General features: G+C 71.1%; 187 protein-coding genes, 2 tRNA genes, 3 pseudogenes and 1 riboswitch (2 of these 193 cut by a window edge). Of the genes and pseudogenes, 100 read left to right on the top strand and 92 right to left on the bottom strand.

Going from position 1 to position 230686, the window contains the following annotated elements; genetic code table 11:
- From ABIA32_RS10875 to ABIA32_RS10865, 3 genes are all read right to left on the bottom strand, one after another.
- Positions 1-1909: the 5' portion of a fumarate reductase/succinate dehydrogenase flavoprotein subunit gene (locus tag ABIA32_RS10875; protein WP_370093793.1), read on the bottom strand. It extends 50 nt beyond the left edge of the window; 1909 of the gene's 1959 nt are visible here — the first part of the coding sequence; it begins with the start codon at positions 1907-1909; its stop codon lies off the left edge, out of view.
- A gap of 19 nt (positions 1910-1928) precedes the next feature.
- A complete protein-coding gene (locus ABIA32_RS10870; RefSeq protein ID WP_370093792.1) occupies positions 1929-2765 on the bottom strand; it encodes a hypothetical protein in 837 nt (278 codons plus the stop codon).
- Positions 2766-2833: 68 nt separating this feature from the next.
- Positions 2834-3082 (bottom strand): hypothetical protein, encoded by a 249-nt coding sequence (locus tag ABIA32_RS10865; protein ID WP_370093791.1) that lies wholly within the window; start codon positions 3080-3082, stop codon positions 2834-2836.
- A gap of 252 nt (positions 3083-3334) precedes the next feature.
- Here ABIA32_RS10865 and ABIA32_RS10860 point away from each other — a divergent pair, with 252 nt between their 5' ends.
- From ABIA32_RS10860 to ABIA32_RS10825, 8 genes are all read left to right on the top strand, one after another.
- A complete protein-coding gene (locus tag ABIA32_RS10860; RefSeq protein WP_370093790.1) occupies positions 3335-5080 on the top strand; it encodes an ABC transporter family substrate-binding protein in 1746 nt (581 codons plus the stop codon).
- Positions 5081-5181: 101 nt separating this feature from the next.
- Positions 5182-5772, top strand: coding sequence for a Uma2 family endonuclease (locus ABIA32_RS10855; RefSeq protein WP_370093789.1), 591 nt, complete (start codon positions 5182-5184; stop codon positions 5770-5772).
- 276 nt (positions 5773-6048) lie between these two features.
- Positions 6049-7917, top strand: a complete 1869-nt coding sequence (gene typA / locus ABIA32_RS10850; protein ID WP_370093788.1) for a translational GTPase TypA — start codon at positions 6049-6051, stop codon at positions 7915-7917.
- Positions 7918-8355: 438 nt separating this feature from the next.
- Positions 8356-9999, top strand: coding sequence for an ABC transporter substrate-binding protein (locus tag ABIA32_RS10845; protein ID WP_370093787.1), 1644 nt, complete (start codon positions 8356-8358; stop codon positions 9997-9999).
- 99 nt (positions 10000-10098) lie between these two features.
- Positions 10099-11022: an ABC transporter permease gene (locus ABIA32_RS10840; protein ID WP_370093786.1), complete on the top strand. Its 924-nt coding sequence runs from the start codon at positions 10099-10101 to the stop codon at positions 11020-11022.
- Positions 11015-12043 carry an ABC transporter permease gene (locus tag ABIA32_RS10835; RefSeq protein WP_370093785.1) on the top strand — a complete coding sequence of 343 codons (1029 nt, stop codon included), beginning with the start codon at positions 11015-11017 and terminating at the stop codon, positions 12041-12043. The genes ABIA32_RS10840 and ABIA32_RS10835 overlap by 8 nt, the downstream gene beginning before the upstream one ends.
- A gap of 19 nt (positions 12044-12062) precedes the next feature.
- Complete coding sequence (locus tag ABIA32_RS10830; protein ID WP_370093813.1) at positions 12063-13121, top strand: ABC transporter ATP-binding protein; 1059 nt, start codon at positions 12063-12065, stop codon at positions 13119-13121.
- A complete protein-coding gene (locus tag ABIA32_RS10825) occupies positions 13114-14208 on the top strand; it encodes an ABC transporter ATP-binding protein (RefSeq protein ID WP_370093784.1) in 1095 nt (364 codons plus the stop codon). The genes ABIA32_RS10830 and ABIA32_RS10825 overlap by 8 nt, the downstream gene beginning before the upstream one ends.
- Positions 14209-14343: 135 nt before the next feature.
- Here the strand turns inward: ABIA32_RS10825 and ABIA32_RS10820 are convergent, their stop codons facing one another.
- The 9 genes from ABIA32_RS10820 to ABIA32_RS10780 all read right to left on the bottom strand — a co-directional run bounded on the left by ABIA32_RS10820 (position 14344) and on the right by ABIA32_RS10780 (position 24968).
- Positions 14344-15447, bottom strand: coding sequence for an ABC transporter ATP-binding protein (locus ABIA32_RS10820; RefSeq protein WP_370093783.1), 1104 nt, complete (start codon positions 15445-15447; stop codon positions 14344-14346).
- A 21-nt stretch (positions 15448-15468) separates the two neighbouring features.
- Entirely contained in the window at positions 15469-16536 is a 1068-nt protein-coding gene (locus ABIA32_RS10815; protein WP_370093782.1) for an ABC transporter ATP-binding protein, read from the bottom strand.
- Positions 16537-16600: 64 nt separating this feature from the next.
- Positions 16601-17581: an ABC transporter permease gene (locus ABIA32_RS10810; RefSeq protein WP_370093781.1), complete on the bottom strand. Its 981-nt coding sequence runs from the start codon at positions 17579-17581 to the stop codon at positions 16601-16603.
- A 106-nt stretch (positions 17582-17687) separates the two neighbouring features.
- Positions 17688-19454 (bottom strand): ABC transporter substrate-binding protein, encoded by a 1767-nt coding sequence (locus ABIA32_RS10805; RefSeq protein ID WP_370093780.1) that lies wholly within the window; start codon positions 19452-19454, stop codon positions 17688-17690.
- An 82-nt stretch (positions 19455-19536) separates the two neighbouring features.
- Positions 19537-20553 carry an ABC transporter permease gene (locus ABIA32_RS10800; RefSeq protein ID WP_370093779.1) on the bottom strand — a complete coding sequence of 339 codons (1017 nt, stop codon included), beginning with the start codon at positions 20551-20553 and terminating at the stop codon, positions 19537-19539.
- Between the two features lie 466 nt (positions 20554-21019).
- The gene (locus tag ABIA32_RS10795; RefSeq protein WP_370093778.1) at positions 21020-23032 is read right to left on the bottom strand and encodes a hypothetical protein; all 2013 of its coding nucleotides are present in this window, start codon (positions 23030-23032) and stop codon (positions 21020-21022) included.
- Positions 23033-23179: 147 nt separating this feature from the next.
- Positions 23180-23683 carry a DUF6113 family protein gene (locus ABIA32_RS10790; protein WP_370093777.1) on the bottom strand — a complete coding sequence of 168 codons (504 nt, stop codon included), beginning with the start codon at positions 23681-23683 and terminating at the stop codon, positions 23180-23182.
- Complete coding sequence (gene mshB / locus ABIA32_RS10785; RefSeq protein ID WP_370093776.1) at positions 23680-24684, bottom strand: N-acetyl-1-D-myo-inositol-2-amino-2-deoxy-alpha-D-glucopyranoside deacetylase; 1005 nt, start codon at positions 24682-24684, stop codon at positions 23680-23682. The genes ABIA32_RS10790 and mshB overlap by 4 nt, the downstream gene beginning before the upstream one ends.
- Before the next feature lie 89 nt (positions 24685-24773).
- Positions 24774-24968 carry a hypothetical protein gene (locus ABIA32_RS10780; RefSeq protein WP_037607948.1) on the bottom strand — a complete coding sequence of 65 codons (195 nt, stop codon included), beginning with the start codon at positions 24966-24968 and terminating at the stop codon, positions 24774-24776.
- A 265-nt stretch (positions 24969-25233) separates the two neighbouring features.
- Here ABIA32_RS10780 and ABIA32_RS10775 point away from each other — a divergent pair, with 265 nt between their 5' ends.
- From ABIA32_RS10775 to ABIA32_RS10755, 5 genes are all read left to right on the top strand, one after another.
- Positions 25234-27390: a prolyl oligopeptidase family serine peptidase gene (locus tag ABIA32_RS10775; RefSeq protein WP_370093775.1), complete on the top strand. Its 2157-nt coding sequence runs from the start codon at positions 25234-25236 to the stop codon at positions 27388-27390.
- 69 nt (positions 27391-27459) lie between these two features.
- A complete protein-coding gene (locus ABIA32_RS10770; RefSeq protein WP_370093774.1) occupies positions 27460-28461 on the top strand; it encodes an ABC transporter ATP-binding protein in 1002 nt (333 codons plus the stop codon).
- Positions 28462-28463: 2 nt separating this feature from the next.
- The gene (locus tag ABIA32_RS10765) at positions 28464-29180 is read left to right on the top strand and encodes an ABC transporter permease (RefSeq protein WP_370093773.1); all 717 of its coding nucleotides are present in this window, start codon (positions 28464-28466) and stop codon (positions 29178-29180) included.
- A gap of 31 nt (positions 29181-29211) precedes the next feature.
- Positions 29212-30450, top strand: coding sequence for a sensor histidine kinase (locus tag ABIA32_RS10760; protein ID WP_370093772.1), 1239 nt, complete (start codon positions 29212-29214; stop codon positions 30448-30450).
- Positions 30447-31052 (top strand): response regulator, encoded by a 606-nt coding sequence (locus tag ABIA32_RS10755; RefSeq protein WP_370093771.1) that lies wholly within the window; start codon positions 30447-30449, stop codon positions 31050-31052. The genes ABIA32_RS10760 and ABIA32_RS10755 overlap by 4 nt, the downstream gene beginning before the upstream one ends.
- A 158-nt stretch (positions 31053-31210) precedes the next feature.
- On the opposite strand, the gene ABIA32_RS10750 is transcribed toward ABIA32_RS10755, so the two are convergent.
- The gene (locus ABIA32_RS10750) at positions 31211-32101 is read right to left on the bottom strand and encodes a transglutaminase family protein (protein ID WP_370093770.1); all 891 of its coding nucleotides are present in this window, start codon (positions 32099-32101) and stop codon (positions 31211-31213) included.
- On the bottom strand, positions 32101-33069 hold the full coding sequence (locus ABIA32_RS10745) for a GNAT family N-acetyltransferase (protein WP_370093769.1): 969 nt from the start codon (positions 33067-33069) through the stop codon (positions 32101-32103). Before ABIA32_RS10745 ends, ABIA32_RS10750 begins: the two co-directional genes overlap by 1 nt.
- A 184-nt stretch (positions 33070-33253) precedes the next feature.
- Between ABIA32_RS10745 and fdxA the strand changes: the two genes are divergently transcribed.
- Positions 33254-33574, top strand: a complete 321-nt coding sequence (gene fdxA / locus ABIA32_RS10740; protein WP_370093768.1) for a ferredoxin — start codon at positions 33254-33256, stop codon at positions 33572-33574.
- A 5-nt stretch (positions 33575-33579) separates the two neighbouring features.
- Positions 33580-34728: a succinyldiaminopimelate transaminase gene (dapC, locus tag ABIA32_RS10735; protein ID WP_370093767.1), complete on the top strand. Its 1149-nt coding sequence runs from the start codon at positions 33580-33582 to the stop codon at positions 34726-34728.
- Between the two features lie 151 nt (positions 34729-34879).
- On the opposite strand, the gene ABIA32_RS10730 is transcribed toward dapC, so the two are convergent.
- Together ABIA32_RS10730 and ABIA32_RS10725 are read right to left on the bottom strand one after the other, a co-directional pair.
- Positions 34880-35611 carry a hypothetical protein gene (locus ABIA32_RS10730; protein WP_370093766.1) on the bottom strand — a complete coding sequence of 244 codons (732 nt, stop codon included), beginning with the start codon at positions 35609-35611 and terminating at the stop codon, positions 34880-34882.
- Between the two features lie 315 nt (positions 35612-35926).
- Complete coding sequence (locus ABIA32_RS10725; RefSeq protein WP_370093765.1) at positions 35927-36928, bottom strand: heavy metal transporter; 1002 nt, start codon at positions 36926-36928, stop codon at positions 35927-35929.
- A gap of 208 nt (positions 36929-37136) precedes the next feature.
- Here ABIA32_RS10725 and dapE point away from each other — a divergent pair, with 208 nt between their 5' ends.
- Positions 37137-38228: a succinyl-diaminopimelate desuccinylase gene (dapE, locus tag ABIA32_RS10720; protein ID WP_370093764.1), complete on the top strand. Its 1092-nt coding sequence runs from the start codon at positions 37137-37139 to the stop codon at positions 38226-38228.
- 78 nt (positions 38229-38306) lie between these two features.
- On the top strand, positions 38307-39131 hold the full coding sequence (locus ABIA32_RS10715) for a TIGR00730 family Rossman fold protein (protein ID WP_370093763.1): 825 nt from the start codon (positions 38307-38309) through the stop codon (positions 39129-39131).
- Positions 39132-39149: 18 nt separating this feature from the next.
- On the opposite strand, the gene folP is transcribed toward ABIA32_RS10715, so the two are convergent.
- A complete protein-coding gene (gene folP, locus ABIA32_RS10710) occupies positions 39150-40025 on the bottom strand; it encodes a dihydropteroate synthase (RefSeq protein WP_370093762.1) in 876 nt (291 codons plus the stop codon).
- Between the two features lie 86 nt (positions 40026-40111).
- On the opposite strand from folP, the gene ABIA32_RS10705 reads away from it, so the two are divergent.
- Together ABIA32_RS10705 and ABIA32_RS10700 are read left to right on the top strand one after the other, a co-directional pair.
- Positions 40112-40540, top strand: a complete 429-nt coding sequence (locus ABIA32_RS10705; protein ID WP_370093761.1) for a DivIVA domain-containing protein — start codon at positions 40112-40114, stop codon at positions 40538-40540.
- Positions 40537-41115 (top strand): DNA-3-methyladenine glycosylase I, encoded by a 579-nt coding sequence (locus tag ABIA32_RS10700; RefSeq protein WP_370093760.1) that lies wholly within the window; start codon positions 40537-40539, stop codon positions 41113-41115. The genes ABIA32_RS10705 and ABIA32_RS10700 overlap by 4 nt, the downstream gene beginning before the upstream one ends.
- A gap of 144 nt (positions 41116-41259) precedes the next feature.
- Here ABIA32_RS10700 and ABIA32_RS10695 read toward each other — a convergent pair whose 3' ends face one another.
- Positions 41260-42060, bottom strand: a complete 801-nt coding sequence (locus tag ABIA32_RS10695; protein WP_370093812.1) for an enoyl-CoA hydratase-related protein — start codon at positions 42058-42060, stop codon at positions 41260-41262.
- 345 nt (positions 42061-42405) lie between these two features.
- On the opposite strand from ABIA32_RS10695, the gene ABIA32_RS10690 reads away from it, so the two are divergent.
- Positions 42406-42573, top strand: a complete 168-nt coding sequence (locus ABIA32_RS10690; protein ID WP_075003713.1) for a DUF3117 domain-containing protein — start codon at positions 42406-42408, stop codon at positions 42571-42573.
- Positions 42574-42662: 89 nt separating this feature from the next.
- Here the strand turns inward: ABIA32_RS10690 and ABIA32_RS10685 are convergent, their stop codons facing one another.
- Positions 42663-43328, bottom strand: a complete 666-nt coding sequence (locus ABIA32_RS10685; RefSeq protein WP_370093759.1) for an O-methyltransferase — start codon at positions 43326-43328, stop codon at positions 42663-42665.
- A gap of 186 nt (positions 43329-43514) precedes the next feature.
- On the opposite strand from ABIA32_RS10685, the gene sigE reads away from it, so the two are divergent.
- The 5 genes from sigE (at position 43515) to ABIA32_RS10660 (ending at position 48108) form a co-directional block, all read left to right on the top strand.
- The gene (gene sigE / locus ABIA32_RS10680) at positions 43515-44339 is read left to right on the top strand and encodes an RNA polymerase sigma factor SigE (protein ID WP_370093758.1); all 825 of its coding nucleotides are present in this window, start codon (positions 43515-43517) and stop codon (positions 44337-44339) included.
- Positions 44336-45265 carry an anti-sigma factor gene (locus ABIA32_RS10675; protein ID WP_370093757.1) on the top strand — a complete coding sequence of 310 codons (930 nt, stop codon included), beginning with the start codon at positions 44336-44338 and terminating at the stop codon, positions 45263-45265. The genes sigE and ABIA32_RS10675 overlap by 4 nt, the downstream gene beginning before the upstream one ends.
- 134 nt (positions 45266-45399) lie before the next feature.
- Positions 45400-46794 carry a S1C family serine protease gene (locus ABIA32_RS10670; protein WP_370093756.1) on the top strand — a complete coding sequence of 465 codons (1395 nt, stop codon included), beginning with the start codon at positions 45400-45402 and terminating at the stop codon, positions 46792-46794.
- 112 nt (positions 46795-46906) lie between these two features.
- Positions 46907-47362 carry a sec-independent translocase gene (locus tag ABIA32_RS10665; protein WP_370093755.1) on the top strand — a complete coding sequence of 152 codons (456 nt, stop codon included), beginning with the start codon at positions 46907-46909 and terminating at the stop codon, positions 47360-47362.
- An 86-nt stretch (positions 47363-47448) separates the two neighbouring features.
- Positions 47449-48108 (top strand): hypothetical protein, encoded by a 660-nt coding sequence (locus tag ABIA32_RS10660; protein ID WP_370093754.1) that lies wholly within the window; start codon positions 47449-47451, stop codon positions 48106-48108.
- A gap of 242 nt (positions 48109-48350) precedes the next feature.
- On the opposite strand, the gene ABIA32_RS10655 is transcribed toward ABIA32_RS10660, so the two are convergent.
- On the bottom strand, positions 48351-49505 hold the full coding sequence (locus ABIA32_RS10655) for an Mrp/NBP35 family ATP-binding protein (RefSeq protein ID WP_370093753.1): 1155 nt from the start codon (positions 49503-49505) through the stop codon (positions 48351-48353).
- Between the two features lie 101 nt (positions 49506-49606).
- Entirely contained in the window at positions 49607-50128 is a 522-nt protein-coding gene (locus ABIA32_RS10650) for a hypothetical protein (RefSeq protein ID WP_370093752.1), read from the bottom strand.
- Positions 50129-50390: 262 nt separating this feature from the next.
- On the opposite strand from ABIA32_RS10650, the gene ABIA32_RS10645 reads away from it, so the two are divergent.
- Both ABIA32_RS10645 and ABIA32_RS10640 read left to right on the top strand, forming a co-directional pair.
- Positions 50391-51338, top strand: coding sequence for a DMT family transporter (locus ABIA32_RS10645; RefSeq protein WP_370093751.1), 948 nt, complete (start codon positions 50391-50393; stop codon positions 51336-51338).
- A 10-nt stretch (positions 51339-51348) separates the two neighbouring features.
- Positions 51349-51966 carry a suppressor of fused domain protein gene (locus ABIA32_RS10640; RefSeq protein ID WP_370093750.1) on the top strand — a complete coding sequence of 206 codons (618 nt, stop codon included), beginning with the start codon at positions 51349-51351 and terminating at the stop codon, positions 51964-51966.
- A 7-nt stretch (positions 51967-51973) separates the two neighbouring features.
- Here the strand turns inward: ABIA32_RS10640 and ABIA32_RS10635 are convergent, their stop codons facing one another.
- The 6 genes from ABIA32_RS10635 to ABIA32_RS10610 all read right to left on the bottom strand — a co-directional run bounded on the left by ABIA32_RS10635 (position 51974) and on the right by ABIA32_RS10610 (position 58563).
- The gene (locus tag ABIA32_RS10635) at positions 51974-52453 is read right to left on the bottom strand and encodes a hypothetical protein (protein ID WP_370093749.1); all 480 of its coding nucleotides are present in this window, start codon (positions 52451-52453) and stop codon (positions 51974-51976) included.
- 123 nt (positions 52454-52576) lie between these two features.
- Positions 52577-53425 carry a PHP domain-containing protein gene (locus ABIA32_RS10630; RefSeq protein ID WP_370093748.1) on the bottom strand — a complete coding sequence of 283 codons (849 nt, stop codon included), beginning with the start codon at positions 53423-53425 and terminating at the stop codon, positions 52577-52579.
- A 174-nt stretch (positions 53426-53599) separates the two neighbouring features.
- Entirely contained in the window at positions 53600-54238 is a 639-nt protein-coding gene (locus ABIA32_RS10625; RefSeq protein WP_370093747.1) for a DUF6758 family protein, read from the bottom strand.
- A 73-nt stretch (positions 54239-54311) separates the two neighbouring features.
- A complete protein-coding gene (locus tag ABIA32_RS10620) occupies positions 54312-54488 on the bottom strand; it encodes a hypothetical protein (RefSeq protein ID WP_370093746.1) in 177 nt (58 codons plus the stop codon).
- 195 nt (positions 54489-54683) lie between these two features.
- Positions 54684-55565, bottom strand: coding sequence for an alpha/beta fold hydrolase (locus ABIA32_RS10615; RefSeq protein WP_370093745.1), 882 nt, complete (start codon positions 55563-55565; stop codon positions 54684-54686).
- Positions 55566-55746: 181 nt separating this feature from the next.
- Positions 55747-58563 (bottom strand): DEAD/DEAH box helicase, encoded by a 2817-nt coding sequence (locus ABIA32_RS10610; protein ID WP_370093744.1) that lies wholly within the window; start codon positions 58561-58563, stop codon positions 55747-55749.
- A gap of 542 nt (positions 58564-59105) precedes the next feature.
- On the opposite strand from ABIA32_RS10610, the gene ABIA32_RS10605 reads away from it, so the two are divergent.
- Positions 59106-59942: a ferritin-like fold-containing protein gene (locus tag ABIA32_RS10605; RefSeq protein ID WP_370093743.1), complete on the top strand. Its 837-nt coding sequence runs from the start codon at positions 59106-59108 to the stop codon at positions 59940-59942.
- Between the two features lie 24 nt (positions 59943-59966).
- Here the strand turns inward: ABIA32_RS10605 and ABIA32_RS10600 are convergent, their stop codons facing one another.
- From ABIA32_RS10600 to ABIA32_RS10585, 4 genes are all read right to left on the bottom strand, one after another.
- The gene (locus ABIA32_RS10600; protein ID WP_370093742.1) at positions 59967-60248 is read right to left on the bottom strand and encodes a hypothetical protein; all 282 of its coding nucleotides are present in this window, start codon (positions 60246-60248) and stop codon (positions 59967-59969) included.
- Positions 60249-60395: 147 nt separating this feature from the next.
- Positions 60396-60623 (bottom strand): DUF3107 domain-containing protein, encoded by a 228-nt coding sequence (locus ABIA32_RS10595; RefSeq protein ID WP_370093741.1) that lies wholly within the window; start codon positions 60621-60623, stop codon positions 60396-60398.
- A gap of 97 nt (positions 60624-60720) precedes the next feature.
- Complete coding sequence (locus ABIA32_RS10590) at positions 60721-61362, bottom strand: TetR/AcrR family transcriptional regulator (RefSeq protein ID WP_370093740.1); 642 nt, start codon at positions 61360-61362, stop codon at positions 60721-60723.
- Between the two features lie 153 nt (positions 61363-61515).
- A complete protein-coding gene (locus ABIA32_RS10585; protein WP_370093739.1) occupies positions 61516-61716 on the bottom strand; it encodes a hypothetical protein in 201 nt (66 codons plus the stop codon).
- Positions 61717-61777: 61 nt separating this feature from the next.
- On the opposite strand from ABIA32_RS10585, the gene ABIA32_RS10580 reads away from it, so the two are divergent.
- From ABIA32_RS10580 to moeZ, 6 genes and pseudogenes are all read left to right on the top strand, one after another.
- On the top strand, positions 61778-62731 hold the full coding sequence (locus ABIA32_RS10580) for an alpha/beta fold hydrolase (RefSeq protein ID WP_370093738.1): 954 nt from the start codon (positions 61778-61780) through the stop codon (positions 62729-62731).
- Positions 62732-63015: 284 nt separating this feature from the next.
- Positions 63016-64473 (top strand): glycosyltransferase, encoded by a 1458-nt coding sequence (locus ABIA32_RS10575; protein WP_370093737.1) that lies wholly within the window; start codon positions 63016-63018, stop codon positions 64471-64473.
- A 176-nt stretch (positions 64474-64649) separates the two neighbouring features.
- Positions 64650-65576: a hypothetical protein gene (locus tag ABIA32_RS10570; protein WP_370093736.1), complete on the top strand. Its 927-nt coding sequence runs from the start codon at positions 64650-64652 to the stop codon at positions 65574-65576.
- 63 nt (positions 65577-65639) lie between these two features.
- A pseudogene (locus ABIA32_RS10565) lies at positions 65640-66701 on the top strand (NAD-dependent epimerase/dehydratase family protein); the annotation flags it as partial.
- Positions 66684-66794, top strand: a pseudogene (locus ABIA32_RS10560) (reductase); the annotation flags it as partial. The pseudogenes ABIA32_RS10565 and ABIA32_RS10560, both read left to right, overlap by 18 nt.
- A gap of 175 nt (positions 66795-66969) precedes the next feature.
- Positions 66970-68148 (top strand): adenylyltransferase/sulfurtransferase MoeZ, encoded by a 1179-nt coding sequence (gene moeZ, locus ABIA32_RS10555; protein ID WP_370093735.1) that lies wholly within the window; start codon positions 66970-66972, stop codon positions 68146-68148.
- Positions 68149-68221: 73 nt separating this feature from the next.
- Here moeZ and ABIA32_RS10550 read toward each other — a convergent pair whose 3' ends face one another.
- Positions 68222-70576 (bottom strand): lysylphosphatidylglycerol synthase domain-containing protein, encoded by a 2355-nt coding sequence (locus tag ABIA32_RS10550; RefSeq protein ID WP_370093734.1) that lies wholly within the window; start codon positions 70574-70576, stop codon positions 68222-68224.
- A 514-nt stretch (positions 70577-71090) separates the two neighbouring features.
- On the opposite strand from ABIA32_RS10550, the gene ABIA32_RS10545 reads away from it, so the two are divergent.
- The 5 genes from ABIA32_RS10545 (at position 71091) to ABIA32_RS10525 (ending at position 81008) form a co-directional block, all read left to right on the top strand.
- Positions 71091-71438 (top strand): MGMT family protein, encoded by a 348-nt coding sequence (locus ABIA32_RS10545; protein WP_370093733.1) that lies wholly within the window; start codon positions 71091-71093, stop codon positions 71436-71438.
- A gap of 208 nt (positions 71439-71646) precedes the next feature.
- On the top strand, positions 71647-75534 hold the full coding sequence (locus ABIA32_RS10540; protein WP_370093732.1) for a UvrD-helicase domain-containing protein: 3888 nt from the start codon (positions 71647-71649) through the stop codon (positions 75532-75534).
- A 78-nt stretch (positions 75535-75612) separates the two neighbouring features.
- The gene (locus tag ABIA32_RS10535) at positions 75613-76353 is read left to right on the top strand and encodes a hypothetical protein (RefSeq protein ID WP_370093731.1); all 741 of its coding nucleotides are present in this window, start codon (positions 75613-75615) and stop codon (positions 76351-76353) included.
- Positions 76354-76379: 26 nt separating this feature from the next.
- Positions 76380-79649, top strand: a complete 3270-nt coding sequence (locus ABIA32_RS10530; RefSeq protein ID WP_370093730.1) for a UvrD-helicase domain-containing protein — start codon at positions 76380-76382, stop codon at positions 79647-79649.
- A gap of 279 nt (positions 79650-79928) precedes the next feature.
- Complete coding sequence (locus ABIA32_RS10525; RefSeq protein WP_370093729.1) at positions 79929-81008, top strand: PP2C family protein-serine/threonine phosphatase; 1080 nt, start codon at positions 79929-79931, stop codon at positions 81006-81008.
- 383 nt (positions 81009-81391) lie between these two features.
- On the opposite strand, the gene ABIA32_RS10520 is transcribed toward ABIA32_RS10525, so the two are convergent.
- Positions 81392-82363 (bottom strand): endonuclease/exonuclease/phosphatase family protein, encoded by a 972-nt coding sequence (locus tag ABIA32_RS10520; protein ID WP_370093728.1) that lies wholly within the window; start codon positions 82361-82363, stop codon positions 81392-81394.
- A gap of 267 nt (positions 82364-82630) precedes the next feature.
- On the opposite strand from ABIA32_RS10520, the gene ABIA32_RS10515 reads away from it, so the two are divergent.
- Positions 82631-84094: a dipeptidase gene (locus tag ABIA32_RS10515; RefSeq protein WP_370093727.1), complete on the top strand. Its 1464-nt coding sequence runs from the start codon at positions 82631-82633 to the stop codon at positions 84092-84094.
- A 17-nt stretch (positions 84095-84111) separates the two neighbouring features.
- Entirely contained in the window at positions 84112-85056 is a 945-nt protein-coding gene (nudC, locus tag ABIA32_RS10510) for an NAD(+) diphosphatase (RefSeq protein WP_370093726.1), read from the top strand.
- 100 nt (positions 85057-85156) lie between these two features.
- Here the strand turns inward: nudC and ABIA32_RS10505 are convergent, their stop codons facing one another.
- Positions 85157-85609, bottom strand: coding sequence for an ATP-binding protein (locus ABIA32_RS10505; RefSeq protein WP_370093725.1), 453 nt, complete (start codon positions 85607-85609; stop codon positions 85157-85159).
- A 126-nt stretch (positions 85610-85735) separates the two neighbouring features.
- Between ABIA32_RS10505 and ABIA32_RS10500 the strand changes: the two genes are divergently transcribed.
- Positions 85736-85870, top strand: coding sequence for a hypothetical protein (locus ABIA32_RS10500; RefSeq protein WP_370093724.1), 135 nt, complete (start codon positions 85736-85738; stop codon positions 85868-85870).
- Between the two features lie 427 nt (positions 85871-86297).
- On the opposite strand, the gene ABIA32_RS10495 is transcribed toward ABIA32_RS10500, so the two are convergent.
- Positions 86298-86549, bottom strand: coding sequence for a mycoredoxin (locus tag ABIA32_RS10495; RefSeq protein ID WP_370093723.1), 252 nt, complete (start codon positions 86547-86549; stop codon positions 86298-86300).
- A 148-nt stretch (positions 86550-86697) separates the two neighbouring features.
- On the opposite strand from ABIA32_RS10495, the gene ABIA32_RS10490 reads away from it, so the two are divergent.
- The 4 genes from ABIA32_RS10490 (at position 86698) to ABIA32_RS10475 (ending at position 90388) form a co-directional block, all read left to right on the top strand.
- A complete protein-coding gene (locus ABIA32_RS10490) occupies positions 86698-88986 on the top strand; it encodes an ATP-dependent DNA helicase UvrD2 (RefSeq protein ID WP_370093722.1) in 2289 nt (762 codons plus the stop codon).
- Between the two features lie 213 nt (positions 88987-89199).
- A complete protein-coding gene (locus ABIA32_RS10485; RefSeq protein ID WP_370093721.1) occupies positions 89200-89574 on the top strand; it encodes a hypothetical protein in 375 nt (124 codons plus the stop codon).
- 209 nt (positions 89575-89783) lie between these two features.
- Positions 89784-90059: a WhiB family transcriptional regulator gene (locus tag ABIA32_RS10480; RefSeq protein WP_084715264.1), complete on the top strand. Its 276-nt coding sequence runs from the start codon at positions 89784-89786 to the stop codon at positions 90057-90059.
- Between the two features lie 35 nt (positions 90060-90094).
- Entirely contained in the window at positions 90095-90388 is a 294-nt protein-coding gene (locus tag ABIA32_RS10475) for a hypothetical protein (RefSeq protein WP_370093811.1), read from the top strand.
- A 134-nt stretch (positions 90389-90522) separates the two neighbouring features.
- On the opposite strand, the gene ABIA32_RS10470 is transcribed toward ABIA32_RS10475, so the two are convergent.
- Positions 90523-91866, bottom strand: coding sequence for an ABC1 kinase family protein (locus tag ABIA32_RS10470; protein ID WP_370093720.1), 1344 nt, complete (start codon positions 91864-91866; stop codon positions 90523-90525).
- Positions 91867-91950: 84 nt separating this feature from the next.
- Positions 91951-93051, bottom strand: coding sequence for a ThiF family adenylyltransferase (locus tag ABIA32_RS10465; RefSeq protein ID WP_370093719.1), 1101 nt, complete (start codon positions 93049-93051; stop codon positions 91951-91953).
- Between the two features lie 197 nt (positions 93052-93248).
- Between ABIA32_RS10465 and ABIA32_RS10460 the strand changes: the two genes are divergently transcribed.
- Entirely contained in the window at positions 93249-93848 is a 600-nt protein-coding gene (locus ABIA32_RS10460; protein WP_370093718.1) for a M48 family metallopeptidase, read from the top strand.
- A 7-nt stretch (positions 93849-93855) separates the two neighbouring features.
- Here ABIA32_RS10460 and ABIA32_RS10455 read toward each other — a convergent pair whose 3' ends face one another.
- Together ABIA32_RS10455 and ABIA32_RS10450 are read right to left on the bottom strand one after the other, a co-directional pair.
- Positions 93856-94410: an NUDIX hydrolase gene (locus ABIA32_RS10455; RefSeq protein ID WP_370093810.1), complete on the bottom strand. Its 555-nt coding sequence runs from the start codon at positions 94408-94410 to the stop codon at positions 93856-93858.
- A gap of 11 nt (positions 94411-94421) precedes the next feature.
- Positions 94422-95948 (bottom strand): zinc-dependent metalloprotease, encoded by a 1527-nt coding sequence (locus ABIA32_RS10450; RefSeq protein ID WP_370093717.1) that lies wholly within the window; start codon positions 95946-95948, stop codon positions 94422-94424.
- A 370-nt stretch (positions 95949-96318) separates the two neighbouring features.
- Between ABIA32_RS10450 and ABIA32_RS10445 the strand changes: the two genes are divergently transcribed.
- The 4 genes from ABIA32_RS10445 (at position 96319) to ABIA32_RS10430 (ending at position 99324) form a co-directional block, all read left to right on the top strand.
- Positions 96319-97335, top strand: a complete 1017-nt coding sequence (locus ABIA32_RS10445) for an NAD-dependent epimerase/dehydratase family protein (protein WP_370093809.1) — start codon at positions 96319-96321, stop codon at positions 97333-97335.
- An 83-nt stretch (positions 97336-97418) separates the two neighbouring features.
- On the top strand, positions 97419-97862 hold the full coding sequence (locus tag ABIA32_RS10440) for a molybdenum cofactor biosynthesis protein MoaE (protein WP_370093808.1): 444 nt from the start codon (positions 97419-97421) through the stop codon (positions 97860-97862).
- Between the two features lie 130 nt (positions 97863-97992).
- Entirely contained in the window at positions 97993-98193 is a 201-nt protein-coding gene (locus ABIA32_RS10435; protein WP_370093716.1) for a hypothetical protein, read from the top strand.
- Positions 98194-98235: 42 nt separating this feature from the next.
- Positions 98236-99324 carry a PDZ domain-containing protein gene (locus ABIA32_RS10430; RefSeq protein WP_370093715.1) on the top strand — a complete coding sequence of 363 codons (1089 nt, stop codon included), beginning with the start codon at positions 98236-98238 and terminating at the stop codon, positions 99322-99324.
- 63 nt (positions 99325-99387) lie between these two features.
- On the opposite strand, the gene ABIA32_RS10425 is transcribed toward ABIA32_RS10430, so the two are convergent.
- Positions 99388-99927 carry a PPA1309 family protein gene (locus ABIA32_RS10425; RefSeq protein ID WP_370093714.1) on the bottom strand — a complete coding sequence of 180 codons (540 nt, stop codon included), beginning with the start codon at positions 99925-99927 and terminating at the stop codon, positions 99388-99390.
- Between the two features lie 97 nt (positions 99928-100024).
- Between ABIA32_RS10425 and ABIA32_RS10420 the strand changes: the two genes are divergently transcribed.
- The 4 genes from ABIA32_RS10420 to ABIA32_RS10405 all read left to right on the top strand — a co-directional run bounded on the left by ABIA32_RS10420 (position 100025) and on the right by ABIA32_RS10405 (position 103456).
- Positions 100025-100891: a UPF0182 family protein gene (locus ABIA32_RS10420; RefSeq protein WP_370093713.1), complete on the top strand. Its 867-nt coding sequence runs from the start codon at positions 100025-100027 to the stop codon at positions 100889-100891.
- 65 nt (positions 100892-100956) lie between these two features.
- Positions 100957-101030: transfer RNA gene (locus tag ABIA32_RS10415), tRNA-Met, on the top strand.
- 122 nt (positions 101031-101152) lie between these two features.
- Positions 101153-101226, top strand: a tRNA-Met gene (locus ABIA32_RS10410).
- A 358-nt stretch (positions 101227-101584) separates the two neighbouring features.
- On the top strand, positions 101585-103456 hold the full coding sequence (locus ABIA32_RS10405) for a tetratricopeptide repeat protein (protein ID WP_370093807.1): 1872 nt from the start codon (positions 101585-101587) through the stop codon (positions 103454-103456).
- A gap of 168 nt (positions 103457-103624) precedes the next feature.
- Here the strand turns inward: ABIA32_RS10405 and ABIA32_RS10400 are convergent, their stop codons facing one another.
- The 4 genes from ABIA32_RS10400 to hisN all read right to left on the bottom strand — a co-directional run bounded on the left by ABIA32_RS10400 (position 103625) and on the right by hisN (position 106287).
- The gene (locus ABIA32_RS10400; protein WP_370093712.1) at positions 103625-104047 is read right to left on the bottom strand and encodes a Fur family transcriptional regulator; all 423 of its coding nucleotides are present in this window, start codon (positions 104045-104047) and stop codon (positions 103625-103627) included.
- 275 nt (positions 104048-104322) lie between these two features.
- On the bottom strand, positions 104323-104664 hold the full coding sequence (locus ABIA32_RS10395; protein ID WP_370093711.1) for a DoxX family protein: 342 nt from the start codon (positions 104662-104664) through the stop codon (positions 104323-104325).
- Between the two features lie 88 nt (positions 104665-104752).
- The gene (locus tag ABIA32_RS10390) at positions 104753-105406 is read right to left on the bottom strand and encodes a DedA family protein (RefSeq protein ID WP_370093710.1); all 654 of its coding nucleotides are present in this window, start codon (positions 105404-105406) and stop codon (positions 104753-104755) included.
- Positions 105407-105492: 86 nt separating this feature from the next.
- Positions 105493-106287, bottom strand: coding sequence for a histidinol-phosphatase (gene hisN, locus ABIA32_RS10385; protein ID WP_370093709.1), 795 nt, complete (start codon positions 106285-106287; stop codon positions 105493-105495).
- A 168-nt stretch (positions 106288-106455) separates the two neighbouring features.
- On the opposite strand from hisN, the gene ABIA32_RS10380 reads away from it, so the two are divergent.
- Positions 106456-108009 (top strand): hypothetical protein, encoded by a 1554-nt coding sequence (locus tag ABIA32_RS10380; protein WP_370093708.1) that lies wholly within the window; start codon positions 106456-106458, stop codon positions 108007-108009.
- Between the two features lie 48 nt (positions 108010-108057).
- On the opposite strand, the gene ABIA32_RS10375 is transcribed toward ABIA32_RS10380, so the two are convergent.
- The 4 genes from ABIA32_RS10375 to ABIA32_RS10360 form a co-directional block, all read right to left on the bottom strand.
- Positions 108058-108381: a multidrug efflux SMR transporter gene (locus tag ABIA32_RS10375; RefSeq protein ID WP_370093806.1), complete on the bottom strand. Its 324-nt coding sequence runs from the start codon at positions 108379-108381 to the stop codon at positions 108058-108060.
- A gap of 221 nt (positions 108382-108602) precedes the next feature.
- On the bottom strand, positions 108603-109634 hold the full coding sequence (gene rsgA / locus ABIA32_RS10370) for a ribosome small subunit-dependent GTPase A (protein WP_370093707.1): 1032 nt from the start codon (positions 109632-109634) through the stop codon (positions 108603-108605).
- 10 nt (positions 109635-109644) lie between these two features.
- On the bottom strand, positions 109645-110967 hold the full coding sequence (aroA, locus tag ABIA32_RS10365; RefSeq protein ID WP_370093706.1) for a 3-phosphoshikimate 1-carboxyvinyltransferase: 1323 nt from the start codon (positions 110965-110967) through the stop codon (positions 109645-109647).
- Positions 110968-111002: 35 nt separating this feature from the next.
- On the bottom strand, positions 111003-111722 hold the full coding sequence (locus ABIA32_RS10360) for a M50 family metallopeptidase (protein ID WP_370093705.1): 720 nt from the start codon (positions 111720-111722) through the stop codon (positions 111003-111005).
- 129 nt (positions 111723-111851) lie between these two features.
- On the opposite strand from ABIA32_RS10360, the gene ABIA32_RS10355 reads away from it, so the two are divergent.
- The 8 genes from ABIA32_RS10355 (at position 111852) to ABIA32_RS10320 (ending at position 119621) form a co-directional block, all read left to right on the top strand.
- Positions 111852-112616: an SOS response-associated peptidase gene (locus tag ABIA32_RS10355; RefSeq protein WP_370093704.1), complete on the top strand. Its 765-nt coding sequence runs from the start codon at positions 111852-111854 to the stop codon at positions 112614-112616.
- A 112-nt stretch (positions 112617-112728) separates the two neighbouring features.
- Positions 112729-113502, top strand: a complete 774-nt coding sequence (locus ABIA32_RS10350) for a sigma-70 family RNA polymerase sigma factor (protein WP_370093703.1) — start codon at positions 112729-112731, stop codon at positions 113500-113502.
- A complete protein-coding gene (gene rsrA / locus ABIA32_RS10345; RefSeq protein WP_370093702.1) occupies positions 113499-113804 on the top strand; it encodes a mycothiol system anti-sigma-R factor in 306 nt (101 codons plus the stop codon). The genes ABIA32_RS10350 and rsrA overlap by 4 nt, the downstream gene beginning before the upstream one ends.
- Positions 113805-114247: 443 nt before the next feature.
- The gene (locus ABIA32_RS10340; protein ID WP_370093701.1) at positions 114248-115597 is read left to right on the top strand and encodes an HD-GYP domain-containing protein; all 1350 of its coding nucleotides are present in this window, start codon (positions 114248-114250) and stop codon (positions 115595-115597) included.
- Positions 115597-117036 carry an HD-GYP domain-containing protein gene (locus ABIA32_RS10335; protein ID WP_370093700.1) on the top strand — a complete coding sequence of 480 codons (1440 nt, stop codon included), beginning with the start codon at positions 115597-115599 and terminating at the stop codon, positions 117034-117036. The genes ABIA32_RS10340 and ABIA32_RS10335 overlap by 1 nt, the downstream gene beginning before the upstream one ends.
- Positions 117037-117218: 182 nt before the next feature.
- A complete protein-coding gene (locus tag ABIA32_RS10330) occupies positions 117219-118181 on the top strand; it encodes a tetratricopeptide repeat protein (RefSeq protein ID WP_370093699.1) in 963 nt (320 codons plus the stop codon).
- A gap of 233 nt (positions 118182-118414) precedes the next feature.
- Complete coding sequence (def, locus tag ABIA32_RS10325; protein ID WP_370093698.1) at positions 118415-119023, top strand: peptide deformylase; 609 nt, start codon at positions 118415-118417, stop codon at positions 119021-119023.
- Between the two features lie 40 nt (positions 119024-119063).
- On the top strand, positions 119064-119621 hold the full coding sequence (locus ABIA32_RS10320; protein WP_370093697.1) for a vitamin K epoxide reductase family protein: 558 nt from the start codon (positions 119064-119066) through the stop codon (positions 119619-119621).
- Between the two features lie 7 nt (positions 119622-119628).
- Here the strand turns inward: ABIA32_RS10320 and ABIA32_RS10315 are convergent, their stop codons facing one another.
- From ABIA32_RS10315 to ABIA32_RS10305, 3 genes are all read right to left on the bottom strand, one after another.
- On the bottom strand, positions 119629-120657 hold the full coding sequence (locus ABIA32_RS10315; protein WP_370093696.1) for a ribonucleotide-diphosphate reductase subunit beta: 1029 nt from the start codon (positions 120655-120657) through the stop codon (positions 119629-119631).
- On the bottom strand, positions 120657-123074 hold the full coding sequence (locus ABIA32_RS10310) for a ribonucleoside-diphosphate reductase subunit alpha (RefSeq protein ID WP_370093695.1): 2418 nt from the start codon (positions 123072-123074) through the stop codon (positions 120657-120659). Before ABIA32_RS10310 ends, ABIA32_RS10315 begins: the two co-directional genes overlap by 1 nt.
- Positions 123075-123196: 122 nt before the next feature.
- A riboswitch (cobalamin riboswitch) is annotated at positions 123197-123355 on the bottom strand.
- Between the two features lie 167 nt (positions 123356-123522).
- Complete coding sequence (locus tag ABIA32_RS10305) at positions 123523-124047, bottom strand: GNAT family N-acetyltransferase (RefSeq protein WP_370093694.1); 525 nt, start codon at positions 124045-124047, stop codon at positions 123523-123525.
- A 96-nt stretch (positions 124048-124143) separates the two neighbouring features.
- Between ABIA32_RS10305 and ABIA32_RS10300 the strand changes: the two genes are divergently transcribed.
- Both ABIA32_RS10300 and ABIA32_RS10295 read left to right on the top strand, forming a co-directional pair.
- On the top strand, positions 124144-124713 hold the full coding sequence (locus ABIA32_RS10300) for a hypothetical protein (protein WP_370093693.1): 570 nt from the start codon (positions 124144-124146) through the stop codon (positions 124711-124713).
- Between the two features lie 224 nt (positions 124714-124937).
- Positions 124938-126251 carry an alkaline phosphatase family protein gene (locus ABIA32_RS10295; protein WP_370093692.1) on the top strand — a complete coding sequence of 438 codons (1314 nt, stop codon included), beginning with the start codon at positions 124938-124940 and terminating at the stop codon, positions 126249-126251.
- A 15-nt stretch (positions 126252-126266) separates the two neighbouring features.
- On the opposite strand, the gene ABIA32_RS10290 is transcribed toward ABIA32_RS10295, so the two are convergent.
- The 6 genes from ABIA32_RS10290 to ABIA32_RS10265 form a co-directional block, all read right to left on the bottom strand.
- On the bottom strand, positions 126267-127028 hold the full coding sequence (locus tag ABIA32_RS10290) for a histidine phosphatase family protein (RefSeq protein ID WP_370093691.1): 762 nt from the start codon (positions 127026-127028) through the stop codon (positions 126267-126269).
- 95 nt (positions 127029-127123) lie between these two features.
- Positions 127124-128746: a monocarboxylate uptake permease MctP gene (mctP, locus tag ABIA32_RS10285; RefSeq protein ID WP_370093690.1), complete on the bottom strand. Its 1623-nt coding sequence runs from the start codon at positions 128744-128746 to the stop codon at positions 127124-127126.
- Positions 128743-129033, bottom strand: coding sequence for a DUF3311 domain-containing protein (locus ABIA32_RS10280; RefSeq protein WP_370093689.1), 291 nt, complete (start codon positions 129031-129033; stop codon positions 128743-128745). Before ABIA32_RS10280 ends, mctP begins: the two co-directional genes overlap by 4 nt.
- 104 nt (positions 129034-129137) lie before the next feature.
- The gene (locus ABIA32_RS10275) at positions 129138-130424 is read right to left on the bottom strand and encodes a condensation domain-containing protein (protein ID WP_370093688.1); all 1287 of its coding nucleotides are present in this window, start codon (positions 130422-130424) and stop codon (positions 129138-129140) included.
- Positions 130421-130681 carry a phosphopantetheine-binding protein gene (locus ABIA32_RS10270; protein WP_370093687.1) on the bottom strand — a complete coding sequence of 87 codons (261 nt, stop codon included), beginning with the start codon at positions 130679-130681 and terminating at the stop codon, positions 130421-130423. Before ABIA32_RS10270 ends, ABIA32_RS10275 begins: the two co-directional genes overlap by 4 nt.
- Positions 130682-130736: 55 nt before the next feature.
- Positions 130737-136805 carry an amino acid adenylation domain-containing protein gene (locus ABIA32_RS10265; protein ID WP_370093686.1) on the bottom strand — a complete coding sequence of 2023 codons (6069 nt, stop codon included), beginning with the start codon at positions 136803-136805 and terminating at the stop codon, positions 130737-130739.
- A gap of 236 nt (positions 136806-137041) precedes the next feature.
- On the opposite strand from ABIA32_RS10265, the gene ABIA32_RS10260 reads away from it, so the two are divergent.
- The 5 genes from ABIA32_RS10260 to ABIA32_RS10240 are packed head-to-tail and all read left to right on the top strand — an operon-like array spanning position 137042 to position 142871.
- Complete coding sequence (locus ABIA32_RS10260) at positions 137042-138466, top strand: class I adenylate-forming enzyme family protein (protein WP_370093685.1); 1425 nt, start codon at positions 137042-137044, stop codon at positions 138464-138466.
- A complete protein-coding gene (locus ABIA32_RS10255) occupies positions 138463-139908 on the top strand; it encodes a condensation domain-containing protein (protein ID WP_370093684.1) in 1446 nt (481 codons plus the stop codon). The genes ABIA32_RS10260 and ABIA32_RS10255 overlap by 4 nt, the downstream gene beginning before the upstream one ends.
- The gene (locus ABIA32_RS10250) at positions 139905-140810 is read left to right on the top strand and encodes a thiamine pyrophosphate-dependent dehydrogenase E1 component subunit alpha (RefSeq protein WP_370093683.1); all 906 of its coding nucleotides are present in this window, start codon (positions 139905-139907) and stop codon (positions 140808-140810) included. The genes ABIA32_RS10255 and ABIA32_RS10250 overlap by 4 nt, the downstream gene beginning before the upstream one ends.
- Entirely contained in the window at positions 140807-141778 is a 972-nt protein-coding gene (locus tag ABIA32_RS10245; RefSeq protein ID WP_370093682.1) for an alpha-ketoacid dehydrogenase subunit beta, read from the top strand. Before ABIA32_RS10250 ends, ABIA32_RS10245 begins: the two co-directional genes overlap by 4 nt.
- A complete protein-coding gene (locus ABIA32_RS10240; protein WP_370093681.1) occupies positions 141771-142871 on the top strand; it encodes a 2-oxo acid dehydrogenase subunit E2 in 1101 nt (366 codons plus the stop codon). Before ABIA32_RS10245 ends, ABIA32_RS10240 begins: the two co-directional genes overlap by 8 nt.
- A 65-nt stretch (positions 142872-142936) precedes the next feature.
- On the opposite strand, the gene ABIA32_RS10235 is transcribed toward ABIA32_RS10240, so the two are convergent.
- From ABIA32_RS10235 to ABIA32_RS10225, 3 genes are all read right to left on the bottom strand, one after another.
- Positions 142937-148423: an amino acid adenylation domain-containing protein gene (locus tag ABIA32_RS10235; RefSeq protein ID WP_370093680.1), complete on the bottom strand. Its 5487-nt coding sequence runs from the start codon at positions 148421-148423 to the stop codon at positions 142937-142939.
- Between the two features lie 367 nt (positions 148424-148790).
- Complete coding sequence (locus ABIA32_RS10230) at positions 148791-150788, bottom strand: N,N-dimethylformamidase beta subunit family domain-containing protein (protein WP_370093679.1); 1998 nt, start codon at positions 150786-150788, stop codon at positions 148791-148793.
- A gap of 187 nt (positions 150789-150975) precedes the next feature.
- A complete protein-coding gene (locus ABIA32_RS10225) occupies positions 150976-151749 on the bottom strand; it encodes a GntR family transcriptional regulator (RefSeq protein WP_370093678.1) in 774 nt (257 codons plus the stop codon).
- Between the two features lie 487 nt (positions 151750-152236).
- Between ABIA32_RS10225 and ABIA32_RS10220 the strand changes: the two genes are divergently transcribed.
- The 7 genes from ABIA32_RS10220 (at position 152237) to ABIA32_RS10190 (ending at position 164489) form a co-directional block, all read left to right on the top strand.
- Positions 152237-153511 carry an extracellular solute-binding protein gene (locus tag ABIA32_RS10220; protein ID WP_370093677.1) on the top strand — a complete coding sequence of 425 codons (1275 nt, stop codon included), beginning with the start codon at positions 152237-152239 and terminating at the stop codon, positions 153509-153511.
- 87 nt (positions 153512-153598) lie between these two features.
- On the top strand, positions 153599-154594 hold the full coding sequence (locus tag ABIA32_RS10215) for a carbohydrate ABC transporter permease (protein ID WP_370093676.1): 996 nt from the start codon (positions 153599-153601) through the stop codon (positions 154592-154594).
- Complete coding sequence (locus ABIA32_RS10210; protein ID WP_370093675.1) at positions 154591-155418, top strand: carbohydrate ABC transporter permease; 828 nt, start codon at positions 154591-154593, stop codon at positions 155416-155418. Before ABIA32_RS10215 ends, ABIA32_RS10210 begins: the two co-directional genes overlap by 4 nt.
- 7 nt (positions 155419-155425) lie before the next feature.
- A complete protein-coding gene (locus ABIA32_RS10205) occupies positions 155426-157012 on the top strand; it encodes a glycoside hydrolase family 3 protein (RefSeq protein WP_370093674.1) in 1587 nt (528 codons plus the stop codon).
- Between the two features lie 137 nt (positions 157013-157149).
- Positions 157150-158439, top strand: a complete 1290-nt coding sequence (locus tag ABIA32_RS10200) for an extracellular solute-binding protein (RefSeq protein ID WP_370093673.1) — start codon at positions 157150-157152, stop codon at positions 158437-158439.
- Positions 158440-158809: 370 nt separating this feature from the next.
- Positions 158810-160270 (top strand): sensor histidine kinase, encoded by a 1461-nt coding sequence (locus ABIA32_RS10195; RefSeq protein WP_370093672.1) that lies wholly within the window; start codon positions 158810-158812, stop codon positions 160268-160270.
- 280 nt (positions 160271-160550) lie between these two features.
- Positions 160551-164489, top strand: a complete 3939-nt coding sequence (locus ABIA32_RS10190) for a Pls/PosA family non-ribosomal peptide synthetase (RefSeq protein WP_370093805.1) — start codon at positions 160551-160553, stop codon at positions 164487-164489.
- 382 nt (positions 164490-164871) lie between these two features.
- Here ABIA32_RS10190 and ABIA32_RS10185 read toward each other — a convergent pair whose 3' ends face one another.
- Together ABIA32_RS10185 and ABIA32_RS10180 are read right to left on the bottom strand one after the other, a co-directional pair.
- Positions 164872-165123, bottom strand: a complete 252-nt coding sequence (locus ABIA32_RS10185) for a WhiB family transcriptional regulator (protein WP_030257455.1) — start codon at positions 165121-165123, stop codon at positions 164872-164874.
- A 334-nt stretch (positions 165124-165457) separates the two neighbouring features.
- Positions 165458-166414 (bottom strand): diacylglycerol kinase family protein, encoded by a 957-nt coding sequence (locus ABIA32_RS10180; RefSeq protein WP_370093671.1) that lies wholly within the window; start codon positions 166412-166414, stop codon positions 165458-165460.
- Positions 166415-166705: 291 nt separating this feature from the next.
- On the opposite strand from ABIA32_RS10180, the gene ABIA32_RS10175 reads away from it, so the two are divergent.
- Entirely contained in the window at positions 166706-167131 is a 426-nt protein-coding gene (locus tag ABIA32_RS10175; RefSeq protein WP_370093670.1) for a hypothetical protein, read from the top strand.
- Between the two features lie 7 nt (positions 167132-167138).
- On the opposite strand, the gene ABIA32_RS10170 is transcribed toward ABIA32_RS10175, so the two are convergent.
- The 4 genes from ABIA32_RS10170 to ABIA32_RS10155 form a co-directional block, all read right to left on the bottom strand.
- Positions 167139-168221 carry an RNA polymerase sigma factor SigF gene (locus ABIA32_RS10170; RefSeq protein ID WP_370093669.1) on the bottom strand — a complete coding sequence of 361 codons (1083 nt, stop codon included), beginning with the start codon at positions 168219-168221 and terminating at the stop codon, positions 167139-167141.
- A 28-nt stretch (positions 168222-168249) separates the two neighbouring features.
- Positions 168250-168663 (bottom strand): anti-sigma regulatory factor, encoded by a 414-nt coding sequence (locus tag ABIA32_RS10165; protein ID WP_370093668.1) that lies wholly within the window; start codon positions 168661-168663, stop codon positions 168250-168252.
- 219 nt (positions 168664-168882) lie between these two features.
- Positions 168883-169356 carry an N-acetyltransferase family protein gene (locus ABIA32_RS10160; RefSeq protein WP_370093667.1) on the bottom strand — a complete coding sequence of 158 codons (474 nt, stop codon included), beginning with the start codon at positions 169354-169356 and terminating at the stop codon, positions 168883-168885.
- A gap of 29 nt (positions 169357-169385) precedes the next feature.
- Positions 169386-169655 carry a UBP-type zinc finger domain-containing protein gene (locus ABIA32_RS10155; protein WP_370093666.1) on the bottom strand — a complete coding sequence of 90 codons (270 nt, stop codon included), beginning with the start codon at positions 169653-169655 and terminating at the stop codon, positions 169386-169388.
- Positions 169656-169704: 49 nt separating this feature from the next.
- On the opposite strand from ABIA32_RS10155, the gene ABIA32_RS10150 reads away from it, so the two are divergent.
- From ABIA32_RS10150 to ABIA32_RS10140, 3 genes are all read left to right on the top strand, one after another.
- A complete protein-coding gene (locus ABIA32_RS10150; protein ID WP_370093665.1) occupies positions 169705-171342 on the top strand; it encodes a Na+/H+ antiporter in 1638 nt (545 codons plus the stop codon).
- A 183-nt stretch (positions 171343-171525) separates the two neighbouring features.
- Complete coding sequence (locus tag ABIA32_RS10145; protein WP_370093664.1) at positions 171526-172749, top strand: FAD-dependent monooxygenase; 1224 nt, start codon at positions 171526-171528, stop codon at positions 172747-172749.
- A gap of 320 nt (positions 172750-173069) precedes the next feature.
- Positions 173070-174983: a putative Ig domain-containing protein gene (locus ABIA32_RS10140; protein WP_370093663.1), complete on the top strand. Its 1914-nt coding sequence runs from the start codon at positions 173070-173072 to the stop codon at positions 174981-174983.
- Positions 174984-175070: 87 nt separating this feature from the next.
- On the opposite strand, the gene ABIA32_RS10135 is transcribed toward ABIA32_RS10140, so the two are convergent.
- The gene (locus ABIA32_RS10135) at positions 175071-175622 is read right to left on the bottom strand and encodes a 1,4-alpha-glucan branching protein (protein WP_370093662.1); all 552 of its coding nucleotides are present in this window, start codon (positions 175620-175622) and stop codon (positions 175071-175073) included.
- Between the two features lie 97 nt (positions 175623-175719).
- Positions 175720-176115, bottom strand: coding sequence for a superoxide dismutase, Ni (sodN, locus tag ABIA32_RS10130; RefSeq protein WP_370093661.1), 396 nt, complete (start codon positions 176113-176115; stop codon positions 175720-175722).
- 182 nt (positions 176116-176297) lie between these two features.
- Between sodN and sodX the strand changes: the two genes are divergently transcribed.
- On the top strand, positions 176298-176768 hold the full coding sequence (gene sodX, locus ABIA32_RS10125) for a nickel-type superoxide dismutase maturation protease (RefSeq protein ID WP_370093660.1): 471 nt from the start codon (positions 176298-176300) through the stop codon (positions 176766-176768).
- 41 nt (positions 176769-176809) lie between these two features.
- Here the strand turns inward: sodX and ABIA32_RS10120 are convergent, their stop codons facing one another.
- On the bottom strand, positions 176810-177379 hold the full coding sequence (locus ABIA32_RS10120) for a CGNR zinc finger domain-containing protein (RefSeq protein ID WP_370093659.1): 570 nt from the start codon (positions 177377-177379) through the stop codon (positions 176810-176812).
- Between the two features lie 534 nt (positions 177380-177913).
- On the opposite strand from ABIA32_RS10120, the gene ABIA32_RS10115 reads away from it, so the two are divergent.
- Together ABIA32_RS10115 and ABIA32_RS10110 are read left to right on the top strand one after the other, a co-directional pair.
- Complete coding sequence (locus ABIA32_RS10115; RefSeq protein ID WP_370093804.1) at positions 177914-179110, top strand: NADP-dependent malic enzyme; 1197 nt, start codon at positions 177914-177916, stop codon at positions 179108-179110.
- Between the two features lie 85 nt (positions 179111-179195).
- The gene (locus ABIA32_RS10110; protein ID WP_370093658.1) at positions 179196-180158 is read left to right on the top strand and encodes a zinc-binding dehydrogenase; all 963 of its coding nucleotides are present in this window, start codon (positions 179196-179198) and stop codon (positions 180156-180158) included.
- Between the two features lie 135 nt (positions 180159-180293).
- Here ABIA32_RS10110 and ABIA32_RS10105 read toward each other — a convergent pair whose 3' ends face one another.
- The 7 genes from ABIA32_RS10105 to ABIA32_RS10075 form a co-directional block, all read right to left on the bottom strand.
- A complete protein-coding gene (locus ABIA32_RS10105; protein WP_370093657.1) occupies positions 180294-181238 on the bottom strand; it encodes a helix-turn-helix transcriptional regulator in 945 nt (314 codons plus the stop codon).
- Positions 181235-182134 carry a DUF4097 domain-containing protein gene (locus ABIA32_RS10100; RefSeq protein ID WP_370093656.1) on the bottom strand — a complete coding sequence of 300 codons (900 nt, stop codon included), beginning with the start codon at positions 182132-182134 and terminating at the stop codon, positions 181235-181237. Before ABIA32_RS10100 ends, ABIA32_RS10105 begins: the two co-directional genes overlap by 4 nt.
- Positions 182135-182294: 160 nt before the next feature.
- Positions 182295-182474, bottom strand: coding sequence for a DUF6104 family protein (locus tag ABIA32_RS10095; RefSeq protein ID WP_370093655.1), 180 nt, complete (start codon positions 182472-182474; stop codon positions 182295-182297).
- Positions 182475-182598: 124 nt separating this feature from the next.
- Positions 182599-186435, bottom strand: a complete 3837-nt coding sequence (locus tag ABIA32_RS10090; protein ID WP_370093654.1) for a multifunctional oxoglutarate decarboxylase/oxoglutarate dehydrogenase thiamine pyrophosphate-binding subunit/dihydrolipoyllysine-residue succinyltransferase subunit — start codon at positions 186433-186435, stop codon at positions 182599-182601.
- Between the two features lie 223 nt (positions 186436-186658).
- Entirely contained in the window at positions 186659-187798 is a 1140-nt protein-coding gene (locus ABIA32_RS10085) for an ATP-binding protein (protein ID WP_370093653.1), read from the bottom strand.
- Positions 187799-187822: 24 nt separating this feature from the next.
- Positions 187823-188551: a response regulator transcription factor gene (locus ABIA32_RS10080; RefSeq protein WP_051945796.1), complete on the bottom strand. Its 729-nt coding sequence runs from the start codon at positions 188549-188551 to the stop codon at positions 187823-187825.
- 199 nt (positions 188552-188750) lie between these two features.
- Complete coding sequence (locus ABIA32_RS10075; RefSeq protein WP_370093652.1) at positions 188751-189431, bottom strand: spermidine synthase; 681 nt, start codon at positions 189429-189431, stop codon at positions 188751-188753.
- A gap of 201 nt (positions 189432-189632) precedes the next feature.
- On the opposite strand from ABIA32_RS10075, the gene lon reads away from it, so the two are divergent.
- Positions 189633-192086 (top strand): endopeptidase La, encoded by a 2454-nt coding sequence (lon, locus tag ABIA32_RS10070; protein WP_370093651.1) that lies wholly within the window; start codon positions 189633-189635, stop codon positions 192084-192086.
- 131 nt (positions 192087-192217) lie between these two features.
- On the opposite strand, the gene ABIA32_RS10065 is transcribed toward lon, so the two are convergent.
- The gene (locus ABIA32_RS10065; protein ID WP_370093650.1) at positions 192218-192940 is read right to left on the bottom strand and encodes a VOC family protein; all 723 of its coding nucleotides are present in this window, start codon (positions 192938-192940) and stop codon (positions 192218-192220) included.
- 192 nt (positions 192941-193132) lie between these two features.
- On the opposite strand from ABIA32_RS10065, the gene ABIA32_RS10060 reads away from it, so the two are divergent.
- Entirely contained in the window at positions 193133-194548 is a 1416-nt protein-coding gene (locus ABIA32_RS10060; protein WP_370093649.1) for an FtsW/RodA/SpoVE family cell cycle protein, read from the top strand.
- Between the two features lie 13 nt (positions 194549-194561).
- Here ABIA32_RS10060 and ABIA32_RS10055 read toward each other — a convergent pair whose 3' ends face one another.
- A complete protein-coding gene (locus ABIA32_RS10055) occupies positions 194562-195767 on the bottom strand; it encodes a hypothetical protein (RefSeq protein ID WP_370093648.1) in 1206 nt (401 codons plus the stop codon).
- Entirely contained in the window at positions 195767-196564 is a 798-nt protein-coding gene (locus tag ABIA32_RS10050) for a polysaccharide deacetylase family protein (RefSeq protein WP_370093647.1), read from the bottom strand. The genes ABIA32_RS10055 and ABIA32_RS10050 overlap by 1 nt, the downstream gene beginning before the upstream one ends.
- A 149-nt stretch (positions 196565-196713) precedes the next feature.
- On the opposite strand from ABIA32_RS10050, the gene ABIA32_RS10045 reads away from it, so the two are divergent.
- Complete coding sequence (locus tag ABIA32_RS10045; RefSeq protein WP_370093803.1) at positions 196714-197463, top strand: enoyl-CoA hydratase/isomerase family protein; 750 nt, start codon at positions 196714-196716, stop codon at positions 197461-197463.
- A gap of 311 nt (positions 197464-197774) precedes the next feature.
- Positions 197775-198881, top strand: a complete 1107-nt coding sequence (locus tag ABIA32_RS10040; RefSeq protein WP_370093802.1) for a DUF3533 domain-containing protein — start codon at positions 197775-197777, stop codon at positions 198879-198881.
- A 105-nt stretch (positions 198882-198986) separates the two neighbouring features.
- On the opposite strand, the gene ABIA32_RS10035 is transcribed toward ABIA32_RS10040, so the two are convergent.
- Positions 198987-199208, bottom strand: coding sequence for a hypothetical protein (locus ABIA32_RS10035; RefSeq protein ID WP_370093646.1), 222 nt, complete (start codon positions 199206-199208; stop codon positions 198987-198989).
- Between the two features lie 14 nt (positions 199209-199222).
- Complete coding sequence (locus ABIA32_RS10030; RefSeq protein WP_370093645.1) at positions 199223-200386, bottom strand: anion permease; 1164 nt, start codon at positions 200384-200386, stop codon at positions 199223-199225.
- 428 nt (positions 200387-200814) lie between these two features.
- On the opposite strand from ABIA32_RS10030, the gene ABIA32_RS10025 reads away from it, so the two are divergent.
- Positions 200815-202329, top strand: a complete 1515-nt coding sequence (locus ABIA32_RS10025) for an NlpC/P60 family protein (protein ID WP_370093644.1) — start codon at positions 200815-200817, stop codon at positions 202327-202329.
- On the opposite strand, the gene ABIA32_RS10020 is transcribed toward ABIA32_RS10025, so the two are convergent.
- Positions 202309-204615 (bottom strand): FdhF/YdeP family oxidoreductase, encoded by a 2307-nt coding sequence (locus ABIA32_RS10020; protein WP_370093643.1) that lies wholly within the window; start codon positions 204613-204615, stop codon positions 202309-202311. The genes ABIA32_RS10025 and ABIA32_RS10020 overlap by 21 nt on opposite strands.
- Positions 204616-204826: 211 nt before the next feature.
- On the opposite strand from ABIA32_RS10020, the gene ABIA32_RS10015 reads away from it, so the two are divergent.
- Positions 204827-205690: a fumarylacetoacetate hydrolase family protein gene (locus ABIA32_RS10015; RefSeq protein WP_370093642.1), complete on the top strand. Its 864-nt coding sequence runs from the start codon at positions 204827-204829 to the stop codon at positions 205688-205690.
- A gap of 216 nt (positions 205691-205906) precedes the next feature.
- Here ABIA32_RS10015 and ABIA32_RS10010 read toward each other — a convergent pair whose 3' ends face one another.
- The gene (locus ABIA32_RS10010; protein ID WP_370093641.1) at positions 205907-206656 is read right to left on the bottom strand and encodes a TetR/AcrR family transcriptional regulator; all 750 of its coding nucleotides are present in this window, start codon (positions 206654-206656) and stop codon (positions 205907-205909) included.
- A 42-nt stretch (positions 206657-206698) separates the two neighbouring features.
- Positions 206699-207619, bottom strand: a complete 921-nt coding sequence (locus ABIA32_RS10005; protein ID WP_370093640.1) for a diiron oxygenase — start codon at positions 207617-207619, stop codon at positions 206699-206701.
- Positions 207620-207720: 101 nt separating this feature from the next.
- Between ABIA32_RS10005 and ABIA32_RS10000 the strand changes: the two genes are divergently transcribed.
- The 4 genes from ABIA32_RS10000 (at position 207721) to ABIA32_RS09985 (ending at position 214937) form a co-directional block, all read left to right on the top strand.
- Positions 207721-208425 (top strand): rhomboid-like protein, encoded by a 705-nt coding sequence (locus ABIA32_RS10000; RefSeq protein WP_370093639.1) that lies wholly within the window; start codon positions 207721-207723, stop codon positions 208423-208425.
- 43 nt (positions 208426-208468) lie between these two features.
- Entirely contained in the window at positions 208469-210187 is a 1719-nt protein-coding gene (locus tag ABIA32_RS09995) for a DUF885 domain-containing protein (protein ID WP_370093638.1), read from the top strand.
- A gap of 983 nt (positions 210188-211170) precedes the next feature.
- Positions 211171-213252, top strand: coding sequence for a DUF4139 domain-containing protein (locus ABIA32_RS09990; protein ID WP_370093637.1), 2082 nt, complete (start codon positions 211171-211173; stop codon positions 213250-213252).
- Positions 213249-214937 (top strand): mucoidy inhibitor MuiA family protein, encoded by a 1689-nt coding sequence (locus ABIA32_RS09985; RefSeq protein WP_370093636.1) that lies wholly within the window; start codon positions 213249-213251, stop codon positions 214935-214937. Before ABIA32_RS09990 ends, ABIA32_RS09985 begins: the two co-directional genes overlap by 4 nt.
- An 11-nt stretch (positions 214938-214948) precedes the next feature.
- Here the strand turns inward: ABIA32_RS09985 and ABIA32_RS09980 are convergent, their stop codons facing one another.
- The gene (locus ABIA32_RS09980; protein ID WP_370093635.1) at positions 214949-215083 is read right to left on the bottom strand and encodes a hypothetical protein; all 135 of its coding nucleotides are present in this window, start codon (positions 215081-215083) and stop codon (positions 214949-214951) included.
- Positions 215084-215245: 162 nt separating this feature from the next.
- On the opposite strand from ABIA32_RS09980, the gene ABIA32_RS09975 reads away from it, so the two are divergent.
- The gene (locus ABIA32_RS09975) at positions 215246-215908 is read left to right on the top strand and encodes a prepilin peptidase (protein WP_370093634.1); all 663 of its coding nucleotides are present in this window, start codon (positions 215246-215248) and stop codon (positions 215906-215908) included.
- A gap of 121 nt (positions 215909-216029) precedes the next feature.
- Complete coding sequence (locus ABIA32_RS09970; protein WP_370093633.1) at positions 216030-217553, top strand: aromatic amino acid ammonia-lyase; 1524 nt, start codon at positions 216030-216032, stop codon at positions 217551-217553.
- A 4-nt stretch (positions 217554-217557) separates the two neighbouring features.
- Here the strand turns inward: ABIA32_RS09970 and ABIA32_RS09965 are convergent, their stop codons facing one another.
- Positions 217558-217989, bottom strand: coding sequence for a MarR family winged helix-turn-helix transcriptional regulator (locus ABIA32_RS09965; protein ID WP_370093632.1), 432 nt, complete (start codon positions 217987-217989; stop codon positions 217558-217560).
- Between the two features lie 59 nt (positions 217990-218048).
- Here ABIA32_RS09965 and ABIA32_RS09960 point away from each other — a divergent pair, with 59 nt between their 5' ends.
- From ABIA32_RS09960 to ABIA32_RS09950, 3 genes and pseudogenes are all read left to right on the top strand, one after another.
- On the top strand, positions 218049-218381 hold the full coding sequence (locus tag ABIA32_RS09960) for a YrdB family protein (RefSeq protein WP_370093631.1): 333 nt from the start codon (positions 218049-218051) through the stop codon (positions 218379-218381).
- 228 nt (positions 218382-218609) lie between these two features.
- Positions 218610-221123 (top strand): ATP-binding protein, encoded by a 2514-nt coding sequence (locus ABIA32_RS09955; RefSeq protein ID WP_370093630.1) that lies wholly within the window; start codon positions 218610-218612, stop codon positions 221121-221123.
- A 56-nt stretch (positions 221124-221179) separates the two neighbouring features.
- Positions 221180-221564, top strand: a pseudogene (locus ABIA32_RS09950) (6-pyruvoyl tetrahydropterin synthase family protein).
- A gap of 65 nt (positions 221565-221629) precedes the next feature.
- Here ABIA32_RS09950 and ABIA32_RS09945 read toward each other — a convergent pair.
- From ABIA32_RS09945 to ABIA32_RS09920, 6 genes are all read right to left on the bottom strand, one after another.
- Positions 221630-222979 carry a DNA cytosine methyltransferase gene (locus ABIA32_RS09945; RefSeq protein ID WP_370093629.1) on the bottom strand — a complete coding sequence of 450 codons (1350 nt, stop codon included), beginning with the start codon at positions 222977-222979 and terminating at the stop codon, positions 221630-221632.
- Positions 222980-222988: 9 nt separating this feature from the next.
- Positions 222989-224830 (bottom strand): DUF6339 family protein, encoded by a 1842-nt coding sequence (locus ABIA32_RS09940; protein ID WP_370093628.1) that lies wholly within the window; start codon positions 224828-224830, stop codon positions 222989-222991.
- Positions 224827-225657 (bottom strand): hypothetical protein, encoded by an 831-nt coding sequence (locus ABIA32_RS09935; protein ID WP_370093627.1) that lies wholly within the window; start codon positions 225655-225657, stop codon positions 224827-224829. The genes ABIA32_RS09940 and ABIA32_RS09935 overlap by 4 nt, the downstream gene beginning before the upstream one ends.
- Before the next feature lie 65 nt (positions 225658-225722).
- The gene (locus tag ABIA32_RS09930; protein WP_370093626.1) at positions 225723-227723 is read right to left on the bottom strand and encodes a hypothetical protein; all 2001 of its coding nucleotides are present in this window, start codon (positions 227721-227723) and stop codon (positions 225723-225725) included.
- Entirely contained in the window at positions 227720-228745 is a 1026-nt protein-coding gene (locus ABIA32_RS09925; protein ID WP_370093625.1) for a PD-(D/E)XK motif protein, read from the bottom strand. Before ABIA32_RS09925 ends, ABIA32_RS09930 begins: the two co-directional genes overlap by 4 nt.
- Positions 228742-230686 carry the 3' portion of a Z1 domain-containing protein gene (locus tag ABIA32_RS09920; RefSeq protein ID WP_370093624.1) on the bottom strand. Its footprint extends 614 nt past the window's final position, so the window shows 1945 of its 2559 coding nt (coding positions 615-2559); its start codon lies beyond the right edge, outside the window; it ends in the stop codon at positions 228742-228744. Before ABIA32_RS09920 ends, ABIA32_RS09925 begins: the two co-directional genes overlap by 4 nt.

Genomic DNA, 230686 nt, shown 5'->3' with positions numbered 1-230686 from the left:
GCTGCGGCGGCAGGTCCTTGGCCGGCAACTCGTCCTCGGTCAGGTACTTCTTCAGCTCGTCCACAGCGAACAGCGCCAGCAGGTCCTCGCGGATCGGCGGGTTCGCCTTCCGCTGCACCGTGATCGCGCCGTCGGCCGCACTCGGCTTGTCGGCGAGCGAGCAGATCAGGTTGACCCGGCGCCACTCCGCCGCCATCTCCGGGTGGTCCTCGCGGGTGTGGCCGCCGCGGCTCTCCGTGCGTTCCAGCGCGGCCCGCGCCACGCACTCGGAGACCAGCAGCATGTTGCGCAGATCCAGGGCCAGGTGCCAGCCGGGGTTGAACTGCCGGTGGCCCTCGACGACCGCCGCGTCCGCGCGCTCGCGCAGCGCGGCGAGGCGCTGCAGCGCCTCAGCCATCTCGCCCTCCCGGCGGATGATGCCGACCAGGTCGTTCATCGACTGCTGCAGCTCCTGGTGGAGCGTATAGGGGTTCTCGCCGCCGGTGCCCTCGAAGGGCGCCAGCGCCTCGGCCGCCGCCGCGTCGATCTGCTCCTGGTCCACCGCCGGCCGGTCGTCCGCCAGCGCCGCCGCGTACTCCGCCGCGTGCAGGCCGGCCCGGCGGCCGAAGACCAGCAGGTCGGAGAGGGAGTTGCCGCCCAGCCGGTTGGAGCCGTGCATGCCGCCGGCGACCTCGCCCGCCGCGTACAGGCCCGCCACGCTGGACGAGCCCGTGTCCGGGTCGACCTCGACGCCGCCCATGACGTAGTGACAGGTCGGGCCCACCTCCATCGGCTCGGCCGTGATGTCGACGTCCGCCAGCTCCTTGAACTGGTGGTGCATCGACGGCAGCCGTCGCCGGATCTCCTCCGCGGGCAGCCGCGTCGAGACGTCCAGGAAGACGCCGCCGTGCGGAGTGCCGCGACCGGCCTTGACCTCGCTGTTGATGGCCCGCGCGACCTCGTCGCGCGGCAGCAGCTCAGGGGGACGACGGTTGTTGGCCTGGTCGGCGTACCAGCGGTCGCCCTCCTCCTCCGACTGCGCGTACTTCTCGCGGAAGACGTCGGGGATGTAGTCGAACATGAAGCGCTTGCCGTCGCTGTTGCGCAGCACCCCGCCGTCGCCACGCACCGACTCGGTGACCAGGATGCCCTTCACCGAGGGCGGCCAGACCATCCCGGTGGGGTGGAACTGGACGAACTCCATGTTCAGCAGGGTGGCTCCGGCGAGCAGCGCCAGCGCGTGGCCGTCACCCGTGTACTCCCAGGAGTTGGAGGTCACCTTGAACGACTTGCCGATGCCGCCCGTCGCGAGCACGACCGCCGGGGACCCGATGACGAAGAAACGCCCGGACTCCCGCTGGTAGCCGAAAACCCCGCTCACACGATCGCCGTCTTTCAAGACGCGCGTGACTGTGTACTCCTGGAAGACCTTGATTCGCGCCTCGTAGTCGCCGTGCTCGCGGAAGTCCTCCTGCTGCAGACTGACGATCTTCTGCTGCAGGGTGCGGATCAGCTCCAGCCCGGTCCGGTCGCCGACGTGCGCGAGGCGCGGGTACTCGTGGCCGCCGAAGTTGCGCTGCGAGATCTTGCCGTCCTTGGTGCGGTCGAAGAGCGCACCCCAGGTCTCCAGCTCCCAGACCCGCTCGGGGGCCTCCTTGGCGTGCAGCTCTGCCATCCGCCAGTGGTTGAGGAACTTGCCGCCGCGCATCGTGTCGCGGAAGTGCACCTGCCAGTTGTCCTGGTCGTTGACGTTGCCCATGCTGGCGGCGATGCCGCCCTCGGCCATCACCGTGTGGGCCTTGCCGAACAACGATTTGCAGATGATCGCTGTGCGCTTGCCCTGCTCGCGGGCCTCGATCGCGGCCCGCAGTCCGGCGCCGCCGGCTCCCACCACCACCACGTCGTAGACGTGGCGCTCCACCTCGGTCATTGCGTGATTCCTTCGAAGACTAAAAGAAGCGGGGATCGCTGAACGCGCCGCTCGCCAGCAGGTAGACGTACAGATCGGCCAGGCCCACGCTGACCAGGGAGGCCCAGGCGAGCTGCATGTGACGGGCGGTGAGCTTCCCCACCCACGTCCAGAGCTTGTAGCGGACCGGGTGCCGGGAGAAGTGCCGCAGCCGACCGCCGACGATGTGCCGGCAGGAGTGGCAGGAGGCTGTGTACGCCCAGATCAGCACGATGTTGGCGAGCAGCACCAGCGTGCCGAGGCCCATGTGTCCCCAGTGGCCCTGCGCGTCACGGAAGCTGAGGACCACGTCGTAGGTGAGGATCCCGGCGACCACGATCGCGAAGTAGAAGAAGTAGCGGTGGATGTTCTGCAGCACCAGCGGGAACTTCGTCTCGCCGCTGTAGCTGGCGTGCGGCTCGGCCACCGCGCAGGCCGGCGGGGATGCCCAGAAGGACCGGTAGTAGGCCTTGCGGTAGTAGTAGCAGGTCATCCGGAAGCCCAGCGGGAAGACCAGCACGATCAGCGCGGGGGAGAGCTGCCACCAGCTGCCGAAGAGCGCCCAGTCCGCGCCGCCGTTCATCTTCGGGCAGTTGGCCGCGAGGCAGGGGGAGTAGAAGGGCGAGACGTAGGGGGCGGCGTAGGCGGTGTGCAGGCCGAAGAAGGCCCGCCAGGTCGAGTACACGATGAACGCCAGCAGCGCCGCTGCCGTCATCACCTGCGGAAGCCACCAGCGGTCCAGCCGCAGGTGCCGCTGCGGGATGGCCGCGCGCCCAGGGGAGTGGACCCCCCGCTCGGCTTTCTCTGGGGCCTCGGGGGGCCTGATCTCCGTGGTCACTGCCTTCTTCGTCCTCTCCTGGGGCGGCCCGCGATGCGCTGTTCCGTGCCTCACATCTGGGACGTGCGTTACGGGCGCCGTCTGCCGATGCCTTCGTCTTCCGCGTCCTGCCACATCGCCGGGTCGTACGGCGTGTCGGGGATCTCGATCACCGCCCTGCCCGGCTCAGCCGGGTGCTGCTCGGGGAGGCCGGGCGGCGGCAGGCAGTCCCGCAACCGCGACAGGGCGAGCCGCGTCGCATCGACGGCTCGGTCCAGCTCCTCCAGTCGGCGGTGTGCCTCCGCCAGGCCGACCGGACCGGTCATGTTCGAGGACATGCCTGTGCTCCCCTCCACGCGATGGAAGATCACGCTTGTGGTGTGCGGCCTGATATGGCGTCAGGGAACGCGCGCAAGCGAGTGTGACCCCGATCACCGTGGATTGAAAAGGCCTTGCTCACGATTGGCGGATTACATCCGTACGGCGCGCGCCCCCGGGCGGCGCAATCCGCTGCCCCGAACGAGTGGCCTCCGGTCCATGTTTCGACGTGTCGTCAGTCTTCGTGCAGCTACAGCGTCTTGAGTGGGCTCGTGGTCCATCGCAACGCGTTCCCCTCCCTTCCTCGTGAGACCTTCGCCGGCATGCTGGCCGCGGCCGTCGCCGTCACGCTCGCGGCCTGCTCCACCGGCGGCACGGCCGGCGTCCGCGTCGACGACCTCACCCGTGCCGACCGTGCCGCCGTCGCGCAGGGCGGCACACTGCGCTGGGCGGTGGACACGGTCCCGGCCACGCTCAACGCCTTCCGGGCCGACGCCGGCCCCGCCACCGCGCTGGCCGCGGGAGCGCTGCTGCCGACGCTGTTCACGCTGGACGCGCACGGCCGGGCCACGCCCGACGCGGACTACCTGGCCGGCGCCGACCAGACCTCCCGCTCGCCGCAGACGGTCGTCTACACGCTCAACCCCAAGGCCGTCTGGTCCGACGGCAAGCCCCTGGGCGTCGCGGACTTCGCCGGCCAGTGGCATGCACTCAGCGGCGCTGACCCCGCCTTCGCCGCGGCGGGCACCGCCCACGCCGACGGCTACGACAGCATCGCGTCGGTGACGCCGGGGGAGAAGCCGAATCAGGTCAAGGTCGTCTTCGCCAAGCCGTACGCGCCCTGGCGCAGCCTGTTCACACCGCTCTACCCGGCCGCGGCGACGGCCACCCCGCAGACCTTCGCGGACGGCCAGAAGAGCTCGCTGAGCGCGGACGCCGGGCCGTTCACGCTCCGCGGCGCAGCTGGCGAGGACGGGCAGGGCCAGACGCTCACGGTCGTGCGCAATCCGCGGTGGTGGAGTCAGCCTGCCAAGCTCGACGCGATCGCGTTCACGGCGCTCGCCGCGAACGACGCGGCTTCGGCGCTCTCCGCACGGAAGGTGGACGTCGCCGACCTCAGCCGGGCGGCGGACGACTCCGGCGACGCGCCCGAGGCCACCTCCGGCACCCGCGTGCAGCGCGCGGCAGCGCCCGACTACCTCGGCATCGCCTTCAACGGCGGCACCGGCCTGCTCGCCGACCCCGACCTGCGCCGCGCGGTCGCCGACGCGGTCGACCGCCAAGCCATCGCGGACGCGGTACTGAAGCCGCTGGGCCTGCCCGCCGTGCCGCTCGGCAACCACCTGCTCATGGCGGACCAGCAGGGCTACCAGGACGACGCGGCGGCGCTCGGCGCGAGCGCGGACAACGCGGCGAAGCTGCTGGACGCCGCCGGCTGGAAACTCGGCGCCCACGGCGACGCGGCCCAGATCTCCACCCGCGCGAAGGACGCCAAGCCGCTCTCCCTCACCCTGCTGACCCGCGTCGGCTCGGCGCGGGAGGCGGCGATCGCGAAGCTGCTCACCGCCCAGCTGGGCCAGGTCGGCATCGGCCTCCAGACGAAGGCGGTCCCGGCGACGGGCTTCTTCACCGAGCACGTCGCCGCGGGTGACTTCGACCTGGCTCTGGTGGACTGGCCGGCCTCCCGCTTCCCGATCGCGGACGAACGGGCGCTCTTCGCCAAACCGCAGGTCAACCAGGACGGCTCGCTCTCGGTGGGGCAGAACCTGGCCGCCACCGGCACGGACGAGATCGACCAGCTCCTCGCCAAGGCGGTGGCGACGACGGACCAGTCGGACGCGACCCGGCTGATCAACGAGGCCGACATCCGCATCTGGCAGGCGGCGCCGTCGCTGCCCCTCTTCCAGAGCCCGGAGCTGATCGGCACCCGCGACAACGTGGTCAACGCGGGCGCCTTCGGCCTGGCGACTCCGCGCTGGCAGGACATCGGCTTCGCGGCGTCGCAGGTCAAACACTGATCGGCGGGCCGAGAAGGCGAAAGCTCCGACTTCGCACACGAAAGGATGACTGCGCCGGGTAGGACTGTCGATACGCTGGCAGCAGCGCCAGACTCTCGCTCATGGGAGGAATCATGACCGCCGAGCCGCTTCCCGACTGGGTGATCCCGCCGTACGAGGGGTACACCGCCGAGGACCTCGACCGGATTCCCGACCTGCCTCCCCATACCGAGCTGATCGACGGGAGTCTGGTCATCGCGAGTCCGCAACGCCGTTTTCATGATGCTGCGATGTTTCTGTTGCAGACAGGCTTGCGGGCCTCCGCGCCCGACGGATGGCGTGCGGTGCGGGAGATGACCGTGAAGCTGAACCGGCGCAACCGGCCTGAGCCCGACGTCCTCGTCGTGCGGGAGAGTGCCGCTGCCGACCTCGAGGCGACCGCCTACCGCCCGGACGACGTCCTCCTCGCCGTCGAGGTCGTGTCTCCCGACTCTGAGGAGCGTGACCGCAAGCGGAAGCCGCAGCTCTACGCCGAGGCCGGGATCCCGCACTTCTGGCGTGTCGAGGACGAGGACGGTCGCATGATCGTCTACACGTACGCCCTCGACGCTTCGGTGGCCCAGTACGAGCCGACCGGCATCCACCACGACCGTCTTGCGCTCGCCGTGCCGTTCCCGATCGACATCGACCTCACCGAGATCACGACCTTCTGACTCAGGCCGCTGGCCGCATCGGCGGGAGCTCTTCGACCAGCCGTTCCATGGTCGTGACGCGGGCCGGGCCAGGGCCTTCGCGCACCCGTTCGGCGGCCTGTCATCCACCGTTGGCCGGGCAGCGCGCGAGGAGGCAGGCGTAACCACGTACCATAGGACAAAGCCGTGGCATGTTGTGGTGCCCGGTGGGTGGACCGGCGGCAGTTGCCGCGTGCGAGGCACGCGGGGAGCTCGGCGGGTGCCACGCCCAGTCGATTCGGGAGAACTGTACTCCGTATGCCCACGCGCAATGACATCAGGAACGTCGCCATCGTCGCGCACGTCGACCACGGCAAGACCACGCTGGTCGACGCCATGCTCAAGCAGGCCGGCGCCTTCGCGGCGCACCAGCACCTCGACGACCGGATGATGGACTCCAACGACCTGGAGCGCGAGAAGGGCATCACCATTCTCGCGAAGAACACCGCGGTCAAGTACCACCCCAAGGGTGGTGGCGAGCCCATCACGATCAACATCATCGACACCCCCGGCCACGCCGACTTCGGTGGTGAGGTCGAGCGCGGCCTCTCCATGGTCGACGCCGTCGTGCTGCTGGTGGACGCCTCCGAGGGTCCCCTGCCGCAGACCCGCTTCGTGCTCCGCAAGGCGCTCTCCGCGAAGCTTCCGGTCATCCTCTGCATCAACAAGACGGACCGCCCGGACTCCCGGATCGACGAGGTCGTCAACGAGACCTACGACCTCTTCCTGGACCTGGACGCCGACGAGGACCAGATCGAGTTCCCGATCGTCTACGCCTGCGCGCGTGACGGGATCGCCTCGCTGACCAAGCCGGAGAACGGCACGGTGCCGGCCGACAGCGACAGCCTGGAGCCCTTCTTCTCCACCATCCTGTCTGCTGTCCCGGCCCCGACGTACGACGAGGGGGCTCCCCTCCAGGCCCACGTCACCAACCTGGACGCCGACAACTTCCTCGGCCGCATCGCGCTGCTCCGGGTGGAGCAGGGCGAGCTGAAGAAGGGGCAGACCGTCGCCTGGATCAAGCGCGACGGCAGCATCTCCAACGTCCGCATCACCGAGCTGATGATGACCGAGGCGCTCACCCGCAAGCCGGCCGAGAAGGCCGGTCCGGGCGACATCTGCGCCGTCGCCGGTATCCCGGACATCATGATCGGCGAGACCCTGGCCGACACCGAGAACCCGATCGCGCTGCCGCTGATCACGGTCGACGAGCCGGCCATCTCGATGACCATCGGCACCAACACCTCGCCGCTGGTCGGCAAGGGCGGCAAGGGCCACAAGGTCACCGCGCGCCTGGTCAAGGACCGTCTGGACCGCGAGCTGATCGGTAACGTCTCGCTGCGCGTGCTGCCGACCGAGCGCCCGGACGCCTGGGAGGTGCAGGGCCGTGGTGAGCTGGCGCTGGCCATCCTGGTCGAGACCATGCGTCGGGAAGGCTTCGAGCTGACCGTCGGCAAGCCCGAGGTGGTCACCAAGGAGATCAACGGCAAGCTGCACGAGCCGATCGAGCGCATGACGATCGACTCGCCCGAGGAGCACCTGGGTGCGATCACGCAGCTGATGGCGACCCGCAAGGGCCGCATGGAGACGATGACCAACCACGGCTCCGGCTGGATCCGGATGGAGTGGATCGTCCCGGCCCGTGGCCTGATCGGCTTCCGGACCGAGTTCCTGACGCAGACCCGCGGCACCGGCATCGCGCACTCGATCTTCGAGGGCCACGAGCCGTGGTTCGGCGAGCTGCGTACCCGCAACAACGGCTCCCTGGTCGCCGACCGCGCCGGCGTGGTCACCGCCTTCGCGATGACCAACCTTCAGGAGCGCGGCGTCCTCTTCCTGGACCCGACCACCGAGGTGTACGAGGGCATGATCGTCGGCGAGAACTCTCGCTCCGACGACATGGACGTCAACATCACCAAGGAGAAGAAGCTCACCAACATGCGGTCGTCGAACGCCGACGTCGCCGAGTCGATCGTGCCGCCGCGCAAGCTCTCGCTGGAGCAGTCGCTGGAGTTCTGCCGCGACGACGAGTGCATCGAGGTGACCCCGGAGACCGTGCGCATCCGCAAGGTCGTCCTGGACGCGCAGACCCGCGCCCGTACCCGCGGCCGCGTCGCGAAGGCCTGATCTTCGCAGGTCAGACAGGTCAGACAGGTCGGACAAGGCTGACAAAAGCCGCCGGGAGCCCCGTGCTCCCGGCGGCTTTTGTACGCCGTTCGGACGTCACTCATTGTGATGACATCTCGGCCGAGTGTCAGAGCCGAGGTGTACGGATATCGGTGTCAGGATGGCTCATGGCGGTGTTTCATGTCCGATTCGGTACCCGTTGCACCCACCTGGTGACGCCCGAGTTGCGAGACATAGCTCACAGGCGTGTGATCAAACAGAAATCTCATTTGGTCATAAGCATCGCCGAGAGTGACGGATAGTAGAGAAACGACGCTCGGGTCACCGAGTCGACCGCCGAACCCGGCGGCCGGTTCGCGAGCTCAGGCGCCGCCGCCCAGGGGTGGGCGGAGGCGTCACTGCAACGACTGCAAACAGCACGTCTGAGGAGGCACGTCCATGCGTGGAGCCACGCAAGCGAAGTTCGCCGCTGGGGCCATCGCCATCGCCCTGGCCGCCACGGCCTGCAGCAGCAGTGGGAGCTCCAGCAGCTCCAGCTCGGGCAGCAACGCCAACGGCGTGGTGACCGCATGGTGGGGTGACCCGCAGAACCCGCTGATTCCGACCGACACCAACGAGGTCAACGGCGGCGCCGTCCTCAACATGATCTTCACGGGTCTGCAGACGTACGACCCCAAGACCGGCAAGGCGACGCTGGCCAACGCCGCGTCGATCACCACGAACGACCAGCAGAACTTCACCATCACGCTGAAGCCGGGCTGGAAGTTCAGCGACGGCACCACGGTGACCGCCAGCTCCTACGTGGACGCCTGGAACTACGGTGCCTACCTGCCGAACGCGCAGAACAACACCGACCCGTTCTTCACGTCGATCCAGGGCTACTCGGCCGTCCACCCGGCGAGCGGCTCGCCGACGGCCAAGACCATGTCCGGCCTCAAGGTCGTCAACACCAACACCTTCACGGTCGCGCTCACCCAGAAGTTCTCGCTCTGGCCGGACACGCTGGGCTACTCGGCCTTCTACCCGCTGCCCCAGTCCTTCTTCGCGAACCCGAAGGCGTGGGAGGCCAAGCCGGTCGGCAACGGCCCCTACGTGATCAACTCCTGGACCAAGGGCCAGGGCATGCAGCTGCGTCCGAACACGAGCTACTCGGGCACCATCAAGCCGCAGAACGGCGGCATCAACCTCAAGGTCTACACCGACGCCAACGCCGCCTACGCCGACCTGCAGGCCGGCAACCTGGACGTCGACAACGGCCTGTCGAACACCGCGCTGAAGACGGTCCAGTCCGACCTGAACGGCCGCTACCTGAACCAGCCGGCCGGCATCATTCAGACCATCTCGTTCCCGCTCTACCAGAGCGGCTGGAGCTCGGCCAACGCCAAGCTGGTCCGCCAGGGCATCTCGATGGCCATCGACCGCGCGACGGTCACCAAGGTGATCTTCAACAGCACGCGCACCCCCGCCACCGACTGGACCTCCCCCGTCCTCGGCACGGCCGGCGGCTACAGCTCCACGCTCTGCGGCGACGCGTGCACGTACAACCCGACCAAGGCCAAGCAGCTGATTCAGCAGGGCGGCGGCATCCCCGGCGGCCAGCTGACCATCAGCTACAACGCCGACGGCCCGCACAAGGAGTGGGTCGACGCGGTCTGCAACAGCATCAACAACGCGCTGGGCAACACCAGCAGCTGCGTCGGCAGGCCGGTCGGCACCTTCGCGGACTTCCGCAACCAGATCCAGAACAAGCAGATGACCTCCGCCTTCCGCAGTGGTTGGCAGATGGACTACCCGCTGATCCAGGACTTCCTGCAGCCGCTGTACTACACCAACGCGGCGTCGAACGACTCGCACTACAGCAACCCGCAGTTCGACAGCCTGGTCAACCAGGCCAACGCGGCGAGCGACAAGGCCACGGCTGTCTCCGACTTCCAGTCGGCCGAGAAGCTGCTGGTCACCGACATGCCGGCGATCCCGCTCTGGTACCAGAACGGCACCGTCGGCTGGTCCTCGAAGGTCTCCAACGTGATGTTGGACCCGTTCAGCGTGCCGGTCTACACCAGCATCACCGTCAACAAGTAAGTCGTCTGTCCGCCGGCCTCTGACCGCCGCGCGAATCGGGCGGCGGCCGGGAGCCCACGAGGCTCCCGGCCGCCGTCGCGACGAATCCCTGGAGGTTCCATGGGGCGCTACGTCATTCGACGACTGCTCCAGATGATCCCGGTTTTCATCGGGACCACGTTCATCATTTTCGCGATGGTGCACGCGCTCGGTGACCCGGTTGCCGCACTCTTCGGCGACAAGGCACCCGACCCTGCGGTCGCCGCGCAGATCCGTAATCAGCTGGGGCTGAACGATCCGCTCATCGTGCAGTACGGCAACTACATGAAGGGGATCTTCACCGGGAGCCTCGGGAACACCTTCAGCGGGCAGCCGGTGACCGAGCTGCTCAAGACGGCCTACCCGACGACGCTCAAACTCGCGCTCGTAGCCTTCACCATCGAGGTCGTGCTCGGCATCACGCTGGGCGTGATCAGCGGCATGCGTCGCGGAAGGTTCGCGGACACGGGCGTCATGGTGATGACGCTGATCGTCATCTCGATCCCGACCTTCGTCATCGGTTACGTCCTGCAGTACCTCTTCGGCGTGAAGTGGGGCATCGCCGACGCGACGGTTCCGGACGGCGCGCCCTTCTCCTCCCTGATCCTGCCGGGCTTTGTGCTTGCCTCGGTCTCGCTCGCCTACGTGGCGCGGCTCACCCGCACCACCATCGCGGAGAACAGCAAGGCCGACTACGTGCGCACCGCTGTCGCCAAGGGTCTGCCGCGCCGCCGGGTGATCACTCATCACCTGCTGCGCAACTCGCTGATCCCGGTGATCACCTTTCTCGGCACCGACCTCGGTGCCCTGATGGGTGGCGCGCTGGTGACCGAGCGCATCTTCAACATCAAGGGCGTGGGCTACTACCTCTACCAGGGCATCCTGCGTCAGAACACGCCGACCGTGGTCGGTTTCGTGACCGTCCTGGTCATCGTCTTCCTCCTCGCCAACCTGCTCGTCGACCTGCTCTACGCGGTCCTGGACCCGAGGATCCGTTATGCCTGACCAGCAGCCGAACAAGCCGGACGGCGTCCCCGACGACGCGAACACCGAGCTGTCGAGCGCCTTCGCGCAGACTCCCACCCTGGGCGCCATGGAGGTGGAGGGGATGCTCGAAAAGGAAGACCTGCACCACGCCGAAGCGCAATCCTCGGAGTCTGTGGGGATCACTGACCGTGAGGTGCCGCGCAGCCTCTGGCAGGACGCCTGGCGTGAGCTGCGCCGGAACCCGGTCTTCCTGATCTCCGGTGTCCTGATCATCTTCCTGGTGACCGTCGCCTTCTGGCCCGGCCTCTTCGACTCCACCGACCCGCTCTCCTGCAACCTCGCCAACTCGCAGCAGGGGCCGACCTCCGGTCACCCCTTCGGCTTCGACACCCAGGGCTGCGACGTCTACGCCCGCACCGTCCACGGTGCCCGTGCGTCCATCACGGTCGGTGTCTTCGCCACCCTCGGCACCGCCCTGCTGGGCACGATCATGGGCGGGCTGGCCGGCTTCTTCGGCGGCTGGATCGACGCCGTCGTCTCGCGCATCGCGGACATCTTCTTCGGCATCCCGATCCTGCTCGGTGGCCTGGTCTTCCTGTCGGTCATCCCGAGCCGGTCCGTCTGGATCGTGGTCGCCTTCATCGTGGTACTCGGCTGGCCGCAGATCGCCCGTATCGCGCGTGGCGCGGTGATCACCGCGCGTCAGCAGGACTACGTGACGGCCGCGCGCGCGCTCGGCGCGGGCAACTCGCGGCTGATGCTGCGCCACATCCTGCCGAACGCGCTCGCCCCGATCATCGTGGTGGCGACCATCGCGCTGGGCACGTACATCTCGCTGGAGGCCACGCTCTCCTATCTGGGTGTGGGGCTGAAGCCGCCGACGGTCTCGTGGGGCATCGACATCTCGAGCGCCGCGGACACCTTCCGCAACGCGCCGCACATGCTGCTCTTCCCCGCAGGCGCGCTCTGCATCACCATCCTGGCGTTCATCATGCTCGGCGACGCGGTTCGCGACGCTCTCGACCCCAAGCTGCGCTGAGAGAGGCGGAACCGTGGGTATTCAGACATCCGAAATCACCGCCGTCGTCGGACGGGACCGCACCGCGGACTCCGAGGACGCCCCGCTGCTCCAGGTGCGCGACCTGCACGTGGAGTTCCGCACCCGCGACGGACTGGCCAAGGCCGTCAACGGCGTGAACTACAGCGTGCGGGCCGGTGAGACCCTGGCCATCCTCGGCGAGTCCGGCTCGGGCAAGTCGGTCTCCTCGCAGGCCGTCATGGGCATCCTGGACAGCCCGCCCGGTTTCGTCACCGGCGGCGAGATCATCTTCAAGGGCCAGGATCTGCTGAAGCTGCACAGCGAGCAGCGCCGCAAGATCCGTGGCACCCAGATGGCCATGATCTTCCAGGACGCGCTCTCCTCGCTGAACCCGGTGCACACCGTCGGGACGCAGCTGGGCGAGATGTACCGCGTGCACGCGGGCACCTCGAAGAAGGACGCCAAGGTCAAGGCCATCGAGCTGATGGAGCGGGTCGGCATCCCGGCCGCCAAGGAGCGGGTGAACCAGTACCCGCACCAGTTCTCCGGCGGTATGCGCCAGCGCATCATGATCGCCATGGCGCTCGCCCTCGAGCCCGACCTGATCATCGCCGACGAGCCCACCACCGCCCTGGACGTCACCGTCCAGGCCCAGGTGATGGAGCTGCTGGCGGACCTTCAGGCCGAGTACAACATGGGCCTGATCCTGATCACCCACGACCTCGGCGTGGTCGCCGACGTCGCGGACAAGATCGCGGTCATGTACGCCGGGCGGATCGTCGAGACGGCCCCGGTGCACGAGCTCTACAAGCGCCCAGCCCACCCGTACACCCGCGGCCTGCTCGACTCGATCCCGCGCCTGGACCAGAAGGGCCAGGAGCTCTACGCGATCAAGGGTCTGCCGCCCAACCTGCTGCGCATCCCCTCCGGCTGTGCGTTCAACCCGCGCTGCCCGATGGCCCAGGAGATCTGCCGCTCCGAGGTTCCGCCGCTGCACGCGGTGACCGAGGCCGACGGCACGCCGCTCCCCGGCCGCGGCAGCGCCTGCCACTTCTGGAAGGAGACGATCCATGGCTGACGCGCAGGAGGTCGCCGAGGTCGCGGCCATCGAGGCCGTGCTGGACAAGAAGATCGAGCGCGGCGAGCCGATCCTGCAGGTCCGGAATCTGGAGAAGTACTTCCCGCTGACCCAGGGCATCCTGATCAAGAAGCAGATCGGCGCGGTCAAGGCCGTCGACGGCGTCTCCTTCGACCTGTACCAGGGCGAGACCCTCGGCATCGTCGGCGAGTCCGGCTGTGGCAAGTCGACGCTGGCCAAGGTGCTGATGAACCTGGAGCCGGCCACCGGCGGCCAGGTGCTGTACAAGGGCGAGGACATCTCGAAGGTCTCCGGCCGGGCGCTCAAGGCGATCCGCCGGAACATCCAGATGGTCTTCCAGGACCCCTACACCTCGCTGAACCCCCGCATGACGGTCGGCGACATCATCGGCGAGCCCTTCGAGATCCACCCCGAGGTGGCTCCCAAGGGCGACCGGCGCGCCGCCGTGCAGGACCTGCTGGACGTCGTCGGGCTGAACCCGGAGTACATCAACCGGTACCCGCACCAGTTCTCCGGCGGTCAGCGTCAGCGCATCGGCATCGCCCGCGGCCTGGCGCTCAAGCCCGAGATCATCATCTGCGACGAGCCGGTCTCGGCGCTGGACGTCTCGGTGCAGGCGCAGGTGATCAACCTGCTGGAGAAGCTGCAGGACGAGTTCAACTTGTCTTACATGTTCATCGCCCACGACCTCTCCATCGTGCGTCACATCTCCGACCGCGTCGGCGTGATGTACCTGGGCAAGCTGGTCGAGATCGGCTCGGACGAGCAGATCTACGAGCACCCGACGCACCCGTACACCCAGGCGCTGCTCTCCGCGGTGCCGGTGCCGGACCCGGAGGGTCGCGAGGGCCGCGAGCGGATCCTCCTCAGCGGTGACATCCCCTCGCCGGCGAACCCGCCGTCCGGCTGCCGCTTCCGCACCCGCTGCTTCAAGGCGCAGGAGCGCTGCTCGGTCGAGGAGCCGCTGCTGGCGATTCCCGAGGTGTTCCGCGGGCAGGACACCCCGGCGGCGCACGAGTCGGCCTGCCACTTCGCGGAGGACGTCGACATCGTCGGCGCGGGCTGAAACCCGCGCACGAAGGGCCGCTCCCAACGGGGGCGGCCCTTCGTGCTGTCCGGCCTCCCCGTAGGGCCGTCGGAGAACAGCGAGGCCCTCGACCGGATCGCAGGTCGAGGGCCTCGTGTCAGGCGCGGGTGACGGTCACTCCCCCGCGTCCTCCAGGGCGGCGAGGGCCGGGTCGAGGACGATCTCCTTGGGGACGTTCACGTCCGGGTCCTCCGGGAAGTGGCAGGCGGTCAGGTGGCCCGCGTTGTTGCCGGAGAGCTGGATCAGTGGCGGCTCCTCCGTCGCGCACTTCTCCTGAGCCTTCCAGCAGCGAGTGCGGAAGCGGCAGCCCGACGGCGGGGAGATCGGGGAGGGGACATCGCCGGCGAGGCGGATCCGCTCCTTGTCGTTGCCCGTCGTCCTGGCCTCAGGGGCGGCGGAGAGCAGCGCGTGCGTGTACGGGTGGCGCGGCCGGGAGTAGATGGCCTCGCGGTCGCCGACCTCCATGATCTTGCCGAGGTACATGACCGCGACACGCTGCGAGAAGTGCCGCACGATGGCCAGGTCGTGCGCGATGAAGAGGAAGGCGATGCCCATCTCGCGCTGCAGCTTCTGCAGCAGGTTGACGACCTGAGCCTGGATCGACACGTCGAGCGCGGAGACCGGCTCGTCGGCGACGATCAGCTTGGGGCTCAGGCCCAGAGCGCGAGCGACGCCGATACGCTGACGCTGACCGCCGGAGAACTCGTGCGGGAAGCGGTTGTAGTGCTCCGGGTTGAGGCCGACGATCTCCAACAGCTCCTTGACCCGAGCCTCGCGGCCGCCGGGAGGGTTGATGTTGTTGATCTCCATCGGGCCGGCGACGATCGTGCCGACCGTGTGCCGCGGGTTGAGCGAGGCGTAGGGGTCCTGGAAGATCATCTGGATCTCGGACCGGATCGGGGCCAGCTGCTTGCGGTTGGCGTGCGTGATGTCGACGCCCCTGTAGCTGAGCCGGCCCGCGGTCGGCTCCAGCAGCCGGGAGACCAGCCGGCCCGTGGTGGACTTGCCGCATCCGGACTCGCCCACCAGACCCAGGGCCTCGCCCTGGTGGATCTGGAAGTCCACGCCGTCGACGGCCTGGACCGCCCCGATCTGGCGCTTGATCAGGAAGCCGTCCATCACCGGGAAGTGCTTGGTCAACCCGGAGGCTTCGAGGAGGACGTCACCGGGGGCGGGAGCTCCGGCCGGAACGGCGTCCGTCAGGGTCTGCTCGGTCATGATGGGTACCTTGAATCCTGATCAGCCGAGCTGCGGCTGGATCTGCTGGGCGAAGATGTCCTGCTTCTGCTGAGGGGTCAGATGGCAGGCGGACAGGTGTCCGTTGGCGAGCTCGAGTCGCGGAAGCTCCGTCACGCAGCGGTCGCCACCCACCTTGTCCCGGAATTCGCACCGGGGGTGGAATGCGCAGCCCGACGGCGGGTTCAGCAGCGACGGCGGCGTGCCGGGGATCGGCATCAGCGGCTTGTCGACGTCCGCGTTCATGTGCGGGATGGAGCGCAGCAGGCCCCAGCCGTAGGGGTGCTGGGAGGAGTCCAGCACCTCCGCCATGGTGCCGCGCTCGACGCAGCGCCCCGCGTACATCACCAGCACGTCGTCGGCGATGTTCGCGATGACGCCGAGGTCGTGGGTGATGAAGATGATCGAGGTGCCGGTCTCCTGCTGCAGGTCCTTGAGCAGGTCGAGGATCTGGGCCTGGACCGTGACGTCGAGCGCGGTGGTCGGCTCGTCCGCGATCAGCAGCTCGGGGTCGTTGACCAGAGCCATCGCGATCATCGCACGCTGGCGCATACCGCCGGAGAACTGGTGCGGGTAGTCGTCGACGCGGGTCTGCGGCTGCGGGATGCCGACCTTGGTCAGCATCTCGATGGCGCGGTCCCTGGCTTCCTTCTTGCTGGCGCCCGTGTGCTTCATGTACGGCTCGGCGATCTGCCGGCCGACCGTGTAGTACGGCGACAGCGCCGCCAGAGCGTCCTGGAAGACCATCGACATCTTGCTGCCGCGCAGCTTCGCCAGCTCCTTGTCGGAGGCGGTGACGAGCTCCTGGCCGTCGAGGAGGATTTGTCCCTCGACCGTGGTGGTCCGCGGGTTGTGCAGACCCAGGATGGTCAGGTTGGTGACGGACTTGCCGGAGCCGGACTCGCCGACGATGCCGAGAGTCCTGCCCTTCTCCAGGTCGAAGGAGAGGCCGTTCACCGCGCGGACGATGCCGTCCTCGGTAGCGAAGCTGACCTTGAGGTCCTGGACCGAGAGGAAGCTGGAGCCCTTGGCTGCGGGCGCCGTCTCCGTGGGCTGTTCGGGGATGATCACGAGCACATCTCCTCGGGTGCGGTACGTGCGATTGCCACGCGTGCGTGGTGCTGGTCGGGGATGGTCACGCGAGCCGGATCCGCGGGTCGATGAGCGCGTAGGAGGCGTCGACGAGGATGTTGAAGAACACGATCAGCATGGAGCTGACCAGGACGACAGCCATCTCCAGCGGCAGGTCGTAGGAGTTCACGGAGTCGACGGCGAGCCGCCCGAGGCCGTGGAGGCTGAAGGTGAACTCAGTGATGACGGCGCCGGAGAAGACGGCCGCCAGGTCGATACCGAAGATCGTGATGACCGGTCCCATTGCGCCGCGCAGGGCGTAGCGAAGGAAGACGTAGCTCTTCGACATGCCCTTGGCACGGGCTGAGCGGATGTGGTCCTCGCTTAGCTGCTCGATCATCAGCGAGCGCACCTGGCGCGAGTAGTTGGACCAGAAGATGATCGACATCACGAAGCACGGCAGGATCAGGCCCCCGATCGAGCCGATCGGGTCGTGGGTCCAGTCAGGGTCGTGGCCGCGGTCGAAGATGCCCAGGTAGTACGAGAAGATAAGGATCATGATCGGGCCGACGAAGTAGATCTGCGTTGACTGACCGATCAGTGAAACGGCGCTGGACACCCGATCGGTGGTGCTGCCCTGGCGGGCGGCCGAGATCATGCCCAGCCCGACGCCGATGGTGAGGAAGATCGCCGCTCCGCCGATGGCGAGCGAGACCGTGGTCGGGATGCTGGAGGAGATCAGACCCCAGATCGACTCCTGGTTGGCGTAGGAGTATCCGAAGCACGGGAAGTTGCAGTGAGGGAAGTTGGTGACGTCACGTCCGGCGAAGATGCCCCAGACGTAGTCCTTCCACTGGACGATCCACGGCTTGTCGAAGCCGAGATTGATCGTGATCTGGTGCAGCATCTGCGGACTGCAGTTCTTGCCACAGGACAGCAGCGCCGGGTTCGGCACCAACGCGAAGAAGGACGAGTAGGTGACGAAGCTGATGGCGATCAGGATGACGATGGCGCCGAGCACCCGTCGAGTCAGGAATCGCAGCATAGGGAGGGCTCTTCCAGGAAAGACGCCGCTGGCGGCCAGAGCGTGGGACGAGGGGTTGCGTGCCGAGGCCGGGTCCCGTCCGGAGGACGGGACCCGGCGGTGCGACTTACTGCTTGACGAACACGGAGCCCGTGTCGATGGTGCCGATCACCTGGTTGTAGCGGACGCCACCCAGGCCCGGGCCGTAGATCTGGAGGAACTTGTCGAAGCCGAACGGGACCTGCGGGATGTCGTTCGCGATGACCTTGTTCGCCAGGTCGTTCCACTCCTTCGCGGCCTTGGCCACGTCGGTCTCAAGCTTGATCTGGGCGATCGCCGCGTCGGTCGCCGGGTTGTTGTAGTGCGAGTAGTTCGGCGAGCCGTCGGTGATGTTGCTGCCACCGCCGAGCAGGTTCGGAACGTCGGTGTACGGGGTCGGCCAGTCGGCGCCCCAACCCGTGCGGTAGATGTCGAACGTGTTCTTCACGGTGCCGACCTGCGTGTAGTACGAGGTCTTGTCGATCGGGTTGAGCACGACCTGGAAGCCGGCCTGCTGCAGGGCGTTCTGCACGACGACCGAGATCTTCTGCCAGCGCGGGGTGTTGGCGAAGGCGAAGACCAGCTTGTAGTTGACGGCGTTGGCCTGCGTGAGCAGGGCCTTGGCAGCCGTCGGGTCACCGTTCGGGTGGGCCGTCTTGTTGAACGGGTCGGCGTTCTCCCAGCCCGCCACGGTCGGGCTGATCAGGGTGTTGCCCGGGTCCAGCTGCGAGGGTCCGCCGTAGAGCTTCTGCAGCGACTGGTTCGGGAAGGCCAGGGCGATGGCCTTGCGGATGCGGACGTCGGTGACCCGGGTGGTGTTGATGTTCAGGTACTCGACGTACGGCTGGTAGTTGCTCACCATGCGGCTCTTGTACTGGGAGCCGTTGAGGATGGTGTCCGACTGCGAGGCGTCGGCGGCGGTCGACAGCGACAGGGCGAACTTGTCGTTGCCGGTCGCCTGCTCCAGACGAGTGGTGAGCTGCGGGTTGTCGACGCCCAGCTCGAAGGACCACTTGTCCGGGTAAGCGGCACGGATCGGGTCGGTGCTCGGGTCCCAGTTGGGGTTCCGCACGAACTGCAGGGACTTGCCCGGAACGTAGTTGGACACCTGGTACGGGCCGTCCGCGTTCGGGTTGTTGTTGTACGTGGCCGACTCCTTCGACGCCTCGAAGGCGCCGATGGGCGGCATGGCGGCGGCGTACGGGGCGTCCGCGTGGGCCTCGGTGAAGTGGAAGACGACCGTCTGCGCGTCCGGGGTGCCGATGACCGTGTCGGGCAGGGACTTGCCGCCGGTGGGGCCCGCGTAGACCTTGCGGTAGTCGGCGCCGGAGAGCCAGAGCGGGAAGTAGTTCGGGCCTTGGGTCTGGGCGGGCAGGTAGAGCCGCTCGATGTCGTACTTGACGTCGGCCGAGGTGATCGGGGTGCCGTCCTGGAACTTCAGGCCCTTCTTCAGGGTCCAGGTCCAGGTCTTGCCGCCGTCCGACAGCTTGCCGGTGTCGGTGGCGAGGTCACCGACGAGGATCGTGTTGCCCTTTGCGTCGATCTTGTAGCCGGTCAGCGTCCGGTTGTAGAGACCCGAGATGGCCAGCATGTTGCTGACGTACTGCTGGGTCGGGTCCAGGTAGTCGAAGCCGCTCGGCTCGATGTCGTAGGCGGTTCCACCCTTGGTGGCGCCGGTGACGGGAACCGCAGGACCAGTGGAATCCTGCGCGGTGCCGAGCGAGAACTGCTGCACGGACGAGGTGGCGCCCTGGTCCTGCTTGGTCGCCGTCTTGCTGCTGCTGCCGCACGCGCTGAGCGTAAGCGCTCCGGCGGACACCACCGCGATTGCGGCAATGACCTTACGCTGAGTCATGATTGCCTACCTGCCTGTTGTTTGAATCTCTGCGGGTCACACCAGCGGGCGAGCGGTTCTACCAGCCGGAGGTCTTGGGGGGTCAGCGCACGGTCTTCGGGTCGAGGGCATCCCGAGCCGAGTCGCCGAGCAGGTTGAACGCGACGGTGAAGATCATCAGGCTCACGCCGCAGACGACGAGGAAGAACGTGTCGTTCTGGAAGTACGGAGCGGCGTCCTGGAAGAGCCGGCCCCAGTCGGGTGTCGGCTCGATCATGCCGACGCCCAGGAAGGAGAGACCTGCCTCGGTGGTGACGAAGCCGGAGAAGGCGAGCGTCGTCTGCACCAGCATCGTTGTGCGGAGGTTCGGGAAGATCTCCTTCCAGATGATCCGCCACGGCGAGGCCCCGGCGACCCTGGCCGCCTCGATGAACTCCCGTTCGCGCAAGCTCAGTGTCATGCCACGCAGCAGGCGGCCCAGGCCCATCCAGCCGAGAATCACCTGCACCAGGACGAGGACCGTTCCGCGCATCAGCGGTGAGACGGCGTTGCCCGGGGCCACGAGCAGGGCGATGAACACAGGAGTGAAGGCGATCAGGAAGAGTTGCTGCGGGAAGGCCATCAGCAGGTCGGAGATCCGCCCGAAGACGTAGTCGACCCAGCCGCCCATGAATCCCTGCGCCAGGCCCAGCAGGACACCGATCACGGTGCTGAAGATGGTGGCGGCGAAGGCGATGAGCAGCGTCGTGCGCATGCCGTAGATGAGCTGCATGAACAGGTCGCGGCCGAGGCTCGGTTCGAGGCCCAGCCAGTGGGTGGCGCTGACCCCGCCGAGCGGGCCGATCGGGACTCCCGAATCGTCAAGCAGAGTGGGGTCGTTGAGGCCGTACGTGGTGGTCGCGTCTTGGCCGTACAGGTGCGCGATCAACGGCGCACAGGCGGCGACCAGGAAGTACAGCAGCACGATGCCCGTGCAGAACAGAGCTGCCTTGTCGCGCTTGAAACGGATCCAGGCGAGTTGGCCGGGCGATCGACCGACGAGCTCTGCGTCGCGCCCTTCGGATGGGGCGCCCTCTGACAACTCGTCAGAGATGAGCTCAGCATTGGCTGGCATGGTCATCGTGCGATTGCTCCCGCCGGCGATGTGATCAGGCGAAATGTTCAGGTGGAACGGCTTGATGTCTCATCCTGGTGGCCGCTGATCGTTGTGTCGACAGGCTGACGATCAATTATTGATAACGCCTTGGGAGGTCGTAATAGGTCAAATCAGGACAGTGGATTACAGTGCCACCACTCGGGGCGGTGACACAAGATCCTGATGAGCGAAAACGCCATTGCAGTACCGTCCGATTATCGGACGACGAAGTATCAGTAAGCGTCCGATACCCGCCGGAAGCTGCCAAGTGCCCATAAATGACTCTTCGGTCCCTAGCGGGCAAATCGGACAGCGCCTTTGGCGGCATTGACGACAGATGGGGAATGGCGGCTCAGGTAATCGCGGGATTGCGGTTCTATTTCAGAAATGTAGAACGCCCCCGTCCGGCCGGACGAGGGCGTCGCTGTTCGGGGGCGAGCGGTGGCGCAGGTCAGATCGTGATCGAGGTGGGCCCGCCGGGCTGGGTGAGCAGGGTGGTGAGGGCCGCGGCGACCTCCTGCGGGGTGACCGCCTTGCCGCTCTTGGTGTGGACGCTGTCGAAGGCGGTGCCGTAGGCCGCGGCCAGCTTGGCCAGGTTGAACGTCGGCACAAACTTGCCCGAGGCGTCCGGCTGCAGGGACAGGGACTGACTGAAGGTGCTCTTGCCGAAGAGCACAGGGGTGCCGCCGGCCACGACCTTGAAGTGCTGCTTCATCGCCCAGGCGCCCAGCGTGCTCGCGGCCTCGTTCGCGGCGGCGGCGGAGGCCTTCGGCTGGACCGTGGTCACGGTGAGCGGCACAACGGCGTCATGGCCTTCCAGGCCGGCCGCGCGGGCCTGGAATGCCTGCTCGATCAGCGGGATGGCCGCGTTCACGTCCAGGCCGCTGCCGGCCTTGGGAAGGGTCACCACGACCTTGCCTGCCGCGGTGAAGTGGATGCTGCCCTCCCCGGCGCCGCTCGCGCTGGAGAGCTGCTGCAGGGCGGACCGGAGCTTGTCCTCGTCGATGACCACCACGGGGGCGACGGCCTTGGCGCCACCGAAGAGGGAGCCGATCACGGTCACCGGGTTGTAGCTGTGCTGGGCGACCTTGTCGACCGTTGCGCCGGTGTCTATGGTCAGGCCGGCGACGGACGGGTTGAGCGTGGCCGTCCTGCCGCCGATGGAGACCGTCAGCGGGTGCTTGGCGATCGCGCCCAGGGTGCTGTCGAGCTTGGTCACCGCCTGGTCGTGGGTGTCGCCCCCGATGGAGTACCCGAGGACGGTCGTGCCCTTGGGGACGTCGGCCTGGTTGAGCATCAGGCCCGCTCCGTATGCCACGCCGCCGACCAGGACCAGGGTGCCGACCGCGTAACCGGCCAGCTTGCGGCTCTTGCCGCCACCGGCGCGCTTCGCGGCGGGCTTGGCGGAGCCGCCACCGCTGCCGTGGCTGCTGCTTTCGCTGGTGTTGCTGCCGTCGCCGCTGCGCTCCGGGCGGGGCGGCGCGCCCGCGCCGCCGGTGCCGCCCGCGAACCCGTCGTTGACCTGCTGGGACTGCGGGACCAGCGGCATGGCCGCGGTCTGCTCGGCGGCGGACGGCTTGGCCGACCTGGCGGGCTTCGGCGCCTTCGCGGTCTGCTGACCGCGCTTCGGACGGGCTGGGGCGCTGGGCGCGGCGGCCTGCTGGTCCATGACGGTGCGGAACTGCATGGTCGGCTGCGACCCTGGCTCGGGCGCGGAGGCGGCCAGGCCGCCCTGCAGACCGCCGGGACGCGCGCCGCCGGGCACCGGCCGCGGCGCCAGCGTCTGCGGTTGCGCGGCGGCCCGGGCGGCGGGTGACTCGGGCTGTTGCGGCTGCGGCGCCCAGGGGGAGGACTGCGTGTCGTAGCCCGCCGTCGGCTCCTGGAACGGCTGGCCCGGGAACTGCGGCTCCGGGTAGCGCTGCTCTGGGGACGGCTGGCTCGGCTGAGCCGGCTGGGTCGGGGCGGGCGCGGCCGGAGCGGAGGCGCTCGGCGCGGGCGCCTGCTTCTTGCGCGGCGCGAACCACTCGCTCGGCGGCGTGGCAGGCGACCCCGGCGACGGCGCGGCGGGTGCGCCCGTCTCCGGCATGCGCCACTCGGCGGGCAGCTCCGGGGGCGTGACCGTGCCCGTGCCGGAGTCCATGACGCCGAGCACGGGAGAGCCCGCGCTCTCGGCACGATGCCGCCGGGGAGCGGGCTGCTCGCCCGTCTCCTCGCTGTTCAGCGGGGAGCGCACGACGACCGGCGGGATCGGCCGGGAGCCGGGGATGTTGATCTTGATGCGCGTGGTGAGCGTCGTCTCAGTGCGCGGCTCGTCACCCGGCTCAGCCTGCCCCGGCTGACCCCCCTGCTGGCCAGGCTGACCCGGCTGCGGGCTCTGGCCCGCACGGGAGAACGCGTGGTCACTGGGGACGCCGTACGGAGGCGTGCCCGAAGGGTAGGAGTCCCCGCCCTGACGAGGCGACATCGGATTGTCAGATTCTCGACTCACTGCTGCTCCGGTTCGCTCCCCGCCGTCGTGACGAGGTGCGGTTGTGGATCGTCGTTCCCCGCGTCCCGTGGGGCTGCGGTTGCGGTGTGTGGAACCGCGGTCTCCAGCGTTGCGGGCACCACCTTACTGGGAGGTGTCCCTGGACGGACCGGTCGGTGGGAGAACGGGGATCCCCGACATGGCCGGGCGCGCGATGGAGAGCACGGATCCGAGCAGTCCGAGGAAGAGCAGCGCGACGCTCGTCGCGCTGCCGCCCCAGAGCAGATCGCCCTCCGGCGTGCCGATACTCGCCGCGAGCAGAGTGCCCAGCCAGGTCAGCGTCGGGACCGCGGCGCCCGTCTTGGTGCCGGTCAGCACGCTGCCGCCGTAACTGAGGGCGAGAATCCCGACGGCCCCCAGGACGAGGCCGCCGCCGCTCCACAGGTCGACGACGAGCGCGCCGGCCAGTGCGACGGCGATCCCGAGCACCGCCAGGGCGAAGTAGCTCGCCCAGCGGGCCCGGGTTCCGATCGGGTAACGGGGAGCGACGGGCTTCGGCGAACCGCTGCGTGGAGCGGGCACGTTGGCCCGGCCGCCGGCCCGACCCCGGCCGCCGTCGGCGGGCTCCGGCGTCTGACCCCGGCTCACGAGGCCGCCCCTGGCCCGCCGCTCGCGCCCGCCGAGGTCACCGAGCCTGCCGAGATCACCGCGCTCGCCGTTCCAGCCGTGCCTTCGATGCTGTCGATGCCGGCGAACAGGTCCGTCTCCCAGCCGGTGGCCGGGTCGAGCGGGCCTGGCACGCCGCGGACCAGGCGGTAGTACTCCACCGCCGGCAGCGGCTGGCCCAGGTCGTTGGAGAGCGCGAAGAAGGGACCGTCGACCGCGATCTGCGTCAGGTGCGCGCGCATCGCCGCGGCCTTGGCCTCGGCGAAGGCCGAGCCGTCGACGGCGGTGGTGACCTCCGCGTCGTCGACGACGCCGGGGACGTCGTCCGCCGAGGCGATGCCGGGGAAGGGGACCTCCTTGCCCGCCGCCTTGAGCGCCGCGAAACCCGCCTCCACCACGGAGCGGGGGATGACGTTCCAGTAGATCTTCGCCACATGGTGCGCGGCGCCGAGCTCGGGCCGGAAGGACGCGTCGCCGGCCAGCTCGCTGCCGCGCATGGCGACGCGGTGGGCCTGGATGTGGTCCGGGTGGCCGTAGCCGCCGTTGGGGTCGTAGGTCACCAGGACCTGCGGGCGGACCTCGCGGATCACGCCGACCAGCTCGGCGGCCGCCTCGTCGAGGTCGGCCTGCCAGAAAGCCTCGGCGCGGACGTTGCTGGGGACGCCCATCATGCCCGAGTCGCGCCAGCGGCCGGGCCCGCCGAGGAAGCGGTGGTCGGTGACGCCGAGCTCGCCCATCGCCGCGGCCAGCTCGGTGATGCGGTGCGCGCCGAGCGCGTCGTCACGGTGAGCGACCAGATGGGCCAGCTTGTCGCCGATCACCTCGCCCTCCTCGCCGAGGGTGCAGGTGACCAGGGTGACGCCGGCGCCCGCGGCGGCGTAGCGGGCCATCGTCGCGCCGTTGCCGATCGACTCGTCGTCGGGGTGGGCGTGGACGAGAAGCAGGCGCTGGGTGGCGCGGGCTGCCGAGGCTGATTCCGTCATGGGGTCAGCGTAGGCGGTCCCGCCGACAGCGCCCGCCAGCGCCCTGCAGCGCGCTGCGTTCCGCCGTCGATGCGGGTCGGGCCGTACAGCTAGAGCTTGATGCCGGTGATCATCCCGGCGACGCTCGTGGTCACCGTCTTGATCGACGGGGCGATCGAGCTGGAGGCCAGGTAGAAGCCCAGCAGGGTGCAGGCGAACGCGTGCCACAGCTTCAGGCCGGAGCGCTTGACCAGAATTCCCACGATGATCATCATCAGCACGGCTGCGGAGATCGGCAGAACCATCGCGTCTCACACCTCTCGGTTTTGGGCGGCGGGGACTGCCGCACCAGAAGGACGGGCGCACCCAGGTGATACCCGTGGGGTGATGGTTGGGTCACTTTCCGTCATCATGCCTAGCCTGTCGCGCGGATGCACGACCCCGGCGCACCTGTGCGTTGTGTACGCGGGCGTCCGGAGGGGCGGGCGAGGGCCGAACGGGGGAGGCGGAAGTGCTGCGGGTTTGCCGGGTCGCGCCGGCTGTGCGGGGCTCCGCCGCTAGGGTCGGAGGATGTCCCAGGAGATCACTTTCCCCCGTCAGTTCTCGCGCACCCAGCGGTTCTCGCTGGGCGCGCCCCGGTCCTTCGTCGCCTCCCCGGATGGGCAAAGGGTGGCCTTCCTTCGGAGTCGCGGGGGGACCGAACGGGCGAACCTGCTGTTCGTGCTCGACCTTTCGAACGACGCTGCTCCGTTCGAGCGAGTCGTGGCCGATCCGTCCGCCCTGCTCGGCGGCGACACGGAGGAGCTCTCCGCCGAGGAGCGGGCGCGGCGCGAGCGGGCCAGGGAGGGCTCGGCGGGCGTCGTCGGCTACGCCACCGACGCCGCCGTCTCACTGGCGGCGTTCAGCCTCTCCGGACGCCTGTTCGCCGGCTCGCTGCTGCCGGACGCCGCCCCGGCGCGAGAGCTGCCCGCCCAGGGCACCGTGATCGACCCGCGTCCCGCGCCGGACGGCCGCCACATCGCCTACGCCACGACGGGCGGCGCGCTGCACGTCATCGCCGCCGACGGAAGCGGCGACCGTGCGCTGGCGGACGAGGAGGATCCGGAGGTCAGCTGGGGCCAGGCGGAGTTCATCGCCCAGGAGGAGATGGACCGCAGCCGCGGCTTCTGGTGGTCCCCGGCCGGAGACCGGCTGCTCGCCGCCAGGGTCGACAACAGCCCGGTCCAGCGCTGGTGGATCGCCGACCCGGCCAACCCCGCGCGTGAACCGGCCGAGATCGCCTATCCGCAGGCGGGCACGGCCAACGCCGACGTCACGCTGGCCGTGCTGGGCCTGGACGGCAGCCGGGTCGAGGTGGACTGGGACCGGGCGGCCTTCCCGTACCTGGCCCGCGTCCACTGGTCGGCGGGTGGCCCGCCGCTGCTCCAGGTGCAGACCCGCGACCAGCGTCGCCAGCTCGTGCTCGCCCTCGACCCGGCGACGGGCGCCACGACGGTGCTCCACGACGAGCGTGACCCGGTCTGGGTCGAGCCCTACCCGGGCGTCCCCGCGTGGACGCCGGACGGCCGACTGGTCCGCGTGGCGGACGACTCCGAGACCGACGCGCGCGTGCTCGTCGTCGGCGACGAGGTGCTGACGGGCCGCCAGCTGCATGTTCGCGCCGTGCTCGACGTCTCGGACCAGGACGTGCTGGTCACCGCATCGGCGGGCGAGGACGCGACGACGCCGGAAATCGGCGAGCAGCATGTGTACCGAGTCAACAGCGAAGGCGTCCGACGACTCAGTTCCGAAGCCGGGTACCACTCCGCAGTCCGCGGCGGCGGACTGACCGTGCTCAGCTCCTCCTCGGTGGAGCGGTCCGGCTCGACGGTGCGGGTGCTCAGGACGAACGGCGCGCAGCCGGTCGAGCTCGCCGCGATCGTGAACCTCGCCGAGACGCCCGTGATCTCCGCCCGGCCCGTGATCACCCTCGCGGGCAAGCGCAGGATCCCGGCCGCGGTCCTGCTGCCCACCGGCTACGACCGGGAGCGGGACGGCCTGCTGCCGGTCCTGATGGCCCCTTACGGCGGCCCGCACGGCCAGCAGGTGGCGGCGGCGCAGAACATCTACCTCTCCGCCCAGTGGTTCGCCGACCAGGGCTTCGCCGTCGTCGTGGCCGACGGCCGCGGCACCCCCGGCCGCAGCCCCGCCTGGGAGAAGGCGATCGCCCTGGACATGGCGGGACCGACCCTGGACGACCAGGTCGAGGCGCTGCAGGCGCTCGCCGCCGACTTCCCGCTCGACCTCGGCCGGGTCGGCATCCGCGGCTGGTCCTACGGCGGCTACCTGGCCGCGCTCGCGGTGCTGCGCCGCCCCGACGTCTTCCACGCGGCCGTCGCCGGCGCCCCTGTCACGGACATGGAGCTGTACGACACCCACTACACCGAGCGCTACCTCGGCCACCCCGCCGAGCACCCGGAGGTCTACGCGGCGCACTCGCTGCTGGCCGACGCGCCCCGGCTGCGCCGACCGCTGCAGATCATCCATGGGCTGGCCGACGACAACGTCGTCGTCGCGCACAGCCTGCGGCTCTCCTCCGCCCTGCTGGCCGCCGGCCGCCCGCACGAGGTGCTGCCGCTCTCCGGAGTCACCCACATGACGCCGCAGGAGGAGGTCGCGGAGAATCTGCTGCTGCTCCAGGTCGAGTTCCTGCGCAGGTCACTGCCGGGGTCACTGCCGCAGCCGTGACATCTGTCACGCCGAGGTCCGGAGGCGCGGCACTGCTGCGAAGACGTGCCGGTCCGCCAGGCTTTCGGTATGACAACTTCCACCGAGCAGGCTTCCACCATTCAAGCCTTGGGGGCGGACCGGAAGGCCTCCGCGCGGGACGCGAACAGCGCCCGCGCGGAGGTCGCGGCTTTCCGCAGCGTCAGCAAGAACTTCGGCAGCGTGAAGGCGGTCAACAACAGCTCCTTCACGCTCCACCCGGGCGAGACCGTCGCCTTCCTCGGCCCCAACGGCGCCGGCAAGTCCACCAGCATCGACATGCTGCTGGGCCTCAAGGACCCGAGCGCGGGCCAGGTCAGCCTGTTCGGCGGCACCCCGCGTCAGGCCATCCTCGACGGCCGCGTCGGCGTCATGCTGCAGAGCGGCGGCCTGCTGCCCGAGGTGACCGTGCGCGAGCTGGTCACCTTCGCCTGCAAGGTGCATCCGCGCGGCTACGACGTCGACCAGGTGCTCACCACCGCCCAGATCCTGGACCTGGCCGACCGGAAGGTCGACAAGCTCTCCGGCGGCCAGGAGCAGCGGGTCCGCTTCGCCCTGGCCACCGCCGGTGACAGCGACCTGATCGTCCTCGACGAGCCGACCACCGGCATGGACGTCACCGCCCGCCAGGCGTTCTGGTCGGTGATGAAGGCCCAGGCGGACGCCGGCCGGACGATCCTCTTCGCCACGCACTACCTGGAGGAGGCGGACGCGATCGCCGACCGCGTCCTGGTGATGCACCAGGGACGGCTGATCGCCGACGGCACCGCCGCCGAGATCAAGGCCCGCGCCGGGCAGCGCCGCATCTCCTTCGACCTGCACCCGCAGGACGGCCCGGACGTCAGCCTGCTCAGCACCCTCGCCGGCATCACGGCCCTGGACGTCAGCGGTCAGACCGTCAGCGGGCAGACCGTCCGGATCAGCACCTCGGACGCGGACGCCACCATGGCGGCCGTCTACCGCGCGGGCTTCTACCCGCGCGGCCTGGAGGTCACCGGGGTCGGCCTGGAGCAGGCCTTCATCACCATCACCGCGGAAGCCGAGGGGAACTGACCATGTCGCAGCTGATCAAGCTCGAGGTCCTGCGGGTGCTGCGCAACCGCCGCTACCTCTTCTTCACCGTGCTCTTCCCGGTGATGATGTTCTACTTCTACGCCACCGGCTTCAAGAACCAGATGTTCAACGACATCTCGTACAAGACCTACTACATGGTCTCGATGGCGACCTTCGGCACCGTCGGCGCGGCTCTCAACACCGCGATGCGGATCTCGCTGGAGCGCAAGAGCGGCTGGACCCGCCAGCTGCGGCTGACCGCGCTTCCCGGCTGGGCCTACGTGCTCTCCAAGGTGGTCGCCGCGGGCGTGGTGACGCTCCCGGCCGTGCTGGCCGTCTTCGGCATGGGCGCCGTGGAGGGCGTCCGGCTCTCCGCCGGTACCTGGCTGGGCATGGGCCTGCTGGTCTGGGCGGGCGGCTTCGTCTTCTCGGCGGCGGGCGTGGCGCTCGGCTACGCGGCCGCTCCGGACGCGGTCCAGCCGATCACCATGATCGGCTACATGGGCATGGCGTTCCTGGGCGGGGTCTGGTTCCCGCTCACCGGCGGGTTGAAGTCGATCGGTCAGTACACTCCGATCTACCTCTACAACGAGCTGGCGAAGTCCCCTCTGAACGGGGTCTCGGTGGGCGCAGGGCAGGTGGCCGGACTAGTCGCCTACCTCGCGGTCTTCGCGGCCCTCGCGGCCTGGCTCTACCAGCGCGACCGCAAGACCATCTGACGAGGGCCGGTTTGACGAGGGGCATGACGCGATGAGCGAGGAACGGCCGGTCGGCCCGCGGATCGGCGTACCGCCCGAGAACCGCCGGCAGATGTTCGTCAAGCTGTGCTGGACTCTGCTGTGGCTGATCTACCTGGCCTACCCGGTCGGCGACCTGCTGAGTGGTGATCACACCACGGCAGGGACGGTCTTCGGCTGGGCGATGCTGACCGGCTTCCTCGCCTGCTACGTCTACCTGATCCTGCGGCGCCAGGTCGCGGGAACGGCGCTGCCGTGGGCTCGCTGGCAGGGCGGGGTCCTGCTGGCGATGCTGACCCTCTCGATCGTCACCACCCTCGGGCTGAACAACAACTGGCTCGCGTTGTTCAGCTACACCGCGATCTCGGCGGGGGCGGTTCTGCCGGCCCGGTATGCCTTCTACGGGGTGCTCGGCACGGCCGGTCTCCAGTTCGGGCTCGGCATCGCGACCCACACGCCGGGCAGCGAGCTCTCCGGCATCGTCATCAGCGCGATGCTGGGCGGCCTAGCGATGACCGGCCTGCAACGACTGGTCTGCACGATGCAGGAACTGCGCGAGGCGCGGCAGGCGGTGGCCGCGCTCGCAGCCTCCGACGAACGCCTGCGGCTCGCCCGCGATCTGCACGACCTGCTCGGCCACTCACTCTCGCTGATCACCCTGAAGACCGAGCTGACCTCGCGCTTCATGGACCAGGAGCGCTACCCCGAGGCCCGCGAGCAGGTCGCGGACATCGAGAAGGTCTCCCGGCAGGCCCTGGTCGACGTCCGCGAGGCGATCGGCGGCTACCGCCGCCCGAAGCTCGCGGTCGAGCTCGCCGCCGCCCGCACGGCGCTCACCGCGGCGGACGTCGCCATCGACGCGCCGCTCTCGCTCGCCGACCCGCGTCCTGGTCTGGACGCCGAGGCGGAGGGCGCCCTCGGCTGGGCGCTGCGCGAGGCGGTCACCAACGTCGTCCGTCACAGCAACGCCTCGCAGTGCCGGATCCGTCTGATCGAGGACCACGCGCCGATCGGCGGTGGCGGCGGCCGGGTGCTGACCCTCGAAATCCTCGACAACGGCGGCAGCCAGGGCAAGCACAGCTCCCCCGGCAACGGCCTCACCGGTCTCGCCGAGCGCCTCGCCCTGACGGACGGCAGGCTGGACGCGGGCCCGGCCAAGGGCGGCCACGGCTTCCTGCTGCGCGCGACGGTCCCGCTGCGTGAACCGATCACTGCCGATGCCGAGCCTGTGGCCGGTACCGTGCAGGAGTGATCAGAGTTCTACTTGCCGAGGACCAGGGGATGGTCCGGGAGGCGCTGGCGGCGCTGCTCGGGCTCGAGGGGGACATCGACGTCGTGGCGCAGGTCGCCCGCGGCGACGAGGTGGTCCCGGCAGCGCAGGCCCACGAGGTCGAGGTGGCCCTGCTGGACATCGAGATGCCGGGCCTCACCGGCATCGAGGCGGCGGCGCTGCTGCGGAAGGCGCAGCCGGGGGTGAAGATCGTCGTGCTGACCACCTTCGGCCGCCCCGGCTACCTGCGCCGGGCGATGGAGTCGGGCGCGGACGCTTTCCTGGTGAAGGACGCCCCCGCGTCCCAACTCGCCGAGGCGATCCGCAGGGTGCTGCGCGGCGAGCGGGTCATCGACCCGGTGCTCGCGGCGGCGGCCCTGGCGGATGGCGCGAACCCCCTGACGTCCCGCGAGCGCGACGTCCTCTCCGCGGCCGCCGACGGCTCGGCGAACGCGGACATCGGCGCCCGCCTCCACCTCTCCGAGGGCACCGTCCGCAACTACCTCTCCGCGGCGATCCAGAAGACCGGCGCCCGCAACCGCACCGAAGCCGTGCGGCTCGCCCTCGAAAAGGGCTGGCTCTAGACAGACGGTCAGTTGCACCTCCTCAGGGGCGCGGGGAACTGCGCGACAAGCCACCCAGGAGGTGGGCCGCCGAACGTGCAGGGCCATCCGCACAGGGTGGTTGCTCGCGCAGTTCCCCGCGCCCCTGAGGAGGTGCAACTGGTCCTCTGTGTAAGGGTTCAGTTCAGGCGGTGGCGGGAGGCTTTCGCCTCGAGGCGAACCCGCGCTGCCGAGTCAGGGTCGAAGGCGTCGAGGATGGTGGCGTAGTCCTCCATCTCAGCGGCGCCCTCCAGGAAGTGACCCGTCTTCACCAGCAGTTCCGCGCGCTCCAAGCGCAACTGCGCCGGATGCCTGGGCAGCAGCAGCGACAGCTCCGTCGCCCACAGCTGCGTGCGCGCATGCTCGGGCCGCGCCGCGGCCCAGTTGCGGATGTTGGAGAGCACCCGCAGCACGATGTCCAGTGGTTCCGCCGGCCGCAGCAGGTCGGGGGAGAGGCGGTAGCCCGCCTCCGCGACTAGCTCCGCCGCCTCGTCCATGGACAGCAGCTGCCCGCCGCGGAACGCGTCAACGAGCACGTGGTCGCCCGAAGGATCGCCCACGCCGACCACGAAGTGGCCCGGCAGGCCGATTCCGTAGACCGGCAGGTCGGCCAAATCGCCGACCGCGATCCAGACCGCGCTGACCGTGATCGGCAGCCCGCGGCCCCGGCGCAGCACCTCGTGCAGCAGGGAAGACTCCAGACGCTTGTAGACGCCGGGGCCGCCGCGCAGGTCCGCCGAGCCCGCCAGCACCCCGGCCAGGACGGCAGCCGTCTCCGCCGCGCCCTGCGGGGCTCGCTCGCGGACGGCCGCGCCGACCCGCGCGGCCAGCCGGTCCAGGGCCCGCAGCGCGGGCGCGAGCGCCTCGTCGATGCGGCCGTCCGCTGCCTCGAGATCGACCTCGAAGCCCATGAGCAGACACAACAAGGCGAGGTCCGGCCGTTCCTCGCGCGCCTCCTCGGCGAACCGCGCTCTGCTCTCCTCGCTCACGGGCGAGGATTCTATGCGCGCGGACACCACCTGAGCCCGCATCAGCCTCCCGAGCGGTTCTCGATCATGGAGAGCTGCGCGTAGCAGTAGCGGTAGGCCGTGTCGAAACCCAGCTTGTCGTAGAGCGCGCGGGCGCGCGCGTTCTCCTCCTCGACCTGGAGGTAGGCGCCCGTCGCGCCCTCCTCGGCGGCCCGCGCGGCGAGCGCGGCCATGATCGCGGTGGCCAGGCCCCGCCGCCGCGCTGCCGGGACCACCTCTATCGCTCCGAAGCCGGCCCACTGCCCGTCCACCACGCAGCGGCCGATCGCGGCCGGGCCGTCGCCGATCTCCGGCAGCGTCACCGAGGCGAACCACACCGAGGGGCCGCTGTGCAGCAGCGCGAGCGCGGCCTTCTCCTTGGCCGGATCGCCGCCGACCCGCTGGTAGCGCGAGATCCAGCCCGCGTCCGCCGCGCGGAAGAGCCGGACATCCTGCTGAACCGTCGCTGCGCCGACCAGCCGGGCCAGCGGGGCGGTCCGCACGAAGGTCCCGGCCTCCTTCGCACCGCGCTCCGCGAGCGCCGCCTCCAGGGCCTCCGGCGAGCCCGGTGTGGTGATCTCGACGAAGGCGGGCAGTCCGCGGGCCGCGTACCAGGCCTGGACCCGGTCCAGCGCGTCCGCCAGCGGCAGGCCGGGTTCGCCGAGCGTCTGCGTGGAGTTGCCCCGGCGGGTGAAGCCTGCCGAGGCGCGCAGCATCCACGCTCCTAGCGGCTCCTGCTCCAGCGCCGACCAGCCGCGTGCCGCGATCCGCTGCAGCTCGGCCGGTTCGCGCAGCTCAGGTGCCGTGGCCGAGCGCCGCACCGGCGCCGGCGGCACCGTCTTCCCCGCCACCAGCTCCGCCTCCGGCAGCTCCACCGGATCGCCCGCGCGATTCACGACGATGAGCACGCCGGCGTCCCACGATGTGAGCACGCCAAGCGTGTCGCTGAACTGCGGACGCCCGTCCAGGACCCCGACAACACGCCGGACCATGACACGTCGTCCCAGGTCAGAGGGGTCGAGCCGGAACCCCGAACGGTCGGGTCCGCTACCTTGGGACGTCATGACCGCCACCTCCGTTACATCCAGTGCCTTCGACCGGCGATACTAGGGGCGGGCATCGACGACGCCGCGCTTCCCTTGCGCGTATGCAGCCCCTACGAGGAGGAATGACAGCGTGACCTACGTCATCGCGCAGCCTTGTGTCGACGTGAAGGACAAGGCGTGCATCGAAGAGTGCCCGGTCGACTGCATCTACGAGGGCCAGCGGTCCTTGTACATCCACCCGGACGAGTGCGTCGACTGCGGCGCGTGTGAGCCGGTCTGCCCGGTCGAGGCCATCTTCTACGAGGACGACACCCCGGACGAGTGGAAGGACTACTACAAGGCGAACGTCGAGTTCTTCGACGACCTCGGCTCGCCCGGTGGTGCCTCCAAGCTCGGTGTGATCGACAAGGACCACGCGTTCATCGCGGCCCTGCCGCCGCAGAACCAGTGACCCCCGTGACCTCGTCGCACGACAGCAACGCCGCGCCGTCCCTCCTCGGAGGGGCGGCGCGCCGCGTCTCGGCGCTGCTTCCGCCGTTCCCGTGGGACCGGCTTGAGCCCTACAAAGCCACCGCCTCGGCGCATCCGGACGGCATCGTCGACCTCTCCGTCGGCACACCGGTCGACCCGGTGCCGCAGCTGATCCAGGACGCCCTCGCCGCCGCCTCGGACAGCCCCGGCTACCCGACGGTCTGGGGCACGCCCGCGCTGCGGGACGCCCTGGTCGGCTGGGTGGAGGGCCGTCTCGGCGCGCGCGGGATCGGCCACGCCAACGTCCTGCCGGTGATGGGCTCGAAGGAGCTCGTCGCGCTGCTGCCCGGGCAGCTGGGCCTCGGGCCTGGCGATCGGGTCGCGTTCCCGAGGCTGGCGTACCCGACCTACGAGGTCGGCGCGCGCCTGGCCCGCGCGGACTACGTCGTCTACGACGACCCGACCGAGCTGGACCCGGAGGGGCTGCGCCTGCTCTGGCTCAACTCGCCCTCCAACCCGACCGGCCGCGTGCTGGGCGTGGACGAGCTGCGACGGATCGTGGCCTGGGCCCGGCGGCACGGCGTGCTCGTCGTCAGCGACGAGTGCTATCTGGAGCTGGGCTGGGAGGCGGAGCCGGTCTCGGTGCTGCACCCGGACGTCTGCGGCGGGTCCGTGGACGGGCTGATCGCCGTGCACTCGCTGTCGAAGCGGTCCAACCTGGCGGGCTACCGCGCGGCGTTCGTCGCGGGTGACGCGTCGGTGCTGGGCGAGCTCCTGGAACTGCGCAAGCACAGCGGCTTCATGGTTCCTGCGCCGGTCCAGGCGGCGACGATCGCAGCGCTGGGCGACTCCGCGCATGTCGCCGTGCAGCGCGAGCGGTACGCCGCGCGTCGCGCGGCCCTGCGGGAGGCCCTGACGGGCTACGGATTCCGCATCGAGCACTCGGAGGCGAGCCTCTACCTCTGGGCGACCAGGGACGAGCCGTGCTGGGACACGATCGCGGAACTGGCCAAGCACGGCATCCTCGCCGCGCCGGGCGAGTTCTACGGCGAGGCCGGCGCAAACTTCGTCCGGGTCGCCTTCACGGCGACGGACGACCGCGTCGCCGCGGCGGTGGCCCGCCTGCGGGCGTAGAGCGCCCGCGGGGCGCTCCAAAGGGGCGCGGGGAACTGCGCGAGCAACCACCGTGTGCGGATGGCCCTGCTCGCTGCGTGACTCACCACCTGGGGTGGCTTGTCGCGCAGTTCCTCGCGCCCCTTTAGGCGCCCCACGGGCGCCTAAAGCGTTACAGCAGGCCGCCGACGGGGAGGCCGTCGATCGGGAGACCGCTGAGTCCGGGGACCGCGCCGGTCACCGAGGAGAGCGGGGACTGGCCCGCGCCGCCGAGGCTGGGGAGGCCGCCCAGACGCTGGGCCGGGGCCGCCGCGGAGCGGGGGAGCGCGCCGCCCAGGGCGCCCTGCGCAGCACCCAGCGGGAGGCTGTTGACGGGCAGTCCGCTCAGCGGCAGCGCGCTCAGCGGACTGGCCTGGGTCGGCGGGGAGGCCGGCAGCGCCGCGGGGGCAGCCGCCGGAGCGGCGGGAGCCGCCACGGCCGGGGTGTCGCCGGCGACCGTGCCGGTGGCCGCCGCGGGAATCGCCCGGGTGACGCCCGCGCCGTGGGCCACGCTGACGGCCTGCGCCACGACGCCGACCAGCTGCATGGCGGACGAGCCCATCGAGCGGTTGGCCACCGGGACGGCCTGGCCGGCCGCGCTGCCCGCCGCGTCGGCGACCACGGGGAGGCCGTTGCTGACCGCCTGGCCGGCGCCCGAGCCGGCCAGCTCGCCGGTCTGGTGCGCGGTGTTCTCGACGGTTCCGCCCAGGTCGGGTGCGGAGTCGAGCCGGCTGAGTCCACCCAGGTCCGGCACCGCCGGCAGCGCGGGGGCGGCCTGCGCCGTGCCCGCCGCGACCGCCGGGACCGCACCGGCGGCGACGACGAGCGCGGCCTGGACGATCCGGCGCGAGAGGGGGAGAGACATGGTGCTCCTTGAGAAGGGACGACAGAACCCGTCCGCCGGGCGGACGTGGTGATTACCGCCTCAGGAGCAAGAAGGTTGCGGTCGAGCCAGGTAAAGAGTTCCCCAACATCGGATAATCTCTGTCCGCAAATGTCCTGTTGTAAAGACACGCGTCAGCCTTGGGGCTGAAAGGTTTCCGCGCAGTTCCCGCACGGGTTTTCTGCCCTGTCGTGAGAGATTTCGCCGAACTCGCCCCGAATGGCCGAATTCGTCAACCGGCCGCGATCTGGTTAACCCTCTGGTGGGGCCGTCGTACGGCCGTCTGTTGTCGTCGCGTCAGGCGGAGGCGACGGTCAGCCGGAGTCCGGACGTCGACGCGTCCGCGGAGGCGGTGCCCGCCGAGGCGGAGGCCGTGCCGACCCAGCCCTTGTCGGAGTCCGCGCTGGTCCAGCGCTTGCCGGCGTATTCGACAGCGGTGATGTGCAGGACCTGGGCGTGGGCCACCGACCACTGGGCCACCGCCCAGCCGTGTTGCGTCTGGTAGGAGCCGCTGCGCAGGCTCACCGCGAGCTGCTGCTGCGTCGGCGCGGTGGCAGCATTGCCGGAGCCGCTTCCCGTCGCCGGATCCGCGCCCAGCGCGGAGGTGCTCAGCACCCTGCCGAAGTCCTTCTTGAGCGCCGCAGCCAGATCGGTCGTGCCGGTTCCGGCCGCGGCCTTGCCGACGCTGTTCACACTGCAGGTCATCGCGGCGTGCACGCGCCCGCTGAGGGCGGAGGCCAGCGTGATCGCGTCAGCCTCGTGCTGCGCGTAGGCATCAGGGAAACCGCTGTGCTGTACGTCCTGCGCGGCCTGCGTCAGCGGCAGCTGCGCGTAACCAGGGATCTCCACCAGCTTGTCGAGGAACTTGTTGGTCGCGTAGACCGGGTCGGCGATCTGCGTCGGCGTGCCCCAGCCCTGGGACGGGCGCTGCTGGAACAGGCCGATCGAGTCGCGGTCGCCGCCGGTGAGGTTGGTGAGCCGGGACTCCTGCATGGCGGTGGCCAGCGAGATGGTCACCGCGCGCTCGGGAAGGTTGCGAGCTGTGGCGACCGCCGCGATCGTGCTGGCGTTGCGCATCTGGTCGACGCTGAGCTGGACGATGCCGTCGGAGGTCTGGACCTGGCAGCCCTCGGCGATCGGGCCGGGGAGCAGGTTCCTGCCCTTGCTCACCAGCAGGGTCACCACGACGGCGGCGACGACCAGCAGCACCACCAGGGGCAGGCAGGTCAGCCAGCGGCGGCGTCGCCGCTGCTTCGGGGGGACCTCGCCACCCGTGCTCATCATCTCGCTCAGACTCACCCCGGCGTCCCTCCTCCGGTCCGTCCTGCTCCAGCGGCACTTCCGGCCGGAGCGTTCGACCGGTTCGGCCGACTCGTCACCCTACCGACTGGGACGGCCAGGTCGGGACTACGGTTCGCCTGCGTATCTGTGACCTGCGCCGCGCTCGGAGCAGTGTCGGAGCAGCGCTCGAGCGAAGCGCGGCCGAAGGCACGTACGCTGGCTCTTCATGAGCAGCCCTCTCACGCCCGAGTCCGCCGTCCCCGAGCTCGACCTGAGCATGACCGGTGGGGAGCTGACCGCAGCCCTGGTCGACATCCCCTCGGTCAGCGGCTCGGAGAAGCTGATCGCCGACCTCGTCGAGAGGGCGCTGCGCAAGCTTCCGCACCTGACCGTGGAGCGCGACGGCGACGCGGTGATCGCCCGGACCAACCTCGGCCGCGCCGAGCGGGTCGTGCTCGCCGGGCACCTGGACACGGTGCCGATCGCCGACAACCTGCCCTCCCGCGTGGAGGGCAATCTGCTGTACGGGTGCGGTACCTCGGACATGAAGTCGGGCGTCGCGGTGCAGCTGCGGATCGCGGCCACGGTGCCCGAGCCGAACCGGGACATCACCTTCGTCTTCTACGACTGCGAGGAGGTCGAGGCGCGCCGCAACGGGCTCGGCCGACTGGCCCGCAACCACCCCGACTGGCTGGCCGCGGACTTCGCGGTGCTGATGGAGCCGAGCAACGCCCAGGTCGAGGGCGGCTGCCAGGGCACACTCCGCGCCGAGATCCGTACCACCGGGCAGCGCGCGCACTCGGCGCGCAGCTGGCTGGGCGAGAACGCGATCCACAAGGCCGCGCCGATCCTCGCGCGCCTCGCCGCCTACGAGGCGCAGCGGGTCGAGATCGACGGCCTGGAGTACCACGAGGGCCTCAACGCGGTCCGCATCGAGGGCGGCGTGGCCAACAACGTGATCCCGGACGAGTGCCTGGTCGTGGTGAACTTCCGGTATGCCCCGAACCGCTCGCCGGAGCAGGCCACGGCCCACGTCAAGGAGGTCTTCGACGGCTTCGACGTCGTCGTCACCGACTTCGCGGCCGGGGCGCTTCCCGGCCTGTCGAACCCGGCCGCCGCGGCGTTCGTCGAGGCCACCTCGACCACCCCGACGGCCAAGTTCGGCTGGACCGATGTCGCCCGCTTCTCCGAGCTCGGCATCCCGGCGGTCAACTACGGCCCCGGCGACCCGAACTACGCGCACAAGCGCGACGAGCACTGCTCGCTCTCCGCGATCGAGGAAGCCGAGAAGCGGGTCAGCGCCTGGCTCCAGTCCTGAGCCGGTCTGCGGTGAGCCGCCGGGGTTCTGTCCCTAAATACGCCCGTCTGCTCGTTGATCGTCGTACGCTGCGGAGGTATGACAGACGACCGCAGCAACCAGCCCGTCGACCCCGCCAACGGTCCTGATCAGGTCCGCCTGCGCGGCAAGGTCCGGACGAAGCACCGCGGCCCGGTCCTGCTGCGTGGGGACCAGGTGGACAGCAGCACCACCGACCAACGCCTGCTGGACTCGGCCGACCCGGCCGACTGGCTGCACACCGACCCCTGGCGGGTCATGCGGATCCAGTCCGAGTTCGTCGAGGGATTCGGCGCCCTCGCCGAGCTCGGCCCGGCCGTCAGCGTGTTCGGCTCGGCCCGCACGCCGGTGGACTCGGACGAGTACCGGGCCGGCGTCCGGATCGGCCACGCACTGGTCGAAGCCGGCTACGTGGTGATCACGGGGGGCGGTCCGGGCGCGATGGAGTCGGCCAACCGCGGCGCCTACGAGGCGGGCGGAACCTCGGTCGGGCTGGGCATCGAGCTCCCCTTCGAGCAGGGTCTGAACGACTACATCCACGTCGGTCTGAACTTCAGGTACTTCTTCGTCCGCAAGACCATGTTCGTGAAGTACAGCCAGGGCTTCATCGTGCTCCCGGGCGGCTTCGGCACCCTGGACGAGCTGTTCGAGGCGCTGACGCTGGTCCAGACGCACAAGGTCACCAGGTTCCCGGTGATCCTCTTCGGCACGGAGTACTGGTCGGGCCTGCTCGACTGGGTCAGGAACACCCTGATCGCCGAGGGCAAGGCGTCCCCCGGCGACCTGGAACTGATCCAGTGCACGGACTCCGTCGAGGAGGCCGTCAAGATCCTCGAAGTCAGCCGCACCAACGGCCACGCCCAGCCCGCCCACAGCCCGGAGTAACCGGGCGGCGGCCAGGCCCTACGCCAGCCCCCGGCGGGCCACCGCCGGGGGGCGGGTGCCGCGGATGGAGGCGACCATGTCGAGGACCTGGCGGGTCTCGGCGACCTGGTGGACCCGGTAGACCTGGGCGCCGAGCCAGGCGGAGACCGCGGTGGTGGCGAGCGTGCCCAGCAGGCGTTCGCCGACGGGCTTGTCGAGGGTCTCGCCGACGAAGTCCTTGTTGGACAGCGAGACCAGCACCGGCCAGCCGGTCGCGGTCATCTCCGGCAGTCGGCGGGTCGCCTCGAGTGAGTGCCGGGTGTTCTTGCCGAAGTCGTGGCCGGGGTCGATCAGGATGCTCTCGCGCGGCACGCCGAGGGCCAGCGCCCGCTCCGCCTCGCCCGCGACGGTGCGCTCCAGGATGTCTGCCATGACATCCGGGTATTCGACCCGGTGCGGCCGTGTACGCGGTTCCGCCCCGCCCGCGTGTGTACAGACCAGTCCGACGCGATGCTTCGCGGCGACCTCCGCAAGCAGCGGGTCGACGCCGCCCCAGGCGTCGTTGAGCAGGTCCGCGCCGACGGCGCAGACCGCCTCGCCGACCTCGTGCCGCCAGGTGTCCACACTGATCACCACCTCGGGGTGGCGTTCACGCAGGGCCGCGACGAAGGGCACGGTCCGGCGCAGTTCCTCCTCGACGGTGACCTCGTCGCCGGGTCCGGCCTTGACGCCGCCGATGTCGAGGATGGCCGCACCCTCGGCGACAGCCCGGTCCGCGGCGGCGAAGGCGGCCTCGTCGGCGAAGGTCGCGCCCTGGTCGAAGAAGGAGTCGGGGGTGCGGTTGACGATGGCCATGATCACCAATTCGTCCGGGCCGAAGCTGCGCGGACCGAGTTTCAGGGTCGTGCGGGCCATGCGTCCTCCCGGGCTGTTACGCAATGATGGCTGTCATACGTTTGGGGCTCGTCCATGATCCCCCACCGGCAGCCTGGAGTGGGCCTGTGTTCTGGTTGATCCTCGTCCTGATGGTGCTGGTCGTCGGCGCGGCGGCGCTGGCGGCGCTGGGTGCGGGCGGCTCGCTGCCGGACGCCGAACGGGACCGGCTTGCCGCCCGCCTGCCCGAGGACCGGCCGCTGGCCCGCTCGGACATCGACGAGCTGCGCTTCCCGATGACCGTGCGCGGCTACCGCATGGACGAGGTCGACGACACGCTCGACCGCCTCGCGGCGGAGCTGTCGCAGCGCGAGCACCGCGTCGCCGAACTGGAGTCCGCGCTCGCCGCGGCGCTGGCCGCGCCCGGCGCGGCGGGCGCGGTGGCGACGGAGCAGCGGGTGACGTACCTGCCCACGCTCCAGCTCGGGAAGGCCCAGGAGCCGACGCAGGAGCAGGCGGGGGAGGCCCCCGAGGACCGCAAGGGCGAGCAGCAGTGAGCGAGGCGATCCGCGGCGAGGACGGGCTGCTGCGCTGCCCCTGGGGCCTGTCGGCACCGGACTACGTCGAGTACCACGACACCGAGTGGGGCCGGCCGGTTCACGGCGACGCCGCGCTGTACGAGCGGGTCTGCCTGGAGGCGTTCCAGTCCGGGCTGTCCTGGATCACGATCCTGCGTCGGCGTGAGGGCTTCCGGAGGGCGTTCCACGGTTTCGCCCCTGAGGTGGTGGCGGCGTACGGGGACGCGGATGTGGAGCGCCTGCTCGCGGACGAGGGCATCATCCGCAACCGGGCCAAGATCCTCGCCACGATCGCCAACGCCCGCGCCCTGCTGGAGCTGGACGGCGCCCACGGCACCAGCCTCGACGCCCTCATCTGGGACTTCGCCCCGGACCCGGCCCCGCCCGCGCCCAAGTCCCTCTCGGACGTCCCCGCGGTGACCCCTGAGTCGACGGCGCTGGCCAAGGAACTGAAGCGCAAGGGCTTCCGCTTCGTCGGCCCCACCACCGCCTACGCCCTCATGCAGGCCTGCGGCCTGGTCAACGACCACCTCTCGGACTGCTTCGCTCGATGAGGTAGTTGCACCTTCAGGGGCGCGAGGCTCTGCTTGATTCACTGCGTGCGCGACAAGCCACCCATGTAGCTGGCGCACCGAACGCGCAGGGCCATCCGCACAGGGTGGTTGCTCGCGCAGTTCCCCGCGCCCCTGACGGAGCGCTCACCGGCCGGTGAAGCGCGGCTTCTCCTTCGCGAGGAAGGCCTGGACGGCAATGCGGTGGTCCGCCGCCGCGCCCGCCATGGTCTGGAGTTCGTCCTCCTTCGCGAGGGTCTCCACGAGAGAGTGCGAGGCACCGTACGCCAGCGAAGCCTTGATCGCGCCGAAGGCGACCGTCGGGCCGTCCGCCAGGCCGCGGGCGAAGGCTCGCGCGGTCTCCGCCAGCTCCGACCCCGGGACCACCCGGTGCGTCAGTCCGAGGGCCAACGCCTGCTCGGCCTTCACGGTCTGAGGGAACATCAGCAGTTCGGTCGCCTTCGCATGCCCGACCAGACGCGGCAGCGTCCACGACGCGCCGGAGTCCGCCGTGAGCGCCACCCCCGCGAAGGAGGTGTTGAAGCCGCCGTGCTCCGCGAGGAGCCGGAAGTCGCAGGCCCAGGCCAGCGCCGCGCCCGCGCCCGCCGCCACGCCGTTGACCGCCGCCACGACCGGCTTGCGCATCGTCGCGAGCGCCGTGACGAGCGGGTTGTAGTGCTCGCTCACGGTCGACAGCGCCGGCTCGCCCGTCTTCTCGGCCGCTTCGAGGCGGCCGACGTGCTCCTTGAGGTCCTGGCCGACGCAGAACGCGCGGTCGCCCGCGCCGGTCAGCAGGACGGCGCGGACCGCCGGGTTCTCCGCCGCGTCGATCGCGGCGTCGCGCAGGGCGACCTTGGTCGCGGTGTCCAGCGCGTTCATCGCCTCGGGGCGGTTGATCGTCAGGGTGGCGAGCCCGTCCTCGATCTCGTACAGCACGCTGTCGGCCACGTCCGTCTCCTCCTGCTCGTCCCGGTTGTTCCCGGTCAGCATGACGGATCCGATACGCCGGAGAAGATGTGACGTAGGCCACTTTCTCGTCGAGTCGTGAGGGGACGCGAGCGGGGCTCACATGGCGGCAGGCCCCCGGCGCGCGAGGGGAACTGAGGTGCGGTCGGCGTGCGCGTTCGAGTCTTGAAGGACGTGCACGGAGTGGCCCCCGGGGCTGCCGAGATGAGTGATGTTGGTCATCGGACCGTTGAATGCGGGATACTGGTTCTCCGATCAGAGCGTTCGAAACCCAGCGGTGGACGGGCCGCGGGTTCCGGTGGAGCAGGTGCAGGAAGGGGAACGAGCATGGCGGCCATGAAGCCGCGGACGGGCGACGGCCCGCTTGAGGTGACCAAGGAGGGGCGGGGCATCGTCATGCGCGTTCCGCTTGAGGGCGGGGGACGGCTCGTGGTCGAGCTGACGCCCGACGAGGCCGAGGCGCTTGGTGACGCCCTCAAGAAGGTGTGCGGCTGAGCTGCACCTCCGCTCAAGTCTTCCGCCGAAGGCCCCTGTTCCGCGAGGAACAAGGGCCTTCGGCCTTTCCCGTAGGCCGGTGCGGACGTCTACCGCTTCACGGCGGCGAGCAGGCCGTCCCCGACCGGCAGCAGCGCGGGTACCAGGTCCGGGTGCTCCCGCACCGTGCGCACGAGCTCGCGGATCGCGTGCGTCCGCACGCCCAGCGCGCCCTCGAAGCAGACCGTTCCACCAGGTCGGAGCAGGCGCAACGATTCGGCAAGGTAGCCGATCGACTCGGCCGGATCGCCGTCGCAGAAGACCAGGTCGTACTGTCCGTCGGCGAGCCGGGGCAGGACGTCCAGGGCCGGTCCTGGGATCAGCCGGGCCCGGCTCGCGGCGAACCCCGCCGCGGCGTAGGCGTCCCGTGCCTGTCGTTGCAGGCCGGGCTGGACGTCGACGGTGGTGAGGACGCCATCCGGGCGCATGCCGCGCAGCAGGCAGATGCCGGAGACACCGGTGCCGGTACCGATCTCGACCACCGCGCGCGCCGCCGTCGCCGCGGCGAGCAGTCGCAGCGCGGCCCCGCTGCCAGGGGAGACAGGGCGGACCGAGGAGAGCTCCGACAGTTCACGGGCGCGTTGCAGCACCGCGTCCTCGACGGCGTAGGCGTCGGCGACGGTCGCGTCCGCTTCCCCGTAGCCGCTGATGCCTTCCTCCTGAGCTGTGCCTCGCCGTGCCGAGTCGCTGAGCCGTGCCGATCCGTGCCGGTCCATGTCGATTTCTGGCCACAGGTTAGTGGAGCCGGGCGGAACCGGGATCAACGCCCGGCCGTTGGAAACAGATGAGTGCCGCGTGTGAACGCGGTCGACGAGGTCCGCGACACACCGGGCGTGTACACAACGTCGCAGGTGGGTCGTATGGTGATTGGCTTTTATCCGGTGCTAACGGGTGGTGCGGATATGGTGGTGGCCCTGCTAGGCAGAAGAGCCGATCGAGGAGGTGTGGCTGAGGGGGGCGCTCGTTCGCGGCACTTTCGCGGCCCCGCGCCGGACCGTACGCCGAAGCCCGTGATGAGTGAGTCGCAGCCCGAGTACGCGCCCGTCGTCCAGACGGATTCGAACGGTCGGCCCGTCGTGGACGGACAGACTGCCACCTTCGACGAGCAGAGCGCGGCGGCTGCCTGGACCCCTCCCAGTTGGGAGGAGATCGTCCAGACCCACAGCACCCGGGTCTACCGCCTCGCCTACCGCCTGACCGGTAACCAGCACGACGCCGAGGACCTGACCCAGGAGGTCTTCGTCCGGGTCTTCCGTTCGCTCTCCACCTACACGCCCGGCACCTTCGAGGGCTGGCTGCACCGGATCACGACCAACCTGTTCCTGGACATGGTCCGCCGCAAGCAGCGGATCCGCTTCGACGCCCTGGCCGAGGACGCCGCCGAGCGGCTGCCCAGCCGCGAGCCCTCCCCGGCGCAGCACTTCCACGACACCCATTTCGACGCCGACGTCCAGCAGGCGCTGGACACCCTCGCGCCCGAGTTCCGCGCTGCCGTCGTGCTCTGTGACATCGAGGGGCTCTCCTACGAGGAGATCGCCGCCACCCTCGGTGTGAAGCTCGGCACCGTCCGCAGCCGGATCCACCGCGGCCGCGCGCACCTTCGTGCCGCCCTGCAGCATCGCGCCCCCGGCGCGAGCGAGGGCCGTGAGCGCCGCGCCGGCGTGGACGTCGACGCCGAGGCCGAACTGCTGGCCGCGGATGCGCTCGACGGGAGGCGATCGTCGTGAACGAAGAGCCTCGTCGGTCCCCGCGGCCGGAGGCGGCAGAGCTGCGCGTGACGCCGGTCTCCGTGGCCGTTCCCGCACCGGCTGCGCAGGAGCACCACCTGGGTGACCGCCTGGCCGCCTTCATCGACGGCGAGCTCGACCACGTCGCCCGGGAGCGCGTCCAGGCGCACCTGGCCACCTGCAGCGGCTGCTTGGCCGAGGCGGAGGCGGAGCGTCGGCTCAAGTCGCGGCTGCGCGAGGTGCCGCCGCCGGAGCCGAGCATGATCTTCACGAGCCGGCTGCTCGCGATCGCCGGTTCGGACGACCGCGACGACCACGACGCGGGCCCGCCGCCGCCCGGTTCGATGAGCTCAGGGCGCGTGCGCTCCCTCTTCGGGGGCTCGGGCTCGAGCGCCGCCTTCGGCACGTCCGGCGGGCTGGGCAGCGGGGGTCTGCGCGGCAGCAGCTTCGGTTCCGGCGCGCTCGGCGCGGAGCATCCGGTCCCCGGCGTCGACCCGCGGGCCCGCCGCGAGCGGTACCGCAGCCGTGAGAGCGGCGACGAGGGGGAGGGCGAACGCCCGATCGCCGCCCGTCTGCGCAGCGGCGTGGGCGTCGGCCTGCTGCCGACGCAGCCCGCACCCGCGGTCCCGGTCTCCCCGGCCTCCTCCGCCCCGCGTGGGCGGCGGCTGGTCTTCGCGGCGGCCGGAGCATTCTCCGTCGCGGCGGTCACCCTCAGCAGCGCCCTGACGGGCGTCTCGGCCACCTCGGAGGCGCCTTCGGGGGTCTCCCCGCTCTCCGGCACGGGCAATTACGCCCCGGCCGGCGGCCGGCTCGCCCTCGACAGCACCGGTTCCGACGCGCGGGTGGGTCCGGCGGCCAACCGTCCGGTGGCGCTCGCCCATCCCACCTCGGCCCCGACCGTGTTCCCGGCGGGTCAGCTCCGCTGACCTCCGGGTGTTTCGGGGTGCCGCAGATGCTCGGGTCATCTGTTCGTTAGCTGCGAAGATGTTCTGAGCCATAGCCCGGAACACCTCAAACCTGTTTCAATCGCCGTGGAAGCGGGCGTGAGGAGCAGGTCGGCATGGCAGCGGAGCAGCACGTCGAGGAGCGCCAGGCGGCTCCCGAGCGCGGCGACCGGTCCGGGCCGTCGTGGTGGAGCCACCCCGACGGGACGGGTGCGCAGCGCGAGGCCATCTTCCGGTCGCTCGCGGCATCCTCGACGCCACAGCAGGGGGTTCCGCCGGACGGCGGGCACGGCCCGTACAGCTCGGACGGCGCCGGTGTTCCCGGTCAGCGCTCCCGCATCGGTCGCCTCCGGCACCGCCGCGACCCGCAGTACCACTGCCGACCGACCCCCACGCCCCGCGAGCGTCCCCCGCTGCGACTGCGTTCACCGCGTGGTCTGACGATCGTCACGGTCGTCGTGGTCTTCGCCAGTCTGGTAGGCGGGGGACTGGGCGTGGCGATCGAGAGCGCGGTCCAGGGCGGTCGCCTCACTCTGCACCAGGCCCCGGCGCCCACGGCCGGCAAGCAGTCCAGCCACGCCGCCACCGTGCTCAGGGCCACCCTCCCCGGCGTGGTCTACCTGCAGGTCAGCATCTCGGGTGCCAGCAGCACCGGTACCGGCGTGCTGCTGGATGCGAACGGGAACATCCTTACGAACAGCCACGTCGTCGCGCCGCAGGGCCAGGACGGCAAGGTGACGGTCACCTTCAGCACCGGTCAGCACCACCCCGCCGCCATCGTCGGCAGGGACGTGGGCAGCGACCTGGCGGTCGTGCGGGTCACCGGGGTCTCCGGACTGGACCCGGCCGTCCTCGGCGACTCGGACGACGTGCAGATCGGCGACCCGGTGATGGCCGTCGGCGCGCCCTTCGGCCTGCGCGGCACGGTCACCTCCGGCATCGTCAGCGCGCTGGACCGGCCGATCGCCTCCGGCGGCCTCGACGCGCCCCCGGGCCGCTCCTACCTGGACGCCATCCAGACAGACGCCCCGATCAATCCGGGGAACTCCGGCGGCCCGCTGCTCGACGCCAGCGGCACGGTGATCGGGATCAACACGGTGATCCGCACCTCGGACCCCGACAGCTCCGATCCCTTCGGCAGCAGCAGCGCGAGTGGCAGCATCGGCCTGGGCTTCGCCATCCCGATAGACCAGGCGACCTCAGTCGCCGGCCAGCTGATCAACACCGGCAAGGCCGCTCCGCCCAGCATCGGGGTGACCCTGGACCGGGAGTTCCAGGGCGGCGCGAAGGTCACCTCCGTCCAGCGCGCGCACTCGCCGCTGCGCTCCGGCGACATCGTCACCGCGGTCGACACGGTGGCGGTGACCGACGCGGATGACCTGATCGGCCTGGTCCGCGGACGCAAGCAGGGCGGTGAGACAGTGCTCACGGTGCTGCGGGGCGGGCAGAGCCTGCCGATCGTCGTCAAACTCGTCGCGGCCCCCTCGGACACCACGTTCACCCGCGCCTGAGCCCGGCCAGGTCACCGGTTTTCACACGTGCGGTTCACCGGGGGGCAGGTCCGCCCGGGCGTCCGGGCCATTACGCTGGAGCCGTCATCACGTCACCAGGGGAGCCCACGGCATGTTCTTCGACATAGGACCACTTGAGCTGGTCGCGCTGGTGGTGCTTGCCGTGGTCATCTTCGGCCCCGACAAGCTTCCCAAGCTCGTCCAGGACGTGATGGGCTTCATCCGCAAGGTCCGCGAGTTCTCGGACAGTGCGAAAGAGGACATCCGCAAGGAGCTCGGCCCCGAGTACCAGGACTTCGAGTTCCAGGACCTCCACCCGAAGACCTTCGTCCGCAAGCAGCTCTCGCGCCACGGCGAGGAGTTCGGGCTCAACGAGATCCAGGAGCTGAAGAACGGCTTCGCCCGTGACGCGGCCGAGGCGACGGCCGCGGTGAAGTCGGTCCGCAACGACCCGCTGGCCAAGGTCGCCCCGGATCAGCCGGCGTCCTCGGCCCCAGCTGCAGCAGCGCCGGCGGCCCCGCCGCTGGCGAACGGTGAGCGTCCGCCCTACGACCTCGACGCGACCTGATCTTCCCGCCGCGGCTGCGGTACGCGATCGGCCCGCTCCGCCCCGGTATGGTTCTGCCGGGGCGGACCAGTAGGAGGAGGGCCGGTATGGACACGACGAGCCACGCCGTGGGAGATCAGCACGCCGAGACGGCGCCCGCGCGGCCTGTCGGGCCGAAGGCGCCGGGGTTCGCGGAGGCGGACTTCCCCTGGTACGCCCTCGACGACGCCTGGACCGGCCGCCGCTGGTACGGCGCCACGGGCACGTCGACCGACGGTCGGGTCGTGGACTACGGCTCTCTCGGCCACGGCGACGAGCCGGTCCGCTCCTACCTCGCGCAGGACCCCGCCGAGGGCCGACGCTTCGCCGTCGTGGTCACGGTCGCCCGCAGGGAGGCGCGACGCCTCGACAACGGCACCGGCATGCTGGAGGCGACGTCCGTGGCCTCCGCCGCGTGGCTGGCCGGCTCGGGGCTCCTGGCGGCGACGGAACACGCCCCGATGGAGCGCTCGCTGCGCCAGGACTGGCTCGACCAGCAGACGACCCTGGCCTGGGACCTCGCCGACGACATCGACGGCCCCGGCTGGTCCTCGCTCACCCTCCCGGTGAACGGCACGCCCCAGGCGTTCCGCTACCGCGAGTCCGAATACGGCTGGGTCCTCGCCGGCGACGCCCCCGGCGTCCACCTCGGCGCCTACGGCCGCGGCGTGAGCGCCTACGGCCTCGGCTTCACGACTGTCTCGGACTTCACGGGCTACGGCGCGTAGCCTTTCGGCTATCGAGTCAGTCGCAGCCAGCCAGGGACGCGGGGCTCTGTTGATCTCCGGCTCCGCGGCGTGGGTGCGACAGGTCACGACGGAGGGCCAGTTGCACCATCAGGGGCGCGGGGAACTGCGCGAAAAGCCACCGCGAGCGGATGGTCCTCAACGCGCAGGGCAATCCGCACAGGGTGGTTTCTCGCGCAGTTCCCCGCGCCCCCAGGTGATTGCAACTGGCCCTTGTGCCTGAACTAGAACTTGTTGCGCGGGGTCAGTCCCAGCGACATGCCCGAAAGCCCACGCTGACGGCTGGCAAGCTTCTGCGCGATCGCGCGCAGCGCCGCGCCCGCGGGGGAGTCCGGGTCGGAGAGGACGACCGGCTTGCCCTCGTCGCTGCCCTGGCGCAGCTGGACGTCGATCGGGATGTTGCCGAGCACCGGCACCTTCGCGCCGGTCGCGCGCGTGAGCGCGTCCGCGACGGTCTGGCCGCCACCCGTGCCGAAGACGTCGACCATTTCGCCACAGTGCGGACACGGCATGCCCGACATGTTCTCGATGACGCCGACGATCGTCTGGTGCGTCTGCAGCGCGATCGTCCCCGCGCGCTCCGCGACCTCCGCCGCGGCCTGCTGCGGGGTTGTGACCAGCAGGATCTCCGCGTTCGGCACCAGCTGGGCCACCGAGATCGCGATGTCGCCCGTGCCCGGCGGCAGGTCGAGCAGTAGGACGTCGAGGTCGCCCCAGTACACGTCCGCCAGGAACTGCTGCAGCGCACGGTGCAGCATCGGACCGCGCCACACCACCGGCGCGTTGCCCGGCGTGAACATCCCGATCGAGATCACCTTCACGCCGTTCGCCGACGGCGGCATGATCATGTTCTCGACCTGGGTCGGCCGGCCGTCCGCGCCCAGCATGCGCGGCACGCTGTGGCCGTAGATGTCGGCGTCGACGATCGCGACCTTCAGGCCCTGGTCCGCCAGCGCCGCGGCCAGGTTGACCGTCACCGAGGACTTGCCTACGCCGCCCTTGCCGGACGCGACCGCGTAGACGCGGGTCAGCGAGCCCGGCTTGGCGAAGGGGATCTCCTTCTCGGCCTGGCCGCCGCGCAGGTGCGCTGCGAGCTCCTGGCGCTGCTCCGCGCTCATCACGTCGAGCTCGACGTCGACCGAGGAGATGCCGGGGACGGCGGAGACCGCGTCCACGACGCGGCTGGTGATCGTCTCGCGCATGGGGCAGCCGGACACCGTCAGGTAGACCGCGACCTTCGCGGCGCCTGCGGCGTCCACCGCCACCGATTTCACCATCCCGAGCTCGGTGATGGGCCGGTTGATCTCCGGGTCCTGCACCGTCGCCAGAGCGGCGCGCACGGACTCCTCGATGGGGGTCGCCTGAGTGTCGGATGCCATAACGGAATGGTACGGCCGCGCGGCTCACCCGCTGACCCGCCGGTGGCGTGCACCAGGTCACACGAGCCGGGGCCAGCTTCAGACGAGCTCCTCCTCGCGCGCTACCGCTTCTTCTTGCGGCGCAGCAGCAGCCTGGGCAGGCCCTCCGGTACCGGCTCACGGGTCGTGGCGGCGGTGGGGACAGGCACGGCCGCGTGGTCGCTGTCGGGCATGGCGTCCGGATTCTCGACGCTGAGACCCTGCGGCACCAGGCGCAGCACGCGGCTCTCCGCGGCCCAGCGGTCGGTGACGCCTTCGTGGTCGAGGGAGTTCAGCCGCTTCGTCTTCAGCTCGTCGACGGCGGCCTGCCAGGGGGCCGTGAACGGAGTCAACAGTTCGACGGCGGCCCGGAAGGCGACCAGTCGGCCCCACTTGTCCTTGCTGCGCAGTGTGACAACCGCGTTCACACCCTCGGCCAGCCCACCGAGGGGCTGCTCGCCGCCGTCGCCGACGACCACGACTGCGTCGCCGACCCAGGCGTGCCACAGCGCGTGGTCCCGCCCTCCGTCGCTGCGCACCCACAGCAGTCCGGACTTCTTGGCCGCCTCCTCCACCAGGGCGCGGTCCAGCAGCTCAGCACTCATGCACACAGCGTATTGCGTCTGCTCCGACCTTTGGATGCACCTCCCAGGGGCGCGGGGAACTGCGCGAGCAACCCACTGCGTGCGGATGGCCCTGCGCGTTGAGGACCATCCGCACACCGGTGGCTTGTCGCGCAGTTCCCCGCGCCCCTGGGAGGTGCAACTGCTCGATTGCCCCCGGTAGCCGTGGATGCGCGTAGAAGTGGATCGGGTCAGTCCCCTAATATCGAAATGCCCCTTACTGGGTACATCCGAGGAGCAGCCCGTGTCGAGCACCGCTCAGAGTGCGCCCGCGTCCGTGACGAAGCCCGTGACGACGTCGGCCACCGCGCACCCTGATCTGGCCCTCGTGCCGCGCATCGACTTCGTGCTGCTCGCGCTCGCGGTCGCCGGCGTCGCGCTCTCCGCGCCGCTGATCAGTGCGATCGCCGCGCCCGCGGTCGCGATCGCGTTCTGGCGCAACTGCATCGCCACCGGCGTCCTCGCCCCGATCGCCTTGTTCCGTCACCGCGCCGAGCTGCGGGCCATGAGCCGCCGCACCGTCCTGCTGTCGCTCGCCGCAGGAGGGTTCCTCGCGCTGCACTTCGCGATGTGGCTGCCCAGCCTGCGGCTGACCTCCGTCGCCACCTCCACCGCCCTCTGCACCGCGACGCCGCTCTGGACGACCCTGTACCTCCGCCTGCGCGGTCACCGGCCGCCGCGCGTGGTCTGGGTCGGCATCGGGCTCGCTTTCGCCGGTGTCGTCCTGCTGACCGGATTCGACCTGACACTGTCGTCCCGAGCCGTCCTGGGCGACCTGCTGGCGCTCGGCGCGGGCATGGCCGCCTCCGGGTACTTCCTGCTCGGCAGTGAGGTCCGCCGGACCGTCAGCACCACCGCCTACACCTTCGTCTGTTACGCGACGACGGCCGCGCTGCTCCTGGTGGCCTGCCTGCTCTCCGGCCAGCGGCTGTCCGGCTACAGCGCGACCGCGTGGTGGCAGATCCTGCTGCTCACCGCGTCCGCGCAGTTCCTCGGCCACTCGCTCAGCAACCGCGTCGTACGCACGCTCGGCCCGTCCTTCGTCTCGACGGCGATCCTGCTGGAGACCCCGGGAGCCGCGCTGATCGCCGCCGTCTGGCTGGGCCAGCTGCCGCCCGTCGCGGTCTACCCGGCCGTGGCGATGATCCTCGCCGGCCTCCTGCTGATCATCCGGGCCGGACGGAAGTCGTAGGCTCTGGCCTATGTCGCACCCTGCCGCCTCGCCCGACTCCTCCGCGCCCGACGCCGTTCTCACCGCCGTCGAAGCCCGTCTGATCAGCACCTTCGGCGAGCCGGACGGCCGCGCCGCGGTCACCTTCCTGGGGACGGACCGGATCGAGGTGCTGCGCTTCCCGCAGGCCGACGGTCTCTTCCGCTACGCGACCCTCGGCATGTCGGCGGCGCCGATGGCCGATCCGACGGCCGTCGTCGCCGACCCGATCGCGGGCCCGCGTGCCGAGCTGGTCGTCACCATCCGCGGCGGACGCGACGAACTGCTCCGCCCGCTCGCCACCCTCGCGGCCTCGCCGCAGGTGGAGGGGCTCATCGTGGCACCGGGTGCTTCGCTGGACCTGGGTGAGCCGCTCTGGCCGGGCGCGCCCTTCACGGGCTTCCTCGTCGCCGAGCCCGGCGGTCTGGTCGAGGACCTCGAACTGCCCGAACCGGCCGAACCGGTCCGCTTCCTGCCGCTGCTGCCGATGACCCCGAACGAGGCGGCCCACAAGCGCGTTCACGGCGCCGCCGAACTTCAGGAGCGTTGGCTGCGCCACGGCACGGACCTGCGCGACCAGGCGCGCAGGTCCGTACCGCTCGGCGACTGACGGCGACTCAGCCCCGCGGGAAGTCGGCCGGAGTCTGCACCGCGCCGCCCTGGGCGGGGATCTGCGCCTGCGGCAGCGCGCCGAGGAGCTGGTCCAGCTCGGTGCGCCAGTAGCGGTTGATGTTGAGACGGGTCGGCTTCGCACCCGGGTTCAGCTCGACGTACATCGAGCTCCAGACGGAGGCGCGCTTGATCCGGCTGACCGGGAACGCCTCGCGCGGGAAGGCCATGACGACCTCCCCGGGACGGTTGGTGAACCGGTTGGCGGTGTTGACGACGACCGAGGTGTTGGTCAGCGTCAGGAAGTAGAACTTCCTGGTGAGCGCGACGACGAGCCCGAGCACCGGGACCTCGTCGAAGAGGGCGTTGAGCCACGGGCTCGGCCCGGTCTCCACGTGCACGCACGCGATGAAGGTCTCGCCCGCCGGAGCGACCTGCGAGAGCTTCTCGATGACCTGTTGCTTCTGCTTCGCACGGCGAATTGCCATGGTGATCCCGCCCCTGATGAAGTGGGCGCATGCGTGCGCCCGTCGAAAGTCGCCAGAGGTTAGCAGTTGATCGCACGCCGGTGCGTCGGTCGCGAGTGCGGGTGTCGGGATCCCCGCGGCGGTTCAGCCGGTGACCGGCTTCGCGCCCGTCGCCTGGGAGATCAAGGCCTCGTAGACGGCCGGATCGGTCGTGTTCGCACCGAGCCTGACGGTCTTTCGGCTGCCGTGGTAGTCGGAGGAACCGGTCACCAGAAGCCCGAGATCGCTCGCGAGGGTGCGCAGCCGGGCGCGGCTCGGCTCATCGTGGTCGATGTGGTCGACTTCGAGGGCGGCGAGTCCGGCCGCCGCGAGCTCGGCGATCACCGCGTCCGAGACGGTCCGGCCGCGCTTCGACGCACCCGGGTGCGCGAAGACGGGCACCCCGCCCGCGCCCCGGACCAGCGCGATCGCCTCCACGGGATCGGTCTCCCGCTTGGGCACGTCCGCGCGCCCGCCGTTGGCCAGCCATTCGGGAGTGAACGCATCGTCGACGCTTGCCACGACCTTGGCCTCCACCAGCGCCGACGCGATGTGCGGACGGCCGACCGCGCCCCGGCCGGCGATCCGGCGGACCTGCTCCCAGTCGATCGGCGCACCCAGCGCCCGACAGCGCTCGACGATCGCCTGCGCCCGCCGCACCCGGTCCGTCCTGACGAGCTCCCGCTCGCGTGCGAACGCGGGCTCCTCGGTGTCGAACAGGTAGGCCAGCAGATGCATGGAGATTCCCTCGACCCGGCAAGAGAGCTCTGCCCCGGGCACGAGCGTGAGCGAGGTGCCGCGCAGGGCGTCGATGGCCTCGGCGTACCCGCCGGTGGTGTCGTGGTCGGTCAGCGCGACGACGTCGAGCCCGGCGGCGACCGCGTTCCGGACCAGTTCGGCGGGGGAGTCCGTCCCGTCCGAGGCGTTGCTGTGTGCGTGGAGATCGATGCGCACGGGGGTGACTCCTGGGGACGGGGCGGGGCTTGCGGGGTGTTCCTCCAGCCTACGGGCAGCCGTGATCGGCCGGGGACGAGCGGTGGCGGGAGTGACGGACCGTAGGTCGTCGGCCCTGGCGCGGCCGGAGTCCGGCGACGCGGCACAGCGAGGCTCCGCTGAGGGGCTGGACCGCTACTGCAGGATGCGCGGTGAAAGGGCTCCGCAGGGGAGGAGCTCCAGCTCCGCGCCCGCGTCGCGCAAGTCGGTCAGGACCAGCTCGTCGTACATCAGCAGGCCCGAGCGCTCTGGCCAGACCACCGCCCAGAGCCAGAGCCCGCGTGCCTCGCCCACGAAGACCGCTCGGTCGTCCGGGGCGTTGGGAACATGCCAGAGCGCGGTCGGCCGCCCGGCCGCCAGCACCTTCGCATGCGGGGCCTGGTGCACGGCGATGGCGTCCCCCGGATCAGGGCCGGAGAGGCCGGCGTAGCGCGCGCCCAGGCCGACGCCGAGCTCCTCGGCGATCAGCAGCAGCTCACCCGGACCGCCGAGCGGACCGGGGCCGGAGCAGGCGACGGCGGTCGCGCGGGTGCCGGAGACGTCGTCACCGGCGTGAGCGATCCCCGTGAAGAGCCAGCCCACCGGCAGAGGCCACGGCAGCCAGACGGGAACCTCCGCGCGCGCCACCGCGACGCCCAGTGCCTCGACGCTCGGCGGGACGACGGGCTGCAGCGGATAGACCGTTCCGTGCGCGTCGCACTGCCAGGTGTCGGTGAACAGCCCCGGGGCGCGGACTCGGCCCCCGCACCTCGGGCAACTGGGCTCACCCCTCATAGACGACCACGGTCCTCCGTCGGACCCGGTCCGTCAAGGACGATCACCCGGCCGGGGGACCTGCCGGGTGCGGTCAGAAGGTGGACGCTCCGGCGGCGGCCGCGCCGGCCGCTTCGACCGGCCGGATGTAGAGCCGCTCGCCCGTCGCGGCGGCGTTGTCGATGATGCCGCGGACGGCGTCCGCCTCGGCGATCAGGGCGTCCTCGGCGGTGCCGCCCGCCTCGTTGAGGCGGAAGATCTCGAATCGCATGGGCCTCTCCCTTCTCCTGGTGATGACCAGAGTGCGCGAGGCCTGCTTCGGGGTGGTTAGCAAACCGTTAAGCGCTCGTGTCGAAGTTCGCCACAGTTGTTCACTGGTTGCACTGCTTTTGCGTTCTCCGAAGGGTCCAACGACTCACTCGCCCGGCGGTATTCCGGGATGAAGCAGAAGAAAACTGACGAACCGTCAACTGACGTTCGACCAGAAGGCAGACAGTGAAAGAGCAGTGCTCGCGGGCCGCTCCGCGTTCGGTGAGTGACCTGCGCCCGGAATGACGATGTGCTCGGCCGAGAGCCGCAGCGCCATCTGCGCCTGCAACTCCACCGGCCACGCGTAGTCGCGCTCACCGGACAGGACGAGTTTAGGGAGGGAGAGCCCGGCCAGCTCGTCGACGCGGTCCGGCTCGGAGATCAGCTGCTGCGCCATCGCGGTCAGCGCGGCGGGCACGTTGGCCAGCCAGCGACGGTGCAGGAAGTCGGCGATCTCGGCGCTGAGCTGCACCGATGCGCCGCTCGCCGCGTCCATCTCCTGCATCGCGCGCCAGATCTCCTCCAAGGTCATCACCGGGAGGGCGGCCAGCAGCAGCTTCGCCCGTTCGGTCTCCGAGTCGTCCAGCGCGGCCGGGCCGGTGCTCATCAGGGTCAGCGACGCCCAGGGCAGGGCCGGGCCGCTTGCGCGCAGGGCGGCCACGCGGGCGACGTAGCCGCCGAAGGAGTGCGCGACGAGGTGCAGCGGTCGTCCGGCGGCACGCTCGCGAAGCTCGGCGGTGACGGCGAGCAGGTCAAGGCCGAGCTCCTCCAGCGCGTAGGCGTCTACGTTCTCGGGTCCGCCGGTCTCGTACTGTCCGCGCTGGTCGATGGCGACGACCTCGTACCCGTCCTCGGCCAGCGGCTCCAGCAGGGCGATGAAGTCCTCCTTGCTCCCGGTGAACCCGGGAACGAGCAGGGCGAGGGCCGTCGCCGGCCGCGCCTGCGGCACGGCGTGCAGCGCGGCGAACTCGCCGCGTGCCGTCCGCAGACGCGTGCTGCTCGCGCAGGCGGGCAGGGTCAGAAAGGGCGGCGTGCTCATCGGGAGGAACCTCCTGGCAGTGCGGCGGAGCGCGGTGCGGCGTGCGTCTGCGAGCGTATCGAGGGGATGTGACGCGCAGGTAGCCGGGAACGGCCGAGGCCAGGAGCTCGGGAAAAGCAAAGGCGCGGCGGGTTCACAGGGTCGAACGCCCTGTGAACCCGCCGCGCCTGGGGTGGGAGCGTTACGCCCGCCCGGACTCCGCCGCTGCGGCGGCGGCCGCCGCCTCGGCCAGGCGCACGCTGCGGCGCTTGCGCTTGGGGCGCTCCGCGTCGGCGTCGGCGTCGGTGGAGGTCGCCTCCGCACGCTGGGCGGGGACGTCCTTCTCGGCCTTCTCCGCTACGGGTGCCGTCTTGGCCTTCGCCGTGGCGTCTGTCACCGCGGAGGTAGCCCGACGCCGCTTGCGCGGTGCGGGCACTGCCGTGGTGTCGGCCGGAGCGGGCGCGGCCTCGACGGGCGCCTCGGCGGACTGACTGACGACCTTGGCGGCCGGGTCGGTCACTCCGGACGTGGCCCGACGCCGCTTGCGCGGTGCGACGGCCGTCGGCTCGGCGGCGGCCACGACGGACCGCGCCTCGTCGACGGGCTCAGCCAGAGCCTTCGCGGCCCGAGTCCGACCGCGGCGCGGCTCGGCGGGAGCCTGCTCCGGCGCGGCCTCGACGGTGGCCTGAGCCTCCGCCGTGACCGCCTCGGCGGTCGCCTTGGTGGCGCGGGTGCGCTTGCGCGGGGTGGGAGCCTCGGCGGCGGTGTCCGCCGTCGTGGCCGCCACCGTCGTGGCCTCCACCGGTGCAACCTCGGCGGTCGCCTTGGTGGCCCGGGTGCGCTTGCGCGGCGCCGGAGTCGCCTCGGTCACGTCGGCCTCGACCGGAGCCGGGGCGGAGACCGGGGCCTCAGCCGTCGCCTTGGCGGCGCGAGTACGGCGTCGGGGCGCGGCCGGAGCCTCGTCCTGAACCGTCTCGACCGGCGCGGCGGCCTCGGGCACGGCCTCAGCCATGACCTCCTGCGTCGCCTTGGCCCCGCGGGTGCGTCGGCGCGGGGCCGGCGTCTCCTCGGCCACGGGGGCCTCGACAACGGCCTCCACCGGTGCAACCTCGGCGGTCGCCTTGGCAGCCCGGGTCCGCTTGCGCGGCGCGGGAGCCTCGTCGGCGGACTCGGCGGACTCGGCGGACTCGGCGGGGGCGGTCACGGGGGCGTCAGCCGCGACCGGCTCCGCCTGCGCGACCCGAGCGCGACGACGCGGGGCACGAGCCGTCTCGACAACCGGCTCGGTCGTCTCGGCCGTCTCGACGGCCTCGACAGCCGTCTCCGACTCGGCCGGCTTCGCGGCGGCACGGGAGCGACGACGCGTCGGAGCTGCCTCCGTCACGACCTCCTCCGTCGCCACCGGCGCGGCGACCTCGGCCGGAGCCGCGGTCACGGCCTCGGTAGCGGTCTCCGCGACCTGCGCGGGCTTCGAGCCGCGGGAACGGCGGCGACGCGGCTCGGCGGGGGCCTGCTCCGGCGCGGAATCCGTGCCCGAGGCGTCGGCCTCGGCGGTCACCGCGACGGACGGGGCCAGCGCCTGCACGGCCTCGACCGGGCCGTCCGAGCCATTACGCGTGCGCCGACGACGGCGCTTCGGCGCGTCGGAGCCGGTGCCGGAGACAGCGCTGTCCGTGCCGCGCTCGGCGCGCTCTGAGCGCTCCGTGGCGGGCATCTGCTCCTGGGCGTCCGAGCCGCCGCGCCCGCCACGACGGGGGCGGTCGCGGTCGCGTCGGCCGGCGGGGCGCTCGTGGTCCGCGTCGCGCGCGGGCTTGCGGCGGCCGCCGCCCGGCTCGCCGAGGTCCTCGATCACCTCGGCGTCCAGGCCGGCCCGGGTCCGCTCACCTCGGGGCAAGACGCCCTTCGTGCCGGCCGGGATGTGCAGCTGCTCGTAGAGGTGCGGGGAGGACGAGTACGTCTCCTCCGGCTCGCTGAGCTTCAGGTCCAGCGCCTTGTTGATCAGACCCCAGCGCGGGATGTCGTCCCAGTCCACCAGGGTGACGGCGGTACCCGAAGCGCCCGCGCGACCGGTACGGCCGATGCGGTGCAGGTAGGTCTTCTCGTCCTCGGGGCACTGGTAGTTGATGACGTGCGTGACGCCCTCGACGTCGATGCCGCGGGCGGCGACGTCGGTGCAGACCAGCACGTCGACCTTGCCGTTGCGGAACGCGCGCAGCGCCTGCTCGCGCGCGCCCTGGCCGAGGTCGCCGTGGACCGCGCCGGCCGCGAAGCCGCGCTTGGTCAGCTGCTCGGAGACGTCCGCCGTGGTCCGCTTGGTCCGGCAGAAGATCATCGCCAGGTTGCGGCCCTCGGCCTGCAGGATCCGCGAGACCATCTCGACCTTGTCGAGCGAGTGCGCGCGGTAGATGTGCTGGGAGACCGAGCGAACGGTGGCGCCCTCGTCGTCCGGCGCGGTGGCGCGGATGTGCGTCGGGCGGTTCATGTACCGGCGGGCCAGGCTGATGACCGCGCCCGGCATGGTCGCCGAGAACAGCATGGTCTGACGCTGCGCGGGCAGCATGTCGATGATCTTCTCGACGTCGGGCAGGAAGCCCAGGTCGAGCATCTCGTCGGCCTCGTCCAGGACCAGGACGCGCACCTCGGAGAGGTTCAGCTTGCGCTGCCGGGCGAGGTCCAGCAGACGGCCGGGCGTGCCGACGATGACGTCGACGCCGCGCTCGAGCGCCTCGATCTGGGTCTCGTAGCCGCGTCCGCCGTAGATGGAGAGGATGCGCACGTTGCGCACCTTGCCGGCGACCAGCAGGTCGTTGGTGACCTGGGTGCAGAGCTCGCGCGTCGGCACGACGACGAGCGCCTGGGGCGCGGTCGGCAGCTCGGCGGCGGTGATCCGGCCCGCGTCCACGTCGGCGGCGACGCGGACGGTGTCGATGATGGGAAGTCCGAAGCCCAGGGTCTTGCCGGTGCCGGTCTTGGCCTGGCCGATGACGTCGTGGCCGCTCATGGCGACCGGGAGGGTCATTTCCTGGATCGGGAAGGGAGTGATGATACCGACGGCCTCGAGGGCCTCTGCGGTCTCGGAAAGAATTCCGAGTTCACGGAACGTAGTCAGGACGGTGCCTCTTCCGAAAAGTGGTGCGGCCGATCGCGGGGCGGGCCGGGCGCCCGATGGAGAAGGGCGCGCAGACCGCAACCGGTTTCCTCGCGGCCAGCTCACGCGGCGGCGCGTCGCGGGGCCATTTCGTCCATGGACCCGTCCCTGGGGAGCGGACGCGACGCAGCGCAGTGAGAGGCATTGATGGGAGGCCCGGCGCGGGACCGCGTCTGCGCGGTCTGCGGCGGCCCTCGCTCGGCCACTGCGGGGTCGGTCGGAGCCGATCGTGCGACCGACCGGGCATCCGCGTACGTGAGGCGCGGCGCGTTTCCGAATCGCGGAACACGCCAGGCCTCCCTACCACCATACCGGCAAGGTGAAGATCGAACATGTGACGCGGACGACATCGGGTGCGTTCACGCCCGCTTTCGTGCGTTCTGAGGCCACCTGAGCCCACTAAGGTGCCGCCTATGGAGACGCCTGAAGCAAGCAAGGACGAGTCCGTGGGGTCCGGGGAGAAGGCTGTGAACGTCGACGACGCCGGAATCGCTGTGAACGCCGACAACGCCGCGAACACCGCCGCTGCCGGAAACGATGAGTCCGCTGCCGTGTACCCGTCGATCGGTGACTGGGCGAGCTGCTCGGCAGATCCGGAGTACCGTGCCGCTGTCGTCGACCTGCTCGGTGCGCTGGCCTACGGCGAACTCAGTGCGTTCGAACGTCTCGCGGAGGACGCGAAGCTGGCGCCCACTCTGGAGGACAAGGCGGCGCTGGCGGGGATGGCCGCAGCGGAGTTCGGCCACTACCGGCAACTGCGGGACCGCCTGGCCGAGGTCGGCGTCGTCCCGGCGGAGGCGATGCAGCCCTTCGCCGAGCCGCTGGACTCCTTCCACCGGATGACCGCCCCGGCCGACTGGCCGGAGAGCCTGGTCAAGGCCTACGTCGGCGACTCGATCGCGGCGGACTTCTACCGCGAGGTCGCGGTCCGGCTCGACGACGACACCCGTGAACTGGTCCTGGGCGTGATGGCGGACACCGGCCACGCGGAGTTCGCGGTGGAGAAGGTCCACGAGGCGATCGCCGCCGACCCGCGGATCGGCGGCCGGCTGGCCCTCTGGGGCCGTCGACTGATGGGCGAGGCCCTGAGCCAGGCCCAGCGGGTGGTCGCGGAGCGCGACGCCCTGTCGAACCTGCTGATCGGCGGCGTCGAGGTACGCGGATTCGACCTGGTGGAGGTCGGCAAGATGTTCAACCGCATCACCGAGGCCCACACCCGCCGGATGGCCGCCCTCGGCCTCGCGTCCTAGCCGGCCGACGAATTCGCGGATTCGCTACGCGTGCTTCGGATGGTGGCGGGCTGAGCGCTGGTCCGGGCGGGCCAGCAGTGACACCATCGCGGCTGAGCCGAGCGCGGCGCAGACGACCGTCTGCACCGGGTGGCCGTCGCCGAAGGCGGTGTGGGCGATCCCGCCGAGCAGCAGCGCGGAGCAGAGGCCCGTCAGCACCGTGACCACTCGGGGCGCGGGGAACAGGTCGGACAGCAGCACGGCGGCGCCGAGGCCGATGGCCAGGCCGGCGATCGAGAATGCGATCAGCTCGACGGTCATGCTCATTGGTCATGGCCTCCTGCCTGTCGTCAGTGCGGTCGAGAAAGCCCTACCCAGAACGCGTCCAGGACATACCGAGACATGCGGAACGCCCCGATTTCCTCCTCGAGGAGGAAATCGGGGCGTTCCGTGTTTCTTCGTTCGATCGTTCGATCAGAGCGTGCCGAAGCCGACCTTGCGCGGCGCCTGCTCGCCGATCTCCACGTAGGCCAGGCGCTCGGCCGGGATAAGGATCTTGCGTCCGTGCTCGTCCGCCAGCTTCAGCAGCTTCGCAGTGCCGTCCAGCGCCGCCGCGACCGCGCTCTCGACCTCGTCGGCAGTCTGCGCACTCTCGAGAACGATCTCCCGAGCCGCGTTCTGCACGCCGATCTTGACCTCCACGGCTTCGTCCCTCCGGCCCCATCAAACAGGCGTTCGTCGTTCCACGCGTGACCGGACCGGCCGCGCGCCGTACGGCCCCACGATACGGCCTGATGGATCAGTGCGCGGTGTCCCCGCCGTGCATCGGGAAGCCCTTGAGGCCACGCCAGGAAAGGCTGGACACCAGGCGGACCGCCTCGTCCTGCGGAATGGTGCTGCCCTGCGCGAGCCAGAAGCGGGCGGTGATCTGGCAGAGACCGCAGACGCCGACGGCCAGCAGCATGGCCTCTTCCTCGGGCAGGTCGGTGTCCTCGGCGATCACCTTGCTGACCAGCGTGGCGGTGTCCCTGGTGACCCGCTCGACGCGCTCACGGACCGCGTCCTCGTTGGTCAGGTCCGACTCGAAGACCAGTCGGAACGCGCCGGACTCGGAGGCGACGTAGGCGAAGTAGGCCTCGGTGGTCGCCAGCACACGGAGCTTGTTGTCCGTGGTGGCCTCGAGCGCGGTGCGGATCGCGTCGACCAGCGCCTCGCAGTGCTTGTCCAGCAGCGCGAGGTAGAGCTCCAGCTTCCCGGGGAAGTGCTGGTACAGCACCGGCTTGCTGACGCCGGCGCGCTCGGCGATGTCGTCCATCGCCGCGGCGTGGTAGCCCTGGGCGACGAAGACCTCCTGGGCGGCGCCCAGGAGCTGGTTGCGACGGGCACTGCGCGGCAGGCGAGTGCCGCGGGGGCGCTCAGCCGTGTCCTGGATCGCCGTCACGGTGCTCCTCACTCAACTTCTCGGCGGCACCGGGTGGCCCGGGGCCGTTCGGGTCGTACTCGCCGCCATCCTACTTGTGGGTAATCCCCAGCGCCGCAGGTCGAGGCGAGAAAGTACGGTCCACGGCTTGTGAGGATTCCACAAGGTGCCTGGCTAGCGGTACTCGTCTTCGTCGATTCGAACCTCGACCTTCTGCTGCAGGGTGTCCGCGACGGGTGACTCCAGTGCGAGATCGTCCTCGGTGAGCTCCGGAACGGCCTGGGCGTCCATCTCGTCCTCCGGCTCCACCTCCGGTCGCTCGTCCGCCTCGGCGACCTCGAGGGAGTCGAGCGCGGCGTCGTTGACCTCGGTCATGGCGGCCTCCCTGGCGCGGATCCCGGTGCCCTCGCGACACCGCACTCTTAGCATCGTCCTCATGAGTGGACTGCGCGAGACATTCGAGGCCGAGACCGCAACGGGCAGCGACCGGCTGCACGAACTCCAAGTGCCAGGGAGTCCCCTGTACGCCGAGGCGCAGCCGCCGCGGCGTCCTGGCCTGCCTCCGGCGCTCTTCGTGCACGGGCTCGGCGGGTGCACGCGGAACTGGGAACTGCTCATGGCCGAGCTGGCCGGGACGGTCGACGGCCACGCGCTCGACCTCCCCGGCTTCGGCCAGTCCCCGCCGCCGGACGACGCGGACCTCTCGCTCAACGCACACATGCGGGCGGTGATCGACTTCATCGAGCTGAGCGGACGCGGCCCGGTCCACCTCTTCGGCAACTCGCTCGGCGGCGCGGTGGTCACGCGGCTGGCCGCGCTCCGGCCGGACCTGGTCCGCACCCTGACCCTGATCTCTCCGGCGCTGCCCGAGCTGCCGCCGCAGACGACGGCGTGGCCGACGGCGCTGCTCGGCATGCCCGGCGCGGCCGGGCTCATCCGCCGCGCTTCCCGGGGGCAGGCGCTGGAGCAGCAGACGCAGGCTCTGATGGACCTCTGCTACGGCGACCCCGGCCTCATCCCGCCCGAGCGGCGGGCGCTGATGGTCGCGGAGTACCGGCGCCGGGCGGAGCTCCCGTATGCCCTGGACGTCCTCTCCCGCAGCGCGCGCGGCATCGTCCGCGCCTACACGGAGCGTGGCGAGCAGTCGCTGTGGCGCCAGGCGGAGCGGGTGACCGCCCCGACGCTGCTGGTCTACGGCCTGAAGGACAAGCTCGTCGGATACCGCATGGCCCGCCGCGCTTCGAAGGCCTTCGCCGACTCGCGCCTCTTCGTCCTGCCGCGGGCCGGCCACGTCGCCATGATGGAGTACCCGGAACTGGTCGCTTCCCGGTTCGAGGAACTGCTGACCGAGCTCACGGCACGTCAGCAACACCTCGCTGCCGCGGAGTAGCGCGCCCGCGGTTGCGTTCGCTCCCGCCTGTGGAGGTGCAACCACGGGGGGCTTCACTCCTTCGGGTGGTAGGCGGCCGGATGGCCGACTCCGTGTCAGTGCTGCGACGTAGTTTCGTGCCGTCGGCCGAACACGCGTCCCCGCGTCGGGGTTCACCAGCGGCCGCCGTATGCGTGGTGGGGGAGTCTGCGGTCGGTCCAGCCGGGCTGGGCGGCCGGGTGGGGCCTCTCCGGCTGCGCTCAACATGCCGCTGACGTCGTCCCCGCTTCCGGACCGGAGGTCCCATGCGCATCGCCTTGGTCACCGAGAGTGCCACCTCCGTCGCCTGGAGCGACAGGCTCGCGGCCTCCCTCGCGGAGCACGAGTTCGTACGACTGTCTCCCAGCGACGCCGAGCCCCGCCGGGTCGCGCCGCCCCTCGGCGGGCGCAGACGGCGGGCCGCGCTCGCCGCGTACGGCGAGCTGGTTCGCGCGCTGGTCGACGCTCGCGCCGCCGCCGGCTTCGCACCGGCGCTGTACGCCCTCGCCGAGGCGGGGCGCGCGGGCGGGCTGCCCGCTCTGCTGAGGTCCGGCGCGGCCGTGCGGACGCTCGAGCAGGCGTGGCTCGGCTCCGCGTCTGCCATCGCCGCCGGTCCCGGTGACGCCGGTGTGCCGCTGGTGCAGGACGTCCTGGTGGCAGCCGATCTACTGGAGCAGGCCCTGCGCCCGCTCTCGCTGTCCTGGTACGGCACCAGGGGCGCGCTTGCGGGCGTCGACGTCTGCCATGTCGTCGGGGGCGCCCCGAGCGTGCTCGCCGCGCTCGCGGCCAAGCGTCTGCTCGGGCTGCCGATGCTGCTGACCGAGCACAGCCTGCACCTCCGCGAGCGCTACCGCGGATACCGCGAGTCCCGCTACCGGCGGCCGGTCCGGGCGCTGCTGCTCGCCTTCCACCGTCTGCTGGCGGGGGAGGCCTACGCCCAGGCCGGTGTGATCACGCCGGGCAGCGCCTTCGACCAGCGCTGGCAGGAGTACTGCGGCGCGCAGCGCGAGCGGATCCGGGTCGTCTACGAGGCCACGCCGCTCGCTGACGAGCCACCGGTCGGTACCGAGCCCGAGCGGCCGATCCTCGCCTGGCTCGGGCCGATCGAGCCCAGCGGTGGGCTGGAGTCGATGCTGCGAGCCTTCGCCCTTGTCCGCGAGGAAGTGCCCACGGCCGTACTCCGCGTCCACGGCGAGGCGCCCGTAGGCGCGGCCGGGTACGAGGCCCACTGCCGGGCCCTCGCCAAGCACCTCTTCGACTCGGCGCCGGACGCCGTCTCCTTCGACGGCACGCCGCTGCGGCTACGCTCGGTCTACGAGCACGCGACGGTGCTGGTCTTCTCCGGCAGCGAGGGCGTCCGGCCGCAGCTGCTCGCGGCGTCGCAGCTCAGCGGGCGTCCGCTCGTCGCCACCGACGCGGGTGCCGCCCGCGAGGTGCTCGGTCCGACGGGGTTGCTGGTTCCCGTCGGGGAGCCCGCCCCGCTCGCCGCCGCCTGCGCAGCCCTGCTGGGCGACGAGGAGCGGCGGGCCCGGCTGGGCCACGCCGGGCGGCTGCGTGCCCAGGAGCTGTACGCGGTCGAGCCGGCCATCGACGCCTTCCGCGCGCTCTACCTCGAGCTCGCGGCCGAGCTGCCCGCACCCGCTCCGGAGCCGGACTCGCAGCCCTTCGCGCGTCCGGCCGAGTACTGGGTCGGCGCGTTTCCGAAGGGGGTGCCTGCCCGATGACGCCACGTCATGCCGCCCGCGGTGGCTCGACTCCCCGGCACGGCGGCGCAAGCGGGGCCGGTCAGGCCGCCGCCGCGCGCTCCGGGCCCGGCCGGCACGGCGCGTCTTCGCGTCCGGCCCGGCCGTCGACGGTTCCGCCCCGGCCCCGATCGGTGGCGGATCCTGTGCATGCGTTGATGGAGCGTCATCAGGAGCTCTGCGCGGACGCGGTGGATCCGCTCGACATCGCGGAGGTGCTGGAGCGGTCCGGCATCGGCCCCGGCGCGGCCGGGCGCTATCGGCACGCTGATGTCTTCTCGCTCGCGGAGGAGATGTACGCGCGGGTGCCCCGACGTGCCGTCGCCCCCGCCCGGAGCGAGAGCCCCTGGCGCCGCCGGGCCCGCCCGGCGTTGGCGATCGCCGGGTGGCTGCTGGGGGTCGCGCTGCTGCTGTGGGCTCTCTCGGCGGCGCTCGGTCTCCACGTGCCGCTCGGTGCCCGGATCGCGGCCTACGCCGCTGCCGTGGCGCTGGTGCTGGGCCGTGGGGCCCCGCTGTGGCGGCGTGCGTTGCTGGCTCTCGGTCTGGGCTCGCTGCTGGCCCTGGTGCAGGGGGTCGGACCGCCGCAGATCGCTCTGACGGCGGCTGCCGGCCTGGCCGACTGGTGCGCCCGCTGGTTCCGGCACATCGGCTGGGGACACTCCCTGGCCCGGTCCGCCAGGGAGTTCCGTTCCCGGATGCGTCCGGTGCTGCCTGCTACGGCCGGGCTCTTCCTGGCGGTGCTCGCCGGGCTCACGGTCGCCGCCTCGGCGCTGCCGCGCGGCGAGGGCGGGCTCACCGCGGGTGCTGGCACGGGTGCGGCTTGGCTGTCCCAGGGCCTGGCGGGAACGGCGCTGCTGTTCACGCTGCTCCTCTGGCACTGCGGGCGGCAGCGTGCCGCGCTCCTGGCGCTGGCCGGCTGCTGCCTCTCGGCCGGTATCGCTCGGGCGATACCGGCCGCCCACGCGGACGTGTCCGGCTGGGCGTGCGGCCTGACGGCAGTACTACTGCTGCCCTACGCCTGGGTCACCCTGCTCAGCCCGACCTCCCACCGCGCGCCCGGCGGCCCGTCGGCCCGCGACGCGTAGGGCGCGTTCCGCCCTCGCCTGCCGGGGTCCACGCCGCGAACGCCTCTTGGACTGGCGCCCCCCATGAGACGGCGGGGGACCGGCGGCCACTGCCTCCGGCGGGGCAACGGAAGCGATCGGGCCGCAAGGAAGAGCGACGAACCGTCTGCGGGACGGCGAATCTGCCCAGCCCACCCAGGACGAGCGCCCGCCCGATCGCCCCGACCGCCCGCCCGCTCGACCCGACCGTCCGCCCGGCTCGCCGAAGCGTCCGGCCCCCGACTTCTCCTGACCGAGCATCAAACCGCACAACGGAAGGACCACCTCATGAGGGTGCTGCTGCTGGGCGCCGACGGCTTCATCGGCCGTCGGGTCGCCGACCGACTCTTCGCCGACCCGGAGCTTCAGGTCACCGTCCTCGGTCGACGTGACTCCGCCGACATCCGCTTCGATCTGGCCGCCGGCAGCCCCGGCGCGCTGGCCCGGTTCCTGGACGCGGTCATGCCGCGCGTGGTGGTCAACTGCGCGGGGGCTACCTACGGGAGTCCCCGCGATCTCGTCCGCGCCAACACCCAGGCCGTCGCCACGGTCTGTGAGGCGATCCGGCGCAGCCACGATCCGGCGCGGCTGGTGCACGTCGGCTCCGCCGCCGAGTACGGGCCGGTGCCGATCGGCACTGCCACGGCCGAGACCGCCGAGCCGCGCCCGCTCGGGCCCTACGGCGTCACCAAGCTCGCCGGCACCGAGCTCGCCCTGTCCTCCGGGCTCGACGCAGTCGTGCTGCGGATCTTCGACGTGGTCGGCCCCGGCGTGCCCGCGGGCTCGCTCTTCGGCCGGCTCTCCGAGGGTCTGCGGCGGGCGCTCGAGCGCGGCGAGCCGCACGTGCGCACCGCGGATCTGTCCGCATTCCGAGACTTCGTCGACGTCAGGGACGTCGCCCGCGCCGTCCAGTCCGCCGCGGTCTCCGCAGCGACGGGCGTTATCAACATCGGCGGCGGCTCGGGCGTGCGAATGCGTGACGCGGCCGCGCTGCTGGTGCGGGCGTCCGGTTTCGAGGGTCGGCTGATGGAGGAGAGCCGGAGCCCGATCTCGGGCGCCGACGCGGCCGACCGGCCGATGGAGGTGCTCTGGCGGCAGGCCGACATCCGTACGGCCAGGGAGCGGCTCGGCTGGCGGCCGAGGGTCCCGCTGGAGGAGTCCCTCGCGGACATCTGGATGGAGACAGCCTGCCGAGTCTGAAGTTCCGGCCGGGCGGTTCCGCGGGGCGCGCGGGAGGGCGCCCGGCAGGCCGGTCGGCTGGGCGTGATTCGTCTCACGCTATGTCTCGCACCGTGGACCGGGGGCTCTGGAATACGCCGCCGCGTGGCACTGTTGGGCAGGAGAACACATCGCCTGACCACCACCGGAGTCCCCCGTGTCGCTGCCACCCCTGGTCGAGCCCGCAGCCGAGCTCACCGTGGACGAGGTCCGCAGGTACTCCCGCCACCTGATCATCCCGGATGTCGGGATGGACGGGCAGAAGCGGTTGAAGAACGCCAAGGTGCTCTGTGTGGGCGCCGGCGGACTGGGTTCCCCCGCGCTGATGTACCTCGCCGCGGCGGGCGTCGGCACGCTGGGCATCGTCGAGTTCGACACCGTCGACGAGTCGAACCTGCAGCGTCAGATCATCCACGGCCAGTCCGACATCGGTCGGTCCAAGGCCGAGTCCGCGCGTGACTCGGTCCAGGAGATCAACCCCTACGTGAACGTGATCCTGCACGAGGAGCGCCTCGACGTCGACAACGTCAAGGAGATCTTCGCGGGCTACGACCTGATCGTCGACGGCACGGACAACTTCGCGACCCGCTACCTGGTCAACGACGCCGCGGTGCTGCTCGGCAAGCCCTACGTGTGGGGCTCGATCTACCGCTTCGACGGCCAGGCCTCGGTCTTCTGGGCCGAGCACGGCCCCTGCTACCGCTGCCTCTACCCGGAGGCCCCGCCGCCGGGCATGGTCCCCTCCTGCGCCGAGGGCGGCGTGTTGGGCGTGCTCTGCGCGTCCATCGGGTCGATCCAGGTCACCGAGGCCATCAAGCTCCTCGCGGGCGTGGGCGAGCCGCTGGTCGGCCGTCTGATGATCTACGACGCCCTGGAGATGCAGTACCGCCAGGTCAAGGTCCGCAAGGACCCTGACTGCGCGCTCTGCGGCGAGAACCCGACGGTCACCGACCTCATCGACTACGAGGCCTTCTGCGGCGTCGTCTCCGAGGAGGCCCAGGCGGCCGCCGTGGGCAACACGATCACGCCGAAGCAGCTCAAGCAGTGGCAGGACGACGAAGAGGACATCTTCCTCGTCGACGTCCGCGAGCCCGGCGAGTACGAGATCGTCAGCATCCCCGGCGCGACGCTGATCCCGAAGAACGAGTTCCTGCTCGGCAACGCGTTGGAGAAGATGCCGCAGGACAAGAAGATCGTCCTGCACTGCAAGACGGGCGTCCGGTCCGCCGAGGTGCTGGCGGTGCTCCACGCGGCGGGCTTCGCCGACGCGGTCCACGTCGGTGGCGGCGTCATCGGCTGGGTCAACACGATCGAGCCCCACAAGCCGATCTACTGACGCCTGACGTCTCGAGTCGGACGAACGAACGCCCTCCCGGCCTCGGCCGGGAGGGCGTTCGTTCGTCTCCGTGCTACAGGCCGCCCTTGCGCTGCAGGTATCCGAAGCAGAGCCAGCCCGGCAGCACCGGGAACCAGAAGGTCAGGATGCGGAACATCAGCACCGCCGGACCCGCGATCGAACCCGGCACGCCCGCCGCCGAGCTCAGCAGCAGGATCAGCGCCGCGTCGATCGTGCCGATGCCGCCGGGCACCGGCACCGCCGAGCCCGCCGCGTTGCCCGCCAGGTAGACGACGGCGATCGCCGCGAAGCCCGCCGATCCGCCGAAGGCGCGGACGCAGGCGTCCAGGCAGGCGATGAAGGCCAGCGAGACCAGCACGATGCCGCCGAAGCCGGTGGCCAGCTTGGACGGCGTCCGCAAGAGGTCGAGCATGCGGGGGATCACCCCGACGAAGAGGAGCCGCAGCTGCTGGAAGAGCCAGCGCCGCAGCGGCGGGATCGCGGCCACGATCAGCACCACGACCGCCGCCACCAGCAGCACGGTGATCACGGTCCGCGCCGAGGGCACGTCCGAGCTGCTGGCCGTGCCCGCGATGAAGCCGAAGCCCAGCAGCAGCACGATGTGCATGGCCAGGCCGACCAGCTGCGAGGCGCCGACGCTGGCGACCGCCTGGCCGGGCCGGACACCGGCCCGCTGCAGGAAGCGGGCGTTCAGGGCGACACCGCCGACGGCCGCAGGGGCCACCAGCTTCACGAAGGAGCCGGCCACCTGGGCGGCGATGGTCCGCCAGAAGGGCAACTGCTCCGGCACGAAGCCGGCCAGGCTCATCGCCGCGCCGAGGTAGCTCGCGGCCGACGCGCCCGCCGCGACGGCGATCCAGCCCCACTGGGCGTGGGCGAGATGGGTCAGCGGGTTGTTGGTCAGCTGGCCGACCAGCAGGTACGCGGCGAATGCACCGGCGATCAGGCTGATCAGGGTCTTCGGCCTGAGCCGCTCCAACTTGGCGGGCTCCACCGGAGCCTGCGGCACCAGCGCCAGGATCTCCTCGCGGATCAGCGAGAGCAGGTCGGCGGGGTCCGGGCTGGCCTCCAGGGCCTCCTCGACCTTCACGCCGGCCGCGATCTGGGCGTCCCGCTCGGCCTGCACCTCCGCCTTCCGGTGCCGGTGATAGACCTTCAGATCCTGGCGGGTGGAGCGGCTCAGCCCCACCGGCTGCAGCATCGGCAGCGCCGCCGCCGTCCGGTTGGTACCCAGCACCTCCGTCGCGGAGGTGACCGCGCGCTCCGGGCCGACCCGCAGCGCGAAGGTGGTCAGCAGCTGCGCCACGTCCATGCGCAGGGCCAGGTCCCCGGCCGCGATGTCGCCGCCGGCCAGGTTGACCAGGCAGGTGCCGGAGTCCTCGGTGACCAGCAGCGCCTTGGCGGTGAGCTGGCGGTGCGCGATCCGGCGGTCGTGCAGGGTCCGCACCGAGGTCCAGGCGTCGACCAGGATCTTGTCGGTGATCTCCTCGTCGGCGATGTCTGCGAAGGCCCGCCCCTCGATCCGCTCGTAGACCAGGATCACCGCGTCCGGACCGAGCTCCGAGGTGGCGATCAGGTGCGGCGAGTGCGCGCCGGCGGCGTTCGCCGCGTAGGCGATCAAAGCCTCCTGCTCCAGCGCCTGACGCAGCGACTGCGGACTGGAGCGGGTGGCCACGGCGCGCAGCCGCAACCGTCGCCAGAACCGGTAGAAGAAGCCGGAGGCCTGCTGCTCCCGGTCGATGACGTGGACGTCGAGGGGCGGGCCGACCTGTTGGACGACCAGGTAGCGGCGGGTGCCCTCGGGGCCGTCGGGGGAGCGGTGCGCGGTGATCGGGTCGAAGCCGACCTTGCGCAGCCCGGCGAGCAGGTGCTCTCCGGTCGGCCGGACGTTCGGGCTGCCGACGGCGTAGAGGGTGCCGTAGGCGACGGTCAGGCCGAGCAGGATGGTGATGGCGATCGAGAGCGGCGTGGTGTTCGCGCTCACCAGTTCGGACAGGCTGTCGAGCAGCACCACGAGCCAGAGCGCGACCCGCCAGCGGGGCCGGCTCGCCATGCCGACGGCGGTCATATAGGCGATGACCGGCGTCAGATAGCCGTGGACCGGGTCGGAGTTGCCCACGACGAGGGCGGACCTGATCGATTGCGGCGCCGCGCGGACGACCCAGAGGTCGATGCCGAGCGAGAGCCCGTGCGCGAGTACGGCGGCGAGCACGCCGTCGGCGACGCGGAGACCGTCACGCTTGATCAGCCGCTCGACGGCGAAGGCCACCGGCACGACGAGCACGGCGGCCGTGGAGAAGAAGCTGGTGATGGTGACCAGGAAGCTGGGCAGCCGGGTCGCCCCGGAGGTGATGTCGGTGGTCAGCCCGTTCGTGGTCGAGGTGGCGATGCTGGCGAGCACCAGCACGCCGGCGATGCCGAGCAGCCCGAGCAGGAAGCGCAGAAGGTCGGAGGGGCGGTGTGCGCGCGGCGAGCAGTGGCTCGTTGACGGCGACGGTGACCTGGTCGGGCCCGTCGAACTCGTCGGGGTGGGGGGTGGCGTGCGGTGCCGGGCGTTCGGCCGGCACGGAGGCGGAACGCTTCACCAAATCGACAGCAGGTTCGGACGGGGGCTCTGCAGCAGGCTCTGCAGCGGGCTCGGGCACGCCTCGGGACGCGTCGGCGGAATGGCCCGCGCTCGCGCTCGATCCGGTCATCTGTACCTGTATGCCTTCTGTCCGTCCGCCTGCCATCGTCCCCTCAGGGTCCCCTCAGGTCATTCAAGGGTGGCACGGTCGGATCGAGCGCGCGGCGGTGAGGCCTCCCCATCCCGACCCTCGGCGGATGCTACATTCCCCCGGCCGGGTGAGCGAGGACGTTCTCGGCGGGTTTCCCCCGTGGGTGTATCCGTTCCGCACGTGCTGTCGTAGGCGTGCGCCAGAATGCTGGATGTGAACGAAGAGGCGCCGGGGACGGAGCTGCCGCCCTACGCGGAGCGCGTGCTGGAAGTGGCGGAGATCATTCCGGCCGGACGAGTGATGACCTACGGGGACGTGGCCGAGTATGTCGGCGAAGGCGGGCCACGGCAGGTCGGGCGGGTGATGGCGCTCTACGGCGGACCGGTTCCGTGGTGGCGGGTGATCCGCGCTGACGGTCGGCTGCTGCCGGGCCACGAACTGCGCGCGCTGGAGCAGTATCGGGTCGAGGGCACGCCCCTGCGCGAGGTCGCCGGGCAGCACATGCCCCGCGTGGACCTGCGCCGGGCCCGCTGGGACGGGCGTTCCGGGTGATCCGGTCGAGCTGAGTGATCCGAGCGATTCGAGCGGTCCGAGTGATTCTCTCGAGGCGGAGCGCGTGCTTCGGAACGTGATGAATCCCGCGAAGCGGGGGACAAGGCAGTGGTTGTCGGGGCAGGATCGTAGGCTCGCTACCGGGCGGAGCGCGTGAGGCGCACCCCGTCCCTCCGCGCAGCCGCTGTTCTTCCCCTGGACCACGCCCATGACCAGCTCCGTTCCCGCCGGCGCGTACCGCCTCGTGCGCGAGCCGGTCACGCCCGCGATCGTCCCTGCCCTGGACGGCTACCAGCAGGCGGTCGTGGATCATCGCGGCGGTCCGCTGCTCGTTCTCGCAGGGCCGGGCACGGGCAAGACGACGACGCTCGTCGAGGCGGTCGCCGCCCGGATCGCGGAGGGCGTCCCTGCCGAGGAGATCCTGGTCCTGACCTTCAGCAGGAAGGCCGCCGTCGAGCTCCGGGACCGGATCACCGCCCGAGTGGGCGGCGGCGCGGTCCCGCAGGCGACGACCTTCCACTCCTTCTGCTACGCGCTGCTGCGCGCGCACCAGGAGCCGGACCACTATGCGGAGCCACTGCGACTGCTCTCCGGCCCGGAGCAGGACGTGATGGTCCGTGAGCTGCTCGCGGGCGGTGCGGAGGACGCCCGGCACGGTGGCGGCCTGGACTGGCCCGCGGAGCTGCGGGCCGCGCTGACCACGCGCGGCTTCGCGGACGAGGTCCGCGCGGTGCTGGCCCGGGCGCGCGAGCTCGGCCTGGGCGGGGCGGCGCTGGCGCGCTTCGCGGAGCAGGTCGGGCGTCCCGACTGGCGGGCTGCGGCGGGCTTCCTGGCGGAGTACCTCGACGTGCTGGATCTCCAGGGCGTGCTCGACTACGCGGAGCTGGTGCAGCGCGCAGTGCTGCTGGCCGAGCGGCCGGAGGTGGCGGAGCAACTGCGGCGCGCGTTCCAGGTGGTCTTCGTCGACGAGTACCAGGACACCGACCCCTCCCAGGTCCGCCTGCTGCGCGCGCTGGCCGGCGAGGGCCGCGAGCTGGTGGCGGTGGGGGATCCGGACCAGTCGATCTACGCGTTCCGCGGCGCGGACGTGAACGGCATCCTCGACTTCCCGCACCAGTTCCCGCGGGCGGACGGCACGCCAGCACCGATCCGGGTGTTGCGCGTCTCACGTCGGGCGGGCGCCCGGCTGCTGGCTTCCAGCCGGGTGCTGGCCGAGCGTCTCCCCGCGGGGCGGCTGCCCACGGCGGCCCTGGAGGCACACCGTCGGCTGATCCCGTCCCGGGAGGGCGGTTCGGTCGAGATCCTGACCTTCCCGACACCGGGCGCCGAGCTCGACAACATCGCGGACCTGCTGCGCCGCGCCCACCTGGAGCAGGGGCTGCCGTGGGGCGACATGGCCGTCCTGGTCCGCGCCGGCGGCCGCTCCCTGCCGGGGCTGCGCCGCGCGCTCACCTCGTCCGGCGTCCCCGTCGAGATCGACGGCGACGACCTCCCCCTCCACGCCGAACCGGCGGTGGCACCCCTTCTCTCCGCCCTCCGCCTCTGCGCCCTCGGCGCCGCCCACTCCCGCCGAGCGGCCTCCGGCCTGGTCCCGGCACCGTCCGCGCCGACGGATTCCGACGGAGAGTCAGTGCCGCCGGGCCTGCCTGATGACCCGTCCGGCGAGACCGCCCACCTCGGCACCCAGGACTGGGCTCCGGCCACAACCCCAGTTCGTGACCCCGCCCTCGGTGCACCGGATTCCGACCCGGGCGAGGCGGCTGGTGTGCCTGCGCCGACGGTCCCGGCCCCGGTCGGTGGGCACAGCCTCGGTGGGCCAGCCGGCGAGCTGCCCGCGGCCGATCCGGTGGGTGGCGCCTCCGGCGAGGCGGCTCCCGCCTCCGGCGTGGCTCTCGCTGTGCCTGGCGCCTCGGTCGGGGGAGCGGCCGGGGTGCCTGCGCCGACGATCCCGGCCCCGGCCGGTGCGCATCGCTCGAGCGGGACGGGTGCCGACCTGCCCACGTCGGGCCAGGCGGCTGGCGCCTCCGGCGTGGCCCCGGTCGTGCCCGGTGCGCCTGCCCCGACGGTCCCGGTCCCGGCTGAGAGTGAGGGCCACGTTGTGTCCGGCGGAGCCGATGTGGGGGCGGGCGGGGGCGCCGGGGATGGCGATCCGCTGACCGCCGAGGTTGCGCAGCAGTTGCTGGCCGGGCCGTTGGCAGCGCTCGACGGGGGGGATCTGCGGCGGCTCGGGCGGGTGCTGCGCGAAGAGGAGCGCGCGGAGCTGAGGGGCCTGCCGCCGGAGCGGCGGCGCGCGGTGAGGTCGGCGGAGGCGCTGATCAGGGAGGCCCTCGCGGAGCCCGAGCGGCTCGTGACGTTGCCCGGGCACGCCGCGCGGCGGGCCCGGGAGCTCGGGCTGCTGCTTCGCAAGGTGCGGGAGCTGCTGGCCGGCGGTGCCACCGCCGAGGAGGCGCTGTGGGCGCTGTGGGAGGCGAGCACGTCCTGGCGCGAGCGGCTGGAGCGCGCCGCGCTCCGCGGCGGTCCGGCCGGTCGGAACGCCGACCGGGATCTCGACGCGCTCTGTGCGCTCTTCGAGACCGCCGCCCGCGCCGAGACGCATGCACACGGTCCCCGCGGCGCGCTGAACTTCCTCGCCGAGCTCGAACAGCAGGACATCGCCGCCGACACGCTCTCCGGCCGCGCCGTCCGCCCCGATGCTGTCCGGCTGATGACCGCCCACCGTGCCAAGGGCCTGGAGTGGCCGCTGGTCGTCGTCGCCGGTGTGCAGGAGGGCGTCTGGCCCGACCTGCGCCGGCGCGGCTCGCTGCTGGAGGCGGATCGGATCGGCGTGGACGGCCTGGCAGAGCCCATGCCGCAGAGCGCCCTCCTCGCCGAGGAGCGTCGCCTCTTCTACGTGGCGGTCACGCGCGCGAAGGAGCGGCTGGTCGTCACCGCGGTCCAGGCCGCCGCCGAGGACGGCGACGAGCCGTCCCGATTCCTGCGCGAGCTCTACCGGGAGCGCCCGGACGGCACCCGCGTGCCCGAGGTCCGCGTCGAGGACGTCGCGCAGCGGCCGCGCCGCGCGCTCTCGGTTGCGGCGCTCGTCGCCGAACTGCGCGCGACGAGCGTGGACGGGACAGCCTCCCCCCGACTGCGCGAGGCGGCGGCCGAGCGCCTGGCCAGGCTCGGCGCGCTGACGGACGAGGACGGGGCGCCGCTCGTCCCAGCAGCGAATCCGCACCGTTGGTGGGGCATGGCCGACGTGACCGAGAACATCGTGCCGGTGCGCGACCCGGCCCGGCCGGTGGAGCTCTCCGGCAGCGCACTCGAGTCCGTCGACGCCTGCGCGCTCCAGTGGTTCCTCGGCCGCGAGGTGCGGGCGCAGGAGGCGTCGAGCGGAGCGCAGGGCTTCGGCAACGTCGTGCACGTGCTCGCCGAAGAGGTCGGCGCGGGCCGTACACCCGCCGATCTGGACGTGCTGATGGCCCGTCTGGACCGTGTCTGGGACGCGCTGGCCTTCGACGCGCCGTGGAAGTCCGACCAGGAGAAGGGCGAGGCGCGCGCCGCGCTCGAACGCTTCCTGGTCTGGCACGCGGCCGAGCGCGGCCGGGTGCCGGTGGGCACCGAGCAGCCCTTCGACGTGGAACTCAAGGCGGGCCCCTACGCGGTGCGCATCCGCGGCACGATGGACCGCGTCGAGCGGGAGGAGTCGACGGGCGCGGCCTACGTCGTCGACTTCAAGACCGGTCGCCGCACGCCCACGCAGAGCCAGGTGTTGGCCCACCCACAGCTGGGCGTCTATCAGCTCGCCGTCCGCGAGGGGGCGGTGGACGAGGCATTCGGCGACGTCAGCGATGTCGACGGCGGTCACCCGGCGCCGGGCGGCGCGGAGCTGGTCCAGCTGCGCCAGCCCGCGTCCAAGGCGGAGCCCGACGCGCCGCGTGTCCAGAGCCAGGCTTCGCTGACGGAGGGCGCCGAGTGGATCGAGGGCCTGCTGGCGGAGGCGGCGGACCGGATCGTGCGCGAGCGCTTCGTGCCGACGACGGGCGACCAGTGCGGCCACTGCTCCTTCCACGGCAGCTGTTCGGCGCGGCCGGAGGGGCGCCAGGTCGTCGAGTAGGGGGAGGCGGGGCCGGCATGGATGGGGTGTGCAAACATATGCGCCTCGCTACCGCTCGATTCAAGGAATTCACGTCATATGCACACCTACCAGCGCATATTGGGCGCTACCGCCGCCTGCCTCGCCGTCATGCTCGGAAGCTCCGCGTGCTCGATGCTCGGCGGGTCGTCCACGCCGAGCAGCAACGCGGGCGCTGTGAGCTCCACGCCCAGTCCGACGGGCGTGAGCGCGGACGCCCTGGCGTCCAACTCGGTGGCCGATCTCGGTTCCGCCGCCTCGGTCCGGCTCGTGGGGAACGTGACCTCGAGCAGCCGCAAGATGACGCTGAACCTGCAGCTGGTCGCGGGCAAAGGCTGTGCCGGCACCATCGCGATGGGCAGCAAGGGTTCGTTCAAGATGACGCTGCTCGGCACCAAGCTCTGGGTCTTGCCGGACAAGGCCTTCTGGGTCGGCGTCGGGGCGCACGGCAGCAAGTTGACCGAGATCGAAGGCAAGTACATCGGGACGACGATCTCCAGCAAGGCGTTCGGCAATTTCGCCACGCTCTGTGACGCCAAGACGCTGGCGGGCCACTTCGGCAACGCGAGCGGGATGACCCGTGGTGCCGGCAGCACGATTGACGGGCAGTCCGTGGTGGCCGTGCAGGACCCGGTCCAGGGCACCGCCTACATCACGGACACCACGACTCCGCACCTCGTCCGGCTGAGCATGCCGGGCGCGAGCGGCGGGCAGATCGACTTCCTCGACTACAACAAGCCCGCGGTGATCACCGCCCCGCATGCGTCGCTGACCGTGCCCGGATCGAAGTTCGGGTTCTGACAGACCCCCGCGCTAGCGTGTGAGTCATGCCCGGCCCCCTCACCAGTCCCGAAGAGCTCAAGGAGCTCCTCGGGATCCCGTTCACCGCGGAGCAGCTGCGTGCGATCACCGCGCCGCTCGCCCCCGCGGTGATCGTCGCGGGCGCGGGATCCGGCAAGACGACGGTGATGGCGGCGCGCGTGGTCTGGCTCGTCGGCACCGGACAGGTCCGGCCCGCGCAGGTGCTCGGGCTGACCTTCACCAACAAGGCTGCCGCCGAGCTCTCCGAGCGCGTGCGGAAGGCCCTGCGCCAGGCCGGCGTCGCCGAGCCCGAGCGGGAGCCGGCGGGTGAGGCCGGCGTGGAGCTCGGCGAGCCCGAGATCTCGACGTACCACGCCTTCGCCGGGCGGCTCCTCAAGGACCACGGCCTGCGGATCGGTCTGGAGCCGGACGCCCGGCTGCTCGCCGACGCCACGCGGTTCCAGCTCGCCGCGCGGGTGCTGCGGCAGGCACCGGGCCCCTATCCCGCGCTCAAGGACGGGGTCTCTTCGCTCATCGCCAAGCTGGTCAAGCTCGACGGCGAGCTGGCCGAGCACCTGGTCGAGCCGGAGCGCCTCGCCGCGTACGACACCGCGCTGCTGGCCCGCCTGGACGGGGTGAAGCTCAGCAACGAGACGCTGCGCGCCGTCCCGGTCGCGGCCGAGGCCCGGCGCGAACTGACCGAACTCGTCACCCGGTACCGCGCGCGCAAGCGCGAGGCGCAGCTGATGGACTTCGGCGACCAGATCGCCGCCTGCGCCCGCCTGGCCCAGTCCCGGCCCGAGGTGGGCGCGCTGCTGCGGGAGCAGTTCGCCGTCGTGCTGCTCGACGAGTACCAGGACACCTCCGTGGCCCAGCGGCTGCTCCTCGCCGGGCTCTTCGGCGACGGCAGCGGCCACCCGGTCACCGCCGTGGGAGACCCGTGCCAGGCGATCTACGGCTGGCGGGGAGCCTCGGTCGCCAACCTGGACGAGTTCCCGCACCACTTCCGCCACGCCGACGACACGGCCGCCGCGCGCTACTCGCTCAGCGAGAACCGCCGCTCCGGCGGCCGCTTGCTCGCCTTCGCCAACGATCTCGCCGCGCCGCTGCGCGCGATGCACGAGGGCGTCGCCGCGCTGCGCCCCGCGCCGGGGGAGGAGCTGTCCGGCGGGCTGAGCTGCGCCCTGCTGGAGACGCACGAGGGTGAGATCGACTGGCTGGCCGACAGCATCGCCCACCTGGTCCGGACCGGCACCGCGCCCGGCCGGATCGCCGTGCTCTGCCGCGGCGGACGCGAGCTCTTCCCCGACGTCCACGCAGCCCTCGTCGCGCGGGACGTCCCGGTCGAGGTCGTCGGCCTCTCCGGGCTGCTGCACCTCCCCGAGGTCGCGGATCTCGTCGCCACCTGCGAGGTGCTGCAGGATCCGACGGCCAATGCGGCGCTGGTCCGGCTGCTGGTCGGGCCGCGCTGGCGGATCGGGCCGCGTGATCTGGCGCTGCTCGGCCGCCGAGCCCGTGACCTGGTCCGCGTGGCGTCGGTGCCGGACGGCCGGACGGACAAGCTGGCCGAGGCTGTCGCCGAGGCCGATCCCACGGAGATCGTCTCGCTCGCGGACGCGCTGGAGTCGTTCCTCTATCCCGGGCAGGCCGGTGAGCCCGAGCTCCCCTTCTCGGCCGAGGCCGCAGCCCGGTTCGAGCGGCTGGGCGCCGAGATCCGCGAGCTGCGCCGCGCGCTGGCGGAGCCGCTGATGGACGTGCTGCACCGGGTGCTGACCGTCACCGGCCTGGAGGTCGAGCTCTCCGCCTCTCCGCACGCCCTCGCCGCCCGTCGCCGCGAGACGCTCTCCGCCTTCCTCGACATCGCCGCCGGCTTCGCCGACCTCGACGGGGACCCTTCCCTCGGCGCCTTCCTCGGCTTCCTGCGCACGGCGCAGGAGTACGACCGCGGTCTCGACAATCCCCCTACCTCCGGTGGGGGGACCCCCTCCTTGCCCGGCGGCGACGACACAGTGAAGGTGCTCACCGCTCACAAGTCCAAGGGCCTGGAGTGGGACGTCGTCTTCGTCCCCGGCCTGGTCAAGGGCGCGTTCCCGAGCGGCACCGGGCGTGAGCGGTGGACGGCCCGCGCGGAGGTGCTGCCGCACGCCCTGCGGGGCGACGCCGCCTCCCTGGCCGCCGACCCGGCGTGGACGGCGGCGGGCCTGAAGGCCTTCGAGGCGGAGATGAAGCAGCACGCGGCGACGGAGGAGCTGCGCCTCGGCTACGTCGCCTTCACCCGCCCGCGCGCCAGGCTCTACGCCTCTGGCCACTGGTGGGGGCCCACCCAGAAGCGCCCGCGTGGTCCTTCGGAGTTCCTGACGGCGCTGCGCGAGTTCGCCGAGCAGCGGCCGCAGAGCGGAGTCGAGATCGAGGCATGGGGCGAACCGCCGGCTGAGGGCGCCTCCAACCCGGCCCTGGACACCGGCGTCGAGCACGCCTGGCCGCTCCCGCTCGACGCCTCCGCCCAGGCGGCTCGCCGACGCGCGGGCGAGCGCGTGCTGGCCGGTCCGCTCGGTGAGGAGTCCCCGGCCGTGGAGACGCCGGAGGAGCGGCGTCTGGTCGCGAGCTGGGACCGCGATCTCGAGCTGCTCTCCGGGGAGCTCCGCCGCGCCCGCAGCCGGGTGCGGGAGGTGCCGCTGCCGCGCTCCCTTTCGGCCTCCCAACTGCTTCGCGTCGCCGCGGATCCGGAGGGTTTCGCCCGCGAGCTGGCCCGGCCCCTGCCACGGCCGCCGCAGCCTGCCGCGCGGCGCGGGACGCGGTTCCACGCCTGGGTGGAGTCTCGCCTGGCTGTCGAGCCGCTGCTGCTGCTCGGCGAGGACGCGCTGCCGGGCCTGGACGACTCCGGCGTCGAGGACGAGCGGGATCTGGAGCGGCTCAAGGAGGCGTTCCTGCGCAGCGAGTACGCCGGGCGCACGCCGCACCGCGTCGAGGAGCCGTTCCAGCTGTTGCTCGGCGGCCGCGTCGTGCGCGGCCGGATCGACGCCGTCTACCGGACGGAGCACGGCTTCGAGGTCGTCGACTGGAAGACCAATCTGCGCGAGACGGCCGACCCACTGCAGCTGGTGGTTTACCGTCTGGCCTGGGCCGAGCGGGAGCGGCTTCCGCTGGATCGCGTCTCGGCGGCCTTTCTGTATGTTCGCAGTGGGACGGTCGTTCGGCCCGAGGCATTGCCCGGTCGTGAGGCCCTGGAAGCACTGCTCGACGCCATTACTCCAAATGGGGAGCAGATAGGTGGAGGGGCCACGGAGGCTTTGTGAAAGGACTGTGCAGCCTGTCCATTTCGCGCCTAATGTGGGGTCGTTAACCAGTCAACTTCGATCCAACTTTGAACTATTTCTGGCCGCGGTAGGGGCGTCCCGTCGGGCCGCCCGCACTCGACACCCGACCCTCGTTGCACAGCGCCCGCAGGAGAAACGACGTTGACTGCCGCCGGAAGGTTCCGCCACCTCAGCCGTTGGGGCCGGGGGGTATTGCTGCTGCCCTTTGTCGGGGTGGCTTTGGTCTTTGTTCTCGACCGTGCCAGCAACAACCCCAACGTGACCTTCGAGCCTGCTTTGACGGCGGGTCCGGCGCTGGCGGCCGTGGTGAGCAACAGCCTCTGGTTCCCGCTGCTGGTCGGCGGTGTGACGATGGGCGAGGCCTTCGGCATCGCAGCCGAGGACCGGACGATGTCGGCCTCCGTCCACACGGCCAGCGTGCTGGCGATCGTGCTGATCAGCGCGATCGGTGCGACGAGTGTGATGCTGCGGAACCGCCAGGAGCGGGCCCTGGCCGACGCCCAGCTGGTCTCCGAGGTGGCGCAGCGCATCCTGCTGCGCTCGATCCCTGAGCGGATCGGTCCGGTCCGCGCGGCTGTGCACTACGCGGCCGCGGCCGCGCACGCCCGCATCGGCGGCGATCTCTACGAGGTGGTACAGACGCGCTACGGCGTACGCGCGGTGATCGGCGACGTGCGCGGCAAGGGCCTGGCCGCGGTGGAGACGGCGGCGGCCATCCTGGGCGCGTTCCGCGAGGCCGCGCACCAGGAGCCGGCACTGGACAAGGTGGCCGCCTGGCTCGCGGACAGCCTCGGCCGCGCGCTGCACGAGAACGGCGGCGAGCACGAGGGCAGCGACGAGGAGTTCGTGACCCTGGTGCTGGTCGGCGTCCGCCCGGACGCGGTGGTGGAGATCGTCAACTGCGGACACCCCGCGCCGCTCCTGCTGCGGAAGGGCACCCCGGTCCGCTTCCTCGACCCGCCGGCCAACGTCCCGCCGCTGGGCGTGCTGGAGCCCGAGGACGTCGAGCCGCCGATCCTGCGGCTGACGCTCATGGAGGAGGACCGGCTGCTGCTCTACACCGACGGGGTCATCGAGGCGCGCAACAGCTGGGGCGTCTTCTACCCGTTGGCGGAGCGGGTCCCCGACTGCGCGAGCGCGGACGCCCCGGCGGAGGTGCTCGATCGCCTGCACGAGGACGTGCGCAGGCACGTCGGCCACCAGCTCGGCGACGACGCGGCGATGCTGCTGCTTCAGTACGCGCCGGTGCCGACCCCCGGCACGGCCCTTGCGGTCCGCTCGGTCGTCCACCCGCGCGCGGTCCACGACCAGACGACCCCCCAGGGTCACGCGGACTGAGCCCGACCGCCCACCCGCGGCGCAGCGCGGCCCGCCGAAACAGGCGCCCGCCTCAACCACTCCCGCCGGCCCGGCCTCCGGCGGTGTGGCCCGAGCGAGCCTCGAAGTATGACGGGGCTCCGGCTCGGCCTTGGGCCGTGTGGCCCGAGCCTCGAACCGCGAGCGGCGGCCCCGGGTTCGGCCCCGGGCTGCCTGACCCGATGGTCTCTGAAATTGGCCTGGCCCAAGCTCTGGGCCTCTCGCCTGGCCGAAGCTCGCGGAGCCTGGCCCACGCGGTCCGGTCTCCGGCCGCGTAGCCCAAGTCTTCGCCTGTCCGGCCCGCGTTCCGGTGCCGCAGCAGACGTCGCGGCCGCGGGTGCCGGAGCTCGGGTGGCTGCCGTGGGTCAGGTCGCGGGTCCGGCCGTCCGCTGGGGCTGGCTGCCGAAGGAGAGCTGGACCAGCAGCGGGCGGTGGTCGGAGACGCCCGTCGTCGGAGTCTCGATGCGTTGGACCGCGGAGCGGGGGACGCCGACGGCGAGGACATGGTCGAACTGGACCGCCGGCTTGTGGGCCGGGTAGGTCGGGGTCCGGGCCAGGTCGCGCCAGCCCTGGAGGCGGACGCGCGGTGACGCCGCCCGGTGCGGGCGGCGGTTTCCCGGGCGGAGCCGGCTGCCGTCGACAACCGAGGCGCCGCCGAGGACGGTGCGCGGGACCGGGCCGATCAGGTTGAAGTCGCCCAGCAGCAGGTACGGCGCGGGGAGGTCCGCGATCCACCGGCGCATTCCGGCCAGCTGGCCCATGTTCCAGCCGGGGACGAAGGACAGGTGCGCCGCCAGCGCCGTGAACGGACCGGCCGGGCCCTCCAGCACCGCTGCCAGTGCGGCGCGCGGCTCGTCCGGCACGGGGGTCAGCCCGCGTCGCCCGGCGACGCGCAGCGGCAGGCCGAACGGCGCGGCCGGAAAGCGCCGGGCGCGCCAGTGCAGTACCGGGAGGCGCGTGATCAGCGCTGTCCCGTAGGCGGGCTGGTCCGCGTCGCGGTCCGGGGTGTCGGGGCCGTAGACGCGCAGTGCGGTCGCGTCGGGGGCGTGTACCCAGCCGGCGACCGGCGCGGGGCGGCCGACGACCGCTGCGGCGAAGCGGTAGTCCCGCGCGCCGAGCGCTTTCGCGGCGATGGCGGCCTGGTCGACCAGGCCGGAGCGCTCCTGGAAGCGGTCGACCTCCTGGAGAGCGAGCACGTCCGCGTTCAGCGCGGCGACCGCCTCGGCCAGCGGTGCGGCGGGATCTCCCGCGTGGAGGGAGTCGGGCAGAGGTCTCCCCTCGGTGTCCATCGGCTGGCCGTGCAGGAGGTTGAACGTCGCGATCCGCAGCTGACTCACGGGTCGAACCTACGCCAGAGAGGGCTTGCCGCGGCGATAGACCGGACTCGAGACGACCAGGCCGCCGTCCCGGATGATCCTGCTTCTCGGCGCGCTGACGGTCACGGGCGGCGTCGTCCTCGCGCTGGTCAGCAGGCCGAGTATTGATTTCTCGCGCAGGCAGTGAATCGAGCACGCAGTGAATCGAGCAGAGCCTCGCGCCCCCAGGGTCAGCGCTGCGGACCGCCCGTGCTCGGCGGTGCGCCGCTTCGAACTAGAGTCGTGCCCATGAGCCCTGCCGAAGCCCCGGACAGCGTCGTCCGCGTCGTCCGCGCATACATCGACCAGCACCGTGCCGCTTTCCTCGACGACCTCGCGGAATGGCTGCGCATCCCCTCCGTCTCCGCCGACCCCGAACGGGCCGGCGAGGTGCGCCGCTCCGCAGAGTGGCTGGCCGCGAAGCTCAGTGAGACCGGGTTCCCGGTGGCCGAGGTGTGGGACACCGAGAAGGGCGGGCTGCCCGCCGTCTTCGCCGAGTGGCCGTCCGGTGACGCCGACGCGCCGACCGTGCTCGTCTACGGGCACCACGACGTGCAGCCCGCCGCGCGTGAGGACGGCTGGGCCACCGAGCCCTTCGAGCCCACGATCGTCGACGGCCGGATGTACGCGCGCGGCGCCGCCGACGACAAGGGGCAGGTCTTCTTCCACACCCTCGGTGTCCGCGCCCACCTCGCGGCGACCGGGCGGACCGCGCCCGCCGTCAACCTCAAGCTGCTGATCGAGGGCGAGGAGGAGTCGGGCTCCCCGAACTTCGCCGCGCTGGTCCGTCGGCATGCCGACCGCCTCGCCGCCGACGTCGTGATGATCTCCGACACCGGCATGTGGGGAGAGACCACCCCCACCGTCTGCACCGGTATGCGCGGTGTCGCCGACTGTGAGATCAGCCTCTACGGCCCCGGCACCGACATCCACTCCGGCTCCTTCGGCGGGGCCGTGCCGAACCCGGCCGACGAGGCCGCCCGCCTGGTCGCCGCACTGCACGACGCGGACCGGCGGGTCGCGATCCCCGGCTTCTACGACGGCGTCGTCGAGCTGACCGAGCGTGAGCGCGAGCTCTTCGCCGAGCTGCCCTTCGACGAGGACGCCTGGCTGGGTGTGGCCAAGTCCCACGCCACCCAGGGCGAGGCGGGCTTCAGCACGCTGGAGCGGATCTGGGCCCGCCCGACCGCTGAGGTCAACGGGATCTGGGGCGGCTACACCGGCCCCGGCGGCAAGACGATCATCCCGGCCGAGGCGCACGTCAAGCTCTCCTTCCGACTGGTCGCCGGCCAGGACGTGGACAAGTTCCAGCAGTCCATCGGGGCGTGGGTGGCCGCTCAGGTCACCCCCGGCATCCGGTACGAGATCGAGTTCCGCGGCGCGACCCGCCCCTGCCTGACGCCGCTGGACCACCCCGCGCTGCAGTCGGTGGTCCGCTCGATGGGGCAGGCTTTCGAACAGAAGATCCGCTTCACCCGTGAGGGTGGTTCCGGACCTGCGGCCGACCTGCAGGACGTGCTGGGTGCGCCGGTGCTCTTCCTCGGCATCTCGGTGCCCTCGGACGGGTGGCACTCGATCAACGAGAAGGTCGAGCTCGCCCTGCTGGCGAAGGGAGTGGAGACCTCGGCCTACCTGTGGGCCGACCTGGCCGAGCACTGGGCCGTGGGGCAGGGGCAGCAGTCCGACCGCCCGTCGCAGGCCCGCACCAACTGATCAGGGGGGAGTGAACCGTGACGGTTCACCAGCACTTCGACCGCCCGCTCGCGCTGTCGCGCGTGGGTGTGAACAGGGCCGCCGAGCACCGGCTCGACGAGCCGTGGCTGGCCGCGGCCTGGAGTCATCCCAGCACCCAGGTGCTGGCGATCTCCGAGGGCAAGGCTTTCGTCGTCGACGCGGAGCAGGGCAGCGAGCTGGTGCTGCTGCCCACCTTCGAGGCGCCGGATGAGGGCGAGCGCCACTTCCTCGGCTGCGACGAGGAGGGCACGGCCTACTTCGCCGTCTCCTGCGCGCAGCTGCCGGGGCGTCTGGACGGCCCGGCCCGGCCGGCGGGCCTGCGTGAGGTCGGCGGCCTGCTCGGCGATCGCGACGCCGGGCTGCTCGTTCATGCCGTGGCGCTGCAGAACTGGCACCAGTCGCACCGGTTCTGTGCCCGCTGCGGACACCCCACGGTGGTGGCGGCGGCCGGGCACGTGCGTCGCTGCACCTCCTGCGCGCAGGAGCACTACCCGCGCACCGACGGTGCGGTGATCATGCTGGTCACCGACGAGCAGGACCGCGCGCTGCTGGGCCGTCAGGCGCTGTGGCCGGAGGGGCGCTACTCGACCCTGGCCGGCTTCGTCGAGCCCGGCGAGTCCCTCGAGCAGGCGGTCGCCCGCGAGGTCGCGGAGGAAGCGGGCGTCCGGGTGGACCTCGATTCGGTCGAGTACGTGGCCTCGCAGCCGTGGCCGTTTCCTTCCAGCCTGATGCTCGGCTTCACGGCTCGCGCGGACATGCGCGACGGCGGCGCTGACATCGAGGTCGACGGCGACGAGCTCGACGAGGCGCGCTGGTTCACCCGGGAGGAGCTGCGCACCGGCATGGAGAACGGCACGACGCTGCCGCCGGCCGGCATCTCCATCGCGCGCAGGCTCGTGGAGCTCTGGTACGGCGGCCCGCTGCCCGAGACGAGCTGGTAGACCCGAACCGCGCGAGCGACCCCGCCCGCGACCCCACCCCGCCGATTACGTCCCGGGGTGTGGGGTCGCTCGCGCGCCCCCACGCGCCCCCCGGCATGCCTCACGCGCCCAATTCACCCGAAGGGTGCACGAGGCTGCCGACCTCCTCGAACCGGTCCGGCTTGGCCGGCTCCAGTTGGAGGACGCAGGTGACCGTCTTGCCGGTGAGCCGGACGACCACGTCCCAGCTCTCGGCGAGCAGTTGGACGATCTGCAGGCCGCGTCCGCCCTGCGCGTCCGGATCGGCGTCCCGCGCGGTGGGCAGCGTGGTGCCCTCGTCCGTGACGGCGATGCGCAGGCCCGTCTCGGTCAGCGCGAGCGTCAGGTCGACCGGGCCGCTGCCGTAGCGGAGAGCGTTCGTGACCAGCTCGGAGACGACCATCTCGGCGCTGTCGACCAGCTCGGACACGCCCCAGGCGGCGAGCGCCGTGCGCGTGATCCGACGCGCGTGGCGGACGTTCCGCGGATGAGGCGGGAAGGAGGCGATAGCCGCCCAGGCTCTCCGGTCGTTCATCGTTCGTGCCTCCGGGGCAGAATCGTGTGGCGCGCAGGTAGTTGGGATAATCCGGATTGAGCCAGCCTCGACCGATGTTGGCCCGTTTCCCTGAGGCTGCGCAAGTGGAATGGCTACATTCTCGGGGTGAACATTTCCCGAGGGCCAGGGCAGGCTCCCGAATATCAGCGGTTCGCCGCGGATCTACGGCAGCGGATCATGGGCTGGGAGTGGCAGGCGGCCGTGCCGCTGTGGGTCGAGAGCGACCTGGAGAGTCAGTAGCGCGTTGCTCGTCATACTGTCCGACTTGCTGTTGATGTTCTCGTCCACGAGGGACTTTCATGCTTATCGTGCACCCACTGATCCCGCTGTCGTAGCCCCCTTCGCTCCGCGCTCGCGCCATATGCGGAAGAAGCGGAAGCGGCGGAGGTCTTCGGCCGGAAATTGTGCGCGGACTTCCAGATGCTGATCGTACGGGCCGCCACCGACATCACCGATCGGCTGAGGAACCGGGTCTGGCGCGGGCGGTGACGAGGTCGCCTCGCGCGGACCGGACCGGTCGAGTCGGGATGCGTGGACGAACTATGCGTCCGGATGCCGAATCCCGCCCTCGGCGCGGCGCGTGGGCAGGGTGCAGAACAGCGACCGGCCCCGGGTGGAAGCCCGGGGCCGTCGCTGTCGCGGGTGCGTTCGGCGTGCTCGCCGGAGGTCAGGCGATGGCGGCCTTGACCTGGGCCAGGGACGGGTTGGTCATCACCGTCTCGGTACCGGCGGAGGAGGTCGCGATCACCGTCGGAACCGTCTGGTTGCCGTTGTTGACCTTCTCGACGAACGCGGCCGAGGCCGGGTCCTGCTCGATGTTGATCTCGGTGTAGGCGATGCCCTCGCGCGTCAGCTGCGACTTCAGTCGCTGGCAGTAGCCGCACCAGGTGGTGCTGTACATCGTGACTGTGGCGGACATCCGCATCGCTCCTTGTGTCTTGCCTGGTGTCTGGCTGCCAGTACGCCCAACGTACCGGCGGGGCGACTGCATTCCCCGGTCGTATCAGCACACCGGCCCTGTGGACAACGTGGCCCGGGTTGTCGCCGCGGCTTGAGAGGATGGCGGCATGCAGGTAGAGCTCCCGGGCGCAGCGCCCTTCACCACCGCACCGCGTGACGCCGAGGCCGTGCTCGCCGGGCTCGACCCGGAGCAGCGGGCCGTCGCCACGGCCCTGCAAGGCCCCGTCTGCGTCCTCGCGGGCGCCGGCACGGGCAAGACCCGCGCGATCACGCACAGGATCGCCTACGGCGTCCGTAGCGGCGTGATGCAGCCGCAGCGGGTGCTCGCCGTCACGTTCACCGCCCGCGCCGCCGGCGAAATGCGCGGACGGCTGCGGCAACTGGGCGTGGAGGGCGTGCAGGCGCGTACGTTCCACGCCGCCGCCCTGCGCCAACTCCAGTACTTCTGGCCCCGGGTGGTCGGCGGGGAGCTGCCGCGGCTGCTGGAGCGCAAGGTGCAGCTGGTCGCGGAGGCGGCCGGGCGCTGCCGGCTTCGCCTGGAGCGGACGGAGCTGCGGGATCTGACCGGTGAGATCGAGTGGGCCAAGGTCACCCAGACGGTGCCGGAGGACTACCCGGCCGCCGCGATCAAGGCCGGGCGGGAGACTCCGCGCGATCCGGCCGAGATCCGTCAGGTCTACAAGGTCTACGAGGAGCTCAAGCGCGACCGCGCCGTCATCGACTTCGAGGACGTGCTGCTGCTCGCCGTCGGCGTGCTGGACGACCGGGCGGAGGTCGCCGAGCAGGTCAGGGCCCAGTACCAGCACTTCGTCGTCGACGAGTACCAGGACGTCTCGCCGCTGCAGCAGCGCCTGCTCGACCTCTGGCTCGGCCCTCGCTCCAGCCTCTGCGTCGTCGGCGACGCCAGCCAGACGATCTACTCCTTCACCGGCGCCACGCCGGAGTACCTGCTCGGCTTCCGCGCGAAGCACCCCGACGCGACGGTGGTGAAGCTGGTCCGCGACTACCGGTCCACCCCGCAGGTCGTCCACCTGGCCAACGGCCTGCTCGCCCAGGCCCGCGGGCAGGCCGCCCAGCACCGGCTGGAGCTGGTCTCGCAGCGGGACGCCGGCCCCGAGCCGGTCTACATGGAGTACCCCGACGAGCCCGCCGAGGCGGAGGGCACGGCTAAGCGGATCCGCGCGCTGCTCGATGCGGGGGTCCGGGCCAGCGAGATCGCGGTGCTGTTCCGGGTCAACGCGCAGTCCGAGGTCTACGAGCAGGCGCTGGCCGACCAGGGCATCGCCTATCAGCTGCGCGGCGCCGAGCGCTTCTTCGAGCGTCCCGAGGTCCGCGAGGCCGGGATGCTGCTGCGCGGTGCGGCCAGGGCCGGTGGCGGCCCGGTCGATCCGCTGCTGGAGGACACTCCCGAGAGGCTGGCCGAGCAGGTCCGGGCGGTGCTCTCGACGCGCGGCTTCACGGCGCAGCCCCCGTCCGGCTCGGGCGCGGTGCGCGAGCGCTGGGAGTCGCTGGCCGCGCTGGTCCGCCTCTCCGAGGAGTTCGAGGCCGCCCAGCAGGCGGCGGGGCAGCCGGCCGGCCTCGCGGCCTACGTGGCCGAGCTCGACGCCCGTGCCGCCGCGCAGCACGCCCCGGCTGTCGAGGGCGTCACCCTTGCCTCGCTGCACTCGGCCAAGGGTCTGGAGTGGGACGCCGTCTTCCTGGTCGGTCTCACCGAGGGAATGATGCCGATCACCTACGCCAAGACCGACGAGCAGGTCGAGGAGGAGCGGCGGCTGCTCTACGTCGGCGTCACCCGGGCCCGCGAGCACCTCGGCCTCTCCTGGGCGCTGGCCCGCTCGCCCGGCGGTCGCGCGTCGCGCAACCCCTCCCGCTTCCTGGACGGCCTGCGTCCGGGCTCGGCCACCCGTGGCGGTGGACGCGGCGCCGGCCGCGCCGGCGCGGCCGGGGGAGCCGCCGGACGCGAGGGTCGCACCGCACGCTCGAAGGCGCCGCTGAAGTGCCGGGTCTGCGGACGGGTGCTCACCGAGGCGGTCGAGCGCAAGCTCCGCCGCTGCGACGACTGTCCGTCCAATCTGGACGAGGCCCTCTACGAGCGGCTGCGCGACTGGCGCGGCCGGATGGCGAAGGAGCAGGGCCTGCCCGGCTACTGCGTCTTCACCGACGCCACCCTGCTCGCCATCGCGGAACAGCTCCCCGGCTCGCTGACGGAACTCGGCCAGATCTCCGGAGTGGGCCGCGCGAAGCTGGACAAGTACGGCGAGACCGTGCTGTCGTTGTGCGGGGGAGTCGATTCGCCGTCCGAGCCGCTCGAACCATTCGGGCAAGGGGACATCTCGGACCTGTCGGACGAGAACGGCGCCTCTGAGAAGTCAGCAGAAGACTCGCCGGAAAAATAGTTTGCGCCCGCAGTGCGGACCCTACTAGCGTGCCAGCACGGTCAAGGAAACGAGACCGAGCCCACTCAGGTCCCACCTGTAGCGGGCGTCACTGCTGCACCTGTACATCCTCCGGGGTGTACGCCAAGCTTGACGAAGGCCATTGACCACCAGCGGGTCCGCTTCATCAGCGGACTCCTAGCACGCCGAAGGGAGGCGGACATTGTGAAGACCATGATCACCAAGCTGACTGGCCGGACCCTGACCGCCGCCGATTTCGGCATGCCGTGCTTCGAGATCTTCGAAGCCCGTGGTCTGTCCTTCGCCGGTGCCGGTGTCGACGCCACTCGTGTGCGCCTTGCCGCTGCCGTTGCCAGCAATGGCTTCGGCGCGTGGGATGCACGCCGCATTGAGCGACCGCTGTCGGCATCCGTAGCGCCCATCACCGCCCTGGCAGGCGGTTATGGCGACGCAGCGGGTGCCGGAGCCGGCTCGGAGAAGCACAGCGCGTCCCTCCAGCACCAGTCCCAGAAGCAGCAGAAGGTCGCCGGAACGGCGATCACGATGAGGGCCTTCCGCGGCCCACACCCTTGGATAGAGCGAACCTGAGCCTGCATCAGGTCGGCGCTTCCAGGGCCGCGGATTCCCGAATCGGGATCCGCGGCCCTTCTGTTTGCCCACAGGCAGAACAGACAACTCGAGAACACCCACTCAAACAGGAAGACGACGCGAACGTGTCACCGGTGACCAGCCCACACGCCCCGTCCGCAACCAACGCCGACCACTTCGACGACTCCCACCCCCCGGAGGTAACCCTGATGCAGCTCACCGCGTTCGAGGAGGCCGAGACTCTCGGCGCCCCGATCCCCTGCCGTTCGCTCGACCCCGAGGTCTTCTTCGCCGAGACCCCCGCGGACGTCGAGTACGCCAAGTCCCTCTGCGGCACCTGCCCGGTGAAGGCGGCCTGCCTGACCGGCGCGCTCGAGCGCCGCGAGCCCTGGGGCGTCTGGGGTGGCGAGCTCTTCGTCCAGGGCGTCGTCGTGGCCCGGAAGCGGCCCCGTGGGCGTCCGCGCAAGACCGAGGTCATGGCGTGACCGCCGCAGGCGCACTCCGCAGCTCCATCCGCGAGATCGCCGATCCCGCGACCGCACCGCGAATCAGTCCCAACCCGACCACCGACAAGCAGGTCCCTTCGATGAACCGTCCCGCCGACGCACGTCCGACCGCCGTCCTCCGCCACGAGAACACCCAGAACAGGACCCTCACCATGCAACTCATGCCCGAAGCCCTGGCCCGTGTCCACATGCAAGAGCGCCTGCAGGAGGCCGAGCGCGAACGATTGGTCCGCGCCGTCCAACTGAAGCGCAAGGCCGAGCGCGCCTCGCTGCGCGCCCGGCGTGCGCTCGCCAGCGTCGTGCTCTGAGAAACACGATCTATCCAGCAGTAGCGCAGTACCGAAGTAACCGCAGTACCTGAAGAATCCGACAGAAACGATCGGGCCCGCCTCTCCTCGGAGAGGCGGGCCCGAGGGCTTTCGGGGGCACGATTGGCTGTGCGCTACGCGACGACCTCCTCGTCGGCGAAGCCGGGGAGCCAGGCGAGCAGCTCGTCGCGGAAGGATGCGGTGGCGTCGAGCTGGCAGAGCACGCCGATGGTGCTCAGCGTGACGCGGTGGATCAGCAGGTACGAGGGTGGCAGGTTGAGCTGGCGTCCGAGCGCGTACGCGGGCGAGCGCGGATCACCGACCCTGGCGGCCTGGGCCCGCATCCAACTGCGGGTGAAGCGGAACTCGGGCACGGCGGCGGGTTCGATGATCGGCAGCACGTAGTCCAGCACCGCGTCGGGGTCGAGATCGATGCTCGGCTTGACGAAGCCCTCCTGGCGCAGCATCTCCAGCACCCCGGCGGCGTCCCCGGCCAGTGCCATCCGTAGGGCGTTGCCGATCGGGGCCGGCAGGCCCTCCGGCAGCCGGTCGACCGTGCCGAAGTCGAGCACGCCGAGCTGCCAGCCTTCGACCGGTCCCTCGTCAGCCAGCAGCCGGAAGTTGCCCGGGTGCGGGTCCGCGTGGAGCAGGCCGGTGCGGGCCGGGCCGGCGAAGAGGAAGCGGGCCAGCAGCTGGCCGGCGCGGTCGCGCTGCTCCCTACTGCCCGAGGCGATCACCTCGGAGAGCGGGATGCCGTCCATCCACTCGGTGACCAGCACCTGTTCGGCCTGGTGCACCACGGCCGGGACGCGGATCTCCGGGTCGTCGGCGAACTCCACGGCGTGGACGGTCTGGGAGTGGGCCTCCAGCGCGTAGTCGAGCTCCTCGGTGACCCGGTTGCGCAGCTCGGCGATGAGCGGCTTGACGTCCAGGCCGGGGATCAGCGGACCGATCAGTCTGGCGACGCGGCCGAGTTGGTTCAGGTCGGAGAGCAGGGCGTCACCGGCGCCCGGATACTGCACCTTGACTGCGACCGCGCGCCCGTCGTGCCACACGGCCCGGTGCACCTGGCCGATGGACGCGGCGGCAGCCGGTTTGTCCTCGAAGCTGGTGAACAGCGCACGCCAGTCCGGCCCGAGGCGTTCGTTGAGAACGCTGTGCACCGAGGCGGCCGGCATCGGCGGCGCGGCCTCCTGAAGCTTCGTCAGCGCGGCCCGGTAGGGGCCGGCCACCTCCTCCGGCAGGGCGGCCTCGAAGACCGAGAGGGCCTGGCCGAACTTCATGGCCCCGCCCTTGAGTTCGCCCAGTACCTTGAACAGCTGGTCCGCGGTGCGCTGTTGCAGCTCGGCGGCGACCACGTCGGCGGGCCGGCCGCCGATGCGCTTGCCCAGGCCCAGGGTGGCGCGTCCGGCTATCCCCAACGGGAGGGCAGCGAGTTTGGCCGTGCGGGTCACTGCCTTCCGTGGAAGATCGCTCACGGATGCCTCCCTGCTTGTCTGGCGCGGTTGGTCCTGCTCGGGCCGATCGACAGATCAGGGCGTCGCATCATCTGTCGGACGGCCTCATTCTGCCCCCGCCTGCCAACAGCAGCCGCAGTCGGGGTGCGGATCGAGACGGCGACGACGCATCGAGCCGTCGACCATGGAGATGTCGACCCACCCGCCAAGGCTAGGGGGTGCTCCGCCGTCCAGGAAGATCAGCGCGTGCAGGGCGGCGGTGGCCGCGACCGTCGCCGCGAGGGTGGCGTCGCAGGCGCCGGGGGCGGACCGGCCGCTGCAGTGCTGCGCCAGCAGCAGCGGCCAGTGCGGATCGGCGTCGGCGCGGTGGCAGGAGAGGCAGCGTCCGCACGGGCTGCTGCCCGGCAGCACCAGCGGGCCGACAGATCCGGTCGTCTCGACCACACCGGCGTAGAGGTGGGGGAGGGCGGCCTGTTGCAGGGCCCGGCCGAGCTCCGGGTCGGGCAGGCCGCGCGGGGCCACGACGACCAGATCGGGGGCGCGTTGTGCGCTCGCCGTCTCGTCCGGCAGCCCGGGCGCGGCGCGGCGGACGGCCGCGCGGGCCGCGTCGGTGCGCAGCCGGCCGGCGTCGTCGGGCCGGAGCCCGGCGGGGGAGGCGTCCTCCGGTTGGACCCGGCCCGCGTCCCTGACCCGGACCCGCCCGACTCCGGCCGAGGCGAGCAGGGCGGCCACGGCGGCCCCCACCCGTCCGGCGCCGCGGACCTCCACCCGGGCCTCCCGGCGCGCGAGCAGCGCGGCGGGGGCGGCCCCCGGGCCGGGCCTGGCGAGCGAGAGTGCGGCCAGATCGGGTGCCAGGCGGGCGCGTTCGGCCGCCGGCAGGGCCAGCAGCGGGCGGTGGGCGTTGCTGTCGTCGAGGGCGTCGCAGGCGTGCAGCCCCTGGAGCAGCTCCTCGACCCGCTCGGCGCTGACGCCGAGCCGGGCGGCCTCCGAGGGGAGCACGGCGAGCTCCCGGGAGCCGTCCAGCAGGTCGAGGAACTCCGCCTCGGCCGGGGCGGCGGTGAGCAGGCCGCCGTGCCCGGGGCCGACGCCGAACTGGAGAGTGTCCCGGTCGCGCCAGGCGCGGCGCAGGGCGGGCTTCAGGCAGGGGCGCATCATCCGCTCCGTTCGTGAGGACGAGCTGTTGAGGACGAGCTGTGGGGCCAGCATGCCCCGAACCCGGAAAAGGAGCGGAAAGTTATCCACAGGACTGTGGATGAAGTCCGATGATCACTTCTATCGACTGGCTATTGGTCCGGTTTTGCTGTGAGTTGGCCGTATTCCCGCTGTGGCAATCCCCACCCGAAGGGAGATTTTCGGCCAGCAGGTCGGGACTTTTGTCAGCACCGGCAGGTAGCGTCTCCGGCGTGGCTGCGGGAGCGGAGCATCGTCCTGCTGTGCCGCGCAGGTCTGTTCTGGCGGCAGCCCAGAGCCGGTCCGCGGCGCAGGATGTCGAGGTGCGCCGGAGCACCCGGCGCAGCCGTACGGTCTCCGCGTACCGCGAGAACGGGCGCACCGTCGTGCTGATCCCGGCTCGCATGTCGGCGGCCGAGGAGAAGCGCTGGGTCGCGCAGATGGTCGACAAGCTCGACGCCAGGGAGAGCCGGCAGATCCCGAGCGACGAGGAGTTGGCCGAGCGGGCCCGCGAGCTGTCCCAGAACTTCCTGGGCGGCCGGGCGCGTCCGCGCAGCGTCCGTTGGGTCACCAACCAGAACACCCGCTGGGGCTCCTGCACCCCCGCCGAGGGGACGATACGTCTCTCCCACCGCCTGCAGGGCATGCCGGAGTACGTGGTGGACTACGTGTTGCTGCACGAGCTCGCCCATCTCCTCGAACCGGACCACGGTCGCCGGTTCTGGGCCCTGTTGGACGCCTACCCGCGCACCGAGCGGGCGCGGGGGTATCTGGAGGGCGTGGTGGCCGCCAGAATCCCCGCGCCGCGCGAGGGTCAGAGCAGTACCCGGTAGGCGATCGTCAGCGCAGCGCGTGCTGTGCGCGGGCCGCGAGCTCACGGACCGAGGCGTCGGTCAGCTCCGGCAGCGCCTCGAACGGGAACCAGCGCAGGTCGAGGGACTCCTCGCTGATCCGCGCGAGCGCGTCGACGGGAGCCGTCACGACGTACTGGACGTCGAGATGGGTGTTCTCCGGCTGGTCCCGGCCGGCGCAGCGGACGGCGTGCCGGTCGAGCTTCACCGGTCCGTCGCCGAGCAGGGTCAGGCCCTCGACGATGCCGGACTCCTCGCGGGCCTCGCGCAGCGCGGCCTCGGCCAGGGTCACGTCCTCGGGCTCGCAGTGGCCGCCCAGTTGCAGCCAGCGGCCGACCTTGGGGTGGAGCGTCAGCAGTACCCGGCCGCGCTCGACGTCCACCACCAGCGCGCTCGCGGTGATGTGGGCCGGGCGACAGCTGCGCCAGACGCCGTCGGCGCGGGCGTCCAGGTGATCGAGGTAGTCGCGCCGCAGAAGATCCTGCTCGGCGTTGGGCGCGTCCCACTCGCGAAGGACGCGCACCACGTCCGCATGCAGGGTCAACAGGGAGGAGTTCACTTGTCCCCGTCCGACTTCTTGTCGTCCTCGGAGTCGTTCGCGGCGTCGGCCTCGGGCTTGCCGGTCTCGGGCTTGTCGGTCTCGGGCTTGGCGGAATCCGGACCGCGCCCGGCGGCCTCGTTCAGCATCTCGTCCAGTTTGGTGAAGTCGATACCGCCCTCGGCGAGCTCCTCGGTGGCGGCACCATGGACGAAGCCGTCCGGGTCGTCGAGGTCCGCCGCGGTCGGCAGCATGTCCGGGTGCTGCCAGAGCGCGTCGCGGCCGTCCGTGCCGCGGGCGTCGGCGAGCGAGGCCCAGAGGCGGGAGGCGTCGCGCAGCCGGCGCGGGCGCAGCTCCAGGCCGACCAGGGTCGCGAAGGTCTGCTCGGCCGGCCCGCCGCTCGCGCGGCGGCGGCGCAGCGTCTCACGCAGCGCGGCGGCGTGCGGCAGGTGCGGTGCGGCGGCGGCGTGGACGACGGCGTCCACCCAGCCCTCGACGAGGGCGAGCGCCGTCTCCAGGCGGGCGAGCGCGGCCTTTTGCTCGGGGGTGTCCTCGGGCTGGAACAGGCCGCCGCTCATCGCCTCCTGCAGCGACTCGGGGTTCATCGGGTCGATCTGGCCGACCAGGTCCTCGAGCCGGGCGGTGTCCACCTTGATCCCGCGCGCGTATGCCTCGACGGCGCCGAACAGGTGCTGGCGCAGCCACGGCACATGGGCGAAGAGACGCTGGTGGGCCGCCTCGCGCAGGGCCAGGTACAGCCGGACCTCGTCGGCGGGCACGGACAGTCCCTCGCCGAAGATCTCGATGTTCTGCGGCAGCAGCGCCGCCTTGCCGGGCGCGCCGAGCGGGAGGCCGACGTCGCTGGAGCCCAGCACCTCGGCGGCGAGGGCGCCCAGCGCCTGGCCGATCTGGGTGCCGAACATGGCTCCGCCCATGCTGCGCATGACGCCGAGCAGCGGGCCGGCCATGGCCTGCATCTCCTCGGGCACGACGCCGCCCATGGCCGCGCCCACGCGCTCGGCCACCGGGTCGACGAGCTCCTGCCAGGCGGGGAGAGTGGCCTCGATCCACTCGGCCCGGCTCCACGCCACGGCGCTGGTCGCGCCGGCGGGCAGGGCGGTCGCGGAGTCGAGCCAGAGCTCGGCCAGTCGCATCGCCTCGGAGACGGCGGACTTCTCCGACTCGCCGACCGAGCGGTCCTTGGAGCCCTCCTCGCCGGTGCCCGTGACGACGGCCTGCCGGGCGATGTTCTTGGCGAGCTCCCAGTTGACCGGCCCGCCGTCGAAGGAGAGCATCTGACCGAGCTGCTGGAAGGCTGCGCCGATGTCGTTCGGGTTCATCCCGCCGAAGAGCCCGGCGAGCGGGTTGTCGCCGCCCGCACCGCCGGAACCGGGCAGTCCGGGGAAGCCGGGAAAGCCGAAACCGAAGGGGTTGCCGCCCTTGTTTCCAGAGTCGCCAGAGCCGCCGGAGCCGCCCTGCTTCCCCTCGTCGCCCTCCTCGGGCTCCTCGGGGGGAAGGCCGAAGCCGAAGGGGTTGTCGCTCACGAGTCGCCTCGATCTGGTAGGCCGCGCCGGAACACAGCTGGTGCCGGGTGCACCGCGGTGCCCTGGCCTCGGGCAGGATGGACCGGTACGTGACACTTACGTACGCATCAAAACTAACCGCGGAGGACAGCCGGTGAGTTCCCCACCTTCGGACGTTCGCTCTGGGCTGACCGGCGACCGCAACGGTCCGACAGGTGCGGACGCGGCCGAGATTCCGGCTCAGACGCAGGCCCAGGTCGAGCCCCGGGTCGAGACAGAAGTCGAGGCAGTAGTCGAGACCGAGGTCGAGATCGGCGCCCGGCCCGAGCCGGAGCACCCCGAGTACGACGGACCGCCGCTGGTCGTCGCGGTGACCGGCGCCGCCTCCGGCATGGGCGAGCGCCTGGTCCGCCGTCTGGTGGAATCCAAGGGCGTCCGCCGGGTGCTGGCCATCGACGAGCGCCGCGGCGAGGCCAGGGGCGTCCAGTGGCGCGTCCTCGACGTGCGCGATCCGGCGGTCGCCGAACGGCTGGCGGGCGTGGACGTGGTGGTCCACCTCGCGCTGGACCTCGGCATGGAGTCCGATCCGAAGGCCCGTTCGGCGTACAACGTGCGCGGGACGCAGACGGTCATCACCGCGGCGGCCGCGGCCGGTGTCCACCGGGTGGTGCTCTGCACCTCGGCGATGGTCTACGGCGCGTTGGCCGACAACGAGGTGCCTCTCGCGGAGGACGCGCCGCTGCGCGCCACCGAGGAGGCCACTCTCGTGGGGGACCTGCTGGAGATGGAACGACTGGCCCGGCGCGCCCCGCACGTGCACCCCGGGCTCTCGGTCACGGTGCTTCGTCCGGCGGTCGTCGTCGGCCCCGGCGTGGACACCGTGCTCACCCGGCACTTCGAGGCGCCTCGGCTGCTGGTGGTCGCGGGCTCGCGGCCGTGCTGGCAGTTCTGCCACGTCGACGACCTCACCGCCGCCCTGGAGTACGCGGTGCTCGGCCTGGTCGAGGGCGAGGTGACGGTCGGCTGCGACGGCTGGCTGGAGCAGGAGGAGGTCGAGCAGATCACCGGTATCCGCCGGATGGAGCTGCCGGCCAGCCTCGCGCTCGGCACCGCCGCCCGCCTGCACCGTCTCGGCCTGACCCCGGCCCCGGCCGGGGACCTGGCCTACACGATGTACCCGTGGGTGGTCTCCGGAAGTCGCCTGCACGAGGCGGGCTGGCGGCCGCGCTTCAACAACGACGAGGTCCTCGCGGAGCTGCTGGCCCAGGTCTCCGGCAACCACGCGGTGGCGGGCCGCAGGCTCAGCGGCAAGGACGCCGCGACGAGCCTGGGCGCGGCCGGCGCGACGGTCGCCCTGGTCGGCACGGCGGCGCTGGTGCGTCGCGCCCGCAAGCGCCGCCGGGGCTGACCTGCGCCACCGGAACATCACCATGGAACACGAGTGTCACGATGCGGAATCGAGGGCTTGAACTGCGCATCCGATCCGCCATGATGGACGGCATGAGCACCCTCCAGGACCCCATCCGCCTGCTCGCGCTGCGCGACACCGCGCTCTCGCTCGACGAGGTCTACGCGGCGGTCGAGCACGACGCCGCAGGCGGGACCGACGTCTTCGTCGGCACCGTGCGGGACCACGACGCGGGCAAGGGCGTCACCGCGCTGGAGTACAGTGCGCACCCCAGTGCGGAGGAGGAACTGCGCCGCGTCGCGAAGACGGTCTGCGCCGAGTACCCGGTGCTCGCGCTCGCCGCCGTGCACCGCGTCGGTCTGCTGGAGATCAACGACGTCGCCGTGATCGTCGCGGTCTCCACCGCCCACCGGGGTGAGGCGTTCGAGGCATGCCGGCGTCTGATCGACACCCTCAAGCACGAGGTCCCGATCTGGAAGCACCAGCGTTTCGCGGACGGCAGTGACGAATGGGTGGCCGCCTGCTGAGCTGCCCTGTGGCCGATCCCGGCGGATGCGCGAACATCTCGTGCATCCGGTGCGTGACCGGCACGGCCCTGTGATCGTTGTGAGTATCAGCGGCTAGTCTGCTGATACCACGATGAGCTGGGAGAACGACATGAGTGTGCTCGCCTGGTGGATCATCCCGCTGCTGGGTGGCGTCCTCGCCGCGCTCTGGGTGACTTTTTCCTCCCGGACGAGGAAGACGGGGGACCGCGACTCGCTCCAGGACTACGAGCGCTTCCGCACCGCCATGGAACGCAAGCCGGAGCGCGCCGAGCCCCGCCCCGACCCCCGCCCCGAGCCTGGCGAAGCGTAGTCCGGCGGGCGCGACGACGAGCGCGTCCCGTACTGTCGTGCCATGCCACGCCGCTCCGCGACGATGCTCGCCTCCACGCTGCTGCTGATAGCGCTGTTCTGCGTCACTCTTCTGGTCCCGGCGCCGTATGCCGAGATGAGTCCCGGGCCGACCTACAACACGCTCGGCGACCAGAACGGCAAGCCGGTCATCGTGATCAGCGGCCATCAGACGTATCCGACGACCGGTCACCTCAACATGACCACCGTCGAGGTGAGCAGCGCGGACTACCGCCCGAGCCTGATCTCCGCGTTGGCGGGCTGGATCGACGGCAATATGGCGATCGTCCCGCACAGCACGCTCTACCCGGACAACCAGACCGCGCAGCAGGCCCAGCAGCAGAACGCCGAGGAGTTCTCGGCCTCCCAGGACAGCGCGAAGACGGCGGCGCTGACGCAGCTCGGCTTCCCGGTCGCGGCAGAGGTCGTGGTCGCCGCGGTCGTCGAGAACAGCCCCTCGGTGGGCAAGCTCCACGCGGGCGACGTGATCGTCGCGGTCGACGGTACCCCGGTCACGGACCCGAAGCAGGTCTCCGCGCTGGTCACCAAGCACCAGCCCGGCCAGGACGTGGTCTTCACGGTGATCCCCAAGGCGAAGACCTCCGAGCTCACGCAGACCCCGGCGCAGCGCGCGGCGGAGGAGCAGCGGGTGGCGGTCAAGACTGCGGAGAACCCGACCACGCAGAAGGCGATGGTGGGCATCCAGCCGGACGTGGAGCACACCTTCCCGTTCGACGTCGAGATCAACCTGGGCGACGTGGGCGGCCCGAGCGCCGGTCTGATGTTCGCGCTCGGGATCGTCGACAAGCTCAACGGCACCGACCTGACCGGAGGCAAGTTCGTCGCCGGGACCGGGACGATCGACTCGACCGGCAACGTCGGGCCGATCGGCGGGATCTCCATGAAGCTGATCGCCGCGCGTGCGGCAGGGGCGCAGTACTTCTTCACCCCGGCCGACAACTGCGCGGAGGCTGCCTCGGCTACGCCGAAGGGCCTGACGCTGGTCAAGGAGACCACCCTCAAGGGGGCCCTGGACGCCCTCGCGCAGATCCGCTCCGGCAACACCGCGGCGCTGCCGTCCTGCACCAAGTAGGCCGATGGCAAGGCACGCGGCGTGCGCCAGCCCGCGCCCCAGGGGTGAAGAGCAGTCCGTGCCTCAGCTGAAGGTCGTCAGGAGGGCGTCCGCGAGGCCGGGGACCAGGTCGGGGCCGGTGAGGACCTCGCGGGCGGAGTCCTTCTCGCGCAGCCGCAGGGCGGTCTCCCTGCTGCCGTCGCGCAGGACCGCGACGGTCATCCGGACTTCCTGGCGCTCCGGGTGCTTCGCCACGAAGGCCGCGAGCTCGCGCTCGCTCTTTCCGCCGGGGATGGTCGCCTCCGCGGAGGGCGGCAGGATCAGGCGCTCGACGACGAGCGCGCAGCCGGCCACGGCGTCGGGCCAGGCGATGGTGCCGAGGAACTCGTCCAGCTGCGCGCCCTTCGGCAGCTCGTCCTGCTCGATCGGGGTCAGCTCCCCCTTGGCACCCGGCTCCAGGCCGAGCTGACGGGCCAGCGCGGGCTGATTGACCAGCAGCTCACCCGTGTCGACCAGGGCGAACAGGCGGGCGGGCTGGTCCCAGCCGAGACCTGAGGCGTACTCGTCGATCTCGAGCGCGGCGCGGGTGAGCGGGCGGGCGGCAGGGGGCGTGGCGTCGGACATGGAACCTATCCTCACATGTCGCCGGGAACTCAAATAATCGTCGTCGGAGTTGGACTAACCGACCCCACCGCACGAACGACGAGCCCGAGGACCCGCCTTGGTTTTCCAGATGCCGACGCCCGGCCCGACGACCCGGCACCGTCCCCGGGTTCTGCCGCTGGCCTCGGCGATCTCGGCGGGTGTGGTGCTGGCGGCGCTCGTGGTGCTGGCCGCGCCGACCTGGGGGCAGCTCTTCCTCTTCCTGGTCTTCGGCTCGGTGATGGCGCTGATGGTCGGCGGCAACTGCTGGCTGGCGCACCGGATGCGGCAACCGCTGAGCGTCATGTCGCCCGAACAGGTGAGTCTCGATCCGTGTCGGCAGCTGGTGGCGGGCCGTAAGCCGCTGCTGCTGGCAGCGGTTGCGGGCCTCCCCGGTGTGCTGGCCGGTGCGGCGGCGGCGACCCATGCCGATCTGTGGCGGGAGACGGTGCACGAGGCGCCCTGGGGCACCCGGGACCCCAAGTTCCACCTGGACTCCAGCTTCTATCTGACCACCGTGCCCTGGTACCGGTTCCTGGTCGACTTCGGTTTCGCGGCGATCTTCGCCTCGCTCGCCGCGGCCGGGGCGGTGCACTACCTCTACGGCGGGCTCCAGCTCCAGGACCGTCGAAGACGCAGCACGGCTGCGGCTCGGGCGCAGCTTTCCGTGCTCTTCGCCGCACTGCTGGCACTGAAGGCGGCGGCCTACTGGCTCGACCGCTTCGACATCGTCGGCCGCGCCGCCCAGCTCGGGCCGCGTCAGCTGGACGCCTGGCTACAGGCGAAGACACTGCTCTGCTGCGTCGCGCTGATCTGCGCGGGGCTGTTCCTGACCGTGCCGGTCCGGCGGCGTTGGCTGCCGGCGTTCACTGGGCTGGGACTGCTGGTGCTCAGCGCGCTGCTGGCCGGCGGCGTCTACCCGCTGCTGGTCGGCGAGCTGGGCTGACCGGGTCGGCCGAAGCAGCTGGTCAAGGACCATCCTGGCCCCGTGCTATGGTTAAGACACAACGACGCGGGGTGGAGCAGCTCGGTAGCTCGCTGGGCTCATAACCCAGAGGTCGCAGGTTCAAATCCTGTCCCCGCTACTCAAGATGAAGGCCCGGTGCTCAGGCACCGGGCCTTCATCGTTTCCGCTTCGCTGCACGGCGCCTCGCTTATATCGATTTGCTCTGATCGGCGACGGTGTCGTACAGTAGAGACACAACGACGCGGGGTGGAGCAGCTCGGTAGCTCGCTGGGCTCATAACCCAGAGGTCGCAGGTTCAAATCCTGTCCCCGCTACTGAAAGAGACAGGCCCGGTGCTTAGGCACCGGGCCTGTTCTCTGTCGTGGGCCCTGGTGTCTCCGACGGGCGCCTCCGATGGTCCGAACGGGTAGGGAATCTGACGGTCAGTCTTATTCCGGCCCCGGTGGGGAAGGTGGGGCTCACCTGGCGTCACGGGACGTCAGTGGCAGGCCATCGCACAGGTGTTGCACGGTAGATGTGTCGCGAAATCGACAAAGCGCTGAAGTACCCTCACAAGCTGCGGTATACCAGGTGTACGCGGGTTGCGGATGGTGCGACGATGAGCTCGATGGGGGAGATTGCGTACCAGGGGTGCCCGCAGCCCCGGCGGACGCGGGAGTCGACATGTCGGTAATGGCTGGAGGCCCGGCAGGGGCCGAGCAGGCGGGGCGGCTGCCGCTGCAGCGCGCCCAGGACGCCCAGCTGGACGAGGCGGCCTTCGACTCCGATCCCACCTTCGAGTACCCCGGCGTCCCCGACGGACACGCGAGCTTCGCTGAGGGCTTGGGCGACGCGGGGAGCGTCGACGCCGCCGAGAGCTTCGAAGCCGTCCTCGCCGCGCGGGAGCAAGGCGCGCTGGAGGCCCGCTACCGCGATGCCGCAGAGGCGGGGGACGCGGGTGCGGCCAGCCTGCTGGGCGCGCTGCTGCTCCGTCGTGGCGAGCTGGGGGCCGCCGAGCCCCACCTCCGCCGCGCCGCCGCAGCGGGTCTGCGGGCCGGTGCCAACAACCTGGGCGTGCTGCTGCACCAGCGCGGCTACCGTGAGGAGGCCGGCTACTGGTGGCGTGCCGCCGCAGTCGCCGGGAGCGCACCGGCCGCCCATGCCCTGGGTCTGCACCTGCGCGACCACGGCGACGAGCCCGGCGCCGAGTACTGGCTGCTCCAGGCCGCCGAGCAGGGCCACACCGGTGGTGCCTTCGCCCTCGCCGACCTGCTCGAACACCGACGTGACGCCCGCGCGGAGAAGTGGTTCCGCGCGGCGGCCGAGGTCGGTCACCGCGAGGCCGCCTACCGGCTCGGTCGGCTCAGGGAGTCGGCGAAGGACCCGGCCGGGGCAGAGCCCTGGTACCGCCAGGCGGCCGCGCGCAGCCATGCCGCCGCGGCGCTGCGCCTCGGCAGCCTGCTCGAAGCGCGCGGCGACCGCGAGGACGCGGCCCACTGGTACCGGCAGGCCGCGCAGGCGGGCGAGCCGCGTGCGGCCTGCGCCATGGGCTTTCTGCTGCGCGACCTCGGCGACGCGGTCGGCGCGGCCGACTGGTGGCGCGAGGCGGCCGAGGCCGGCGACGGCAACGCGGCGAACGCGCTCGGCGCGCTGCACGACGAGTGGGGCGAGACCGAGATGGCCCAGCAGTGGTACCGCACCGCGCTCGACGCGGGCGACCACAACGGGGCGTTCAACCTCGGGCTGATGGCAGCCGCACAGGGCCAGGACGCGATGGCCGAGCAGTGGTACCGCCGCGCCGCCTACGCCGGCCACCGCGAGGCGGGCAACGCGCTCGCCGTGATGCTGCTGCAGCGCGGCGACACGCCTGGCGCGGAGCCGTGGTTCTGCAAGGCCGCAGAGGCGGGGTCGGTGGACGCCGCCTACAACCTCGGCATTCTGCACGCCGACCGCGGCGAGCTGCACTCCTCGCAGGAGTGGTACGCCCGCGCGGCAGCGGAGGGGCACGCGGACGCGGCCCTGCAGCTGGGCGTCGCCAAGGAGCGCAGGGGCGACTTCGGCGCGGCGATCGCGCGCTACCGGCAGGCCGCGGACGGCGGCTCGGCGGAGGGCGCGTTCCGGCTGGCGGTCCTGCTGGAGCGCAGGGAGGACGAGTCCGGCCGCCGAGGCGCGGACGCGGAGCGGTGGTATCGCAAGGCCGCGGAGGCGGGACACGGCCGGGCCCAGGTCCGGGTCGGCGTGCGGGCGGCGGAGCGGGGCGAGACGGAGGAGGCCGAGCTCTGGTACCGCAGGGCGGCTGAGGGGGGCAGCCGCAGCGGGGCCTTCAACCTCGGGCTGTTGCTCGCCCGCGAGGGCGGCGAGTCGGAGGCGATCCGCTGGTACGCGACAGCGGCGGAAGCCGGCCACGGTCGCGCCGCGCTGCGCCTGGCGCTCATCGCTGCGCGCCGCGGCGAGCTGCGGGAGGCACGGGTCTGGTGCGTCCGCGCGGCGGAGCTGGGTCCCGAGGCGGTCACGGAACGGGCGGAACGCCTGCTGGAAGCGCTACGCGCGGAGCTTTCCGCCTGAGATCAGTAGGGAAGTTGCAACCTCCCAGGGGCGCGACGAACTGCGCGACAAGCCACCCAGAGTGGGGAGTCGCCGTACGAGCAGGGCCATCCGCACAGGGTGGTTGCTCGCGCATGCAGTTCATCGAGCAGAGCCCCGCGCCCCTGACAGTGCGGCTTCCCCAGTTGCCTACGGCTGGCGCGTAGCGCAGGTGGGGCAGAGGCCGCGGTAGGTGACTTCGACGCCGGAGATGGCGAAGCCGAAGCGTTCCGTCGCGGGCAGGGCCATGAGGGGGTCGCCCGAAGGGTGGACGTCGCGGATCGTGCCGCAGGCCTCGCAGATCAGGTGCTGGTGGGCGTGGTGCGCGTTCGGGTCGTAGCGCTTGGCGCGGCCGTCCGTGCTGACTTCGAGGACCTCGCCGAGCGTCACCAGCTCGCCCAGCGTGTTGTAGACCGTCGCCCTGCTGATCTCCGGCAGCAGGTCCACGGCGCGCGCGTGGATCTCGTCGGCGGTGAAATGGACGTGGTCGCCGTCCAGGACCTGTGCGACGACGCGCCGCTGCGCGGTCAGTCGCCAGCCGCGGCTTCGAAGTCGTTCCAGCAGGTCGCTCATGGGGAGAGGGTAGCAAAGGGCCGGAGCCTGTTCGAGATTAGTCAAGATATGAACTTGGACTATATCTAATAAAGGGTCGGATTCGGCACCGGATGGATGAAGGACGACCTGGAGGTACGGCTCGTGACCGCCTGGAGGAAGCGGTCGCTGCGCTGCGTTCCAGCTGACAGCTGCGCGAGAAGCCACCCTGGGCGGTGGGTCCCCGAGCGAGCAGAGCCATCCGTGCAGGGTGGTTTCTCGCGCAGTTCCCCGCGCCCCTGGAGCCGCTGCGGGGCTCAGGAGGCGAGGGCCAGCGAGGCGACGACAGGGGCCATGTAGATCAGGGGGAACGGGATGTGCGCGTACGAGTGGGCGCGGGCCACGGTGATGACCGCGCCGGTGAAGTAGAGGACCAGGCCGATCCCCGCCGCCACGCCGATGAACGGAACGGAGAGGCCGATCAGCAGCCCGACCGCCCCCGCGGCCTTGGCCCCGCCGAGCCAGGGCCACCACGAGCGCGGGACGCGGTACTGCGTCAGCGGCTCGGTGACCCACTTGGCGTTGCAGAAGATCGAGCCGGCCGAGAACGCGGCCAGCGCTGCTCCGACGACGGTGACAACGGTATAGGCAGTCGACATTTCAAGCTCCCCATCAGGCTTCGAACGAGTTCGTCACTGCCCTGACCCCGCCCTCGGCAGGAGTGTGACATGGGGAGCGAAAAAAGATTCAGACCGTCGATTCCTCGGTCTCCGGGGTGTCCAGCCAGGCTTCCGCCTTCTTCTCCGCGCGGCGCTTCAGCAGCACCAGGCCGACGATCACCAGGGCCGCCACGCCGACGGCGATCCAGCTCGCGAGGGAAGCGTAGTGCTCGACCTTGTGCCAGCCCGCGCCCGCGAAATAGCCGAGCAGCACGAAGCCCGTCGCCCAGAAGACGCCGCCGAGCACGTTCCACACCGCGAACGTGCGGTACCGCATCTCGGAGACCCCGCAGAGCCCCGGGACCAGCGCGCGCAGCGCCGCGGCGAAGCGGCCGGCGAAGACCGCCTTGCCGCCGAGCCGCTTGATCAGCTCCTTGCTCTGCCGGACGCTCGACGGCTTGATCAGCCGCGCCGGGATCCGGCCGAGCAGGGTGTCGCCCCAGCGCTTGCCCACCGCGTAGCCGATGCTGTCACCGATCACCGCGCCGAGGACCGCGACCAGCAGCACCGCCCACAGCTGCGTGTGGCCGTTGTACGCGGTCACGCCGCCGATGACGACGGCCGTCTCGCCCGGGATGAGGAATCCGAGGAAGACGCTCGACTCGAGCGCGGGCAGCAGGAAGACGGCGATCAGCACCAGCGTGCCGTTGAGTGCCAGCAGATGGTCACTGATCCAGGACACGGGCAGTCCTCAGGCAGGGGAGAGCAGGAAGAGACTCTGGTAACCGTACCCTCCGCCGCCGTAAAGGCCGGATCAACCTAGCTGGATCAGCCCAGGCGGCTCAGGGCCTCGCCGTGCAGCAGCCCGTTGCTCGCGACCGCGTTGCCGCTGCGGACACCGGGGACGCCGTCCAGGCCGGTGAAGCGCCCGCCCGCCTCCTCGACGATCACACAGTTGGCGGCCATGTCCCACAGGCTCAGCTCGGGTTCGGCGGCGAGGTCGACCGCACCCTCCGCGACCATCATGTAGGACCAGAAGTCGCCGTAGGCGCGGGTGCGCCAGCAGGCGCGGGTGAGGTCGAGGAAGGAGTCGAGCTTGCCGCGCTCCTCCCAGCCGGTCAGCGAGGAGTAGGAGAAGGACGCGTCCTCCAGCCGGGAGACGTCGGAGACGTGGATCCGGGACGCCCGGGTCAGGCTGCGGCCGGTGAACGCGCCGGTTCCGCGCGCCGCCCACCAGCGGCGGCCGAGCGCGGGCGCGGACACCAGGCCGACGACGGGCTGGTCGCCGCCGGGGCCGAGTTCCATCAGCGAGATCAGCGTCGCCCAGACCGGGACGCCGCGGATGAAGTTCTTGGTGCCGTCGATCGGGTCGATCACCCAGCGGCGCGGGCTCTGCCCGGTCGAGGTGCCGTACTCCTCGCCGAGGACGGAGTCGCGTGGCCGGGCGCGCTGGAGGTCGCCGCGGAGGAGGTCCTCGACGGCCTTGTCCGCGTCGCTGACCGGGGTCAGATCCGGCTTGGTCTCGACCGCGAGGTCGAGCGCGCGGAAGCGGTCCAGCGTCACGGAGTCCGCGTGGTCCGCCAGCACGTGGGCGAGGCGCAGATCGTCGGAGTAGTCGGCCATGCCCCGAACAGTAACGATCGCCGGGGGTGCGGGGCCAGCGCCGCCCCGTGCCGCGGCGCACCTGATCGATGGGCGAGCTGCGCGGGGGATTGACTTCGCCGGGGAGCACGCCGACTCTGGGCCGAGCTGACATGACGTCAGCTCATGTTTGCTGGGAGGGGATTGCCTGTGAGATCGGCACCGAGACGCAAGAGGCTCCTGCTGGCCCTGCTCGGGACGGTGACCCTGGCGCTGGGCGGGATCGCGCCCGCGTCGGCGTCAGCGTCGGCGCACGACCGGGACGACGCGCGGGTGCTGCTGGTCTGCAACGACAGCACCTCGCCCTGTCCGAAGGCGGAGCACCAGCACCAGTACCGGACGGTCCAGGCCGCCGTCGACGCCGCGCGCCGGGGCGACTGGGTGCTGATCTGGCCCGGCGTCTACCACGAGAAGGCCACGGACCACGCCGGCGTGCTGATCACCACGCCCGGAATCCACGTACGCGGGCTCGACCGCAACCGGGTCGTCATCGACGGCAGCAACGGCACGGCGGCTCGACCCTGCCCTGCCAACCCGGCGTCGCAGGACACGACCGGGCGCAGCGGGATCGTCGTGGCCAAGGCCGACAACGTGTCGATCGAGAACCTCACCGTCTGCAACTACCTCTCCGGCGGCTACGGCGGCGGCAACCAGATCTGGTGGAACGGCGGCGACGGCAGCGGGCAGATCGGGCTGCACGGCTACCACGGCGCGTACCTGACCGCGACCTCCGGCTACGGCTCGGCAGTCGCGAGCGCGCCGATGGCCCAGTACGGGATCTTCGCGTCGAACGCGACCGGACCGGCGGTCCTCGCGCACACCTACGCGTCGAACATGGGCGACTCCGACTACTACGTCGGCGCCTGCCGCAACATCTGCGGGGTGACCCTGACGGACGCCCACGGCCAGAACTCTGCGCTGGGCTTCTCCGGGACCAACTCGGGCGGCTACACCATCCGCAACTCCGAGTTCGACCACAACCGCACCGGCATCGCGCCGAACTCGCTGAACAACGACGACGCCCCACCGCCGCAGGACGGCAGCTGCGTGGGCGCACCGCAGACCTCGTGCACCTTCATCGAGCACAACTTCATCCATGACAACAACAACCCGAACGCCCCGGTCTCCGGGCTGGCCCCGGTGATCGGCGTCGGCATCGAGATCTCCGGCGGGCACAACAACACGATGCGGGACAACAGGATCGTGCGGCAGGGCAGCTGGGGCATCGTGCTGCACGACTTCCCCGACACCGAGACCCCGCCGCCGACCAGCCACTGCGAGGGCGGCGTGCAGCTGACGGGCGTCTGCCTCTTCCTCTCCTACGGGAACGTGGTCGAGGGCAACACCTTCAGCCACGTCGGCTTCTTCGGGAACCCGACCAACGCGGACCTCGCCAACGAGTCGACGACCTCGCCGCGGAACTGCTTCGCCGGAAACCGGGTGATCGGCGGCAGCGCGCTGACGAGCGACCCGGCGTCCATCCAGAGCGGCGCGGTCGACGGCACGCCGTGCGGGGCGGGCGCGGGCGTCGGCGACGACCAGTTGCTCTTCGGCGAGCTGGTCTGCGCGGCGGGCTTCGGGCAGTGCCCGGTGCCGGGTGCGACGTACCCGCAGCGGACCGGCCTCGACCTGGCGCCGATCGTCGCGCAGGCGACGATGAACCGGCCGTGTGCGGGGTTGCCGGAGAACGCGTTCTGCGGGTGACGCGGTGATCGCTCCCCTTCCGGCGGGCGCCGGGAGGGGGGCGTCGTGTCAGTGACCTGAACCGCTGAGCTGGAGTCCGACGACGCCGATCAGGACGAAAGCGATCGACACCAGCTTGAGCGCGGAGACGATGTCACCCAGCCAGATCATGCCGACGATCGCGGTTCCCGCAGCGCCGATGCCGGTCCAGACGGCGTAGGCGGGGCCGACGTCGAGGGTCTTGAGCGAGGTGGTCAGCAGGCCGAAGCTGCCGAGGGCGAAACAGGCGAAGCCGACGGTGGGCCAGATCTTGGTGAAGCCGTGACTGAGCTTGAGGCAGACAGCGAAGCCGGTCTCCAGAATCCCGGCGATGATCACCAGCAACCAGGCCAAGGAACCCTCCGGGGCGAGCGGATACGTCCTGACCATGATCGGATACGCGGGGACTTTCGGCACGTCGGGAACCCTTTAGGGGCGCGAGGAACTGCGCGAGAAACCACCGGCGTGCGGATGGCCCTGCGCGTTCGGGGCTCTACCTCGCAGGGTGGCTTGTCGCGCACGTAGTGAATCAAGCAGAGCCTCGCGCCCCTGGCGGTGCCCTCGCCCTCCGGGCCTCAGTCGCCTTCGCGGGCCTCGCGGGTGGAGAGAAGCCGCCGCAGGGAGTAGAGGCGGGCCTGGTCCGCGTGGCCGTCGGCGACCCACGCGTCGAGCGCGCAGTCCTGCTCGTCGTGCGAGCACGCACGCGGGCAGCCCTCGGTGCCAGGGACCAGGTCAGGGAAGGCGAGGATCACCCGGGAAGGGTCGATGTGAGAGAGCCCGAACGAGCGGAAGCCCGGGGTGTCGATGACCCAGCCGGTCTCCTGGCCCTTCTTCGCCGGCAGGCGCAGGGCCAGCGCCGAGGTCGTGGTGTGGCGGCCGCGGCCGGTCACCGCGTTGACGACGCCCGTCGACCGCTGGTGCTCCGGGACCAGCGCGTTGACCAGTGTCGTCTTTCCCACGCCGCTGTGGCCGATGAAGACCGTCGAGAGCCCGCGCAGCACCTCCCGCACGGCCTCCGCGCCCTCCGTCGCCAGCGACTCCCTGCTGGTCACGACATGCCGCACACCGAGTGGCGCGTAGGTCTCCAGCAGCGTCTCCGCCGAGGCGAGGTCCGACTTCGTCAGGACCAGCAGCGGCTCCATGCCTGCGTCGTACGCCGCGACCAGGCACCGGTCGATGAGCCGCGGCCGCGGCTCGGGATCGGCCAGCGCGGTGACGATGGCGAGCTGGTCCGCGTTCGCCACCACGATCCGCTCGTACGGGTCGTCGTCGTCCGCCGTGCGGCGCAGCACCGAGTCCCGCTCCTCCACCCGGACGATGCGGGCCAGTGAGCCGGCCTCGCCGGAGAGGTCGCCGACGATGGCGACCCGGTCGCCGACTACCACGCCCTTGCGGCCCAGCTCGCGCGACTTCATCGCGGTGATCTCACGCTCGCTCTTGCCGCCCTCGTCGATCAGGCAGGTGAAGCGGCCCCGGTCGACGGTGAGGATCATGCCCTCGGCCGCGTCCTCGTGGGTCGGCCGGATCCGGGTGCGCGGGCGGGAGCCCTTGCGGGAGGGACGGTTGCGGATGTCGTCCTCGTCCGCGTCCTTGCCGTAACGGCGCATGGCGGTGCCCCTAGCCCTTCGCCCCGAGCAGGCCCGACCAGAGATCGGGGAAGTCGGGCAGGGTCTTCGCGGTCGTGGCCACGTTCTCGACCTCCACGCCCGGCACGACCAGGCCGATCACGGCGGCGGCCGTGGCCAGACGGTGGTCCTCGTAGGTGTGGAAGACACCGCCGTGCAGCGGGCGCGGGACGATCCGCAGGCCGTCCTCGGTCTCGGTGACGTCGCCGCCGAGCGCGTTCAGCTCGCGGGCGAGCGCGGCCAGCCGGTCCGTCTCGTGCAGGCGCAGGTGCGCGATGCCGCTCAGCGTCGACGGCGAGTCCGCGAGCGCGGCGACGGCCGCGACGACCGGAGTCAGCTCGCCGACGGCGTGCAGGTCGGCGTCGATGCCGTGGACGCGGCCGGTGCCGGTGAAGCGCAGGCCCTCCTCGGTCAGCTCGCAGGAGCCGCCCATGCGGGTGAAGAGGTCACGCAGCTGGTCGCCCGGCTGGCTGGTGCGTTCCGGCCAGTCGGGGACGAGGACGGTGCCGGCGGTGACGAGGGCCGCCGCGAGGAAGGGCGCCGCGTTGGACAGGTCCGGTTCGACGACCACGTCACGGCCGAGCAGCGCGCCGGGGGTGACCCGCCACACGTCGGGGGCGCCGCCGTCCTCGGGGGCGTCGACCTGGGCGCCGGCGGCGCGCAGCATCTCGACCGTCATCCGGATGTGCGGCAGCGAGGGGACCGGGTCCCCGACGTGCCGGACCTCGACGCCGTGCTGGAACCGGGGGCCGGAGAGCAGCAGCGCGCTGACGAACTGGGAGGAGCTCGAAGCGTCCACGGTGACGGTGCCGCCGACCAGGCCGCCGGTGCCGTGCACGGTCATCGGCAGCGCGCCGCGTCCGCCGTCCTCGATGCGGGCGCCGAGGGCGCGCAGTGCGTCGATCACGCCGCCGAGTGGACGCTCGTGGGAGCGCGGGTCGCCGTCGAAGTGGACCTCGCCGTCGGCGAGGGCCGCGACGGGCGGGAGGAAGCGCATCACCGTGCCGGCGTTGCCGACGTCGATGGCGGCCGGTCCGGCCAGCGGTGCGGGCAGCACCCGCCAGGCGTCGCCGCCGCCGCTGACGCCGGTGCTGGAGTTGAGCTCGTCCTCGACGCCGACCCCGAGCGCGCGCAGGCCCTCTGCCATCAGCAGGCTGTCCCGGCTGCGCAGCGGCCGACGCACGTAGCCGGGCTGGGACGCGAGCGCGGCGAGCACGAGCGCGCGGTTGGTCGCGGACTTGGACCCGGGCACGGTGACCACCGCGTCCACGGGATCGGTCGCGGTCGGGGCGGGCCAGTGCTGCTCGGCGGTCATGACCCCTGAGCTTACGGCCTGCAAATGGTTCGAGGTCAGAAAGGTGCGGGCAGCAGCCAGTGCGCGCCGAGGAGCAGGGAGCCGAGGGAGACGACGAGGAAGACGGTGACCCAGAGCAGTCCGGGCAGGTGGGTGAGACGGGCGAGCTGGTCGGCGTCGGAGTCGCGGGCCTGGCCGCGGGCGCGCTTGGTCTGCAGTTCGACGACCGGGCGGACGCCCGCGAGCAGCAGGAACCAGACACAGAGATAGGAGAAGGCGCCCTGCAGCTGCGCCCCGCCGAACCAGGAGACCGCGAAGCAGAGCCCGCCGGTGACCAGCACGGTCAGCACGCCGTAGGCGTTCCGCACCTCGATCAGCACGCAGAGCAGCAGCACCACCACGGCCCAGAGCAGCGCGGTCGTGTGCCGGCCGGAGATCAGCCAGGCGCCGCCGAGCCCGAGCAGCGAGGGCGCGACGTAGCCGGCGGCGGCCGTCAGCACCATGCCGGGCCCGTGCGGCTTGCCGGAGGAGACGGTCAGCCCGCTCGTGTCCGAGTGCAGCCGGATGCCGTGCAGGCGGCGTCGCATCAGCAGGGCGACCAGCGCGTGGCCGCCCTCGTGGGCGATGGTGACCACGTTCCTGGTCAGCTGCCAGAGCCCCCGCCAGCCCACCGCGAGCAGCGCGACCGCGGCCGTCGCCCAGACCACGGCGGTGGTGGGCGCGGCCTGGGTGCCGGTCACCTGTTCCCAGACCTGGCTGATGCTGTGCGGCTGCATGCTCCTGCTCTCCACGGGGCTCTCGAACGGGCGGCGTGACAAGGCGTGCAGCCTCGCACACGGGGACGCCGCCCGGCCAGCCTCCGGTTCGCTCCCCATCGCCGCCGGTGACCTGGCAAGGTGGGAACCATGTGCGGAAGGTACGCGTCAAGCCGTAAACCCGAGGACCTGGTCGAGCTGTTCGAGGTCGCCACGTGGGACCCGAAGGAGGCCCTGGCGGCGGACTGGAACGTCGCGCCGACCAAGGACGTCTTCGCGGTGCTGGAGCGTCCGGTCCGGGAGGCGGGGCCGGAGCCCGTGCGGCAGCTGCGCGTGCTGCGCTGGGGCCTGGTGCCGTCCTGGGCGAAGGACCCGGCCGTGGGCGTGAAGATGTTCAACGCGCGCGCCGAGACCGTGCACGAGAAGCCCGCGTACCGGCGTGCCTTCTCGACCCGACGCTGCCTGCTGCCGGCGGACGGCTACTTCGAGTGGCACACGCCCGAGAAGCTGCCGGGACAGAAGGCCCCGAAGAAGCAGCCGTACTTCGTGACCCCGAAGGACGGCGCGGAGCTCGCCTTCGCCGGGCTCTACGAGTTCTGGCGCGATCGCAACATCCCCGAGGACGACCCGGCGGCCTGGCTGGCCACCTGCACGATCATCACCGTCGCGGCCGAGCCCGAGCTGGCGCACGTGCACCCGCGGATGCCGCTGATACTCCCGCGCGACCGCTGGGACGACTGGCTGGACCGCTCGCTCACCGACGCGGACGAGGCCGCAGCGCTGCTGGCCCCGCCCACCCCCGGCCTGATGGAACTGCGACCGGTCGGTCCCGCGGTCGGCAACTTCCGCAACAACGGTCCTGAACTGCTGGAGCGGGTCGAGCCGGAGAAGGAGGATGCGGGGACGCTCTTCTGAGCCGGAGCGGGCCGCGGGCGCGCTGGCGCGCGCGGGTCGGGAATGAACGCCTGGGCTGGTTGGTTGTGGCGACTGTCAGGATCGAACACGACACGTCAGTGGAAGGCAGCTCATGGTCGCACTCGCATGCCCGGCCCGCCAGGAGGACACGGCGGCGTCGTTCCTCGCCTGGGCCGAGTGGCCCGCCGCGGGCGATTCCTCTGCGAGCCCGATAGGCTCCTTGGCGAGTAAGCATGTCATCGCTGAGGAGGTGGGTACGGTCGCCGCGAAGGAAACCGAGGAGACCGAGGCGGAGCGCTCGCTGCGCTTCGAACGGGACGCCCTGGGCTACCTGGACCAGCTCTACTCCGCTGCGTTGCGCATGACGCGCAACCCCGCGGACGCGGAGGACCTGCTGCAGGAGACGTTCGCCAAGGCGTTCGCCTCGTTCCACCAGTTCCGCGAGGGCACGAACCTCAAGGCCTGGCTCTATCGCATTCTGACGAACACGTTCATCAACTCCTACCGGAAGAAGCAGCGCGAGCCGCAGCGCACCGGTGCGGAGGAGATCGAGGACTGGCAGCTGGCTCGGGCCGAGTCGCACATGTCGACGGGCTTGCGGTCGGCGGAGGCGCAGGCGCTGGACCACCTCCCGGACAGCGACGTGAAGGAAGCCCTGCAGTCGATCCCGGAGGAGTTCCGGATCGCGGTGTATCTCGCGGATGTCGAGGGCTTCGCGTACAAGGAGATTGCCGACATCATGGGGACACCCATCGGTACGGTGATGTCCCGCCTCCACCGCGGACGCCGCCAGCTGCGGTCCCTGCTGGAGGACTACGCCCGTGACCGCGGGCTGGTCCCGGCCGGAAGTGGCACGGGGGATGACCGGAAAGGCGCGGAGTCATGAGCTGCGGCAACCACCACGAGACACCGTGCGATGACGTGCTCGACCACTTGTACGAGTACCTCGACAACGAGATGGGCGAAGGGGACTGCGCGAAGCTGCGCCAGCATCTTGACGAGTGCTCGCCCTGCCTGGACATGTACGGGCTCGAGGCGGCGATCAAGGCGCTGGTGAAGCGGTCCTGCTGCGACACGGCGCCGGCGGATCTCCGGGGCAAGGTGCTGGCGCGGATCGACCGCATCCGGGCAGGCCTGCCCGTCGAAGGCGACGTCCTCGCCGAACCGGCACCTGCCGCGACGGAGTAGCGAGGCAGCGACCCGAGGTTGCACGTTCCTGAGGGGCGCGGGGAACTGCGCGAACAACCACTGATGAGCGGATGGCCCTGCGCGTTCGGGGCTCTACGTCACAAGGTGGCTTGTCGCGCAGTTCCTCGCGCCCCTTCGGCATTGCAAGTGCGGGCGGTAGCGCGAGCCGCAGCTTGTCGCGCTCAGGCGGCGGAGCCGCATAGCGGCAGAGCCCCGCGCCCCTTTCGGCGTTGCAGCTGGCCGGTGTGAAGAAAACGTGCTGCTCTCTGCATCAAGCCTTCGGGGCGGGGTATCCAGTCACCCGATCGTGGAGTTTTTCGTGGAACGTCCGCTCTGTGCGGTCGCTCTGCGATGAACTGGCGGGCGGGCCGATGGGCCTTGGACCTGGCGAAGGCGGAGCGGAGTCGGTGGCGAAGGCGGAGATCGCGAACTCGACTGCGGGCGTGGGCGGACAGCCCCTGGGGGTCGGGGGGCAGGTGTATGCCGTCGCGGTGATCGTCGGCGCGTTGGTCTGCACAGCGCTCTGCGGGGTGGGCGGTGGGCCGTGGAGCCGGGTTGTCGTGTTGGCGGGGCTGTACGTCGCCTGTGAATGGCTGATGCGGCGTCAGGCGTCGAGTACGGCGGGAACCGCCGCCGCGCCCGGTCCGTGGGCGGCCTTCTTTCCGGTGCTGCTCGCGGCAGCGGTTCTGCTGCGGCCCGGCGAGGCGGCGCTGGTGCCGGTGATGGGCGCGGTGTTCACCCCCGCCGCGCCGCCGCGCGCCCTGCGGCGGGCGTGGAACGCCGCGCAGCTCGCGCTCGCCGCCTGCGCGGCCGCCGTGGTGTTCGACGCGCTGGGTGGCACAGGAGAGCTGGCGCGGCATCAGTTCCCCGAGGTGCTTGGGCCGACGCTGCTGGCCGCGCTCAGCTTCTGCGTGGTGACGGGTGTGCTCGCCGGCGGGATCAGGGTCGCGGCCGAGCGCGCCGATCCGCGTACGGTCTGGCGCGGGGCGCTGCTGCGCTCGCTTGTGCCGTGCCTGGGGTACGGCCTGATCGGGCTGACGATGGCGGTGCTGTGGCAGGGGCCCTACGGCGCCTTCGCCGCAGTGTTGGTGCTGCTGCCGCTGACCGTGTCCTCCTGGGTCTTCGCGCAGTTCCAGCGGGAGGAGGCCGCGCACCAGGCGACGGTCAGCGCCCTGGTGCAGGCGGTGGAGATCAAGGACGAGTACACGCGTGGCCACAGCGAGCGGGTCAGCCGCGCGTCTGTGCTGATGGCCCGCGAGCTGCGGATGGCCGAGGAACGGGTCGCCTCGCTGCGGATCGCGGGCGTGCTGCACGACATCGGCAAGCTCGGCGTGCCGACGCGGGTGCTGCGCAAGAACGGACCGCTGACGGACGATGAGCACGAGGCGGTGCAACTGCACCCGACCTTCGGGCACGAGATGGTGCGCGGGATCGGGTTCCTGGGCGAGGCGCGTGAGGGCATCCTGCACCACCACGAGCGGATCGACGGGCGCGGCTACCCCGCCGGGCTGGCGGGTGAGCAGATCCCGGAGTTCGCGCGGGTGATCGCCGTCGCGGACGCGTTCGACTCGATGACCTCGACCCGCTCGTACCGGCGGGGCCGCCCGGTCGACGAGGCGGTCGTGGAGCTGGAGCGCTGCGCGGGCAGCCAGTTCGACCCCGTGATGGTCGCCGCCCTGATCCGCGCCGTCCGCCGGCACGGCTGGGAGCCAGTGGGGCCTGCGCCGGGTGACGAGGACGCCCCCGACCTGCCGCTCGGCATTCGCGAGCCGACCCGTGCGGGCGCGGCCTGATGACGCAGCCCGAGCGCGTCCCGGGAGTCCCGCGCCCCGACGGGGCCCCGGCACTCCCCTCGCACCTGCCGGCCATACCGTCCCAGCAGACCGGATCCGCGCGGGGAGTGGGGGAGGAACGCACCCGATCTACGGAGCCTGCCGGCAGGGGGCGGCCGCTCAGCACCCTGTGGCGCTCGGTCGGCCTCGGCGGGTGCGCGGCGACCTGGCGGGCCGGGGTCGTCTACGCGGCGGCCGCCCTGCTGCTCGTCAGTTCCGTTGTCTGGATCGCCCGCTACGGATTCGTCGAGCCGTGGATCGCCCTCGCCTTCGGCGGGCTGGTCGCCGTCGGGGAGTTGGTCAGGACGCCCCTGCCGGGGGAGCGGGAGCAGGCACCGCTGGGTGCGGCCGGGGCGCTGGCGTACGCGCTGCTCGGCAGCCTCGCGGGGACAGAGACGCATCACGGGGTCGCCCAGGTGGTGATCGTCTGCAGCGGCGCGGCGCTGGTCGGCATGATCCCCAGGTTGATGCAGGGCAGGCGGCCGGGCTGGGACTCCGGCGTGCGGCGGGTCCTCTCCGTCGGCTTCGCGGCGCTGCTCTTCCAGCCCTTCTACAACCACGGCGTGCTGCTGCGCCACGGCCTCCAGGAGGGCCCCGGCTATGGGGCCTACATCGCCGCCTGCGCGGCGCTCGCCGCCCTCGCGGACGTCGGTCTCGGCGCGCTGCTCTCCGGCGCGCGCTTCGGACGCGCGCTGCGGGACGAGTTCGGAGCGCTGCTGCGGATCGGCTCGGCGATCGTCGCCACCGGCGTGGTGATCTCGGTCGCGGCCGGGGAGATCGGGCTCTGGGCGCTGCCGCTCTTCTCCGTGCCCTTGTTGCTGACCCAGGCCGGCTTCCGCCGCTACGCGGCGATCCGGGCCACCCAGCGGCAGACCATCGCCAGCCTCGCCCGCGCGACCGAGGTCGCGGGCTACACCCTGCCCGGTCATGCTCTGCGCGTCTCCGCGCTCGCGCGCGGCGTGGGCCGTGAACTCGCGCTGCCGGAAAGCGATCTGCTGCTGCTGGAGTACGCCGCACTGATGCACGACATCGGCCAGCTCTCCCTCGTCGACCCGATTCCCGGCGGCGCCACCGCGCTGCTGCCGCAGGAGGAGCAGCGCCGGATCGGCCGTCTCGGCAGTGAGGTGATCCGTCGGACCGGAGTCCCGGCGCAGGTCGCCGAGATCGTGGCCCGGCTGGCCGAGCCGTACCGGCGCGCGGACGGCACCCGCGACCCCGGGCTGCCGATGGCCGCCAGCATCATCCGGGCCGCCAACGCGTACGACGATCTCGCCTGCGACGACCCCGGTCCGGCCCGCCGCGCGGAGGTGCTGGCCCAGTTACGCGCGGACACCGCGAGGGAGTACGAACCTCGGGTTGTCGAGGCATTGGCCCGTGTTTGCCAGCGGATGCCTGGGTAGGCAGCGGGCAGGGGGGTGCTCGTGGTTGGATGCTGATGCAGGGCCTTGCGGGTCCATGTGTCGACCTATGGATGTAGCAACGCAACGCATGCACGCCCTGACGTACGCGGCTGAGCAGGTAAGCACGTACGCAGGTATCGCAAGTACGCAGAGTGCTGGGGACCGACAAGCGGCAGGCTGAGGTGAAGATCTTCAATCGTGCACGGCAGAGGCCGTCCGCCAGCTGGCGGCAGACCACCGACCGCGCCTTCACGCTCATCGGTGACGGTCGGCTCGACGACGCGGGCGCGCTGCTGGTCCGTGCCACGGATCTGGAACCGTGGCTCTCGGACTCCTGGTTCAATCTGGCGCTCCTGCACAAGTTCCGCCGCGACTGGGACCAGGCGCGGGCGGCGGGGTTGCGCGCGGTCGCGCTGCTCGACCGTGGCACGTACACGGGCGCGCCCGACTGGTGGAACCTCGGCATCGCGGCGACCGCCCTCCAGGACTGGGCGCTGGCCCGCCGCGCGTGGCAGGCCTACGGCCTGCGGGTGCCGGCCGGGGACGGCGTGGTCAGCCTGGACCTGGGCACGACGCCGGTCCGGCTGTCGCCGGACGGCGAGTCCGAGGTGGTCTGGGGCAGACGCCTGGACCCGGCGCGGGTGGAGGTCCTCAGCATCCCGCTGCCGTCCTCCGGACGCCGCTGGGGCGAGGTCGTGCTGCACGACGGCTCCCCGCACGGGGAGCGCGTGGCGGACGGGGTCCCGTACCCGGTGTTCGACGAGATCGAGCTGTGGGCGCCGTCACCGATTCCGACGCATGTGGTGCTGTTGCAGGCGGCGACGGAGAGCGACCGTGACGCGCTGGAACGGCTGGTCTCGGAGGCCGGCTACGCGGCGGAGGACTGGACGTCCTCGGTCCGGCTGCTGTGCCGAGCGTGCTCGGAGAGCCGGATGGCCTCGGACGACGGCCACAGCGGCGCGCACGACCCCCACGACGACGGCCCTCTGGGCCGCCTGAGCCACCACGCACAGGGGGAACTGTGGGTACCCGAGCGCGAGTGCGGTCTGGCGGCGCCGGAGGGGCTGGTCCAGGAGCTCCTTGACCGCTGGGCGGCGAGTGCGCCGGGGCGCAGGGCGTACCGGGACTTGGAAGAGGTCTGCTGAGAGGGTTCGTTGCAATCACCTCCAGGGGCGCGGGGAACTGCGCGAGCAACCACTCTGCGCGGATGGCCCTGCGCGTTCGGTGAATCACGTCCACGGGTGGCTTGTCGCGCCCACGCCGCGGAGCGGCAAGTCAGCAGAGCCCCGCGCCCCTGATAGTGCAACTACAGGCGGTAGCGAACGCGACGCAACGTACCCTTTGACGGATAACAGCTGGGATCGTTGAAGGCGAGAGCATGTCGGAAGAGCAGTTGGAAGCGCCCGTGCAGCAGGTGATCGGTGAGGAGCCGGACACGTCGCGGGGGACGGCGCGACCCATCACCGTGGTCGGGAATCCCGTCCTGCATCACCCGTGTGCCGAGGTGACCGACTTCGGGCCGGAGCTGCAGGCGCTGGTCGACGACATGTTCGTGAGCATGTACGCCGCCGAGGGCGTCGGCCTTGCCGCGAACCAGATCGGTGTGGGCCAGCGGGTCTTCGTCTACGACTGCCCGGACGACGACAACGTCCGTCACATCGGTGTCGTCGTGAACCCCGTGCTCGACGACCTCGACCCCGCGCAGCGGAACCTGGACGACGGGAACGAAGGGTGCCTGTCCGTGCCCGGGGCCTACGCCGAGCTCGCGCGGCCGGACTTCGCCGTCGTGCGGGGCCAGGACCGGGACGGGAAGGACATCGTCGTCGAGGGCACCGGATTCTTCGCGCGGTGCCTGCAGCACGAGACGGATCACCTGAACGGGTACCTCTACATCGACCGGCTCTCCAAGCGTGACCGCAAGGACGCCCTGCGGCAGATGGCCGAGCTCACGCCGCGCTACGAGATCGTCCCGAATGACGGAGAGTAGTCAACAGGAGGTCGGAGCCGGGCGGGCGATGACGTGGTTTTTGATCATCACGTCCCTGCTCGGCTTCGTCGCCTCGTTCACTCTGACGTACGAACGCTTCAAGCTGCTCACCGAACCGGGCTACGTGCCCAGCTGCAGCCTGAATCCGATCATCAGCTGCGGCAATGTGATGACCAAGCCGCAGGCGGCCGTCTTCGGATTCCCCAACCCGCTGATGGGTATCGCCGGCTTCGCGGTGACGCTCGCGCTCGCGATGGGGCTGCTGGCCGGCGCGCGGTACGCGCGCTGGTTCTGGCTCGGGCTGCAGGCCGGGGTGACCTTCGGGCTGGGGCTGATCTGCTGGTTGGTCTACCAGTCGCTGTACAGCATCGGGGCGCTCTGCCCCTACTGCATGGTGGTCTGGGCGATCATCTTCCCGATGTTCTGGTACGTCACGCTGCACAACCTCAAGCACGGCGTGATCCCCACCCCGCCCGGCTGGCGGGGGACGATCGACGCCGTGCTCGTGCTGCACTGGTTCGGGCCGTTGCTCTGGTATCTGGCCGTCGCCGGGATGGTGCTGGTCCGGTTCTGGTCCTACTGGCAGACGCTGCTCTGACGGACCCTCAGAAGTCGTCGTCGAAGGAGACCGAGCCCTCGACGGCGACTTGGTACGCGGAGACCCGGCGCTCGAAGAAGTTCGTCAGCTCCTGGACGTTCTGCAGCTCCATGAACGCGAACGGGTTCTCCGAGCCGTAGCGGACCGGCAGGCCCAGGCGGGCGAGGCGCTGGTCGGCGACGCACTCCAGGTACTGCCGCATCTGGTCCGCGTTCATGCCCGGCAGGCCCTCGCCGCACAGGTCGCGGCCGAACTGGAGCTCGGCCTCGACGGCCTCCTCCAGCATCGCGGTGACCCGCGCGCCCATCGACTCGTCCCACAGGTCCGGCTCCTCCGCGCGGACCGTGTCGACGACCTGGAACGCGAAGTCCATGTGCATGGACTCGTCGCGGAACACCCAATTGGTGCCGGTCGCCAGCCCGTGCAGGAGGCCCCGCGAGCGGAACCAGTACACGTACGCGAAGGCGCCGTAGAAGAACAGGCCCTCGATGCACGCCGCGAAGCAGATCAGGTTGAGCAGGAACCGGCGCCGGTCCTCCTTGGTCTGCAGGCTGTCCAGCTTCTCCACGCTGTCCATCCAGCGGAAGCAGAACTGCGCCTTCTCGCGGATGGAGGGGATGTTCTCGACCGCCGCGAAGGCCGCGTTGCGGTCCTCCGGGTCGGGCAGATAGGTGTCCAGCAGCGTCAGGTAGAACTGGACGTGCACGGCTTCCTCGAACAGCTGGCGCGACAGGTAGAGCCGCGCCTCCGGGGAGTTGATGTGCTTGTAGAGCGTCAGCACCAGATTGTTGGAGACGATCGAGTCGCCCGTTGCGAAGAAGGCGACCAGGCGGCCGAGCATGTGGCGCTCGCCCTCCGACAGCTTCGCCAGGTCGGCGACGTCGGAGGCGAGGTCCACCTCCTCCACGGTCCAGGTGTTCTTGATCGCGTTGCGGTAGTGCTCGTAGAAGTCCGGGTACCGCATCGGACGGAGCGTCAGCTCGAAGCCCGGGTCCAGGATGTTCTTCTGCTGCTTCACGGGGTCGGCGTCGGGCATTACTGGCAGGCCTCGCAGGACTCGGGGTTCTCCAGGGAGCAGGCGACCGCCTCGGCCTCCTGCGCACTCTGGACTTGCTGGACGGCCGCGCGGGCGATCCTGGTCGCCGGGCGCGAGCGCAGGTAGTACGTGGTCTTCAGGCCGACCTTCCACGCGTACGCGTACATCGAGCTGAGCTTGCCGATGGTGGGCGCGGCCATGAAGAGGTTGAGCGACTGGCTCTGGTCCAGGTACGGCATGCGGGCGGCGGCGAGGTCGATCAGCGCGCGCTGCGGCAGCTCCCAGGCGGTGCGGTAGAGGCGCTTGAGGTCCTCCGGCAGGCCCGCGATGTCCTGCGCCGATCCGTTCGCCTCGCGCAGCTCCTCGCGGGCGATCGGGTTCCACAGGCCCAGCCGCTTGAGGTCCGCCACCAGGTAGGGGTTGACCTGTAGGAACTCGCCGGACAGGGTCTCGCGCTTGAAGAGGTTGGAGACCTGCGGCTCGATGCACTCGTAGACGCCGGCGATCGAGGCGATCGTCGCGGTCGGCGCGATGGCCAGCAGCAGCGAGTTGCGCAGGCCGGTCTCGGCGACGCGGGCGCGCAGCGCGTCCCAGCGCTCGGGCCAGGTCGGCGCCGTCGAGAAGTGGTCGACGTGGAGCTGACCGCGCGCCGCGCGGGTCTCCGCGTAGGCGGCGTGGCGGCCCAGCCGCTCGGCCAGGTCGCAGCTGGTCTCGTAGGCGGCCAGCATGATCCGCTCGGCGATCTTCGTGGACAGCGTCTTGGCCTCGGCGGAGTCGAAGTCCAGCCGCAGCTTGAAGAAGACGTCCTGCAGGCCCATCACGCCCAGGCCCACCGGGCGCCAGCGGTCGTTGGACGCGCCGGCCTCGGGGGTCGGGTAGAAGTTGATGTCGATGACCCGGTCCAGGAAGGTCACCGCGGTGCGGACGGTGGCGTCCAGACGCTCCCAGTCGATCGCGCCGTCCGGTCCCAGGTGCGCGCCGAGGTTGACCGAGCCGAGATTGCAGACGGCGGTCTCGGAGTCGTCGGTCACCTCCAGGATCTCGGTGCAGAGGTTCGACGAGTGGACCGTCCGGCCCGGCAGCGCGGTCTGGTTGGCGGCGCGGTTGGAGGCGTCCTTGAAGGTCATCCAGCCGTTGCCGGTCTGCGCGAGGGTGCGCATCATCCGGGCGTACAGCGTCCGCGCCGGGATCGAGCGGATGGCCAGGTCGGCCTGCTCGGCCTTGACGTACGCGGCGTCGAACTCGGCGCCCCACAGGTCGACGAGCTCGGGCACGTCGCCGGGGGAGAAGAGCGACCACGCGGCGTCGGCCTCGACGCGGCGCATGAACTCGTCCGGGATCCAGTGCGCCAGGTTGAGGTTGTGCGTGCGGCGCGCCTCCTCGCCGGTGCTGTCGCGCAGTTCGAGGAACTCCTCGATGTCCGCGTGCCACGTCTCCAGGTAGACGCAGGCCGCGCCCTTGCGTCGGCCCCCCTGGTTCACGGCGGCGACGGAGGAGTCCAGCGTGCGCAGGAACGGCACGATGCCGTTGGACTGGCCGTTGGTGCCCCGGATCAGCGAGCCGCGCGAGCGGATGCGCGAGTAGGAGAGGCCGATGCCGCCGGCGTGCTTGGAGAGGCGGGCGATCTGCGCGTAGCGGCTGTAGATCGAGTCGAGCTCGTCCAGCGGCGAGTCCAGCAGGTAGCAGGAGGACATCTGCGGGTGCCGGGTGCCGGAGTTGAACAGCGTCGGCGAGCTGGGCAGGTACTCCAGCCGGCTCATCAGCGTGTAGAGCGAGGCGACCTCGGCGACGGACTTCTCGTCCCCGCCCACCCGTCGCCCGCCACCACCCTTGTTCGAGTCGCTTCGCTCCACACCTCCCATTTCCAGCCCACAGGCCACGCGCAGCATGAACTGCTGCGGGGTCTCGATCACCTGACGGGTGATCGGGTGGCGCAGCAGGTAGCGGGAGTAGACGGTGCGCAGGCCGAAGTACTCGAAGCGGTCGTCGCCCTGCGGGTCGATGACGGCGTCCAGCTCGTCCGCGTGGGCGGCGACGAAGGCGGCGGTGGCGTCGCCGATCAGGCCCTCGCGGTGGCCGACGGCCACGGACGCGGCGAAGCAGGTCGCCCCCTGTCCGGCGGCCTCCTCGCGGACCTCCTCGGCCAGCAGTCGCGCCGCGAGGCGCGAGTACTGCGGGTCCTCGGCGATGAGGGCGGCGGCCGCCTCCATGGCCAGCCCGCGCAGCTCGGCGTAGTCGGCCCGCGCGCTGCGGCCGCGCAGCGCGGCGGCGGCGACCCGGCCCGGGTCGACCTGCGGCAGGTCGACGGAGCGCTCGGTGAGCGTGACCAGCAGCGCGGTGCCGGGGGCGTCGGCGGCGACCTGCGCGGCGGACTGCTGGGTGGGCTGGGGCAGGGTGGGGACGGCTGTGTCCGTCATCTACGCGCTCGCTCCTCGTTGGCGGCCGGTGGCTGAGGGTGGGCCACAGGGGAGGAGGGCAGCGCGAAGCAACCCGTCGGCCCACCCGCGAGGCCCGGACGTGCAGAGCCCTTCGCGTGGGTACACGAGGGCACGCTGACGGCAGGTCATCGGACTCGCGGCAGGGCCGCTCACCGCTGCGGGGCAGTCCCGGAATCACACCGGGTTCCCCTGCGTCGACAGCGAGCATGAGCATACATCTGGTGGCGCTCTCGCAAAGCACCACCAGATGTTGTGTCGCTAGAGCCTGTGTCTGCACCCCGGCCGGACCCGGCCCGCCTGGCACGCACGCTCGCTGCGTTGGCGAACCGCCCACGTAGCTCCGCTACGAGGGCGCTCCGCCGCCTTGCGATCGCACGCACCAGACGACCCGGGCGGATCCGGCCGGGATGCAGACACAGGCTCTTCGTTACTCTGTTCGAGCTTCCGGCTCGCCCAGCTCAAGCGCGTAGGTGAGCAGGTCGATGCCAGGGATGGGCGACCAGTCGCGGTCCGGGGTGCGGACGAAGCCGAGGCGCTCGTAGATCCGGTGGGCGTGGACCATCTGCTGCTGGGACGACATGACGATCCGGGGCAGCCCGAGCTCGCGGCTGCGCGCGATGATCGCGCGCACCATCAGCTCGCCGACGCCGCGACCGCGCACGGCGGGGTCGGTGGACACGGCGAGCATCCGGAACTCGCCCTCGCGGCCGACGGCGAGGTCGGCGTAGGGCGAGCCGGGCGGCGCGAAGGTGACCGAGCCGAGGACCAGGCCGGTCTCCTCGTCCACGGCGACCAGCAGCTCCGCGCGCTCGGCACGGTCGCTCGGGTCGCGCAGCAGCTTCGCGTAGTCGCCGTCACGCTCGGTGTGGCCGTCGGCGATGAAAGCCTCGGCGACGAGGTGACCTGCGGCGTCGTACTCGGAGGGCTGCGCGGGGCGGACGATGATGCTCATCCTTGAAGTCTGCCTGACGCGTCAGGCACTGCTCCGAGTGGGGTGCGCCGAGCGGCGGGGCGGAGAGTGACGTGTCATGTTCGTTGAGTGATGAACTTGCGAGGGACTCGGGCTCTGATAGTCGGCTGCTGCGCGGGAGCCGCGCTCTGGACGGGCGCGCTCCCCGCGCACGCGGCGCCGCCTGCCCGCGCGGCGGCGTGCGCGGGGGCGGCGCGGCCGAGTCCGATGGCGGTGACCCTCTCCGGCGTACGCGCGGCCTACGCCGCGGGCGGCGGCTGGTCCACGCTGCGGCTGACCGTGCGCAACCGCACCCGCTCGGTCTGCGGGCAGCTCAAGCCGGTGCTGGTCTACGGCGCTCGCGACCGGACGCTGCGCGTGGACGCGGTGCGCCTCGAGTCGCGGCGCGGCGGCCGCTGGCAGCGGGTGAACCTCGACGCCGCGCTCGGCGAGCTGGCGGGCCAGATCGGCCCGAGCCGCGGTCTCAGCCTCCGCCCCGGTGAGTCGGTGACGCTCCAGGTCCGCATGCGTCTGTCCCGCAGCGCGCCGCACGGCGAGTGGCTCTCCCTGGCCGTGGCCTACGCGCCGATGCAGACCAAGGGCACCACGGTCGCCTGGCCGGTCGGCGTCACCAACCCGTCCTACTTCCGCGTGACCGGTTGGCGCTGAGGCCGGCCCTCACAGAGTTTCCACAAGCCCGCTCCCTACCGTGCGAGCCGTCCCTGCAGCGCGGCTCGGAGGGAATGATGAGAAGACGGCTCGGGAAACTCGGTACGCTCACTGCCGCGGCGGTCATGACGGCAGCGTGCACGAGTGGCGGTGGCCCCGCCGGTCCGACGGCCTCGTCGGCGAGCACGGAGGCCACGGCAGGCATCCACGCAATCAAACACGTCGTGGTGATCATGCAGGAGAACCGTTCCTTCGACTCCTACTTCGGCACTTATCCGGGTGCGGACGGCATCCCGGCCGGGGTCTGCGTGCCCGACCCGGCCGGGGGCGCCTGCGTGAAGCCGTTCCACGACACCGCCGACCGGAACACCGGCGGCCCGCACGGCGCGGCCAACGCCACCGCGGATGTCAACGGCGGCGCCATGAACGGTTTCGTGGGGCAGGCGGAGCGCGGGCGCAAGGGCTGCAAGGACCCCAACAACCCCTCCTGCGGCGCGACCGGCGCGACCGGTTCGACCCGCTCGACGGGCTCCACGGACGTGATGGGTTACCACGACGGCAGCGACATTCCGAACTACTGGGCCTATGCGAAGAACTACGTGCTGCAGGACCACATGTTCGAGCCCAATGCGTCCTGGTCGCTGCCCGCCCATCTCTTCCTGGTCTCCGAGTGGTCCGCATACTGCACCCAGCACGACAACCCCGCCAGCTGCACCAACGCGTTGCAGAGCCCGGGTCTGCCGCCGGACTTCATGGCCGGGCGGAAGGCGAACGCCGGCCCGTCCGACCCGCCGATCTACGCCTGGACCGACCTCACCTACCTCCTGCACAAGAACAACGTGCCCTGGGGTTACTACGTGATGACCGGCACCGAGCCGGACTGCGCGGACGCCGCCGCCCTCACCTGTTCGCCGGTTGAGCAGAACGCGAAGACCCCGGGCATCTGGAACCCGCTGCCCTACTTCGACACGGTCAAGGCCGACGGCCAGGAGGGCAACATCCAGTCCCTGGACAACTTCTACTCGGCGGCCAAGGCGGGCACGCTGCCGGCCGTCTCCTGGATCTCGCCTGCCGGTCAGGTCAGCGAGCACCCGCCGGGGCTGGTCAGCGCGGGGCAGTCGTACACCACCAAGCTGATCGACACGATCATGCAGAGCCCGGACTGGAGCTCCACGGCCATCTTCCTGACCTGGGACGACTGGGGCGGCTTCTACGACCATGTCACCCCGCCCCCCGTCGACCGGAACGGCTACGGCCTGCGCGTGCCCGGCCTGGTGATCAGCCCCTACGCGAAGCAGGGCTACATCGACCACCAGACCCTCTCCTTCGACGCCTTCGACAAGTTCATCGAGGACGACTTCCTTCACGGCCAGCGGATCGACCCGGCCAGCGACGGCCGCCCCGACCCGCGCCCGGACGTCCGCGAGAACGCCCCGGCGCTGGGCGACCTGTCCTCGGACTTCGACTTCACGCAGCGGCCACGGCCGCCCATGATGCTGCCGGTCCGCCCGGCCACTGGGCTCACGGCGCCGCACTGAGCCGCACTGAGCCGCTCAGTCCAGGTGGGGGCGGACGTTCCAGCGGTCGAGGGTGAGGGCGCCCTTGGCGTCGCGGATCCAGCGGGTGACGGAGGTGTTGGAGACCGCGCCGGTGCGGGCCAGATCCATCAGCTCGCCCTCCTGGAGGTCGTCGATGATGTGGCGGAGCAGCAGGACCACCGCGTCGTGGGCGACGATCAGGACCCGCCGATTGCCCTCCGCCTCGTAGAGGTCGCGGAGCGCGCTGCGCAGGCGGAGGGCCACGTCGGAGTGGGACTCGCCGCCCGGCGGGCGCCAGCGCAGTTCGCCGAGCAGGCGGCGGCGCGCGGCCTCCGCCGGGTGGCGGAGCTCGATCGCCGCCGAGGTGAGCATCTCCAGGACGCCAAGCTCACGGTCGCGCAGCCGCTCGTCGGTGCAGAGCTCGGGCAGCGGCAGGCCGGCCCGGTCCAGCTCCTCGACGACCAGCTCCGCCGTCTCCTGGGTGCGCAGGTAGGGTGAGACCCAGAGGCTCTGCGGCAGGCCGTCGCCGTCCCGCGTGGCCAGCCAGCGGCCGAGCGCGCGGGCCTCGTCGCGGCCGAGCGTCGTCAGCGAGAGGTCGGCGTCGCGGCAGCTGATGCCCACGTCCAGCGCGCCCACCGCCTCGGCCGCGTGGAACGCGGCGTTCGCGGTGCTCTGGCCGTGCCGGACGGCGGTCAGCGTCAGCGGCCCCGGCAGGCCGGGGAAGAGCCGGCGCGGTGCCGTCCGCTGTGCCTTCGGGTTCTGGTCGGTCAGTGCCACGTCGCGCCCCCTGGGGATCGACCTGCCCGTCGCCGGAATGCGAAACGGGCCGCCGTCCCAGTGTGCGGGAGCGGGCCGCCCGTTCTAAGGGCGCATCAGGTGGTGACGGGGGCGATCACGGGAGGCGTGTGCTCCGTCTGGTCCACATCCGCCGTGTAATCGGCGGGAACCGTCTCGTCCGTGCCTTCCGGCGACTTGATCGCGCGCAGCGCCAGCGTCAGCACGACGGCGACCGCGACGTTCAGTGCGAGCGCCGTGATCCCGATATAGCCGATGTGGTTGATCCAGGGGATGTTCGCCTTGCTGTCGCCGAAGTGCGAGTGCGGCTTGCCTGCCGCGGCGAGGCCGTAGGTCTCATAGGTGCCGTAGGCCATGCCGGCCGCCCAGCCCGCCAGCAGACCCCAGCGGTGGAACCACCGCGTGAACAGTCCGCCCACGATGGCCGGGAAGGTCTGCAGGATCCAGATACCGCCCAGCAGCTGCAGGTTCACGGAGAAGGACTGGTCGATACCGAGCACGAAGCCGAGGGCGCCGACCTTGACCACCAGTGAGACCAACTTGGCGACCTTGGTCTCCTGCGCGGCCGTCGCGTCCGGCTTGAAGAACTCCTTGTAGATGTTCCGGGTGAACAGGTTCGCCGCGGCGATCGACATGATCGCGGCAGGGACCAGCGCGCCGATGCCGATGGCGGCGAAGGCCACGCCTGCGAACCAGCTCGGGAACATCTGCTGGAACAGCTGCGGGATGGCCAGGTTCTTGTCGAAGCCCGTGACGCCCTTGCCCACGCCGGCGGAGATCGCCATGAAGCCCAGCATCAGCAGCAGCCCGAGCATCAGCGAATAGGCCGGCATGATCGCCAGGTTGCGCCGTACGGTGAGCCGGTCCTTGGCCGCCATCACGCCGGTCGCCGAGTGCGGGTACATGAACAGTGCCATCGCCGAGCCGAGCGCGAGGGTCGCGTAGGCGACCTGCGCCTGCGGGGCGGAGACCATGGTGCCGCGCGGCTTCCCGGTGGCCGGGCTGGTCTTCGCCAGCGCCGTCGCGGCGTCGTGGAAGATGTGGCCGTAGCCGCCCAGTCGGATCGGGATGTAGATGATCGCCACGATGATCACGATGTAGATCAGCGTGTCCTTGACGAAGGCGATCAGCGCCGGTGCCCGCAGGCCCGAGCTGTAGGTGTAGGCCGCGAGCACCGCGAAGGCGATCAGCAGCGGCAGGTCCTTGCCCAAGCCGCTGCTGCCGCCGATGTGCATCGTGGTCAGCACCGCCTGGATGCCCACGAGTTGCAGGGCGATGTACGGCATCGTGGCGACGATGCCGGTGACCGCGACCGCCAGCGCCACGCTCTTGCTGCCGTAGCGGCCGCGGGCGAAGTCGGCGAGGGTGACGTAGCCCTTGCTGCGCGCCACCGACCAGAGCCGGGGCAGGAAGAGGAAGACCAGCGGCCAGGCGATGATCGTGTAGGGCACGGCCCAGAAGCCCGCCGCGCCCACGGCGTAGACCAGCGCAGGGACGGCGATGAAGGTGTACGCGGTGTAGAGGTCCCCGCCGAGCAGGAACCAGCTCACCACCGTGCCGAAGCTGCGCCCGCCGAGGCCCCACTCGTCCAGGTGGTGCGCGTTCTCGGCGCGACGCCAGCGCGCGGCGACGAAGCCGATGGCGGTCACGAGAGCGAAGAAGAACAGGAAGACGGTCAGCGCGACCCAGTCGGTCTTCACTCGCCCTCACCTCCGGGGACCTGAGCGTGGGAGACCTGCGCACGGAACGCCTTGCGCTGCTTCTCCTCGCGGGTGAACAGCACGTACGCGAGACCGGTCATCAGGGCGGACAGGACCACCCACATCAGCTGGTACCAGTAGAAGAAGGGAATCCCGATGAAGGCGGGCGTCAGCCGGGCATAGGAGTTGACCCAGAGCAGCGCCACGAATGGCGCCACCAGGAGGATCGCGCAGATCACGCGCACCGGCGTGACGAGCGGTAGCGGACGAGTTGGCAAATCGGACATAAACGGCGGCTCCCCGTGACCAATTGACACTCTGTTGATCTAAATCGATCTAGGGGAATGTAGACCCTCGTCGCGCTCACGTCACCAGGTCGCGTCCGAGTTCCTCAGCTCGGACGGAGGCCTTCCGCGACGACGAGCGACTCCAGTTCGCGCAGCGACTGCTCCATCGCGGCGCGGGAGAGGTACGCGGTGTCCGCCGTCAGCGACAGCTCCAGCGAGCCCTCGGGAGACGTCGAGACGTGCACGCAGATCCGGCAGTTGAGCTTGGACTGGCTCAGCGGCCAGCTCAGTTCGCTCGCCCCCAGCGCTGCGCGGATCGCCGCGGGGTCGCCGACGGACGGGCCGGGATCGGCGAAGCGCATGTCGTTGAAGCAGCACAGCGGCTGCGTCCACGCGCCCGCCGCGCGGTCCCTCGGGTCGTGGAAGGCGCTGCGGTAGGCGCGCAGCGCCGCGGCGTCCGCCGCGTGCAGCAGCTCCCCGAAGGGACGGTCCACGCCGTCCAGCGAGAAGGCCCCCTCCTGGGAGAGCGTGCTCACCAGGCGGGCGGTGTCCCTGCGGAAGCGGTTGTTGACGATGGGCAGGATCGTGCACCGCTCGCGTCCGGTGGCCCGGCCGACCAGAGCGGCGGTCGCCGCCAGCAGCACCGTCGAGGTCGTGGTCCGGTGGGCGGCGGCGATACGACGCGCCGCGAGATCCAGTGCGGGCGAGACGAGCTGGGCGCGCCAGATGGGCGGCTCGGCCGGGGTTCCGGCCTCGCCGTCGAACATCACCCCGGGCGGCACGGCCTCCCACAGCTCCGCCGCACGCCGGGCTACCCTGCGGCCCTCCGCCGACTCCTGCCAGTCGGCCAGATCGAGCGGACGCGGCGCGGGCGCGCCGCCGGGCCGGCCGCGCAGGATCAGCATCCGCAGATCTCGCACGGCGATCTCCGATCCCAGGCCGTCGGCGGCCAGGTGACAGAAGGCCAGTACGACATGGGTGACCTGTTCCCCCTGCCGAACCAGGGCGATCCGCAGCGGCCATTCGGCCTCGTAGTCGAAGCGTTCGGCGGTCAGGGCGGCGAGCACCTGGTCGGGGTCTCCCTCGGTGAGCAGCACCGGCAGCGTGCCGTGCTGCTCGAGACGCTGCCTCGGCTCCGTGCCGCCGAGGTCCAGCCGCGTGCGCAAGGAGCCGTGCAGCACCGGGAGTTCGGCGAGGGCCGCCAGGATCTCGGCGGTGCCGCGGCGGCCCGGGACCTTGAGCACGCGGCCGAAGTTGAAGTAGTGGTCGTCCGGCGCCGTGTTCCTGATCGCCTCCCAGATGGCGCGCTGTCCCCAGGTGAGCGCGGCGCTGCCGTGATCCGGGGCGGCGAATGCTACGGCCGCCTCGGCAGTCGTCGTGACGGCGGTCATCGTGCGGTCAGTCGTTCGGCAAGGTGGGTCGCCAGCGCGTCAGGGTCGTCCACCAGGTCCCAGCCTCGCTCGTCCAGGTCGATCTCGACCTCGAACTCGGCCTCCACAGCGTCGATCAGACGCATCCGGGCGAGGGAGCTCAGGCCGAGCTCCGAGAGCAGCGCGGAGGTGTCGCGCACCTCGGCGGCCCGGAGGGAGCCGTCGGAGCACTCCTCGACGAGGAGGGAGATCCGCTCCCTGATGCTGCTGTCCGTCATGCCGGTCTCCTCTGTTCCGCTGTCTCTGTTCCGCTGTCCGTCCGGTGTCGTTCTGTCACTCCGCCGCCTCCTGGGCCAACAGCGCTTCCGCCTCCGCCTCGGTGAGCCCGTCGATCTCGGCGAGCAGCTGCCGCTCCAGCGCCTCGGCGATGCCCGCTACAGTGCCGAGGTCGAAAAGGGTGCGGACCGGCAGGTCCACGTCGGTGGCGGCGCGCAGGCGGGAGATCACCTTGACGGCGAGCAGCGAGTGACCGCCGAGGGCGAAGAAGTCGTCCAGCGCGCCGACCTCGGCGATGCCCAGCACCTCGGCGAAGACCTCCGCGACCAGCTCCTCGGCGTCGGTGCGCGGGGCCACCAGCTCGCGGACCAGGGTCGGTTCGGGCAGTGCCGCGCGGTCGAGCTTGCCGTTGGGCGTCAGCGGTAGCGCGTCCAGGCGGACCCAGACCGTCGGCACCAGGTGGCCGGGCAGCACCGCGCGCAGCTCCTCCGCCAGCGGCTCCGGGTCGCCGACGGTGTAGCCGATCAGCGTGTCGCCGCGCACGGCGACCGCGCCGCGGCCGCCGAGGCGGGCCTCGATCTCGCCCGGCTCGATCCGGAATCCGCGTACCTTGACCTGGTCGTCGCGGCGGCCGAGGAACTCCAGCTGCCCGTCGGGGAGCAGCCTGGCCAGGTCGCCGCTGCGGTAGAGCCGCTCGCCGTCCACGACGGGGAAGCGCTCGGCGGTCAGTTCCGGCCGGTCCAGGTAGCCCTCGGCCAGACCGACGCCGCCGATGCACAGCTCGCCTGGCGCACCCGGCGGGACCGGCTCGCCGTGCGCGCCGAGCAGCCTGACCGTGGTCCCGCCGATGGGCCGGCCGATCGGCGGCCGGCCCGACGCGGGCGAGGCTCCGGTCAGCTCGGCTGCGGTGGCGATGACGGTGGCCTCGGTCGGCCCGTAGGTGTTGACCAGCCGGACCCTGTCGCCGAAGCGGTCCCGCCAGCGCGCCACGGCGGACGCCTGCACCTGCTCGCCGCCGAGGATGACCAGGCGGAGCGTCTCCGGCCAGGCGATCCGGTCGATCTCGTCCACCAGCTGGTGCCAGTAGGCGGTGGGCAGGTCGAGGACGGTGGCGCCGTCGAGGTGCTCGGTGAGCGTGACCGCGCCCTCGGGGAGCAGCTCCAGCCGCGCGCCGGTGGCCAGCGCCGGGAAGATCTCCTCGACGTGCGCGTCGAAGCTGAGCGAGGCGAACTGCACGACCCGGTCGTCCGGACCCAGTTCGTAGGCCTCGCACATCCAGGCCACCCGGGCGGCCAGCGCCTCGTGCCCGATAAGCACGCCCTTCGGCATGCCGGTCGATCCGGAGGTGTAGATGACATACGCGCCGTCCGGGCAGCTCCGCGAGCCCTCCAGCGCGACCGGCCCCTGCGGGGTCAGCACGGTGGACGCGCCGCTGTCGGCCGCCATGAAGGCGAGGCGCTGCTCGGGGTAGTCGGGGTCCAGCGGCAGGTAGGCACTGCCGGCGCGCCAGACCGCGAGCAGCGCGGCGACGGCGTCGCAGCTGCGGCCCAGCCGGATGCCGACGACCCCACCGCCGGGCAGGTCCGCCGCGAGTTCGGCGGCCCGGCAGTCCAGCTCGGCGTACGTCAGCTGCCGGCCGCCGCAGGAAACCGCGACCGCGTCGGGGCGGGCGCGCACCTGCGCCGCGAAGAGGTCGAGCACTCGTCGCGGTTCGTCCAGCCCTGGACCCTCCAGCACCGTCGTGTCGTTCTCGACCAGCAGGGGAAGCTGGGAGAGCCGGGTGTCGAGGTGATCGGGCACCGCCCGCAGCAGCTGCGCAAGGCGGTCGGCCAGCCGGCGGGCCGTCGATTCGTCGAGGAGTGAGGCGTCGTAGACCAGGGTGGGGACCAGCGCCGACTCGTTCTGCCAGACCTCCAGCATCAGCTCGAACTTGGCCTGCTGGAAGCCGTGGGCGAACCACTCGGCCACCAGGCCGGGGAAGGCGTCCGCCCCGTGCTCGGAGCCCTGGCTGTGCAGGATCGCCATGGTCTGGAAGAGGGGGGTGCGGGAGAGGTCGCGGCCCAGCCGGAGTTGGGCGACCAGGTGCTCGAAGGGGATGGTCTGGTGCGCGAAGGCGCCCAGGACGTCGGTGCGGGTCTGCTCCAGCAGGTCGCCGAAGGTCGGGTCGGCCGACAGGTCGCCGCGCAGGACCAGGACGTCGGTCAGGTAGCCGATGACGGGCTCGACTTCGAGCCGGTCGCGTCCCGCCGTCGCCGTGCCGACCAGGATGTCGTCCACGCCGGTGTGCCGAGCCAGCAGCACCTGGTAGGCGGCGAGCAGGACCATGAAGAGCGTGCACTTGCGCTCCCGGCCCAGCTCGGTCAGCCGGGCGGCGGCCTCGGGGGCGAGCGGGACCTCGACCAGTGCGCCCCGACGCCTGGGCACGTCGCTGCGCGGCCGGTCGACGGGGAACTCCAGCTGGGCCGGGTCGGCCAGCCGGTCCTGCCAATAGGCCAGTCCGTCGCTCGTGTCCTGCTCGCGCTCCCAGCGAGCGATGTCGCCGAACTGGAGGACGAGCGGCGACGGTTCCTCACCCGCGTAGCGTGCCGCCAGCTCCTCGTAGAGCAGGTTGAGGGACCAGCCGTCGCCGAGGATGTGGTGCATCACCAGCAGGATCACGTGGTCGTCCTGGCCCAGGCGGATCAGGCAGGCGCGCAGCGGCGGCGCATCGGCGAGGCCGAAGGGCGCGTTGGTCCGGTCCGCGACCAGGGCCTCGGCGGCCTCGGTGTCCGCCGCCGTCAGCCGCTCCCAGGGGACCGGACCGGCCGGCTCGACCACGGCGACCGGAGCGCCGTCGACCTCCGGATAGCGGGTGCGCAGCGTCTCGTGGCGGGCGACAGTCCCGTCCAGGGCGCGGCTCAGCGCCTCCTCGTCGAGCGGTCCGCGCAACCGCTTGACCAGCCACATGTTGTAGGCGGCGTCGTCGGGGTCGAGCCGGTGCAGGAACCAGAGGCGCTCCTGACTGAACGACAGCGGCGGCGGCGTGCCCTCGGGGCGCGGGCGGGGTCCCGGCGCGGCGGCGCCCTCGGGTGTGGCGGTGGAGAGGTGCAGCGCCAGCGCCTCGACGGTGGACCGCCGGAACAGCTCGCTCACCGGGACGGGCGTGCCGGTCAGCGCGGAGAGCCGGGCGGCGACCATGGCGGCGCGCAGTGAGTGGCCGCCCAGCGCGAAGAAGTCGTCGTCGGCGCGGACCTCGGTCAGGTCCAGGACCTCGCGGAAGACCTCGGCGACGACGAGCTCGTGCTCGGTGCGCGGCGGGCGCCCGACCGAACGGGAGACGGTCTGCGGGTAGGGGAGGGCCTTGCGGTCGACCTTGCCGTTGGGCGTCAACGGCAGGGCGTCCAGGCGCAGGTAGAGCGCGGGGACCAGGTAGATCGGCAGCCGGTCGACGAGGTGGACGCGGAGCGCCTCCTCGTCCGGGACGGCCCCGGGCTCGGCTCCCGACGAGGCGACGTAGAAGGCGACCAGGCGTTCGTCCTGGACACCGGCGACGGCCTGGCGCACCCCCGGGTGCGTCTCCAGGGCCGCGCCGATCTCGCCGAGCTCGATCCGGTGCCCGCGCAGCTTGACCTGGTTGTCGGTGCGGCCGACGTACTCCAGCGAACCGTCGGCCTGCCAGCGGACCAGGTCGCCGGTGCGGTAGACGCGTTCGCCGTGGCGCTCGACGAAGCGTTCGGCGGTCAGTTCAGGACGGCCGAGGTAGCCGTCGGCCACGCCGAGGCCGCCGATGAGCAGCTCGCCGGGGACGCCGATCGGCGTCCGGGCGTCGCGCTCGTCGACCACGTGGACGGTGGTGTTGGCGATCGGCCCGCCGATGGCGACCCGGTCGGGCTGCTCGGGAACCTCCCAGGCGGTGGACCAGATCGTGGTCTCGGTCGGACCGTAGACGTTGACCAGCCGGGCGACCCGGGCGCGCAGCTCGGTGCCGAGCTTGAGCGGCAGCGGCTCGCCGCCGGCCAGCGCGGTGAGCGGGGGGATGTCGCCGGTGAGGAGGACCCGCCATCCCGAGGGCGTCGCCTGCACGTGGCTGACGCCCTCGGTGCGGATCAGCCGGGCCAGGTCCGCGCCGTCGAGGGCGGTCTCCCGGTCGGCGACGACCACACGGCCGCCGGTGACCAGCGGGAGGTAGAGCTCCAGTGCTGAGATGTCGAAGGAGAGCGAGGTGAGCGCGAGCCAGCGGTGCTCGGGCCCCGCGCCGATCAGCTCACGCATCGCGAAGAGGAAGTTGGTCAGCGCCCGGTGGGGGACGACAACCCCCTTGGGGTTGCCGGTCGAGCCGGAGGTGTAGAGCAGGTACGCGGGCTGCTCGGGGGTGGGTCGGCGCAGGTCGGTCCAGGACGCGGCGCGAGCCGGGTCGAGGACGTGGTTGAGATCGGCGTCGCCCAGGACCAGCGCGGCGCCGGAGTCCTCGATCACGTAGGCCACCCGGGCCTCGGGGTAGTCGGGGTCGACCGGCACGTAGGCCGCGCCGGTGAGCGCGGTGCCGAGCAGGGCGACGACCATCTCCGCGCGGCGTGAGCTGCGCACCGCGACGACCGAGCCGGGGCCGATGCCGCGTGCGGTCAGCTCGCGGGCCAGCCCGGCGGCGGCGCCGACCAGGGCGCGATAGCTGAGCTCGACGCGCGGCCTCGGGTCGACGGGGTCGGCAGGGTTGGCAGGGTCTGCCGGGACGGTCGTCGGCGCGTACGTCGGGTCGTGGACCACGGCGAGGGCGTCCGGCGTGGCCTCGGCCTGGGCGAGGACCAGGTCGACGAGGGTGACCGGCGGGAGGTCGAGGGCGGTGTCGTTCCAGGCGTCGAGTTCGCGCTGCTCGGCATCGGGAAGCAGGTCCAGGCGGCTGACCGGCGCGGTCGGCTCGGCGAGGGCCGATTCGAGCAGCCGAAGGTAGCGCTGTGCCAGTCGCTCGGCGGTGGCGTGGTCGAAGAGCTCGGCGCTGTAGATGAGGACCCCGAGCAACTCGTCGCCCGGCTGCTCGTAGAGGTCGAGGGAGAGGTCGCAGCGGGCCGGGTGCCAGCTGAGCGGGAAGGGGTCCGCCTGCAGCCCCGGCAGCGGATCGTGCACCTCGCCCTGGGTGTGCAGCGCGAAGATCGACTGGAACAGGGCCGTGCGGCTGAGGTCGCGGTCGATGTGCAGCGCGCCGACCAGCTGCTCGAATTGTGTGTCCGGATGCGCGAGCGCGGAGAGCACGTTCGTGCGGGTGACCCGCAGCAGATCGGTGAAGGCCGGGTCCTCGGTGAGGTCGCAGCGCAGCACCATGGTGGTCGACAGGAAGCCGATCACGCCCTCGAGTTCGGGGCGGCCGCGTCCGGCCGAGGGGGCGCCCAGGCAGAAGTCGCGCTGCCCGCTGTGCCGCGAGAGCAGCACCTGGTAGGCGGCCAGCAGCACCATGTACGGGGTGCAGCGGGTCTGCCTGGCCAGGCTGCGGACGCCCGCGAGCAGCTCGGGCGGGAGGGGGAAGCGGACCTCTTCGCCGACGGCGCTGCGCTGGGGCGGGCGGGGCCGGTCGGTCGGCAGCTCCAGCACGGGCGCGCCCGCCAGGCGGTCGACCCACCAGTCCAGGTCGCCGGACGGTTCGGCCTCGCTCCTGGCGACCACGTCCCGGTACTGGAGCGGCTGCGGGGGCAGCGGCCGGCCCGCGTAGGCGGCGGCGACCTCGTTGCGCAGCACGTTGAACGACCAGCCGTCGCCGTTGATGTGATGCAGCACCACACACAGTACGTGGTCGGCCACGCCCAGCCGGATCAGGGTGACCGCGAACGGCGGCGCGGCGGACAGGTCGAAGCGGACGTTGGTGCGGGCGGCGACGATCGCCTCCGCCTCCGCGAGCGAGGCGGCGTCCACCTGCTCGACCCGCACCGGAGCCGGGTCCTCGACCACCGCCAGGGGAAGGCCGTCGGACTCGACGAAGCGGGTGCGCAACGCGCCGTGCCGGGCGGCGACTTCGGTGAAGGCGGTGGCCAGGCGTACGGAGTCGAGCGGGCCGCGCAGCCGGTAGGCGTAGGCGGTGTTGTGGGAGGGGTCCTCCGGATCGAATCCGTGGAGGAACCACAGGCGTTGCTGGCCGAGTGAGAGCGGTCCGGTCTTCACGAAAGTCCCCCGTGATGGACGAGCACGTGCCAAGAACTGGGCGAGCGGCGGGTGCCGGCGCCGAGGAGATCGGCGGGATCCGGCGAGCATTGACGAGCCCTGGGGAGGATGGCAGACTGACGCGCGCCCAGTCAATGGTCTATACCAACCCTCGGCCAGCCCAGCGTTCCGAGCTGCTCTGTGTCCTCAACTCTCTTTATTTGCTTGCTATTTGACCTGTCCATCGGGGGATCAGGATGAGTTCGACGCTATGCGAACTTCTGCACGCCCGCGCTCGTGAGCAGCCGGACCGGGAGGCCCTGGTCGTCAGCGGAGTCGGGGCGCTCGGCTTCGCGGAGTGGGCGGATCGCGCCTCCGCGGTGGCCCGTGGACTGCGGCGGCGCGGCGTCGCCCGTGGGGACCGCATCGGCCTGGTCTTCGGCAACGGGGACTGGCTCGACTACGCGGTGGCCTTCATCGGGACGCTGGCCGCCGGCGCGGTCGCGGTACCGCTGTCGGACCAGCTGAGCACGGCCGATCTCGACCTCCGGCTCGACCACAGCGGCGCCACGTTGACCCTGCGCCCGGCGGACCTGCCGGCCCTGGAGGAGGCGGGGAAGGAGCAGGCGGGGGAGGAGCAGGAGCTCCCCACGCCTGCGGCCGGGGATCTCGCGCAGATCCTCTACACCTCGGGAACCACCGGACACCCCAAGGGCGTGGGCGCCACCCACGCCAACCTGGCCTACGGCTGGGGCGCCCGGCGCCGCCCCTTCGCGCACTCCCGCCACCTGGCGCACGGCTTCCCGATCGGCACCAATGCCGGTCAGTGGATGCTCGCCAACGCCATCGGCGCGCACCCCACCGTGATCACCCTGCCGCGTTTCACGCCCGGCCGCTTCGCCAAGCTGATCGAGGAGTACCGCGCCGGCACGGTCTTCCTGGTGCCGACCATGGCCATCGAGATGCTTGCCGCTGGTGTCCAGACGCGCGCCGACTTGTCCAGCGTGCTGCTGCTCGGCTCCGCCGCCGCGCCGCTGCCGGGCCGGGTCGCCGCCGAGCTGATGGTCGCCTTCCCGAAGGCGACCATCGCCAACTACTACACCTCCACCGAGGCCGCCCCCGCGCAGACGGTCATGCTCTTCGATCCGAGCCGCCCCTCCAGCCTGGGCCGCCCGACCTCGGGCGGAGCGGTCAGGATCGCCACCGCGACGGGCGAGCTGTTGCCGACCGGCGGGACCGGCGAGGTGTGGATGCGCTCGCCCACGGCCAGCCGTAGCTACTACGGCGACAGCATCGCCAGCGGCGAGACCTTCCGGGACGGCTGGGTCCGCATGGGCGACCTCGGCTACCTCGACCGGGACGGCTATCTGTTCCTGCTCGACCGGGAGAGCGACGTCGTCAAGTCGGGTGCGCACAAGGTCTCGACGATCCACGTCGAGGAGGCGGTCTACCGGCATCCACAGGTCGTCGAGGCGGCCGCCTTCGGGGTGCCGCACCCCTCCCTGGGCAAGGCCGTCGCCGTCGCCGTGGTCGGTCCGGTGGACCACGCCGAGCTGCGGGCCTTCCTGAAGGACCTGCTGGCCCCGCACGAAATGCCGCACCACCTCGTCACGCTCGACGCCCTGCCCCGCAACCACGGCGGCAAGGTGGACAAACGCGCACTCCGAGAGGTAGTCCAGTGAGCCGACTCTCCATCGCCCAGCACGGGATGTGGATCACCGCCCGGACCGGCGCGGCGACCGCGTACCACATGCCGGTCGTCATCACCCTGGCCGAGACGCCGGACCCCGGCGCGCTCGCCGAGGCGTGCCGCGCGGTCGTCGCCCGCCACCCGCTGCTCGGTAGCGCGGTCGAGGAACGGGACGGCGTCCCGTACTTCGTTCCAGCCGTGGAGCAGCCGTCGCTGGGCAAGGCGGACTCGATCGCCGAGGCCGTCGCGGAGCCCTTCGACCTGGAGCGCGGCCCGCTGGTGCGTTTCGCCCTCGTCGGCGAGCGGACTCTGGTCGCCGTCGCCCACCACCTGGTCTTCGACGGCTTGTCCAAGGACCTGCTCGTCGCCGATCTCGCCGCCGCCCTCCGGGGCGAGGCGCTCGGCGAGCCGGCGGCAGCCGAGCAGGCGGACGGCCGGGGGCAGCGGATCGAGGCTGCGCTTGCCGAGGCCACCGCCCACTGGGCCCCGCGCTGGCACGAGCCCGCGGGGCTCACGGTGCCCGGCGGGACGCTGCGCTCGCGGGCCGCGACGGCAGGTGAGGTGCTGGAGTTCGCGCTGGAGATCCCCGAACTGCCGGGGCTCACCCGCTTCGAGACGCTCGTCGCCGCCCTGCACGCGCTGCTCGCCTCCTACGGCAACGCCGAGGTGGCGACGGCGCTGGACCTCTCCATCCGGACGGAGACGGAGGCCGACCGGATCGGCTGCTACGTCAACGAGTTGCCGCTCTTCTCCGCCGCCTCGCCGGACGCGTCCTTCGCCGAGTTCGCGGCGGGGCTGCGGGCCGAGCTGCGGGCGGCCTACCGCTTCCGCGAGGTCCCGCTCGCGCGCGCCGTACCCGGGCTGCGGCCGCACGCCGCGCTCGCGCCGGTCTCGCTGAGCTACCGGCGGCTTGCCGGGGCGGCCTCCGTCGAGGGCCTGGGCGAGGTGGAGTGGCTCGCCTTCAACGGGACCGTGCGCGGCGCGCTGCAGCTGCAGATCGCCCAGGCCGAGTCCGGCTCCGCTGTCGCCAGCCTGCGTCACGACCCGCGCGAACTCGCTGACGCGGCGGGCTTCGCGCGCGACCTGGCCGCGCTGCTGGCCGCCGTCGCGGCGCAGCCGACCCAGCGGCTGGCCGAACTGCTGCCCTTCGCCGAGCCGGTGGCACTGCCCGCCGCGCCGGTCGTGGAGGCGGTCACCGAGACGACGGTCGCGGCCGACGACCCGCTGGTGGCGCAGATCCGCGCCATCTGGGAGCAGGTGCTCGATATCTCGCCCGTGGAGCCGGACGACGACATCTTCGATCTCGGCGGCCACTCGTTGACGATTACTCAGATCATCGCCCGGATGCAGCAGCAGCTCGACGTCGAGATCTCGCTCGACGACTTCTTCGACAACCCGACCGTCGCGGGCGTCGTCGCGGTGATCCGCTCATGATGGTGACCACCGAAGCGGCGGCCGCCGTTCGCCCGCCCGGCGACGAGGACTTGTCCCTGTTGCTCACCATCCGCGCCTTCGAGGAGAAGCTGCTCGACCTCTTCGGCCGCGGCATGCTCAACGGGACCACCCACACCTGCCTGGGACAGGAGTACGTCCCGGTCGCCATGGAGGGACTGCTCGAAGCGCGCGACCACGTCTTCAGCAACCACCGTGGCCACGGCCACTACCTGGCCCGCCACCGCGACCCCGAGGGGCTGCTGGCGGAGATCATGGGCCGGCGCGGCGCGGTCTGCGCGGGCGTCGGCGGCAGCCAGCACATCCGCAGGGAGCGCTACCTCTCCACCGGCGTCCAGGGCGAGAGCCTGCCGGTGGCCTGCGGCGTGGCGCTGCACCTGCGGCGCACCGAGCCGGGGGCTCTGGCCTGCGTCTACATCGGCGACGGCACCTTCGGCGAGGGCGGCGTCTACGAGGCGCTCAACCTGGCCGCGCTCTGGCGGCTGCCGCTGCTGGTCGTCGTGGAGAACAACGGCATCGCGCAGTCCACCCCGATCGCCCGGAGCATGGCGGGCAGCATCGCGGGCCGGGCCGCCGCCTTCGGCGTCGAGCACCGGCGGATCGAGTCCATGGAGGTGGACGAGATCCGCGCGCAGCTGGCCGACGCGGTCCGCGCGGTCCGCGAGGGCGCGCCGCTGGTGGCGGAGTTCGTCACGCCCAGGCTCGGCCCGCACAGCAAGGGCGACGACACCCGCCCGGCGGAGGAGATCGCCCGGCTGCGAGCGGTCGACTGGTATGCCCGCTACGCCGAGGCCGAGCCCGAACGCTTCCAGCGGCTGGACCGGGAGGCTCGGGCGGCGGTCGACGCGGTCGCCGAGGACGTCGTCGCCCGGGAGCCCTCATGAGAGTCGTCGAGAACCTGAACGCCGCGTTGCACGAGCTGATGGAGCGCGATCCTGAGCTGTACCTGCTCGGGGAGGACGTCGTCGATCCCTACGGCGGCGCGTTCAAGGTCACCAAGGGGCTCTCCACCCGCTTCCCCGACCGGGTGCTGTCCACGCCGATCAGCGAGAACGCGATCACGGGCGTGGCGGCCGGGCTGGCCCTGGCCGGGAACAGCGCCATCGTCGAGATCATGTTCGGCGACTTCGTCACTCTGGCCTTCGATCAACTGGTCAACTTCGCGGCCAAGTCGGTGTCGATGTACGGCGCGCCGGTGCCGATGCGGATGGTCGTGCGCTGCCCCGTGGGCGGCGGCCGCGGTTACGGGCCCACGCACAGCCAGAGCCTGCAGAAGCACTTCATCGGTGTGCCGGGGCTGGCGCTCTACGAGGTCTCACCCTTCCGCGACAACGCCGCCGTCCTCGCCGAGATGTTCGCGCGACAGGAGCCCTGCGTGCTCTTCGAGGACAAGGTCCTCTACACCCGGCCGATGAACGAGGTGGCGGCGCCGTTCCGGCTGGACGAGCAGTCGCCGGGCGTGGCCAGGGTCTCCTTGGACGAGCGGCCCGACTGCGTCGTCATCGCCCCCGGAGGCGTCGCGCACCGGGCGATGGCCGCGATGAGCTCGCTGCTGCTGGAGGAGGAGATCGTCTGCACGCTGCTGGTCCCCTCCCGGCTCTATCCGCTCGGCCTCGAGCTGCCGCCGGGCACCCGCCGCGTCTTCGTGGTCGAGGAGAGCACGGGCGGCGGCACCTGGGGGGCCGAGGTGGCCCACCAGATCCACCGCGCCCACTGGGACGCGCTCGACGGCCCGGTGACCCTGGTCCACTCCGCGGACTCGGTGATCCCCACCGCGCCGCACCTGGAATCGGCCGTGCTGGTCGACGCCTCCACCATCCACCGCGTCATCCGGGAGACACTGCGTGGCTGAGCTGCGGGTACCCAAGCTCAACAATCAGGACGACGAGTACATGCTGACGGAGTGGCTGGTGCCGGACGGCGCGCCGGTCGCGGCGGGCGACGTGGTCGTGGTCGTGGAGACGAGCAAGGCCTCGGAGGAGCTCGAGGCCGACGCGTCGGGCACGCTGCACCACGGCGTGAAGGCGGGGGACTGGTGTCGGCCCGGCCAGGCCGTCGCCGAGATCCTTGACGCGGCGGCACCCGCCGCAGCGCCGAGTGCGGCTGCGGCCGCCGCTGCAGCTGCCGTCTCGATCGGCACGGGGCCGATGGTCACCCGCGCCGCCCAGCAGCTCGCGGACGAGCTCGGGGTCACCCCTGCCGAGATCGCGGCGCTGGGCCTCGCCGTCGTGCGGACCGGGGACGTCGAACGGCTGCGGCCTGGCGTGCCTTCGGCGCCGGCCGTCGACGAGGAGGAGGCGGAAGGCGAGGCCCCGGCGGGGTTCCCGCTGAGCCGGGTGCAGCGCGGTGTCGCCAGCGCCGTGGAGCTCTCGCACCGGACCATCCCCGCCGCCTACACCGTGGTGCGGATGGACCTCGGGCCGGCGCTGGCCCACGCCAGGGCGGTGACGCGCACGGTCCGCCGCCCGGTCGGGCTGGCCGAGATCTTCGTCGAGCAGGTCGCCGCGCTGCACGGCGAGTTCCCGCGCTTCTTCGCCGCCATCGTGGGCTCCACGGCGCTGCTCGCCGACGCTCCCCACATCGGCGTGACGGTCGACCTCGGCGAGGGCCTCTACGTCCCCTGCGTCCGTGACGCGGCCGCCCGTTCGATCGGCGAGATCGCCACCGAGCTGATGAAGTACCGGGTCGCGGCGACGACGGGCGGTTTCAAGGAGAGCGATCTCGGCGGCGCGAACTTCGTGGTCACTCTGCACACCGACGCGGACGTGGTGCTGGCGATCCCGTTCGTCTTCCCTGGCACGGTCTGCGCGCTGGCGGTGACCGCGCCGAGCGAGGGCACGGCCGCGAACATCGGCCTGGCCTATGACCACCGCCTGATCAACGGACGGGACGCTGTGCTCTTCCTGCACGCGCTCAAGAAGGCTGTCGAGTCCCTGGAGGACTGAGCCTCGGCCCCCGACAGGCCCCGCCCCTGACCGCGCAGCGCGCGCGGTCAGGGGCCGGGCCCTTCTCAGTTCTGCCCAGGGCCTGCCGTCCTGGCCTGGAGGGTTTCCAGGCCGACAAGGTCGTCCGAGGGGGCGTCCGGGACCTCGCGGTCGAAGCGGGCCAGCACAGGAACGCGCAGCGAGAGCAGCGCCAGCAGGCCGATGGCCAGGCCGAAGACGAGGTAGAGCAGGCCGATGCCGCGACCGGGCCCGGTGCCGATGAGCTGTCCGACCGTGCCGGCCAGGGTGCCGTGACGATCCATCAGCGGCTGCAGCAGCTTCGGTCCGAAGGGCGCGACCACCGCGAAGCCGACCGGCAGCGTGGACCAGGCGATCATCGTGTTCACCGCGATCACCCGGCCGTGGAAACGCTGCGGCACCTTGGTCTGGATGATCGTCGCGTAGATGCCGTTCAGCAGTGCCAGACCGAGGGCCATCCCGAACGCGCCCAGGGCCACCACAGGGACGCTGGGCCGCAGGCCCGTGAAGGCCGCCGCCGCGGCCAGGCCGAGCGTGGTGAGCAGCATGCCGCGCAGCCGCAGGCCGCGCGGCCCGCCCCAGACGAGCAGGATCAGCCCGCCGAGCGTGGCTCCCAGGCCGCCGCACATGGCCACCCACCCGGTCGCCGCGAGCTTGCTGATCGACAGCACCAGCGGTGTGGTCAGCAGGAACAACGGCGAGAGGAAGATGTTCAGTGCGGCGAAGAAGACCAGCATCGCCCGGAAGTGACGGCTGCCCAGCGAGCGCCGGAAGCCGGCCCGGATCTCCGCGGTGATCGATTCGCGTCGTCGCCAGGCCATCGCCTGCGGGAAACGCACCAGCGCGACCACGCCCACCGCGAAGAGGTAGCTCACCACGTCGAACGAGAGGATGCCGCGCAGCCCCACCGCCGCCAGCAGCCCGACCGCGAACAGGGGAACCAGGAACTGCGCGAAGCCGAAGGCCATCTGGACGACGCCGTTGGCCCGCCCGAGGAACCGCTTGGGCACCAGCTGCGGCACAGCCGATCCCCAGGCGAAGCGCTGGAAGGTGAGGGCGGACGAGAGCACCACGATCAGCAGGTAGACGTGCCAGACCCGGAGCGACCCGCTCAGTGCGAGGGCCAGCATCGTCGCCTGGGTGGCCCCGGCCGCCAGATCGCCGTAGAGCATGATCCGCCGCCGGTCGCCCCGGTCCACCACGGCCCCGGCCAGCGGGGCCATCAGAATGCCCGGCACCAGCGCGAAGGCGGCGAGCAGCCCGTACTGGGCCAGTGATCCCGTGTGCAGGTAGACCCAGACCGGCAGGGCGAACTCGGTCAGCGCCGAGCCGATCATCGACACCTGCTGACCTGCCGCCACGGTGAGGAACCTGCCCATGCTCGGCCGGACCGCCTGTGCCTTCGGCTCGGGAGGCGGCGCATCGCCCGCGCGGGTCACGTCGACCAGCCACCAGGTCGCGTCGGGGCTGCGACGGTGCCTGACCTCCGTGCGATCCTCGATCGAACGGTGCACCTGGGTGACGATCTCGGCCAGCTCCTCGGCGCGGTACCGGAGGAAGAAGTGGCCGGCCTCGTCCAGCACCACGGCCGCGGCGGTGTCGGACACCTGCAGCCACTCGCGGTAGCGCTCCTGGTAGAACTCCGCGGCCGGGTCGCGCTCGCCGACGACGGCGATCACCGGAGCCTTCAGCGCGAGGCCGCCCTCGGTTTCGAAGAGCTCGGTGAAGTAGCGCTCCGCCTGGCGGGTGCCGATGCGGCGGTTGGCCACGATCAGCCGCAGCTGCTGGGGGTCGACCTCGTCGACGTCCAGGCCGGCCGCCGTCAGGTGGTTGATCAGCATCTGGTCGCTGCGCAGCCGTTCCGCCAGCAGCGTGGCCTTCTCGGCGAGCGCCGCCCCGCGTCCCTTCGGCCGCGCGAAGGGGAAGACCCCGGCCAGGTGCACCGCCTCGACCTCGCGGCCCGCCGCCTCCAGCAGTCGGGCGATCTTGACCGTCAGCATCACGCCGAGGCCGCAGTGCCCGTACAGGACGATGCGCCCCTCAACGTTCTCGAGTACCTCCTGTGCGCACGCCGCGGCGACTTCGTCCGGGAGCATCGCCGCCTCGCCGAGCTCGTGGCCGGGCACGGCCAGCGAGTGCAGCGCCCAGTCCTGCGGGAGCGCGTCGGCGAGCGGCTTGTAGATCAGCGCGCTGCCGCCGCCGTAGGGGGCGCAGACGAGGCTGGTGGTGACCTGCCGCTGCGGGGTGAGCCGGTGCAGCAGTCGGCGCGGGCCCCGGTCCGCGTCCGGGGCGGCGACCAGCGCGGCGAGCTCGCGCACGGTGGAGTGCTGGAACAGGTCCATCACGCTGACTGGAACGGCCAGGTCGGGGAAGGCCCGGCGCAGCTTCGCCACCACCTGGGTGGCGAGCAGTGAGTGGCCGCCGAGCTCGAAGAAGTCGTCCAGGGCGCCGACCCGGGAGACGTCCAGCAGATCCGCCCAGAGGGCGGCGACCAGTTCCTCCTCCGGCGTGGCCGGCGGCTGGTAGCCGGTGCTCGGCCCTTCCTCCGGTTCCGGCAGTGCCTTGCGGTCGACCTTGCCGTGGGCCTGGAGCGGGAAGCGGTCCAGCGAGACGTAGCGGGCCGGGACCATGTAGTCCGGCAGCAGCTCCAGCAGCCTGGTCCGCAGCTCGGCCGGCAGAAGCGGCTCGTTCTCGCCCGGACGCTCCAGGTAGGCGACCAGGTTCTGCTTGACGCCCTCGCCGCGCGCCAGCACCACGGCCTGCGTCACCCCGGGCAGCGCCGTCAGCGCGGCCTCGATCTCGCCCGGCTCGACGCGGTAGCCGCGCACCTTGATCTGGTGGTCGCTGCGGCCGAGGAAGTCCAGCGTTCCGTCGGCACGCCAGCGGGCCAGGTCGCCGGTGCGGTAGAGGCGGGCGCCGGGCGGGCCGTAGGGGTCGGGGACGAAGCGCTCCTCGGTCAGTTCGGGGCGGCCCAGATAGCCGCGGGCGAGCCGGTCGCCGCCGAGATAGAGCTCGCCCGGCGTGCCGGGAGGCACCGGCTGTCGTTCGGCGTCGAGCACGTAGCAGCGGGCCCCGGCGAGCGGGCGGCCGATCGGCGTGCTGCCGTCGGCGCCCAGCGGGTCGGCGGTGGGCAGCACCTCGTGGACGGTGATGCCGACGGTGGCCTCGGTCGGGCCGTAGTGGTTGAAGACCGCGCAGCGGCCGAGGGCGGCCAGCTCCCGTGCCCAGGCGTAGGACGAGGCCTCGCCGCCCAGGACCAGCGCCTTGCGCGGCAGTAGCCGCTCGACGGGGGCGTCGGCGGTGAGCGCGGCCAGGTGGGAGGGGGTCATCTTCAGGTAGTCGACGCCGAGCGTCTGCAGTTGCTCGGCCAGCTCCGCCCCGGCGATCCGGCGCGGCAGCAGGTGTACCCGGCCGCCGCTGGTGAGCGCGAGGTAGAGCATGGTGATGCTGAAGTCGAAGGAGAGCGACTGCAGCAGCGCGAACGACGCGCCGGGCTCGATGCGCAGTCGCTCGGCCGCGCCGGCGAGGTAGTTGACGATCTGCCGGTGCTGGACAGCGACGCCCTTGGGCTGCCCGGTGGAGCCGGAGGTGTAGATGACGTAGGCGAGGTTCTCCGGTCCGGAGACCTCGGGCAGCGGGGTGTCGTCCTCCGTGGTCACGGGTTCCGGCGCGTCCAGCAGGATCTCGGGGCCGTCGTAGTCGGGGAAGCGGGCGCGGGTCTCGCTGTCCGTGACCAGGACGCCGACGTGGGCGTCCGCGACGAGGAAGGCCAGCCGGGCGGGTGGTTGCTCCGGGTCGAGCGGCAGATAGCAGGCTCCGGCCTTGAGCGCGGCGACCAGGCCGACCGCGAGGGCGGGGGACTGCGGCAGGCAGACCGCGACGCGGTCGTCAGGGCCGACGCCGAGCGCGCGCAGCCGCCGGGCCAGCTGCTCGGCGCGGCAGTCCAGTTGGGCGTAGGTGAGGGTCTCGTCCTCGAAGACCAGGGCAGGCGAGTCCGGATTCGCCGCGACGCTCGCGGCGAGCAGCGCGGTGAGCGTCGCCGGCCCCTCGGGGGGCAGAGCCGGGCCGGTGGCCCAGGTGCCGAGGACGGCGTCCCGCTCGGCCCCGGTGAGCAGCGGCAGCCGGGAGATCCGCAGCTCGGGATCGGCGACGGCGGCGGAGACCAGCAGCTCGAAACGCGTCGCCAGCCGCTCGATCGTGGCCTGCTCGAAGAGGTCGGTCCGGTAGGTGAAGAGGCCGCCGAGCCGATCGCTCTCCTCGCTCATGTAGAGCGCGAGGTCGAAGTGGGTGCTGCTGCCCTCGAAGCCGAAGGCTTCGGCGCGCAGTCCCGTCCGGGCGGTGCGGGCGGCGCGGTCGCCGTAGTTCTGGAAAGCGAAGGTGGCCTGGAACACGGCCGAGCGGCTGACGTCGCGCTCGACCGCGGGGTCGGCGACCATCTGCTCGAAGGGGACCTCCTGGCGGGCATAGGACTCCAGGGTCCTGTCCCGCACCCGGTCGACCAGCTCGGCGAAGCTCGGGTCGTCCGCGAGGCGGGCCCTGAACGGCAGCATGTTGACGAACGCGCCGACCACGCCCTCCAGTTCGCGATGGTTGCGCCCCGCGACGGGCGAGCCGACCGCGAAGTCCCGCTGGCCGCTGGTCCGAGCCAGCAGCACCTGGTACGCGGCGAGCAGCACCATGTAGACCGAGGCGCCGCGCTCGAGGGCGAGTGCGGTGATCCGCTCGCTCAGCTCCCGGCTCCAGGCGAAGCCGTGACCGGCTCCGTCGAAGGTCAGCACGGGCGGCCGCTGCCGGTCGCCGGGCAGGTCCAGTGCGGGGACGTCGGCCAGCTCAGCGCGCCACCACTCGCGGTCGGCGGCGAGCGATCCGTCGTCGAGGCGCGCCCGCTGCCAGGCGGCGTAGTCGCCGAACTGTACTTCCAGCACCGGGAGTTCAGCGGGTGTTCCGTGGGCGTGCTCGGCGTAGAGCGCGTCCAGCTCGCGCTGGATCAGGTCGACCGACCAGCCGTCGCAGACGATGTGGTGCAGCACGAGCGTGAGCACGTGCTCCTCGGGCCCCAGCTGGATCAGCAGGGCCCGCAGCAGGGGGCCTTCAGCCAGCTCGAACGGCTCGGCCAGCGCCGCGCGCACGAGTCCGGCGGCCTCGGCCTCGTCTGCCGCGCGGCGGTACGCGGCGACGACGGGCCCGGGTTCGGCGACGGCGACCTCGGCGGTGCCGTCCTCGGTGGTCGGGAAGGCCATCCGCAGACTCTCGTGCCGCGCGACCAGCGCGGTGAGCGCGGCGTCCAGCGCGTCGCGATCCAGCGGCCCGCGCAGCCGCCGGGTGGGCGCCAGCGCGTAGGCGGCGGAGCCGCCGGGAGCGAACTGCTCCATGAACCACAGCCGCTCCTGTCCACTGGAGAGAGGCGGCGCGGCCCCGGACTCCCGTCGCGGCACGGTAGTCGCCGCCTTCCGCGCCCCTCGCAACCGCGAGGCGAGCAGAGCACGCTTGGCATCGGACCACTGCGCGGAAGGCGCGGTGGGGGTCTCGGTCATCGACATCCTCGGGATTTTTGGCGGATGGGACGGATGCGTCGGAGCTGGGTGGAACGAGGCGGTTGACGGAGCTGCCACGGCCACGCGGGGATCGGCGACGCCGACGGCGGCCGGCCTGAACCGGGCGGTTCGGGACTGGGCGGAGGCAGGCGGTTCGGTGGCGGCTGGGCGGAAGCAGGCGGTTCGGTGCGGGGCGGGCGATGCCGGGTGAGCAGGCAGTGGGGGCTGGGCTGGGCGGAGGCGGTGCGGGACGAAGGCGGTGCGGGACGAAGGGGCGTTCGGCGGTGCGGAGCGCTGGGCCCGGGTGCCTGTGCCTGGGGCCCGCACGCTCCACGCCGTCCGGGCCCCGGGGCCGACCCGGCGAGGGTCAGGCGTCGCGGAGGTGGTGCGTGCGGTTGGGTTGGGTGTGGGCGGCGGTGGGCGCGGCCGGCGTGACGCCGCGGGTGCGGAGGACGCCGTCGGGGGCCAGGGCGATGAGGCGGCCGGCCTGGCCGGCCAGCAGGGTTGCCCCGGAGGCGGGGCCGAGGGGTTGCCAGCTGCTGCGCGCGCTCGGGAGACGGTGCAGGACCTGGTCGTGGTCGTCGATGGCGTAAAGACGGCCGTTCACGGCCGTCAGCGCGAGGAGCTGCGTCTTGGTGGTCGGCGGCGCGAAGACGTCCCAGGCGTGCGGCGCGCTCTGTGGGACGGTCCAGAGCGTCCCGTCCTCGGTCAGAGCGAAGAAGCGCCCGTCGCAGACGGCCAGCGAGGTGGTGCCGGTCGGGCACTGACCCACTGTCCGCCAGCCCCGGCCCTCCGGATGCGCGGCCCGCGCCAGCAGCCTGCGGTCGTGGTCGACCGCGTAGAGCGCCAGTGGACCCTCTGTCGTCGCCTCGCGCGGGGCCGCCAGCGCGAGCACCTCGGGGGCGGGGCCGGCCGGGCGGAGCCGGCGGTTGTGGGCGTCGGCGGGGCGGACGCCCAGCGTGCCGTCGGCGAGCGCGGCGAAGAGCCAGGGGCCGGCGCCCGCCAGGGCGCAGGCCCCGCCCGCCGCGCCGAGCGCCGTCCAGCGGTCGGCCCGCGGTGTCCCCGAGAGCCGGTCCAGCACGTTGCGGGTGATCCGGTCGACCACGGGATCACCCAGCACGGAGCCCCAGTTGACGGTTCCGGCGTTGAAGACGGTGCCGGCCCCCGACTGGAAGACGCCCAGCACCGCCCAGCCGCCCTGGCCGTAGGCGTCCCAGTGCCGCAGGTCCGCCGTGGCGAGGACAGCGAACGAGGCCGGAGTGCCGTCCCTGCCGGTCGCGGTCGGCACGCCGTCGGTGAACTCCAGGTCCGCCGCGTCCGTCTCGTAGCCGAGTCCGCCCCGGGCGAAGCTGTCGCCGTCGGTCAGGCCGGTTCCCTCGAAGACCCAGTGGTCCGCGAAGGCGACGGTGTACGCCTCGCGCCGCATCAGCGGCATGGACGGGCCCCAGCACCCGGCCCCGGTGCGGAAACTGAGGCCGGTCAGCGCATTCTCCGGGCGATTCACCGGATCACTCGACCACTCCACGGTGGTGCGCTGCGGCGCGGTCGCTGCGACCGGATCGGCGGCCGCGTCGCGGTAGCAGACCATGGTGCGGCCCTCGTCCTCCAGCCGCATCTGCCACCAGGCGGTGTTCGCCCCGAAGACCGCCAGATTGCCGCCCGACCGGACGAAGCCCTCGACCTGGTCGCGCATCTCCCAGGTCCAGTACTCGTCGTGTCCGTTCACCACGAGCAGCCGGTAGCGGAGCAGGGCATGCGGGTCGAGATGCAGGTCGAGGTTGGAGCAGTAGTCGACATCAGGCCCGTAGCTGCGCAGCCACCGCATCAGCCCCTCCTCCCAGCGTTCGGGGGGCGGGCCGCCGCCGGGGCGGTCGAAGCTGACCCGGGCGGCGCGGTCCGGATCCTCGGTCCAGTACAGGCCCTCGCCGGGGACGCCGCTGCGGTTGTAGGCCTGCCAGGTCGCGAAGGGCACGGAGAGCAGGATCCGGGAGCGGGGCCCGCGCGCGGCCGGACGGACCACGAACCAGACCTCGCTGAACTCGGAGGCTGGTGTCCAACCCCGCTCCGGGGCCGGACCGGCTGGTGCCCCGTCCTGATCCGAAGCGGGGTTGGACACCAGCCTCTCGCCCTGCCCCGGCCGGAACACCGCCCGGTAGAGCGAACTGCGCCAGTGGCGGGGAACCTCCAGCAGCCAGGACTCCGAGCTCACCGGCGCCTGCAGCACAGTCCTGCCGTCGACGGCGTCCTCCACGGTGACGTTGCCGGTGATCCGGCCGCCGGCACCGCCCTCCGTGGCGAGCACGGTGAAGCGCAGGTGCTCGCCCTGTCTGCACGAGGTAGCCGCCGCATAGGCCACCAAGGTCATCGCCGTGCCGCCTTCCCCCGGGCGGGCCGATGGGCGGGCGGTGCGTCGTCGGCCCCCGCCGCCCTCGAACCACAATTGGTCCAGACCTGACGGGAGATTGGCATAGACCAATGGGTCGGTCAAGGGCGGGGCGGCTGACCTGTGCCTCTTTCTCGGCGCTCAGCTCCGCCGGCTCACTGCCGGGGCCTCACTGCTCCGGACGGCGCAGGCGGGCGGTGAACTTGTACCGGTCGCCGCGGTAGACCGAGCGGACCCACTCGACCGGCTCGCCCGCCGCGTCGAAGGAGTGCCGGGAGAGCAGCAGCATCGGCAGGCCGACGTCGGTGCCGAGCACGCCGGCCTCGCGCGGGGTGGCCAGTGAGGTCTCGATGGTCTCCTCGGCCTCGGCCACGTGGACGCCGTAGACCTCGCCCAGCGCGGTGTAGAGCGAGTTGTACTTGACCAGGTTCCGCCGCAGCGCGGGGAAGCGCTTCGCGCTCAGGTGCGCCGTCTCGATCGCCATCGGGTCGCCGCTGGCCAGACGGAGTCGCTCGACCCTGAGCACCCGACCGCCCGCGCGGATGTCCAACAGCTCGGCCAGCCGGTCGTCGGCCGTGACGTAGCCGACCTCGAGCAGTCGGGAGGCCGGCTCCAGACCCTGGGCCCGCATGTCCTCCGTGTAGGAGGTGAGCTGCAGCGCCTGCGAGACCTTCGGCTTCGCGACGAAGGTTCCCTTGCCCTGGATCCGCTCGAGGCGACCCTCGACGACCAGCTCCTGCAGCGCCTGGCGGACGGTGGTCCGCGAGGTCTCGAACTCCAGGGCGAGCGTCCGCTCGGGCGGGACCGGCGTGCCGGGCGCCTGGGTCTGGGTGATCTGCAGCAGGTGGCGCTTGAGGCGGTAGTACTTCGGGACGCGCGCGGTAGACGCCCCTGCCTGAGTCTCCTCGGCCGGGACCGTCCCGGGGCCCCCATCGGTCGTCATCACCGCTCCTGTGTCCTGTCCCCTGAGTAACGCCGCGGGCACCATGCCGCGCGGCACTTATGGTGGCACGTCCGCGTATGCGAAAGCATGCTCAGTGCGCAGTGCCGGACCGAGTTCCCCCGGTGGAGGGTGGTGCTCCTCCGGGATTGGTCCAGGCCAGGCGTACTACATGGTCTAGACCTTGAGGCCCGGAGTTGGCAAGACCCACGATTCGGACGTCTGCGACCGCTCCAGGTCAGAAGGTGTACCACTCGGTCACGCCGCGGCGCATGGCCGGTGTCGGGTTGATAACGGCTCCGGTTCTTCTTCCCGCAACCCGTTGACACTCGCATTTGGTCTAGGCCAAGCTCCAGGCACTGGTCTAAACCACCGTGACCACTCAACAATCCCCGACCCATCGCTGGGAAAACGGCACCCTCGACCTGCACCGCGCAGGGAGTCGCACCGGAACGGATGGGGGGAAATCCGGGCATCCCAGGAGGATGGCGTGAACCGTCGACTTATCGCCGCTGTTGGCACCGTGGCCGTGCTGGTCAGCGTTGCTGCATGTAGCTCCAGCTCCAAGCCTGCCTCTTCCGGCAGCTCCTCTGCGTCCAGCTACGCGGGCAAGACGCTGACCGTGTGGTTCATGAGCGGCTCCAACAGCCCGAAGTGGACCGCAGCTGTGAAGGCGGACTTCGAGAAGCAGTACCCCGGCGCCAAGCTGAACGTCCAGGTCCAGGACTGGAACGGCATCGGCCAGAAGGTCACCACCGCCCTGTCGGAGCAGACCCCGCCGGACGTGCTGGAGATCGGCAACACCCAGACCGCGGGTTACGCGGCCACGGGTGGTCTGATGGACCTGACCTCGATCAAGTCCGACCTGGGCGGCGACGGCTGGGCTGCCAACCTGAACAACTCCGCCGTCTACAACGGCAAGCAGTTCGCCGCGCCGTGGTACTTCTCCAACCGCGTCGTCATCTACAACAAGAAGCTGTGGACCGCGGCCGGCATCGCCGCCGCCCCGAAGACGCTGGACGAGTTCTACGCCGACCTCACCAAGCTGAACAGCACCAAGGGCGTCTCCCAGGCGCTCTACATGCCGGGCCAGGAGTGGTACACCTACTTCGGCATGCTGCTCGGCCAGGGCGGCAAGATCGCTGTCCAGAACAACGGCAAGTGGGCCGGCAACCTGGAGTCCCCCGAGGCCAAGGCGGCCATGGCGGTCTACAGCAAGCTGCAGAGCTTCTCCAAGGCCCCCAAGGACAAGGACGAGGCGACCCCGGCGCAGACCACCGTCTTCAGCAAGGGCGACGTCGGCGCGATGTTCGGCCTCGGCTGGGAGGCTCCGGACCCGAAGGTGATCCCGGCCGACCAGATCGGCTACTTCCCGATCCCGGGTGCGACCGCCGACAAGCCGATGCCGGTCTTCCTCGGTGGCTCCAACCTGGCGATCGCCCAGAACAGCCAGAACAAGGAGCTCGCCCAGGGCTTCCTGAAGATCGCGCTGAACGACAAGAACGAGGGCGAGTTCGCCTCCGAGGGCATCGTCCCGAACAAGACCTCGCTGAACTCGCTGGCCACCAGCCCGTTCTCGCTGGCCGCCATCCCCGCCTCGCAGCAGGGTGACACCACGCCGAACCTGCCCACCTGGGCCTCGGTCGAGAACACCCCGAACCCGATCAAGCAGTTCATGACCGACGTGCTGCAGGGCAAGGACTACGCGACCGCCGCCAAGACCGCGGACGCCGAGATCACCAAGCGTCTCAACGCCGCGCAGTAATCCGTAGCGGTGCCGCCTGCCGCCCTCCCCGGGCGGCAGGCGGCACCGCACGGCGCGTCCCGGGCACGGTTCGAGGAAGTGGTAGGCATGACAGTGCAGTCCGAGGGAGTGCAGACTCGCTCGTCGAACAGAGGGTCCGGTGACGGCGACGTGGTCGCGTCGAAGCGCTCCGGACAGTCGGGCAAGGCGGCGGGGATCGCGTCCAGAGCGACTCCTTATCTGCTGCTGCTTCCCGCCGCGCTTGCGACCGTGGTCCTGCTCGGATACCCCGTGGTCAAGCTCGTCCTGATCTCGTTCCAGAAGCTCAACCCGTTCCAGCTGATCCAGCATGTGACGGTCTGGAACGGTTTCAAGAACTACACCGACCAGCTGACCAGCGCGGAGTTCTGGCACACGGCCGAGCGATCGGTGATCTTCACCCTGATCAACGTGGTGCTGATCATGGTCGGCGGCTCGCTGGTCGGCCTGCTGCTCAACCGCCTCGGCAAGAGCATGCGGCTCTTCCTCTCCGTCGCCCTGATCCTCGCCTGGGCGATGCCGGTGGTGGCCAGCACCACCGTCTACCAGTGGCTCTTCGACTCGCAGTTCGGCGTCGTCAACTGGTTCCTGGACAAGCTGGGCTGGCACTCGATGGCCAACTACAACTGGTTCAGCTCCCAGTACTCCACCTTCGCGGTGATCATCCTGCTCATCGTCTGGGCCTCGATCCCCTTCGTTGCCTTCACCATGTACGCGGCGCTGACCACCATCCCGAACGAGCACTACGAGGCCGCCCGGATGGACGGCGCGGGCGCACTGAAGATCTTCCGCTTCGTGGTGTTCCCGGCGCTGAAGCCCTTCTTCATGAGCACCGCGTTCCTGGAGATCATCTGGGTCTTCAAGTGCTTCACCCAGGTCATCGCGATCAACCAGGGCGGTCCCGACCGGCTGACGGAGACCCTGCCCGTCTACTCATTCGTCGAAGGTGTGGGCAACCAGCACTTCGGGTCGGGCGCCGCGATCGCGGTGCTCACCATCCTGATCCTGCTGTGCCTGATGGCTTACTACCTCCGCACCATCCTGAAGCAGGAGGACGAGCTGTGAGGCGCTCCCTGTTCGGACGCACCTGGCCCAACGCCGTCGCGGTCGTCCTCTTCGTGTTCTTCATCTTCCCCGTCTACTGGATGGCGTCGACCGCGTTCAAGCAGAACAACGACGTCATCGCCAAGACGCCGGTCTTCCTTCCGCTCAACGGGACGCTGGAGCACTTCCGCAAGGCGGTCAGCGCGCCGGGCTTCTGGACGCTGGTGGTCAACAGCGTCACGGTGACCACGCTCTCGGTACTCCTCTCGCTGGTCATCGCGCTGCTCGCGGCCTTCGCTCTGACCCGGATGAAGTTCAAGGGCCGCAAGGGTTTCATCCTGGTCGTCATGGTCGCGCAGATGGCCCCCTGGGAGGTCATGGTCATCGCGGTCTACATGCTCGTGCGGGACAACAACATGCTGAACAGCCTGGTCCCGCTGACCCTCTTCTACATGATGATGGTCCTGCCCTTCACCATCCTGACGCTGCGCGGTTTCATCGCCGCCGTGCCCGCGGAGCTGGAGGAGTCCGCGATGGTCGACGGCTGCACCCGCCGCCAGGCCTTCGTCAAGGTCGTCCTGCCGCTGCTGGCGCCCGGCCTGATGGCCACCTCGATCTTCGGCTGCATCACCGCCTGGAACGAGTTCCCGCTCGTGCTGGTGCTGAACAAGGAGAGCGCGCAGACCCTGCCGCTCTGGCTGACCAAGTTCCAGACCAACTTCGGCAACGACTGGGGCGCCACGATGGCGGCCTCCACGCTCTTCGCCATCCCGATCCTGGTGGTCTTCTTCATCATGCAGCGCAGGGCCGTCGGCGGACTGACGGCCGGCGCGGTGAAGGGCTGACGTGCACGTGAGCATCCTCGAACCGTCGTCAGCCAGGACCGCTCGGACGAGGGACCAGCTCCACCGCGACGCGCTCACGGTGCTGCAGCCCGGCTTCGTCGGCACCACGCCGCCCGACTGGCTGCGCCGCCACCTCGGCGACGGCCTCGGCTCGGTGGCCCTCTTCGCCCGCAACGTGACCGACCAGGAGCAGTTGGCGGCGCTGACCGCCGAGCTGCGCAGGGAGAACCCGCACGTCCTGGTCGCCATCGACGAGGAGGGCGGCGACGTCACCCGGCTGGAGGCCGGCAGCGGCTCGTCCTGGCCCGGCAACCTCGCCCTCGGCGCGGTCGACGACCCCGGGCTGACCAGGGACGTGGCCCGCGAGCTCGGCCGCGCGCTGGCCGAGTGCGGCGTCAACTACAACTGGGCGCCGTCGGCCGACGTCAACTCCAACCCCGACAACCCGGTCATCGGCGTCCGCTCCTTCGGGGCGGACCCGGGGCTGTGTGCGCGGCACACCGCTGCCTGGGTCGAGGGCCTTCAGTCGGTAGGCGTCGCCGCCTGCGCCAAGCACTTCCCCGGACACGGGGACACCGCGGTGGACTCGCACCTCGGCCTGCCGGTGGTCGACATCGACGTGGACCTGCTCCGCTCGCGGGACCTGCTCCCGTTCAAGGCGGCGATCGCCGCCGGGGCCAAGGCCGTGATGACCGCTCACATCATGGTCCCGGCGCTGGACGGTGACCGCCCCGCGACGCTGAGCCACGCGGTGCTCCAACTGCTGCGCAACGCGCCGGCTGACGGCGGTCTCGGCTACCAGGGCCTGATCGTGACCGACGGCATCGAGATGGGCGCGATCGCGGACACCTACGGGGTCGCCCGCGGCAGCGTGCTGGCCATCGGCGCGGGCGTCGACGCGATCTGCGTCGGCGGCGGCCTGGCCGACGAGGAGACCGTGTTCCGGCTGCGCGACGCGCTGGTCGAGGCGGTGCGCTCCGGTGATCTCGGCGAGGAGCGACTGGCCGAGGCCGCGGGCCGGGTCCGCGCGCTGGGGCTGTGGACCACCGAGCAGGTGGAGGCCAGTGGCCGGCTCGCCCCGGACCTCGCCATCGGCCTGCGCGCCGCGCGCCGCGCGCTCCGGGTCACCCTCCCCCAGCCTCCGGCCGGGGGCACCCTCTCCCCCGGCTTCGCGCCGATCACCGAGCGTCCGTACGTGGTCTCCTTCAGCCCGATCGCGAACATCGCGGTGGGCGACGAGACGCCCTGGGGCGTGGCGGGCATGCTCGCCGCGCGCTTCCCCGGAACGCGCGCGGAGAGCGTCGGCCCGCAGGACGCGACGCCGGAGCTGCTGCCCGCGCTGGTCGAGCGGCTGCGCCGCGAGTCGGCCGGACGCCGCCTGGTCGTGGTCGTCCGGGACCTGCACCGGCACGAGTGGATCTCGCACGCGCTGGACGGCCTGCTGGCGGGCCGCCCGGACGCCGCGGTGGTCGAGATGGGCGTCCCCCAGGCCGCCGCGCGTGGTGCCCTTCACGTGGCCACGCACGGCGCCGCCCGGGTCTGCGGCCTGGCCGCGGTTGAGGTCCTGACGGGCCAGCCCACCGCTCAGCACTGAGCGGCGCGGCTCGGCGGGCCGACCCAGATCCCAGTCGAGTAACAGATGCCACTCCTGTCCGTCGGTGCATTGACGGCCCCAATGGTCTAGTCCAAGCTTCCTGCAATTGGTCGAGACCATTGGGGAGTGGTGCGAGCATGAGACATCGTCGTGCGGTTCTGGGGATCTGTTCCGCAGCCGTCGCGTTCAGCCTGAGCGGCTGCAGCCTCGCCGGACTGGGGGGCAGCAACAAGGGCAGCCCGTCGCCGACAAGTTGGGACGGCAAGACCCTGGTGGTCTGGCTGATGAAGGGCGACGGCGCCCCCGAGTGGGTGAGCTCGGTCAAGACCGCCTTCGCGGAGCAGTATCCGGGCGCGACGCTCGACGTCGAGATACAGGACTGGACCGGCATCCAGCAGAAGGTGACCGACGCCCTCGCCTCGCTCACCCCGCCCGACGTCATCGACATCGGCAACACGCAGACCCCTTACTACGCCGCCTCCGGTGGCCTGATGGATCTGACGCCCTACCTCGGCGAGCTCGGCTCGGCCGCGTGGACCGCCTCCATGAACCGGTCCACGATCTACCAGCAGAAGCAGTACGCCGCGCCCTGGTACGCCGGCAACCGGGTCGTCATGTACAACAAGAAGCTCTGGCAGCGGGCAGGTCTCGGGGCGACGCCGACGACCCAGCAGCAGTGGCTGGACGACCTCGGCACGCTGCAGAAGACCTCCGGCGTCAGCTCCGCGATCTGGCTGCCGGGACAGAACTGGTACGCCTTCGACGGCTTCCTCCAGGACGAGGGCGCCCAGCTGGTGCGGGAGACCTCCCCGGGCGTCTGGGCGGGGAACCTCGACAGCCCACAGGCGCTGCGCGCCACCAAGCTCTTCAAGAAGCTGCAGACCTTCGGCAACGCCCCGGTCGACGTCAACGAGGCGAACCAGGCCGCGGTGTTCGCCAAAGGCAACGTCGGCTGCATGATCGCCATGGGTTACGAGGCCGCGTCCGCGGTCGGCAAGAACGTGACCGCCGACGACATCGGTTGGTTCCCGATCCCGGGCAGGACGGCGAGCAAGCCGGCCAAGACCTTCCTGGGCGGCTCGAACCTCACGGTCTCGGTGAACACCCAGAACAAGGGCCTGGCGCTGGGCTTCCTCAAGATCGCCCTGGACGACGTCAACGAGGCGCTGATGGCGAAGACCTCGGGATTCCTGCCGAACCGGATCAGCCTCTACGGGGCGCTCAAGGGCAACGCTTACGCGCAGGCGGCGGCGAAGTCGGTGCCCGAGGCCGGCTACACGCCGCTGCTGCCCACCTGGGGCAATGTCGAGACCTCGCCGAATCCGGTGATCACCCTCTACCTGACGCCGATCCTGCGCGGCGGCGACGCGTCGCTCGCGGCGGGGGCCGCCGACAAGGAGATGACCAACCGTCTGTCCTGGAACTGAGCGGAAGCACGAAAGGCCGCGAGCGCCGGACGGGACCCTCAGCCCGTTCGACACCGCGGCCTTCGGCCTCGTCGGTGGAGGACTCCGTCGCTGCGTGGCGGGTGTGCGGGCCCGGGACGCGTGGCGGGATCGACCGACGGTGAGAGCGGCGGCCGCGCGGTCAGGGCAGATAGCGCGGGGTGTGTCGCTCCTTGGTGCTGACTCGATTGTGGACTAGACCATTCGAGGTTGTCCAGACCAATGGACGAGGAAGTTCGCGCCGCCCCCGCGCCGCACCCGGCCCGCGCCCGAGGTCCGTGCGCGGGCGGGGCCGCGGGCGTCCGCCCGGCTCCCGGGCCGTCCGCGCGCCCGCTCCGGTTAGGCTCGCTGCATGCCTTCCCTGAACGAGCTGGTGCGCCACCACACCTCGCTGGAACCCGCTGACGTGGAGTGGATCCACCTGCTGATCTCCGAGTGGCAGCTGCTCTCGGACCTCTCGTTCGCGGACCTCGTGCTCTGGGTGCCGACCAGGGACGGCACCCGCTACGTCTCGCTCGCCCAGATGCGGCCGAACACCGGCCCCACCTCCTACCAGGACGACATGGTCGGCCACCTCGTCCCGCGCGGGCGCCGCCCGCTGCTTGACATGGCGCTGGACGAGGGCCGGATCGTCCGTGAGGGTGACCCCGAGTGGCGCGAGGACGTACCCGTTCGGGTGGAATCCATCCCGGTCCGCCGCGAGGGCCGGGTGCTCGGCGTGATCGCCCGCAACACCAACCTGCTGACGGTCCGCACGCCCAGCCGGCTGGAGCTCACCTACCTCCAGAGCGCCTCCGACCTGGCCCAGATGATCGCCAACGGGACCTTCCCCTTCCCCGGCGAGCAGGTCGACATGGACGCCTCGCCGCGCGCCGGCGACGGCCTGATCCGCCTCGACGCCGACGGCGTGGTCACCTACGCGAGCCCCAACGCGCTCTCCGCCTACCATCGGCTCGGCCTCAACTCCGACCTGGTCGGCCTGCACCTGGGCAAGACCACCGCGGACCTGATCCCGCCGACCCGCGGCGCGGTCGACGAGGCGCTGATCAAGCTGGCCAGCGGCTGGGCGCCCCGGCAGACCGAGATCGAGCACCCGGAGGCCGTGGTCCAGCTGCGCGCGATCCCGCTCAAGCCCAAGGGCGAGCACATCGGCTCGCTGGTGCTGCTCCGCGACGTCACCGAGCTGCGCCGCCGCGAGCGCGAGCTGATGACCAAGGACGCGACGATCCGTGAGATCCACCACCGGGTCAAGAACAACCTGCAGACCGTCGCCGCGCTGCTGCGCCTCCAGTCGCGCCGGATGGACTCCGAGGCGGCGCGCGGCGCCCTGGACGAGGCGGTCCGCCGGGTCGGCTCGATCGCCATCGTGCACGAGACGCTCTCCATGGCCCTGGACGAGCGGGTCGCCTTCGACGACATCGCGGACCGGGTGCTGGCCATGGTCATGGAGCTGTCCCAGGACGGCCGAGTCACCGCCCGCCGCGACGGCAGCTTCGGCATCCTCTCCGCCGAGGTGGCGACCCCTCTCTCCATGATCCTCACGGAGATCCTGCAGAACGCCCTGGAACACGCCTACGGCCCGAACACGGGCGGAGTGGTCGAGGTCACCGCGCGGCGCTCGGAGGGAGTGCTCTACATCACGGTGACCGACGACGGCTCCGGGCTGCCGGAGGGCTTCGACCCGCAGACTGCGGGCAATCTGGGGCTGCAGATCGTCCGTACCCTCGCGGCAGGCGAGTTGGGCGGGCAGTTCGACATGACTCCGGCCCCTGAGGGCGGCACTAGAGTGGCGCTGGCGATCCCATGTGAGTGACAGCCCGTTTGATTTACTGTTGGGCGGTTTTTACCTGTTCCTCACCTATTGGGCGCCAACCACCGTAGATGCTGGTTCGTCTACAGTCACAGGTGCCACAACAGGTTATTCTCAGGCGCCGCTCAGGACCACCACCCGACGCCTGGCGAGAGCACACGTGGAACAACAGAACTTCATCGCGCCTGCCCGCCACTCCGGCTTCGGAGGCGGCACCGTCACGGCTCCGGCCTGGCAGACGGGCGCCGTCTGGCCTGTCGCGGACCCGGCTCCGGCCAGGACGCTGCTCGACATCCTCGACGAGACCGCCTGGCGTCACCCGGACGCGCCCGCCCTGGACGCGGACGGCACCGTCCTCTCCTACCGCGCGCTGCTGCACGCCGTCGGCGCGCTGGCCGCGGAGCTGGCCGGCTACGGCATCGGCCCCGGCGACCGCGTCGGCGTCCGCGTCCCCAGCGGCACGGCCGATCTCTACCTCGCCATCCTCGGTGTGCTGCGCGCGGGCGCGGCGTACGTCCCGGTCGATGTGGACGACCCGGACGAGCGCGCCGAGATGATCTGGAGCGACGCCGGGGTCTGCGCGATCATCGGCGCCGGGCTTCGGGTCGTCGCAGGACCGAGCCCGACCGGGGGAGACCCGGGCACGGCCGGGATCGGCGACGACGCCTGGATCATCTTCACCTCCGGCACGACCGGCCGCCCCAAGGGCGTCGCGGTCACCCACCGCAGCGCTGCGGCTTTCGTCGACGCGGAGGCCAGGCTCTTCCTGCGGCAGGCCCCGCTCGGTCCCGGGGACCGGGTGCTGGCCGGGCTCTCGGTGGCCTTCGACGCCTCCTGCGAGGAGATGTGGCTGGCCTGGCGTCACGGCGCCTGCCTGGTCCCGGCCCCGCGCGCGCTGGTCAAGGCGGGCACGGACCTGGGCCCGTGGCTGGTCCAACGCGGCATCACCGTCGTCTCGACCGTCCCCACCCTGGTCGCGCTCTGGCCCGCGCAGGCGTTGGACCGGGTCCGGCTGCTGATCGTGGGCGGCGAGGCCTGCCCGGCGGAGCTGGTGGAGCGCCTCGCCGTGCCGGGCCGCGAGTTCTGGAACACCTACGGCCCGACCGAGGCGACCGTCGTCGCCTGCGCCTCGCTGATGCGGGCCGGGCAGCCCGTCAGGATCGGCGCCCCGCTGGACGGCTGGGAGCTCGCCGTCGTCGGGCCCGACAACCGGCCGGTCGCCTGGGGCGAGATCGGCGAACTCGTCATCGGCGGCGTCGGCACGGCCCGCTACCTGGACCCGGCCAAGGACGCAGAGAAGTTCGGCGCGCAGCCGTGGCACGGCCGCGCGGAACGCGTCTACCGCAGCGGCGACCTGGTCCGCGCGGACCCCCAGGGCCTGGTCTTCGTCGGCCGCGCCGACGAACAGGTCAAGCTCGGCGGCCGCCGCATCGAACTCGGCGAGATCGACGCCGCGCTGCAAGCCCTGCCGGGCGTGCGGGCGGCAGCGGCGGCGGTGAAGGAGACGGCGGCAGGCGGCCAGGTCCTGGTGGGCTACCTCGTTCCGGAGGCGCTCGGTACCCCGACCGCGCAGGCGGCCGGCTCTGCCCCGCCTGGCGGCGGGAGTGGCGCCGCCTCGGCGGAGTTCGGGGGAGTCGCCGGGCTTGACGGGCCGTGGGTTCCGGGCGGGCGTGGGGCGGTCGGTGCGAGCGGCGAAGCCCCGCTCGACCTGGGCGCGTTGCGCTCCGCGCTGCTGGAGCGGCTGCCGCAGGCGCTGGTGCCCGTGTTGGCCGTCGTGCCGGAGCTGCCGACGCGGACGTCGGGGAAGGTGGACCGCAAGGCGCTGCCGTGGCCGCTGCCGGGCGTGGGGGCCGCGAGCCCGGCCGGAGGCCCGCTGCTGGGGGCCGCCGCGTGGATCGGTGAGCAGTGGCAGGCGGTGCTCGGGGTGCCGGTCGGGCCGGAGAGTGACTTCTTCGCGCTCGGCGGGACCAGCCTCGCCGCTGCCAGGCTCGTCTCGCTGCTGCGCGCGCGCTTCCCCGGCGCCTCCGTCGCCGACCTCTACCAGCAGCCGCGGCTGGACGAGCTCGCCGCCTACCTGGACGACGGCTCCGACGAGGCCGCCGCGGCGCGCGAGGTACGGCCGGTGCCCCGGCGGGTCGGGCTGTACCAGGCGCTGGTGCTCGCCGTCCTGTTCACCCTCACCGGCGCGCGCTGGGTGCTCGCGCTGGCCGCCGTCGACAACGTGATAGGGCCACTGCCCTGGGCCCCGCAGACGTCCTGGTGGGTGATCGCCGGCGGCTGGCTGGTGCTCTCCAGCGCCTTCGGGCGGGCCCTCGTCGGGGCCGTCGGGGCGCGCCTGCTGACGGCGGGTCTGCGGCCCGGCAGCTATCCGCGCGGCGGCGTGGCGCACCTGCGGCTGTGGACCGCCGAGCGGCTGGTCGGCGCGTTCAACGTCGTCTCCGTGCTCGGCACCCCGCTCGCGAGCCGTTACGCGCGCCTGCTCGGTTGCCGCGTCGGCGCGGACGTCGAGCTGCACAGCATGCCGCCGGTCACCGGCATGGCCGTCTACGGCGACGGCTGCGCGGTCGAGACCGAGGTCGACACCGCCGGCTGGTGGCTCGACGGCGACGTGCTGCACCTGGGCACCGTCCGGATCGGGCGCGGCGCGCGCATCGGCACCCGGACCATGCTCATGCCCGGTGCGGAGATCGGCTACGACGCCGAGGTGCTGCCCGGCAGCTGCGTGATCGGCCGGGTGCCCGCGCAGGCGCGCGTGCACGGTAGCCCGGCCCGCCCGGACGAGCGGCCCGTGCCGCCCGCCGAGCGCTGGCCCGCCCCCGCGTACCGGCGCTCCCGCGGCTGGACCCTGGCCTTCGCCCTCGCGCTGCCGGGCTTCCAGCTGCTGCCGTTCCTCTCCGCCCTGCCCGCCGTCCTGTTCGTCTACCAGCTGATAGGGAACGACCCCTCCTACCTCGGGGTCTTCGACCGGATCATCACCGCCTCCATCCCGCTGGCCGTCGTCACGCTCGGCCTCTACGCGCTGGTGGTGGTCGCGGCGGTCCGGCTGCTCTCACTCGGGATCAAGCCCGGCCTGCACCCGGCGCACGGGCGGACCGCCTTCTGCGTCTGGGCCGTGCACAATCTGATGGCCTCCTCGCGAGTGACCCTCTTCCCCTTCTACGCCAGCCTGCTGACGCCGTTCTGGCTGCGCGCGCTCGGCGCCGGGATCGGACGCAGGGTCGAGGCCTCGACGGTGATCGGCTTGCCCGGCCTGATGCGGGTGGACGACCACGCCTTCCTCGCGGACGACACCATGGTCGGCTCCTTCGAGACCCGCGGCGGCTGGCTGCGGCTCGGCGTCTCGGGTGTCGGCAAGCGCTCCTTCGTCGGTAACTCCGGCATCGTCGCGCCCGGCCGGACGCTGCCGGACGACTCGCTCGTCGGCGTGCTCTGCGACGCCCCGCCGACCGCCGAGCCCGGCAGCTCCTGGCTGGGCCGCCCCGGCATGCGCGTGCAGCGCGTCGTGGAGGGCGGCGACGCCGCCCGCACCTACGACCCGCCGCGTCGGCTGGTTTTGGCGCGCGCCGCGGTCGAGCTCTGCCGGATCGTGCCCGTGCTGATCGCGGTGCTGCTGGGCGATCTGGCCGCGACCGGACTCCAAGCGCTCTTCGACTGGGACGGGCTGGTGCTCTGCGCGGCCTTCGCCGGCGTGCTGCTGCTGGCCCTCGGGGTGACGGCGTGTCTGCTCACCACCGCGGCCAAGTGGTTGCTGATGGGCCGGTTCCGGGAGGGCGTCCAGCCGCTGTGGAGTTCCTTCGTCTGGCGCAACGAGCTGTTCGACACCTTCGTCGAGGAGCTGGCGATGCCGTGGCTGGGCAGCTCGCTCGTGGGCACGCCGTTCTTCACCGCGTGGCTGCGCAGTCTCGGCACGAAGATCGGGCGTGGCGTCTGGTGCGACTCGCACTGGCTGCCGGAGACGGATCTCATCAGTCTGGGTGACGGAGCCACCGTCAATCGTGGTGTGGTGGTGCAGACTCACCTCTTCCACGACCGGCTGATGCGCATGGACGCCATTGACGTCGCGCCCGGCGCGACGGTCGGCCCGCACTCCATCGTGCTGCTGGGCTCGACGCTGGGGGAGGGGTCCGTGGTCGGCCCGTCCTCCCTGGTGATGCGCGGCGAGACGGTGCCGGCCGGCACCCGCTGGCTGGGCAACCCGGTCCGCCGCTGGGCCGACGCCTGAGCGGCCGCCCCGGACACGACGAAGCCCCGGCCCCCGCTGTGTGCGGGGACCGGGGCTTCGTCGTGAGCCTTCAGAAGAATGAAGCGAGGCCCTGCCGAACGGGGGGGAGGTTCGGCAGGGCCTCTTGACCTGCTCCGGCCGTCGGGGGGAGTCGGCCGGAGCAGGGGCTCTGGTGAGAGCGTAGCGCTCCGTGCACGGCACGGGCCACTGCCCTCGGCTCCGACGGTATCAAATCCTCGGGGCCAGTGAGCAACGCACCGAGTGTGCGTTGCTTCCGAAAGTGCTCAGAGCGTCGTCACGGCGCTGTGGGCGACGGATACGTACGAGCACTCGATCAAAGGTTGATCAGAGAGTGGTGCTGGTGTTTCGACTACTCAGCGTGTCAGGCGGTGCGGGCGCGGTTGCGGGCGGCACGACGCTTCATCGCGCGACGCTCGTCCTCGCTCATGCCACCCCAGACGCCGGCGTCCTGACCGGTCTCGAGGGCCCACTGCAAGCAGCTCTCCATGACGGGGCAGCGACGGCAGACAGCCTTCGCCTCCTCGATCTGGAGCAGGGCGGGCCCAGTGTTGCCGATCGGGAAGAACAGCTCGGGGTCCTCTTCCCGGCAGACAGCGCGGTGGCGCCAGTCCATCTTGTCCAACTCCTCTAAAAGGCGGGGATGTCCCACCTGCATCAATGGCAGCTTGTGAATGTGAACGCTTTCACGAACCCGTTGGCAGGCACAGGGCCGACGGGTGGGTCGGCGTACGGGTGCTCGCGGCGTTGCGGTGGATTCGGGCGACTCAGGCGGGTTCCGGTAACGGACTGTCCCGATCGCCATGTAAAGGTTCGCAAACCTCGACCGGGGATACAACCCCCTTCGGGTAGGAAATTTTGAATCGTCGGTGTCGCTTGGGTCACACCCTGTACTTCGATGGAGTGAAGCGGGTCGCGCGTTCGAGAACAAGGCCGAATGGCCCTTCCGTTCACACAATCACACGCAGTGCCCGAGATACGCCTGTGAAGCTGATGGTCTTCCGCTCTCCAAGGTGGTCCCCATCGACCTGGAAGGGCAGCGGTTCCTGCGAATGCAAGGTGAATTCCGGCAGATCGTGGTAAGCGACCACGTGTTTGCCGTGCGGTCCGGCCCCTCGGGAGTCGAGCAGTTGGGGAATCGTGCGCAGGGTCTGAACGAGTGACATCCGGGTCATCCCGAAGAGGTCCAGGTTCGTGTCGAAGCCCGCTTCGGGTGAGGCGTAGACCGGCCGATTGCCCAGATAGGTCCACGGAGAGGTGTTGGAGACTATCGACACCGCCAGCCCGGTGACCGGTTCCCTGCCGTCGGCACTGAACGTGATCGGACCGTTCCTGCGGTGCCCGCTCTCGCCGGCGAACTGGCGCAGCGCCTGCCCGATATAGAGGGAGTGCGTCGACCGTCGCCCGCTGCGGCGCGCCTGCTCCACCCGTCCGACGACGCCGGCGTCGAAGCCGAAGCCGGCGGTGAAGGTGAACCACCGGTCCGGCAGCCCTTCGCCGCCGGAGCGCCCGAGACTGACCCACCGCTGGCGCGGCGCGTCCGGACCGCTGAGGGCGTCGAGCAGTTGGCCGGTCGCCTCGACGGGATCGTTGGGCAGCCCGAGCGCGCGGGCGAAGACGTTCGTGCTCCCGCCCGGCACGACGGCCAGACTGGGCAGGTGTTCGGCGGGGCCGTCGTGCAGCAGCCCGTTGACGACCTCGTTCACGGTCCCGTCCCCGCCGAGGGCGACGACGAGATCGTGCGTCCCCCCGATCGCGGCCTCGCGCGCGAGATCGCGCGCGTGTCCCCGGTAGCCGGTGGCGACGACGTCCAGCTTGAGGTCGTTGGCGAGAGCGTGCGTGAGGACGTCCCGGGTCCGTCCACTGGTGGTGGTCGCTTTCGGATTGACGACCAGGAGCGCACGCATGTCGACAGACTACCTAGCGGTAGGCAGTGCGTTCAGTTGCAACCACCCAGGGGCGCGGGGCTCTGCTGATTTGCGCCTCCGGCGCGTGGGTGCGACAGGTGACGACGGAGGGTCCGTTGCAACCTGCAGGGGCGCGGGGAACTGCGCGAGAAACCAGCGGCGTGCGGATGGCCCTGCGCGTTCGGGGCACTACCTCGGTGGGTGGCTTGTCGCGCAGTTCCTCGCGCCCCTTGGGAGAGTGCAACGGGCCCCTGGAGAAGAAGGCCGGGCGTCGGCGGCTAGCCTGGGGTGGTGACCGCGAATGCCAGTCTGTCTGCTGCCCCCGCCGTCGAGCGTCCCTGGACGTTGACCGCCGGGGCGTGGTTCTCCGTTGCTCAGGGCGTCGTCATCGCCGCCTACGGCGTGTACGTCGTCGTCGCGCCGCTGGTGACCACCAGCAAGACGGGTGTCGGCATGGCCGAGTTCGCCGGGGCGCTGCTGCTGTTGATGGGCGGGCTGCCACTCGTCGCCGGGCGGGCCCTGCTGCGCCTCAAGCGCTGGGGCCGGAGCCCGGCCGTCATGGTCGACACCCTCTGCCTGGCCGTGGCCTGGTTCACCGTCCAGAACGGCGGAGCCCAGATCGCCGTCGGCGTTCTCGTCGGGCTCGCCGGCATCGCGGGCATCGTCCTGCTCCTGCACCCGAGGACCACCGCCGCGCTGTGGCCCTCGGGTCAGTAAGGACCGCTCACTCCTCGATGAGGAGCTTCTCCCGAAGCTGCGCCAGCGTCCGCGCCAGCAGCCGGGAGACGTGCATCTGCGAGATGCCGACCTCCGCCGCGATCTGCGACTGCGTCATGTTCCTGAAGAACCGCAGCACCAGGATCCGCTGCTCGCGCTGCGGCAACTGCGCCAGCAGCGGCTTGAGCGACTCGCGGTACTCCACGCCCTCCAGCGCGTCGTCCTCCGCGCCCAGCGTGTCGGCCACGGCGGGGGACTCGTCGTCCGTGTCCGGCACGTCCAGCGAGAGCGTGCTGTAGGCGTTCGCGGACTCCAGGCCCTCCAGCACCTCCTCCTCGGAGATGCCCAGCTGCTCGGCCAGCTCGTGCACCGTCGGCGAACGCCCGTGCCGCTGCGAGAGCTCGCTCGTCGCCGAGGTCAGCGACAGCCGCAGCTCCTGGAGCCGGCGAGGTACCCGCACCGCCCAGCCCTTGTCGCGGAAGTGCCGCTTGATCTCGCCGACGATCGTGGGCGTCGCGTACGTGGAGAACTCGACGCCGCGCTCCGGGTCGAAGCGGTCCACCGACTTGATCAGGCCGATGGTGGCGACCTGCGTCAGGTCGTCCAGCGGCTCGCCGCGGTTGCGGAAGCGCCGGGCGAGGTGCTCGACCAGCGGAATGTGCATCCGGACCAGCTGGTTGCGCAGCTCCACCCGCTCGGGCGAGCCGTCGGGCAACTGTGCGAGCCGGACGAAGAGGGCGCGTGCGGCCTCGCGGTCCGGCGCGCCGTGCCGCTGAGGCGTGGCCACGCGCATGCCCGGACCCCACGGCTCGGCCGCGTTCTCCGGTTCGACGACCGGACCGGCCGCGTCGCTGCCCGTCGCTTCGTCGCCGGCCGTTGCCTCGCCGCTGCCCGGCTCCGTGTCGAAGGCGACCGACTCGTCCGCCTTCGCGCTCCCGTCGTCAGGCTTCGCGTCGAATGCCCGGTCCGCGTCGGCGCGTTCGGCATCGTCCGCGAACACCCTTGCCTCCGTCTGCTGCTGGTCGCTCGCGTCCGCCTGGGCGGGCACGACAGCCCGGTCCGCTCCGGGCCTGTGGTTCAGGTCTCTCACGGCGATCCCCCGCTCCCGTCTCCTCGCGTCATGGCTGGCCGGGGCCGGCACCGCGCTTCTTGTGCAGGCTGATGGTCACCGTCTTGTCCGGCTCGACCGTGGACTCCACCTCGCCGGCCAGGGCGGAGAGGACCGTCCAGGCGAAGGTGTCGCGCTCGGGCGCGCGGCCGTCCGTGGTCGGGGCCGAGACCGTCACCCGCAGCGAGTCGCCGACCAGGCGGAACACGCAGCTGAGGACGGAGCCGGGCACGGCCTGCTGGAGCAGGATCGCGCACGCCTCGTCCACTGCGATCCGCAGGTCCTCGATCTCGTCCAGCGTGAAGTCCAGCCGCGCCGCGAGACCGGCCGTCGCGGTTCGCAGAACCGAGAGGTAGGCACCCGCCGCGGGAAGTCGGACCTCGACGAAGTCCTGCGCGCCGGGTTCGCCGTCGATCTGGGACACCCTCACCTCCGTGCTGTGCTGTTGGGTGGTGCTGTGCTCTTGGGTGGAGCAGCGGGACGTCTCGTCCGTGCCGGTGACGCTATCGCGATCCCGTGCGTCGTGTCGCCCATCCCGTGGGCCGGGCCACCTTGGTGACTCATAGTAGGTCGCTATATACGCACCGTGGCAATGGGCGAGGCGAAATCCGCGTCGGGAACATGCGGCCGGGGCTGCTGATGCTCAGCCGGCGCCGAGAGCGGAGAGGGGAGCGCCGCTGAGCCGGTAGACCGTCCACTCGTCCATGGGGAGCGCGCCGAGCGCGCGGTAGAAGGCGATGGACGGCTCGTTCCAGTTCAGCACCGACCACTCGAGCCGTCCGTAGCCGCGCTCCACGCAGATCCGGGCCAGCTCGGCCAGCAGCGCCTTGCCGTGGCCGCCGCCCCGCGACTCCGGGCGCACATAGAGGTCCTCCAGGTAGATGCCGTGGGTTCCGGTCCAGGTTGAGAAGTTGCGGAACCAGAGCGCGAAGCCGACGGTGCGGCCGTCGCCGTCCTCGGCGATGTGCGCGAAGGCGGCCGGGTGCTCGGCGAAGAGGGCGTCGTGCAGCTGCTGCTCGGTGGCCTTGGCGTCGGACAGGGACTTCTCGTACTCGGCCAGTTCCCGCACCATCGCGTGGATCTCGGGGACGTCGGCAGGGGCAGCAGGTCGGATCATGACTGAAGCGTAGATCCCCGCTGACCGGTTCACACGAGCCTCTGGTCCTCGAAGCACCAGCGCCAGCTCTCGCCGGGCTCGAAGCTCCGCATCACCGCGTGGCCGGTCTGCCGGTGGTGCTCGGTGGCCCAGCGGCCGGGGGTCGAGTCGCAGCAGCCGACATGCCCGCAGTGCAGGCATTTGCGCAGGGCGACGGGACGCTGCCCGAGCTTCTCGCAGTGCTCGCAGCTCGCGCTGAGCTCCGCGGGCTCCTGCGCGTCGAGCTCGTCCAGGTGCGGGCAGGGGCGTGAGGGGGACATGGGCCCCAGGGTACGGCGGAGGGGTCCGCGAGTGTGCTTCTGTGAGGCCATGAGCGGTATGAGCGGTCCGAGCGCACTCCTCCTGCTGGTCGCGGGCAGCACGGCGGTGGCCGGGGTGGCCCGCCGGTACCGGGTCTCCGCTCCACTGCTGCTGGTCGTCGCCGGTCTCGGCGCGGCCTACCTGCCGGGGCTGCCCGACTACTCGCTCGACCCGCGGATCGTGCTTCCGCTGGTGCTTCCGCCGCTGCTCTACTCGGCCGCGCAGGACGCCTCCTACCGCAGCCTGCGCAACAACCTGCGGCCGGTGGCGCTGCTCTCGATCGGCTACGTGCTCTTCTGCACACTGACCATGGGTCTCGTCGCCCACGCGCTGATCCCCTCGCTGCCGCTGCCGGCGGCTTTCGTGCTCGGCGCGGTCATCGCGCCGCCGGACGCCGTCGCGGCGACGGCGATCGCGCGGCGGGTCGGACTTCCCGGTCAGCTGGTCTCGATCCTCCAGGGCGAGAGCCTGGTCAACGACGCGACCGCGATCACCGCGTACCGGGTGGCCGTCGCGGCGGCGGTGGGGGAGGGCTTCTCCTTCGGCAGCGCGCTGGGCGAGTTCCTGCTGGCGGCGCTGGGCGGGACGGCCGTGGGCCTGCTGGTGATGTGGCCGCTCCAGTGGCTGCGCTCCCGGCTGCGGGATCCCCTGCTGCTCAACACCTTCTCGCTGCTGGTGCCCTTCGCCGCCTACGCCGCGGCGGAGGCGTTCGACGCGTCCGGGGTGATCGCGGTGGTGGTGGTCGGGCTCTACCTCGGCCACTACGCGAACTGCGTCGACTTCGAGCTGCGGCTGCAGGAGGAGGCGGTGTGGCGCATGGTCGCCTTCGTGCTGGAGTCGGCGGTCTTCGCCCTGATCGGCCTCCAGTTGCCGGTGGTGGTACGGCAGTTGAACGGCTACTCGGCCGGCCAGCTGGCGGTGTGGGTGACGGTACTGCTGGTGGCGCTGATCGGGCTGCGCTTCGTCTGGTCCTGGCCTGCGACGTATCTGCCGGGCCTGCTCAGCCGGAGGATCAGGGAGCGGGAGGGCCGTCCGCAGTGGACGCGGCCGTTCGTCGTCTCCTGGGCGGGCATGCGGGGTGTCGTCTCGCTGGCGGTGGCCTTCTCGATTCCGGTGACGACGGGGAGGGGGTACCCCCGGCCGGAGGCTGGGGGAGGATCTCCTTTTCCCGACCGGGACTTGCTGCTCTTCCTGGTCTTCGCGCTGGTGATCGGCACGCTGCTGGTGCAGGGCCTGACCCTGCCTGCGCTGGTCCGGCGGCTGCCGCTGCCGGCGCCGGACCGCCAGGCCGAGACGCTGCGCGAGGCCCAGGCCCAGTACGAGGCGTCCCAGGCGGCGGAGGCCCGCCTGGACGCGCTGCTGGAGGATCCGCGCAACCGGCTGCCCGAGGCGCTCGAGTCGCGCCTGCGCCGGTTGCTGGACCGCCGCCGCAACGCCGTCTGGGAGCGGATGGGCGCGCCGGTGCACGAGTCGACGGGGGAGTCCGTCGACAGCGCGTACCGGCGGCTGACCCGCGAGACCCTCGACGCGGAACGGCGCGCGCTGGTCACGCTGCGCGGCGACGACCGGATCGACGACGAGATGCTGCGCCGACTGGTGCGACGTCTGGACTTCGAGGAAGCCCTGATGGTGCACACGGAGGAGTGAGGCACGAGGGGACCACCAGGGGGTTTCTCGCGCAGTTCCCCGCGCCCCTTGATAGTGCAACTGGCTGTCGCGCGAGTACGTGCCCGTGGTGCGCGCGCGGTCAGGGCGCGGTCAGCGGCGCGCGCGAGTCTCGTTCTCGAGAGCGCGGCATACCGCAGCGCGAGAGAACCCCGAGGTGGAACCATGAACGGCAAGCGCGTCCTGATCTCCGGCGCCAGCATCGCCGGCCCCGCCCTCGCCCTCTGGCTCGGCCGCGCCGGATTCGACGTCACCGTCGTCGAGCGGGCCACGTCCTTCCGTGAGGGCGGCGGCGCCGTCGACTACCGCGGCGCCGTCCACCTGACGGTTCTGGCGCGGATGGGCATCCTGGACACCCTGCGCGGCCTGGACACCGCGATGGGCGAGCAGGTCGTCGTCGACGAGGCCGGCCGCGAGGCCGTCCGGCTGCCCGCCTCGTTCATGAGCGGGGAGCTGGAGGTCACCCGCGGCGACCTGGCCCGGACCATCTACGAGGCCGGTCTGGCCCACGCCCGCTACGTCTTCGGTGACTCCATCCGTACACTGACCGAGCACGCCGACGGGGTGACCGTCGAGTTCGAGCAGGGCGGTACCGAGGAGTTCGACCTCGTGGTCGGCGCGGACGGGATGCACTCGGTGACCCGGCGGCTGGCCTTCGGCGAGGAGAGCGAGTTCCGCCGCGACTCCGGCTACTTCTTCGCGACCTTCTCCACCCAGGCGCCCGCGAGCCTCGGCCTACGCGACAGCGGGGTGCTCTGGAACGTCCCCGGGCGGATGGTCGGCCTCTCCAACACCCTCGGCGAGGACGGCGCGATGCTGGTCTTCCACGACCCCGGGCTGCGCTACGACCACCGCGACATCGCGGGGCAACGGGCCATCGTGCAGCAGCACTTCGGCGACGCCGGGTGGGAGGTGCCGGGTGTGCTGAGCACGATGTGGTCGGCGCCCGACTTCTACTTCGACTCGCTGAGCCAGGTCGTCATGGACCGCTGGTCGAACGGCCGGGTCGTGCTGCTCGGCGACGCCGCGTGGGCTCCCGCGCCGGGTGGCATGGGCAACGGGCTCGCCGTGGTCGGCGCGTACGTGCTGGCGGGCGAGCTGGCCATGGCGCCGGACCACGCCACCGCCTTCGCCCGGTACGAGGAGCGGATGCGACCGTACGTGACGACATGCCAGAAGCAGGGGAAAGGCGCCGGCCCGTTCCTGGCCCCGCCCACCGCGAAGAAGCTGAAGCAGCGCAACCGCATCTACCGGGTGCTCTGCAGCCGGCTCATGCGTTCCCTCTTCAATCGGTTGACCACCAAGGCCGCCGAGGCCATCGACTTGCCGGACTACCCGATGTCCGGGGTGCCGCGAGCTGCGGGCGTAGATCTTCTCCCACAGTCGTAAACGAACCCTCAATCCCCCACAAGGGGGGACAAGAAACCACCAAACGGCGGGCTACGCGCGGTGACCCGCGCTGAGCTCGCCGTTTGTTCACCAGTACGTCTGATTGGCGTCGGTTGCTGTGAATTGCCTGTTGACCGGAATTGGACAACCCTGCTTTGCTTTGCCCTCGAAGGCGGGAACACCACAGCCAGTGGTGACAGGTAGCCAATTCTCATGCGCAGCTTATGAGTTGGCCGAACCCCCTTCTGTTCTCCCAGGGCAAGCGGGTGGCCTCCCCCTGTTCCAGTGGCCTCCCGCGACGAGAGAGGATCACTCCCCACATGCGCAACTCCCGCACCAGATGGGCGGCGATATCCAGCGTCGCCTCGCTGACCCTCGCAGCCGCAGGTCTCGCCGCAGCAGCGTCTCCGGCGCAGGCTTCTAACCCGGTCTTCCCCCAGGTCTCGGGCCAGGCCCACCACCACGCGGCGGTGACCGGCTCCGGCATCACGAACGAGTTCAACCCGTTCAGCTCGTCGCTCGGCGCCAGCAAGATCCCGGGCATGAAGCAGTACGAGGCCATGAAGCGGAACCGCATCGCGCACCAGGCGACGGCGGCGGCCACCGGCCAGGAGACGCTGTCCTACGGCGGCGGCGTGGACGGCATCGGCGTCCAGAGCGGTCACTCCAAGGTCTACCTGGTCTTCTACGGCACCCAGTGGGGCACCCAGGGCACCGACGCCAACGGCAACGCGACCTTCAGCGGTGACGCGAACGGTGCCGCGCAGGCCACCCAGAACATGTTCAAGGGCATCGGCACCAACAGTGAGAAGTGGTCCGCCGACCTGACCCAGTGGTGCGACGGCCCGAACGTCGCCTCCGGCGCCGTCAGCTGCCCCTCGAACGCCAACTTCATCCCGTACCAGAGCGGCGGCGTGCTCGCCGGTGTCTGGTACGACAACTCCGCCGCCTCGCCGGCCCAGGCCAGCGGCCACCAGCTCGGCGTCGAGTCCGTCAACGCGGCCGCTCACTTCGGCAACACGACGGCTGCGTCGAACCGGGACGCCTACTACGTCATCCTCTCGCCCCACGGCACCAACCCGGACGACTACCAGAACCCGACCACCGGGTACTGCGCCTGGCACGACTGGAACGGCGACACCACCCTGACCGGCGGCGCCGCGTCCTCGCCCTACGGCGACATCGCCTTCTCGAACCAGCCGTACAACATTGACCAGGGTGCGAACTGCGGCGTCGGCTTCGTCAACTCGCCCGGAACGCTCGACGGCTACACGATGACCCTCGGTCACGAGTGGCACGAGATGATGTCCGACCAGAACCCGGCCGGCGGCTGGACCAACCACGTCACCGGCAGCAGCTACAACGGTCAGGAGAACTCCGACGAGTGCGCCTGGCTCAAGCCCGGCACCACCGGCGGTGCGGCCAACATCTCCTTCGGCAGCTTCGGCACCTACGCCGAGCAGGCCAGCTGGTCGAACGACACCAACTCCTGCGCCATCACCCACACGATCCTGACCCACGGCAACACGGTCACGGTCACCAACCCGGGCACCCAGACCGGCACCGTCGGCACCGCGGCCTCGCTGCAGGTCAGCGCCAGTGACTCGGCGACCGGCCAGACCCTCACCTACTCGGCGAGCGGCCTGCCGGCCGGCCTGTCGATCAACTCCTCGACCGGTCTGATCTCCGGCACCCCGACCGCGACGGGCACCTCCTCCGTCACGGTCACCGCGACGGACACCACCAACGCCACGGGTTCCACCACCTTCAGCTGGACCGAGAACGGCACCGGCGGTGGCGGCGGCGTCACCAACGGCGGCTTCGAGTCGGGTTCCTTCACCGGCTGGACCACCACCGGCAACGCCGCGGTCATCGCGGGTGCGGCCCACTCCGGCAGCTACGGCGCGATGCTGGGTTCGACCAACCCGTCGAACACCTCCACCGCGGCGCAGACCTTCACCGCGCCGACCGGCAGCAGCACGCTGTCCTTCTACTACAGCAACACCTGCCCCGACACGGTCACCTACGACTGGGCCACGGCGACGCTGAAGGACAACACCACGGGCACGACCACCACGGTCCTGGCCCAGACCTGCGCCAGCTCCTCGGCCTGGACCCAGGTCACCTCGGCCGTGACGGCGGGCCACAGCTACACGCTGACGCTCACCAACAAGGACGACAACTACGCGGGCGACCCGACGTACACCTACTACGACGACGTCACCGTGTCCTGAACCACCTGACGTAGCGGCGCGAGCGGAGACCGGCCGGGGGGCGGTCTCCGCTCGTCGCTGCGTTATGCGTTGTGCGTTGTGCGCGAGTCACGCGGAAGCGACGACGCCCTCGACGTGAGTGCCGTCAGGAAGCTCCCAGCCGACGGTGACCGTCCCGAGGGCGGCCTCGACGCCCGAGTGGGGGAGCACTCGGTGGGCGACCGGCGTTCCGGATCCGGTGACGTGCACCTGCACGGACGGGTCAGGGGTGTCGCTCTCGCCCTGGGCCTGGGCCTGCACCTCGCCCCTCAGCAGCGCGGTCAGCTGCGCCAGCAGCACCGGGTCGTGCACGCCGTCGTAGATCCAGCGCGTGCCGAGCACACCATGCTCGGACGTCCCGATCAACGCCGCGTCCGCGCCGTCGAGCGGCGCCCCGCGGTAGGTCAGCGGCAGGTGGTACGCGACGGGCTCGCCCGCGGAGACCTCGGTGACGATCATGAATTCGATGCCGACCTCACCGGCCGGGTCGTCGAGCCGGAACCCGCCGGCCTTGGCGAGCTCCGGCTTGGGTCCGCCCCGGTACCAGGGCTGGGCCGGCAGCCACTCGGTGAGCAGCTCCATCTTGGTGGGGCTCATCGTGGTGCGGTGAACGACGGCCAAAGCGACTCCTTGCGTCGATGGGTCTGATCAAAGTCGGTCGGATCAAAGTCGAGGGCCCGACCGGAATCCCGGTCGGGCCCTCGTGCATGCCTCGGGATCAGGCCTGCTTGGTCTCCCAGAAGATCTTGTCGACCTCGGCGATCAGGTCGAGCGCCTTCTGGCCCGTCGCCGGGTCGGTGGAGGCCTTGGCCGCGGAGAGCGCCTTGAGGGTGTCGTTCACCAGCTGGTGGAGCTGGGGGTACTTCTCGAAGTGGGGCGCCTTGAAGTAGTCGCTCCACAGCACGGAGATGTGGTGCTTCGCCATCTCCGCGCGCTCTTCCTTGATCACGGTCGCGCGAGCGCGGAAGTGCGGGTCCTCGTTGGCCTGGTACTTCTCCTGGGTGGCCTTGACGGACTCAGCCTCGATACGAGCCTGAGCCGGGTCGTAGACGCCGCAGGGGAGGTCGCAGTGAGCGTGGACAGTGACCCGCGGTGCAAAGAGCCGAGAGAACATGGGAGTCCTTCCTGTGATCGTCTTCCCAGGAGGAGGTTACCGCCGAAAGCGCCCGGACTCGCGTCCACCCCGAGTGCTTAGGACAAAGGTCGTAGAAGAGGTGGACTTGCCTCGGCTGCTTGCGAAGATGGAAGCGGGACGAAGCGGACCGGTGGGCGAGGTTGAACGGGATGGCCGAGCGGATGGGTGAAACTGACGGACGGGCGCGGTTGCAGGACCCGCAGGACCCGCAGGAGCCGCCGGAGGGCGGCGCGGTGACAGGGCGGTTCGGCGTGGTCGTGGTTGACGGCCCGTCGATGGCGCCGACGCTGGCGCACGGGGACCACCTGCTCTGCCACTACGGGGCGCGGCTGCGCCCCGGCGCGGTGGTCGTGGCCCAGCACCCGCTCCGGCAGGACCTGCTCGTGGTGAAGCGCGCGGTCGAACGCCGCGCGTACGGCTGGTGGCTCCTGTCGGACAACAGCGCGGTCGAAAGCGACAGCCGCGATTACGGCCCGGTACCTGATTCCCTGGTCCTGGGCCGCGTTCTGCTCCGCTTCTCCCCGAAGCCCGCGTGGCTCGCTCCCTCCACCTGGTGGCACCCAGCGCTCCGCGCCCTCCCCTACGGCTTCGCCCGCCGCTTGGGCGATTTCAGGAGACTGCCGAACCTCTAGGCAAGCCGGCCAATTGCAGTTCCCCGCGCCCCTGGAGAGCGCTACGCGCTCGCCGCTTCGCGTTTGCGGGCGCGGTACGCGGCGACGTTGGCGCGGGTGGCGCAGCGGTCGCTGCAGTAGCGGCGGCTGCGGTTGGTGGAGGTGTCCAGGTACGCGTTCCGGCACGGCGCCGCCTGGCAGATGCCGAGGCGGTCCGCGCCGTGCGCGGTGAGGTGCATGGCAAGGCCCATGCTCGCCAGCGCCGCGTACAGCGCGGTGGCCGTCGGGGCGTTCTCCGCCAGATGCATGTGCCACAGCGGTCGGCCCGACTCGTCCAGGTAGCCGTGGCCGGAGATCACCGGACTGACCGGGTACTCGATCAGCAGTTCGTTGAGCAGGTCCACAGCCCGCGTCTGCTCGCCCTCCGCCGCTGACTCGAAGACCCCGCGCAGCCGCGCGCGGACCCCGCGCAGCCGGTTGACGTCGGCCTCCTCGGCCAGCTTCGCGCCGCGGCCGCCCGGACTGAACAGCCGCCGCACTTCATCGACGCTCGTCAGGGCGTCCTTGCCGCGCTCGGGCTCCTCGGTGTTGACCAGCCTGACGGCGAAGTCCGCGTAGGTGGTGAGTTCCATGAGTCGTCGTCCTCGGCAAAGTAATGACTCTTCTGACGATCAGGGTATTACGGATCGCGGCGATCTGGCATGGACAGCCCGCCTGACCCAGAAGTATGGCGCTTCGAGGCGTCCTGTGATGACCGCGTGTGATGAAGCCGACCGATTCTCGAGGCCCCCGGCTGCCCAGAACGCGCCGGGCTGTGTCAAAATCGGCAGACGGGTGACCCCCGTCAGTCGAGCAGGCCTACCGGATCGGGACCGATCCGGGTGGTGCGCAGGACCGGAAGCCACGACAGCGCTCCGGATCCGAGGCACCGTCCGTACGTCCGGCCTCTCGCCGTCAGGCGTTTGTACCGTTCGTCCACTTTTGTGTGTTCGTGTCCCCGTCTGTGCGGGCGGATCTCACGACACGGCAGGGTCGAAAGCCCGACCCTGGGGGACGAAAGCACGAAGCTGCGGCGGCAATGTCCCGACTAGTGTCGAGATCGGCATCGAACCGGACGCATCAACCAGCTCAACCCACCCTCAATGAACGACGACGAAGAGGTCCTCGTGGCAGCCGAGATCATCAGCCCCCGTCCCCTGGACGACCAGGAGCCGATCGACCCCGCTTTCGCTCTCCACCGCGGCGGCAAGATGGAGATCCACGCGACGGTCCCGGTCCGTGACGCGGACGACCTTTCCCTTGCCTACACCCCCGGTGTCGCGCGAGTCTGCACGGCCATCGCCGAGCATCCGGAGCTCGTCAACGACTACACGTGGAAGTCCAACGTGGTCGCCGTCGTCACCGACGGCACCGCCGTGCTCGGGCTCGGGGACATCGGCCCGGAGGCGTCCCTGCCCGTGATGGAGGGCAAGGCGATCCTCTTCAAGCAGTTCGGCGGCGTCGACGCGGTGCCGATCGCGCTGGCCACCAAGGACGTGGACGAGATCGTCGAGACCGTCGTGCGGCTGGCGCCGTCCTTCGGTGGAGTGAACCTCGAGGACATCTCGGCGCCGCGCTGCTTCGAGATCGAGCGTCGCCTCCAGGAGGCCCTCGACATCCCGATCTTCCACGACGACCAGCACGGCACCGCCGTCGTCACGCTCGCGGCGCTGCGGAACGCCGCCAAGCTGACCGGCCGCACCCTGGCCGATCTGCGCGCCGTCATCTCCGGCGCGGGCGCGGCCGGCATCGCGATCGCCAAGATCCTGGTCGGCGCGGGCATCGGCGACGTCTCGCTCTGTGACCGCAAGGGCGTCGTCCACGTCGGCCGCACCGACCTGACCGACGTGAAGCGCGAGATCGCCGAGCTCACCAACCGCGGCGGTCTGACCGGCTCGCTCGCGGACGTGCTGGCCGGCGCGGACGTCTTCATCGGCGTCTCCGGCGGCACCGTGCCGGAGGAGGCGGTGGCCGCGATGGCCAAGGACTGCCTGATCTTCGCCATGGCCAACCCCACCCCGGAGGTCCACCCCGACATCGCGCACAAGTACGCGGCGGTCGTGGCCACGGGTCGTTCGGACTACCCGAACCAGATCAACAACGTGCTGGCGTTCCCCGGCATCTTCGCCGGCGCGCTCCAGGTGCGCGCCTCGCGCATCACCGAGGGCATGAAGATCGCCGCGGCGGACGCGCTCGCCGGGCTGGTCGGCGAGGACCTCTCCGCGGAGCAGGTCATCCCGAGCCCGTTCGACGAGCGGGTCGCCCCGGCGGTCACCAAGGCCGTCGCCGAGGCGGCGCGCGCCGAGGGTGTCGCCCGCGCGTAGTCCGGCTTTCCGTGCCTGCCGCGGAGCCGTAGATCACATCGTGGCGCGGTTCCGCGGCGGCCAGGCGCGGCCCTAGGGTCGAGGCATGTTCGCTGCCTATGCCGCACGTATCGCGCCGGACGACCCGCTGAGCGGTCTCGAGCTCGGGGAGCGCCCGGAGCCCGAGGCCCGGCCCGGCTGGAGTGTCGTCACCGTCAAGGCCGCCTCGCTCAACCATCACGACCTGTGGTCGCTGCGCGGTGTCGGGCTCTCCGGCGACAAGCTGCCGATGATCCTCGGCTGCGACGCGGCAGGCGTCGACGAGGACGGCAACGAGGTCGTCCTCCACTCCGTCATCGGCCAGACGGGCCACGGCGTCGGCCCGCGCGAACCGCGGTCGATCCTGACGGAGCAGTACCAGGGCAGCTTCGCGGAGAAGGTCGCCGTGCCGACCTGGAACCTGCTGCCCAAGCCGGCCGAGCTCTCCTTCGAGGAGGCCGCGTGCCTGCCGACGGCGTGGCTGACGGCGTATCGGATGCTCTTCACCAACGCCGGCGTGAAGCCCGGCGACACCGTCCTGGTCCAGGGCGCGGGCGGCGGCGTCGCCACGGCCCTGATCGTGCTCGGCAAGGCGGCCGGACTGCGGGTCTGGACGACCTCCCGCGACGAGGCGAAGGGCGCGCGGGCGGTGGCGCTGGGGGCTGACGCCTGGTTCCCCAGTGGCGCGAGGCTCCCCGACCGGGTGGACGCGGTGATGGAGACGGTCGGCGCGGCGACGTGGTCACACTCCATCAAGTCCCTGAAGCCGGGCGGAACCCTGGTCATCTCCGGCGCGACCAGCGGCCCGAACCCGCCTGCGGCGGAGCTGACCCGGATCTTCTTCCTGGAGCTCAGGGTCGTCGGCTCGACCATGGGCACGAAGGAAGAGCTCGCGGGCCTGCTGGCCTTGTGCCAGACGGCGGGCGTCCGGCCCGTCATCGACTCCGTGCTGCCCCTCGCCGACGCCCGCGAGGGCTTCGCCCGCATGGAGAAGGGCGACGTCTTCGGCAAGATTGTGCTGAAGCCGTAAGTTGCACCGCCTAGGGGCGCGAGGAACTGCGCGACAAGCCACCCGATGTGGTGTGTCGCTGAACGAGCAGGGCCATCCGCATCGGGTGGTTGCTCGCGCACGCAGTTCATCGAGCAGAGCCTCGCGCCCCTTAGGTCAGCGCAAGCGCTTGGCAGCGTCAGCCAGTACTGCCCTCGCACGCTGCAGGCTGTCCGCCGTCACGCCCGAGTCCCGAGCGCCGTCGCGGACCTCATCGCGGAAGCGGTCAAGCAGCGCGCTCAGCTCGCGCAGCGGCTCGCCCTCGGTGTCCACTCGCGTCCAGCTCGGCAGATCCTCGGGTGCGCCGTCCGCCTTTTCGAAGTCCACGGGCGACTCGCTCGCCGGAGTCGTCCAGCGCGAAGGGTCGGCCAGGCCGCTCAGCGTGCGGGTCAGTTCGGAGAGGCCCTCCGAGAGGCCCGTCGGCCAGTCGCCGCTCTTGATGTGCGAACGGATCTGTTCGCCTATGCGCGTCGCCTCGCGCCGCGCCTGCTCGCGGACCGCGCGGGCCTGCTCCCGCGCCTCGTGGGCCTCCTGCTTCGCGGAGCGGGCCTGTTCCTTGGCCTCGCGGGCCTGCTCCCGTGCCTGCTCCTTGGCGACGCGCCACTCCTCCTTGGCCCGCTGCCAGGAGTCGTGGTCGGCGCGCCAGACGTCGTCCCCGAAGCGGGTCTGACGGCGCGTCTCCTTCGCCGCCGCCCGCATCTCCTCGCGCAGCACCTGCGCGGAGTCGCGGACGTCCTCGCGGATCTGGTCGGCGAGCTGGGAGACGGAGTCGTGGATCTCGGCCTCCAGCTCGGTGAGTTCAGCACCGCGCGCGGTCAGTTCCGCGCGGCCGGCCTCGGTGATCCGGTAGACCTTGCGGCCACCCTCGACCGAGTGCTCGACCAAGCCCTCCTGCTCCAGCTTGGCCAGCCGCGGGTAGACCGTGCCGGCGGAGGGGGCGTAGAGCCCGTGGAAGCGCTCCTCCAGCAGACGTATGACCTCGTAGCCGTGGCGCGGCGCCTCGTCCAGCAGCTTGAGCAGGTAGAGACGGAGGCGGCCATGGGCGAATACGGGACGGCTCATGCCTCGTCAGCCCCCTTCTGGAAGTCGATCGCGAGCGGCGTAGCGTCCTGCGGAGTGTCCGCCTGGGGGGCGTCGTCCTCGTCGGGACGGCGCAGGACGGCGACGGAACCGGAGACCGTGGTGATCTTCACACGGCTGGTGCCCGCGCCCAGCGTGCCGGTGATCCGCTTGGCTCCCCACATGCCGCTGACCTGCAGCTGGTCGAAAGAGGAGGAGATGGAGCCGCTGGTGGTGTCGGCCCGGACCTGGGCATCCGCAGGAGCGGGGATGCGTACGGCCACCTCGCCGGAGATATTGGTGAGCTCCACGTCGGCGGCCGCCGGACGGTCGAGGTCGACCGTCATCGCGCCGCTGACGGAGTTGGCCTTCAGCGCGCCGCTGGTACCGGCGAAGACGGTGAGCGCGCCGGACACAGTGTTGATCTTAAGCCCTCCGGACGTCTCGTGGGCCTCGACTGCACCGGAAACTGTGTTCGCATCCACCTGGCCGCTGACCCGAACCAGCGTCAGCCCGCCGCTGGCGGAGTTGGCGTGGACCCGGCCGGCGATGCCGGAGACGATCGCGTCGGAGGAGGCCGAGCCGATCTCGACGTCGACCTCGGCGGGGACGACCAGCGAGACCACCGCGCGGCGCTTCTGCCGCAGGCCCTCGATCCAGCGGCCGAGCGCCTTCCACTGGAAATCCTTCCAGTGCAGATCCTCGTAGCTGATCTCCAGCTCGCCGTCGACCAGCGCGACCTCGAGCGGCAGGCCGTCGACCTCCGAGACCTCGAGCCGGGCCGGGCCCTCGCCGGCGACGACGTTCACCGCACCCGCCATGGTGCGCACCTTCACGCGGTGCACCGGCTCGCCGAAGGTGATCTTCTGCGGCTCGCTGACGGTCCACTTCTCGGACATACCGGACTCCCCGATGCTCGACGGTCACGCCGCCCTCCGGCGCGCCTTCTGGTATTCACGATATATCGCGCCCATGGAGAGTCAAGCTATATCGCGAGAATCAGGGTCGCTCTCAGGGAAGCGTCAGGGTCCCGTCGATCTCCGGGACTACGCGTCCGCGCTACTCCTCGTCCTCGTCGTCGAGTCGGGCCAGCCAGGTGGCCAGCCGCTCGATCGGCACCTCGAACTCCGGGTTCAGGTCGACGAACTCCTGCAGGCGGTCGGCCAGCCAGTCGAAGCCGACCTCCTCCTCACCTCGGCGGTTCTGCAGCTCCTCGATGCCACGGTCGGTGAAGTACATCCACAAGCTCCCAGTTGAAGACGAGAAGGCGAGAAGGCGAAGGGCCCGGCCCCGCGAGCGAACGCGAGACCGGGCCCAGGGGTACTACTGGTTCACACTACGACAGCGCTGGGTCAGAGCTGGGTCAGAGCGAGAAGACCTCGTCGATCAGTCCCTGCTGCTCCTGCTTGTGCCGGTTCGCCGAGCCGACCGCCGGAGCGGAGGAGGCCTGACGGGCGACGCGGCGCAGACGGCCGCGGTTGGCGGAGGGGCCGACCACGACGTCGATGTGGTCCACCAGGTTGAGCGCGATGAACGGCCAGGCGCCCTGGTTCGACGGCTCCTCCTGCGCCCAGACGTACTGCACGTCGGTGCTGTAGCGCTTGAGCTCCTCCTGGAGCTCCGCCACCGGCAGCGGGTACAGCCGCTCGACGCGGACGATCGCCGTGTCGGTGATGCCGCGCTCCGTGCGGGCCGCCTCCAGGTCGTAGTAGAACTTGCCGGCCGTGATGACGACCTTGCGCACGTTCGCCGGGTCGACCGTCGAGTCGCCGATGACCGGGCGGAAGCCACCGCTGGTGAACTCATCCGCCTTCGACGCCGCCGCCTTGTTCCGCAGCATCGACTTCGGGGTGAAGACGATCAGCGGCTTGTGGTGCGGGTTGTGGGTCTGCCAGCGCAGCAGGTGGAAGTAGTTCGACGGCAGCGTCGGCATCGCGACCGTCATGTTGTTCTCCGCGCACATCTGCAGGAAGCGCTCGGGACGCGCGGACGAGTGGTCCGGGCCCTGGCCCTCGTAGCCGTGCGGGAGCAGCAGCGTGACGCCGGAGTTCTGGCCCCACTTGGTCTCGGCGGAGGTGATGAACTCGTCCACCACCGTCGAGGCGCCGTTGACGAAGTCGCCGAACTGCGCCTCCCACATCACCAGCGCGTCCGGACGGGCCAGCGAGTAGCCGTACTCGAAGCCCATCGCCGCGTACTCGCTGAGCAGCGAGTCGTAGACGGTGTAGCGGGCCTGGTCCTCGGTCAGGTAGAGCAGCGGGGTGTAGTCCTCGCCGGTCTTGTTGTCGACCAGCACGGCGTGCCGCTGGCCGAAGGTGCCGCGGCGGCTGTCCTGGCCGGCCAGGCGGACCGGGTGGCCCTCCATCAGCAGCGAGCCGATGGCGAGCGTCTCGCCCATGGCCCAGTCGATGGTGCCGTCCTCGATCATCGCCGCGCGGCGCTGCAACTGCGGCAGCAGACGCGGGTGGACGGTCAGCCAGTCGGGCAGCGCGACCTGGGACTCGGCGATGCGCTTGACCATCTCCTGGGAGATGCCCGTCTGCACCGCGACCGGGAAGGTCGCCTGCGGACGCTCGGACACGGCCGGGACCGGCGTCACGTTGGCCTCGCGGACCTCCGCGAAGACCTTCTCCAGCTGGTCCTGGTAGTCCTTGAGCGCCTGCTCGGCCTCCTCCAGGGTGATGTCGCCGCGACCGATCAGACCCTCGGTGTAGAGCTTGCGCACCGAGCGCTTCTTGTCGATCAGGTCGTACATCAGCGGCTGGGTGAAGCTCGGGTTGTCGGCCTCGTTGTGACCGCGGCGGCGGTAGCAGATGAGGTCGATGACCACGTCCTTGTGGAACGCCTGGCGGAACTCGAAGGCCAGCCGCGCCACGCGGACCACGGCCTCAGGGTCGTCGCCGTTCACGTGGAAGATCGGCGCCTCGATCATGCGGGCCACGTCGGTGCAGTACATCGAGGACCGCGAGGCGGCCGGGGCGGCGGTGAAGCCGACCTGGTTGTTGATCACGACGTGCACGGTGCCGCCGGTGCGGTAGCCGCGCAGCTGCGACATGTTCAGCGTCTCGGCCACCACGCCCTGGCCCGCGAAGGCCGCGTCGCCGTGGATCTGGATCGGCAGCACGTCGAAGGAGTCGCCGGCCTTGTCCAGGATGTCCTGCTTGGCGCGGGCGATGCCCTCGACGATCGGGTCGACCGCCTCCAGGTGGGACGGGTTGGCGGCGAGCGAGACCTTGATCGTCTCGCCGTCCAGGCCGGTGAAGGTGCCCTGGGAGCCCAGGTGGTACTTCACGTCGCCGGAGCCGTGCATCGACTTCGGGTCGAGGTTGCCCTCGAACTCGCGGAAGATCTGCGCGTAGGACTTGCCGACGATGTTGGCCAGCACGTTGAGGCGGCCGCGGTGGGCCATGCCCATGACGGCCTCGTCCAGGCGGGACTCGGCCGCCGAGTCCAGTACCGCGTCCAGCAGCGGGATGACGGACTCGCCGCCCTCCAGCGAGAAGCGCTTCTGGCCGACGTACTTGGTCTGCAGGAAGGTCTCGAACGCCTCGGCCGCGTTGAGGCGGCGCAGGATGCGCAGCTGCTCCTCGCGCTCCGGACGGTCGTGGCCGCGCTCGACGCGGGCCTGGATCCAGCGGCGCTGCTTCGGGTCCTGGATGTGCATGTACTCGATGCCGACGGTGCGGCAGTACGAGTCGCGCAGCACACCGAGGATGTCGCGCAGCTTCATCATCGTGTGGCCGGCGAAGCCGCCGACCGCGAACTCGCGCTCCAGGTCCCAGAGCGTGAGGTCGTGCGCCTGGACGTCGAGGTCCGGGTGCTTGCGCTGCTTGTACTCGAGCGGGTCGGTGTCGGCCATCAGGTGGCCGCGGACGCGGAAGGAGTGGATCAGCTCCATCACGCGGGCGGTCTTGTTGACCTCGTTGTCGTGGCCGCGGGCCACGTCGGTCGCCCAGCGGACCGGCTCGTAGGGGATGCGCAGCGACTCGAAGATCTTGTCGTAGAACTCGCCCTGCCCCAGCAGCAGCTGGTGCATGGTGCGCAGGAACTCGCCGGACTGCGCGCCCTGGATGACCCGGTGGTCGTAGGTGGACGTCAGGGTCATCACCTTGGAGACGCCCATCCGGGCCAGGTTCTCCTCGGCGGAGCCCTGGAACTCGGCCGGGTACTCCATCGAGCCGACGCCGAGGATGGTGCCCTGTCCGGGCATCAGGCGCGGCACGGAGTGGACGGTGCCGATGCCGCCGGGGTTGGTCAGCGAGCAGGTGACGCCCGAGAAGTCGTCGACGGTCAGCTTGTTCTGCCGGGCGCGTCGGACGATGTCCTCGTAGGCCTGCCAGAAGCCGAAGAAGTCGAGCGTCTCGGCGTTCTTGATCGCGGCCACGACCAGCTGCCGGTCGCCGTTGGGCTTGGTCAGGTCGATCGCCAGGCCGAGGTTGATGTGCTCCGGCTTGACCAGGAAGGGCTTGCCGTCCTTCTCCTGGAAGCCGTAGTTCATCGCCGGCATCGCCTTGATCGCCTGGACCATGGCGTAGCCGATGATGTGGGTGAAGGACACCTTGCCGCCGCGGGCGCGCTTGAGGTGGTTGTTGATGACGATGCGGTTGTCGATCAGCAGCTTCGCCGGGATGGCGCGGACGCTGGTCGCGGTGGGCATCGTGAGCGAGGCGTCCATGTTCGTCACGATCCGGGCCGCGGGGCCCTTCAGTGCGACGAGCTCAGGTCCTGACGGTGCCTCGGCGGGGGCGGTCACGTTGGTGCTGTCCTTCACGGTGTCGGCAGGTTGGGCCGGAGTGGCCGAAACGCGCTGGGTGGGCGCGACAGGCGCAGCAGGCTTCTGAGTGAGAGGCGCGGCTGCGGCAGCCGGAACGGCTGCGGGGGACGGAGCGGGAGCGGCGGCTACGGGAGCCGGTGCGGGTACCGCTGCAGCGGCCGGGGCCGGGGGCGCCTCGGTCACGACGACGGCGGTGGCACCCGCGGTCTGAGCACCCTGAGCACTCTCGGCACCCTGGGTGTTCTGGGCGTGCTTGTAGTCAGCGAAGAAGTCCCACCAGGCCCGGTCGACCGAGTTCGGGTCCTGGAGGTACTGCTGGTAGATCTCGTCCACGAGCCACTCGTTCGGGCCGAAGGCGGCCCCGGGGCCGGGTTCGGCCGTGGTGGCAGGTGAGCTGTTCGAGTTATGGGGGGACTGTGGCGACACGGCGGCAACCGCCCTCTTCCGCTTCCGTGTGAATGGTGGACAGCGGGTAGTAAGGCTACGCCTCCGCCGCACGTCCGCGCAGGTCCCGCAGAGCAAGCGTCGCCCAGATCACAGTCCGGTCGCAAACAATGGCCGAAAAAGAATGTTAGATCTTGGACGTGATGGGGGATAACGAGAGGCTGTTCGTGCGGCCGGGCGCGGTCGATTCGGGCATTCTTCCGGTTCAGGACTGTGCGTGCGGCAGGATCGCCTGCGCCCGCCTCGGTCCCGGCAGCTGGACCCGGATCAGGCAGCCCTGAGGGGCGTCGGCCACCGCGATGGTGCCGTCGTGCAGCTCGACCGCCCAGCGGGCGATGGCGAGACCGAGCCCGGTGCCGCCGTCGGAGCCGGGTCCCTGGGCGGTGGCCACGCTGCCGCGCCCGAAGCGTTCGAATACCCGGGCCCGGTCGGCGGGGGAGATGCCAGGCCCCTCGTCGGCGACGTCCACCAGCAGCCCGCCGTCCTCGGCGCGTCGGGCCCGCACGGTGACCGTGCCGTCCTTCGGACTGTGCCGGCAGGCGTTGTCGACCAGGTTGGCGACGACCTGGTGCAGCCGCTCCGCGTCCGCGGTGGCGGTGAGCGCGGCGGAGACGTCCAGACGCAGCGCGACGTCCGTGCGGCGCTTGCTGGCGCCGCCGGAGACCGAGCCGTCCACGGTCAGCCCGCGCAGCACGCCCGCGAGGAACGGCTCGACCTCGAAGTCGCGCAGTTCCAGCGCGTCCACGCCGTCGGCCAGCTTGGACAGGTCCAGCAGGTGGGCGACCAGGCGGCCGAGCCGCTCGGTCTGCTCCAGGGCGGCGGCCATCGTGGCCGGTTTCGGCTCCACGACGCCGTCGACCACGTTCTCCAGCACGGCGCGCAGGGCGGCTATCGGGGTGCGTAGCTCGTGCGAGACGTTGGCGATCAGCTCGCGCCGCTGCCGGTCGGCGGCGGCGAGGTCGTCGGCCATGGTGTTGAAGGCGACGGCCAGCTCGCCGACCTCGTCGAGCGAGCGAGTGTGCACGCGGCGAGTGTAGTCGCCGGCGGCCATGGCCCGCGCGGCGGCGGTCATCTCGCGCAGCCCCGAGGTCATGCCGTGCGCCAGCAGCTGGGTGATCAGCAGCGAGGCGATCACCGAGAAGACCATCACCACCCGGATCTGGGTGGAGGAGTTCAGCGCCAGGACCACCATCAACGTGGAGATGCAGACCGAGGCCAGCACCAGCACGTTGAGCCTGGCCTTGACCGAGCGCAGCGGGTCCAGCGGGCGCAGCCCGGCCCAGAACCGCTCGGCCCGGCCGGGGCTCGGCGGCGGCGCCTGCGTGTGCGTCCGCGTCCTGCTCACGACGTCCTCAAGGGTTGGGGGGCCTCACGGGTTGGGGGACTCCAGCGCGTAGCCGACGCCGTGGACGGTGCGGATCCAGTTCGCGCCGATCTTCCTGCGCAGCGCCTTCACGTGGCTGTCGACGGTGCGGGTGCCGGAGGCGTCGGTCCAGTCCCAGACCTCCGCGAGGAGCTGCTCACGGGTCAGCACCGCGCGCGGCTGCTGGGCCAGGCAGGCCAGCAGGTCGAACTCGGTCGGGGTGAGGTGGACGTCGTCGCCGGAGACCCGGACGCGGCGCTGGATGTGGTCGATCTCCAGATCGCCCAGGCGCAGCGTGCCGCCCATCGGGGTGCGCGCGGCGAGCTGGGCGCGCTCGATCCGGCGCAGCAGCACGTTGACCCTGGCGGCCAGCTCGCGCATCGAGAAGGGTTTGGTCATGTAGTCGTCCGCGCCGACGCCGAGCCCGACCAGCAGGTCCGTCTCGTCGTCACGCGCGGTGAGCATCAGCACCGGCACCGGGCGCTGCGCCTGGATCCGACGGCAGACCTCCAGGCCGTCGAAGCCGGGCAACATCACGTCGAGCACGACCAGGTCGGGCTGCCAGGTCTGGAAGCAGTCCACCGCCGTCGGGCCGTCATGGGAGACGGCGACACGGAAGCCCTCCGCGCCCAGTCGGGCCGCGATCGACTCCGCGATCGTCGGTTCGTCCTCGACGACCAGCACTCTGCGCTGGTTGCCCAGCCCGTTGTTCGTCTGCTGCTGTACATCCGTCACGGTCACGCCACCGCCCCCAGGGCCTCGCGTTCGCGGGCCCGAGCTGAATCGGACCCTCCGGTTCGTACGGTTCGTACGGTGCCCCCACCCAGTCACTGCTAGTCGCAGCGTACGGACCGGATGCCCGCTGTGGCAGGCCGTCGTGGGATAAACCGACCCTTCGGGGGGTGGCACGGGCAGAGACCATACCGTGCGTCACCTATACGCGCGAGGACAGGTACACGACATCGGGAGCGCCACGCTCCACATGCACCGGGACCTCAATCACCTCGATCCGGGCAAAGCGGGCGCGCAGCCGCGCCTCGAACTCCCGCGAGTGCGCGGCGCTCCAGACGGCCAGAACGCCCTCGTCGGCGAGCGTCCGGCCGAGCAGGTCCAGGCCGGCCTCGCCGTAGAGCGAGTCGTTGGACTCGGTGACGGTCCAGTCGGGGCCGTTGTCGATATCGAGGCAGAGTGCGTCGTAGCGGGTCTCGGTGGTTCGCAGGTGTTCCAGCAGATCCGCGTGGACGATCTCGGTCCGCGGATCCCCGTGCCCGGTTCCGGCGAAGGGTGCCAACGGGGCGTCACCCTGCGTATGCCATTCGATGATCGCCTGTTCCCGCTCGACGACGGTGATCCGCGAGGGCCGCCGGTCCTGCGCGGCCTCGGCGAGCGAGAAGCCGACGCCGAGCCCGCCGATCAGCAGGTGCGCTCCGCGCGGGGAATCAAGCGCGTCGAGCGCGGCGCTGATGAGCATGCGTTCGGAGCGGCCGTCGGAGGTGTCCATGAGGAAGGTCCCGTTGGCGATGATCTCGAAGTTCGGGCCTCGGCGGCGCAGGGCCACTTCGCCGTGGGGGCCTTCGCGACGGTCGAGCAGTTCGGGGGCGTCGTCGAGGTGCATGGGCTCATGGTGCCTGACTTGCACTGACCGCCGGCGTGCGGATGGCTCTGTGCGTTCGGGGCTCTACCTGGGTGAGTGGCTTGTCGCGCAGTTCCTCGCGCCCCTGAGGGTGATCGCTGAGAGCGAACAGGGCCGGGGAACAATGGTGGGGTCATGAACCTTTAGTCCAGGTAACTCAACTTGAATGACCGGGGAGAGATCATGGCTTCGACTTCCACAACGCTCACCCTGCCGGTGCTGCCGCTCGACGACGACGCGGTACTCCCCGGCATGGTCGTTCCGCTCGACCTTTCCGACCCGGACGTCCGTGCCGCAGTGGAGGCCGCGCAGGCGGCGGTCCGGGAGACGGGGGCGCACGCCCCCGGCATCAGGACGGTGGCGAACGCCCGCAAGGCGCGCGTCCTGCTCGTCCCGCGTATCGACGGCGCCTACGGCGCGATCGGCACGGTGGCGACGATCGAGCAGGTCGGCCGCCTGGCAGACGGCGATCCCGCCGCGCTGGTGCGCGGAGTCCGCCGGGTCCGGATCGGGGCGGGGACGACCGGGCCCGGTGCCGCGCTCTGGGTCGAGGCCGTCGCGGTCGAGGAGACCGCCGTGCCCGAGCCGCTGCCCGGCTCCATCGCCGAGATCGTGCGCGAGTACAAGGCGCTGACCACCACGTGGCTGCAGAAGCGCGGCGCGTGGCAGGTCGTCGACCGGGTCGCCCAGATCGAGGGCGTCTCCGAGCTCGCCGACAACATCGGCTACGCGCCCTTCCTGACCGTGGCCCAGAAGGTCCAGGTCCTGGAGGAGCTGGACCCGATCGCCCGCCTGAAGGTCTCGCTGGAGCTGCTCAAGAACCACCTGGCCGAGGCGGAGGTCCAGGAGACCATCCGCAAGGACGTCCAGGAGGGCATGGAGAAGCAGCAGAAGGAGTTCCTGCTCCGCCGCCAGCTGGACGCGGTGAAGAAGGAGCTCGCCGACCTCAACGGCGAGCCGGATTCCGAGGAGGAGGACTACCGCGTCCGCGTCGAGGCCGCCGACCTGCCCGAGAAGGTCAAGGAAGCCGCCCTCAAGGAGGTCGACAAGCTGGAGCGCTCCTCCGACGCCTCCCCCGAGGGAAGCTGGATCCGCACCTGGCTGGACACCGTCCTCGAGCTGCCCTGGAACACCCGGACCGAGGACGCCTACGACATCGCCGGCGCCCGGGCCGTGCTGGACGCGGACCACTTCGGTCTGGACGACGTCAAGGAGCGCATCGTCGAGTACCTGGCTGTGCGCAAGCGCCGGGCTGATCGTGGGCTCGGGCTGGTCGGTGGCCGTCGCGGCGGTGCCGTGCTGGCGCTGGTCGGTCCTCCCGGCGTCGGCAAGACGTCGCTGGGCGAGTCTGTCGCACGGGCGATGGGACGCGAGTTCGTCCGGGTCGCACTCGGCGGCGTCCGTGACGAGGCGGAGATCCGTGGCCACCGGCGTACCTACGTCGGCGCGCTTCCCGGCCGCATCGTGCGGGCGATCAAGGAGGCCGGCTCGATGAACCCGGTCGTGCTGCTGGACGAGATCGACAAGGTCGGCTCGGACTACCGCGGCGACCCGGCGGCGGCGCTGCTCGAGGTCCTGGACCCGGCGCAGAACCACACCTTCAGGGACCACTACCTGGAGGTCGAGCTGGACCTCTCCGACGTGGTCTTCCTGGCGACGGCCAACGTGCTGGAGGCCATCCCGGAGCCGCTGCTCGACCGGATGGAGCTGGTGCGCCTGGACGGCTACACCGAGGACGAGAAGGTCGTCATCGCCCGTGACCACCTGCTCCCGCGTCAGCTGGAGCGGGCCGGTCTGGGCGCGGACGAGGTCGTCCTGGACGAGTCGGCCCTGCGCAAGCTCGCCGCCGAGTACACGCGTGAGGCCGGTGTCCGCACGCTGGAGCGCGCGGTCGCGCGGATCCTGCGCAAGGTCGCGGCCCAGCAGGAGCTCGGCGAGGAGGGCGCGGAGCTGCCGCGCACCGTCGGCGAGTCCGACCTGCGCGGCCTGATCGGCCGGCCGCGGTTCACCCCCGAGCACGCGCAGGAGCCGGAAGAGCGGCGGACGGCGGTGCCGGGCGTCGCGACGGGTCTTGCGGTGACGGGCGCGGGCGGCGACGTCCTGTTCGTCGAGGCCTCGCTGAACGACCCGGAGACGGGCAGCAGCGGGCTGCAGCTGACGGGTCAGTTGGGCGAGGTCATGAAGGAGTCGGCGCAGATCGCGCTCAGCTTCCTTCGGTCGCACGGCGCGGAGCTGGAGCTGCCGGTCACGTCTCTGCGTGAGCGCGGCGTCCACATCCACGTCCCTGCGGGCGCGGTCCCGAAGGACGGCCCGAGCGCGGGTGTGACGATGACGACAGCCCTGGCCTCGCTGCTGTCCGGCCGGAAGGTGCGACCGGATGTCGCGATGACGGGCGAGGTCTCGCTGACCGGCCGCGTGCTGCCGATCGGCGGCGTCAAGCAGAAGCTGCTGGCAGCGGACCGGGCAGGCATCACAACGGTGCTGATCCCCTCCCGCAACGAGGCGGACCTGGACGACGTCCCTGCGGAGGTCCTCTCCCGCCTCACCGTCCACGCGGTCTCCGACGTCCGCCAGGTCCTGGACCTGGCGCTGGAGCCGGCGGTCTCTCTGAGCAAGCCTGAGCAGGTGGCTGCGTAAGCAGCCAGGGGTGCGGGGCTCTGCTTGATCAACTGCGCGCGCGAGCAACCACCCAGTGCGGATGGCCCTGCTCGTTCGTCGGGTCACCACGCAGGGTGGCTTGTCGCGCAGTTCCCCGCGCCCCTGACGAGCTACCGCAAAGTGCCTGTGTGCGGGTCCCTGGCGGTCAGGCAATACAGCCCAGCTGCCGGGTCTCGCATGACGATCCAGTGCGGGTACTCCGCAACGAAGCTCGCGCCCAACTTCTCGTGTGCGGTCCGTGCGGCCCAGCGATCCGCGCAGGCGAAGTCCAGGCGGGCCCCCGTCGCACGCGGCTCGTCCAGCCGCTGGAGGAGGATGCGGACCGGCAGTTCCGCCGGGGGCTTGGCCACCCGGAACTCCGGCCGCGATCCCGTCAGGATCGGCCAGCCCGTCAGCTCGCCCCAGAACGCCGACTCCGTCTCGAACGCCTCCGGCGCGATGTCGATGGAGACCTGATCGAGGCGGGTGTTCTCGAACACCGGTGGTCGCACCGCCTCACCCGCCCAGGCGCCCACACAGAAGTGCTGACCCGACGGCGAAGACAGCACCGCCCAGTCGCCGTGGTCCGCGACCAGGCGTGCGTTCAGACCCGCCGCCCGGTCGATCCATCCCCGGACGTCCTCGACGTGGAAGTCCAGGTGCGCACCGGACCCACCCTCGCCCTGCAGCTTCACGGCGGCGTCCGCGCCGTCACCCGGCAGCAGCGTCGCGAACTCGTCGTCCTCCCCGCGTCGCGGGCTCAACGTCGTCCCGGTCACCGCGGTCCAGAACTCCGCCGCCTGCTCGAAGCGGTCCCGTGGTCGGTCGACGAAGGCGTACACCCAGCGGATCATGCCTGCTCCTCCCCAACGCGCTACCGGCCGAGCGTAGCCTGCGTCACAGTGCTGTCCCGGCCAGAACCGGAGGGTCCGAAGGCGCGTTCCCACTGGGGACAGGAGACCTGCGAGAATGCGACGGTTCCGAGACCGTCGGCGAAGTATGGGTGGGTGCAGAAGATGGGCGCACGTGGCTCGCGGAGTGCAGCCGTGGACGTGGCACCAGGGGCGAAGCGGAAGCGGAACCTGGAGCTGTTCCTGCTGCTGTTCGCGATCGTCGTGTGCGTGTTCGCGGACATCAACGCCGAACTCGGCCTGAACGGCAAGCTGCCCAGTGGCTTCCTCATGCAGGTGCTCGGCCTCTCGGCCATCGCGGTGGTCGCGCATCTGGTCGTCCGGCGCTGGGCGCCCTACGCCGACCCGCTGATCCTGCCGATCGCGGTCCTGCTCACCGGCCTGGGTCTCGTGGTGATCCACCGGCTCGACGACTCCTACGCCAAGGTGTACCGGTCGACTCCTGCGGCCCCGAACCAGGTGATGTGGACCGGCATAGCCGTCGTGATCTTCGCCGCGCTGGTCATCCTGATCAAGCACCACCGGCAGCTGTCCCGGTACACCTACCTGCTGATGGCGGGCTCGCTGATCGCTCTTGTGGCGCCGGCGTTCTTCGGTGGGGACGTCTACGGTGCGCGTCGCTGGATCCGGCTCGGCCCGCTCTCGTTCCAGCCGGGTGAGTTCACCAAGCTCGCGATCATCGTCTTCTTCGCCAGCTACCTGATGGCGAACCGCGACGCGCTCGCGCTGGTCGGCCGTAAGTTCATGGGCGTCGCCCTGCCGCGCGGCCGGAACATGGGCCCGATCCTCGTCGTCTGGGCCGTCAGCCTGGTCGTCCTCGTCTTCGAGTCCGACCTCGGCACCTCGTTGATCTTCTTCGGCGCGTTCATCATCATGCTGTACGTCGCCACGGAGCGGACCGGGTGGGTCGCCCTCGGTGCGGTCATGGCGATCGGCGGCGCGGTCGCGGCCGGAACGCTGGTCACTCACGTCACCTACCGCGTGAACAACTGGCTCGACCCGATGGCCTACTACGGGAACCCCTCTCCGACGGGGTCCTCCCCGCAGCTGGCCGAGTCGCTCTTCAGCCTCGCCCACGGCGGCCTGCTCGGGACCGGCCTTGGCCGGGGCGAGTCCTGGCTGATCGGCTTCGCCGGGCGCAGCGACTGGATCCTGGCCACCATCGGCGAGGAGCTCGGCACGGCGGGGATCATGGTCATCCTGGTGCTCTATGCGGTCATGGCCCAGCGCGGCCTGCGGACCGCGGTCCGGCTGACCGACCCCTTCGGCAAGCTGCTGGCGGCCGGCCTCGCGGCGGCGCTCGTGCTGCAGGTCTTCGTCGTCGCCGGCGGTGTCGTCGGCCTGATCCCGCAGACCGGCAAGGCGCTCCCGTTCCTCGCGCAGGGTGGTTCCTCCACCGTCGCGAACTGGCTGATGGTCGCGCTGCTGATCAAGCTCAGCGACGCGTCCGGCCGCGCCGAGCTCGAACCCAAGCCCGACCCGGCCGAGACCCTGACGATCTCCGCCGAGGAGATCGCCCGTGCCCGCGCGGAGATGGAAGAGAGCGGCTGAGCACCGGCAGCTCTCAGCGGAAGATGCCCGTGTGGCCGAGCGAGTAGCGGCCCGGCTGCGGGTAGACGCAGAGCCCGTGTGGGCCGTCGCCGACCGGGATCTTCGCCAGCAGCTTGCCGTCCGCTGTCGACATCGCGTAGACGACGCTGCTGTAGCGGCCGGAGAGCCAGAGCACCTTGCCGTCGGCGGAGACCCCGCCCATGTCGGGGCTGCCGCCGCCGGGGATCCACCACTTGTGGACCAGTTGGCCCGTCGCGAAGTCGAGCACCGAGACCGACCCCTCGCCGCGGTTGGAGATGTAGAGGCTCTTCGAGTCGCGGCTGACGTACAGGCCGTGCGCGCCCGCGCCGGTCGGCAGCAGCTGCGGCTTGGAGAAGGTGTCGCCGTTCAGCTCCCAGACGCCGTTGGCCATCATGTCGGCGACGTACCAGACCTTGCCGTCGGGCGAGATCTTGACGTCCTGAGGCATCGAGCCGTTCATCGGGATCTTCTGCTTCGCGATGATCTCCATCTTCGCGGTGTCGACCTTGAGCAGGTCGCCGGAGAACTCGCAGGAGACGATGAAGTACTTGCCGTCGGGAGAGAAGTCGGCGTGGTTGACGCCCGCGCACTGGGACGGGATCGCCTTGACCGTCTTCATCGTGTGCGCGTCCCGGAAGACCAGCTGGTGGTCGGCGGAGGCCATGACCACGGCGTACTTGCCGTCCGGGGTGAAGTAGAGGTTGTACGGGTCGTGCACGTCGACCGTCTGGCCCGCCTTGCCGGTGGCCGGGTCGATCGGGGTGAGCGTGTTGCCGAGGTCGTTGTTGACCCAGAGGGTCTTCAGGTCCCAGGAGGGGACGACGTGCTGCGGTTGGTCGCCGACCGGGATCGTGTCGATCACCTTGTAGGTCGCCGGGTCGATGACGCTGACCGTGTTGGTGAGCGTGTTCGGCACGTAGACCCGGGAGGGGAAGTTCTTCACCACCGGCGAGAGTTCGTTCGGCCGGTCGGCGGCGTAGACGTCGGTGGGGGAGAGCGGCGGCGGCATTCCCGGCAGGTAGGCGTCGCCGCTCTTCGCCTGCTCGGCGGTCCCCGCCGTCGGTGAGTCGACCGCCGGCTTCGCGGCGGGCTTCTGGACGGTGTTCTGCGTCGGGCTGCCGCCGGAGGAGCAGGCCGTGGTGACCAGCAGCGTGGCGGCGCTCAGTGCGGCGGCGGTGGCGAGGTGGTGAGTGCGCATCAGCTCAGCAGCTCCGAGGTCGTGACAGCGCTCAGTCCGCGCTGGTGCAGGCCGTCAAGGATCCCGGGCAGGGCGGCCACGGTGCCGCTGTGCCCGAAGTGCAGAGAGACCACGGACCCGGCCCGCGCCTGGTCGAGCACCGTCCGGGTGACCGCGGTGGCGCCGGGGTCCTGGTAGTCGAGCGAGTCGACGTCGTAGGAAAGGCAGTGCGCGTACCCGGCGCGGCGCGCCTGGGCGGCGACGGCGGGGGTGCAGTCCTGCGCCTGCGAGGGACGGAACCAGGTCCCGATGCTGCCGGTCAGCTCACGCAGGCGCTGCGCGCAGCGGGCGATCTCGGCGTACGCCTCCTCGGCGGGGAGCGCGGAGATGGCGCGGTGGTTCTGGGTGTGGTTGCCGAGCTCGTGGCCGCCGTCCAGGATCCGCTTGGCCAGCTCGGGGTAGGCGTCGAGCCAGCTGCCGACGGCCATCACGGTGACCCGCGCGTGCGCCCGCTCGGCCTCGGCGAGCAGGCTGCGGGCGATGGCGGGGTCGCCCTGGCCGTGGAAGGTGAGCGCGAGCCGGTGCGTGGTGGTCGGCCCGGACTGGATCTCGAAGGGGAGACCCTGGGCAAGCGCGGGGCCTGCGGACGCGCTCGGGCTGCCGATTGTGCCGGGCACGGCGGCGTGGCTGGGCAGCGAATCGGTGCCGCGTGTCGCACCCTGCTTCGTGCTGCTCGCGCTCGCGCACGCGCCGAGCAGGGAGGCGGCGGCGCCGAGCGTGGCGCTGCGCAGGACGGTTCGTCGGTCCAGGGGGCTCACTGTCCCGACGATATGCAGAACGTCACATATCCGCGCGCCGAGTACCTGACGGACGATCGGAGTGCGGCAGGCCGACCGATCGAGGAGAACAGGTGCTCACAAGCGACCGTAAAGAGCTCGACTACGGCGTCCCCGGACTCCGCCTCGCCCTGGGCGAGGACGGCATCGCCGTGCTCACCCTCGACCGGCCGGAGAAGCGGAACGCCCTCACTCGGGCGCAGTGGGCCGCGCTGCCGCAGCTGCTCGACCGGCTGGCGCGGGAGCCCGGCGTTCGAGTGCTGCTGCTGACCGGCTCGGGCGGGGCGTTCAGCGCCGGGGCGGACATCGGCGAGCTGGCCGGCGTCTACGCGAGCCCGGAGGCGGCGGACGAGTACCACGCGATCAACGTCGCGGCGGAGACCGCGCTCGCGGACTTCCCGCACCCGACCCTGGCGGTCGTCGACGGTCCCTGCGTGGGCGGCGGCTGCCAGCTCGCGGTGGCCTGTGATCTTCGGTTCGCCTCGCGCGGCGCGCGCTTCGGGATCACCCCGGCGCGTCTCGGCATCGTTTATCCGGCGGTACCCACCGCGCGGCTCGCACGCTTGCTCGGACCGGCTCGTACAAAGTATCTGCTGTATTCGGCCGAACTGGTGACGGCGGACCAGGCACTGGTCTTCGGCCTCGTCGACGAGGTGGCGGAGGATGCGGCAGCGCTGGACGCTCGGGCGCTGGCCTTCGCCCACGTGCTGGCCGGCCGCTCGGCGCAGACGCAGGGCGCGGTCAAGGCGGTCGTCGACGCGACCGTCACGGGCGGCGACCCGCAGGCTGCGGTGGCAGCGTGGGAGCGCGCCTCCCGCACCTCCCCTGACGTCCCCGAGGGCCTCGCCGCGTTCTTGGAGCGCCGCGCGCCCCGCTTCTAGCGCAGAGGCTCAGTTGCAACCACCCAGGGGCGCGGGGCTCTGCTGATTTGCGCCTCCGGCGCGTGGGCGCGACAGGTCACGACGGTGGGCCCGTTGCACTCTCCCCAGGGGCGCGGGGAACTGCGCGACAAGCCACCCGCGAGGTAGAGCACCGAACGCACAGGGCCATCCGCACGGGGGCACCTCCCGGCCGAAGGCTGGGGGAGGGTGGTTCCTCGCGCCCCTGAGTACCGGCGTGGCAGCACCGGCCGGGAGCAGCCGAAATATAGTGTTCTGTCCGTTTCATGCCTCAAGGACGAACGGACGACCCGATGGCCAGTGGAGTGAGCGGGAACAGGGCCCCGAAAGGCGGACGCGGCTTCGTCGCCGAGCTGAAGGACGCCGTCAACGGCCGCACGGCCCTGCTCGTGGTGGCGGTGCTCCTGCTCCAGTTGGGGTTCATCGTGTCCTACATCGGCGCCCTGCATCACCCCTTCCCCGACAAGGCGTCCATCGGCGTCGTCGCACCGCAGCAGGTCAGCGCGCAGACGGTGGCCGGGTTGAACGGGCTGCCCAAGCACGTGCTGGACGCGAAGCCGGTCGCGGACGAGGCGGCAGCGACCAAGGAGATGACGGACCAGAAGCTCTACTCGGCACTGGTGGTGAACCCGGCTGGCACGCAGGACAAGCTGCTGGTCGCCAACGCCTCAGGGCCGGCGCTGGCCACGGCGATCAGCCAGGTCGTCACCGCGGCAGAGAAGCAGCAGGGCCGGACCATCGCCGTCAGCGACGTGGTGCCGCTGGCCGACGGGGACGCCGAGGGGCTGTCCGGCTTCTACCTGGCGATCGGCTGGTGCGTCGGCGGGTACCTCGTCGCCTCGCTGCTCGGCATCAGCGCGGGCACCCGGCCGGCCAACCTCCGGCGGGCGGTCATCCGGCTGGGCGCACTGCTGCTCTACTCGATCGCGGCCGGCATCGGCGGAGCGGTGATCGCGGGCCCGATCCTGAACGCGCTGCCGGGCAGTCTGATGGCCCTGTGGGGTGTCGGCACCCTCGTCGTCTTCGGCGTCGGCGCGGTGACGATGGCGCTGGAGTGCTTCTTCGACGTCATCGGCATCGGGATCGCCGTGCTGCTCTTCGTGATCCTCGGGAACCCGAGCTCCGGCGGGGTCTTCCCGCCGCCGCTGATGCCGGCCTTCTGGCGGGCCATCGGCCCATGGCTGCCGAACGGCGCCGGCACCAGCCTGAACCGCTCGATCGCCTACTTCGACGGGACGGCGATCACCAAGCCGCTGCTGGTGCTGATCGCCTGGGTCGTCGTCGGCGTGGCCGCGACGCTCGTCGCCACGGCGATGAGGCCACGCGGCGGCCGTCCGGACCTCGCCAAGGCCGACTCGCCGAACGCCCGAGCCTCGACGGCGAGCGTCCCGTCCTTCTGAGGTCGTTCGGCCGCAGAACCCGAAGGGGCCCGCGGTCCCGCCTCTCCACATCTCCGTGGAGCGGCCAGGCCGCGGGCCCCTTCGTTTGCGTTCAGCCGGTCGGGACTACTTCTTGCTCCAGATCAGGAACAGTCCGTAGGCCACCGCGCTCGCGCAGGCGCCGAAGCAGATCACCGCCGCGCCGAGCGAAGCGGTCGCCGCCCCGCCGGAGACCCGCTCCTTGCGGCTCAGCGCCGCGATGCCGGCGCAGAACGCACCGACCACGGCCAGCGTGATCAGCAGACTCAGACCGAAGGTGCTGCCGAGCGCAGCCCACTTGATGCTCATCTCGGATCGTCTCCTCAGGCCGCGACGGGCGTGGTGGCGGGGGTGGTCGGCGGGACCTCGGTCGCGAGGGAGATCTCCTCGGCGACGACGTTGCCGGCGTCGACCTTCTGGCGACGCGACAGCAGGTAGATCCAGGTCGAGAAGCCCGCTCCGAGGACGGCCAGCGCGATCTCGCCCCAGGCGCCCTGGTCGGCCAGGAGCACGCCCAGGCCGCCGACAGCGCCCGCGGCCGGCAGCGTGAGGCCCCAGGCGTAGGCCATCTTGCGCGCCGTCGACCAGTGCACGACGCCGTCGGCGCGGCCCTTGCCGGCGCCCATGATGCCGCCGGAGCAGACGTGCGTGGTGGACAGGCCGTAGCCCATGTGCGAGGAGGTCAGGATGACCGTGGCCGCCGCGGTCTGCGCGGTGAAGCCCTGGGCGGGCTCGATCTCGGTGATGCCCTTGCCCATGGTGCGGACGATGCGCCAGCCGCCGATGTACGTGCCGGCCGCGATCGCCACGCCGGAGGCGAGGATGACCCAGAGCGGCGGGTTGGCGCCGGGGGCCAGCGAGCCTGCCGTGATCAGGGTCAGGGTGATGACGCCCATGGTCTTCTGCGCGTCGTTGGTGCCGTGCGCGACGGAGACCAGTGCGGCCGAGGCGATCTGGCCCGCCTTGAAGCCCTTGGTAGTGGTGGCCGCGTCGCTCTTGCGGGTCGCCCTGTAGGCCAGCTTGGTCGCGCCCCAGGCGGCCAGGCCCGCGACGATCGGGGAGGCGATCGCCGGGATCAGGATCTTGGTGACGACCACGTCGAAGTGGACGCCGTTCGTGCCGACGGCCATCAGCGTCGCGCCGATCAGGCCGCCGTAGAGGGCGTGCGAGGAACTGGACGGGATGCCGCGCAGCCAGGTGACGAGGTTCCAGACGATCGCGCCGATCAGAGCGGCGAAGACGATCTGCGGCTTGAGGCCGGCCTTCTCGTCGAGGATTCCGCCGGAGATGGTCTTGGCGACGGCGACGGAGAGGAAGGCTCCGCCCAGATTCAGCACTGCGGAGATCGCGACGGCGACCTTGGGCCGCAGGGCTCCGGTGGCGATCGAGGTGGCCATCGAGTTGGCCGTGTCGTGGAAGCCGTTGGTGAAGTCGAAGGCGAGTGCCGTGATCACTACGGCGGTCACCAGGAACGAGATGTGTCCCATGCCCAAACAATCGTCTCAGCGGAAGCGACGGTCGCCGCGTGCGTGACCGTAGGGACCTTCGGTGAACGGAAGGTTAACTGACGCACTATTCGAGGTTGATGTAGCCAGCGAAACATGACAAAAGGTGCATAGCTTGATCTTCTGTTTACGGAGTCGCCCGTACGGTGTCTGGCCTCCAGCGTTCAACTCCCGTTTGTCGTGCGGGGGCGTGAGTCATGCGTCACATTCACTGACGGGTGGTCGGCTGAGTAGGAAACGGCCCCCGGTGTGCCAGGTGTGAGAGCTCTCAGAATCCAGGACGTGTACTGCCGTCCGCGGCGGCGCCGTGGGAGGATCGCCCACGGCCGCAGGGTGGGCGGGCTCCAGGGGCGGGGCCGTCCGGACGCGGCGTGACGAAGGGGCGGGGCGAAGTGCTGGGCAACGGGGGCATGCGACGACGTCCATGGCTGCGCGGAGCGCTGCGCTGCGGCGTGCTGCTCGCGGCGGTGTCGCTGGCGGTCCTGCCGGCGGGCATGGCGAGCGCGGCGCCGAGCGGCAGCGGCAGTGGTGTCGGCGGCGGCGTGACGGCGACCGGCGGGATGGCCGGTCTGACCCAGGCCGAGCAGACGCTGCTGCCGATCCTGAACCGCCTGCACGCGCTCTATCAGCAGATGGAGACGGCGACCCAGAAGTACGACGCCATGTCCGAGCAGCTGACCCAGGCCCAGACCGACGTGCTGGAGCTCAAGGTCCAGGTCGAGGACGCGCAGGCGCAGGTCGACGCGGGCACCGCGATGGCCGGCGCGCTGGCCTCGCAGCAGTACCGCGACGGGGCGGTCTCCGACCTGACCCGGCTGCTCTTCGCCGACAACCCGCAGGCCATGATGCACGGCAAGGAGCTGCTCGACGCGGCCGCCCACTCCCAGGCGGACCTGCTCGCTCAGCTCGCCACGGACCAGGCCGCGCTGGTCACCTCGCAGAACGCCGCGGTGAGCGCCCAGCAGCGCGTCCAGCAGTTGGTCGCGGCCCAGGCCAAGGTGAAGGACGGCATCAACAAGGAGCTCACCAGCGTCGAGCAGTTGGTCTCCAACCTGACCGGCGTGCAGCGCGCGGAGCTCTCGCAGCTGGAGCAGCAGCAGGCCAGTGCGGCCCAGCTCGCACTCCTGGCCTCCGGCGCACTGGGCAAGAACGGCACGAAGCCGTCCGCCGCGGGCGCCGCGGCGGTCGCGTACGCGTTCGCGCAGTTGGGCAAGCCCTACGTCTGGGGCGGCGCCGGACCGCAGGTCTTCGACTGCTCGGGACTGACCTCGCAGGCCTGGCTGCACGCCGGGATGCCGATCCCGCGCACCAGCGAGGAGCAGTGGGCTCAGCTGACCCACGTCCCGCTGAACCAGCTGCGTCCGGGCGACCTGATCCTCTACTTCTCCGGCGCCAGCCACGTCGCCCTCTACATCGGGGGCGGCCTGGTGATCCAGGCCCCGCACCCGGGCGCCTACGTGGACATCGCGCCGATCGCGCAGAACCCCATCCTGGGCGCGGTCCGGCCCGACCCGCAGGACGCCTCGCTCGGCAGCTACACCCCGCCGACCGCGCCCCCTGCCTCGACCGACCCGCAGCCGATCGGCCCGATCACGCCGGTCCAGACCCCGGTCCCGACGCCCAAGCCCACGCCGAAGCCGACGCCCAAGCCGACTGCGCCCCCGACCGTCACCCCGACGCCCGAGCCGACCGGGTCACCGAGCGGGACGCCGACGGGGAACCCCAGCGGGACCCCGACGGCCAAGCCCACGCCGAGCCCGAGCGTCACGCCCTCGACCACGGCCACTCCGTCGGCCGGCGTCACGTCCTCGGCCCGCGCCTCGGCGTCGGCTCCGGTGTCCGCGTCAGGGTCGGCCTCAGGGTCGGCCTCCGGGGCGGCTGCCGCGAAGCCCTCCGCCTCCGGCTCAGCCGCCGCTGGGGAGTGAGTCCGGCTCCAGCCTGATCACGACCGACTTCGAGGTCGGCGTGTTGCTGGTCTCGGCCGTGCTGTCCAGCGGGACCAGCACGTTCGTCTCCGGGTAGTACGCCGCCGCGCAGCCGCGCGTGGTCGGATAGTGCACGACCCGGAAGTGCGGCGCGCGCCGTTCCACGCCGTCGCTCCACTCGCTGACCAGGTCGACGTACGCGCCCTCGGCCACGCCGTGCGCCGCCGCGTCCTCGGGGTGCAGCAGCACCACCCGGCGACCGCCGATGATGCCGCGGTAGCGGTCGTCGAGGCCGTAGATCGTGGTGTTGTACTGGTCGTGCGAGCGCAGCGTCTGCAGCAGCAGTCGGCCCTCGGGGACGACCGGCGCGGTCATCGCGTTGACGGTGAAGTTCGCCTTGCCCGTCGTGGTGGGGAAGGCCCGCTTGTCGCGCGGCGCGTGCGGGAGCGTGAAGCCGCCCGGCGACTCGATCTTGACGTTGTAGTTCTCGAAGCCGGGGATCACCCGCGCGATGCGGTCGCGGATGTTGTTGTAGGAGGCGTTGAAGTCCTCCCACGGCACGGTGTTCTTCGGGCCGAGCGTGCGGCGCGCCAGCTTGCAGACGATGGCGACCTCGGAGTGCAGCTCGGGGGCCGGCGGCCGCAGCGCGCCGCGCGAGGCGTGCACCATGCCCATCGAGTCCTCGACGGTGACCTGCTGCGGGCCCGACGCCTGGCGGTCCTGGTCGGTCCGGCCGAGCGTGGGCAGGATCAGCGCGCGCGAGCCGGTTACGACGTGCGAGCGGTTCAGCTTGGTGGAGACGTGCACGGTCAGCCGACAGCCGCGCATGGCCGCCTCGGTGACCTCGGTGTCGGGGGAGGCCGCGACGAAGTTGCCGCCCATGGCGAAGAAGACCTTCACCTTGCCGTCGCGCATGCCGCGGATCGTGTCCACCACGTCCAGGCCGTGCTCGCGCGGCGGCTCGAAGTGGAACTCCTTGCCGAGCGCGTCCAGGAAGGCGGCACTGGGCCGCTCGAAGATGCCCATGGTCCGGTCGCCCTGGACGTTGCTGTGCCCGCGCACCGGGCAGACGCCGGCACCCTGTCGTCCCACATTGCCGCGCAGCAGCAGGAAGTTGACGACCTCGCGGATCGTCGGCACCGAGTGCTGGTGCTGCGTCAGGCCCATGGCCCAGCAAACGATGATTTTCTCCGACTTCAGCACCAGCTCCGAGAGTTCAAGGATCTGACTGTCCGGCAGGCCGGTGGCCGCGTGCACCTCCGCCCAGTCGGTGGCGCGGGCCTCGGCGGCGAACTCCTCGAATCCGGCGCAGTGCTCCTCGATGAACGCCCGGTCCAGCACCTCACCCGGGTGTTTCTCCTCGGCCTCCAGCAGCAGCAGGTTCAGCGCGCGGAAGAGCGCCAGGTCGCCGCCGAGCCGGATCTGGAGGAAGAGATCGGTCAGCTTGGTGCCGCCGCCGATCAGTCCGCGCGCGCTCTGCGGGTCCTTGAACCGCTCGAGACCCGCCTCGGGAAGCGGGTTCACACTGACGATCGTCGCGCCCGCGCGCTTGGCGCGCTCCAGCGCGGAGAGCATCCGCGGGTGGTTGGTGCCCGGGTTCTGCCCGGCGACGATGATCAGGTCCGCCTGGTAGAGGTCCTTGAGGCTGACGCTGCCCTTGCCGACGCCCAGCGTCTCGGTCAGCGCCGAGCCGGAGGACTCGTGGCACATGTTCGAGCAGTCGGGCAGGTTGTTGGTGCCGAGCTGGCGGGCGAAGAGCTGGTAGACGAAGGCGGCCTCGTTGGAGGTCCGGCCGGAGGTGTAGAACGCGGCCTGGTCGGGGGTGTCCAGCGCCTTGAGCTCGTCCGCGACCAGTTGCAGCGCGTCGTCCCAGGAGACGGGGGTGTAGTGGGTGGCGCCCTCGTCCAGCAGCATCGGCGTGGTGAGCCGGCCCTGCTGGCCGAGCCAGTAGCCGCTGCGCTCCGCGAGTTCGGCGACGGAGTGCTCGGCGAAGAACTCAGGACCGATCCGGCGCAGCGTCGCCTCCTCGGCGACGGCCTTCGCGCCGTTCTCGCAGAATTCGGCGACGTGGGTGTGGTCCGGCTCCGGCCAGGCGCAGCCGGGGCAGTCGAAGCCGTCCGGCTGGTTCAGCTTGAGGAGGGTCTTCACCGCGCGCGGCAGGCCCATCTGCGCGGCGGCCATCCGCGTGGTGTGCCGGAGCGCGGGGATACCCGCGGCCGCGTGCTGCGGCGCGCCGGTCGAGGGCGCGTCCTGCGCCGGGTCCGTCGCGGGAGCCTTGCGCGCCATGCGCCTCACCTTTCGTCGTCTTCGGGCACATCCTTTCACCTCCGGCCGAATGAGTGAATCGGTCTATTCAGTTTTTGCCTCCGCGTTGGTTACCCGTCCGTATGGCGGGCCTGTCATGGCCTCTGTCGGTCCCCTTTGATAGAAACGCATCTCTGACTCCAAGCGACGGTGGGCGACCGGACCGTCCCGATCGCAAGGTGGGTGATCGCAGGTGCGTTTCCTGCGCATAGGACCGGCGGGCGCCGAGCGGCCCGCGCTGCTCGCCGCGGACGCGGCGGGTGCCTTCGACCTGTCCGCGCTCACGCCGGACATCGACGGCACGTTCCTCGCTTCGCTGACGGCCGAGCGCCGCGCGGAGATAGCCGCACGCGCGGACGCGGGCGAGTTCCCGCTCGTCCCGCTGGCCGGCCTCCGCGTCGGCGCGCCGGTGGCGCGTCCGGGCAAGGTCGTCTGTATCGGCCTCAACTACAGCGACCACGCCCGCGAAACGGGCGCGGCGATCCCGGCGGAGCCGGTGGTCTTCATGAAGGCGAGCGACACGGTCATCGGCCCCGACGACGAGGTCCTGGTCCCGCGCGGCAGCGAGAAGACGGACTACGAGATCGAACTCGCGATCGTCATCGGCGCGGAGGCCCGCTACCTCGCCTCCCCGGCGGACGCGGCGGCGGTGATCGCGGGCTACACGATCACCAACGACGTCTCCGAGCGCGAATGGCAGCTGGAGCGCGGCGGCACCTGGGACAAGGGCAAGTCCTGCGAGACCTTCAACCCGATGGGCCCCTGGTTGGTCACGTCGGACGAGGTGGCCGACCCCCAGACGCTCGGGCTGCGCCTGCGCGTCAACGGCGAGCTCCGGCAGAACGGCTCGACCGCGAACATGATCTTCGATGTGCGGCATGTGGTCTGGTACCTCAGCCAGTTCATGGTCCTCCACCCGGGCGACGTGGTGAACACCGGCACCCCGGCCGGCGTCGCCATGGGCACCCCCGGCCAGCCGTGGCTCCGCCCGGGCGACGTGATGGAACTGGAGATCGACGGCTTGGGCGTTCAGCGCCAGGTTCTCGGCAAGGCGTAAGGCTTCGGCAATAGGGCCAGTTGCAACATCTCAGGGGCGCGAGGAACTGCGCGACAAGCCACTGAAGTGGTGGGTCGCCGCGCGAACAGGGCCATCCGCACTGGGTGGTTTCTCGCGCAGTTCCTCGCGCCCCTGGGGGTAGTGCAACGTCTCCTTATCTGGAGGGCGGCGCGGCTTGGCCGCGCGGTTCCTCGCGCCCCTTCAGGCCGTGCCGGCCTACTCCTCCGGGAGGAGCAGGCCGCCGAGGCCCTCGATCAGTTTGGCGCCCGGGCCCGCGCCGTCGTAGTGGGTGAGCAGACGGCGCAGCACCCGCGCGCTCTGCGCGTCGTGCAGCGCGGTCACCGCGAACATCGCCACGAACTCGTCCACCAGCCAGTCGCGCAGCGACTCGACGCTGCCGACGTCGCCCTCGTCCAGCCAGGTCAGCGCCGTCGCCTCGACCACCGCCACCCACGAGCGGATCAGCAGCCCGAGGCGGGGGCCGGGGTCCTCGACCCCCAGGTGTTCGACGATGTTCGTGAACGCCGCCCGGCGGACCTCGTCCACCATCGCCGTCGTGCGCTGCGTCTCCACCGCCGAGCCGCCGCGCAGCAGCGCGCCGTAGCCGGCCGCGTGCTCGCGGACGAAGGAGAGGTAGCGGTCGAGCGCATGCGCCAGCCGCTCCGTCGGCGTGCCCTCGGAGGGCTCGACGAAGCGGCGGGTCAGCTCGCTCGCGGCGGTGCGCAGCGCGGCCTCGTACAACTGCTGCTTCCCGCCAGGGAAGTAGCGGTAGACCAGCGGTCGGGACGCGCCCGCCGCGGCGGCGACCTCGTCGAGCGAGACCTCCTCCGGCGCGTGCCGGCTGAAGAGTTCGAGCGCGACCGCGATCAACTGCTCGCGGCGCTGCTCCACCGGCAGCCGCCGGTACGGTCCGCGGCGGGCGCGCGGCGCGGTCGCGGGGGTCTCGTCAGCGGTCGCTCGGGTCACCCGCCCAGACTACGGCCTTGCAGCGGTGCGGAACCGGCAAGGTCAGAGGAGGCCCGCCTGTCGCCACCGCGCCCGCTCCGCGCGGCCGTGGATCACGCCGATCTCCTCCAGGAACTCGACCAACTTCTCGGCGGACCAGCGCAGCGTCTCCCGTCGGTGCTCGCTGGCGCGCGCCTCGCGCAGCGCCTCGCCGATGTCCAGGCCGACCGCGCCGTAGACCTTCGGGCTGATCAGCGAGCGCGAGACGACCACCGCCGACTCGCCGGAGGTCAGCCGCGTGTAGGCGCGCTCCCAGGCCGGGGCCGTCGCCATCTGGCGGCGCAGCTCCTCGCGGGCGTAGCGCACGTGGCGGGCCTCCTCGATCACGTGGATCCGGGTGATGCCGCGCAGCAGCGGCTGCACGCTCTCGTCGGGAAAGGTCGCCCGCTGTGTGCGGTCCAGGATCTCCTCGGCGAGCAGCGTGGCCATGAACGCGGCCGGAGTCGGCGCCGTGGTCTTCATGATCCGGCCGAGGAAGCGGGTCGTGCCGCTCGGCCCGTACCAGGGGGTCTCCAGTTTGGTGAGCAGCCTCGCGAACATCTTCGAGTGCCGGCACTCGTCCGCCACCTCGGTCAGGGCGTAGCGGACATGACCGGTGCGCGGGTCCATGGCGTAGATGTGACGGGAGAGCAGCTGCATCAGGATGATCTCGAACCAGATCCCGGCCGAGGCGATGCTCGCGGACTCGTGACGCGAGAGCTCGATCCGCTGCTCCTCGCTCATCCGCTCCCAGAGCGGTGTCCCGTAGAGGGAGACCAGGTGCGCGGGCATGAACCAGAGGCCGGGGACGAGCGGTGCGTCCCAGTCCAGCTCGGTGTCGGGGTCGAAGGAGTGCCGGGCGGAGGCCGCCAGCAGGCGCTCGGCGACCTGCTCGCGTTCGCTGAGCAGGGAGCTTCCTTCGCTCGGTGAGGTCGTCGTCGCCATGGTTTTATAAGACTGCTTGTCAGCAAGAGTGTCAATGGCTGCGACGCCACCGCCTTCGGCGCATCAGCGGGACACACAGGTCATATGTGCAGAATGGCCCCATGAAGCGCGCGGTCCACCAGGTCTGGTCCTACCTCCGAGCGGCGCCCGGCACGTACATCTGGCTGCTGGTCCTCGGCCTCAACACCTTGGCGCTCACGCAGATGTCGCCCCGCTACAAGCACTGGTTCCTGGCGACCCACAGCACCAACCTGGCCGGGCTCAGCCATCACCCCGTCAAAGTGCTGATCAGCAGCGCGTTCTGGACCGAGACGCCCAGCTTCCTCTTCTGGTTCCTGCTCTTCAACCTCTTCCTCGTCCCCGCCGAACGGTGGCTCGGCACCGCCCGCTGGCTTGTCGTCGTGGTCCTCGCGCACGTGGGAGCGACGTTGATCAGCGAGGGCGCCGTGCGCCTCCTCATCGACGCGCACGCGCTCTCGCGGCGGGAGGAGTTCGTCGTCGACATCGGCGTCAGCTACGGGCTTTCGGGTGGCGTCGGGGTGCTGGTGTGGGCGTTCGCCCGGCCGTGGCGGTGGTGGTACCTCGGGCTGTCGACGGCCTTCTTCTGCGGCCTGCTGGCCGTCGGCACCAACTTCACCAACCTGGGCCACCTCTGCGCCTACCTGATCGGCGTCGCCTGTTACCCGATCACCCGCGGTCGAAGGGGAGGCGGGTGGACCCCGGCCCTGTTTCGGCAGCGGATCAACCGGGCAGGCATCCGCCTACGCAGCCGAGGTCCCGGCAGGTTCCGGCAACCCGAACCGTAAATCGCGGGTGTAGCACCCCTCTCCGTGGTGCAGGATGACGGGCATGGCAGATTCCCTCCCCTCGTCCCCTGCGGCCGCGTCCGAGGACCGCCCGGCGACGCCGCGACAGATCGCAGACGCCTACGTCGACGCGATGGTCGAACTCAACCCGATCGTCGCCGCCGAGCTCGGCGTCAACCCGACCGACCCGCGCCAGCCCGACCTCTCGCCACAGGGCTTCGACGGCACGGCCGAGCTCGCCCGCGAGGCGCTGGCCCGTCTCGACGCGCTCCCCGCCGAGGCGCTGGCGGACCCCGCGGAGGCCGCCTGCGCGCGGCTGCTGCGCGAGCGGCTGACCGCGGAGCTCGCCGTCCACGAGGCCGGCGACCATCTGCGCTCGCTGAGCAACATCGCGGCGCCGATCCACTGGGTGCGTCAGATCTTCTCCTCGACCCCGAGCGAGACCGAGGCGGACTGGGCCACCCACGTCGGCCGGATGGGCAACCTCGCCGGTGCGGTCCGCGGCTACCAGGAGACGCTGGCGGAGGGCCTCCGTCGCGACCTGGTCAACGGACCCCGGCAGGTGCAGACCGTGGACACCCAGCTCGGAGCCTGGTTCGAGGGCGAGAACAGCTGGTACGCGTCCTTCGCGGCGGACTGCCCCGACTCACAGCGCCCCGCGCTCGACGCCGCCGCCGAGTCGGCGAAGGCGGCGGTCGCGGAGTTCCGCACCTGGCTGCGTGACACCTACGGGCCGGTCGCCGCGACCCGCCCCGACGTCGCAGGCCGCGAGCTCTACCTCCGCTCCGCGCGCCTGCACACCGGCGCGGATCTGGACCTCGACGAGGCCTACGCCTGGGCCTGGACCGAGTTCCACCGCCTGGACGGCGAGATCCACGCCGAGGCCGCGAAGGTGAAGCCGGGCGCGACGCCGATGGAGGCCATCGAGTACCTGGAGACCGCGGGCCACGCCGTCGAGGGCGTCGAGGAGATCCGCGCCTGGCTGCAGAACGTCATGGACCAGGCCATCGAGGAGCTGGACGGCACGCACTTCGACATCCAGGGCCCGATCCGCCGCGTCGAATCCCGCATCGCCCCTGCGGGCAGCGCGGCAGCGCCCTACTACTCGCAGCCGAGCCTGGACTTCTCGCGTCCGGGCCGCACCTGGCTGCCGACGCTGGACCGGGAGTCCTTCCCGACCTGGCAGCTCGTCAGCACCTGGTACCACGAGGGCGTTCCCGGCCACCACCTGCAGCTGGCCTCCTGGGTCGCGGCGGCGGAGTCGCTGTCGACGTACCAGGTCAGCCTGGGCATGGTGAGCGCGAACGTGGAGGGCTGGGCGCTGTACGCGGAGCGCCTCATGGACGAGCTCGGCTACTTCGCCGACCCGGCGCGCCGGCTCGGGTTCCTGGACGAGCAGATGCTGCGCACGATCCGCGTGATCATGGACATCGGCATGCACCTGGGCCTGACCATTCCGGCCGACTCTCCCTTCCGCCCGGGCGAGACCTGGACGCCGGAGCTGGCCTCGGAGTTCTTCGCGGCCTACAGCGGCTGCCCGGCGGACATGCGGGAGAGCGAGATCGTCCGCTACCTGGGCTGGCCGGGCCAGGCCATCGGCTACAAGCTCGGCGAACGCGCCTGGCGCGCGGGCCGCGCGGCTGCGCAGGCCGCGGCGGAGGCCCGCGGCGAGACCTTCGACCTGAAGGCCTGGCACATGCGCGCCCTGGCCCAGGGCTCCTTCGGCCTGGACGACCTGGTCCGGGAGCTGACGGCCCTGTAAGGGCCGGGCCGCGCTGCCATTCGGGATGGGCCGCGCTGCTTCGCGCCTTCGTCTTCGGCGGGGGCTGCTCTGCCTCTCCGGGGCGGGCGGTCCGCTCTGTCGGGCCGGGCGGCTCCGCCCGGTCGGGTCCCGGCGGTCCGGCGTGGCCTTCCGGGGTGGGCGGTCCGCGCTGCCCCTTCGGGATGGGCCGCGCTGCTTCGCGCCTTCGTCTTCGGCGGGGGCTGCTCTGCCTCTCCGGGGCGGGCGGTCCGCTCTGTCGGGCCGGGCGGCTGCGCCCGGTCGGGTCCCGGCGGTCCGGCGTGGCCCTCCGGGGCGAGCGGTCCGCGCTGCCCCTTCGGGCCGGGCTGTCGCTTCGGGCCGGGCCGCGCTGCTTCGCGCCTTCGTCTCCGGCGGGGGCTGCTCTGCCTCTCCGGGGCGGGCGGTCCGCTCTGTCGGGCCGGGCGGCTGCGCCCGGTCGGGTCCCGGCGGTCCGGCGTGGCCTTCCGGGGTGGGCGGTCCGTTCCGGCGGGGGCTGCTCTGCCTCTCCGGGGCGGGCGGTCCGCTCTGTCGGGCCGGGCGGCTGCGCCCGGTCGGGTCCCGGCCGTCCGGCGTGGCCCTCCGGGGCGGGCGGTCCGTCCTGCTCCTTTGGGCTCCGGCCGTCCGGCGTGGCCCTGCGGGGCCGGGACGAGGGCTCCGCTCCTCCGGCCCGGGAGTGGCCGGGGATGCGCGTGGGCAGGCGGCGCAGGGCGCTTCCTCGGCCGGAGGCCGGGTGCGCCTTGGCGTGCCGTCGGCCCGGTCCGGGTCGTGGCTCCGCCGGGGCGGCGCCGGGTAGGTGGGTCGGCTGCGGGGCTTCAGGCCGAAAGGCCGGGCGCCCGCCGGCGCTGACCCCGCCCGCCGGTCCGACGGGTGCCGGGCGCAGCCCGCTCCGTGGGTGTCGCCGCTTCCCGGGCCGCGGGGCGTCGTTGGGGTTACCGTAAGGACCTCGGCTACCCGGAGGGGGTCATGTGGACCGCGAAGTGGTAGGGGAGTCGCGGCTGGACTCCGTCACCGTCTACGCCTCGGGCGCGCTCTGCCGCCGTCGCGTCGTGTTCACGCCCGCCGGAGACGTCACGCGGCTGCGGCTGCCCGGGCTCCCGCTCGCGCTGGACGCGCACTCGCTGCGCGCCCGCGTGCTCGGCGCGCTCGCGGGCCTGCGGGTGACCGACGCGCGGCGTGAGATCCGCGCCGAGGTCGTCCCCGGCGAGCGGCTCGCGACCCTGCAGCGCGAGCTCGACGTCGCCGAGGAGACGCACGACGCCGCCCGCGCGCGGCGCGACCGGATCGCGGCCCGCGTGGACGCCACCGCCGCGCTCCGCGCCGTGCCGCCGACGCCCCGTCGCGGCGACCCGCCGCGCCCCGCCCCGGTCGACGCGCTGCTCGCGCTCGCCGCGTTCGTCGACGAGCGCCTCACGGCGTTGCACGCGCGATTGCTCGCCGCGGAGGACGCGCTCGCCCTCGCCGAGCACGTACACGACACCGCCCGGCACCGGCTCGGCGAGGCCTCCCATGCTCTCCCCACCGAGTCCACCCGCACGACCGTCGACGCCGTCGTGACCATCACTCGCGGCGAGCTGCCCCTCAGCCAGGAGACGGGGGCGGAGACGGAGTTGGAGCTTGAGTACGTCGTCCCCGGGGCGACCTGGTTCCCCGCCTACCAACTGAGCCTCGCCCAGGACACCGGCACCGGCGGCCTCGCCCTGCGGGCGAACATCGCGCAGCGGACCGGTGAGGACTGGACCGGCGTCCGACTCAGCCTCTCCACCGCGGATCTGCAACGCCGAGCCGCGCTGCCCGAGCTTCGGTCGATCCGGCTCGGACGGCGTCAGGACGAGGCACCCGTGCCGCAGTGGCGCGAGCCGCCCGCCGGGCTGTCCGAACTCTTCGACGGCTACGACAGCGCGTCCCCGCGTCGGCCGCTCTCCGTCCGACCGGGAGGAGCTCTCGCCGCCGGGAAGGCGGTGGCCGTGCCTGCGGTCGCCATGGCCTACGAGCCTCAGGCGGCGAGTGCCCCGGCTCCGGTCCTGCGTCGGGCTGCGGCCCGGCGCGGTGCAGGGCAGGAGCCGGTGCGGGCGCAGTACACCGCCGCCGGGGCGGGGGCGTTCACGCCAGCCGTGCCTCAAGCGCCCGGCGGTCCGCCGCCGCCCGCCGCCCACGGCGCAGCCCTCTCGGTCTTCGCGCCGACGCCCGAGCCCACCCTGGACCCCGCGCTCAGTGACTACGCCGACCTCGTCCTCGCCGGTCCGGACGCCGAGCAGGGCGACGCGCGCGGCACCCTCGCCCCCGACGCGGGCGGTCCCGCCGGCCGCTCCCCGATCGAGGCCGAGTACCGCCGTCGCGCCCTGGCCGTCAACGCCCTGACCGCGCCGCCCCACGCCGTCCCCGTCAGTCGCGCGTCCACCTCGTTCGCCTACCGCTTCGACACGGCCGCGCCCGTCGACGTCCCGGCCGACGGGGTCTGGCACAGCGTGCCCGTCGACGACTTCCCGGTCGGGCTGACGCCGCAGCACCTCTGCGTCCCGGCCCTGGACCCGCAGGTCTACGCCGCCGTCGAGCTGACCAACACCAGCCCCCACCCGCTGCTTCCCGGTCCGGTCGACGTGCTGGTCGACGGCCAGTACACCGCCACCGTGCCGATGCCGTCGCTCGCGCCCGGCGAGAGCCGTCGGATCGGGATCGGCGTGGAGGAGGGCGTGCGCGTCGCCCGCCGCAGCCGCACCAGCGAGTCGACCACCGGCCTGCGCGCGGGCACGAGTGTGGTCGCTCGCAGCGTCGAGATCGACGTCGTCAACCGTCTGGGCCGGGCGGTCTCGCTGGAACTGCTCGAGCGGGTCCCGGTCAGTGACGAGAAGGACGTCCGCGTCGAGGACACGGCCGCGACGCCGCCGTGGACGGTCGTCCCGCCCGAGGAGGACGAGGAGCGCCGACGCGGGCTGCGCCGCTGGCGGATCGTCGTCCCGCCGGGCGGCACCGCCGCGCTGCGCGCCGGCTACGAGCTCCGCCTCCCGGCCGACAAGGCCGTCCTCGGCGGTAACCGGAGGGACGCATGACCGAGCAGCACGCACGAGAGGCCGTGGAGACCGTTCCGGCGGCCCCGATCCCCCTGCCGGTCACCGCCGCGACCCTGCTGGAGGACCGCGCCGAGCTCACCCGCACCGCTCGCCTCGGCGCGCTGCCGCCCGGCGTCCACCGGCTCCGCCTAGGCCCGGTGACCCCGCTCGCCGTCGACCGCTCGCTGCGCGGCGAGCTGACCGCCGGCCCGAACGGCCGGACGCCCGGCCGGGTGCTGGAACTGCGGGTCGTCCGTCGCTGGACGGCCGAACCGCCCGCCTCCGCCGTCGGCGGCCCGCCGCCCGACGCGTCCGAGGTGGAACGCCGCGTGCACGACCTCTCCGAACAGCTGCGCCGGGCGGAGCTCGAGCTCGCGCGCCGGGAGAGCCGGGTCGCGGTGCTGGACCAGTTGCTGACGGAGTTGCAGCGGGAGATCACCGAAGGCGCGGGCGCGGGGGAGTCGCGGCCCGAGACCTGGGCCGAAGGCCTGGACCGGGCCGAGGCCGAGCAGGAAACGCAGGCTGAGCTGCTGCGCGACGCCCGCTTCCGCCGCGCCCGGCTCAAGCAGGAGCTGATCGAGGCCCAACTGGCCTGGGAGAACGCCGAAGACCGGCCCATGGTGCTGACCGCGCACCTGGAAGCCGCCGTCGAGATCGCCGACGCTGCAGAATCCCACGCCGCCGAGGTCGAGCTGACCGTGCGCCACCTCGTCCCCTGCGCGCTGTGGCGTCCCGCCTACCGCGCCACGCTCGACGAGGGCGAGGCCCCCCAACTCCTGCTGGAGCGCGACGCGTTCCTCTGGCAGCGCACCGGTGAGCCGTGGACGGACGTCCGGATCACGCTCTCCACCGCCCGCCCGGCCCGTGCCGCCGCACCGCCCTACCTGCCGCAGGACGTGATCGTGCTGCGCGACCGCAGCGCCGAGGAGCGCCGCACGATCGAGGTCGACCTGCGCGAAGTCGAGATCCCCGACCTCGGCCCCGAGGCATTCGGCGACGACGGCACGACTCCTGCGCCCGCCCTCTCCGCCCTCCCCGGCGTGGACGACGGCGGCGAGGCCCGGCGGCTCGTCGTGCCGGAACCGGTGACCGTGCCCAGCGACGGACGCGCCCACCGCGTCGCGCTCGGCCGGACCGGAGCCGCCGCGACGCTGGAGCTCAGCAGCGTGCCGGAGCTGTCGCCCCTGGTGGTCCGCACGGCCAGGTTCCGCAACACCAGTGGCCAGGTACTGCTCTCCGGCCCGGTCGACCTCGTCAGGGGCAGTGGTTTCGTCGGGCGCGGCGAGCTGCGCTTCACCGCTGCCGACGCCCCCGCCGAGCTCTGCTTCGGCAGCGAGGACACCTTCCGCGTGGTCCGCACGATCACCGAGACGCGCGGCGCGGGCACGCTCACCGGCGCGATCACCGGTCGTTCGGTGCGCAGCCGGGCGGTCGGCATCTCGCTCTCCCGCTTCGCGCCCGCTGACGCGGGCCCGGTCCGGGTGGTGCTGCGCGAGCGGATCCCGGTGTCGGAGGTCGCGGCGGTGGAGGTCCGCGTGGACAAGGACCGGACGGTTCCGCCGCCGGACGCCGTCGACGCGGACGGCATCGTCCGCTGGGAGCTCACCCTCGCCCCGGACGAGCGCCGCTCGCTGCTGCTGCGCTACGACATCCTCGCCGCGCGCAGCGTCGCCATGCCGGACTGAGCGGCTCGGACTCAGACGAGTGAGCTGCCCGCGCGAACGATGACCGCCCCGAGCAGCGGGACGGCGACCAGGGCGAAGCCGAACCCGGTCACCGACTGTGCGAACGCCGCCGCGGCGAATGTCAGGAACACCAGCAAGGTGATCATCACGCCTCCTCCGCGCGGTCCGGCACCGTAACAGTCGTCCGACGGGCGAAGTTCGCCCAAAACGAGCACGTCCGGAGGCACCCTGCGCAAGGATGACCCCACCGCGACCGCCCGCACCACGCACCCGCCGGCCGACAGGCCAAGCGAGAACGGAGCGCCGCCATGTCCGATGCCACCCCCGCGCCATACGGCCCCGGCGCCCCCGTCAGCGAGGCCGGCGAGGACGGCGAGACCTACGAGGTCGCGGCTGAGGCGGAGCCGGTCGGCCGACCGCTGCGCATCTTCCCGCGTCCCGACGCCGAGACGCGCGGCGTGCTGCGCGCCGACGCGCTCCCGATCGCACTCGGCGCGGCGGCCGTGATCGTCGCGCTCGCGTTCCACGACGGATGGTCGCTGCTGCTCCCGGCGCACGCCGCCTTCGCGGTCTTCGCCGCCGCGCTCACCGTGCTCGACGCCCGCCTGCGCCGCCTGCCGGACGCGCTCACCTACCCGGCGTACCCGGCCCTGCTGCTCCTGCTCTGCCTGCCGGGCGACGGCGGCCCGCTCTTCCGTGCCGTCCTCGGCGCGCTCGCGCTCGCCCTCGGCTACTACGTCCTGGCGCTCTTCGGCGGCGCGGGCCTCGGCGACGTGAAGGCGTCCGGCCTGGTCGGCCTGGTACTCGGCTACCTCGGCTGGCGGACGATACTGACCGGCACGGTCTACGCCGCCCTGCTCGCAGGCGTCTGGGCGATCGTCCTGCTCGCCACCCGCCGTGCCGGCCGACGCAGTCAGCTCGCCTTCGGTCCGTTCCTGATGACGGGCGCCGTGCTGGCCATCCTGGTCTGACGCGTCGCCTGCCCTGCTGCACCCGGCGCGCGGGGGATGCTTGCGCGGCGGGCCCTCCTGGCTGCTCAATGGTGCGACTCGCTCTCACCCGGCCTCCGGCTCTCCCCGTCCAGGACCGCCCATGCGCACCGACGCCGTCCCGCTCCCACCGGCCCGCAGCTCCGCCACCGCCGGTGCCGCTGCCACCGCCGGTGCCGCTGCCGCGCGGCCGCTCACCCTCACCGGCCGGGACCTCGCCCCCGCCGACGTCGCCGCTCTCGCGCGGCGCGCCCTTCGCCCGGCCGTCGATCCCGCCGCCCGCGCCCGCGTCGCCGCCGCTCGTGACGCCGCGCTGCGCGCGACCGCGCGCAAGCGCGTCTACGGGCACACCACCGGCGTCGGCGTGAACCGCACCACCGAGGTGCCCGCGTCCGCGGCCGACGCGTTCGGGATGAACCTGCTGCGCAGCCACAGCGGCGGCATCGGCCCCGTCGTGCCGGACGAGCAGGCGCGCGCGATGCTCGCGGTGCGGCTGAACCAGCTGCTCGGCGCCGGCTCCGCCCTGGGCCTCGACGTCGTCGACAGGATCGCCGAAGCCCTCGCTTCCGGTCACGTCCCGACCGTCCACGCCTACGGCGCCGTCGGCACCGCGGACCTCTCCGCGCTCGGCGAGCTCGGTCTCACCCTCGCGGGCGAACTGCCCTGGCACGGCGGCGATCCGGGAGCAGAACCGCCCTGGCCGGTCCCACTGACGCACTGGGACGCGCTGCCGCTGATGTCCAGCAGCGCGCTGACCATAGGCCAGACCGCACTCGCCGCCACCGACCTGGCCCGCCTCCTCGACCGCGTGCCGCTCGTCGCTGCCCTGACGCTCACCGCGGTGCGCGGCTCCGCCGAGCCGTACGCGCAGCAGGTCCACGCCCGTCGCCCGCACCCCGGCGCGACCCGGCTCGCCGCCCATATGCGCGACCTCCTCGCGGACGCGGACTGGGAGGCCCCGCTCGTCCAGGACCCCTTCGGCCTGCGCTGCCTCCCGCAGGTCCACGGCGCGGCGATGGAGGCGGCGGACGCACTGGACCGCATCCTCGCCGTCGAACTGAACGCCGCAGCCGAGAACCCGCTGCTTGACGCCGACGGGCTCGACTACCACCACCACGGCGGATTCCACCAGGCCGGCCTGGCCCTGGCCGGCGACCAGTACCGGCTCGCGCTGCTCGGCACCGCCCAGCTCTCCACCGCCCGCCTCGGCGTCCTCGTCGAGCCCGCGTTCACCGGCCTCGCCCCCTACCTGGCCGCCGACGTGCAGGGCAGCAGCGGCATCATGATCACCGAATACGCGGCCCAGTCCGCCCTGGCCGAACTCCGCGCCTTCGCCCAGCCGGTGACCCTCGGCCACGCCGTCCTGTCGCGCGGCGTCGAGGAACACGCCAGCTTCGCCTCCACCGGCGCCCGCCGGCTCCTCGACTCGGTGGAGCCCTTCCGCCTCGTCCTGGCCTGCGAACTCCTCGCCGCCGTCCGCGCCCTCCACCTCCGCGGACTGACCCCCGCCGGCACCGGTGAACTCCGCGCCTTCTTCGACCGCGCCCGCGCGGCCCTGGACACGGACATCGCCGACCAGCAGCTCACCGCCGCCGTCACCACGGCGGCGGAGTTGCTGATGACATGACGCTTCATCGCCCGGTCAATACGCCCAACGCCTCTGCCAGTGCCGCCCGCTGCCTCGGCGTCAGATCAGCCAGCAGCTCCTCGTCCAGCGCGCGAGCCACCGCTTCGCACCGCGCCAGCAGCGCACGCCCGACCTCGGTGAGCGTCAGGACCTGCCGCCGTCGATCGTTCACATCCCGGGTCCGCTGCACCGCGCCGAGCGCCTCCAGCTGATCCGCCAGCGTCACCACCAGGCTCGGCGCCACCCCCAGCCGCGCGGCCAGCTCCTGCTGCGACTCGGCGGCGACCGCCGCCAGCGCCGTCATCAGGCCGGCGTGCTTGGGCTTCAGCCCCAGCCCCTCCACCGCTCGCGCGAATCTGCTCTCGGCGACCGCGCCCAGCGTGCCGAGCTGAAAGACGGCGGTGGACGGCAGCCCGTTCCCCTTGACATCGCTCACGTCGAGAACGGTACCTTAGAAATATCATTCACAGCTCGAATGATTCATGGAGAGATGAGATGCTCTGGACTGCCCTCAAGGACGCCAACCTGCTCCTTGCGTTCCTCCTCGAACTCGCCGTCTACGCCTCCGCAGCCTGGTGGGCCTGGACCCGCCCCCGGCGCCGCCCCCGCCGCCACTGGCTCAGGCCCTTCGCCGCCTTGGCGACGGTCTCCCTCTTCGCCATCGTCTGGGGAACCTTCTGTGCCCCCTCGGCGACCTTCCCCCTCCATGGCCTCACCCGCGCCGCCGTCGAGCTGGCCTGGTACGGCGCGGGCGCTGCCGCGCTGGCATGTCGAACCGTCAGAACGCCATGTGCGGGGGCGATTCGCTTTGTAGGGTGGCGCCGTTGATATGTCCATGGAGCAGCTGGGGACCACTGGGGGACTGATGCCGGCGCCGTTCACGTTCGTCGACCGCGACGAGAGCATGGCCGGCCTGCTTGAGCTGGTCCGCCGCTCGGGTCAGGCGATGGCCGTTGAGGCGGGCGCGGGCATGGGGAAGTCGGCCGTCCTCACCGAGCTGGGCGAGCGCATGCTCAGAGAGCCGGATCTGGCGAGTCATCAGCTCGTGGTCGTGCAGTGCGCGCCGACCTCTCAGGTCGCGGGTCCTACGCGGTCGCGTGCGAGCTGGTGTACCGGCTGGCCGTGCTGCGCCGGCGGCAGGTGCCGAGATGGCGCCGCGTGCTCGGCGGAGCGGGCAAGGGGGCGGTGCAGTCGCTGCCCGAGGTGCTCGGCGCCCTCGTCCCCGGATTGGGGCCGTTGTGGGCGGCGGGCAAGCAGGTCACCGAATCCGCCCTCCGCGCCGGTTCGATGCCGGGCGACAGCCTGGTCCCCTGGCAGCAGACTGTGGTGTCGCACATCGCCGATGCCGTGCTGCAACTGGCACGGTCGGGGCCGCCCGTGGTGCTGGTGGTCGATGATCTGCAGCGCATCGACCAGGGCAGCCTGAGCGTCCTGCACGCCCTGGTGCAGCGGTTGCCCGGCGAGCCGCTCAGCCTGGTCGTCGGCTACGACGGAACGGGAGGCCCGGCCGCGGGGAGCGTCGGCGATCTCGACGAACTGCTGCGGCGCTGGTCGAGTCACGGCCGACTGGAACGCCACCGCCTGGAGGGCCTGCCGCTCGACGCCGTCACGACGCTCGTGACCGGTCGTCTGCCGCACGCGCCCGCCGGCTTGCCCGACGCGATCGTCCGCGCCACCGGCGGACATCCGCTCCTGGTGGGCCTCTGTCTCGAAGCATGGCTGCCGGAGCACGGCACTTCGGTCCCGCTCCCGGAGACGCTGTCCGAGCTGGTGGAGGGCTGGCTGGCCGGGCTCGACGCGCAGGACCGGGAGATCATTCTGGCGGCTGCGGTCCAAGGCCGGACCTTCCTGTCCAGCACCGTCGCTGAGGTGACGGGCCTGCCGGCAGACGTCGTGCTGGAGCGACTGCGTCTGCTGGCGCGCAGTCGACGGATGATCGTCGGCTGCGCGAAGCCCGAATGGGCCGCAGACGACCAGGCCGATGCCTACAGCTTCGGCTACGGGGCCGTGTGGCAGGTGGTCTACCGGGGCCAGACCGATGAGCAGCGCCGCTCGCGCCACGCCGCGATCGCCTCGGCGCTCGGCGGAGCATCTGAGGGCGGGGCCTCTGGCGGCGGGGGAGCGCGGACGCCGTCCACCGGCCGTCGCCTGGAGTGGGCCCGGCACCTTGAGTTCGGTGGCGTGCCCTGCTACGAACAGTCGGCCGTCGTCCACTACGAACTCGCGCGAAACGCGGCCGTGGAGGGTCTGGCCTTCGCGGACGCCGAACGCTACTGCCAGATCGCGATCACCGCCTCCAGGGCGCTGCCACACGACCGGCCGGACCGTGACAGGCGACTCGTCGCCGCCATCGAACTGCTGCTCTGCCTCACCGAAGTGAACTGGCGTGGGCTGCACACCCCGGGCGGAGGCCCGGAGATCGACGCGCTCGCCGCCGAGGCCGAACAGGCAGCGGCGCGGGTTGCGGATCCGGCGCTGATCGCCCGCACCACTCTCCTTCGCGGCAAGACGCTCTTGGTCACCCGCGGTCTCGTCCCCTCCCTGGAGAAGCTGGGCGACGCGGTGGCCTGCGCTCGGCGGCTGGACGATCCGGTGGCGCTCTTCGTCTCCCTGGTGGAGTACGGACGGCAGGTGTCCAAGCGGCGTCTGGCCGCCGGACTGGCTGCGCTGCGGGAGGCCGAGGAACGCTACGCCACCGACCCGGCGCTCGGGGGCAGCGAGGATCCGGTGCTCCAGCACGCCAGGAACCTGGCGGAGATGCAGCTGGGAATTACCCTTCACGACTCCGGCGAACTCGGCGACGCCCACGCCCGCCTGCTGCGCTGCACCGACCGGCTGCGGACCGAGCCGCTGCGTGCGGAACTGCCGATAGCGCTCAACTACCTGGCCCAGAATCAACTGCTCCTCGGCTTGACGGACGATGCGGAGCGGACCCTCCGCGAGGCCAGGGAGTTCGCGGGAACCCGCGGAGCCGACAGCGCTTGGCACGCCTACAACACAGCGCTGCTGGCGTTCCTGTGTGCGAGGGAGCCGGCTCGTCGGGAAGAGGCCGTGGCCCTGGCGGAGCAGGCGTGGCTGGAGACCCAACGCACCTGGCTGGCCAACCTCAACCCGATCGTCCGCAACCTCTACGCGGACGTCCTGCTCCAGGCCGCGCCGCAGGACGACAAGGCGCGGGAACTGGTCGAGCGCCTTGCCACGGACACCTACCTGGAGACCCAGGAAACCGACATGGTCCGCAGCGAGATCGCGGCCCAACTGCTCCGCAGCCGCGTCGCGACGGTGAGCGGGAACACCGCCGACGCCGTTCGCCACGCCGAGTCGGCCCTCACCCGCCTCGCGGAGGTCGGCGCGATGCCGGCGCTGCGCACGGAAGAGGTCTACTTCTACGCCGCGCACGCCTTCCACGCCGCCGGCCGCGCTACGGAGGCGGACGCCTTGCTGCAACGCTCGCGTACGGAGGTCCAGCGCAAGGCGGCCAGCCTCGACGACACCCCGGACCTGCGCCGCAGCTTCCTCACTGCCGAGCCGCTCAACGCGCGGATCCTCGGCAGCCACCCCTACGAGTAGCAGTGGCGAGGGACTAGAGTGCGCAGCCCAGAACCGGTGGAGGGCGAAGAGCAACCGTGCTGACGATCACCAAGGAGTTCGCCTTCTCGGCGAGCCACGTCCTGGACCGCCTGCCCTCCTGGCACCCCTGCGCCCGCATGCACGGCCACAACTACGCCGTCGTGCTGGAGCTGAAGGCCCCGCGTGCGGAGTTGACCGAGAACGGGTTCGTGAAGGACTTCCGCGAACTCGATGTCTTCAAGACTTGGATGGATGAGACCCTCGATCATCGCCATCTCAATGAAGCGATGGGGGGGGGGTGTTTCGCCCTCGGCCGAGAACCTGGCGATATGGATCTTTGACCTCTGGAACCCACGCCTCCCCGCCCTCACCGCCGTGACCGTCTCCGAGACCCCCCGCACCACAGCCACCTACCGTCCGGCACCGGATGCACTCGCCTGACTCGCAGGCGCATCCAACAGGGTTTATCAGGCCGGCAGGTAATCGTCATACGTCGGGCTTGCTGCTCAATCGGTCGGGCGCAAGCAGGCATGAATAGCAGAGGCGATGGCTGTGCCCAGGGGGATCGGCACCGCATTGCCGATCTGCCGGGCAACTTCGGTCTTCGAGCCGCACCAGCGAAATCCGGGCGGAAAGCCCTGGATGCGAGCCGCCTCGTAGTGAGTGATGGGGCGGTCTTTGGTCGGGTGCAGGTATCGACCCTTCTCGGGTTTAAAGAATTCGGTTCGGATCGTGACGGACGGCTCTCCCTCCCGGAGTCGCCCCATCACGTCACCAGTTCCGGTGTTGTGGTTGTCCCAGCTCTCGGTCGAGAGGTATCTGACTGCTGTTGTCACCCCTTCCGGAGCCGACTCCTTGAAGATGTGAATCTTCCCGTTCTCATCCTCCGTATACCATTTGCCGCGAAGGTCCTTGCGGTTTCCGCCTCTGGGGATGGCGCGGTAACGAGCCTGTGATAGCACCTCGGGGTTTCGGCCGATGTGCAGATCGTCAGTGGTGAAGATGCCCGGGATGGTGTCGTCGATCTCCGGGAAACGCACTCGCGTGCGGGGGAGCTCGGTTCCCTTGACGCGGAGTTTTGCGGACTCCGCGAAGACGCTGTCAGCAGCGAGCCAATAGCCGGTGCTGAGCTCGACGCCGTCAATTGGTTGATGCGACCCGCCGAGGGCGGACTTGCGACGTCGCGAGTGGGAGGCGATGGGATAGGCCATCCGATCACTTCCCTCGAAGTCCTTGCGTACGCCGATCACAATGGCACGCCGTCGTGCCTGGACCGCCCCATAGTTTGCGGCGTTCAGCAAATAGCGCCCGGTTCGCTTGTCGGTAGTGTCGGATGGTGCCGCACCCGGCGGGGTGACGAGTTGATAATCCTGGAGGATGTTCCCGGTTTCAACGGCGCTCAGGAGGTCTTGGAATTCGACGGACCTGAGGAAGCGGTCGACATTCTCGATAACGAAGATCTTGGGCCGGATGAGGGCGACGATCCGTACGTATTCCTCCCACAGGCGGTTGCGCTCAATGCCCTTCTTGGACCGATTGAGCGCTGAGAACCCCTGGCAGGGTGGGCCGCCGATGACGACGTCCGCATGCAGATCCTCGTCCGTGGGTTCCCACTTCTCGATGTCGCCCACGTGGAGCCTCGTGGCTGGGCTTGTTGCCCTGGCGCGCAGGCTACCGAAGTTGGCGGCATACGTGGCAGCAGCGGCGCGGTCGTGCTCGACCGCGGCGATGCTCTGAAAGACCGGACCCGACTCCTCCGATCCCGATGGACGGAACTCGTGTAGACCCTGAGTGAAGCCGCCACAACCGGAGAAGAGATCGACGACTGTGATGGGATCGAAGGTGCCGGGGTGCATGGAGGGATTTTAGCCGTGCAGGGCGGCTGCGAGCGCCAGCCCAACCGCAGTGGCGAGGGGTGGAGGCATGGCGTGTCCGATTTGGCGATACTTGGACGTCTTGCCGCCGAAGAAGCGCCAGTCCTCCGGAAAGGCCTGGATCATCGCGGCCTGGCCGATGGTGAGCCTCGGCTGCTCGTCAGCCGGGAAGCTGATGTCCGGGGGCCCATCCGCGAGGCTGGTGCCGTTCACTCCGAGCGTTGCCCATGCCTTCTTGCTGCCGGTGGGACCGAGGTCGGCCCCACCGCGACGATCGGAGCCGCCGACAAGGGCCGGCGCGACGTTGTCGGCACGCTTGATCCAGTGCTCGGCGCCCGGCCAGCCGAGCGCCGACATCGATGGCCCAAGGGCCTGTCCCACGGTGGGCGGGGGCAACGCATTCGGCTCGGGCCAGGCGAACCTGGGAAAGAACGCTTCCTGCAGGGCGACCAGGAAGCCGCTCCTTCGGCTCTGTGGCACACCGAAGTCCGCAGCGTTGAGGACTCTCCAGGTCGAGCGGTAGCCCGCTCCGAGCAGTGCTGCTTCGATCCAAGCCCGGTCGACAGCAAAGTCAGCGCCGTCGACCAGGTCGGCAACGTTTTCCAGAAGCACGGCCTTTGGCTTGAGCTCACAAGCGAGCGTGACTGCTGCCCTCAGGACAGTTCGCTCCCCTTCGTCATCGGCTCGACCGACTGTTGCGACCGACTTCACGCGTGGGAGTCCACCGCTGAGAAGATCGACACCGATTGCGTCCGGCCGCATGCTCATTCGGAATTGCACGACGTCCATGCAGACTACGTCCCACTCCGGCCGGTTCAGGTCGATGGTGAAGCAGGCGTCGGCCTTGCTGTCGATGAGCAGCATGGGGTCGAATCCGGCGCGCTCGAGCCCCAAGGCCTGCGCCCCGGAGCCGGCGCAGATTTCGATTGACCTGTAGCGGCCGGAAAGGGGGGCACTCGGTGGTGCGGTCCATTGAGAGGGCCGCGCAGCCGGTGCACCTGCCCTGGCTGCCTCCCCGGAGAGGGAGTCGCTGACAGCTTCAGGTTTCGGCAGCTGGGCCGGCCGGTCGTCGTGCGCCGGGGCGACGCGTTGGGCAGCGATGGACTCCTGAGCAACCGCGTGCAGTTCGAGGTCGAGAGCGTTCTCTTCTACCCCGTCGAACAGCACGAAGGGGGCCAGTCTCAGTAGTCTCTTGAGGAAGTCACGCAGTGCCTCGCGCTCGTTGAGCCCCTTGAGGTCGAGATCCTTCCAGATGCGGAGGATGGCCCGGACGAGGTGAGGACTGCCACCCAGCGCGGTGCGTCGGGCGTAGATCTGGTCGAATGCTGCCTCGCCGAGAACCTCGAGCGCCCCGTACGGATCTGGATCGTCGGGGGAACGTACCAGCTGGGCCCGCCACCAGAGCCGGCCGAAAACGTGACGGGTGAGATCGGTACCAAGGACGCGGTCTTTGGGCGGTTGAGGGTACCGCCAGAAGGCGACGTCGGGGAGTAGAACGAGCGCGAGAAAGGCCCAGACGTCACGTGATGCGGCCTCAGCGGGCACCATGCTCATCTCGCTGTGGAGGAGAGCAGCGAGCCGTAGATCGAAGTCCGCATTCCTGGAACGATCGGAGGCGTTGGGGAAACCGGCGCGGTTGGCGAGATCGATGACACCCGCCCGCAGATCGCGGAGCTGATCGGTGGAGACTCGGTCACCGCCTGTGGCCACGTACACGGCCGACTCGTGGGAGAGGGCGACACGGCCTGCCAGTTCGTCCGGTGTCAGAGGCCGGTATTCCTCAAAGAGTGGAGCGGCTTGTTGGGTGAGCAGCCGGGGGTAGAGGAAGCTCATGACGGCACCTCGAAGATCTTGACCGCCGCCTGCAGGTCTGATGCGAACAAGGCTGGTGACTGACGTTGGCGCAGACGGACGTCGGTGATCGACTGCCCCGGGAAGAGCTGATTGAAGAGGCTCAGGAGCGTGGCGCCCAGCGAATCGTCGGCGTAGTCCGCGTCCTCGACGAAGTCATCATTGCCCAACGCATGTTCGATCAGAATCCGCGCTGTGTCTGCATATACCGCAGAGAGCACGATCCGATCGATCGGACGGGGCTTGCCTGCGTTCTGGAATGCGGTTGTGGTGGCGGAGTTCCGCTCGTTCACCAGCAGGAGCAGGGAACCCATCGTGGCGCTCTCGAGGCTGCCGCTGATCTGGAGGTGCCAGGCCGCTGCATCGGGGAAGGACGTGCGCGAGAAGTCGACCACGGCCATGGGGAATTGCGGCGCATCCCCCTGGAGGCGAAGCGCCTCCTGATCGCTCCACAGGACCGAGCCTGCTCTGCGTGGGGATGAGGGAAGGGCATCGCTCCGTCGCTCGCCGAGAACGAGTGCCGTGCTGAGAAGAAGCAGGCCACCCAGATCCGCGCCGCGAAGCCGGATGTCGAAGTCCACCGTGATGCGGCCGGCATCGGTCAGGCGTTTGTGGTTGGCGGGTCCGCTGAGATTCGATCCTGTGGCGGTCCAGACCACGGCAAGAGTGAGCACTGCATCGGAAGGAAGACCTGACTGGATTCGCGCACGGTCAGTGTCGACGTGGACGCTCCGGCGCAGCCGGAGGTCCATCTGATAATCCCAGTCCGGCAGTGCATCCGGCATGCTGAGCTCGCCGTCGTCGGTCACGAGGCGCCATCGCTCGGCACTGACCACATCGTCGGACGGGATCCGGTACGGAAGAACGCGCCGAGTCACGGCGTTCTCACCGCCTCGACCCTGATGTCGATCTCGGTCATCGTGTCCGGAGCAGGACGCACCAACGCTCGCCAGACAGATTCCCCTCCATCGATCACGCATGTCTCCGTGGTGTGAAGTCCGGAGTCAGTACTCTCCCAGCCGACCAGCGTCGGAGTCCTCGCCCCGATCGGTGGGTCCGTTTCGCGACCGCTACTGCCCGGGAGCGTGACGGCCAGGTCAATTCGGACCTGTTGTGGCCCAGGAACCGGGAGTCGAAACTCCTGAACGAGCAACGAGTCGCCATCCCGATCGTCGTAGTACGGCTCGCCGACGTACTGCACTCGCGGACGGCGCCGTCCAACGCCGGCACCAACGTTTGCCCATTTGTCCGTGACCTGGGCAGCCGGGTGGTTGGCATTCGGTCCTGCGGCATCGCGCGGGGCAGGCCAACTGGTTCCGAGTCGTGGATCCGGCACGGGATTTCGGTCGGAACTCGGCTCTGGGGTCACCTCATCCGCCTCGTCGGGTGCATGGCGGGCGCTCCGGATCGCAGTGCTGCCCGGTTTGGAGTACGCGGTCGATCCGCCGATGCCCCAGGCGCCGCCCACCAGTCCAGAGAAGAAGGAACTCGCCGCGCCCAGGGCAATCTGACTGGCACCGGGGCGCGTCATACCGCTCAAGGACAGGAGCCCGTCCAAGGCCTCCCCGATGCGCCGGAAGGTCGTCAGCACGAACGTGCTCTCCGGCCTGTCGAGCGACTGTGCGTTCCAGGCGTCGTGAGTCGGTGGTTCGGCCTTCGCATAGACCTCGTCCATGGCCTCGTCCGCTCGGAAGACGCCTGCGTAGCCCTGGTTCGCGCTGGGAGGTTTCGGTCCGGGCCGGTATGTGACGACGAGTTCCGCAGGTCGCATCAGACACACGTGGTGCACGATGTCCTCAATGTCGAGCATGCGCGAAGCCCGGGACGGCTCCAGTGGCGGCATGATTCGCTTGACCAGCCCCAGCCGCCCGAGGTAGCGCCTCGGTCTCATGCACTCGACCGTCATGCCGCCAGGCCCGAGCATCATTTCGTAGGCGGCCACGAACATGTTGAGCGGACGAATCTCCTGCGGATCCGGAACCTGGTGTTCGACACCGTCACAGGTGACGGTGAAGCGCATGGCGGGTGGCTTGCCGCCGCTTGAGATCATCTTGGGCCAGAGGTGCCAGGCGATGGTCTCCGCGAGGTAGGCGGCAGCCGCGGCAGGTTCAAGCTCGTCCAGGTTCGGGTCGACCACGACGATGGTCGTCCCTGTCTCGGCCGCTCCGAAGGGCCGCAGGCCGAGGCGCTGTGCCGTGGCTTCTGCGGCCGGGCCGATGAGGGGTTCTACCACGCCACCCGATATGTCGCCCCACCAATGTCGGCCGGTATATCGCCGGTCCCCGGAGGGCTCGGCCGCCACGTAGCTCTTCCAAAGGGAGCAGCCGATGAGCCGGGTCTCGAAGCCTCCCCCAGCGGTGCGGCAACGGGAGTGAACGAGAATCGTGCCGGACCTGGACAGCAGGTAGAAGATGCCTTTCCCGAAACCGTAGGTACCGCCACCGAGGGCAGTGTCGCGCGGTTCCCCGATATTGCGGATGAACGAGACGAAGTCGCGCTCGGAGCCCACCGCGTCGTCGGCGCGAGTCGGTCCGCCCAATCCTCGGGTGCCGCAGTCGGAGACGGCCAGGACCCGGGCCGGGCCTCTCCTGAGCGTCTCACGAAGCGGAAATCTGTCGGCTCCGACGGGCGCAGTGTCAGCAAGGAGCTCTCGCCATGCGCCGGCGTGTGCCGGTCCCACAGTCCACATGTCGATTCGATAGTCGACTGGATCGGGCGACGACAGAAGCCTGGCGTCCCAGCTGTTCTGGGCCGATTCACGAACCAGGATGGTGAGTAGGTCGAGTTCGGGCCGTCCGAGCTGATTTCGGATGCCCTCGGCCGCGCTGGCGCCTTCGGGGGGATAGGGCTGGGAGAACCAGCGTGCCTCCGTCACACGGACTCCTGGATCATTCTGTCGATCACCTGGGCAACTTCGCCGGCCGTGAGGGGTGCAGGCACCTCGCCGGACAGGTCGATGGTGTACTCGACATCCAGTACGGACACCGGGACCCCCGCCGCTTCGAGCGCGCGGCCCGTCAGCCGGGGGAAGCCCGCCTCGACGCGGTACCATCGCTCCTCGCAGATCTCGTAGCGCACATCGTGATAGCGATCGGCATCGGAGAGGCGATACCCGGCTCGCGCGAACAGTTCGAGGACCGTCCCTTCGTCGTCGCAGAGGCGAAGTACCTCCTCTGCGGTGTCGTTGAGGGCGGCGCCAAGGCCCTCCGTCGTGGTCCGCCGCAGGCGGAACCAGGCAAGGACGAGTGCACCGTCCACCGGCGCCTCGAGTTGATCCAGCCCGTGGATCCGCGGCTTTCGCCCGTCACCGCTCGTGGCCGACTTGACCTCGACGGCCTCGCTGCCCGCCGCAAAGTCGTGCCGGTATCCGAGAGGCCCCTGCCAGAAGCGGTGCGCGCTCGGATCCTTCTGGAGGAACCGCTTGAGAACGGTCAACTCGCCGTAGAACCCAGCAAGCTCCTCCGGCCCCAGCAATGTGCCCTGTGCCCGGAAGAGCGCCCTCCATCGGTCGAGCACTCTATACAGCACCTTGACGGGGTTGTCCGGCGTTTCCGACGTTGCACCGAGCACGTTCACGCACATCTTCGTGAATAGATCGTTGAGGTCGTCGCGCAGGCATGCCAGGTCGGCGTATGTCTGGAACGTCTCCGCGTCCTCCAGTGAGCGCTTGCGCAGGCGCAGGACGGGTCCGTCCAGCCCGGGACGGACCTTGCGGTGCATGTGGATCGGTACGAGGAGATGGCGGTGCCCTTCGCGATCGACGGCCACTGCCAATGTCCCGTTCACGACCTCCGTCGGGAGTTCAGCCACACGCAGGCGACGTGCTCCCACAGTGGCTTCGGCTTCCAGCGCCGACCAGCGATCCTCGACGAGGCGCCGCAATTCGTCGTCGTTCATGCGTCCTCTCCATCGAGGAGGCTGTAGTCCTCGTCCTCGATTCGAATGTTCGAGAGATTGGCAGAGATGTAGCTCTCCACCGCGCTGTCGCGGTTGTGGGGTTCGGGGAAGACCAAGCCCAGACCGATGACATGCTCCTCCGCGTTCAGGGGCGCACGTAGCCTCTTCGACGGGCTCGGCTCGGACACCCTGTCGATCGGGTACAGGACCAGGAGGCCGGTGTCGGGGAACTGCTGCCGCCGCTCGTCCATGATTCCCTTCTCCGTCAACTTTGCTGTGTCTCCGGAGAGGTCGACAGCAGCGTCCCTTCGGCTCATCAGCGTTTTGATGTCCGCGAAGTCAGGGGTCGGATTGGGAAGGTGAAGACGTGCGCGATTGTTTCGCCCCACACTCACTCCGCGGGCGAAAGTGAAGGGATCCCCCTTCGGATTACCGACGATCGCAACGTTCCATCGACGGAGTGAGCCGACGCCGGAGACCTGCTTCCGGATGTACTTGATGATCAGGTTCGCGTCGTTCTCGGGAGAATTCTCGTGGAACCTGTAGTTCGACAGGAAGTCGATCACAAGGTTGTGGGGCACATCGCGGAAGACGAACCGACCCTCCGTGGGGCGCTCATCGGTTCTTACGGCGTTCGCGGCAGAGGCCGCGACCAGGTTGCGAGCAGCGTCGATGTTGTTCCCGAGCCAGTCGGCGTCGGTGCGGAAATAGTGCGTCTGAACTCGCTTACCGCCGTACGACGAAGCGGCGGTGACGGCGTCGCGCATCTTGGCCGCCGCTGTCACGCGAAGCGCCGGGTGGGTGCGCAGGCGCACAGCGAAGGTGAGCGGGGTTTCATCCTCCGTCATGTAGATGTCGATGTCTCGGCGCATCTCGGTCTCGACCGTGGCAAGGTGCCGAAACCACTCGGCCAACTCGTCCGTCATCCAGATTCGCGGCAGATCCGCATAGCCGTTGCGGAAGCCGAACCACCGTCCCATTTGCAGCAGCGTGTCGTACGCCGAAACAGCGCGGACGAAGTAGCTGACGGACAGGCCTTCCAGAGTGAGCCCACGTGAGAGGGTGTTGCCGCCGACTGCGATCGCCACGACCGGACCGTTCTCGTAGTCGAGACGATCCTCGCTGCTCGAATTGTCCATGATGATGCGGCAACTGTTGAGAACACCGGGCAACTCAGGCATCAGTAGCTCAAATGGCACTTTCGTGACGTCGAAGTCTTCGGCTCTGACCCGATCAGTCTCCTCCTCCCACAGATCCCGCAAGCGAGAGAGGAGAGCGTCGTCCTGCTCTGTCAGGGATCGGGCAGACCGGGCGAGAAGATGCTTCAAGGGCCTTTCGAAACTGTTGTGCACCGCGGTGTTGACGCTTGTGTGGATGAGCATGGTGTTGTGGGGGTTGCCAGTACCGCGCACGCGTCGGGCGGCTGTGACCAGCCAGAAGTACTCGACCGCCTGCCTGAGGGTGTCTGTGATCACTGGCTCGAAGCCTTCGACGTCGGCCCTCGTCTCCGGGCGAACGGCCGCCACGTCGTCCTTGGGAACCGAACGGATCATGTCGTGTCCGTCGTCGACCTGCTCCGGATCCTCGCCGTCGAGGGCATAGCGACCGAAGAGAACCTCGGTGCCGAAGTGCCCAGCGGGTTTTGGAAGATTGACGACGAAGTCCTTGGGGTAAAGATCCTCCGCGCTCGGGTCGATCAACAGGTTGGCGAACGGGGTAGCGGTGTAGCCGAGGTAGGCGGATCTGGGCAGGTGGCTCATGATGGTCAGGATGAGCGGGTTGATGGATTTAGTCGCAACTGTCGCTTGATCGGCCTCATCATCGATGATGAGCGCAGGGCAGTCCTCGAGGTACTCCGACGCCTTCTCGAGCCATCGGGCGAGCTTGCGCAACACGGTGGCGTTCTTCTTGACCACGCACAAAACGTGAGTCTTGTTGCTC

Source organism: Streptacidiphilus sp. MAP12-20 (assembly GCF_041262525.1).
Taxonomy (GTDB): domain Bacteria; phylum Actinomycetota; class Actinomycetes; order Streptomycetales; family Streptomycetaceae; genus Streptacidiphilus.
Note: the sequence above shows the minus strand (reverse complement) of the source record. Positions and strands in the feature narration are given on the sequence as shown.

What these genes read in the sequence shown, in the direction of transcription:
- ABIA32_RS10865 (WP_370093791.1), bottom strand. Translation starts at nt 3,082, where the DNA reads ATGTCCTCGAACATGACCGGTCCGGTCGGCCTGGCGGAGGCACACCGC.
- ABIA32_RS10855 (WP_370093789.1), top strand. Translation starts at nt 5,182, where the DNA reads ATGGGAGGAATCATGACCGCCGAGCCGCTTCCCGACTGGGTGATCCCG.
- typA (WP_370093788.1), top strand. Translation starts at nt 6,049, where the DNA reads ATGCCCACGCGCAATGACATCAGGAACGTCGCCATCGTCGCGCACGTC.
- ABIA32_RS10845 (WP_370093787.1), top strand. Translation starts at nt 8,356, where the DNA reads ATGCGTGGAGCCACGCAAGCGAAGTTCGCCGCTGGGGCCATCGCCATC.
- ABIA32_RS10840 (WP_370093786.1), top strand. Translation starts at nt 10,099, where the DNA reads ATGGGGCGCTACGTCATTCGACGACTGCTCCAGATGATCCCGGTTTTC.
- ABIA32_RS10835 (WP_370093785.1), top strand. Translation starts at nt 11,015, where the DNA reads ATGCCTGACCAGCAGCCGAACAAGCCGGACGGCGTCCCCGACGACGCG.
- ABIA32_RS10825 (WP_370093784.1), top strand. Translation starts at nt 13,114, where the DNA reads ATGGCTGACGCGCAGGAGGTCGCCGAGGTCGCGGCCATCGAGGCCGTG.
- ABIA32_RS10820 (WP_370093783.1), bottom strand. Translation starts at nt 15,447, where the DNA reads ATGACCGAGCAGACCCTGACGGACGCCGTTCCGGCCGGAGCTCCCGCC.
- ABIA32_RS10810 (WP_370093781.1), bottom strand. Translation starts at nt 17,581, where the DNA reads ATGCTGCGATTCCTGACTCGACGGGTGCTCGGCGCCATCGTCATCCTG.
- ABIA32_RS10805 (WP_370093780.1), bottom strand. Translation starts at nt 19,454, where the DNA reads ATGACTCAGCGTAAGGTCATTGCCGCAATCGCGGTGGTGTCCGCCGGA.
- ABIA32_RS10800 (WP_370093779.1), bottom strand. Translation starts at nt 20,553, where the DNA reads ATGACCATGCCAGCCAATGCTGAGCTCATCTCTGACGAGTTGTCAGAG.
- ABIA32_RS10795 (WP_370093778.1), bottom strand. Translation starts at nt 23,032, where the DNA reads ATGTCGCCTCGTCAGGGCGGGGACTCCTACCCTTCGGGCACGCCTCCG.
- mshB (WP_370093776.1), bottom strand. Translation starts at nt 24,684, where the DNA reads ATGACGGAATCAGCCTCGGCAGCCCGCGCCACCCAGCGCCTGCTTCTC.
- ABIA32_RS10780 (WP_037607948.1), bottom strand. Translation starts at nt 24,968, where the DNA reads ATGGTTCTGCCGATCTCCGCAGCCGTGCTGATGATGATCATCGTGGGA.
- ABIA32_RS10775 (WP_370093775.1), top strand. Translation starts at nt 25,234, where the DNA reads ATGTCCCAGGAGATCACTTTCCCCCGTCAGTTCTCGCGCACCCAGCGG.
- ABIA32_RS10770 (WP_370093774.1), top strand. Translation starts at nt 27,460, where the DNA reads ATGACAACTTCCACCGAGCAGGCTTCCACCATTCAAGCCTTGGGGGCG.
- ABIA32_RS10765 (WP_370093773.1), top strand. Translation starts at nt 28,464, where the DNA reads ATGTCGCAGCTGATCAAGCTCGAGGTCCTGCGGGTGCTGCGCAACCGC.
- ABIA32_RS10760 (WP_370093772.1), top strand. Translation starts at nt 29,212, where the DNA reads ATGAGCGAGGAACGGCCGGTCGGCCCGCGGATCGGCGTACCGCCCGAG.
- ABIA32_RS10750 (WP_370093770.1), bottom strand. Translation starts at nt 32,101, where the DNA reads ATGCGGGCTCAGGTGGTGTCCGCGCGCATAGAATCCTCGCCCGTGAGC.
- ABIA32_RS10745 (WP_370093769.1), bottom strand. Translation starts at nt 33,069, where the DNA reads ATGGTCCGGCGTGTTGTCGGGGTCCTGGACGGGCGTCCGCAGTTCAGC.
- ABIA32_RS10730 (WP_370093766.1), bottom strand. Translation starts at nt 35,611, where the DNA reads ATGTCTCTCCCCCTCTCGCGCCGGATCGTCCAGGCCGCGCTCGTCGTC.
- dapE (WP_370093764.1), top strand. Translation starts at nt 37,137, where the DNA reads ATGAGCAGCCCTCTCACGCCCGAGTCCGCCGTCCCCGAGCTCGACCTG.
- ABIA32_RS10715 (WP_370093763.1), top strand. Translation starts at nt 38,307, where the DNA reads ATGACAGACGACCGCAGCAACCAGCCCGTCGACCCCGCCAACGGTCCT.
- folP (WP_370093762.1), bottom strand. Translation starts at nt 40,025, where the DNA reads ATGGCCCGCACGACCCTGAAACTCGGTCCGCGCAGCTTCGGCCCGGAC.
- ABIA32_RS10690 (WP_075003713.1), top strand. Translation starts at nt 42,406, where the DNA reads ATGGCGGCCATGAAGCCGCGGACGGGCGACGGCCCGCTTGAGGTGACC.
- ABIA32_RS10685 (WP_370093759.1), bottom strand. Translation starts at nt 43,328, where the DNA reads ATGGACCGGCACGGATCGGCACGGCTCAGCGACTCGGCACGGCGAGGC.
- sigE (WP_370093758.1), top strand. Translation starts at nt 43,515, where the DNA reads ATGGTGGTGGCCCTGCTAGGCAGAAGAGCCGATCGAGGAGGTGTGGCT.
- ABIA32_RS10670 (WP_370093756.1), top strand. Translation starts at nt 45,400, where the DNA reads ATGGCAGCGGAGCAGCACGTCGAGGAGCGCCAGGCGGCTCCCGAGCGC.
- ABIA32_RS10665 (WP_370093755.1), top strand. Translation starts at nt 46,907, where the DNA reads ATGTTCTTCGACATAGGACCACTTGAGCTGGTCGCGCTGGTGGTGCTT.
- ABIA32_RS10660 (WP_370093754.1), top strand. Translation starts at nt 47,449, where the DNA reads ATGGACACGACGAGCCACGCCGTGGGAGATCAGCACGCCGAGACGGCG.
- ABIA32_RS10655 (WP_370093753.1), bottom strand. Translation starts at nt 49,505, where the DNA reads ATGGCATCCGACACTCAGGCGACCCCCATCGAGGAGTCCGTGCGCGCC.
- ABIA32_RS10650 (WP_370093752.1), bottom strand. Translation starts at nt 50,128, where the DNA reads ATGAGTGCTGAGCTGCTGGACCGCGCCCTGGTGGAGGAGGCGGCCAAG.
- ABIA32_RS10640 (WP_370093750.1), top strand. Translation starts at nt 51,349, where the DNA reads ATGTCGCACCCTGCCGCCTCGCCCGACTCCTCCGCGCCCGACGCCGTT.
- ABIA32_RS10635 (WP_370093749.1), bottom strand. Translation starts at nt 52,453, where the DNA reads ATGGCAATTCGCCGTGCGAAGCAGAAGCAACAGGTCATCGAGAAGCTC.
- ABIA32_RS10625 (WP_370093747.1), bottom strand. Translation starts at nt 54,238, where the DNA reads ATGAGGGGTGAGCCCAGTTGCCCGAGGTGCGGGGGCCGAGTCCGCGCC.
- ABIA32_RS10620 (WP_370093746.1), bottom strand. Translation starts at nt 54,488, where the DNA reads ATGCGATTCGAGATCTTCCGCCTCAACGAGGCGGGCGGCACCGCCGAG.
- ABIA32_RS10615 (WP_370093745.1), bottom strand. Translation starts at nt 55,565, where the DNA reads ATGAGCACGCCGCCCTTTCTGACCCTGCCCGCCTGCGCGAGCAGCACG.
- ABIA32_RS10610 (WP_370093744.1), bottom strand. Translation starts at nt 58,563, where the DNA reads ATGACCCTCCCGGTCGCCATGAGCGGCCACGACGTCATCGGCCAGGCC.
- ABIA32_RS10605 (WP_370093743.1), top strand. Translation starts at nt 59,106, where the DNA reads ATGGAGACGCCTGAAGCAAGCAAGGACGAGTCCGTGGGGTCCGGGGAG.
- ABIA32_RS10600 (WP_370093742.1), bottom strand. Translation starts at nt 60,248, where the DNA reads ATGAGCATGACCGTCGAGCTGATCGCATTCTCGATCGCCGGCCTGGCC.
- ABIA32_RS10585 (WP_370093739.1), bottom strand. Translation starts at nt 61,716, where the DNA reads ATGACCGAGGTCAACGACGCCGCGCTCGACTCCCTCGAGGTCGCCGAG.
- ABIA32_RS10580 (WP_370093738.1), top strand. Translation starts at nt 61,778, where the DNA reads ATGAGTGGACTGCGCGAGACATTCGAGGCCGAGACCGCAACGGGCAGC.
- ABIA32_RS10575 (WP_370093737.1), top strand. Translation starts at nt 63,016, where the DNA reads ATGCGCATCGCCTTGGTCACCGAGAGTGCCACCTCCGTCGCCTGGAGC.
- ABIA32_RS10570 (WP_370093736.1), top strand. Translation starts at nt 64,650, where the DNA reads ATGGAGCGTCATCAGGAGCTCTGCGCGGACGCGGTGGATCCGCTCGAC.
- ABIA32_RS10545 (WP_370093733.1), top strand. Translation starts at nt 71,091, where the DNA reads ATGCTGGATGTGAACGAAGAGGCGCCGGGGACGGAGCTGCCGCCCTAC.
- ABIA32_RS10540 (WP_370093732.1), top strand. Translation starts at nt 71,647, where the DNA reads ATGACCAGCTCCGTTCCCGCCGGCGCGTACCGCCTCGTGCGCGAGCCG.
- ABIA32_RS10535 (WP_370093731.1), top strand. Translation starts at nt 75,613, where the DNA reads ATGCACACCTACCAGCGCATATTGGGCGCTACCGCCGCCTGCCTCGCC.
- ABIA32_RS10530 (WP_370093730.1), top strand. Translation starts at nt 76,380, where the DNA reads ATGCCCGGCCCCCTCACCAGTCCCGAAGAGCTCAAGGAGCTCCTCGGG.
- ABIA32_RS10515 (WP_370093727.1), top strand. Translation starts at nt 82,631, where the DNA reads ATGAGCCCTGCCGAAGCCCCGGACAGCGTCGTCCGCGTCGTCCGCGCA.
- ABIA32_RS10505 (WP_370093725.1), bottom strand. Translation starts at nt 85,609, where the DNA reads ATGAACGACCGGAGAGCCTGGGCGGCTATCGCCTCCTTCCCGCCTCAT.
- ABIA32_RS10495 (WP_370093723.1), bottom strand. Translation starts at nt 86,549, where the DNA reads ATGTCCGCCACAGTCACGATGTACAGCACCACCTGGTGCGGCTACTGC.
- ABIA32_RS10490 (WP_370093722.1), top strand. Translation starts at nt 86,698, where the DNA reads ATGCAGGTAGAGCTCCCGGGCGCAGCGCCCTTCACCACCGCACCGCGT.
- ABIA32_RS10485 (WP_370093721.1), top strand. Translation starts at nt 89,200, where the DNA reads ATGATCACCAAGCTGACTGGCCGGACCCTGACCGCCGCCGATTTCGGC.
- ABIA32_RS10480 (WP_084715264.1), top strand. Translation starts at nt 89,784, where the DNA reads ATGCAGCTCACCGCGTTCGAGGAGGCCGAGACTCTCGGCGCCCCGATC.
- ABIA32_RS10465 (WP_370093719.1), bottom strand. Translation starts at nt 93,051, where the DNA reads ATGCTGGCCCCACAGCTCGTCCTCAACAGCTCGTCCTCACGAACGGAG.
- ABIA32_RS10445 (WP_370093809.1), top strand. Translation starts at nt 96,319, where the DNA reads ATGGGCGAGCGCCTGGTCCGCCGTCTGGTGGAATCCAAGGGCGTCCGC.
- ABIA32_RS10440 (WP_370093808.1), top strand. Translation starts at nt 97,419, where the DNA reads ATGGACGGCATGAGCACCCTCCAGGACCCCATCCGCCTGCTCGCGCTG.
- ABIA32_RS10435 (WP_370093716.1), top strand. Translation starts at nt 97,993, where the DNA reads ATGAGTGTGCTCGCCTGGTGGATCATCCCGCTGCTGGGTGGCGTCCTC.
- ABIA32_RS10430 (WP_370093715.1), top strand. Translation starts at nt 98,236, where the DNA reads ATGCCACGCCGCTCCGCGACGATGCTCGCCTCCACGCTGCTGCTGATA.
- ABIA32_RS10425 (WP_370093714.1), bottom strand. Translation starts at nt 99,927, where the DNA reads ATGTCCGACGCCACGCCCCCTGCCGCCCGCCCGCTCACCCGCGCCGCG.
- ABIA32_RS10405 (WP_370093807.1), top strand. Translation starts at nt 101,585, where the DNA reads ATGGCTGGAGGCCCGGCAGGGGCCGAGCAGGCGGGGCGGCTGCCGCTG.
- ABIA32_RS10400 (WP_370093712.1), bottom strand. Translation starts at nt 104,047, where the DNA reads ATGAGCGACCTGCTGGAACGACTTCGAAGCCGCGGCTGGCGACTGACC.
- ABIA32_RS10395 (WP_370093711.1), bottom strand. Translation starts at nt 104,664, where the DNA reads ATGTCGACTGCCTATACCGTTGTCACCGTCGTCGGAGCAGCGCTGGCC.
- hisN (WP_370093709.1), bottom strand. Translation starts at nt 106,287, where the DNA reads ATGGCCGACTACTCCGACGATCTGCGCCTCGCCCACGTGCTGGCGGAC.
- rsgA (WP_370093707.1), bottom strand. Translation starts at nt 109,634, where the DNA reads ATGCGCCGTTACGGCAAGGACGCGGACGAGGACGACATCCGCAACCGT.
- aroA (WP_370093706.1), bottom strand. Translation starts at nt 110,967, where the DNA reads ATGACCGCCGAGCAGCACTGGCCCGCCCCGACCGCGACCGATCCCGTG.
- ABIA32_RS10360 (WP_370093705.1), bottom strand. Translation starts at nt 111,722, where the DNA reads ATGCAGCCGCACAGCATCAGCCAGGTCTGGGAACAGGTGACCGGCACC.
- ABIA32_RS10355 (WP_370093704.1), top strand. Translation starts at nt 111,852, where the DNA reads ATGTGCGGAAGGTACGCGTCAAGCCGTAAACCCGAGGACCTGGTCGAG.
- ABIA32_RS10350 (WP_370093703.1), top strand. Translation starts at nt 112,729, where the DNA reads ATGGTCGCACTCGCATGCCCGGCCCGCCAGGAGGACACGGCGGCGTCG.
- rsrA (WP_370093702.1), top strand. Translation starts at nt 113,499, where the DNA reads ATGAGCTGCGGCAACCACCACGAGACACCGTGCGATGACGTGCTCGAC.
- ABIA32_RS10335 (WP_370093700.1), top strand. Translation starts at nt 115,597, where the DNA reads ATGACGCAGCCCGAGCGCGTCCCGGGAGTCCCGCGCCCCGACGGGGCC.
- def (WP_370093698.1), top strand. Translation starts at nt 118,415, where the DNA reads ATGTCGGAAGAGCAGTTGGAAGCGCCCGTGCAGCAGGTGATCGGTGAG.
- ABIA32_RS10315 (WP_370093696.1), bottom strand. Translation starts at nt 120,657, where the DNA reads ATGCCCGACGCCGACCCCGTGAAGCAGCAGAAGAACATCCTGGACCCG.
- ABIA32_RS10310 (WP_370093695.1), bottom strand. Translation starts at nt 123,074, where the DNA reads ATGACGGACACAGCCGTCCCCACCCTGCCCCAGCCCACCCAGCAGTCC.
- ABIA32_RS10305 (WP_370093694.1), bottom strand. Translation starts at nt 124,047, where the DNA reads ATGAGCATCATCGTCCGCCCCGCGCAGCCCTCCGAGTACGACGCCGCA.
- ABIA32_RS10280 (WP_370093689.1), bottom strand. Translation starts at nt 129,033, where the DNA reads ATGTCCGATTTGCCAACTCGTCCGCTACCGCTCGTCACGCCGGTGCGC.
- ABIA32_RS10275 (WP_370093688.1), bottom strand. Translation starts at nt 130,424, where the DNA reads ATGACCGCCGTCACGACGACTGCCGAGGCGGCCGTAGCATTCGCCGCC.
- ABIA32_RS10270 (WP_370093687.1), bottom strand. Translation starts at nt 130,681, where the DNA reads ATGACGGACAGCAGCATCAGGGAGCGGATCTCCCTCCTCGTCGAGGAG.
- ABIA32_RS10260 (WP_370093685.1), top strand. Translation starts at nt 137,042, where the DNA reads ATGAGTTCGACGCTATGCGAACTTCTGCACGCCCGCGCTCGTGAGCAG.
- ABIA32_RS10250 (WP_370093683.1), top strand. Translation starts at nt 139,905, where the DNA reads ATGATGGTGACCACCGAAGCGGCGGCCGCCGTTCGCCCGCCCGGCGAC.
- ABIA32_RS10245 (WP_370093682.1), top strand. Translation starts at nt 140,807, where the DNA reads ATGAGAGTCGTCGAGAACCTGAACGCCGCGTTGCACGAGCTGATGGAG.
- ABIA32_RS10235 (WP_370093680.1), bottom strand. Translation starts at nt 148,423, where the DNA reads ATGACCGAGACCCCCACCGCGCCTTCCGCGCAGTGGTCCGATGCCAAG.
- ABIA32_RS10230 (WP_370093679.1), bottom strand. Translation starts at nt 150,788, where the DNA reads ATGACCTTGGTGGCCTATGCGGCGGCTACCTCGTGCAGACAGGGCGAG.
- ABIA32_RS10225 (WP_370093678.1), bottom strand. Translation starts at nt 151,749, where the DNA reads ATGACGACCGATGGGGGCCCCGGGACGGTCCCGGCCGAGGAGACTCAG.
- ABIA32_RS10215 (WP_370093676.1), top strand. Translation starts at nt 153,599, where the DNA reads ATGACAGTGCAGTCCGAGGGAGTGCAGACTCGCTCGTCGAACAGAGGG.
- ABIA32_RS10200 (WP_370093673.1), top strand. Translation starts at nt 157,150, where the DNA reads ATGAGACATCGTCGTGCGGTTCTGGGGATCTGTTCCGCAGCCGTCGCG.
- ABIA32_RS10195 (WP_370093672.1), top strand. Translation starts at nt 158,810, where the DNA reads ATGCCTTCCCTGAACGAGCTGGTGCGCCACCACACCTCGCTGGAACCC.
- ABIA32_RS10185 (WP_030257455.1), bottom strand. Translation starts at nt 165,123, where the DNA reads ATGGACTGGCGCCACCGCGCTGTCTGCCGGGAAGAGGACCCCGAGCTG.
- ABIA32_RS10180 (WP_370093671.1), bottom strand. Translation starts at nt 166,414, where the DNA reads ATGCGTGCGCTCCTGGTCGTCAATCCGAAAGCGACCACCACCAGTGGA.
- ABIA32_RS10160 (WP_370093667.1), bottom strand. Translation starts at nt 169,356, where the DNA reads ATGATCCGACCTGCTGCCCCTGCCGACGTCCCCGAGATCCACGCGATG.
- ABIA32_RS10155 (WP_370093666.1), bottom strand. Translation starts at nt 169,655, where the DNA reads ATGTCCCCCTCACGCCCCTGCCCGCACCTGGACGAGCTCGACGCGCAG.
- ABIA32_RS10150 (WP_370093665.1), top strand. Translation starts at nt 169,705, where the DNA reads ATGAGCGGTATGAGCGGTCCGAGCGCACTCCTCCTGCTGGTCGCGGGC.
- ABIA32_RS10145 (WP_370093664.1), top strand. Translation starts at nt 171,526, where the DNA reads ATGAACGGCAAGCGCGTCCTGATCTCCGGCGCCAGCATCGCCGGCCCC.
- ABIA32_RS10140 (WP_370093663.1), top strand. Translation starts at nt 173,070, where the DNA reads ATGCGCAACTCCCGCACCAGATGGGCGGCGATATCCAGCGTCGCCTCG.
- sodN (WP_370093661.1), bottom strand. Translation starts at nt 176,115, where the DNA reads ATGTTCTCTCGGCTCTTTGCACCGCGGGTCACTGTCCACGCTCACTGC.
- sodX (WP_370093660.1), top strand. Translation starts at nt 176,298, where the DNA reads ATGGGTGAAACTGACGGACGGGCGCGGTTGCAGGACCCGCAGGACCCG.
- ABIA32_RS10120 (WP_370093659.1), bottom strand. Translation starts at nt 177,379, where the DNA reads ATGGAACTCACCACCTACGCGGACTTCGCCGTCAGGCTGGTCAACACC.
- ABIA32_RS10110 (WP_370093658.1), top strand. Translation starts at nt 179,196, where the DNA reads ATGTTCGCTGCCTATGCCGCACGTATCGCGCCGGACGACCCGCTGAGC.
- ABIA32_RS10105 (WP_370093657.1), bottom strand. Translation starts at nt 181,238, where the DNA reads ATGAGCCGTCCCGTATTCGCCCATGGCCGCCTCCGTCTCTACCTGCTC.
- ABIA32_RS10100 (WP_370093656.1), bottom strand. Translation starts at nt 182,134, where the DNA reads ATGTCCGAGAAGTGGACCGTCAGCGAGCCGCAGAAGATCACCTTCGGC.
- ABIA32_RS10095 (WP_370093655.1), bottom strand. Translation starts at nt 182,474, where the DNA reads ATGTACTTCACCGACCGTGGCATCGAGGAGCTGCAGAACCGCCGAGGT.
- ABIA32_RS10075 (WP_370093652.1), bottom strand. Translation starts at nt 189,431, where the DNA reads ATGCACCTCGACGACGCCCCCGAACTGCTCGACCGTCGCGAAGGCCCC.
- lon (WP_370093651.1), top strand. Translation starts at nt 189,633, where the DNA reads ATGGCTTCGACTTCCACAACGCTCACCCTGCCGGTGCTGCCGCTCGAC.
- ABIA32_RS10065 (WP_370093650.1), bottom strand. Translation starts at nt 192,940, where the DNA reads ATGATCCGCTGGGTGTACGCCTTCGTCGACCGACCACGGGACCGCTTC.
- ABIA32_RS10055 (WP_370093648.1), bottom strand. Translation starts at nt 195,767, where the DNA reads ATGCGCACTCACCACCTCGCCACCGCCGCCGCACTGAGCGCCGCCACG.
- ABIA32_RS10040 (WP_370093802.1), top strand. Translation starts at nt 197,775, where the DNA reads ATGGCCAGTGGAGTGAGCGGGAACAGGGCCCCGAAAGGCGGACGCGGC.
- ABIA32_RS10035 (WP_370093646.1), bottom strand. Translation starts at nt 199,208, where the DNA reads ATGAGCATCAAGTGGGCTGCGCTCGGCAGCACCTTCGGTCTGAGTCTG.
- ABIA32_RS10030 (WP_370093645.1), bottom strand. Translation starts at nt 200,386, where the DNA reads ATGGGACACATCTCGTTCCTGGTGACCGCCGTAGTGATCACGGCACTC.
- ABIA32_RS10025 (WP_370093644.1), top strand. Translation starts at nt 200,815, where the DNA reads ATGCGACGACGTCCATGGCTGCGCGGAGCGCTGCGCTGCGGCGTGCTG.
- ABIA32_RS10020 (WP_370093643.1), bottom strand. Translation starts at nt 204,615, where the DNA reads ATGGCGCGCAAGGCTCCCGCGACGGACCCGGCGCAGGACGCGCCCTCG.
- ABIA32_RS10005 (WP_370093640.1), bottom strand. Translation starts at nt 207,619, where the DNA reads ATGGCGACGACGACCTCACCGAGCGAAGGAAGCTCCCTGCTCAGCGAA.
- ABIA32_RS10000 (WP_370093639.1), top strand. Translation starts at nt 207,721, where the DNA reads ATGAAGCGCGCGGTCCACCAGGTCTGGTCCTACCTCCGAGCGGCGCCC.
- ABIA32_RS09995 (WP_370093638.1), top strand. Translation starts at nt 208,469, where the DNA reads ATGGCAGATTCCCTCCCCTCGTCCCCTGCGGCCGCGTCCGAGGACCGC.
- ABIA32_RS09985 (WP_370093636.1), top strand. Translation starts at nt 213,249, where the DNA reads ATGACCGAGCAGCACGCACGAGAGGCCGTGGAGACCGTTCCGGCGGCC.
- ABIA32_RS09980 (WP_370093635.1), bottom strand. Translation starts at nt 215,083, where the DNA reads ATGATCACCTTGCTGGTGTTCCTGACATTCGCCGCGGCGGCGTTCGCA.
- ABIA32_RS09975 (WP_370093634.1), top strand. Translation starts at nt 215,246, where the DNA reads ATGTCCGATGCCACCCCCGCGCCATACGGCCCCGGCGCCCCCGTCAGC.
- ABIA32_RS09970 (WP_370093633.1), top strand. Translation starts at nt 216,030, where the DNA reads ATGCGCACCGACGCCGTCCCGCTCCCACCGGCCCGCAGCTCCGCCACC.
- ABIA32_RS09960 (WP_370093631.1), top strand. Translation starts at nt 218,049, where the DNA reads ATGCTCTGGACTGCCCTCAAGGACGCCAACCTGCTCCTTGCGTTCCTC.
- ABIA32_RS09945 (WP_370093629.1), bottom strand. Translation starts at nt 222,979, where the DNA reads ATGCACCCCGGCACCTTCGATCCCATCACAGTCGTCGATCTCTTCTCC.
- ABIA32_RS09940 (WP_370093628.1), bottom strand. Translation starts at nt 224,830, where the DNA reads ATGAGCTTCCTCTACCCCCGGCTGCTCACCCAACAAGCCGCTCCACTC.
- ABIA32_RS09925 (WP_370093625.1), bottom strand. Translation starts at nt 228,745, where the DNA reads ATGAACGACGACGAATTGCGGCGCCTCGTCGAGGATCGCTGGTCGGCG.